Consider the following 165467-nt stretch of genomic DNA (forward strand, 5'->3'; position numbering starts at 1 on the left):
CAGCAAACGACGTAGCCGGGCCTGGCGCCCGCCCTTCCCACCGGCCGACCGTGACTGCGGCTCAACAAGCTTCCGACTGCCGCGCGCCACAGACTGGCCCGGTGATGTCTGCCAGCCACAGCCGGTTCGGGCCGTCGGCGGTGAAGTCCCGCTGGGCCAGGTCGTCGTGCACCGGTAGGCCGCCCTTGCCGCGACGCTCGCGCTTGCCGAACGCGCTCCACCAGCCGTTACCGGAGCAGATCCGCCACGCGGTGTGATCCGCCATCGACTGCCCCGCATCACGGGCCTCGTCGACCAGAGACCGGTGGCCGAACTCCGGGTCATCACGGTGGGCGTCGCACAACGCGTTGGCCCGATACGCCGCCACCTCCTCGGCGCTGGTGACGGGTCGGGCCAGCCACCGGTAGTAGGGCTGGCGAGCGATCTTCAACACCCGGCACGTCACCGCCACGGGGATCCCGTCGGCGGCCAGCTCGCTCACGAGCGGGTAGAGCCTGTTCCCGGCAGATGCGCCTGCGACGAGTAGGCGGCAGCCCGCCGAAGGACGTCGTTCTCCTGCCCACGCTTATGCGCCTCGCGCAGCTCGACCGACTCACTGCCAACAGTCCCGCGCGCGGCGCCGGCGTCAACGTCGGCCTGGCGAAGCCACTTGAACAACGTCATCGGATAGGCCCCGAAGTCCTTGGCGATCTGCTCGACCGTCACGCCTGGCTCGCGGTCACGGGCCACCCGCACGACATCGTCGCGGAACTCTCGGGGGGTATGTCTCCACCGGGACGGCCATGAACTACTGAGCGATGAACTCCGCCAGCCGTTGACCGAGCGCCACACAGCAACACCACCAGCGGATCAGCCTGGCATCCGCTCGTGCGGATGAGCGGACGCGCGATCGTGGCCGGCAGGCGTGCGAGTGCGGCGGCTGATCGCGACACTGCGGATTGTCGGTGGCCAGCCGGCGACCGTCGTAGGTCAGAGGTAGTTGACGCCGGTCAGTTCCTCGGCTGCCGCCCACAGCCGCTTGCCGACAGCCGGGTCGGCGGCCTCCCGGCTGAGCCGGGCCTCGGTGACCCTGCCCCGCGTCTCCCAGAGCCCGCCCGGGCCGAAGAACTGGCCGCCCCGCACACCGGGCTCGGTCGCGGCGCGCAATTGCGGCAGCGCGCCCTGCTCCACCGGCTGGGTTGCCAGCAGCCCGACCCACGCGATCAGCCGCCCGAACCGGCCACGGTGCTCCCAGGCCCGCGGGGTCAGGTTGGTGCGAGTGAGACCGGGGTGGGCCAGCGCGCTGACGATCGGCGCTCCGACGGCGCGCAGGCGACGGTCCAGTTCGATGCCGAAGACCGTGGTGGCGAGCTTGGACCGGCCGTAGGCGGCGGCCGCCCGGTAGTCACGTTCGAACATCAGGTCATCGAAGTCCAGATGCGCGTTCTTGTGGGTGATCGAGCTGAGAGTGACCACGCGGGCTTCCCGCGCCGCGGCCAGGTTGCCAAGCAGCAGACCGGTCAGCGCGAAGTGGCCCAGCATGTTGGTGGCGAGCTGCAACTCGAATCCGTCGGCGGAGGTGCGGCGCGGGCCAAGCAGCACCACGCCGGCGTTGTTGACCAGCAGGTCGATCACCGGGTAGTCGCCGGCCAGCCTCGCCGCGAAGGCCCGCACGGAGGCGAGGGAGGCCAGGTCCAGCTCGCGCACCTCGACGTCGCCGCCGATCTGGCGGGCGGCCTCCTCGCCGGCGGGGGTGTTGCGAACGGCGAGCACGACGTGGGCGCCGTGGCTGGCCAGCTCGGTGGCGGTGACCAGGCCGAGGCCTGAGTTCGCGCCGGTCACGACGGCGACCCGACCGCGCTGGTCGGGGATGCGGTCGGCGGTCCATCCGGTCATCTGCTGCTCCTGGAGGTGTCGGTGCGCTGGCCATCGACGTTAGGAGCGGTCCGCGCCGGTTCGGTCGTTCTCGGTTGCCTAGGTCTGCCGGACCTACCTTCGGCCGTCCGGGCCGCGGCACACTTGCGGCATGAGCAGCCCTCATCCGTACGCCCGTGAGCTCGGCGACTTCCTACGCGCTCGGCGTAGCCGGCTGCATCCACACGACGTCGGCCTGGAGCCGGGCGGCCGGCGCAAGGTCACCGGGCTGCGGCGCGAGGAGCTGGCCCTGCTGGCCGGGCTGAGCACCGACTACTACCAGCGGATCGAGCAGGGCCGGGAGGTACGCCCGTCCGACGACGTCCTGGACGCGCTTGCCGGCGCGCTCAGCCTCGACGACAAGGAACGCCGGTACCTGTTCACCCTGGCCCATGCCGCCCGCCGGTCGCTACCCGCCCCGGTGAACCGCGATCCGGAGCGGGTGCCGGTCGGCACACGGCGCCTGCTGCGGGTGATGGACACCCCAGCGGTCGTACTGGGCCGGCATCTCGACCTGCTCGACTGGAACCCGATGGCGCAGGCGCTGCTCGGTGACCCGGACGCCTACCCGACCGACCGGCTCAACATGCTCCTGCTGCTGTTCGACGACACGCTGACCGGCGAGCGTAGCTGCCCGGACTGGGAGCGGCAGGCCTTGGACTACATCGGCATGATGCGCGCCGCCGTTGCCACCGACCCCACCCACCCACGCGCCACCGCAATCGTTGGCGAGCTGAGCATCCGCAGCGCCGAGTTCCGGCGGCTGTGGGCCCAGCACGACGTACGCGAGTCGGTCAGCGGCACCAAGACCTTCCGGGTTCCTGAGGTGGGCGACATCGTCCTGGACTGGGACACGTACCCCCTGCCGGGAAATCCCGGCTCGGTCATGCTCGTCTTCACCGCCGCGCCGGGCAGCGCCGACGCGGACCGACTGCAGCTCCTGGCGTCGTTGCACGCGACCCGCGCAACGCTCGCCAACAAGCACCCCTCCAAGACGGGCAGGACCGTCGCCGGCCCACCCTAGCGGGACTTCGTGATCGGGTGCGCGCTCATGCCGCTCTGGGCGTGCTGTCGTTCACCGCCGCTGGTGACGCGCGGTGAAGTATGGCTGCCTTTCCTACACCCGTTCCCGGTGCCGAACCTACCGAGTCCGGCTCAGTGAATGGTCAGGCAGCGCGGCGGGCTCGGCGGCGGGCTCGGATGAAGGCTGCATCGCCACGCACGCCGGTCCACCAGGACCACGGAACGCTGGTCATGTACCGGCCGATCGACGCGAAGACCGGCGCGGCGTCGGCGTCGCGGCCAGTGCGCGCCAGCCCGTACGCCAGGAAGTTCACGTCGTTGAGCCAGTCGGCGTGCCGGGTGGCCGGCTGGTGGAACCACCGGGACAGGGCGTTGTCGAGATCGGACTGCATGACCGGATCCTGCCGCCACCGCTGGCCGATCTCGTCGGCGGTGCCGCCCGGGTCCCCGCGTTCTTGCTTCCACAGCGCCCACTCCGCGGCGGCCCGCACCGGCAGCACGTGCAGTGGCGAGCCCGCGGGCGCTGCGGCGGCGACCGACCGGGCGAAGCCGAACATCGCCTCGTGCGAGCCGCCCCACTTCCTACAGTGGTAGGTCAGCTTGAGTATGTGCCCTTCCCGATGCCACGGGTCCCGTCGGGTCAGCTCACGCCACGTCTCCTCGACGTCCTCTCGTGGCGCGCTCTGGTCACTCATGAGGTGCAGCCCGTTTGCCCACGGCGTGGGGTCCTCGGGTGCGAGCCGCATTGCCAGGTCGTTCACCTGTCCGGCCAGGTGCAGCAGGCGATTGAACTCAGCCCACTGCTCGGCACGGACGGTGGAGGCCCAGTCCCCGCCACGCACCTCCCACGCTCGTGCCATGAGGGACCGAGCACGCACGAGCTGAGCATCCGGATCGGTGGGCGAGCGCGCCGCCCAACGGTCGGTCCAGGCGGCCTCGGTGTCGACCCGGCCGGTCGTACGGTCGAGTCGGGATCCCAGCCCACCAGCGGTCGATTCGGCGAGCACGCGGACGTACCGCGCCCGACGGTCGTAGTCACCGCGCGTGGCAGCCACAGCCTTCCGGGCCGGCCCGGTGTCGGAGCCGTACCGCGCCTGTATACAAGCCTCACGGAGCACGGCGTCGTCCTGCGCCGGGTTGGTATCGACCTGGCGGGTAAGCAGCCGCCACACGGTGGAGATCACAATCGAAGATGGTAAGCATCGGTTGGCGTCCGCCTGGACTCGGTCGGCACGCGAGCCTGTCACGCAGGATGGCGACCGCCCGGCCTGTCGGCGCAGGTTCTGTCTCGCGGACCGCCGCGCTCCGCGACGCCGACCCCGCCGACAAGGCAGTGATCTACCGCGAACTGGGGCTCACACTGACCTACCGGCCGAGCGCCCGAGTGGTACCCGCTCAGGCGACCCCAAGTGGATCATGTACTAGATTGTGTCCGAGGGGGGACTTGAACCCCCACGCCCTATACGGGCACTAGCACCTCAAGCTAGCGCGTCTGCCATTCCGCCACCCGGACTTGCTCGTCCAGCCTACCGCTCCGGCCCAGGCGCTTTCGACACCCTTTTGGCCGGCCCGGCGGGCCGCACGGGGAGTTACTGTACACGGCCCGGATGGATCATGCACATCGCGCTCCCCCGCGCCGCCGGTCACGCCGTCCGCCCAGGTCAGGGCGGGCCACCCCGGAGGCGGGCGGGTCCGGCTAGCGCGGGGAGGCGGTCTACCGGCAGCATGACCACGTGTCCCATCCCTCCCCTCTGGCCGCCGTTCAGCACCGGGCACTCGCCCTGCGCGCCGCGGGTGACCTGGCAGCCGCCCGTCAGCTGCTGACCGAGGCCGTCGAGTCCGCCCGCCCGCCGTACGGCAAGGACCACCCGGATGTGCTCAACACCGCACACCTGCTGGCTCGCCTGCACCGGGAGGCCGACGACCCGCTGGGCGCACGGCGGGTCCTCGAGGAGGCGTACGCCGCCGGCGAGCAGCGCTGGGACCCGAGCGACCCGCTGATGCTGGCCCTCACCTACGACCTGGCCGGGGTCGCCGAGGAGCTGGGCAACCGGCACGAAGCCCGGCGCAACTACAGGCGGATCGCCACCGCCGGGCCCGCCGTGCTCGGTGCGGACCACCCGGCCGTACGCACCGCGCGCCGCTACCTCGGGCAACCGCCCGCCGAGGCCGCTCCGTCCCCGGCTGCCCCGGCGCCCGGCGGCGTGACCCGAGGCGGAGCGCTGGACGCCCTCAGCGGGCCGACCATGGCCTTCGCGGCGCTGCCACCCGTCCGACGTCCCGCCCCGCCGGTGCCCGGCGGACAGCCACCCGCCGCACAGCCGCCGGCCGCCACGGCCGCCGTCGTTGCGCCACCGCCGGTGCCGTCTCCGCCCACCGGGCCGATGGCGCGGAAACCGGCCGCCGGGCCGACCGCGCCACCACCGGCTACGGGGCCGATGCCGTCACCTCCGCCCGTGAGACCGGTCCCGCCGCCCGCGCCTCCGGTGCCGCCGCCTCCGTCCTTGGGGCCGGTCCCGCCAACCGGGCGTCCGGTGCCGCCGCCTCCGTCCGCCGGGCCGGTGCCGCCACCCCCGCCGGCCCCGGCGTCCGTCCCCGGGGGCGTCGCGGTGCCGCCACCTCCCTCGCCGTCCGTTCCCGGGGGTGCCACGGTGCCGCCACCTCCGCCTCCCTCGGCCTGGGCGCCGCAGCCCACCACCGTCGCGCCCGCGCCGCCCGCGGTACGGCCCCAGTGGGCCGGCGCCGTCGCACGCCCGCCGGGGGTGCCGCCGCAGCCCGGCACCGCCACGGTGCCGTCTCCGCCGGCCTCGGGCCATGAGGTGCCGCCTCCGCCCCCGTCGCCCTGGGCCCCCGCGCCCGGTGTACCCGTTCCCCCGCCGCCTGTGCCGCCGCAGGGCAGTCGTGGCGCGGGGCCGGGCTCACCCGTCGCGCCGCCGCAGCCCCCGCCGGCCCCGCGCTCCGGCCCGGCGGAGGCGCCCACTCCGTTGCCGCCCCCGCCGGCATCGCCCTGGGCACCGGCCCCGTCACCCGCACCGGCGGCGGACCTCGCCGTGGCTCCTTCGCCGCCGGTGCCGCCTCCTCCGGCCGTGCCACCGGCCCCCGCGTCGCCCGCACCGCCGGCCGTTCCCGTGCCACCACCGCCCGCGGTCGCCCCGGTACCGCCCTCGCCCTCCGCCGCACCGGTACCGCCCCCGCCCTCCGCCGTGCCGGTACCGCCGCCGCCAGCCGTCACACCGCCGCCGCCCGCTGCCGTGGCGGTACCGCCACCGCCGGCGCCTCCCGCCGTGCCGGCGCCGCCGACCGGGGCACCGGCGTGGACCGTGGCCGGCCCGTCCGCGCCCTCCGTCACGCCACCGGGCTCTTCGACCGCACCTCGCCCGCCCGGCGGAGCGACCGCGCAGCGGCCGGTGGCTCCTCCCCGGCCGCACACCGCACCTGAGGTCGTACCGACGGGACCGGTCTCCGCACCACCGGCTCCCGCCGCCGCTCCCACTCCGGCACGCACCCCGGCACCCGCCCCGTCCCCGAATCCGGCTACCACTGCGGCCCAAGCCCCGGCTCCGGCGGGCGCGGGCGGGCCGGCGGGCGGCGACGCGACCGAGCCGCCGGGGGGACGGGGCGGGGCGCCGGGCTGGGACAAGCCGACGATCCAGGTACGGCAGATCGAACCGCTGCTCGCCGAGGAGGCAGCACGGGCGAACACTGACCAGCGCGACCGGCAGCCCACAACGCCCGACGCCGGATCGGCCGGTGCCGCGCTTGCGGCGGCGCACCCGGTCGGCCCGCCGCCCGGGCACGCGGCCTCCGAGGCGTCCGCCGACCGGCCGACGGGTGGGCACAGCGCCCCACCACCGGTACCACCACCGCCGGTGATCCCACCTCCGGCCGGCGTCGCCGCCGGTCACGCGCCGCCGGTCAGCACCCCGCCGGTCAGCGGACCCCCCACGAGCGCCCCACCCGTCAGCGCTCACCCGGCCGGCGGGCCGCCCGTCAGCGCCCCACCGGCCAGCGCTCACCCCGTCAGCGCGCCGCCGGTCAGCGCGCCGCCGGCCAGCGCTCCTCCCGTCGACGGGCCGCCCGTCAGTGCCCCACCGGCCGGCACGCCGTCGGGACACGTCGACGCGGCCCCCGGCTACGCACCGCCGGTGACCGCCTATCCGATCAGCGCACCGCCGGTCAGCGCGTATCCGGTCAGCGCGCCACCGGTGAGCGCACCGCCCGGGTACGCCCACCCGGTCAGCGCACCGCCCGTCAGCGCCCCGCCGGGGTACGCCCACCCGGTCAGCGGCCCGCCCGGCTACCCGCCGCCGGTCAGCGCCCCGCCCGTGAGCGCCCCGCCGGTCAGCGGGCCGCCGGTCAGCGGCCCGCCGGCGCCGCCGTGGAGTCTCACCGCGCCGCCGTGGAGCACCAGCGCACCGCCGCAGCCGCTGCCCACACTGGAGGACGCGGACTCCGCCGACGGATCAGCGGACCCGCCGGACCTCGTCCCGCCGATCACCGGCCCGACCGTCGCACCGGAGCCGTGGGCCGACGTCCCCGCGCCGGCATCGCCGGCCGCGCAGGTGACAGCCGACTCGCCCACGGCGCCCGCCCCGGCGTCGGAGGTGCCCGCTCCGGCGGCCACCGGGGGCGTGCCCGCGGCGTACCCGAGCGAGCCGCACCCGCCGGCTGCCGTCACGACCTACCCGGCGCACCCGGTGCCGGTGCCGACGGCGTACCCGATGCTCGACGACCCGGAGCCGCGCGGCCGTAACCGGGCGCCGGTGGCCGTGGCGGTGACCGCCGCCGTGGTCGCCGTCGCGGCGGCGGCGGGCGTGGGTGCCCTGGTGCTGGGGCGCGACGCGGGGCAGCCGGAGGGCCGGCCCACGCCACCACCGGCGGCACCGACCGCCAGCGGGCCGCCGCCGGGCGACCTGCGGCTGACGGACAACTCCACCACGATCACGCTGACCTGGACCGACCCGTCCGGTGGGGCGGTGCCGTTCATGGTCGCCGGTGGCCGGGCCGGTCAGTCCCTCGGCGCGATGGCCACGGTGGACCCGGGCAGCACCAGCTACACGGTCAACGGGCTGAACCCACGGGTGGACTACTGCTTCACCGTGCTCGCGGTCTGGTCGACGAACACCTTCGCCACCTCCGGTCAGGTCTGCACGGAACGTGAGGGCCGCACTCCCTCGACGTGACCTGGGGATCCATTCCGCGACGCTCGGTGTCCACAGGGGGACGGTGCGGGTTCCCGCGGCCCGGAACGGGCCCATATGATGGCACCCGGCTCAGGGGGAGGGGTCGCCGACACGGCGCGCCACCTGGCATGACGACACGGGAGGCAGCCGGCTGTGGCCGACAACGACGACACCGTGAACGCCGGTCCAGGCGCCTCCCGCCGCCGGTCCCGGCTGCGGGGTGGGCTCGTCACCATCGCGACGGTGGCGGCACTGCTGGCCGCGATGGGGTTGACCGTGCTCGGGCGCGGCGCCGCCGACAACGCCGTGGCCAACTACGACGCGAGTTCCTGGCTGTGGAGCACGGTCCGCAGCGAGCTGGCGCGGGTCAACGGCGTCACGGCTCGCGTCGACACGCGCACCGAGGTGCCGGGGGCGCGGCGGCACCCGATGCAGGTCACCCAGACCGACCGGCTGCTGATCCTGCGTGACCTCAACACCGGGCAGGTCAGCTCGCTGGACCTGGCCACCCTCCAGCTGACCGCGACCACCCGCACCACGCCCGGGCTGGGCGTCAACGTCGCGCTGCACGACGACGCGGCCTTCGTGGTCGACGCCGTGCAGGGCGTCGTGCGGCAGCTCGACCCCCGGTCGCTCATCCCGGTCGGCGAGCCGGTTCGCTACCCGCCGGGCATCACCGGCGGTTCGTTCGACGGCGACGGTCGGCTGTGGATCGCGGTGCCCAGCGAGGGAACGGTCTCGGCGATCACCGCCGCGGAGCTGCCCGCCACGCCGGCGTCGGCCGCCGCCGACGGCGGGCTGAGCCCCAAGCAGGTCGCGACGTACGACGTGGCGGAGCCCGCCCACGAGCTGGTGGTCTCCACCCTGGACTCCGGTGTCGCGGTGCTGGACCGCACCGCGGGCGCCCTGGTCACGGTGAAGGACGGCGCGGTCCGGCCGACGAAACTCGCGATGACCGGGCCCGGTGCCCTGCCGACGCGGACCAGTGGGCCGACGGTGCCGGTCACCGTGCCGGGCGAGCGGCGGGTGCACGTGGTCGGCGAGAGCGGCGAGGTGGCCGCGTTCACCGTGCCGGGCAGCGGCGACCAGCTGAGCCCGGCGGTCGCGTGGGCCGACCGGTTCTACTGCGCCGACGAGGCGACCGGCACGATCTACGCGTTCGACGCCGCGGGCACGCTGGTCGACACGGTCAAGGGCAAGGCGGACGGCCCGCTGGAGCTGGAGGTGCGGGAGAACCACCTCTTCATCAACGCCCCCGACTCGGCGACCGCCCGGGTGGTCGACGACAAGCACCAGGTCCGCGAGGTCAACAAGTACGCCAACGACGTGCTCGGCGGCGACCCGCCGCCGGCTCCCCCGCCGCCGCCACCGCCGACGAAGCCGAAGGTCAGCAAGCCGGGCGCGCCGCGCAGCGTCACCGCCGCGGCCGGCAACGCGCAGGCCCGGGTGAGCTGGCGCCCGGCGCCCGCCAACGGCGCCGAGATCATGCGGTACGTGGTGGAGGGCGCCGGCCAGCGGCACGAGGTGGGCGCCAACCAGCGGTCGGTGGAGATCAAGGGCCTGACCAACGGCGAGACGTACCGGTTCTCGGTGCACGCGGTCAACGCCAAGGGGGCGGGCCCGGCGCGGACGAGCAACCCGGTGACGCCGACGGCCGCGGTGCCCGACCCGCCGCTGAGCGTCACCGCGGAGGAGCGGCCGGACGGCACCGTCGTGGTGCGCTGGCCGGCGGCGAACGGGCAGGGCAACACCATCGCCCGGTACGCGGTGACGGCGTCCTCGGCGGGCGCCAACGCGCCGGTCGGCGAGTCCACCAAGACGGAGCTGGTGGTGCCGGCGGGTGAGTTGGAGTACGGCACGCAGTACGCGTTCACGGTGGTGTCGGTCAACGACAAGGGCGCCGCCTCGGCCGCCTCCCCGGTGAGCAACACCGTGGTGCCGTACGCGGCGCCGGGACGGCCGACCGGGCTGCGGGCGAGCACGGTGGCCGACCGGCCGGGCACGGTGTCGGTGCAGTGGGCGCCGGCCGAGCCCAACGGCCGTCCGGTGACGAAGTACCTGCTCGACGTGGGTGGGCGCACCATCGAGGTGAGCGACACCCGGGCCACGGTGAGTGGCCTCGGCAACGGGCAGAACGTCACCGTGAAGGTGAAGGCGGTCAACGAGGCCGGGCCGGGCCCGGAGGCGTCGACCACCGCCCGCACGGTGGCCGAGCCGCGGGTCACGGTGACCGGCTCGTCGGCGACCGCCACGTCGGCGACTGTCACGTTCACGGTGGACGCCGGTGGTGGCAAGGCGACCTGCACGTTGAGCGCGGCGGGCGAGCCGGCGAAGGCCGGCAGCTGCTCCAGCATCACGATGAGCGGCCTCGCGCCGGGCACGGCGTACACGTTCACGGTGACCGCGAGCAACGCCGCCGGCAAGGGCACCGCCACCCGCGCGCAGACGACGCAGCCGCTGTACGGCATCGCGACGTGCAACAACGGCGCCTCCGGCGAGGAGGCCACCTACTGCGACCGGGACGTGCCCGGCCGCAACGGCAACGAGATCTTCTCGGTGGCCCGGCAGGACAACGACAAGCAGGTCGGCTGGGCGAAGCCGGGCACCCGGTTGAAGGCGTACTGCAAGAAGCAGGGCGAGTCGGTGTACGCCTACATCTACAACAACGAGAAGCGCAGCACCTGGTGGGTGCAGGTCGAGTACCGCGGGAAGAACTACATCCCGTGGGCCTGGCTGAACCTGGAGGGCGGCGACAACATCAACGTCCTGCCCACCTGCTGACCCGCCACGCAAGGAGCACCAGGCACGTGAACACCCAAGAGCCGCTCACCCAGGCGGAGGTGCAGGGCTTCGCCGCCCTGGCCGCCCGGCTGGCCGAGAACGTCAACGCGGTGGTGCTGGGCAAGCCGCAGGTGGTCCGGCTGGCGCTCACCGCGCTGTTCGCGCAGGGGCACGTGCTGCTGGAGGACGTGCCCGGGGTCGGCAAGACCACGCTCGCCCGGGCGATCGCCGCGACGGTGAAGGGCCAGTGGCGGCGCATCCAGTTCACGCCGGACCTGCTCCCGTCGGACGTCTCCGGCGTGACGATCTTCAACCAGGCCACCCGGGGCTTCGAGTTCCACCCCGGTCCGGTGTTCGCCAACATCGTCATCGCCGACGAGATCAACCGGGCGTCGCCGAAGACCCAGTCGGCGCTGCTGGAGGTGATGGAGGAGCGCACGGTCACCGTGGACGGTGTGCGGCATCCCGTGCCGCAGCCGTTCCTCGTGGTGGCCACCCAGAACCCGGTGGAGATGGACGGCACCTACCGGCTGCCGGAGGCCCAGCTCGACCGGTTCCTGGTGAAGCTCTCCGTCGGCTATCCGGACGAGGCGGTCGAGGTGGAGGTGCTGCGGGGGGCCACGGTCCGTTCGCCGGAGGCGCTCGCCGCGATCACCGACACGGCGACCGTCGGGGAGATGGTCCGCATGGCCCGCCGGGTGCACATCGCGGAGCCGCTCTACGGGTACGCGGTGCGGCTCGCCGCGGCCACCCGCACCCACCCGCAGGTCCGCGTCGGTGTCAGCCCCCGCGGGGTGATCGCGCTGACCCGCGCCGCGTGCGCGTACGCGCTCATCGACGGCCGGGGCTGGATCATGCCGGAGGACCTGAAGACCCTCGCCGAGCCGGTGTTCGCGCACCGGCTGCTGCTCACCCCCGACGCGCAGGTGCGCGGGGTGACCGCCGCCGAGGTGCTGCGTCAGGCGGTCGCGTCCGTGCCGGTGCCGCTCCCCTCGGGCCAGCCGGCCCCGGTGCAGGGGTGACCGGCCGCACCGTCATGGGGGTCACCGCCCGAGGTGTCGGGCTGCTCGTCGCCGCCGTCGTGCTGCTCGGCGCGGGAGCCCGCTTCGCGTACCCCGAGTTGACGCTGCTCGGTGTGGCCGCCGGCGCCGCGGTCGCCTACGCGGCCCTGGTGGCGGCCTGGCGGCCCCGGCTGTCCGTCACCCGCCACGCCGACCCCGACCGGGTGGCCCGCGGCGAGCCGGCCGCCATGACCCTGACGGTGCGCAACACGGGCCGGCTGCGGGCGGCGAACCTGCTCGCCGAGGACCGCTGCGGGGACCGGACGGTGCCCGTGCCGCTGCTGCGGCTGCGCCCCGGCCGCGACACCGCCGTCCGCTACGAGGTGCCGACCCGGCGTCGCGGCGTGGTGCGGGTCGGGCCGCTGCGGGTGACCCGCCGCGACCCGCTGGGTCTGGTGGCGCTGGCCCGCCCGTACGGGGGCACCGTCCCGATCTGGGTGCACCCGCGCATCCACCCGCTCGCCGCGGTGCCGACCGGCGCCGGGCGCAGCCTCGACGGCCGGGTCGACGCGGTGCCGCACGGGTCGATCACCTTCGACTCGCTGCGCGAGTACGTGGTCGGCGACGAGCTGCGCCGGGTGCACTGGCGCACCAGCGCCCGGGTGGGTGAGCTGATGGTGCGGGAGAACGTGGACACCAGCCTGCCCCGGATCGTGGTGCTGCTCGACAACCGCGTCGCCGCCCACCCCGGCCGTGACGGCGGGGTGGCGGTGTCGTTCGAGGCCGCCTGCGAGGCGGCCGCGTCGATCGTCACGGCGGCCTACCGGGCCGACCTGCCGGTGAGTCTGCTGCTGGTCGTACCGGAGCAGGGCACCGCGAGCGACGACGCCGGCGAGCGGGACGCGGAGCGCGGGTGGTGGCGGCCGCGCACCCGACGGCGCCGACCCGCGGGCGGTGCCGCGACGCCGGCGCCCGAGGTCTCCCCCGGCGGGCCGCTCGACCTGCTGGCCGCCGCGGACCTCGTCGACGGCGGCGACACGCTACCGAAGGCGGCCGCCCGGCTGCGCCGGGACAAGCTCGGCGACACCCTCGTCTTCCTGACCGGGCCGGGAGGCCGGGGCGACCTGGGGCACGTCGGCGCGCTGCGCGGCAGCTACCCGTCGGTGGTGGTCGGTGTCTTCGGCGCGGCCGAGCCGACGCCCGCCGGGGCGGCCGGTCTGGTGGTCGTCGACGCGGCCGACGGCGCGGAGTTCGCCGCCGAGTGGGACGGGGTCCGCCGATGGTGACGACGCACGACCCACGCCCGACGGTCGAGGTCGGCACGTCCACGGGGGAACCGGGTCGCGCGCCCCGGCACCGGGTCACGGCGCTGCTGCGGGCGGTGCCCGTGCCGCTGGCGCTGATCACGATGACCGCGCTGGCCGGCGTCGTGCTCGGCCGGGTGTACGCGGGGCCGCTGCTGCCCCGGTTGATGGCCGGTGCCGCGGTCGGCTCGGTGCTGGTCAGCCTGGCGGCCCGGCGGCTGCCGTCCTGGCTGGTGGCGCCCGTGTCGGTGCTGGCGATGGCGGCCTGGACGGCCTGGTCGCTGCGGCTCTCGGCGGCGCACGCCGACCTGCCGGGCGGCCTCGCCGAGGTGGCCGGGGACGCCGCCCGCAACGCGATCCCCCGGCTGTTGACCGCGATGATCCCGGTCGAACCCACCCCCGACACGGTGCTGGTGCCGCTGGTCGCCGCCTGGCTGGCCGGGTTGACCGGTGCCGAGGTGGCGCTGCGCGCCGGTCGGGTGCTCGCCGGCTACCTGCCGCCGACGCTGCTCTACGCGGGCGCCCTGTACGTGGTCGGCCCCAACGCCGCCCCGGCGCTGTGGCCCACGGTGCTCTTCGTCGCCGTCGCGGCGGTGGGGCTGGCGGTCTCCGCCCGGCCCGGCCCGGACGCCGCCGATCCCGCCGCCGACCTGGCGCCGCGGGTGCGCACGGCGGTACGGCTGCGCCTCGCCGCCGGGGCGGCGTTCGGGACGGCCGTGGTGGTCGGCGCGGTCGCGCTGCTCGGGCCGGTGATCGTCGCCCGGGTCGACGTGCGGCCGGTGGACCCGCGCCGCTACGTCGAGCCACCTCAGGTCGAGACCCTGGACGAGAACCCGCTCATCCGGATCTCCGGCTGGGCGCTGCACCCGGAGCAGAAGCTGCTGGACGTACGGACCGACGGGCCGGGCTCCGACCCGGTTCCCTCGCCGGACGGCGGCGACGAGGCGCCGACCGACCCCGACGGTGGCGCCGGCGAGCCCGACGGGACGCGGATCCGGCTGGCGGTGCTGAGCGACTACGACGGGGTGACCTGGCGGGTCGGCGCGACGTACCGCAACGCCGGGCGGATCCTGCCGGCGACCTCCCCGGCCCCGGCCAGCCCGGTGGAGACCGTCCACCAGGAGATCACCGTCGCCGAGCTGACCGGGCGGCTGCTGCCCGCCGTGGCCACGCCGCGCGAGGTCAGCGGCGCCCGGGTGGCGTACGACCCGGCGACCGGCACGCTGATCCGCCCGGAGGGGCTGACGCCGGGGCTGCGCTACACGGTCACGTCGGAGCGCGAACGGCCGGACGTGAACCTGCTCGCCACCGCGAACGTGCCGGCCGGCGACGCGGTCGCCCGGGTGCTGCGGGTGCCCGACGGGGCGCCCGAGCAGATGCGCCGCCTCGCCGACCAGCTCGCCGAGGAGAACGGCGCCCCGTACGCCCGCGCCGCCGCGATCGAGCAGTTCCTGGCCGAGCACTACCGGCTGGTGGCGGACGCGCCGAGCGGGCACGCCTATCCCAACCTCGGGTTCTTCCTCTTCGGCCCCCGCAACGGGGGCGGGCAGCGCGGCACGTCGGAGCAGTTCGCGGCCGCGTTCGCCGTGCTCGGCCGGCTCACCGGGCTGCCGACGCGCGTGGTGGTGGGCTTCCGGTCCAGCGGGGACGGCCCGGTGCGGGCGGGCGACGCGTACGCCTGGCCCGAGGTGCTCTTCGACGGGGTGGGCTGGGTGCCGTTCGATCCGCTGCCCCGCCCGGACTCGGAGCCCCGGCCGGTGGAGGAGGACGTCCGCCCGCCGCGGGAGGAGCCACCGCCCTCGGAGGCGCCGGAGCCGACCCTGGAGCCCACGGCGTCGCCGGGGCCGGTGGCCGCACCGGGCGGGCCGGCCGGCGGCGGGATACCGACGCCGGTGCTGGTCGGGGGCGGGTCCGGTCTCGTGTTGCTGCTGGTCGGGGCGGCGCTGCTCACCCTGCTGGTGATGCGCCGGTCACTGAGCCGAGCCCGCCTCGAACGGGGTGACCCCGGTGAGCGTATCGCCGGCGCCTGGCGGGAGGTGACCGACGCGCTGCGCCTGGCCGGGCGGCCGGTCGGCGCCGACCTGGCCGCCACCGAGGTGGCCGCGCGCGCCCGCCAGGCCGTCGAGCCCGGCGGCGCCGGCCCGGCCACGGCGCCGGCCCCCCGGAGCCCGGGCACGACGTCACACGACCCGCCGGGGGCGGCGGCCATGGACGAGCTGGCCGGCCTGCTCAACCAGGTCGGTTTCGCTCCCGGCAGCGCCACCTCCGGCCAGGCCGCCCGCGCGGCCGGCATCGCCCGGGGGTACGTCGAGGCCCTGCGCGCCACCCTCCCCCGCTGGCGCCGGCTGCTGTGGTCCGTCCATCCCGGCCCGCTGCGCTGGCGCGACCGCCCCCGTCGCCGAACCGGCTGATCCCGCCCTGCACCCACCCGTGGCGGCGCGGGCGGAGGCGACACCGGTGGCGGGTGCGCCGCGCCGGCGCGTGATCGTCGCGTCGCCGTGCCGACGCATGCCGGCGGTGTCGCGGTGGTCAGGTGGTGAGGCGGCGGACGAGCTTGCGCAGGCCGGCCTGCCAGCCGTCCGGGTCCTCGGCCCGGCGGCGCGCGTACGCGGCGACCTCCGGATGCGGCAGGATCAGGAAGCGCTCCTCGGCCAGGCCCGCCACGGCGGCGTCGGCCACCTGGTCGGGGGTGAGCACGGCACCGGACGCGGCCGTTACCCGGGCGCCCAGATGGCCGGCGGCCAGCCCCTCGGCGAGCATCGGGGTGTCCACGCCCTGCGGGCAGAGCGCACTGACGCGGATCCCCCGGTCCCGATAGGTGACCGACAGCCACTCGGCGAAGCTCACGGCCGCGTGCTTCGTCGCCGTGTACGGGGCGTCGCCGACCGCCATCAGCACGCCCGCCGCCGAGCACGTGTGCAGCAGGTGCCCGCCACCGCGGGCGAGCATCCCGGGCAGCACCGCCCGCGCGGAGTAGACGTGTGACAGCACGTTGACCCGCCAGGCGCGGTCCCAGCCCGCGTCGTCGACCTCGATCCCCCCGCCGGTGGTGACGCCCGCGTTGGCGCAGAACAGGTCGATGCGCCCGAACCGCCGCTCGGTGCCCGCGACCAGCTCGCGCACCTGCGCCTCGTCGGTCACGTCGACGGCCTCGGGGTGCGCGAGCGGGCCGACGGTGTCGGCGACCGCGCGAGCCGCGTCGGCGTCCAGGTCGGCCACGATCACGGCGGCGGCGCCCTCGGCGGCGAAGCGGCGGGCCAGCGCGGCGCCGATGCCGCCCGCGCCACCGGTGATCACCACCACCCGGTCGGTGAGGTTCACCTCAGGCCTCCTTCCGCGCGTCGACGACGGCGGTGTCCCCGCCGACCCCGCCGCCGGCGGCGGCGGCGGCGGTGTCCCCGCCGTCCGGGCCGAGGCGGGCGATGAGGTCGGCCAGCGCGGCCGGCCCTCCGGAGGTCACCTCGGGAGTGGGCAGCACCGCGAGCACGGGCACCTGGACGCCGGCGTCGACGTACCGGCGGACCTGCTCCCGGACCCGCTGCGGTGAGCCGTGCAGCACCAGTGCGTCGACGACCTCGTCCGGCACCGCGGCGAGGGCGGCCCGCCGGTCGCCGTCCGCCCACGCCGTCCACATGGGCCCGAGCACGTCGTCGCGGCCGAGCCAGCGGTGGAACGCGGCGTACGCCGGGACGGTGAGGTAGCTGGTGATGAGTCGCCGGCCCAGGTTGCGGGCGTACGCGGCGTCCTCGGTGGGGCAGACGAAGATCCGGGCCGTGACCTCGAACCCCGGCCGCGGCTGGCCGATCTCGGCGAGCGCCCGGGGGACGTCGGTCGCGGCCAGCCAGTTGAGGATGACCCCGTCGGCCTCCGCGCCGGCCAGCCGCAGCATGCCGGGGCGCAGCGCGGCGAGCGCGATCCGGGGCGGCACGGCGGGCGGGCGTTCGAGGGTGAACCGGCGTACGGCGAAGGTGTCGAACGGGCCGTCCACCGTCTCCCCGGCCAGCGCGGCGCGCAGGAAGCGCAGCACGTCGCGGGTGCGCCGGAACGGCTCGGTGAACGGCACGGCGTTCCAGTCCCCCACCACCACGGGCGAGGAGGAGCCGATGCCGAGGACGAACCGGTCGGCCGCGACCTCGGCCAGGGCGGCGGCGCTCATCGCGAGCAGGCCGGGACCCCGCGTGAAGGTCGGCACGACGGCGGTGCCGAGCCGCAGCCGGGGCTGCCAGACGGCGGCGAGCGTCAGCGGTGTGAACGCGTCCGTGCCGGCCACCTCGGAGGTCCAGACGTCGGTGAACCCGGCCCGGTCCAGAGCCGCGTAGACCGCGGCGTGGTCGGGGAGCGGCACTCCACCCCATGGCACGGTCATGCCCCATCGCGTCGTCATCGATCGATACTGCCCGGTAACCTCAGTCACGGGCAAGATCTCTCTCGCGCGGACGTGAACCGGGTTTCCCAGTTGCCGGCGGCGCCGGGCTCCGGGGGTGCTACGACTGCCCTGTGGGCTGGACCGAGGGTGGGCGCTGACCGTGGCCGGCGGGGGAAGGAGCCGCCTGACGCCGGTCCGCGGTGATCCGGGGCGGGCCACCCACCTGGAGCTCTTCTTCGACCTGGTCTACGTCTTCGCGCTGACCCGGATCTCCGCCCGCGCGTTCGAGGACCTCGCCGTCGAGGAGGGTGGCGCGCACGGCTGGCCCGCGGTGACCGGCGGCGGGAAGACCCTGTTGCTGCTCCTCGCGCTCTGGGCGGTGTGGCAGGGCACCGCCTGGACCACGAGCCGGTACGACCCCCGCCACACCTGGTTGCAGGCCATCGTCATCACCGCGCTGGTGTCGAGCATGGTCATGGGGGTGGCGACCCCCCGGGCCTTCACCGAGACCGCGTTGATGTTCGCCACGGCGTACGTGATCGCGCAGGTGTCCCGGCCGCTGGTGCTGCTCATCGCGCTCGGCCCGCACAAGTACCGGCGGCTGAAGCTGCGGATGACGATCACCTTCGCCGCCACGGGGGTGCTCTGGATCGTCGGCGCCCTGCTGCCCGTCACCGCGCAGGTGGTGTGCTGGACCGTCGCGCTGCTCGCCGAGTACCTCGCCGCCCGCTTCGGCTGGCCGGTGCCCGGCCTCGGCCGCTCGACGGTCTCGCGCTGGGACATCGCCGGGGAGCACCTGGCCGACCGCTACCAACAGTTCTTCCTGGTCGCGCTCGGCGAGACGATCCTGGTGGCCGGTCTCGCCTACAGCAAGGGGCCGTTCGACATGACACACGCGACCGCCTTCGGGCTGGCCCTCGCGACCACGATCCTGCTCTGGCGGATCTACATCCAGCGGGCCGGCCAGATCCTCGCCGAGGCGGTGACGAAGTCCCGGCACCCGGCGAGCACCGGCCGGTCGGCGGCGGACACCCACCTGGTGATGGTGATCGGTCTCGCCGCCGTGGCGATCGGCTATGAGCTGGTCCTGGACTACCCGGCGAAGGCTCCCCCGTACGCCTGGGTGGCGATGATCGTGGGCGGGCCGGCGCTCTTCCTGGCCGGGCGCGCCCGGTTCGAGTACGAGGTCTTCGGCCGCGTGTCACCCTCGCGGTGGATCGGCCTGCTGGTGCTTCTCGCGTCGACCCCGTTGCTGGTGCGTCTGCCGGCGCTGGCCGCCAGCGCCAGCGCGGTCGTGGTGTTGGCGGTGGTCGCGGTGGCCGACGCCCGCCGCGCGCACGGGCACCCGCCGGAACCGGCCGCCCCACCGCACTGACCATCGAGGTACGCCGATACGCCGGTGTCACCGCGCGTTAATCTCTGCGGGTGACCTTCTCCATCGTCGCCCGCTCCGACGACGGCCGCCTGCACGGTGTCGCCGTGGCCAGCAAGTTCCTCGCCGCCGGCGCGCTCGTGCCGGCCGCGGAGGCCGACGTCGGCGCGCTGGCCACCCAGGCCAACGCCAACCTCGCCTACCGGCCGCAGGGGCTGACCATGCTGCGCACCGGGGTGGCCGCCTCCGACGTGGTGGCCGGTCTGGTCGCCGCGGACGCCGACCGGGACCACCGGCAACTCGGCGTGGTCGCGGCGACCGGCGCGGGCGCGACGTTCACCGGGGAGAAGTGCCATGACTGGGCCGGCGGTCAGGCCGGCGACGGCTGGGCCGCGCAGGGCAACATCCTCGCCGGCCCGCACGTGATCGACGCGATGCGCGACGCCTGGCTCGCCGGCGCGGCGCTACCGTTCCCGGAACGACTGGTCGCCGCGCTGCGCGCCGGGGACGGGGCCGGCGGGGACCGGCGCGGCCGGCAGAGCGCCGGGCTGCTCGTGGTGCGCCGCGGCGGCGGGTACGGCGGCAACAGCGACGTCGTGGTGGACCTGCGCGTCGACGACCACCCGGACCCGGTCACCGAGCTCGACCGGCTGCTCGCCGTGCACGTGATGCTCTTCAGCAAGCCCGACCCGGCCAGCCTGCTCGACCTCAGCGGCGCGGTCGCCGCCGAGGTGGGCGCCCTGCTCGGCGCGCTCGGCCACCCCGTGGGCCCGACCGGTCCGGAGGAGGCGCTGGCCTCCTGGGCCGGGATGGAGAACCTGGAGGAGCGGCTGGTGCCGGGGCGGATCGACCCGGTGGTCCTGGAGCACCTTCGCCGCGCCGCGCCACACGTGCCCGCGCCCCGCGCCGCCTCCTGAGACCGCCCGCCCGGGAGCAGGTGGTCGGGCTCGCGGCGCGGGGAACCTCACTTGTCGTTCGTGGCCTTCGGCGCGGTCGTGCTGTCCGACGGGGTCCACGCGGGCATCGGCTCCATCCAGAAGCGGGTCAGCAGCACCGAGTCGATCAGCCACGTGCCGTCGACCCTCTTGTAGGTCTCGCGGTACTGCCCGTAGCCGTTGTGGCCCTCGGGAGCGTTCGGGCCGGCCGGGAAGTTCAGGATGTCTCCATCGACCAGATCCCGGTCGCCGTGTCCGGCCCGGTGATCGTGATCTCCGGCATGGCCCCCGAGTGCGCCGACGGCGCGGCGCCGGTGAGGTCGCGGATCGTGTCAGCGAACTCCGTCGGGGACTTCCACTCGATCCCGTCGGTCACGAGCTTCGCATCGGGCGTGAACAACCTGGCCAGCTCGTCGTGCTTCTTCTCGTCGACGAAGCGGAAGTAGCGAGCCTTGAGCTGGTGGATCTCCTCGATGTCCTCCAGGCGCTGCACCCGCTCCGCGAGGGATCGGGAGGAGACGCTCCGGGAGTGGTCGTGGGCACTCGCCGACTGGGAGGTGAGGGCCGCTGCGCCCACCCCACCGCCGACCAGCAGCGCAGCCGCCACCGCCGCTCCACCCATCCGCAGCCGCAGCGTGGATGCCTTCCGGTTTTCCTGCTTGTTCATGACCTGCTTCCCTCCGTCGCCGCAGCGGCGGCGGCGCGCGCCCCTCATCAGGTGAGAAGCCGCGGCCGGGCCGGTGCCGACGATCCGTGTGTTTCGGTGCCCGATCGGGCAGCCGCTATACGGACGGCTACCGTCCGCTTCCGAACGATAGCTCTTGCGGACGGTCATCGTCCGATTATCGCGCCGGTCGGCCAAGTGACCCTGGCCACCTCGCCAAAAACGGACGAGAGACGTCCTGTTGCGCTACGGTTCTGAACCGGACGAGTGCCGTCCGTATTGGGGATGCCCAGCGCCCTGGACCGCCGCGGCGGGCATCCGGTGAGACCACGAGAGGAATCCGTCGTGCGAGTTGTTGGTCTGTCTGAGTTCGGTGGGCCGGAGGTGCTCCGGGTCATCGACCTGCCGGAGCCGCATGCCGGCCCCGGCGAGGTCCGCGTGCGCGTCCGTGCGGCCTCGGTGAACCCCTCGGACACGCTGCTGCGTTCCGGTGCCCACGCGTCGGCGCTGGCCGGAGTGCCCGGGCCCTACGTGCCCGGAATGGACGTCGCGGGTGTGGTCGACGAGATCGGCCCGGGGACGGTCACCGACCTGTCGGTCGGTGACCGGGTGATGGCGATGCTCCTGCCGGTGACGCCGACCGCCGAGGGCACGCTGGAGAACAGCGGCGGCGGGTACGCGGAGTACGTGGTGCGCCCGGCCGGTTGGGTCGTCCGCGCGCCGGAGGGCCTCGGTCACGAAGCGGTGGCGACGCTACCGATGAACGCGATGACCGCGCTGTTGGCGCTCGACCAGCTGGCCCTCGACCCGGGGTCGACCCTGGCGGTGATCGGAGCCGCCGGGACGCTCGGTAGCTACCTGGTGCAGATGGCTGACGACGCCGGCATCACCGTCGTCGCCGATGCCGCCCCGGCCGACGAGGCCCTGGTCCGCGAGTCCGGCGCGGCCACCGTCGTGCCCCGGGGCCCCGGTGTGGTGGAGCACATCCTGAGCCACCACCCCGGTGGCGTCGACGCGGTCGCGGACGTGGCGCTGCTCGGGCCACGGCTGCTCGACGCCGTCCGTGACGGCGGCTCACTGGTCCGGTTCCGCCTACCCGACGAGCCCGGCGGCTACCGGGTCGACGGCGTCCGGGGGGTCACGGTGCGGACGCCGTTCGTGCCCGACTACGCCGGGCGGACGGACAAGCTCGACGAGGTCCGCCGGCTCGCCGAGGCGGGCGTGCTCATCCCCCGGGTCGCGGACGTCCTGCCGGCGGCGGAGGCGCCCGAGGCGCACCGCCGGTTCGAGGCCGGCGGCGTGCGCGGCCGACTCGTGCTCACCTTCTGAGGTCCTGGAGCCCCGCTGGCAGGAGACGTCCGTACGTGCCCGGGCCGGGGCGTCAGCCGCTGAAGGAGAGCCCGCGGAAGCCGGCGTCGCCCACCACCGCCCGTTCGGCGGCGGTGAGCGGCAGCCGGCCGGTGGTCTTGCGGATCAGTGTCAGCCGGTCCCAACCCAGCTCCGGCGGGACCGGCCGTCCGCCGGTGAGCAACTCGGCGACCACCTCCGCGGCGGTCGGGGTGAGCCACGGCTCCCGGGAGACCGCGGCGGCCAGGTCCAGGCCGTGCACACCGACCTCGACCACGCGGGTACGCAGGAACTCGACGAGGCTCATGGCGTCGCCGTGCCGGGTGCGGACCACCCGGTCGGCGGGCGCGGCGGCGACCGCCGCGTCGGCGACCCGCCAGGCCCGGTCGAAGTCCACCATCAGCGCCGCGCCGTCGAGTTGGCGCGCCTCCCGGCGGCCGCTGTCGATGCGCGCCGCGTCGACCTCGGGGGTGAACTTCGCGGCACCGAAATAGGCGGCGGCGTCCACCTCGGCGCGGGGCGGAGCGGGCGCGGCGAGCATGTCGGCGAGGCGACCGGCGCCGGTACGGACGTGGGCGAGCAGTTCGCGTACGGTCCACGGCCGGCAGTCGGTCGGCCGGTCGAGGTCCGCCTCGGAGAGGTCGCGCAGCACCTCCCCCAGCCGTGTGCACTCGTCACGGAACGCCGCCCGTACCGTCTCCATCGGTTCCTCCCCCCGGCTCACCTGCCGCCGTACCCTCTCACGGCTCGGGTGCCTCTCCCTCCTGTCCCCTGTCGAGCTGCCCCAGATATGGGGCGACGGCCTCGCGGTCGGTCCCGACCCGGCTGAAGTCGCTTCCGCTCGCGGGATCGATCGTGGCTGCCGCGCGTGGCCCGACGGTGTCGGGCGTGCTGGGGGGCCGACGCGAGCCGGCCCGGGCGCGATGCGAACCGGCCCGGGCGCGATGCGAACCGGCCCGGGCGCGATGCGAACCGGCCCGGGCGCGATGCGAACCGGCCCGGGGCCGACGCGAGCCGGCCCGGGGCCGACGCGAGCCGACCGGAATCCCACGGCCTTCGCTGAGCCCGAGGCGAGGCGATCACACCCTGCGGCGATGCCCCGCCCCATACCTGGGGCAGCTCGACAAGGGCTGGACAGGAGACGCCCGCCCGGACAGGTGGCTCCGCTGGCCGGCACCTCGGGACGGGTGACTCCGCTGGTCAGGTCAGCCTCGGACAGGTGGCCGGACCGGTAGCCACGGAGGCGGATTCCCCGGTCGTTTCGGCGGCGACCCGGCGGGTACGCGCGCGGCGGACTCGAGTGAGGGAGGCGCCACCGATGGCCGGGATCATGATGCGCAGCAGCGCGTTCAACGACCATGACATGCTGCCGGGTCGTTTCTCCCGCGAGGGCGGCAACATCTCGCCCCCGCTGGAGTGGTGGTCGGTGCCGGAGCAGGCCAGTGAGCTGCTGCTCATGGTGGAGGACCCGGACGCCGGCCGGACGCCGTTCCTGCACTGGCTGGTCACCGGCATCCCGCCGGTCTCCGGCGGCATGCCGGAGGGGATGGTCCCCGACGGCGCCCGGGAGTGGGCCAACGGCTTCGGCGAGGTCGGCTGGGGCGGCCCGCAGCCGGCGCGCGGCGACGACCCACACCGGTACTTCTTCCGGGTGTACGCACTGAACGGCCCGCTGGAGCTGCCGGAGGCGCCGCAGGCGGCGGACGTGCACCGGGCCGTGGGCGGTCAGGAGTTCGCCAGCGGCACCATGGTCGGAATGTTCTCGCGCTGAGCGCCGGGCGGGTGCGGCGGCCGCGGACGGTGCCCGGTTCAGCCCGGGTGGCGCGGCACGAGGCGGTGCACCACGGCGAGGACCAGCGCCATCACGACGGCCATCGTGCCGGCGATGCCGGCGGCGCTGCCGGCGTACCCGACGAAGAGCGCCCGCCTCGACAGCTCGTCCGGCTCGACGGCGCGCAGGTCCACCAACCAGCCCAGGGCGAGCCCGGAGATCACCAGCGCCACCACCCCGCCGACGCCGAGCACCGTCACGGCGACCCGGTGCGCGTCGGCGGAGGAGAACGTCGCCTGCTCCCGCTGGGTCCGCAGCAGCACCAGGCCCCCGAGCGCCGCCCACACACCCACGACCAGGAACGCGGCCACGGCGTCGCTGGGCCGGTGCCAGCCGGCGGAGAGGGTGGCCACCCCGGCGGCGGCCGCGTAGCCGGCGCCGATGAACGCGCCGAACGCCCGGACGCGGGCCGGCAGGACGAGCACCAGCGCCACCGCCACGGACGCCGCCACGGCGGCGTGCCCGCTCGGCAGGCTGTTGCCGGCGTAGACGCGCTCGAGGTCGATGCCGAGCTCGGGGCGGGACAGGCCGCGCTTGAGCAGCTGGGTCGTCACGTTGGCCCCGGCTATCAGCAGGGTCGCGGTGATCGCCAGCGCGATCCGCCCGCGCATGAGCGCGATGAACCCGATCACGGCGGTGGCGGCCAGCAGGGACACCACCGACATGGCGTTGAGGATCCGGTCGACCGGTTCGTCGATGCGGTCCTGGCCGATCCGGTTGCCGGTCAGTGCCACCGTGTCGATCCACTGGCCGAGCCCGGTGTGCACCGCCACCCGCCAGACCGCGAGGAATGCGGCCGCCTGGAGGAGAGCGAACAGGACCAGCCAGACCGTCGTCCAACCCCTCGCCGTCGCGCGCACGCGCCAACGTTAGCGAGCGGTCCGGCCCGGCCGGCGGGTGGCCCGCCGCGCCGGCACGGATAGGTTGGGACCGACGTGAGGAGGTGACGGTGACCGGGCCACCGCAGGGCGATCCCCCGCGCCCCACCCGTACGCCGGAGCGTCCGGAGGGGGCCGACGCGGGTCGGCAGGAGTCGCTCGCCGACCTGCTCGGCGGGCGGCGCGGCGCGGTCGACGCGACCCTGCCGCCGGTGGCCTTCGCCGTCGGCTGGCTGCTCGGCGGGGAGTCGCTCTGGGCCGGGGTCGGCGCGGCGGTGGTCACCGGCACCGCCGTGGCCCTGTGGCGGCTGCGCCGCGGTGACCGGCCCCGCTCGGTGCTGATCGGGTTGCTGGCGGTCTGCGTGGCCGCGCTGATCGCGCTGCGCACCGGCCGGGCCGCCGACTTCTTCCTGCTCCAACTGCTCTCCAACGCGGCCAGCGCACTGGCGTGGGCGGTCAGCATCGTGCTGCGCTGGCCGCTGCTGGGTGTGGTGGTCGGCACCGCACTCGGCCAGCGCGCCCGGTGGCGGCGGGACCCGGCGCTGCTGCGCGCGTACGGGCGCGCGAGCTGGGTCTGGACGGCCACCTACGTGCTGCGCGTGGCGGTGTTCGTGCCGCTGTACCTCAGCGGGCAGGTGGTCGCGCTCGTGGTGGCCCGGGTCGCCCTCACCTGGCCGCTCGTCGCCGCGGCACTGGCCGTGAGCTGGGTGGTGGTACGCCGGTCGCTGCCGGCCGGTCACCCGGGCCTGCGGCATCCCGTCGTGACGGGCGCGGGCCGCGCGGGCCCGGAATGAGAAGAGAGAGGCCGCCACGGGGGGAGCGGCCTCTCTAGTGACGAAGGTTACTCCGTCCTGCTCGTGCGCGTGATCCCGTGGCGGCCTGTTTTTGCGGTCTTTTTCGCGGCGGCCGCTCGCTGGCCGGTGGGGTGGTCCGGCCGATCCGCCAGCGCGGGACCGGACGGGCGGCCGACCCGACCCGGCCGAGTGGATCAAGCCGGAAGGCGTACCGGAGCGAAGGCGCGCGGGTGGGCGGCGGGACCGCCCACCCGCGGTCGGTCAGCCGTTGGGGAAGAGGTTGCCGTAGTCGGCGTACGCCATGGCGACGTCGGCCTGCGCCCAGAACCGGTGGTAGGTGAACTCCGGCTCCGGCCCGCCGTCGAGGTATGCCTGGACCTTCGGCCAGTCCGGGTCGTTCTTGTAGAAGGAGCGGATGTCGACGAAGCTCTTGCCCGCGGCGACGGCGTCGCCGTTGGGCATCGTCCCGGTCCAGCCCGGAGGCACGTAGAGCCCCTGCCCGGTCGTGGCGTCGTAGACGTCGTCGAAGCGGCGGTAGTCGCCCCGCTTCTCCGGCGTCGAGACGCCCTTGGCGTCGCTGGCCGCGTGCAGCGCGTCGAGCAGCCCCTTGGCGGTGTTCTTGGCCGCCACGTCGCCGGACTTCGCGGCGTACGCGATGAGGGTCCGGGCGTACGCGGCGGCGACGCCGACGTCGCGGCCGGTGCTGACGACCTCGACGTGCAGGTCGGTGTTCGGCTGCGGGCTGGTCGGGTTCCAGGTGGCCGGCTGGCCGGTCCAGCGCAGGTCCGACGGGATCGACCAGTTGCTGCCCAGCGTGGTGTTGGCGATCGCCCAGGGCACCCACCTGTCGAGCAGCGCCTTGGCCTTCGCGTTGCCGGTCTGCAGGTACAGCTCGGCGATCCGCTGCATCGACCAGGCCTGCATGCCGAACCACTGGTTCGATGGCGGGTCGTTGTAGACGGGGTCGACGTCGTAGTACATGCCGTAGAAGGTGGGCGTGCCGGCCGGTGGCTGGCCGTAGTGGCCGCCCCAGCTGTTGGTGGCGCCGCCGGCGATGCCGCCCTCGGCGGACTGCAACCAGGTGTAGAACTCCAGCTGCCGCTCGAGGCTCCTGTTCCAGTCGGCGACGGCGGTCGGCGACGCCGGCTTCAGCTCGGGGGTGTTGGTCAGCGCCCAGGCCGCGAACGGGTTCTGGTAGCCGAAGTGGTTGTGGCTGGAGCCGATCCGCCAGGACCAGTTCTGGCTGGTCTCGTACGCCCCGCCCCAGGCGTAGTACCAGGAGAGCAGGTAGTGGGCGGAGTCCCGCCCGGTGCCCGCCGGGCAGGTGGTCGGCCCCACGCAGTTGCCGATCCTCTTGAAGTACTTGTCGAACATCGCGTACCGCAGGTAGTCGCCCATCTTCGCGGCCTTGGCCACGGTGGCGGCCACGTCGGCCTGCCGCCCCTGCGCCTTGGCCCAGGTCAGCGCCCAGTACGCGGCCTGCACGGCGCGGGCGTCGGCGTCCGGGGCGTTGGTGTACTTCCACTGCTTCGCCGGGGCGTTGCTCTCGCTGATGAACAGGTCGAGGTAGCCGTACCGGCCGCCGTGGGCGAACGTGTCGCAGGACGGCTGCGGGACGGTCTCCCAGACCGACTCCTGCGTGCCGCGCTGGAAGGTGTTGATGTACGCGGGGCGGCTGGTGCCGTCGCCGCAGCGGCCGTAGCCGTACACGTTGTCCACGTCGAGCAGCCAGTGCATGCCGTAGATGTCGCCGGTGCCGTAGGTGGACTGCAGCTCCCCGCGCAGCGGGTCCTGCCCCACCGGCACCGACGGCTCCAGTCGGGACGGGTACTGGCTGGGCAGGTCGTGCTCGGCGGCGTACTGCGGGGTGCCGGCCGCGCCGGCGGTGGGCTGGTCGGCGTGCGACGGGATGATGTACTTCTCCATCACCGTCCAGGCGTTGGTGAACGGTGCCCAGTTCTGGGTCACCCGGCCGTAGTGGGCCTCCAGCCAGAGCCAGAAGCTGAACGCCTCGGAGGTGGTCTCGTGCCCGTGGTCGGGCGCCTCCACGATGAGCGTCTCGATCGAGTGGTACGGCACGCCCTCCGGGCTGAAGTACCCGGAGTTTTTGATCTTGCCGTACTGGTCGAGGAACCGCCGCACGTACGTGTTGTCGCCTCCGGGGCTGTCGTTGTCGACCTCGGTGGCGGTGATCGCCAACGGGGCGTAGCCGGTGGCCGAGGCGGTGACGGTGGCCGTGCCGCCGGCGGTGTCGGCGTCCTCGGCCGCGGCGAGGGTCACGGTGACGCCCGTGTTCCAGTTGGCCGGCGTCAGCGTGACCGAGGCCGGCGAGACGGTGACGTCGGCGTCGCCGGTGCGGGTCAGCGTCACCGGCACGGTGCCGCCGGGCGCCGCGCTGAGCTTCAGGTTCGCGGTGGCCGTGCCGCCCTCGGGCACGCTCAGCGCGGACGGCGTGGCGACCAGGACCGGGCCGGTCGCCGGGGTCACGGTGAACGACTTCTCCGCCGTGGCGGTGAGGTCGGCGTTGTCGTAGGCGCGGGCCTGCACGGTGTACGACCCGGCCGGGAGGTCTTCGAGCGTGTAGCCGTAGGGGGCCGTGGTGTCGGTGTTGACCAGCAGGCCGTTGCGGTAGAACTCGACCTTGGTGATCGTGCCGTCCGGGTCGCCGGCGGTGGCGCTCAGGGGCACGTCGGCCGGGGCCTCGAACGGCCCGGCCGGCACGTCCAGGGTGACGGCCGGTGGTTGCTGGGGGGTCCCGCCGCAGGTCACCCCGTTGACCGAGAACGAGGTGGGGGCGGGGTTGGCGCCGGTGTGGCTGCCGTTGAAGCCGATGGTGGTGCTGGCTCCGGTGGGCAGGCTGCCGTTCCAGGTCTCGTTGGTGGCGGTGACCTGGTTGCCGGTCTGGCTCCAGCGCGCCGACCAGCCCTGCGTGACGCGCTGGTCGCCCGGGAAGGCGAACCGCAGGGTCCAGCCGTCGACGGGATCGCCGAGGTTGCGGATGGTGACGGCGGCGGTGAAGCCGGTGTTCCAGTCGTTGGTCGCGTAGACCACGTCGCAGGCCGGGGCGGCCTGCGCGGCGCCGGCGGGCACGGTCGCCCCGGCGGCGGCCAGCACGGCGGCGACGAGCATCGCCAGCCGGCGGCGGTGGGCCAGATGTCTCATGACGGCGGTGTCTCCTCGGACCAGGCCGGGATCGCCCCGGCGGGGCGCCACGCCGCAGGACGGTGGCGGCGGATTTCTCGGCGCCCGGGAAGGTGGGCACCCCGGGCCCGGCCGGGGTCAGGAGGACGCGGCCCGAGCGGGTGCGTGTGGTGGCCGGGCCGGCATGCCGCCGGCCGCCCTTCGGCGGTCCGCACCCGCGAGCTGGCTCCCTGCCGCGTTGGATCGGCAGTCTGCCATGGAAGCGCTCCCACAGCAACCCGTGCATCGCCATGTTTCGATCTGGTTTTGGGTCTTTTCCAAGACGGTGACAGGCGTTACAGTCGCACCATCGTCGATGGGAGCGCTTCCATCGATGGTGGTGAACGGATCGCCGGACTCGTCGCACGTGACGCCCGGAGGTCGAATCGAGGACCGGCGGCGCACCAGCCCGGACGCCGCCGCCGGTCTCGCCCCCAGCACACGGAGGGAGGTGGATCCGCAGAAGCCACTCACGTGGCCCGGCTCCCGCGCGACACGCACGCCAGGAACGCCAATCCGCTCGTGCGTGTGCAGCACCGGTGGGGACGGGGGTTGCCCTCCCCCGTCCCCACACTAAACCCCCGCCGACGGCGGGAGAAGGGGCCGAGCGGTCGACGCCCGCCGGCCACCGACGACCGCTCGCCTACTCCGGAGCACCGGGGCGCGTGTCGATCCCCCGCGGGCGGTGCGCCGTCGCGCACACCGGACCGGCCTCGGCCCCGCGACGCGGTCGACCCGGGTTACCGGTCGGTCGCCGCTGGCCTATCATGGGAGCGCTCCCGTCCCCCTGGGGCGGCCCGGCAGTCCTGAGGAGAACCGATGTCGATGCCCACCCCGCTGCGCTTCCCACCCGACTTCGGCTGGGGTGCGGCCACCTCCGCCTACCAGATCGAGGGTGCGGCGAAGGAGGACGGCCGGGGCGAGTCGGTCTGGGACACGTTCAGCCGGACCCCGGGGCGCACCCGCAACGGCGACACCGGCGACGTCGCCGCCGACCACTACCACCGGTACCGCGAGGACCTCGACCTCATGCGCGACCTCGGCCTGCGCAGCTACCGGTTCTCCATCTCCTGGCCGCGCATCCAGGCCGACGGCACCGGCGCCCCCAACCAGCGCGGCCTCGACTTCTACCGCCGCCTCCTGGACGGCCTGCACGAACGGGGCATCGCCCCGATGGCCACACTGTTCCACTGGGACCTGCCGCAGGCGCTCCAGGACGCCGGCGGGTGGGAGTCACGCGACACCGCCCACCGCTTCGCCGACTACGCCGAGACGGTCTTCCGTGCCCTCGGCGACCGCGTCCCGGTGTGGCTCACCATCAACGAGCCGAAGACGGTGGTGCAGAACGGCTACCTCTCCGGCCACCACGCCCCCGGCCGGCAGGACCCCGACGCCGCCTACCTCGTCGCCCACCACCTCCAGCTCGCGCACGGGCTGGCCGTACGGGCGCTGCGGGCCACCGGGCCCGGACGGATCGGCCCGGCCCTGAACCTGCACCCCTGCTACCCGGCCGACGACTCCCCCGACGCGGCGGCGGCCACCCGGCTCCACGACGGCTACGAGAACCGCCTCTACCTCGACCCCGTCCTCACCGGCCGCTACCCCCAGGACGTGCTCGACAACCTCGGGCCGCAAAGCCGCATGGTGCGCGGCATCTCCGACGGCGACCTCGACGTCATCTCCTCGCCGGTCGACCTGCTCGCCGTGCAGTACTACACGCCGATCTACGTCACCGGCGACGGCGGCACCGCGCGACGCTGGCCGACGTCGGAGGCCGAGTGGCAGCAGATCTACCCCGACGGGCTGTACGACATCCTGACCCGGGTCACCCGCGACTACGGCCCCATCCCGATCACGGTGACCGAGAATGGCCTTCCCACGCCGGACACCCTCGGACCCGACGACACGGTGGACGACGCGCGGCGCGTCACGTTCCTGCGCGACCACCTGGCCGCCGCGCACCGGGCGCTGACCGCGGGAGTGCCGCTGGAAGGCTTCCACGTCTGGTCCCTGCTGGACAACTTCGAGTGGGCCGAGGGGTACGACCAGCGGTGGGGCCTGGTCTACGTCGACTACCCGACCCAGCGGCGGATCCCCAAGCGCAGCGCGCACTGGTACCGCGACGTGATCACGAACAACGGCCTCTGACCGCCGGGCCGCCCGGACCGGTGCGCCGACCGGCGGCCCGGCATCCCGCACGGGGTGCCGGGCCGGCCCGCTCTCAGCGCGGCAGCGCCTGCTGCAACTCGGCCCGCAGCGCCGGCGTGAGCATCTCCCCCGCCTGCTTGGCCAGCCGGGCCATCTCGTAACCCACCACGCCGATGTCGGCGTCGGACGCCGCGAGGGTGGCCAGGATGGACCCGTCGCGCACCTGCATGACGAGGAAGTAGCCGCGGCCCATCTCGACCACCGTCTGCTTCACCACGTCACCGTCGAACATCTGCGCCGCGCCCGAGGTGATGCTCATCAGCCCGGAGGTCACCGCCGCGAGCTTGTCGGCGTTGTCGCGGGGCAGGTGGTCGGAGATCGCCACCAGCAGGCCGTCGGAGGAGACCACCGCCGCGTGGGCCACCCCCGGCACCCGCTCGGCGAAGGCGCTGACCAGCCAGCTCAGGTCCCGCGCCTCCTGACTCAACGTCGTCACAGTCGTCGTCCTCCTTCGCTGCCGCCGACCGGCGGCACGGCTATCTCGGTGGTGTCCTCCGCCTCGGCCCGCCGTACTCCGCTGTAGAGGCGGGAGAGCATTCCGCCGACCGCCTCCGGGTCCGGCTCGTGCCTCGCCGGGCCGGGCTGCGGCCGGGCCGCACCGGTGACGGCGGCGAGCTGGGCCATCGGCACGCGCACCGGCAGCCCGCGCGCGTTCGTGCCCCCGGTGACCGGAGCCGTGGCCGCTGGGGTGAGCGGCCCGCGCTGGGCCGGGACGGCCGGCCCCTGCCGGTGCCACCAGCCGCCGCCCGGGGTCGCCGGAGCAGCCGGGGCGGCCGGAGCAGCCGGAGCGAGCACGTCCTCGGCACGTACCGGTACCGGCCGGGCCGGGCGCGGCACCGGGTCAGGTCGGCGGCCGGCCACCGGTTGGTCGACCGCGCCGCTCGCCACACCCCGCTCGGCCCCGGTGGTGAGCATCCGCGCCGGCACCACCGGTTCGAGCTGGCCCGTCGGCGGCGACGCCAGCAGCGCGCCCGGCAGCTGGAGCACCGCGACCAGCCCCTGCTCACCGCCGTGCAGCCGCACCCGGGCACCCAGCCGTGACGCCAGGTGGCTGACCACGAACAGACCCATCCGCTCGACGGTCGCGACGTCGGCCGCGGGCGGCGTGGCGAGCACCTCGTTCGCCTCGGCCAGCGCCGCCGGGCTCATGCCCAGGCCCCGGTCGGTGATCTCGACGACGGCACCCGCGCCGTCGGCGTGGGCGGCCACCGACACCATCGTGTCGGGGCGGGAGAACGCTGTGGCGTTCTCCAGCAGCTCGGCGAGCATGTGCACCAGCTCCCCCACAGCGTGCCCGACGATGTGCAGGTCGGCGACGGACTCGTGCCGGACCCGCCGGTACTGCTCGATCTCGGCGGCGGCCGCCAGCAGGACGGCGCCGAGCCGGACGGGCCGCTGCCACCGCCGGGTGGACTCGGTGCCGGCGAGCACCAGGAGACTCTCGTCGTTGCGGCGCATGCGGGCGGCGAGATGATCCAGCTTGAACAGGTTCTCCAGCTGGTCCGGGTCGCTCTCCTCCCGCTCCAGGTCGTCGAGGAGCTCCAGCTGCCGCTCCACCAGCACCTGGCTGCGCCGGGCCAGGTTGACGAACATGGCGTTGACGTTGCGCCGCATCAGCGCCTGCTCCACGGCGACGCTGACGGCGCTGCGGTGCACGGCGACGAACGCCTCGGCGAGTTCGCCCACCTCGTCGAGGGAACGGACCACCGCCGGCGCCACGTCGATCGACGGAACCCCGCCGCTGACCGTCCGCAGCCGGTCCAGGGTCTCGGGAAGCTCCACCTGGGCGATCCGCAGCGCCTGGCTGCGCAGCAGCCGCATGGACCGCGCCATCGACCGGCCCACGAGCAGCGAGATGAGCACGGCGACCAGCAGCACGGCGACGATGCCACCGGCCACGAGGAGCGTGGTGCGCAGCTGCCCCGAGGCGGCGTCGTCGGCCTGCCGGACCGCGTCGGCCAGCACGCCCGCCTCGGCCTCGCGCAGCAGCTCCTGCCGCTCCTGGCTGGCCGTCCACCACTGCTGGGCCGGCAGCACCGCGGGCGCCGCGCCGCCCGACGGCAGGGTCCGCTCCTCCAGGGTCGCGGCGGTGGTGAAGATCGGGTCGACCGACATCCGGTCGTAGCGGCGGACCTGGTCGTTGGTGGCGGCCACGCGGAACGCGCCGAGCGCGGTGAGCTGCTGGGCGCGCAGGTCGGAGAGCACGACCTGGGCCTCCGAGGCGTACCGGCCCGCGCGGGCGGCCGCGTAGAGCTCGGCGCGGATCCGGGAGGAGAGTTCCTTGACCCGGGCGAGCTGCACGTACCGCAGCACCGCGTCGGTGAGCGCCGGATGGTCCTGACCCGGGGTCGGCTCGGCCAGCAGATCCAGCAACGCGCTGACGGCCCGGTGGTAGTTGCTGAGGATGGTGTCGTCGTTGAGCACCGCCGGCGGCACCGCCGGCCGGATGTAGACGACCCGGTCGTACGCCTCCAGCACCTCGGCGTACGCGACCCGCCAGGACGCGTCGGCGTCGGCCAGCGGCGCGGCCGCCCGGCGCAGGTCGGCGATGGCCTGGTCGGTGGCCGCCTGCAACGGCTGCAACGCCTCGATCGCGGCGGTGCGGTCCGCCGCGCCCGCCGCGCGCCGCAGCTCGGCCAGCTCGCCCGCCGACCGGTCCCGCTCCTGCTGGATCCGGTGCACCGCGGCGGTGATCTGCCGGCCGACGCCGACCTGCTCGGCGAAGGCGCTGAGCACCGTGGTCTGCCCGACCAGGCCCTGGGTCTGCACGCCCGCCAGCACCAGGAACGCCACCGTCGGCACGATCAGCACCGTGGTGAGCTTCGTACGCATCCGCCAGTCGCGCAGCCGCAACGGCGAGCGTCGCCGGTGCGGCACCACCCGGACGTCGAAGCGGCGGCGGCGATGGCGGGGCATCGCGCCGCGCGCCGGATCCGCACCTGCGCCCACGCTGCCTCCTCCTCCCCTCGCGTCCACCGCGACCGGGGAGCGGAGTCCATCCAACCAGGAGCGGGAGCGGTGTCAACGGCCCGAACGCCGGAGGGGGTCAGGAAGGACGCTGCGGGCCGGACTCACCTGCCGTGGTCGGCGGAATCAACTCATCCGTCCGGCCGATGTCGGCCAAGTCGACGGCCTCCCCGAACCGTCGCAACGCGACGAGCGCCGCGCCGGTGGCGCCGATCTCCGGGTTGCGCTGGTGCGACACCGTGCGGGGCGCGAGCGCCGTGGCGAACGCCTGCCGCCACCACACGGAGGCGGCGACCGCGCCCCCGCCCAGCACCACCTCGACCTGCCGCTCCACCGTGGACTCCAGCACGTCGAGGTCGCGCGCGACCATCTCGCACAGGCCCTGCATGAGCCCGGCCAGGATGTCCACGGCCGTGGTGCCGAAGCTCAGCCCGCGCACCTCGCCACTGCCGGCCGGGGCCAGGCCCGGCGGGCGGTCGCCGCCGAAGCGGGAATCCGCCGGCCGGCCGCCGCCGGCCGGCACCAGCGCCAGCGCCGCGTCCAGGTCGGCGCCGACGGGCAGCCGCAGCTCCCGGTTGGCCCACGCGAACAGGTTGCCTCCGGAGGAGTACGCGGCGCCGGTCACCACGTGGTCGTGGTCGACCCGGTAGCGCCAGAGCCGCTCCGGCAGGCGCGGCATCTCCTGCCCGGCCGGCACCCGCTGCATCAGCCGCACCGCCGCGGAAGTCCCGACGGTGACCGCCGCCCGGCTCGAGTCGACGCAACCGGAGCCGACGTTCGACGCCCCGCCGTCGCCCACCGGAGCCGTCCAGCCGACGCCGGCGAGCGACGGCCACCGCTTCGCGTGCTCCGGCCGCAGCCGCCCGCGCCACGCCATGGGCGCGAGGCGGGGCAGCTCCGCCGCGCTCGCCCCGGCCAGCGCGAGCGCCTCGTCGTCCCAGGTGAGCGTGCGCAGGTCGAGCAGGCCGGTCCCCGAAGCCTGGGAGATGGACATCGGCGCCTCGTCGAGCAGCGACCCCAGCACGTACTCGACCAGGCCGGTGAAGCGGGCCACCCGGGTGCTGACCCGCCCGCGCAACCACGGCAGGCGCACCGACCAGTAGCCGCGGTGCCACCAGGTGCCGGTGCGCTGGTGGTAGTCGTCCGGGTCGGCCGGGCCGCCGGCCGCCGGGTCGGGCGTGGGGCGCGTGTCGAGCCAGGTGAGCGCCGGACCGAGCGGCTCCCCGCCGGCGTCGAGTGGCAGCACCGAGTGCCACTGCCCGGAGACCGCGACCAGGTCGACGTCCCGCAGGTGCCCGGCCTCGGCCAGCTCGTCCAGACATTCGACGAAGCAGGCGAGGTACGCCGGGGCGTCGAGGGTGCCCGTGCCGTCGTCGCCGATGGCCAGGTTGACCTTCCGCCGCGCCAGGGCGCCGGGCAGCGGCTGGGTCTCCTCGTCCAGCACCAGCCCGCGTACCGAGCTGGTGCCCAGGTCGAGCGCGAGAATGTTCATCGCCGGTCAAGTTACCCGCTGGACGTCCTGATCGAGCACGGGTCGGCCCGCCGTACGCGGTTCGGCTTCCGCCCGACCCCGCCGACGCGTAGGGTGGGCCCATGCTCGCGCACCTGACCTGCTGGTGGCCCGCCGACCCGGCGGCCCCTTCCCGCGCGTAGCTTCCCCACGCGGCCGCCTGTCGAGGCGGTCGCCGGATCTCCGGACGTCCCGGTCGCCCCGACAGCGGCACCCGGCCCCAGGAGAATCCGATGACTCACCTGCACGACCTGCTCGCCGCCGTCGCCGCCGGCACCGACCCGGGCCCGTTCGCGCTGGTCCGGCGCGGCGACGCCGAGGACCTGGAGCTGTTCACCGGTGTGGTGCGCACCGTCGACCGGCTCGCCGACATTCCGCTGCCGGACGGGGCGCCCGGGCCGCGGACGCTCGCCCTGGTGCCCTTCCGGCAGATCACCGAGCGCGGCTTCGCCTGCGTCGACGACGGCATGCCGCTGGAGTGCCTCGTGGTGGCCCACCACGAGCGGATCGGGCTGGCCGAGACGCTGGCCGCCCTGCCCGACCTCCCGGTGCACACCACCGGGGCGGCGTTCGACGTCAGCGACGAGGAGTACGCCGCCTCGGTGGGCCGGGTGCTCACGGAGGAGATCGGCCGGGGCGAGGGGGCCAACTTCGTCGTCCATCGCACGCTGACCGCGACGGTGCAGGGATCACCGCTGGAGGCCGCGCTGGCGGCGCTGCGCCGGCTGCTGCTCGGCGAACGGGGCGCGTACTGGACGTTCGTGGTGCACACCGGCACCCGGGTGCTGGTCGGCGCGAGCCCGGAGCGGCACGTGAGCGTGGACGACGGCCTGGTGATGATGAACCCGATCAGCGGCACCTTCCGGCACACCGGCGCCGCCGCCGACCGGGAGGCGCTGCTGCGGTTCCTCGCCGACCCGAAGGAGGTCGAGGAGCTGTACATGGTGCTCGACGAGGAGCTGAAGATGATGGCCACCGTCGCCGAGCACGGCGGCCAGGTGGTCGGCCCGTACCTGAAGGAGATGTCCCACCTGGCGCACACCGAGTACCTGCTCGCCGGGCGGGGCACCCGGGACGTCCGGGAGGTGCTGCGCGAGACGATGTTCGCGCCCACCGTCACCGGCAGCCCGATGGAGAACGCCTGCCGGGTGATCGCCCGCCACGAGCGCACCGGGCGGCGCTACTACGCCGGCGTACTGGCCCTGCTCGGCCACGACGACGCGGGTCGGCAGACGCTGGACGCGCCGATCCTGATCCGCACCGCGGAGATCTCCCCGGACGGGGCGCTGCGGGTGCCGGTCGGGGCCACGCTGGTGCGGCACTCGACGGCGGCCGGGGAGGTGGCGGAGACGCACGCCAAGGCCGCCGCGGTGCTCGCCGCGCTCGGGCTCGGTCCGCAGGCGGCCGCCGCCGGCCGGGAGCCGGCGCCGCGGCTGGCCGACGACCCGCGGGTACGCGCCGCGCTCGCCGCCCGCAACGCCCCGCTGGCACGATTCTGGCTGGACCAGCGGCACCCGGACGCGGCCGGGCTGCCCGCGCTGGCCGGGCGCTCGGCGCTGATCGTGGACGGTGAGGACACCTTCACCGGCATGCTGGCACACCAGTTGGGGGCGCTCGGCCTGACGGTGACCGTACGACCGTGGCACGCGCCGGGTCCGGTGCGCGCGTACGACCTGGTGGTGGTCGGTCCGGGCCCGGGCGATCCGGGCAGCGCCACCGAGCCGAAGATGCGGGCGCTGCGCGAGCTGCTCAGCAACCTGCTCGCCGCCGGCCGGCCGACCCTCGCCGTCTGCCTGGGTCACCAACTGCTGGCCGGGCTGCTCGGGTTGACGCTGCACCGGCGTGACGCCCCCTACCAGGGGTTGCAGCGCGAGATCACGGTCTTCGGCACGCCCCGCCGGTTGGGGTTCTACTCGACCTTCACGGCCCTCGCCGAGGCCGACGAGCTGACCACCCCGTACGGCCGGGTCGAGCTGGCCCGGGACGCGGCCGACGGCGCCGTGCACGCCCTGCGCGGTCCGACCTTCGCCGGGGTGCAGTTCCACGCGGAGTCGGTGCTCAGCCCGGACGGGATGGCGGTGCTGGCCGACCTGCTGCCCCGGCTGTTGGCGCCGGCTCCCCGACCGACCGTCGCGGTGTCCGGGTCTCCGGCGGTGGGCCCGACGTAGGCGCGACCCGGGCACGACGGACCGGTGGTCGGGCGATTCTGGAGCCCCGCCCGGCCACCGGGTCACCCGCTCAGCCGGCGAGGCCCTTCTTCAGGGCGGTGCCGATCTGGACCGCCCGCCGGGCGGTCAGCGCGGTGGCGGTCAGGGCGATGTCGTCCGGCGCGATCTCGCCGTTGTTGCTCGTGTGCGAGGCGCCGTAGGGGTTACCGGCGATGAACTGGCTGGTGTCGGTGTAACCGGGGGTCACCACGATCCCGCCCCAGTGGTAGATGACCGAGAAGAGCGAGGTCAGGGTGGTCTCCTGGCCGCCGTGGCTCGTCCCGGTCGTGCAGAACGCGGAGTAGACCTTGTTGACCAGGGCGCCCTGCGCCCAGAGCGGCCCGCTGGTGTCGATGAACTGCTTGAGCTGGGCGGCCATCACGCCGTACCGGGTCGGGGTTCCGAAGATCACCACGTCGGCCCAGGTGAGGTCGTCCAGCTGCGCCTCGGGGACCTCCTGCGTCTCGAGGTGGTGCGCCTGCCATCCCGAGTTGGAGCGGATCGCCTCGTCCGGCGCCAGCTCGCGCACCTTGCGCAGGCGTACGTCGGCGCCCGCGTCCCCGGCGGCCTCGCAGGCGGCCTGGGCCATCTGGTAGGTGGTGCCGGTGGCGCTGTAGTAGATCACCGCGACCTTGATGCGGTCAGCCATCGAACCGTCCCCTTCCGCGTTCGTGTCAGCTCCCGCGACTACCCGGTGCCTGCCAGCGGAAACACCCCGGCCGGGGGACCGGATGATCAATGACGCGGCGCTGCGCGATGCTGGTGGCATGCTCATCCGACCCGCCACCGGCGCCGACTGGCCGCGGATCTGGCCCTTCCTCCGGGAGATCGTGGCTGCCGGGGAGACGTACACCTGGCCGCGCGACGTCGACGAGCCCACCGCCCGACGGCTCTGGCTGGTGCCTCCGCCCGGCCGGACGGTCGTTGCCGTCGCGGCGGACGGCACGGTGCTCGGCTCGGCGAAGCTGGCACCCAACCAGCTCGGCCCGGGAGGGCACGTCGCCAACGCGAGCTTCATGGTCGCGCCGGAGGCCGGCGGTCGCGGTGTCGGGCGGGCGCTCGGCGCGCACGTGCTGGAGCTGGCCCGTGCCGACGGCTACCGGGCGATGCAGTTCAACGCGGTCGTGACGACGAACACCCGCGCGGTCGCGCTGTGGCGCTCGCTCGGCTTCGCGGTGGTGGGCCGGATCCCGGAGGGCTTCCGCCACCCCACGCACGGCTACGTCGACCTGTTGGTGATGCACCGTCCGCTCTGACCGGTGCCCGCCCCCGGGCTCTTCCCGGGCACGGGTGTGGGGCCGCCGTCCGGCGACCCCACGCGTTCGTCCCGTTCCTCGGTCAGCTGGCCTTGTTTCGCAGGTCGTCGACCTGTTCCTGGAGTCGGTCCGCCGCGCCCTCGTTGTTGAGGAACGTGGCGACCCCCGCGATGAAGACCAGCCCGAGTATCAGCGCGATGATGCTGAGTGTGAGGCCTCCGATGGTGACGCCCCGCCCGGTCACGTTGGGGCGGGCGGCCATCCGGAGCCCGAAGATCCCGACAATGATGCCGATGATGCCCAGGATGATCCCGGCCCACGCGAGAATGGCCGTAAGGGTGCATACCAGGGCGGCGACCCCGAACACCAGGGAAAAGGTCGCCGCGGCACTGGTCTTCACCGGCGCGCCCCGGTCCTGCCTGGACCGGGCCGGCGCGCCGCCCCGCATCGGCTCGCTGGCTGCAGTCATGACTCTCCCTTCCGCACGCGCGACGCGCGCACCTGCCGCCGGATCCCCGCTCCCGTTGCCGTTATGCCTCCACCGGCGTCGTGTCGGTGGGTGGACCTAGGCTCACCCACCGATCGACGAGGAGGCCGGATGCCGGTGCGGTTGACCGCGAGCGAGGCGCTCGCCCTGCGCATGACCAGCCTGCTGCTGCGGCCCCACCCCACCGCCCGTTCGGGCACGGTGGCCGGGGTGGTGGAGTGGTTCGGGGCGATGCAGGCGCAGGATCTGGCCAGCGGGCTCTGGTCGCTCGGCGCCCGGCTGCCCGCCCTCACGCAGGCCGACGTGCAGGCCGCGCTGGAGCGGCGGGAGGCGCTGCGCAGCTGGCCGATGCGCGGCACCATCCACCTCGTCCCGGCTCGCGACGCCCGCTGGATGCTGGAGCTCACGGGCGCACGCGCGCTGCCGGCCGCCGCGACGCGGCGGGCGGCGCTCGGCCTCTCCGAGCCGGACGCGGACCGGGCGGTGGAGGTGCTCGGCGACGCGCTGAGCGGCGGTGGCCGGCTCACCCGCTCGCAGTGCCTCGCCGCGTTGAACGCGGCCGGTCTCGGCACAGACGGGCAGCGCGGCTACCACCTCCTCTGGTACGCGAGCGTGCGCGGCGTGACCTGCCTCGCGCCGAACGTGGGTGCGGAGCAGACCTTCGCCCTGCTCGACGAGTGGGCGCCCGACCCGCACCTCCCCGGGCGCGACGAGGCGCTCGCGACGCTCGCCCTGCGCTACGTGCGCTCGCACGGCCCGGTGACCGACCGCGAGTTCGCGGGCTGGACAGGCCTGACCCTCACCGACGCGCGGCGCGGTCTCGCCGCCGCCGGTGACGCCCTGGCCGTCGTCGTCGTGGACGAGCAGGAGATGCGGGTGGACGCGGCGCTGCTGGACGCGCCGCGGCCTCCGGTCGACGAGATGCTGGTGCTGCCCGGCTTCGACGAATACCTGCTGGGCTACCGGGACCGGTCGCTCATGCTCGACCCCGCCCACCGCGACGCCGTGGTCCCCGGCAACAACGGCGTCTTCCAGCCCACGGTCGTGCGCGACGGGCGGGTGGTGGGCACCTGGAGACGCGCCGTCGGGCGCAGCCGGGTGACCGTCACCGTGCGCCCGCTGACCGCGCTGGGGCAACCCCGCGTCGAGCGCGCCCTCGCCCGCTACGCCGACTTCCTCGGCCTGCCGTTGCGGGTCAACTGGCCGGCCTGAGCGGCGAGGTCGGCGGTGGCCCGCGTCCGCCGGCCGGCCCGGGCCCCGGTCAGAGGCCCTGCCCGACCTCCACGAGGTACCCGTCAGGGTCGCGCAGGTAGCAGCGGATCTCCGTGCCGTGGTCCTTCGGCTCGGTGAGGAAGTCCGCACCCCTGGCCTTCCACTCCGAATAGAGCTTCCGGATGTCCCGGACCCGGATGTTCATGGCACAGCTCAGGACGTTGGGATCGGGGGGCACCCTGGCCTCCACCATCGGCTTGTCGTCCGTCGGACCGCCCTCGACGTTGATGATGATGTAGCTGTTGAAGAATCGCATGATCAACGGGTTGCGCTCGTGGACGCACGTCGCGCCGAAGACCCGCTCGTAGTACTCGCGGGAGCGGTCCACGTCCCGGACGATGAGCAGAGTCGCGAGGAACATGCCGTCCTCCGGCTCGAAATAGTCGGGAGCCGGATTGACCAAGGCCATGACTACCCCCGTTCACATCAACCGCGGCGTTCTCCCCGCTGGGAATCGGTGCAAACCCCGCAGCCGTCCGGCGTGGTCACCGCGATCGGGGCGCGCTCGGCGCGGCTCGTCGCCCCCGTCGTCAGTCCGCCGGTGCGGGGCAGGAAGCTCCCGGGGGTCACGCCCGCGCCGAGGGCCGGCGGGTCTCCTCCCGCCGGCCCTCGTCACCTCCGTCGTCAGTCCGCCAGTGCGCCCGCGGCCCGTCCCTCGTGCAGGGTCAGGTTGCGCCCGTTGGCCGGGTCGAACAGGTGGATCTTCTCCAGGTTGAACCAGACCCGCCGGTTCTCCCCCTCGGTCGCCGGCGACTCCGCGGACAGCCGGGTGACCAGGCTGGCGCCACCGCCGGTGAAGTCGGCCGCGCCCGCGTCGGCGGCGAGCTCCTCCAGCTCGGCGGCGCTGGCCCGCTCCCCCTCCACGCTGAAGTAGACGTACTTGTCCGAGCCCATCGACTCGACGATCTCCACCGGCGCCTCGAACTCCATGCCCCGCCGCCGGGTGTCCGCGTCGACCAGCTCGGCGTCCTCGAAGTGCTCGGGGCGCACACCGAGGATCAGTTCCCGGGGCGCGTCGGCGGCCTCCAGTTCCCGCCGGAGCCGGTCACCGACCGGCACGTCGCCGAGCGCGGTCCGCAGCCTCCCGTCCTCCACGGCGGCGTGCAGGAAGTTCATCGACGGGGAACCGATGAAACCGGCCACGAAGAGGTTCCGGGGGTGGTCGTACAGCTCCTGCGGCGGGCCGACCTGCTGCACCTCACCGCCCCGCATGATCACCACGCGGTCGCCGAGGGTCATGGCCTCGGTCTGGTCGTGCGTGACGTACACGGTCGTCGTGCCGAGCTGCTTCTGCAACCGGGACACCACCGTCCGCATCTGCACGCGCAGCTTCGCGTCCAGATTGGACAGCGGCTCGTCCATCAGGAAGGCCTTCGGCTGGCGCACGATCGCCCGGCCCATCGCCACCCGCTGCCGCTGGCCGCCGGAGAGGTTGGCGGGCTTGCGGTCCAGCAGCGCGGTCAGCTCCAGGACCTTCGCGGCCTCCTCGACCTTCTGGTTGATCGTCTCCTTGTCGAGCTTCTGCAGGCGCAGCGGGAACGCCATGTTCTCCCGCACGGTCATGTTCGGGTAGAGCGCGTACGACTGGAACACCATGGCGATGTCCCGGTCGCGGGGCGCCTTGTCGTTGACCCGCTGACCCCCGATGCGCAGCTCGCCCGAGCTGATGTCCTCCAGGCCCGCGATCATGTTCAGCGTGGTGGACTTACCGCAGCCGGAGGGGCCGACCAGGATCACGAACTCGCCGTCGGCGATCTCCAGGTCGACGTCCCGCACCGCGACGGTCCCGTCCGGGAACCGCTTGCTCACCTTGTCGAGCACGATGTCAGCCACGACTACCACCTATCCCTTGACTGCGCCGGAGGTCAGCCCGGACACGATGCGGCGCTGGAAGAAGAGCACGAAGAGGATGATCGGAATGGTGATCACCACGGCGGCGGCGCAGATCGCCCCGGTGGGGTCCTCGAACTGCGACTCGCCGGTGAAGAACGACAACGCCACCGGGACCGTACGGGCCCGCTCGGTCGAGGTGAGCGTGATGGCGAAGAGGAAGTCGTTCCAGCAGAAGATGAAGACGAGGATGGCCGTGGTGAACAGTCCGGGTGCGGCCAGCGGCGCGATCACCCGGCGGAACGCCTGGCCCTGGGTGGCGCCGTCCATCTTCGCCGCCTTCTCCAGGTCCCACGGGATCTGCTTGAAGAACGCCGACAGCGTGTAGATCGCCAGCGGCAGCGCGAAGGTGATGTACGGCAGGATCAGTCCCGGCCAGGTGTCGAAGAGCCCGAGCTGCCGCTCGATCTCGAACAGCGGGGAGACGAGCGACACCTGCGGGAACATCGCGATCAGCAGGGAGACCCCGACGAGCAGCCGCTTGCCGGGGAAGTCCAGCCGGGCGATCGCGTACGCGGCCATGGCGCCGAGCACCACCGCCACGAGGGTGGCGATCAACGCGATGCCTATCGAGTTCACCAGGGCCCGGACGAACTGGTCGGTGTCGAAGATCGTCCGGTAGTTGTCCAGCGTCCACTCCCGGGGGAGGAACTTCCCGTCCGTCAGGGTGGCCGGCGTCTTGAACGACAGCGACGCGATCCAGAGCACCGGGATCAGCGCGAAGACGACCACGACGACGTCCAGCAGGCCCCACCGCAGTTTGGCGCGGGTGGTGGTTTCGGTAGCCATCTCAACGCCTCTCGTCGTCGGAGCTGCCGGGGGCAGCGGTGCCGAAGAGCTTCACGAAGATGAAGGCGATGATCGCCACGGTGATGAAGATCAGCACCGACATCGTCGACCCGATGCCGAGGTTCAGGCCCCGGATCAGGTTGTTGTAGGCGAGCATCGACACCGACGAGGTCTCGTTGCCGCCGGCCGTGAGCACGAAGATGTTGTCGAAGACCCGGAACGCGTCGAGCGTGCGGAACAGCAGCGCGACCAGGATCGCCGGCTTCATCACCGGCAGCATCACCTTCGTGAACCGCTGCCAGGAGGTCGCCCCGTCGGTGGAGGCCGCCTTGAGCAGGTCGTCCGGCACGAGCGCCAGCCCGGCCATCAGCAGCAGCGCCATGAACGGGGTGGTCTTCCAGATCTCGGCCAGCATGATGATGGCCAGCGAGCTGGCCCGCTCGGTGAGCGGCGCGCCGTCGCTGAACAGGTTCGCCAGGTACCCGGTGCCGGGCGTCCACGCGTACCGCCAGGAGAACGCCGCGACCACCGTGACGATGCCGTACGGGATCAGCGCCGCGGTCCGCACGATGCCCCGGCCGACCAGCGTCCGGTGCATGACCAGCGCGAGGCCCATGCCGAGGACCAGCTCGATCCCGACCGTGACCACGGTGATCAGGACGGTCACCCCGAACGCCGTCCACCAGAAGTCGTTGGTCAGGACGGTGACGTAGTTCTCCAGCCCGACGAACTCACGCTCGTCGGGGAAGCGCAGGTCGAAGCGCTGCAGGGAGAGCCAGACCGAGTAGATGATCGGGTACGCGGTCACCGCGAGCATGACCAGCGCGGCGGGCGCGCAGAGCAGCCACCCGAGCCGGCGTTCGGCCTTCTTGTTCTCGCTCAGCGGGGCGCGGCCCCGCCGGGACCGCTGCGCCGGCACCGCCGCGTGCCGTCCGCCGCCGCGGGTGGCGGTCTCCTCGGCGGTCGCGTCGGCGCCCGCGGGCGTCGCGTTCACGCTCATGCCCCCGCCTCCCTTCGGTCGACGACGCCGGGCTCCCCGGCGCCGAGCTGCTCGGTGTGCCCGGTCACGGCAGCACCCCCTTCGACTCCAGCGCGTCGGCGATGGCGTCGCGCAGTTCGTCCGCGGTCTGCTGGGGCCGGATCTGCGCGGGCGGGGAGAGCACGGCCGACATCACGGTCGAGATGCTCTGGTAGGCCGGCGTCAGCGGACGCACCGCCGGTTCCTTCAGCTCCTCGACGATGGTGTCCTTCATGGGGTACGCCTCGGCCATCTCCGGGTCGTCGTAGACCTTCTCGATCGTCGGGGGGACGCCGTCGTTGATCGCGGAGAACTTCTGGTTCTGCTCGTTGCGCAGGCACCTGGCGGCCTCGAAGGACTCCCGGGGGTGCGCGGAGTAGGCGCTCACCGCGAGGTTGACCCCGCCGATGGTGACCTTGCTCGGGGTGTTCTCGTCGACCCCCGGCACCCGCGCCCAGGCGACCTGCTTCGCGAGGTCCGGGTTGGCCTCCTGCATCGCCGGGTAGACGAACGGCCAGTTGACCTGGAACGCGCCGCCGCCCGCCTGGAACTCCAGCCGGACCGGGTCCTCGGTGGCGTTGCTGAACGACGGCGACGTCACGCCGGAGGTGGCGAGGTTGCGCAGCTGCTCCAGCGCCCGGACGGTGCCCTCGTCCATCACCGCCCTGTTGCCGTCCTCGTTGAGGATCCGGCCGCCGGCGCTCTCGGCGAGGGTGTTGTAGAGGACCACCAGTCCCTCGTACTGGGCGCCCATGGTGAGCACCTGGTACGGCTTGCCCTGTCGCTTCAGGTCCTGCGCCGCCGAGATCATCTGGTCCCACGTCTTCGGCGGCTCCGGCACCAGGTCCTTGCGGTACCAGAGCAGCTGCACGTTGGTGTTCTTCGGCGCACCGTAGAGCCTGTCCTCATAGCGGGCGGTCTCCAGCGGCCCCTCGAGCGTGCCCTGCTCCACCTCGGCCCGGTCCTGCCCGGTCCACTCCAGGATCCAGTCGGCGCTGGCGAACTCCTGGGTCCAGGTCACGTCCAGGCCGAGCACGTCCATGCCGCTGTCCTCGGCCGCGAGCCGGCGGACCATCTGCACCCGCTGGTCGTCGGCCTGCCGCGGCAGCACCCGGTAGACGATCTTGTAACGACCGCCGGCCTGCGCGTTGCAGTTGTCGACGACCTTCTGGAGGTTCTGCTCGGGCGGGTAGTACAGGTTGATCGTGGGCGTGCCGCCGTCCCCACCGGAACCGCAGCCCGCCAAGGGTGCCGCCAGCGCCACCGCGGCGGCCGCCGCCACCACGCGCACCCGTGGTCGGCGTCGACGTACGGCCTCGTCAGGGTCGCTCATCACCCCTCCCCTCTGCTCGGCCACCTGCCGGGGAAGGTCACCGTGCCCCGGCGCACGGCGAGACGACCGGAGCCCTGACCACTGCGTGACCGACTCCGGACGTTTCGTGGTCCCAACACTGCCCGACCTGCGAACTCGCGAAACATCGCGAGGAGGAGACGCGATCAACAACAGTCCGTGTGAGCCGCCTCACCATCGGTGACCCTCAGGGCCCCGGCTGGTCGAGGTGGCGACGTCCGGAAGGGGGCTGCCGCGTACCTCGACACCACCACGTCCCAGAGGATCTCCGACGGCGGTCGCGGTCCGAGCGGGTCGGAGGGCGCCTCAGCGAAGGGGGGCGACCAGGTCGGCGACGTCGGCGAAGAGCCGCTCGCCGGCCTGCGCCGCGGCCGGTGAGACGGTGTCGAGGGTGAGGAACCCGTGCACCATCCCGGCCTCGCGGCGGTGCCGTACCGCGACGCCCGCGGCCGCCAGCCGAGCCGCGTAGGCGTCCCCCTCGTCGCGAAGCGGATCGTGCTCCGAGGTGACCACGACGGCGGGCGGCAGCCCGTGCAGGTCGGCGGCGAACACCGGGCTGACCGCGCCGTCGGCCCGCCGGGAGGGATCCGGGACCCACTGCTCGGCACCCCACGCGACATCGTCGATGTTCAGGCCCCAGCCGGTGGCGTAGGTCCGCGTGCTGGGGTAGGAGAGCGTCAGATCGGTGTTGGGGTACGCCAGGATCTGGGCGGCCGGCAGTGGGCCGCCGTCGTCACGCAGGCGCAGGCAGGTGAGGGCCGCCAGATTCCCGCCGGAGCTGTCGCCCATGACGATCGCCGGGCCCTCGATGCCGGCGCGCGCGCCCTCGCCGGTCGCCACCCACCGCACGACGTCCACGCAGTCGTCGACGGCCGCCGGCCACGGGTGCTCCGGCGCGCGGCGGAAGTCGACGCTCAGCACGGTGGTGTCGGTCGCGGCCGCGAGGCGGCGACACGCCCGGTCGTGCGACTCGAGGTCGCCGATCGCCCACATCCCGCCGTGCAGGAACACGACCAGCGGTCGAGCCGCCGCCGACGGCCGGTAGAGACGCGCCGGCACCGCGGACGAGCCGACCGCCAGATCCTCGACCGTGGCGATCTCGGGGCCCGGCGGGCGGGACTCGACCCGACGCCGTTGCGCGCGCCGCAGTTCCGCCGCTCCCACCGCCCGCGCCGCAGGTGCGGGATCGCGCCGCGAGCCCTCGATGAAGGCGGCCAGTTCGGCGTCGGCGAGGGCGGGTCGGCTCATGCCCGACAGGATGCCATCCGAGCAGCGCCGATGTCGCAGACGATCGCGCCGCGGAGGCGAGCAGCCGCCACGCGGGACGGACCCGCGGACGCGGAAGTTCGTCGTCGACCGACTTGCGCGGCTGTCCCACCCGTTCCGCATGATGGTCGGATGATCGCGCGATTCAAGGACCTCTGCCTCGACGCGGCCGACGCCCACCGGCTCGGCGCCTTCTGGGCCGGCCTCCTCGACGGGACGCTAGTCGACACCGGCGACGGTGACACCCGCGTCGACCCCCGGGCCGCCCGGTCGGACGCCGAGTCGATCTGGGTCAACACGGTGCCCGAGCCTCGCACCGTCAAGACCCGCGTCCACCTCGACCTGCGGCTGGCCGAGCCCGGGCCGGCCGCCCTGGAGGCGGCGGGCGCCCGGCTGGTCCGCGAGCCGGACGCGGAGATCGGGTGGTGGGTGCTCGCCGACCCGGAGGGCAACCTGTTCTGCGCGTTCCCGCCCCGGGAGGGGGCCGGGCCGGGCCCGATCGCGCTCGTCGTCGACTCGGCCGACCCCCTCGCCCAGGCGGCCTGGTGGGCTCGGGTGGTCGGTGGCAGGGTCGAGGCCAGCGAGCGGGGGCACGCCAGCCTGCGGGGCGCCGAGGGGTTCCCCTGGGACTACTGGATCTTCGACCCGGTGCCCGAACGCAAGACGGTCAAGAACCGGATGCACTGGGACGTCGACCTGACCGATCCGGAGCCGACCGCGCTGATCAGGGCGGGCGCGACGCTGCTGCGCGAGCCGGACGACGACGTCAGGTGGTGGGTCATGGCCGATCCGGAGGGCAACGAGTTCTGCGCGTTCGCGCCGCGTCCCACCCAGTGAGCGGGCCCGCTACCCAGGGCGGACCGGGTGCACTAGCGTTTCCCTAGCTCCGCTGCCAGCGCGTACGCCGTCGACGTCGATACGCCTCCGGCCGACCCCACCTTGCCCGATCGGTTGGTTCTTGCGGGAACTCCCACCGCCGATCCCTCGGTTGGGCAGGATCGTCCGCAACGAGGAGGTGCCGTCGTGCAGGACACCCGCGCTCTCGCCCTGACGTTCGAGGTGAGCGGCCTGCCACCGGTCAAGACCGAGGCGCTGTCCATCTTCGCCGCCGGCCACCGGCAGGCGACGAGGGTCCGCGCCCTGCTCGAGGCGGCCCTGGCGGCGGCCCAACGCAGCGGCTGGACCGCGCTCGCCGGGCCGATCGAGGTGGACCTCGTGCTGCGCTGCCCGCCGGGGCACCGCACCTCCGACGCGAGCACCCTGCTCGGCGGGGTGTGCGCGGTGCTCCAGGACAAGAAGCGGGTCGCCAACATCGGCCTGGCTCACCTCGGTGTCCTCGTGGATGTCGCACTGTATGAGGACGACCGGCAGATCCGCCGCCTGTCGTACGTCGAGGAGCCGGCCGAGGAGTACTCGTATCAGGTGCGGGTGTCCTCCGTACCGAACGTGGTTTGACCGACGGCCGCGGTGGGGTACCGCGGACGCCGAGGAAGGGAGCGCCGATGTCGGAGCCACATGTCACGCTCGACCCGCGCGGGCTGGACGCGGTGCAGCAGAAGCTGCGCGGCCCGCTGGAGGATCAGCTGACCTCGGCGCTCCAGGCGGCCACCGAACGGGTCCGGGCCGGCTACGCGGGCGAGCCCGTCGAACAGGTCTGCCAGCGGCTGCTCGACGAGACGCGGGCGGGCCTGCACCCCGACATCGCGGCCGGCTTCAACCCCGACATGGACGAGTTCTGCCGGGTGGCCGTGGCGATCGTACGCGGCACCGTCGTCTGACCGCCGGCGCGGGCCGGGCGCGTGGCCGGCCGACTGTCGATGCCCGCGTCCCCCGGCGGGCGCCTCGGCCCGCGGTCAGCGGCGCACGTCGATGAGGAGCGGCACGTCGACCTCGCCGTCGAGCACCTCGGCGAGAACCGCCTTGTGCTCGGCGTCGATCGGGAACGGCGAGTCCTGGAAGGCCCGCACCGCCGCCTCGTAGTCGGCGCACTCCACGACGTAGACGAAGAGCGGCCCGTCCGCCGCCTCGAGGACGAAACCCTGCTCGTGGGTGACACCCTCGGCCACGAACGTCTCGCGGATCTCGTCGGCGCGGCGCATGCCCTCGGCGAGCCACGCCTTGAGCCGGTCGACCTTGTCCGGCCGCACCCGCGACACCTTGATCTTGATCATCGACAACTCCGCCTCCGCTGCCCGTGGGCAGCCATCAGACCCGTCACAGAGTGAGACCTTCGCCGCGCGAGCGGCCGGTCCCGCCGCGCCAGGTTAGATCGCCACCGGCCCTCGGATGACGAGTTGTGACGCAGGGCATCCGCCCCGGGCAGTCCAAATCATGGGACGCGTCGAGCTGCGCCGATCAGGGCCGCAAACCCGGGGAACAGCTAAGACTCAGAAAGGCGCGCTGGCGAACGGGACACGTCCCACTCCACAGGACGCTGGGGGCGGGCGGCGCCGTCCGGCCGGCGGCAGGGGACCGCGCGGGCGCTCGACCGGGTGGCCGCATGGTGGGCGCCCGGCGTGGCGGCGGGCCGGCCGGCACGGGCGGTGCCCGCTCGCCTGGACGGGTCAGGACCGGGTCCGCAACTCCCCGGCCCTGACCCACACCGTCCGATGTGGGAGCGGACATCGTCGCGGTGACGGCGTGAGCGTGGCACGTCGCGCACGCCGGACCCACCGTGACGAGCCGGCCCGCATGCACTCAGCTCCACGTGCCCCACGACCGGACTTCGTGCGCCCCCGTCTCACCCCGAAGAGCCGTGAGCGCCGGCTCAGGTTAGGCGCGTTCCGCCGGGCCGGACAAGGCGCGCGGCAGCGGTGGGAGGCGTGATTGATGTCAACGTGGAAAACCGGCATGTCGGCGTAACGCCACCCCCTGTTCCAGCGCTGTTTCGGTTCGAGGCGGGCCTTCCGCCGACGCTCCGCCCGCGCGCCGGAAGGCCCGCGGAGCACGAGCGCGAGCGCCGCGAGATGCGGCAGGCGTACGCCCGTCCGGGCCGGGTCGTCGCTCGCCGGGAGCAACGGCAGCAGCGCCGCTCCGCACAGGAAGGTCACCGCCGCCACCCACCGGAACACGGCCGCTCCCTGTCGCACCGCCCGTCCGGCCGCGGTCAGAAGTGCCGGAGCAGGTCCGGGAAGGCGGCCAGACGCAGGACACCGTGGTCGGTGGGGTCCAGCACCTCGTCCTCCAGCACCCACGTGTTCTCGTTCGGGATGAAGACCGCGTTCATGCCGGCGGCCCGGGCCGGGAGGATGTCCGAGCGCGGTGAGTTGCCGATCATCCACGCGCCGGCCGGGTCGAAGCCGTGCTCGCCCGCCAGCCACCGGTACGTGTCGACGTCCTTCTCCCGCACGATGTGCGCGGCCCGGAAGTGGTGCAGCAGCCCGGACGCGTCGAGCTTGCGCTGCTGCTCCTCCTGGTCGCCCTTGGTGAGCAGCAGCAGGTCGTGCCGGCTGGCCAGTTCGAGGAGCGCCTCGGCCACCCCCGGCATCAGCTCGACGCGGTGCTCCACGAGCGCCACGGCGAGGCGGTCGATGTCCCGCCGCTCGGCCTCGGTGGCCGGCCGCTCACGCAGCCGCTCCAGGCACTCCCCCAGGCTCCGCAGGAAGACCTTGCTGCCGTAGCCGTGCGCCACCGCGTTGGCCCGCTCGATGTCGTCGAGGATGGCGCGGATCTCGGCCCGGTCGAGGGTGGGGTGGTCGAGCCAGGCCAGGAAGTCGTCGATCACCCGCTCGAAGACGACGTTGTTCTCCCAGAGCGTGTCGTCCGCGTCGAAGACCAGCACCTGCCCCCGGCGGCGGTCGTCCCCGTCGTACATCATCCGTCCCCTCGCTCCCCGTGGCCGGCACCGGCGGCGCCGGCGGCCGGCGGGCGCCGGTCCGGCCCGCCCGCACCCCGGCCGGGGACTCTAGTGCACACGCCCCCGCCGGCCCACCGGAAATCCGCCCGGCTCCGCACCCGCGGCTCACGGCGCCTCGAAGAGCCGCCGCGCGATGAGCACCTCCCGCTCCTCCTGCGCGTCCGGCCGCAGCCGGCCGCCCCGGGTCAGCATCACGAGGCCGTGCAGCACGCTCCAGCCGACCTCGGCGAGGGTGTCCGGGTCCCGCCCGGCGGCCAGCGGCGCGAGGGCGGCCCGCAGCTCGGCGAACGCCTCGCGCGGCGGCGCGGGGACCGCCGCGCCGAGCGTCAGGTCGGGGGTGTGGGCGAGCATGGCGTCGTACACCTCGGGATTGGCGTACGCGAAGTCCAGGATTGTCGACTGGCCGAGGGTCAGCGGCGCAGCGTGAGGATCAGGTCCGCGACCAGCGCCGTCCAGCCCGTCTGATGCCACGCGCCGAGGCCCGCCCCGTTGTCGCCGTGGAAGTACTCGGGAAACGCAATCAGATCCCGCCAGTCGGGGTGGGTCTGGAAGATCCGGCACGCGCCGTAGATCGGTCGGCGGCCCCAGCCGTCCCGGGTGAAGAGCGCGATCAACCGGGCAGAGAGGTCGTCGGCGATCTCGTCGAGCGTGCGCTTCACCCCCGACCGGGTCGGGTACTCGATCTGGAGATCGTCGCCGAAGAAGGCCGCGTAGTCCCGCAGCGCGCTGATCAGCAGGAAGTTCGTCGGCATCCAGATCGGCCCGCGCCAGTTCGAGTTGCCGCCGAACAGGCCGCTCGTGGACTCGGCCGGCTCGTAGCCGACGCGGAACTCCTGGCCGCCCAGGGTCACCGAGAACGGCTCGTCCAGGTGCGCGCGGGAGAGCGTACGCAGGCCGTACTCGGAGAGGAACTCGTCGGTGTCCAGCATCCGGGCCAGCAGCCGGACGATCTGCTCGGGCCCCACCATGGACAGCAGCCGCTGCTGCCGCCCGTCCGGGCCCAGCCGCCGCGCGCCGATCACCCCGGCGTACTCCGGCCGGTTGGTGAGGAACCAGCGCAGCCGCGCGCCCAGCTCGGGCAGCCGGTGCAGCGTACGCGCGGTCAGCCGGGTGACCGCTGCCAGCGGCAGCAGGCCCACCACCGACCGCACCTTCAGCGGCACCTTCGTGCCGTCGGCGAGCCGCAGCACGTCGTAGAAGAACGCGTCCTCCGGGTCCCAGAGCCCCTGCTCGTAGGAGGCGGCGGCGATGTAGACGAAGTGCTCGAAGAACTTCGTGGCGGTGTCCACCCAGGTGTGGTCGTGCTCGGCCAGCACGATCGCGATGTCGAGCAGGTTCAGCGCGTACATCGCCATCCAGCCGGTGCCGTCGGACTGTTCGAGCGCCCCGGCCACCGGCAGGGCGGCGGAGCGGTCGAACGGCCCCACGTTGTCCAGCCCGAGGAAGCCCCCCTCGAAGACGTTGTTGCCGCCGATGTCCTTCCGGTTGACCCACCAGGTGAAGTTGAGCAGCAGCTTGTGCATCACCCGGGCCAGGAACTCGTGGTCCCGGCTGCCGTCGATCTCGAACACCTTCAGCGCCGCCCACGCGTGCACCGGCGGGTTGACGTCACCGAACGCCCACTCGTAGGCCGGGATCTGCCCGTTGGGGTGCAGGTACCACTCGCGGAGCAGGAGCAGCAGCTGCGCCTTGGCGAAGCCCGGGTCGACCCGGGCGATGCTGACGCAGTGGAAGGCCAGATCCCAGGCGGCGTACCACGGGTACTCCCACGGGTCCGGCATGGAGATCACGTCGAAGCTGGTCATGTGCCACCACTGGCTGTTGCGCCCGTGCCGGCGCCCCGCCGGAGGCGGCGACGACGCCGGGTCGCCCTCCAGCCACCGCTTCACGTCGAAGTGGTAGAACTGCTTGCCCCACATGAGCCCGGCGATGGCCTGCCGCGCCACCAGCGCCTCGTCCGGCGTCGCCGCCGCCGGGATCACCCCGGCGAAGAACCGGTTCGCCTCGGCCCGCCGCGCCCAGACCACCGCGTCGAAACCGGCGCCGAGGTCCGCCGCCGGCGGAGGGCCGGCGGCCGGCGGAGGCGCGGTACGCGTGAGCCGCAGCCGGATCTGCCGCTGCCCGCGCGCCGGCACGTCGAGCACGTAGTGCAGGGCGCCCTTGGTGCCCTCACGCGCCGGGTTGACCGTGTCCGCGCCGTTGACGACGTGGTCGTTGATGCCGTCCTTCGGGTAGCGGGAACGCCCCGGCAGCGCCCAGAGCCGCTCGGCGTTGGTCTCGTTGTCGCAGAGCAGCGGGGTCGGCGCGCCGTCGCCCTCCAGCAGCAGCTGGCCGAGCACCCAGTGCTCGCCGACCAGCCGCGATCCCTCCCCCACCAGCCTCGGCTCCCGGTCGGCACCGGGCAGACCCCAGGCCCAGGTGTTACGGAACCAGAGGGTGGGCAGCACGTGCAGGGTGGCCGCCCGGTCGCCCCGGTTGGCCACGGTGACCACGATGCACATGTCCGTCGGTGACGCCTTCGCGTAGTCGACGGTCACCGCCCAGTAGCGGTCGTCGTCGAAGATGCCGGTGTCGACCAGCTCGTACTCGGTGTCGTCCCGGCCGCGCAGGCCGTTCACCGCGACCAGCTCATCGTAGGGGAAGGGCGCCTGCGGGTAGTGGTAGCGCCAGCGCATCCAGGAGTGCGTCGGCGTGGAGTCCTCGTACCACCAGTACTCCTTGACGTCCTCGCCGTGGTTGCCGCCGTCGCCGCCGAGGCCGAACATCCGCTCCTTGAGGATCGGGTCCCGGCCGTTCCAGAGCGCGAGCGCGAAGCAGAAGGTCTGCCGGTCGTCGCAGACGCCGGCCATGCCGTCCTCGTTCCACCGGTACGCCCGGGACCGCGCGTGGTCGTGCGGGAAGTAGTCCCAGGCCGTACCGTGCTCGCTGTAGTCCTCCCGCACCGTGCCCCACGCCCGTTCGGACAGATAGGGACCCCATGCGCGCCAGTCCTGCTCCCCGGCGTCGGCCTGGGCCAGTCGGATCCGCTCGGCGTCGGGGGCCGGCTCGTCGGAGGACGGTCGGTCAGTGATCACCTGCACATCTTCGACGCCGATCGGGTAGTTGACCACAGGAGCCATTCTCGTCGTGGCGTGTGGCACGCCGCCGTCGATGGAGGAAAGTTGATCGACATTCGCTTCGGCCCGCAGGTCTGCACCGATCTGACCAGCGGGGCGACCCGGGAGTGGTTGGTCTGTGACGGGCTCGGCGGGTACGCCATGGGCACGGTCAGCGGGCTGCGTACCCGCCGATACCACGGCCTGCTCGTGGTGGCCGGCGAGCGGCCCGCGACCCGGCGGCTGGGGCTGGTGAGCCTCGACCCGGCGGTGCTGCTCCCGTCCGGCGCGCGGGTGCGCCTGGGTGCGCACGAGTGGGCCTCCGGCGCGGTGGACCCGCGCGGGTTCGAGCTGCTCGAACACTTCTCGCTCGTGGACGGGGTGCCCCGGTGGCGGTGGCGGGTCGGCGACGTGGTGATCGAGCGGGAGCTGGCGATGCTGCCCGGTCGTTCGTGCGTGGCAGTGGTGCACCGGCTGGTCTCCGGCGGGCCGGTCCGGCTGGAGCTGGCGGCGGCCTGCACCTGGCGGGACGCGCACGGTGAGCGCCGCGCCGACGGGCCCGCGCCGCGCGTCGAGCCGGTGGCCGGCGGCGCGGTGGTGGAGGGCGCGTTCCGGCTCGCCGGGCCGAACTGGGCGCCCGAGGGGCAGTGGTGGCTCGGCGTGCACCACCGGGAGGAGGCGGCACGCGGGCTGGAGCCGCGGGAGGATCTCTGGTACGCGGGCCGGTTCTCCGGGACGCTGGACCGCCCCGACGACACCGTGTCGGTGCTGGCCTGGAAGCACGAGCCGGCCCCGGAGCCGCCGCCGGCGGCCGAGGTGATCGAGGTGGCCCGCCGGCGCAACCGGCAGGTGGTGGCGCAGGCGAAGCCGGCCGACGACATCGAGGCCACGCTGGCGCTGGCCGCCGACGCCTTCGTGGTGCGCACCGACGACGCGCCGGTCGACGTGGTCGCCGGTTACCCGTGGTTCGGCACCTGGTCGCGCGACACGATGATCTCTTACGAGGGGCTGTTCCTGCGCACGGGCCGGGCGGACCTCGGCCGGGAGCTGCTGCGGGCGTACGCCGCGACGCTCTCGGAGGGGATGCTCGCGAACACGGCCGACACGGGTCGGGTGGAGTACAACACCGTGGACGCGACGTTGTGGTTCCTGCACGCGGTGAGCCGGCACGTGGCCGTCAGCGGCGACACCGACCTCGCCGTGGAGCTGCTGCCCGCGCTGCACGGGGTGGTCGACGCGCACCGGGCGGGCACCCGCTACGGCATCGCCGTCGACCCGGCCGACGGGTTGCTCACCCAGGGCGCCCCGGACGCCGCGCTGACCTGGATGGACGCCCGGGTCTACGGGGTGCCGGTCACGCCGCGCACCGGCAAGCCGGTGGAGATCAACGCGCTGTGGATCAACGGGTTGGCCGGGCTCGCCGAGCTGACCGAGGCGACCGGCGGCGACGCCGACGCGCTGCGGAGGTCGCACGCGCGGGCCACGGTCGCGTTCCGCGAGCGCTACCCGGCGCCCGTCGGCTGGCTGCACGACGTGGTGGACGGGCCCGCGCCGGCGTACCCGCTGGGCGGGGCGGCGCAGCACGACGACGACTCGCTGCGGCCGAACCAACTGCTCGCCTGGTCCCTGCCGTACGCCCCGCTGGAGCCGGACGGGCCGACCCTGCGCCGGATCGCGGCCGCGCTGCTCACCCCGCTGGGCCCGCGCAGCCTCGCGCCCGACGCGCCCGAGTTCGTGGGCCGGCACCGCGGCGGGCCGGCCGAGCGGGACGGTGCCTACCACCAGGGCACGGTCTGGCCGTGGCTGCTCGGCCCGTACGTCGACGCCGCCCGGCGCGCGGGCCTGCCGGTCGACGACGTCTTCACGGGCGTCGAGGCGCACCTGGGCGAGTACGGGTTGGGCTCGGTCAGCGAGACGGCCGACGGTCTGCCGCCGCACGGGGCGACCGGCTGCCCGTTCCAGGCGTGGTCGGTGGCCGAGTTGCTGAGGGTGCGACGGTCGGGTCGTTAGCGCTTTACACGAGCGCAACGAGTGTGTCTCCGCTGGTTAGTCCGCCACGGGCAGGATGGATGTCGATCCCAGTCGCGACGACGGGCACCGGCGGCGGTGTCGGTCGTCGCGTGCCCGGAGACAACTCAGAGGGGGCCGCATGTCAGCTGACGCCGAAGTGATCGACCTCCCGCCCGCCCGGCACCAGAGGGTGCTCATGCTGTCCTGGGAATATCCGCCGGTGCTCGTCGGTGGCCTCGGCCGGCACGTCCACGCCCTCTCCGTCGCCCTCGCCGCCGCCGGCCACGAGGTCACCGTGGTCACCCGCCACGCCGACGGCGCCCCCCTGGAGGAGTACGCCGACGGCGTCCGCATCATCCGCGCCGCCGAAGACCCCGTCACCTTCCCCCTGGCCACCAACACCCTCCTGGCCTGGACCATGGCCTTCAACCACACCCTCACCCGCGCCGCCCTGCGCGCAGGCGAAACCGCCGACTACGACGTCATCCACGCCCACGACTGGCTCGTCGCCCACACCGCGGTCACCCTCGCCGAGCACCTCGACATCCCGCTGGTCACGACCATCCACGCCACCGAGGCCGGCCGGCACCAGGGCTGGCTGCCCGAGGAGATGAACCGCACCATCCACGGCGTCGAGCACTGGCTGAGCAACTCCTCGACCCGGGTGATCGCCTGCTCCGGGTACATGCGCGATCAGGTCACCACGCTGTTCGAGGTGCCGGCCGGGCACGTCGACGTGGTGCCCAACGGAGTCGACGACCGGGCGTGGCGGGCCCGGCCGCGGGCGGTCGCGTCGGCCCGGGCCCGGTTCGCCGCGGACGGCCCCCTGGTGGGTTACGCGGGCCGCCTGGTCTACGAGAAGGGCGTGCAGCACCTCGTGCACGCGGTGCCCCACCTGCGGGAACGCCATCCGGGGCTGCGCGTGGTCATCGCCGGTGACGGTCCGTTCCGCGGTGAGCTGGAGGAGGAGGCCCGCCGCCTCGCGCTCGGGTCGACCGTCCGGTTCACCGGCTTCCTGGACACCACGCAGCTGCCCGCGATGTTGGGCGCCACCGACGCGACCGTGGTGCCCAGCCTCTACGAGCCGTTCGGCATGGTCGCCCTGGAGGCGGCGGCCGCGGGTGCGCCGCTGGCGGTGGCCGCCACGGGCGGGCTCGCCGAGATCGTGGAGCCGGGCGTGACGGGGGTGACCTTCCCGCACAGTGACCCGGACGCCCTCGCCGGCGCGGTCGACCAACTCCTCGGCGACGAGGTCTTCGCCCGGAGGATCGCCCGGCAGGCCCGCACCATGGTGGGCCGGCGCTACAGCTGGGCGGCGATCGCGGCCCGCACCGCGTCGAGCTACGCGGTCGCGCGCCGCGAGCACGGGCCGTTGCAGGCCCGACGCGCCGCCGCGCGGGTGGCGGGCGCCCGGCCGCGCATCACCATCCCCGAGGGGAACCTGCTGGCGGCCCGCGGCGCGGCCTGCTGACCGCCTGACGACACGTCGACGGCGTGGCGGGCTGCGGCCCGCCACGCCGTCCGCTGCTTTCCGCCCGGCGCCGAATCCGAGCCGCACTCGCGCCACGCCGCAGGTCAGGTAGCCACGAGGGGCGGTGCAGGTAGTCGCGGCCCGCGGTGGGGGTAGGCACAAGGGACTGTTAGGTAGTCGGGTCCCAGAAATACGAAGGTCAGTAGCTAAGGTGTAACCGGGGGTGACCGAGGGGGAACGCGACCGTGCACCAGCTACTGATCGCGGGCCGGTACCGGCTGGTCGGCCTGGTCGGCACCGGCGGGATGGGCCGGGTCTGGCGCGCCCGCGACGAGATGCTGCACCGCGACGTCGCGGTCAAGGAGATCGTGCCACCGGCCTGGCTGCCCGAGCCCGAGCGCGACGACCTGCGGCAACGTACGCTGCGCGAGGCCCGCACGGCGGCCCGCCTCAACCATCCGAACGTCGTGCGGATCTACGACGTGGTGCACGACCGGGACAGCCCCTGGATCGTGATGGAGTACGTCGAGTCCCGGTCCGTGGCGCAGATCCTCGCCGATGACGGCCCGCTGAGCCCGGCGGGTACGGCCCGGATCGGGCTGGCCGTGCTGGGCGCGCTGCGCGCCGCGCACAGCGCCGGGGTGGTGCACCGCGACGTGAAGCCGCACAACGTGCTCGTCGGCGCGGACGGGCGGGTGGTCTTGACCGACTTCGGTCTGGCCACCTTCACCGGTGGGGACGCGGCGACGACCGGCCCCGGGATGATCCTCGGCTCGCCGTACTTCGTCGCGCCGGAGCGGGCCCGCGACGGGGTCTCCGATCCGCGCACCGACCTCTGGTCGCTCGGCGCCACACTCTACGCGGCGGTCGAGGGCCAACCACCGTACGCCCGGGCCAGTCCGATGGCGACGCTCACCGCGCTGGCCACCGAGCCACCGGACCCGATGCGCCGGGCGGGGCCACTGCGCCCGGTGCTCACCGGCCTGTTGCAGCGCGATCCGTGGCGGCGGCTGACCGCGGCCGAGGCCGAGCCACTGCTGCGCGCCGCCGCCGAGGCGGCGGGCCTGGAGGCGGCGGGCCTGGAGGCGACGGGCCTGGAGGCGGCGGGCCTGGAGGCGACGGGCACGCCCGCGGCGACCCGCCCCGCCACACCCGATGGCCCAGGACCTGCGGGCGCGCGGTCGCACGCCCGACCGTCCCCGGCGGACGCCACCTGGTCGGAAGCTCCACCGTCCGGCCCGGGCGACCGACGACCGACGCGACCCGGGCCGCCGCCGTCGGCCGTCCGGCCGGCCGTGCCGCGGCGACGGCGCCCGCGGTGGGCCGCCACGCTCCGGCGCTGGCGACGGCGGCGGGTCACCCTCGGTCTCGCCGCCGCCGCGAGCGCGCTCCTGGCGGTGTCCACCCTCGCCACGGTGCTGCCCGGCCGCAGCGTGCCGGACGCCGAGCCGTCCGGCTCCGGCGGTGGCGCCGACCCGACCCGGCCGCCGGCCGCGTTCGCCTGCACCGGACCGCCACCGGCCGCGGCGACCCCGGTGCCGTCGGTGCCACCACCGCCCGGAGCCCGGTTCCGCCTGGTTCCCGGCTGGACCTGGTACAGCGACCCGACGGGGTTCCGCATCGCCGCACCGGTCGCCTGGCTGAACTGGATCGAGGACGCGGTCACCTGCTTCCGCGAGCCCGGCGGCGAGCGGGTGCTCAGCGTCGAGGCGAGTGACGTACGCACCGACCCGACGGCCTGGTGGCGGGCCGAGGAGCGGCGGCTGACCGGCGACGGCGCGCTGGCCGGCTACCGGCGGGTGGACATCTCCCCCATGGACATCTTCCGCGGCGGCGCGGTCTGGGAGTGCGTCTGGCGCGACGCGACCGGCGAGCAGATGCACATCGCACGGCTGCTCGCGAACACCTCCGCCGCGCGGGCGTACACCGTCTCATGGTTGACAAAAGAGTTCGACTGGCAGGTCAACGCGACATACTTCGCGATGATCCGGCAGAGCTTCGTGCCGGCTCTGTGAGGCCCTCCTCTGTGGACGCACGGGGGACTCCCGCGCCGTCCGGGGCGTTGACTACAGTGATCTCGCTCTGGCGCTCAAGATCCCTGGGAGGGTGAGCCGACATGATGGGTCCCTCACACGCGCTCTCCGGCGCGACCGTGTGGCTGGCCGGCTCCTGGGCGCTGGACCAGTTCGCCGACTACCACCAGTCGCCCCTCGCGCTCGCGGTCGGCACGGCGGTCTGCGCGGGCGGTGCGCTCTTCCCGGATCTCGACCTCTCGGGCAAGGTGACCAGGAACCAGGGCGGCGCCACCGTGGCTCGCACCTTCGGCGTGGTGAGCCTCTTCTTCGCCGAGGTGATGGAGAAGATCTCACTCGGTGTCTACTACGCCACCAAGCTCAGCCGCGACCCGAAGCGCAACAACGGTCACCGGACGCTGACCCACACCATCCCGTTCACCGTGCTCGTGGGCTGGGGCACCACCGCCCTGTGCGCCGCGTACGGCAAGTGGGCGGTCATCGGCATCCTCTTCTTCATGATCGGGCTGGCCCTGCGCGGCCTGTTCGACAGGTGGGCCGAGCGGGCCGGTTGGGTGATCGTCACCCTGGTGTCCCTCGCCGCGGCCTGGTTCACCTATGCGAACCTGCCCGGCGGCCGGGGCTATCCCATGATCGGCCTGGCGATGGGCGTGGGCTGCTTCGTGCACATCCTCGGTGACATGATCACGCGTGCCGGCGTGCCGATCCTCTGGCCCATCCCCATCAGGCGTCGGATGTGGACGATGGTCGGCCTGCCCAACAAGATCGCGCTGCGCACCGGCAGCAAGGCCGAGACCGTCGTGCTCCGGATGGTGATGACGGTCGTCGCGCTGCTCGCCGCGACCGGGCTGGTGGCCCGCCCCGTGCTGCAACGCTTCGACATCGAGATCTGACGGTCGCCGCGTGGGCCCCGCACCGCCCGGCGCCACCGACGGTGGGGCCGCCGGAGACCGACCGGCCGCCGGGGGACGCGCGGAGACCACCACCGCGGAGCCCACGGCGCGGACGGTCGCGGCGGACGAGGGCGTCCCGGCGTTCTGGCGCGGGCTCGGGCTGCCGGGCCTGGCCGACGTGCACGTGCACTTCCTGCCGCCACGGCTGCTGCGCCGGGTCTGGGCGTACTTCGACGCGGCCGGCCCGCTGGTCGGCACGGAGTGGCCGATCCGCTACCGCTGGAGCGACGCCGACCGGGTCGCGCACCTGCGGCGGCTCGGTGTACGGGCGTTCAGCGCGCTGGCGTACGCGCACCGGCCGGGCATGGCCGCCGACCTGAACAGGTGGACCCTCGACTTCGCCCGCGCCACGCCCGGGTGCCTGCCCTCGGCCACCTTCTACCCCGAGCCGGAGGCCGGCCGGTACGTCGGCGAGGCGTTGGCGGCCGGCGCCCGGGTGTTCAAGGTGCACGTGCAGGTGGGCGGGTTCGCGCCGACCGCCGCCGAGTTGGACCCGGTCTGGGGGTTGCTCGCCGACGCGGGCGTGCCGGTGGTGGTGCACGCCGGGCACGCCCCGGTCGGCACGGCGCACACCGGGCCGGGGCCGTTCGCGGCCGTGCTCGCCCGGCACCCGAGGCTGACCGCGGTGGTGGCCCACCTCGGCGCGCCCGACTACCGCGCCTTCCTCGACCTCGCCGCCGCGCACGAGCGGGTCCGGCTGGACACCACGATGGCGTTCACCCCGTTCTTCGACCGGTTCGTGCCCTTCCCGGCCGGCGAGCTGCCCCGCCTGCGCGATCTCGGACTGGCCGGCAAGGTGCTGCTGGGCAGCGACTTCCCCAACATCCCGTACCCGTACGCCGAGCAGCTGGCCGGGTTGGCCCGGCTCGACCTGGGCGACGACTGGTTGCGCGCCGTCTGCTGGGGCAACGCCGCCGCCCTGTTCGACCTGGACTGAGCCGCACCCGCACAATGCCGAGAACCACCATCGCATCGACGGTCGTGGTTATACTCGGCCATGCGCCGACTCCTCGCCTGCCTGACCGCCGTGCTCGTGACCGGCCCCGTCGTCCTCGCCGCGGAGGCGGCGTCGGCGGCGACGACACCCGCGGCGCTGGTCATCGCCGGCGACTTCCCCGACCCGGACGTCATCAAGGTCGGCGCGACCTACTACGCCTACTCGACCAACAACGGCAACGGCAACGTGCCGGTCGCCACGGCGACCTCGTTGACCGGCCCGTGGACGCGGCGGCCGGACGCCCTGCCAACCCTGGGCGCGTGGGCCGACGGCGGCCTCACCTGGGCGCCCGACGTGTCGCAGCGCGCCGACGGCACCTTCCTGCTCTACTACACCGCGCGCAGCCGGGCCGTCGGCCGGCAGTGCATCGGAGCGGCGGTGGCCGGCTCGCCGTCGGGCCCGTTCACCCCGGTCGGCACCGGTCCGCTGATCTGCAACGGCGGCGAGGGCGGCGACATCGACGCGTCCAGCTTCGTCGACTCGACGGGCCTGCGCTACCTGCTCTACAAGGACGACGGCAACGCCGTCGGCCAGCCGACGAGCCTGTGGCTCCAGCGCGTGGCCGCCGACGGGGTGACGCTCCAGGGTGGTCGCGTGGAGCTGCTGCGCAACGACCGCGCGGAGGAGGCCGGCATCGTCGAGGCACCCGTGCTGACCAAGGTCGGATCGCGCTACGTGCTCTTCTACTCCCTCGGCGGGTACGGCGGCGACGGCTACCAGACGAGCTACGCGACGGCGACCTCGCTGACCGGCCCGTACGTGAAGGCGTACCGGTCGTTGCTGACGACGGCCAGCGTGGACGGGGCCGTGCGGGGGCCGGGCGGCGCTGACGTCGTCCGGGAGGCCGGCGGGGACCACCTCGTCTTCCACGGCTGGATCAACAACTACTCCGCCCGGGGGATGTACGTGGCGGCGCTGGGCTGGGCCGGCGAGTTCCCCGTGGTGCGGGGCAGCCGCGTGCGGTACGAGGCCGAGCGGGGCGGCCTCAACCACTGCGCCGTGCGCAACACCGCGACCGCCTCCCAGGGCCAGGTGGTGGCCTACATCGACCACGCCGACAGCTGGGTCGACATCACCGTCTTCGCCCCGCGTGCGGGCGGCTACACGGCGCACATCGCCTACGCCGCCGGGTACGGCGACGCCACGCACACGCTGACCGTCAACGGCGGCGCGGCCCAGGTCGTCAGCTACCCGAACACGGGCTGGGAGACCTGGCGGCAGGTCCGCGCCGACGTCACCCTGAACGCCGGCTTCAACACGCTGCGGCTGACCCACCGGGACCGCTGGGCCGAGCTGGACCACGTGGAGATCGCCTAGTCCGGCTCGGCCCAGGCGGCGCCGGTGACGGACCCGGTGACCGCCGTCAGTCCTGTCGGGTGCGCTGGATCGCCTCCGCGATCCGCTTGATCCGCCGCAGGCGGTCGTCCCAGGCGGCCCCGACCGAGGACAGCTGGACCACCGCGCGGGCGAGCTGGTCCTCGTCCACCCGGTACCGCCTCTCGCGGCCCGCGGGGGTCGGCCGGACCAGGCCGACCCGGTCGAGGACGCCGAGGTGCTTGGCCACGGCCTGCCGGGTGACGGGCAGCAGCCGACTCAGGCTGGTCGCGGTGCCTTCGCCCTCGACGAGCAGCAGGTCGAGCATCCGGCGCCGGGTCGGGTCGCCGATCGCGGACCACAGGTCGTCGTCGATCTTCTCGGCCACCGCCGTGCTCACGGCCGCACTCCGAGCGTGGTGGCGTACGGCGCCAGGCGCGGGAGGTAGAAGTCCCAGCCGGTGACGTGCTCCCGGTACTGCTGCTCCAGGACCGCGATCTCCCAGCCCATCTCGCGGAATCCGGTCTCGGTCATCCTGAGCAGCGTCCCGCCGCCGGACGGGGTCAGCTCGAAGGTGACCAGCAGGGAGTTGCCCTCGGCCGCGACCTCGCCGGCCGGGTGCGTCCATCGGAACGAGAAGCTCCGGGGCGGTCGCGCGTCGACGACGGTGAAGGAGACGACGGCTCCCCCGGCCCCGGGATCGCCAAAGACGATCTGCCCGGCCGAACCGGGTGTCGGGTCGTACCGGGCGTCGTCCGGCCACCACTGCTTGAGGTGGTCGGGGCTGCTCACCACCTCGAAGACGACCTCGGGGGGCGCCTCCACCCAGATCTCGCGCTCGATGGTCCCGAACTCCATGACATCCTCCTGCAACCTTTGGTTGCGAGTGACGCTACCCGGCGGCCTCTCTATGCGCAACCGAAAGTTGCGTCCGCGGTGTCCGCGGCGACGACCCGGGGGTGGCCGAGGCCCGCCCGCCACCCGCGCGAACCGCCCCGGATTTCTTCTCGACATCAGCTATTGACGACGTCGTAACAGGTGGCCTACGGTTCGTCGAAACGGTTAGTCGAAACGCTTCGACAGCCGCTTGGGAGCGCGGCCAAAGGAGGTGCGCGATGGCAACGATGCACGACGTCGCGCGCCTGGCCCGGGTGTCGGTCAGCACGGTGTCCTACGTGCTCACCGGCACGCGCCCCATATCCCAGGCCACCCGCGAGAAGGTGCTCGCGGCCATGGCCGAGCTCGACTACCAGCCGAACGCGATGGCCCGGGGCCTGGCCAGCCGGCGCAGCCGGATCATCGGCCTGCTGATGCCGATGGACGAGCGCGGGCTGGGCGCCACCGAGACGGCGTTCGTCACCGGCGCGGCCGCGGCGGCCAGCGCCGGCGGCTACCACCTGGTCCTCTCCCCCGTCGGCGCCGACGACCTCGACGACCTGCGCCGGCTGGCGAGCCAGCGGATGCTCGACGGCGCGGTGCTGATGGAGGTGCAGGTCGAGGACGGCCGGGTCGCCGCCCTCCAGGAGGCCGGTGTGCCGCTGGTGCTCATCGGCCGCACCGACGACACCACCGGCCTGTCGTACGTCGACATCGACTTCGACCAGACCGTCCGGGAGGCCGTCGACTATCTCGTCGGCCTCGGCCACCGCCGCATCGTCTACGTCAACCACTCGGCCGCCGCCATCGCGGCCGGCTACGGCCCGGCCGTACGCACCCGCGACACCTTCGTCGCGGCGATGACCGGCCACGGCCTGGAGCCCGTGATGATCGCGGCCGAGGACAGCGCGGCCGGCGGGCGCGCCGCCCTGACCACCGCCCTCGCGCAGGCGCCCCACCTGACCGCCGTGCTGGCCATGAACGAGAACGCCATCTTCGGCATCCTCGGCGAGCTGACCAACCGGGGCTACACGGTCCCCGACGACGTCTCGGTCGTCTCGATGGTCACCTCGCCGCAGGTCGCCGAGCTGGCGACCCCGGCGCTGACCGCGATGACCTCACCCGGCTCCGCGCTCGGGCGGATCGCGGTGGAGGCGTTGCTGCGCCACCTGGAGGGCGCCGGCGACGAGAACCATCAACAGCTGCTGCCGTGCGTGCTGGAGGTCCGGGGATCCACCGGCCCCGCCGCGGGGGTGGCTGATCCGGCCGCCGCGGTGGTCACCGCGACCGCCGGGTCCGGCGGCCTCCCGGCCGGGACCGGCCCGCCGGGCGGCTGACGAGACGACGGCCCGCCGCCGCGCTGCCACGCGACGACGGGCCAGGTAAGTACCGGCTCGATACTCACCAGGAGGATAGCAATGGGGCGAATCCGCAAGCTGGTCGCCGCGATCGCGCTGGCCGCGACCGCGACGACCACGGTGGCCGCGTGCGGCGGCGACGAGGGTGGCGACGGTAGCGACGCCAAGACCCTCAAGCTCTGGCACTACGAGAGCGCGAACAGCGCCATGGGCATCGCCTGGGACAAGGCGATCCAGATCTTCAAGGACGAGCACCCCGGCGTCGAGGTGCAGTTCGAGCGCAAGGCGTTCGAGCAGATCCAGCAGAACGCCGGCATGATCATCAACTCGTCCGAGGGCCCGGACATCATGGAGTACAACAAGGGCAACGCGACCGCGGGCCTGCTCTCCTCCCAGGGCCTGCTCACCGACCTGACCGAAGAGGCCACCAAGCGCGGCTGGGACAAGGCGCTCAGCCCCAGCCTGCAGACCACCGCCCGCTACGACGACAAGGGCGTGATGGGCTCGGGCAACTGGTACGGCGTGCCGAACTACGGCGAGTTCGTGATGGTCTACTACAACAAGGACCTGTTCGACAAGTACGGCGTCGCCGTGCCGACCACGTTCGACGAGATGACCAAGGCGATGGACACCTTCGTCGCCAAGGGCGTCACCCCGCTGGCCGAGGCCGGCGCCGAGTACCCCGCCGGCCAGCTGTTCTACCAGCTCGCCCTCGCCAAGGCCGACCGGAAGTTCGTCGACGACTACCAGCTCTACAAGAACCCGGTCGACTTCAAGGCCGACCCGCTGAAGTACGGCGCGGAGACCTTCGCCGACTGGGTGCGGAAGGGCTACGTCGCCAAGGACTCCGCGAGCCTGAAGGCCGAGGACATGGGCACCGCCTTCATCTCCGGCAAGGCGCCCATGATCGTCTCGGGCAGCTGGTGGTACGGCCGGTTCAAGGACGAGATCAAGTTCAACTGGGACAGCTTCCTGTTCCCCGGCAACAAGCTGCACGCCGGCTCGTCGGGCAACCTCTGGGTGGTCCCCGCCAACAGCAAGGCCAAGAGCCTGGCGTACGACTTCATCGACATCACCCTGCGTCCCGAGGTCCAGGCGCTGATCGGCAACAACGGTGGCGTGCCGGTGGCCGCCGACCCGTCGAAGATCAGCGACCCGAAGGACAAGACGCTGATCGAGAACTTCAACACCGTCAGCCAGCAGGACGGCCTGGCCTTCTACCCGGACTGGCCGGTGCCGGGCTACTACGACGTGCTGGTCTCCGGGTTCCAGGGCCTGATCAACGGGTCCAAGTCACCCGACCAGGTCCTCGACACGATCGCCAAGCCGTACGCCGACGGGGTCAAGGAGATCACCGGCAAGTGACACGGCGGGGGGTGGACGCGCCCGGCCACGGCCCGCGCGTCCACCCCGCCGGGAAGGATCTCCCATGGCACTCCCCGAGACCGTGGCCGGCCCGCAACGGTCCGCCACGACACCCGCACCGACCCCGACTCCGAGGCGCGCGAAGCGCCGCGGCAGGGGCGCCGGCTACTGGCTCTACCTGCTGCCCGGCGCGGCGCTCTTCGTCCTCGTCATCGGCGCCCCGCTGGTCGGCACTGTCTACTTCTCGCTGACCAAGTGGTCCGGCATCGGCGACCCGACGTTCGTGGGGCTGGACAACTACCGCAACCTCATGCAGGACGAGGTCTTCTGGACCTCGTTCAAGAACACCCTGGCCATGATCGTCGCCATGGTGGTGGTGCCGACCGTCGTCGGCCTGGTGCTCGCCGCCCTGCTCTTCGACGTCATCGGCCGCAGGTTCCGTCCGCGCACGGCCGCCGCGCTGCGCGCCGCCTTCTACCTGCCGCAGGTGCTGCCGGTCGTGGTAGCGGGCATCGTGTGGGGCTGGATCCTGCGCCCCGACGGCGCGTTCAACGGCCTGCTCGACGCCATCGGCCTGGGCGCGCTGCGCCACGACTGGCTCGGCGACCCGAGCACCGCGATGCCCAGCGTCATGGCGGTCATGATCTGGGTGCAGATCGGCTACCCGGTCGTCGTCTTCATGGCGGCGCTGCAGCGGGTCGACCCCGAGCTGTACGAGGCGGCCGAGGTCGACGGGGCCAACTGGTTCCACCGGTTCCGGGCGATCACCCTGGCGCAGATCCGGCCGGAGACCTTCGTGGTGGCCCTGACCTGCACGATCGCGGCGCTGAAGGTGTTCGGCCCGGTCTTCGCGCTGACCCGCGGCGGGCCGGAGAACGCCACCAACGTGCCGTCGTACTTCGCCTACTACACGTTCTTCAAGAAGCTCCAGGTCGGCTACGGATCCGCCATCTCCACCGTGCTCACCCTGATCATCGTCGCGGTGGCCGTGGTGTTCATCTGGATGCAGTACCGCAGCGAGCGCCAGGACCGGGGGGTCTGACATGACCGTCACGCTCACTCCGGCCGAGCGCGCGGTGACCCCGCGCCCACCCCGGCCGGCCCGCGACCGCCACCACCGCGGCGCGAGCCGCTGGATCGTCCTCGCCCTGGTCACCCTCGGCGCGCTCGTCATGCTGGTGCCGTTCGTGTTCATGCTGCTCAACGCGTTCAAGTCACCCGGCGACTACTCCTCGGGCGGTCCGCTGAGCTGGCCGTCGGAGTTCTACACCAAGGGCCTGCGGACCTACTGGACCGAGGTCGACTTCCCGCTGAAGCTCTGGAACTCGGCGCTCATCGCCGGCTCCGTCGCCGTGCTCGGCGTGGTCGTGTCGCTGCTCAACGCGTACGCCCTGGGCATCGGCCGGGTCCGCGGCCGGCTCTGGATCGTGGGTCTCTTCCTGCTGGCCAACATGCTGCCGCAGGAGGCGCTGATCTACCCGCTCTACTACGCGGCGAAGCAGGTCGGCCTCTACAACACCCAGCTCTCGGTGATCATCATCTTCACCGTCATCCAGAGCGCGTTCGGCACCTACCTGCTCGCCTCGGTGCTCGGCACCTTCCCGCGCTCGCTGCTGGAGGCGGCGGCGCTGGACGGCGCGGGCCGGTGGACGGTCCTGTGGCGGGTGGTCTTCCCCAACCTGCGGCCGACCCTCGCGGTGCTGCTCATCTTCTTCTTCATCTGGACCTGGAACGAGTTCCTGATCCCGCTGGTCATGCTCATCGACAACTCCACGCAGACCATCCCGGTCGCGCTGGCGTCGTTGCAGGGCGACCGGCTGATGGACGCGCCGACCACCAACGCGGGCGCCCTGATCAGCCTGGTCCCGGCCATCCTCTTCTTCCTCATCTTCCAGCGCACCCTCGCGCGCGGCATCACGGCAGGAGCCGAGAAGTGAAGTTCACCGACGGGTACTGGCAACTGCGACCCGGGGTGTCCGTCCTGCGGCCCGGCACGGTCGAGTCGGTCGAGCCGGACGAGCGCGGTTTCACCGTCTTCGCCCCCACCGGCCGGCTCACCGGTCGGGGCGACACCCTCAACCGGCCGGTCGTGACCGTCCGGTTCTTCTCCCCCGCCGACGGCGTCATCGGCGTCACCATCGCCCACCACCTCGGCGAGGTGCGGAAGTCGCCCCGCTTCGCCCTGGCCACCGGCGACGACCACCCGGTCACCGTCGACGTCTCCGGGCTCAGCGCCACGCTGACCAGCGGCGAGCTGACCGCCCGGGTCGCCCTGGTCGACGGCTGGCGGGTCGACTTCCGGCACGGCGACCGGCTGCTGACCTCGTCCACCGAGCGCAGCATCGGCGTCGTCACCGACGCCGACGGCCGGCGGTACGTGCACGAACGGCTCGGTCTCGACGTCGCCGAGACGGTCTACGGGCTGGGCGAACGGTTCGGCGCGTTCGTGAAGAACGGTCAGGCCGTCGACATCTGGAACGCCGACGGTGGCACCGCCAGCGAGCAGGCGTACAAGAACGTGCCGTTCTACCTCAGCAACCGCGGCTACGGCGTCTTCGTCGACCACCCGGAGCACGTCTCCTTCGAGATCGGCTCCGAGGTCGTGTCGCAGACGCAGTTCAGCGTCGAGGGGCAGACGCTCACCTACTACCTGATCGACGGCCCGACCCCGAAGGACGTGCTGCGCCGCTACACGGCCCTCACCGGCCGCCCGGCGCGCGTGCCCGCCTGGTCGTACGGGCTCTGGCTGTCCACGTCGTTCACCACCTCGTACGACGAGAAGACCGTCACCGAGTTCATCGACGGGATGGCCGAGCGGGACCTGCCGCTGTCGGTGTTCCACTTCGACTGCTTCTGGATGCGGCAGTTCCACTGGGTCGACTTCGTCTGGGACCCGGCCACGTTCCCCGACCCCGAGGGCATGCTGCGGCGTCTGCACGAGCGGGGCCTCAAGGTGTGCGTCTGGATCAACCCGTACATCGCTCAGCGCTCCTACCTGTTCGAGGAGGGGCGCCGCGCCGGCTACCTGGTCCGCCGCCCCGACGGGTCGGTCTGGCAGTGGGACAAGTGGCAGGCCGGCATGGCGCTGGTCGACTTCACGAACCCGGACGCGGTCGCCTGGTTCACGGGGAAGCTCAAGACCCTGCTCGACATGGGGGTCGACAGCTTCAAGACCGACTTCGGCGAGCGGATCCCCACCGACGTGGTCTGGCACGACGGGTCGGACCCGCAGCGGATGCACAACTACTACACCCACCTCTACAACCGGGCCGTGTTCGAGCTGCTGGAGGCCGAACGCGGCAAGGGCGAGGCGGTGGTGTTCGCCCGCTCGGCGACCGCCGGCGGGCAGCAGTTCCCGGTGCACTGGGGCGGCGACTGTGAGTCCACGTTCACGGCGATGGCCGAGTCGCTGCGCGGCGGGCTGTCCCTGGCCGCGTCCGGCTTCGGCTACTGGAGCCACGACATCGGCGGCTTCGAGGGCACCCCGGACCCGGCGGTGTTCAAGCGGTGGATCGCCTTCGGGCTGCTCTCGTCGCACTCCCGGCTGCACGGCTCCGGCTCCTACCGGGTGCCGTGGGCCTTCGACGACGAGGCCGTCGACGTGCTGCGGCACTTCACCCGCCTCAAGCTGAGCCTCATGCCCTACCTGGCCGCGGTCGCCGAGGAGGCCCACCGCGACGGGGTGCCGATGATGCGCCCCATGGTGGTGGAGTTCCCGGACGACCCGGCCACGGCCTACCTGGACCGGCAGTACATGCTCGGCCCGGACGTCCTCGTCGCGCCCGTGATGAGCGCGGACGGGGAGGTCACCTTCTACGTGCCGGCCGGCACGTGGACCCACCTGGTGACCGGTGCGCAGCTCACCGGGCCGGCCTGGGTCACCGAGAAGCACGGGTTCGACAGCGTGCCGGTGCTGGCCCGGCCCGGCGCGGTGATCCCGTTCGGTGACCGCGCCGACCGGCCGGACTACGAGTGGGCCGACGGCGTACGGTTGCGGCTCTTCGCGCCCGCCGAGGAGCAGCGGACCCGGGTGCGGGTGCCGTCTCCCGGTGACGGGCCGGGCGCCGAGTTCGAGGTCCGCTACACCGACGGCACGGCCACCGCCGAGCTGGTGGCCGGCGCGTCGACGGGACACCACTGCGAGATCCAGGGAGTGCAGCGATGACGGCGTACGTCTTCCCGGAGGGCTTCGTCTGGGGATCGGCCACGGCCGCCTACCAGATCGAGGGGGCGGCCACCGAGGACGGCCGCGGCCGCTCCATCTGGGACACCTACAGCCACACCCCGGGTCGCACGCTCAACGGCGACACCGGCGACGTGGCCGCCGACCACTACCACCGCTGGCAGGAGGACCTGGGACACATCGCCGACCTGGGCCTGAACGCCTACCGGTTCTCGATCGCCTGGCCGCGGGTGCGGCCGGGCGGCTCGGGCGCCTTCAACCGCGCCGGCATCGACTTCTACTCGCGGCTGGTGGACGGGCTGCTGGAGCGCGGGGTCCGGCCGGTGGCCACCCTGTACCACTGGGACCTTCCGCAGGAGCTGGAGGACGCGGGCGGCTGGGCGTCGCGGGACACCGCGCTGCGCTTCGAGGAGTACGCGGCCGGCATCGTCGAGGCGCTGGGCGACCGGGTGCACACCTGGACGACGTTGAACGAGCCGTGGTGCTCGGCGTACCTGGGCTACGCCTCCGGCGTGCACGCGCCGGGGCGTACCGAACCGGCGGCGGCGCTCGCCGCCGTCCACCACCTCAACCTCGCGCACGGCCTGGCCGGCCGCGTGGTGCGGGAACTCGCCCCGGCGGCCGAGCTGTCGGTGACGCTGAACCTGCACGTCGTCCGGGCGGCGTCCGACTCGGCGGCCGACCGGGAGGCGGTGCGGCGGATCGACGCGTTGGCGAACCGCGCGTTCCTCGGGCCGATGCTGGACGGGGCGTACCCGCCCGACCTGCTCGACGACACCGCCGCCGTCAGCGACTGGTCGTTCGTCCGCGACGGCGACGAGAAGCTGGTCGCGGTGCCGCTGGACGTGCTCGGCGTCAACTACTACTCCAGCACGCTCGTGCGGGCGTGGGACGGGGTGTCGCCCCGCTCGGACGCGGACGGCCACGGCGCGTCGACGGCCACGCCGTGGGTGGCCGCCGAGGACGTCGACTTCCTGCCGCAGCCCGGCCCGCACACGGCGATGGGCTGGAACATCGACCCGGAGGCGTTCACCGAGCTGCTGCTGCGCCTGCACCGCGAGTACCCCGGCCAGCCGTTGATGATCACCGAGAACGGCGCCGCCTTCGACGACGTGGTGTCGGCCGACGGCACGATCCAGGACGACCGCCGCATCGACTACCTGCACCGGCACATCGCCGCGGTGGCCGAGGCGCGGGCGCGCGGCGCGGACGTCCGCGGGTACTTCGTCTGGTCGCTGCTGGACAACTTCGAGTGGGGCTACGGCTACGACCGCCGCTTCGGGATCATCCGCGTCGACTACGACACCCAGGTCCGCACCTGGAAGCAGAGCGCCCACTGGTACCAGCGGCTCGCGGCCACCGGCCGTCTGGAGTAGACACCGCCTCCGCCCCCTGCCCGGTCAGCCGGATTGTTAGGCTGCGCGCCATGTTCTCCGGCGACGCGGATGCCGACCTGCGGCAGATGGCAGAGGATCCCGGGTTCCCGCACCGCGACGCCGCCCGGCACGCGGTGCGGTTTCGGGCCTCCGGCGACGTGGCGGCGCTGGTCGCCGTACAGGACGATCCGCACCCGTGCGGGATGACCGACGTGGTGTTCGCGCTGGCCTCGGCGAAGCGCCCCTGGCTCAACTGGGTGCCGATGCCGAGCGAGGCGATCAGCAACATCGCCAACGACGTCGGGTCTCGGCTGGCGCGCGGCGAACAACTCGAACTCACCGGCCTGGGGCTGTCGGCGCCGGAGCCGGCCAGCGCGATCACCGCGTGTCGGCGCGTCGTGGGCCCGGTCGACATCGGCATCGCCGAGTTCCCGGCCCCCGACATCCGGCAGCCCGTCCGGCCCGGCCGGTACGCGGTGTGGCGCTACGACGGCACCGAGCCGCTGCCCGCGGCGCCGCCGCCGTCGGCCGCCGCGGTCCGGCTGCTGCACGAGGTGGCGGGAGAGCCCTGGCCGTCCCCGCTCTCCGGGTACGTGAAGGCCGCGCCACTCGGCGACCTGCCGCTGGACGACCTGCTCGGGCTCCTCGCTCACCTGCCCGTCCCGCCGGACACCCCTCGCTGGCGGCACCTGGCCGCGTCGACGCCGACCTACTGGTACCGCCTCCTGCAACCGTGGGTGTGCCTCGGCATCCTGCACCACGAGAAGGACCAGCCGTGGGCGACGTCGACCCGCCGGGAGGTGCTGGTGGACCTCGCCTTCGGGGTGGAGGACTGGGTCGCGGACGCGTCACTGTTCGCGCTCGTCACCGCCGCCTACCGCGAACCGGAGCTGCGCGACGAGGTACGGCACCTCGTCCGGGCCCGGCTGGACGCGGCGGTGGCGGCGGACCGGCCGGTCACCATCGAGGCCTCCCTGGCCCAGCTGATGATCGTGACGCCGGGCTGCCGTCCGGAGGACCGGGCCCTGGCGAGCGCCGTGCTGGCGCGTGACGCCGAGCACGACGGGGATGGCGAGGAGGAACCGGCGCCGGCACCGGTCGGGAAACGCCGCTGGTGGCGCCGGGGCGGCTAGTCGGCCCTCGGCTGGGCGCTCACGCTCACCTACCGGATCATGCCTGCCAACAAGCGGTCCGGGCTGGTGGTCGACGACATCCCGTACCGGTCGCTCGGCGTGGAGCTGATCAACCCGGACGTCACCACCGCCGAGTTCACCGAGCACGTCGAGCGCGCGTGCGGTGGCGAGCGGGACGAGCGGGTGCTCGCCGCCCTGGCCGAGCTGATCCGCACCCGCTCCGCGGAGCCGATCGACGTGGCGGTCGTCTACGGCGCCGGTCACGTACCGGCGGATCGTTCGCGGGCTCGCGGACCGGCATGGATACCGTCCGAGAACCGCCGGGTGGCTCACCGTGCGGGAAGCGTAGGCCCGTGGGCGGGCCGGGTCTCAGTCGAACACCTCGGCGGCCCAGGCGACGAGCAGGTCCAGCACGGGGCGGCGGCCGGCCATGATGGCGGCCTCGTCGCGCCGGTCGTACGTCTGCCCGGTCGGCCCGCCGAGCCGGCTGAGCATGAGCGGCGCCAGCCAGACGTACTTGGCGACGCCGGTGAGCCGCACGGCGCGGGTGACGGTGGCCCGGTCGACGCGGCCGTCCAGGCCGGCCCGGTAGCGCGCGACCACGACGGCCGCGACCTCGTCGAGCAGCGCCACGTCGACCAGTCCGTCGAAGAACGTGTCCAGCACCAGGTTCGACGCGTCCTCGCCCACCGGGCCGGGGCCGACGCCGGACCAGTCGAGCAGCACCGGCCCGGTCTCGGTGAAGACGAGGTTCATGGGCCAGCAGTCGTGGTGGCACAGGGTCCGGGGCAGCTCGTCGGTGACGGCCACGATCTCGTGCCGGCGCTCCCAGATCCGCCGCAGGGCCGCCCGCAGCCGCTCCGGCCAGGCGGACTCGGCGACCGGGTGGTCCCAGGGCACCGGCCCGGGCACCGGTCGGCTCAGCGTGTAGTCGCGCAGCCAGTCGCGGGCCAGCCAGTCGGGTGCCGGACCACCACCGGGCCAGATCCCGCTGGCCGGTGCGCCGAGCCAGCGGGCGTGGCCGGCGCCCAGCCGTTCCGCCACGGTGCCGAGGTCCGCCGGTGAGCAGGCGGTGCCCGGCCGACCCGAGGCCTGCGCCAGCCAGAGCGCGACAGTCCCGTCGGGACGCTCGTCGACCGCCAGCATCTCGGGAGCGGGCAGCCCGGGGTACGCCGTGGCGGCGAGGCCACCGCGGTACGCCTCGACCTCACGCCGCCAGTAGTTCCAGTGGCCCGGGTCGTCGCTGCCCGCCCAGTGTCCCGGGCCGGGTCGCCCGGGCGGCGCGAGCAGCTTCAGCACCACCGGGCGACCGTCGCGGTGGGTGCGCCAGATCCCGCCGGTCACCCCGTTCAGCGTGTTGTGGGTCAGCGCCTCGGCCGGCACGTCGGCGGGCAGAAGGTCGGTGGGGGGCCGGGTCACGGCCTGGCCCAGGGCCGCCGGCCGGTCGCGTCGGCCGGAACGGGATCGAGGCGGCGGGCCAGCCGGCGGGAGAGCGTCCGGGTGGCCTCCGCCGTCGCCCCGTACGCCGCCACCGGCGCCACCGTCGCCAGCGCGGCGATCACGCCGGCCAGGCCGGCACCGCTCGGCGTGACGTCGGTCGTGAGGGCGGCCACCCCGGCGGCGAGCGCGGCGAGGAGCATCGCGGTGCCACCACCGACCAGGGCCCCCAGGAACCGCCCCCGGCGGCGCCGGGTCGACTCGCCGAGCAGAACCGCGGGGAGCACCAGCAGCGGCACCACCACGACGCCGAGCACGGCGGCGAGCAGGACCAGCAGCGGCCCGGTGAGCGGGCCACCGGCGTCGGCACCGGTGATCAGTGCGTACGCCAGCAGGGCGAGATAGCCGAGCAGCCCTTCGAACGTGAACACCAGCCAGGCGACCAGCGCCCCGGCCAGGTGTCGAGCGATCGCTGCCACGTGCACCCCCGTGCCCCGACGCGTCCGGTCGCGTCGGCCGGTCGACGCTATCGCACCGGCAGCGGGCGGTGGGGGGCGGTGACGCGTCGACCAGCCGTGTCCCACCGGATCCTAGGCGGAGGCCGACGTCGCGGCCGGAGGGACGGCGTTGCCGGCGCCGAAGACGCTCTCCGGGTCGTACGTCGCCTTGATCCGACGCAGCGCCGCCCAGTTCTCCGCGGTGAACGCCGACGCGGTCCGGGACGGGTCGTACAGGAAGTTGAGGAAGCTGCTGCCGAGGCCGCCGCGGCGCAGCGCCGCCGCGGTCCGCGCCGACGGCACCGAGTCGAGGATGACCGACAGCGGGGCGTCCCGGTGCGCGGCCGCTCCGCTGTCGCGGGCGATGCGGCCGCCCCAGTGGCGGATCTCGACGGTCGCGTCCGCCTCGGCGACCAGCGCCGCGACCAGGTCGTCGTCGATCGTGCGGACCTGGTCGAACGTACGGGCGTAGGTGCCGCCCATCGCCGCGTCCGCGTAGTCGACGACCCGCATGCCGTCGGTGACGACCGGCCCCGCCACCTTCCACAACGGCTCCAGCAGCGCCCGGCCGCGGTCGGCGTCACCGGCGTACATGGCCTTCACGACGAGCGAGCCGTCGCGGGTGAGCAGCAGCGCGGTGCTGAGCGCGTCCGGCGCCCGGTCGATCCACTGCCGGTAGAACGCGATCGTCTCAGCGGCCCGGTCGCGACCGAATGTGACCGCGCCGGCGTACACCCGGGAGACCGGGTAGAGGCGGAACTCCAGTGCCGTGACCACCCCGTACGAGCCCCCGCCGCCGCGCAGCGCCCAGAACAGGTCGGCGTTCCGGTCGGCGCTGGCCGTCCTGACCGTGCCGTCGGCCGTGACGACCTGCGCGCGCAGCACACTGTCGGCGGCGAGACCGTGGCGGCGGGCCAGCCAGCCCAGGCCGCCGCCGAGCGTGTAACCGGTCACGCCGACGTCCGGCGAGGAACCTGAGAGTGCGGCCAGCCCGAACGGTGCGGCGGCCCGCAGCACGTCACCCCAGCGGGCGCCGGGCCCGACGCGGGCGACCCGACGGTCCGGGTCGACGAGGACGGACGTCATCGCGCCGGTGTGCAGCAGCAGCGCGCCGTCGTGCGCCACGTGGGTGCCGTGGCCGGTGGCCTGCACGGCGAACGGCAGCGCGTGGTGACGGGCGGCCAGCACCGCCTCGCGTACGTCCGCCGTGCCGGCGGCCCGGACCACGACGGCGGGCCGCGGGTCGAGTGCCGGGTTGAGGGGCTTGCGGTGCTCGTCGTAGCCCTGGTCGCCGGGCAGGAGGACCGGGCCGGTGGTGCGCAGTGTCTGTCGAATCGTCATGCCCGTTCAGACCGGCGGGCGGTGCGGAACTCATCGGTCGGCGGGGCGATGAGTTCCGCGGCTCCGGCTGGTCCTACCCAGGTGGCGGACACCGCGATCTCGTTTCCGGTCGGCCCGACGGTGACCCGGGCGGACATCCCCGCGCTGTGCGCGGACCTCGCCGGGCTGGTGCGCGGCCGCCGGCCCGGCGTCGTCACCTGCGAGGTCGCGGGTGTCGCCCGGCCGGACATGGTGACCGTCGAGGCCCTGGCGCGGCTGCGGGTGACCGCACGGCGCCACGGCTGGCGGCTGGTCGTCCACGGCGCCGGCCCGGCGCTGCGGCAGCTCGTGGGCCTGCTCGGCCTCGCCGACGTGTTACCCGAGCCGGGCCGGCAACCCGAAGAGGGGGAACAGGCGCTCGGTGTCGAGGAAGTTGCTGACCGCGGTGATCCGGCCGCCTGAGAGCCGCAGCACGATCAACGCCCACGGTTCGTGGCCCGAGCCGGTGAGGCTCGGCCGGTACTGCGCGAACGCCGGCATGCCGTTGGCGACCACCGGCAGCAGCCGGGAGCCACGGCAACCGCTGCCCGTGCCGGACATCCACGCCACGATGTCGTCGTGGCCGCGCAGCCACAGCGGCAGCGGAGGCATCGACAGCGTGACGTCCTCGTGCAGCAGCGTCGTGAGCGCGTCGAGGTCGTACGCCTCGAAGGCCGTCACGTAGCGCGCGAGCAGCGCCTTCTGCTCCTCGTCCATCGGCTTGTACGCGTCGGCGCGGGTGTCGGCGGCCGCGAGCGTGACCCTGGCCCGCTGGAGGGCGCTGTTGACGCTCGCCACCGAGGTGTCGAGCAGATCGGCGACCTCCTGCGCCGACCAGGCCAGCACCTCGCGCAGGATGAGCACGGCACGCTGCCGCGGCGGCAGGTGCTGCAACGCCGCGACGAACGCCAGCCGGACGGACTCGCGCTCGGCGACGACCTCGGCGGGGTCGCTGCGCTCGGGCAGCACCCGGCTGTCGGGCGCGGGGCCGACCCAGATCTCCTCGGGGCGCGGCTCGCCCGGGTCGGTGGCGTGGCCGGATCCGGCCGGGCCGAGATCCATGGGCAGGACCCGCCGCTGGGCGCTGGAGAGCATGGTGAGGCACACGTTGGTGGCGATCCGGTAGAGCCAGGACCGCAGCGCCGAACGCCCTTCGAACCGGTCGAAGCCGCGCCAGGCCCGCACGAAGGTGTCCTGCACGGCGTCCTCGGCCTCGAAGACGGAGCCGAGCATCCGGTAGCAGTAGCCGGTCAGCTCCGAGCGGTACGCCTCGAGCTGGTCCTCGATGGGGGCACTGGTCGCCACGTCGCTCACCCCGACCACGGTAGTCGAGCGTCCCTGCCCACGGGGACCCTCACCGCGCCCGGCCGAGCGTGTCGCGGCTGTCCGGGGACGAAATTCGTGCCGCCGGCGGCGATGAGTTCGCGGGGCCGGCCCGGTCAGTACCGGTGTCAGCTCAACGAGAGACCACGAGGAGCACGCCATGACCACCACGGAGCGGACCACCGGCCCGGGCAAGTACGCCGACGTCAACGGCATCAACCTCTACTACGAGACGCACGGCAGCGGGCGCCCGCTGGTGCTGCTGCACGGCGGCCTCGGCTCGGGTGAGATGTTCGCGCCGATCCTTCCCGCCCTTGCCGACCACCACCAGGTGATCCTGGTCGACCTGCAGGGGCACGGCCGCACGGCGGACATCGACCGGCCGATCGCCGTGACGTCGATGGCCGACGACATCGCCGCGCTCATCGAGCACCTCGGCCTGCAGCAGCCGGACCTCGTCGGCTTCTCCCTCGGCGGTGGGGTCGCCCTGCAGGTGGCGATCCGGCACCCGCACCTCGTGGGCCGCCTCGTCACCGCGTCGGCGCACATCCGTCGCGACGCCATCTACCCCGAGATCCTCGCGCAGCAGGGCCAGGTGGGCGCCGCGGCCGCGGAGTTCATGAAGGACACCCCGATGTACGAGCTGTACCAGCGGGTCGCGCCGCGCCCCGAGGACTTCCCCCGGCTGCTGGACAAGATCGGTGCGGCGATGGCGGAGGACTACGACTACACCGAGGAGGTCCGTGGGCTCCAGGTGCCGACGCTGATCGTCGCCGCCGACGCCGACATGGCGCCCCCGAGCCACTACGTGGAGGTCTTCAAGCTGCTCGACGGCGGTCTGCGCGATGGCGGCTGGGCCGGCGAGAGCCGGCCGAAGGGCGGGCACGCCCTGGCCATCCTGCCGGGGCTGACGCACTACGACATCGCCGACTCCCCGCTGCTCGCCGCGGTCACGCTCGCCTTCCTCGACAAGCGGAGCTGAGCCACCCGTGACGCACCTGCTCCGCCCGTCGGGCGGGGCGGGTGCGTCGCCGTTCAGACGCCGACGCGTTGGGGTGGGACGGTCAGGCCGTAGAGCGCCATCAGCTCCGGGGTGTCGACCCGACTGCCGTCGGCCACCGAGTCGCAGGCGATGTCGACGATCTGGTCCTTGTGCGCCAGCAGGTACGGTCGCGCGCCCACGTCGGCGCTGGCGAGGGTCGCGATGCCGGCCCAGTGCCGGCGGCCGAAGAGCATCGGGTAACCGCGCAGCCCGTCGTAGGTGGCGCAGACCAGCACGTCCGGGTACGGCAGCGCGGCCACCCGGCGGACGGCGGCGGGCGTGAGGCCCGGCATGTCGACCGGGACGACCACGACCGCCTCGATCCGGTCGTCGTCGAGCGCGGCCAGGCCGGCGCGGATGGAGGAGCCGACGCCGGTCCCCCACGCCCGGTTGACCACGACCGTGGCCCCGGTGAGGTCGGCCGTCTCCCGCACCTGGTCGGCCGCCGCGCCCAGCACCACCACGATCCGCTCGCAGCCCGCCTCGGTCATCGTGTCGATCATCCGGTTCACCAGGGGTCGCTCCCCCTGGTGCAGCAGCGCCTCGGGACCCCCGATCCGGCGTCCCCCGCCCGCGGCGATGATCATTCCTGCGATCCGGTTCAGCTGCGGCCCCCTCCACCGTGGAGCGGGCCGCGGCCCGAGGGCCCGACCCGCTCCGTCGTACGGACATCGGGAGCAACGAGGGCGAGCCGAGCGGGGTAGCGGGGCGAAAAGGAAAAAGAGTGCAACCGTTATGCACCGCACCGGTCACCTCCGCGTGGGCGGTCAGGACAGCACGCGCGCGTCCCCGGCTCGTCTCCCGTGGTGTCGTCCCCGCCCGGCGGCGGGGTGGCGGGGTGGCGGGGTGGCGGGGTGGCGGGGTGGCGGGGTGGCGGGGTGGCGGCGGCGAAGCCTAGGTCAGGTCGACGGACGCCGCGCCGACGACGGCTCCGTGCCCGTCGTGCTGGACGTAGCCGACGACCGAGGCCTCTCGGGGATCCAGGTCGGACGGCGCCGCCAGCTCCACCCGCCCGTGCTCGGCGTCCACACCCGTGGACGTGAAGGCACGCACCACGTTGTCCTGCCGCAGCGTCCGCCCGGCGTTCTCGCCCCCGGTGACCTCGCTCTCCAGCCCTCGTTCCACGAGCGCGAGGTTCAGCACCGCCCGCTCCGGCGCCCGGCCGACCCGGTAGTCCACCACCACTCTCCCGTCGCCGGAACCCTCGGCGGACAGTGCGACCGGCGTGGTGGTCACCTGCGTGAGGGCGGACGCGATCGCGGCCCCCGCCCGCCGTCGGTCGGACCCGACGAACTCGACCGCGCCGTTCACGACCATCTGCGGGGTGTACAACCCCTTGGCGCCGAGGGCGCGCGCGTACGCCTGCTGCCGCGCCGAGTACGCCGCGTCGCCGAACGGGTCCGGCCAGCCCAGGTAGTCCCAGTAGTCGACATGGAATCCGAGGACGAAGACCGGCAGCCCCCGCGCCCGGGCGTCCCGCTCGATCTCGCTGAGCAACTCCTCCGCCGGAGGGCAGCTCTCGCACCCCTGGGAGGTGAACAGCTCGACGACGGCGAAGCCGTCCGACCCGGCACGGCTGGGGTCGGTCACGTGCGCCCCTCCTCCGTCGGTCCCCGCTGGCGGCCCCTCCGATTCCCGTTCCGGCCGCGACCATGCCCCGTCGATCGTGAGGTTCGCGGCGGGTGCCATCGTCGAGGCCGCCACAAAGCTCATGATCCACCGGGTAGCGGGGAGCGACGTGGGAATACCCGCCCGACCCCGCCCGACCTCTGCGGCGACGGGGTGGCCGTACGGGGCGGAAGGGAGTGGGGGGCGGATGAGCACCATGCAGGCGGTGAGGGCTCACCGCAGGGGCGGCCCGGAGCAACTCGTCCTGGAAGAGGCACCCCGCCCCGAGCCGGGGCCCGGCGAGGTGCTGGTCGCCGTGAAGGGCGCCTCCATGACACCCCACGAACTGACCTGGTCGGCGACCTGGACGCACACCCAGGACGGGTCGGGCCCGGAACGCACCCCGATCATCCCGTCGCACGAGTTCTCGGGCGTCGTGGCGGCGTGCGGCGCCGGCGTGGAGAGCCCCGGCGTCGGAGAGGCCGTCTACGGCCTGATCCCCTTCACCCGCGACGGCGCGGCCGCCGAGTACGTCACCGTGCCCGCCGCCGTCGTGGCGGCCAAACCCGTCACCCTCGACCACGACCAGGCCGCGACGCTGCCCCTGGCCGCGCTGACCGCCTGGCAGGCGCTCGTGGACCACGCGGGTCTCCAGGCCGGGCAGCACGTGCTGGTGCAGGGCGGCGCCGGCGGCGTGGGGTCGTACGTCGTGCAACTCGCCGCCGGCCTCGGCGCCCGGGTGAGCGCCACGGCCGCCGCCGCCGACCTCGACTTCGTCCGGGACCTGGGCGCCGAGCAGGTGATCGACTACGCGCGCGACCGGTTCGAGGAGCACGTCCACGACGTGGACGTCGTCGTCGACCTCGTCGGCGGGTCCACGCAGTCGCGGTCCTGGTCGGTCCTGAAGCCCGGGGGCATCCTGGTCGGCATCGCCGCCCCTCCCGACCAGGAGGAGGCGGCCCGGCACGGGGTCCGCGGCGTCTTCTTCGTCGTCGAGCCCGACGCGAACGCGTTGCGGTCCATCGCCGAACTGGTCGACGAGGGCCGGCTGCGCCCGGCGGTGGACCGCGTGCTGCCGCTGGCCGAGACGCGCGCCGGTTACGAGGCGCTGGAGACGAGCAAGCGTCGCGGCAAGATCGTCATCCACGTGGCCGACTAGCCACACCACCCGCTCCCCGCCGCGCTCCCCGCGGGCCCCCGCGGCGCTCCGCGCGAGGCGCGAACCCCGTTCACGGTCGATCATGCAGTTGTGGTCATTGACAAGAGGTGCAGAAGCTCGGATTCCAGGCGCCGCAACTGCATGATCGACGAGGCTCTGCGGGCCGGCGGCTGGGCTCGGGGCGGGCTGGGCTCGGGGCGGGCTGGCGCCGGCGGTGCTGGTGGCGGTGGGTGCCGTCAGGCGGCGTCGGCGTAACAGTCGACGACGGAGAGGTCGAGCGGGAAGCGGACCGGGGTGTCGCCGAACAGCAGCGCGGACGCCCGCTCGCCGGAGCGCGTGACGGCCGCCGCCACCGCCTCGGCCTCCTCGGCCGGGGCGTGCACGATCACCTCGTCGTGCTGGAAGAAGACCAGCTCGGCGGCGGTGCCGGCCAGCTCGCCGCGCAGGGTGGCCAGCAGCGTCGACGCCCACTCCGCCGCGGTCGCCTGGATGACGAAGTTGCGGGTGAACCGGCCCCGGGATCGGGCCGCCCTCGCCCGCGAGCTCTGCGGATCGGCCGCGCCGTCGGGGTCGGGGGCGCCGTCGCCCGGGTCGACGAACCCGAGCGAGCCGGGCGGGCACGTCCGCCCCAGCCAGGAGCGGACCAGGCCGCCCGCCTCGCCGGTGCGCGCCGCCGCCTCGACGTAGCCGAAGGCGGTCGGGTAGCTGCGCTTGAGCACCGCCAGCGCGGGAACGGCCGCACCGCCGGTCTGGCCGTACATCGCGCCGAGCAGCGCGACCTTGGCCCGCGCCCGGTCACCGCCGAACGCGTCCTGCGCCAGGGCCGCGTAGAGGTCGCCGGCACCGCCGGCCGCCGCCAACCGGGCGTCGCCGGAGACGGCCGCGAGCACCCGGGGCTCCAACTGGCCCGCGTCGGCGACCACGAGACGCCAGCCGGGATCGGCCACCACGGCCCGCCGGATCACCTTGGGGATCTGCAACGCGCCACCGCCGCGCGTCGCCCACCGGCCGGAGACCACCCCGCCGGGCACGTACTCCGGCTGGAACCGGCCGTCGCGCACCCACTGGTCGCGCCACGCCCAGCCGTGCGCCGTCCAGATCCGGTAGAGCTCCTTGTATTCCAGGACCAGCGGCACGGCCGGATGATCCACCCCGCGCAGCACCCAGGCCCGCGTGTTGGGCAGGTCGACCCCGGCCCGGGCGAACGCGCGCAGCAGCTCCGCCGGGGAGTCGGCGTGCAACTGGCGTACGCCGAACGCGTCGGCGATCCGGGCCGCCAACTCCGCCAGCCGGCGGGGCGGGCCACCGACCGGGGACGGCTCGCCGAGCAGCTCGGCGAGGATCTCGTCGTGCACGTCGGCGCGCCAGGGCAGACCGGCGGCCCCCATCTCGGCGGCGATCAACGCGCCGGCGGACTCCGCGGCGACCAGCAGCCGGAACCGGCCGGGGTGGGCGGTGGCGGAGACGCGGGCGAGCTGGTCGGCGTACACCCGGACGAGCGCGTCGATGCCCGGGCCCGGCGCTCCGGACGGGGTGTCGAAGAGCGCGTCCTGGCCGAGGCCGGGCGGCGCGGGCTGGCGCGGCGGCGGATCGGGCGGCACCGGCGCGCCGGTCAGCCGGGCCCACGCGGCGGCGAGCGAGCGGGGCTCGCCCCAGCGCCCGGCGTGACCGAGCAGCAGCGCTTCGGTCAGCTCGACGTCGTGGCACCGGTCGACCCGGACCTTGGCGCGCAGGAGACCCGGGTAGACGGCCGCGCCGGAGGCCCAGACCCAGCGCGGGTGGTCGGCGCGCTCGCGGGCGGCCACCGCGGCGGCGAGGTCGGCCACCGGCTCCGGCGGGCCGGTGGGGCGGCCGGCGGCGTCGAGCGGTTGCAGCACGCCGCCGCTGCCGCCCTCGCTCGCCACCACCGCCACCAGCACGGACGCGATTCTGCCTCGCCCCTGCGACACTCCTCGCACCGCCGGCAGCGACGGCCCGACCGCACGGCCGCAGGAGGGCGGAGAAGGTGGCCATCCCCCGTGGAAGGCCACCCTCTCCTGTCGGTGCGCCGGAGCCGGCGCGTGCGCCCGGGGGCGGCTACTTCACCGCGCCGGAGGTGAGGCCGGACTGGATCTGCCGCTGGAAGATCGCGTACACGATGATCATCGGCAGGATGGAGAGCGTCAGCGCGGCGAAGAGCGCCGCCCAGTCCGCCTCGTAGCCGGCCGAGGTGGAGATGCTCGCGATGCCCTGGGTGAGCACCCACTTGTTCTCCGCCCCCTGCCCCTGCATGAGGGCCACCGGCAGCAGGTACTGGTTCCACTGGCCGATGATGTTGAAGATCGCGATGCTCACCAGGCCGGGGCGGGCCATCGGCACCATGATCTGGAAGAACAGCCGGGTGTGCGAGGCGCCGTCGATCATCGCGGCCTCGGCCACCGAGTGCGGCAGCGTCTTGAAGAAGGCGGCGAGGAAGAACACGGTGAACGGCAGCGAGTACGCGATGTAGACCAGGATCAACCCGGTGTACGTGTTGAGCAGCCCCAGGTTGTTGACGATAAGGAAGAGCGGCACCAGGGCGAGGAAGACCGGGAACGCCAGCCCCGAGACGAACAGGTAGTAGACCACCCGGTTGCCGGGGAAGGGGTACCGCGCCAGCACGTACGCCGCCATCGCGCCGAAGAGCATGGTGCCGGCGGTGCTCAGCGACACCACGAAGACGCTGTTGAGGAAGTAGCGCCCGACGTTTGCCTCGCTCCACGCCCGCGCGTAGCTGCCGAAGCTGAACTCGTCCGGCAGGGCGAACGGGCTGCCGAGGAAGATCTCGGTGTTGCTCTTGAACGAGGCGAGGATGGTCCAGAGCAGCGGCGCGATCACCAGGAGCGCCCAGACCGCCAGGGCGATGTGCCCGAGACCGCTGAGCAGACCGACCTCCCGCCGCCGCCCGAGGGGCGACCCGGCCCTGCCGGTGCCGGCCTTTCCGGTGCCGGCCGGGGCGACCGGTGCGCTCGGTGCGATTTCTGTGGTCATCTTCGGACCCCGCCTTACAGTTCGATCGTGTCACGCCGGCTGACGCGCAGGGTGAGCGCCGCGAACGTGATCGTCAGGAAGAACAGCGCCACGCCCATCGCCGAGGCGTAGCCGAACTGGGAGTAGCTGAACGCGTTGCGGTAGATCTCCATACCGAGGACGGTGGTGGCGCCGTCCGGGCCACCCTGGTCGATGGAGAGCACCTGCACGATCGCGAACGCGTCGAAGGCCGCGATACCGAGGTAGACCCAGGCCACCTGGAGGGTGTCCCAGAGCAGCGGCAGGGTCACCTTGAAGAACATGGCCGCCCGCCCGGCGCCGTCGATGGTCGCCGCCTCGTAGATGTCCTTCGGGACCGACGCCATGCCGGCGGAGAAGAGCACCACGTAGAAGCCGACCGCCTGCCAGACGAGCACGCCGATGATCGACCACAGCGCGATCTTCGGGTTGGCCATGAACAGCACCGGGTCCACTCCGAACAGACCCAGCGCCCCGTTGAGCAGACCGCTGTCGTCCGGGGCGTACACCCGGCTGAAGATCACGCCGACGATGACCACGGCCAGGACCTGGGGGAAGAAGAACACCACCCGGTAGAACTTCGACCCCCAGACCCCGGTCATGACGCCACCGCGGCTCCCTCCGCCCACATTGAGCATGAAGGCGAAGAAGAGCGCGATGGCGATGGTGAGCAGCGGCATGGCCAGCAGCAGGAGACCGTGGTGTCGGACGGCCTTCCAGAAGATGTCGTCGGACAGCAGCCGCTCGAAGTTCTCCAGACCGATGAACTTCGGGTTGGCACTCACCCCCCGCCAGTTGGTGGTGGCGAGATAGAACGCCTGGGCGTACGGCCCGATGACGAAGGTCACGTAGATCGCGACCGGGATCGCCAGGAAGCCGACGATGAACGGGTACCTGCCGTGCCGCATGGTTGTCGTCTCCGCTCGTTTCCTACCGGCGACTCAGCGCTTGAACTTCTCGATCGAGGAGTCCTTCTTCACCGCGTCGGCGGCCTTCTGCATCCGCTCGCAGAACTTGTCGGCGGTGCCACCGTTGAACATCAGCTCGTTGGTGGCGGCGCGGGCCTCGTCGTCGAGCTTCTTGTACCAGGTGTCGAAGCGGTAGGCGAAGTAGTCGCTGCCCGCCGCCGAGAGCATCTTGTTGCCGCTGGTGAGACCGGGCGAGATCTCCAGGCCGTCGACCGCGCCCTTGACCACGGTAAGCACCTTGGTCAGCTCGGTGAAGCCCTTGGCGCCCTCCTTCGAGAGCATGTGCCGCAGGTACTCCATGCCGCCGCGCGGGTTCTTGCCCTTCGAGGCGACGAAGTACATCTCGCCGGCCGCCGCGTAGATGGCGGTCTGCGGCAGCTTGTCGGACGCGGTCACGCTCGGCGTCGGCATGACGGCGTACTTGAAGCCGGGCGGGGTGTCCTTCGCCTGCTCGTTCTCCAGCCAGGAGCCGCTCGGGTAGAACGCCACCTTGCCCTGGTTCTGCTGGAGCTGGACCTCGGTGTGCTTGAGGCCCAGGTGCGCCTTGTTGCCGTACTTGGCGCCGATCTCGGCCCAGGCCGCCGCCGCCTGCTTGACCGGCTCCGCCTGCCAGGCGCCGTCCTCCAGGTTGTCGATGTTCTTCAGCACGTCCGGGCCACCGATCTTGGCGGCGCTGGTCAGGATGACCAGGTACTGGTAGTACGCGGCGTTCGCCCCGGCGTACGAGTAGGGGGTGATGCCGGCCGCCTTGATCTTGTCGCAGACCGCGGTGAACTCGGCCCACGTCTTCGGCACGGCCCAACCGTTCTTCTCGAACAGCGCCGAGTCGTACCAGAGACCGAAGACGGTGAAGGCGTAGTTCAACACGTACGGCTTGCCGTTGAACGTGCCCTGCTCCACCGTGCCGGGGATGAGGGTGTCCTTGACCTTCGTGTTCGCGTCGTCCAGCGACGGGGCGTCGAACAGCTCGGTGAGGTCCTGCACCTGGCCGGCCTGCACCAGCGCGCCCTGGTCCATCAGCTTCGAGCCGGCGTTGTTGACCATGTCCGGCGGGGTGTTGCTGGTGAACCGCGGCTGCAGGACGGTGGCGACCTCCTCCGTCTGGGAGAACTTCACCTCCGCCTTCGGGAACTTCTTCTTGTACGACGGGATGTGCACGTCGGTGGCGTACTTGGTGCCGAGGCCACCGTTGAAGATGACCACCTCCAGCGCCGCGTCGTCCTTGACGCCCAGCGGGTTGTCGGCGGACTTCTCGCCGGCCGCCTGCTCGGTCGGCTCGTCGTCTCCGCCGGCCACGCAGGCGCTCAGCAGTCCGGCGGCGGGGGTCGCCAGCAGGCCCGCCGCGGCGGCCCGGCGCAGCACGGTCCGGCGGCTCAGCTCGGCCGGGTTCTCGGGGGTAACGGACATCGTCGTCTCTCCTTGTCGGATTCGAGTCACGCGGTGCGCCGGAGGCGCCCGGCGTACCGCGTCTCGAGGGCGAGGTTGTGCGCGTCCCCGCCGGGGACGTTGGCGGAGAGGTAGATAGGGGGTACCTCCCCGGCCTGGTGGAACCGTCGTACGACCTCCGCGGTCAGCAGCTGCGCCAGCAGCGCGGTGGTGACCGAGGAGACCGCACAGACCGCGCCGCCGCCCTCGAGCGGCAGCAGTGCGTCGCCGTACGGCGCGCCGTTGTCCAGCACGACGTCGGCGAGGTCGGCGAGCCGCTGGCCGGACGGGTGCCGAGGGGCGACCCGCGCCGTGTGCTCGACCGAGGTGACCGCGATCAACGGGTGACCGCGCCCGGTGACCAGCGCCGCCAGCTCGACGACCGAGCCGTTGATGCCGGACTGGGACGCCACCACGAACACGTCCCGCGGCTGGGGTGCCGCGAGCGCGTAGATCTGGTGGGCGATGGAGGGGTCGCGTTCCAGCTTCGGGTCGGCGAGCACGTCGCGCGGCGCGTCGCCGTGCAGCACCAGGTCGCGGACCGAGAGCCGGTTGGTCGGGACCAGCCCGCCGGCCCGGGCGACCAGCTCGGCGGCGAACGCCTCGGAGTGCCCGGCGCCGAACGTCTGGAGCACCCCGCCGGCGCGCAGGCTCGCGGCGACCAGGTCGGCCGCCCGGTCGAGCGCGTCCGCCTGGGTGTCGACCAGCTGGTCGAGCACCGGCCGGACGGCCTCCGCGTACCGCTGGGCACTGATCATGAGACGGCTCCCCTCGCGGCCTTGTGCCCGTCGACGGCCTGGGCGGTACGGCGGAACGCCGCGTGGGCGCGGTCGTGGGTCCGCTGCGCCACGGCGATGTAGAGCAGGTCGAGCACGACCAGCTGCGGGTGGCGGGCGCTGAGCGCGTCCGGCCGGAACGTGGTCGCCTGGCTGGCGGTGACCAGCACGATGTCGGCCAGCTCGGCCAGCGGTGACCGGGGGAAGCCGGTCAGGGCCACGGTGGTGGCGCCCCGGCTGCCCGCCTCGGCGAGCGTCTCGATGGTCTCCCGGGTCTGGCCGGTGTGGGAGATGCCGAGCGCCACGTCGCCGGGGCGCAGCAGCGCGGCGCTGGCCAGGCCCTCGTGCACGTCGTTCCACGCCCAGGCGGCGACGCCGATGCGGTGCAGGCTGAACTGCATCTCCTCACCGACCAGCGCGCTGCCGCTGGCGCCGAAGATGTTCACCCGGGACGCCCCGGCGATCGCCACCGCGGCCCGCTCCACCTCGGCGAGGTCGAGCAGCGCGGCGGTGTCGTGCATGGCCCGGGTGTCGGCGGCGATGATCTGGTCGAGCACCCGGGTGAGCGGGTCGCTCGGCTGGATCTCGCGTCCGATGTCGACGGTCCAGCCAGCCGACCGGGCCCGCCCGGTCTCCGCGGCGATGCCGAGCCGGAGATCGGCGTAGCCCTCGAACCCCATGGCGCGGCAGAATCGGGTCACGGTGGCGGGTGAGGTGCCGCTCCGCTCGGCCAGCTCGACGATCGTGGACCGGGCGGCGGCCTCGGGGTCGCTCAGCACGTGTTCGGCGACCCGGCGCAGCGCCCCGGTGAGCTCGTCGAGGCCGCTGCGGACCCGGGCGAGCACGCCGGTGGAGGCGGCGCCGAGGGCGCCCCTACGGTCGAACCCGTCGGCGTCGACCACCGCGGTCCCCGCGGAGGTGTCCACCTCGTGATCAACCATGGGACGCCTTTCCGAAAAGACTGTTAACTGTTAGTGGTAAAAGTTCTTACTGAAGGGGCCCCTGTGTCAACGGGGATGGGCGAAGTTTTCAAACTGTTACCTGGGGCACACCCGCCGACCGGCCGCTACCCTTGCCCGGCATCGCCGGGACGACCAGCATGAATGCGACGTCGATCAAGGAGGGCTCGCGCATGTCCGGCACCGTCGTGGTGGGCCTCGACGTCGGTGGCACGTCCACCCGGGCGACCGCCCTGACCCTGGACGGTGAACGACTCGGCACGGGCCGGGCCGGCGGCGGCAACCCGACGAGCCACGGCGCCGAACGGGCCGCCCACGAGCTGCTGACCGCCCTGCGCGGTGCGCTCGCCGGCGTCGACCCGGCCCGGGTGCGCGCCGGCACGATCGGGCTGGCCGGGGCCGGCCGGCTGCTCGCCGACCCGGCCGGGCGGGCGGCGTTCGACCGGGCCTGGCGCGACGCCGGCCTGCGCTGCCCGTACACCGTGCACGGGGACGCCCTCGTCGCGTACGCCTCCGGCACCGCCCAGCCGGACGGCACCGTGCTCATCGCCGGCACGGGCGCCATCGCCGCCGAGGTACGCGACCTGCGGCTCGGCCGCGTCGCCGACGGGCACGGCTGGCTGCTCGGCGACGCCGGCTCCGGCTTCTGGCTGGGCCGGGAGGCCGTCCGCCGGCTGCTCGCCGACCTCGACTCCGGCCGGGCGCCGGACGCCCTGGGCCGCCGGTTGCTCACCGACCTGCTCGGCAGCGCCGAGGTGGCGGCCCACCCCCGGGACACCGTCGACACGCTGGTCCAGGCGGTCACCCGGCGCCCCCCGGTCGAGCTGGCCGCGCTCGCCCCACACGTGGTGGCCGCCGCCGTGGCCGGGGAGCCCGTGGGCGTCGCGCTGGTCGCCGAGGCCGCGGGTCACCTGGTGGCGAGCGCGAGCCGGATCCGGCCGCCGGGGACGGTCACCCCGCTCGTGCTCGGCGGCGGGCTGCTGACCGGGGACACCCCGCTCGCCGCCGCGGTGCGCGCGGAGGCGTCCCGGCGCTGGCCGGACGCGATCCTGTGCTCCGCCGGAGACGGTGCGGCCGCCGCCGCCTGGCTCGCCGCCCTGGAGCTGCCCGAGGTGGACGACCCGGTGGCCCTGCACACCCGACTGCTCAACCCCCCGACCTGACCAACCGTCCACCCCCGCTCCCTCCCCTCACCCGCTCGCGCCGACCGAAGCGGCGACCGCGAGCCCGACCCCGCCGCGACCAAGGGCTTCGCGTCGATCTGGTGCCCGCACGTGACGCGAACCTGTTGATCACCGGCGGGGCTGGGTTGGGTTACGGCGGGGGTGGGGAGGTGAGGGTTTCAGCCAGGCGGGAGAGCACGTGGGAGCGCCAGCCCCCGCCGAGCAGGTCGCGGGTGCGTGCCTGCACCGGGTCGTCCGGGTCGAAGCCGGCGTGCTCCAGGAACAGGCGGGTGCCCCTCCCCTCGGCGACCAGCCGCCAGGTCACCACCGTGTCCAGCCGCCCGCCCCGCCAGCTCCACCGCAGCAGGCGCGGCGGGTCGAGGTCGAGCACCTCGCAGTGCACCGTCCCGTCGAAGTCCTGCCCGGGGCGCGGGTCGGTGCGGAAGGTGAACCGGTGGCCGACCACCGGGACGAAGTCGTTCGGCATGAGCCAGCGGGCCAGCAGATCAGAATCGGTCAGCGCCCGCCAGACCTTGGCCGGCGGCTGGGGGAGGTACTGGTCCACGGCCACGGTGGTCGGGTCACTCATCGGGCAGGTCCTCCAGCACGTCGCGCAGCTCGGCGAGGCGGCCACGCCAGAACCGCTCGTACGGGCTGAGCCAGTCGGCGACCTGCCGCAGCGGCTCGGGACGGATCGAGTAGAGCCGCTGCCGGCCGGCCGGGCGCTCGACCACCAGACCGGCGTCCTTGAGCACCCGCAGGTGCTCGGAGAGGCTCGGCCGGCGCATGTCGAAGTGGTCGGCGAGCCGCTGCACGGGCTGCTCCCCCTGCTCCAGCAGCAGGCGCAGCACCTCCCGGCGGGTGGGGTTGGCCAGCGCCCCGAAGACGTCCGGCTCAGACACGGGTGGACTGGAGGACGATGCCGTTGCCGTCCGGGTCGTCGAAGGTGGCGTAGCGCCCCCAGGGGGCGTCCTGGATACCGCCGTCGGCGAATCCGACGCCCCGCTCGCGCAGCCGCGCCACGTCCGCGTCGAGGTCGTCGGTCTCCAGCACGAGGCCCTTCAGCGAGCCGGGCGGCATGGTGGGGAACCAGGTGACCAGGGTCAGCGCGGTGGCGGCGCCCTTCGGCGCCACCTGCACCCACCGGCCGCCGGGGCCCATCGGGTTGTCGAAGACGAGGTCGAAGCCGAGGACGTCGACGTAGAAGTCGCGCGCCCGGGTCTGGTCGCGCACGGGCACGGACACGAGCTGCACATGGGTCACCGTCATGCCGACCACAATAGGTAGGAGATTTCCTACCGGTCAACCCGGCGAGCCGGGACGCACCTCACTTGAGCTGGCCCGCCGTCAGGCCGGACTGCACCTGACGCTGGAAGATCACGTACACCACGAGCACCGGCAGCGTGGCGATGGTGAGGCCGGCGAACAGTCCGCTGTAGTCGCCCTCGTAGCCCTGGCTCACGGCCAGCGCGGCAAGGCCCTGCGCCAGCACCCACCTCGACTCGTCGCCCTGCATCAGCACCTGCGGCAGGATGAACTGGTTCCACTGGCTCAGGAAGTTGAAGATCGCGACACTGATCAGTCCCGGTCGCGCCATCGGCAGCATCACCTGGAAGAAGAGCCGGAAGTGGCCGCATCCGTCCATCAGCGCCGCCTCGGCGACCGTCTGCGGCAGGGTCCGGAAGAACGCCGTCAGGAAGAACACCGTGAACGGCAGCGAGTAGGCGGCGTAGACCAGGATCAGGCCCGGCCAGGTGCCGAGGAGACCGGCGTTGCGCACCACGAAGAACAGCGGCACGAGGGCCAGGAAGAAGGGGAACATCATCCCGCCGACGAACAGGTAGTAGAGGAACTGCCGGCCACGGAACTCGTAGCGGGCGAAGACGTACGCCGCCGCGGCGCCGAAGAGCATCGTCAGCGTGAGCGAGCCGGCCACCACGATGGCGCTGTTCAGGAAGTACCGGCCGATGTGCGCCTCGGTCCAGGCCCGGGCCCAGTTCTCGAGGCGCAGCGCGCCGGGCAGCCCCCACGGATCCGACAGCACCTCGGCGTCGCTCTTGAAGGAGCTGAGGAACATCCACAGCAGCGGCAGCACGGTCAGCGCGCCCCAGACCAGCAGGAACCCGTGCGAGAAGACGTTGGCGACGCCGACCTCGCGGCGTAGCTTCCGCTCCCGCGGCGCCGGCCGGTCGCCCGTGGCGGCGCCCTCCGACGCCGGCTTGTCGAGAATGGTCACGAGTACTCGATCCGATCACGCCGCGCGGCGCGCAGTGCCAGCACCGCCACCGACAGGGTCAGGAAGAACAGCACCACGCCGATGGCCGAGGCGTAGCCGAACTTGCTCTCGCTGCCGAACGCGGTCTCGTACATCCGCAGACCGATCACGTCGGAGGAGAAGTTGGGCCCGCCGTTGGTCATCTGCTGGATGAGAATGAAGCCGTCCAGCGCCGCGATGGCCAGGTAGATCCAGGCCACCTGCACGGTGTCCCACAGCAGCGGGATGGTGACCCGCCGCAGCGTCGTCCACCGCGACGCGCCGTCGAGCATCACGGCCTCGTAGATGTCGCGGGGGATCGCCGACATGGCCGCGCCGAAGAGCACCACGTAGAAGCCGACGTTGCTCCAGACCATCACCGCCAGCACGCACCAGAAGGCCGTACGAGGATCACCCAGCCAGGTCGGCGCCGGCAGGCCGACGGCGCGCAGGGCGCCGTTGAGCAGCCCGCTGTTGGGGTGGTAGACCTCCCGCCACAGCAGGGCGATGATGATCACCGAGAGCACCTGCGGGAAGAAGTAGACCATCCGGTAGACGGCGGTGCCCCGTACGCCGGTGACCCCGGCCCGGCCCTTGCGGCCGCCCATACTGAGCATGGTGGCGAAGAAGAGCCCGAGGCCGATGGTGACCACGGGCACCACGGCGAGCAGCAGGGCGTTGTTCTTGAGCGCGTTCCACACCCGCCCGTCGTGCAGCAGCGTCTCGAAGTTCGCCAGCCCCACGGGATCGGCCTCGGCCGAGTAGCCGAGCCAGTCCGTCGTCGAGATCTGGAACGCCTGAAGGTACGGCGACACGACGAAGACGACGTAGAGCAGCACCGGCGGCACGAGGAACGTGATGATCAGCGGGTACTTGCCATGTCTCACGAGAACGACCTACTCCCGGATGCGGTGACCGGCGGGGACGGACAAAACCGTCCCCACCGGCCGGGCGTCACGCGGCCCGCTTGTACTTCTTGATCGAGCTGTCCTGGGCGATCGAGTCGGCACCCTTCTGGCACTGCTCGAGGAACTCGGCCGGCCCGATGCGCCCGCTGAAGAACTCGCCGCACGCCGCGTCGACGAGTTCCCGCTCCAGCTTCCGGTAGTAGTTGTTGTAAACCCAGTTGAAGCCGTTGCTGCCGGAGGAGTCGAGCGCCTTGACCACGGTGTTGAGCCCGTACGGCAGCTCGACGCCCTCGGTGGAGCCGGCCACGACGGTGAGGCTGGAGACCTTCCGCGTGAAGTCCTGCGCGCCCTTCTTGGAGAGCATGACCCGGAAGTACTCCAGGCCACCGGCGAGGTTCTTCGCCTTGGCCGGCACCATGAACGGCTCGCCGGCGGTGCCGCGGATCGCCTCGAACGGGAGCTTGTCACCGCTACCGAGACTCGGCGTCGGCTGGATCGTCATGTTGAAGCCCTCGGGCGTCACCTTCTTCTGCTCGCTCTCCAACCAGGAGCCGCAGGAGATGAAGGCCGCCTTGCCCTGGCACCACGCCGTCTGCGACTGCACGTGGTCGAGGCCGGGCGAACCGTCCAGGATGTACTTGTCCTTGACGATCTGGTGCCAGGCGTCGGCCGCCGCCTTCATGGCGTCGGACTTCCAGGCGTTCGGCTCGAGGTTGTCGATGGCGGTGGCGACCGAGGGGCCCCCGAACTTGATGGCGGTGGCGATCACCGGCCAGCTCATGTAGCGGGGGTGCTTGCCGGCGTACGTCCAGGGGGCGATGCCCGCGGCCTTGATCTGCTTGCAGAGCGCGATGTGCTCGTCCCAGGTCTTGGCGTACTGCCAGCCCCGGTCGGCGAAGAGCTTGGTGGAGTGCCAGATGCCGTAGGCGGTGTAGGTGTAGTTCAGCACGAGGAACTTGCCGTCGTACGAGCCGACCTCGACCGCGCCGGGCAGCAGCGTGTCCCGGACGGTCTTGCCGGGGATGTCGAGGCTCGGCGCGTCGAGCAGGTCGCCGAGGTCGGCGATGGCGTTCTGGGAGACCAGGCCGTTGAAGTCGATCTGCCCGGCGCCGGAGTTGTTGACCACGTCCGGCGGGGTGCCGTCGACGAAGCGCGGCTGGAGCGTCTTGTTGATCTCCTGGGTCGCCGAGTGCTTGATCTCCGCCTTCGGGTACTTCTCCTTGTACATGGTCTCGTGGGCCTTGGCGTACTCCTCGCCGAAGCCGCCATTGAAGATCACGACCTCGAGCGGCGCGTCCTCCTTGACCCCGAGCGGGTTCTGCTCACTCTTCGTGCCCTTGTACGCTCCCGCGTCGCTGTCGTCGCCACCGCCACCGGTGGCACAGCCGGCGAGCAGACCGGCGGCCGGGGTGGCCAGCAGGCCGGCGGCGGCGGTCCGCCGCAGGATGTCACGCCTGTTCATGCTCTCTCCTCGGTTCGGGCCGGGCGACCGTCGATGAGTGGGGGTGGCGGCCGCCGTACGAGGCGCAGGGGGACTGTTGATTGTCTTCAGTTCACAGATTGTTGCTGAAGAATTTCTACGGCAGGCGCGCGTCGACTGCAAGACCTGGGAACCGAACCGTTATCCGCCGTCGTCCGGTGCGGTCGCATACCCTCGGTCCATGCGCCGTCTGGCCCACCTCGCCGCGGCCACACCGGCTGGTCGGGAGCGCTACGTCGACCTGCTCCGCGCACTCGCGATCGTCGTGGTCGTCCTGGGCCACTGGAGCATCGCCGCCGTGGGCGAGGACAGCCTGGGTCGACCCGTCGCCCGCTCGGCCCTACCCGATCTGCCCTGGGCGCACCCGCTCACCTGGCCGGCGCAGGTGATGCCGGTCTTCTTCCTGGTCGGAGGCTACGCCAACGCCGCCTCCCTGACCGCCCACCACGCCCGCGACGGCCGGGCAACGGAGTGGCTGCTCGGCCGCGCCGCCCGGCTGCTGCGTCCCACAACGGCCCTGCTGCTGGTGCTCGTCGGCGCCGCGCTGGTGGCCCGGCTGGCCGGCGTGGCGGACCCTCGGATCCGCACCGTGGTCTGGTTCGCCACCGTCCCCCTGTGGTTCCTCGCCGCCTACCTGCTGGTCCTGCCGCTGACCCCGCTCATGCTGGCCCTGCACCGGCGGATCGGGCTCGTCGTGCCGCTGCTGCTGGCAGCGCTGGTCGCCGCCGGTGACGCCGGCCGGGCGCTGGGCCCGGCCGAGCTGGCGCTGCCCAACTACCTCTTCGGCTGGCTGGCTGTGCACCAGCTCGGCATCGCCTGGCAACAGACGCGCGCGCCGGCCGCACACGACGCCGGGGGCGGTCCCGAAGGTGGCCAGGGGGCCCGACGGGCGAGCGGCTGGCACCGGCTGCCGCTGTCCCGCCGGGCCGGCTGGGCGACGCTGCTCGGCGGCCTGGCCGCCACGGCCCTGCTCACCGCCGGCCCGTACCCGCTCGCCATGCTCAACGTGCCCGGCGAGCGGCTGGACAACGCCGCACCGCCGAGCCTCGCGCTGCTCACCCTCACCGCGGCCCAACTCGGGCTGATCCTGCTGCTCCGCGACCGAGCCGACCGCTGGCTGCACCGGGACCGCCCGTGGCGGATGGTGATCGGTCTCAACGCGGTCGTGCTCACCGTCTTCCTGTGGCATCTCACCGCGGCGATCCTGCTGGTCGGCGCGCTGGATGCGGCGGGCCTGCTGCCGACCGCGCCGCCGGGCTCGGCCGCGTGGCTGATCGGTCGGTTGCCGTGGCTGCTGGCGCTCACCGTCGTACTGGCCGGTCTGGTGGCCATGTTCGGGCCGATCGAGGCCGGCACCCGCCGCCCCGGCCGCCATCGGCCGGGCCACGGACGCGGCCGTCCGGAGTGGAGCCTCCGCCCGGTCGTCACCGTGGCCGGTTTCCTCGCGGTGATCGCCGGCCTGGTGCTCAACAGCCAGGCGCCACGGGAGGCGGCGGAGCCGCTGGGCGTGCCGGTCCCGACCCTGCTGGCGTACGGGGCCGGGGCCGGCGCGCTGCGGCTGCTCAGGTCTGGGTGGGGAAGCCGAGGTTGACCCCGCCGTGCCGGGGGTCCAGCCAGCGGCTCGTCACCACCTTGCCCCGGGTGAAGAACCGCACCCCGTCCTCGCCGTGCGCGTGCAGGTCCCCGAAGAGGGAGGACTTCCAGCCGCCGAACGAGTGGTACGCCATCGGCACCGGGATCGGCACGTTGATCCCCACCATGCCGACCTCGACCTCGTGCTGGTAGCGGCGGGCCGCGCCGCCGTCGTTGGTGAAGATCGCCGTGCCGTTGCCGTACGGGTTGGCGTTCACCAGCTCCAGCGCCTCGTCGTACGAGCCGACGCGGAGCACGCTCAGCACCGGCCCGAAGATCTCGTCGGTGTAGATCGACATGTCGGGGTCGACCCGGTCGAACAGCGTCGGACCGAGCCAGAACCCGCCCGGGTCGCCGTCCGGCTCGACGTCACGACCGTCCACCACCGGCACCGCGCCGGCGGCGACCCCCGCCTCCACGTAGGAGCGCACCCGGGCCGCGTGCGCGGCGGTGACCAGCGGACCCATGTCGCAGCCGCGCCGCCCGTCGCCGGTACGCAGCCCGGCCATCCGCTCGACGATCTTCGCCACCAGCGCGTCGCCGACCGGCTCGACCGCGACCAGCGCGGAGATCGCCATGCACCGCTCCCCCGCCGAGCCGAAGCCCGCGTTCACCGCGGCGTCCGCGGCGAGGTCGAGGTCGGCGTCCGGGAGCACGACCATGTGGTTCTTCGCCCCGCCCAGCGCCTGCACCCGCTTCCCCGCGGTGGTGCCGCGCTGGTAGACGTACCGGGCGATCGGGGTCGAGCCGACGAACGACACGGCCCGCACCTCGGGGTGGTCCAGCAGCGCGTCGACCGCCTCCTTGTCGCCGTTGACGACGTTGAGGACGCCGTCGGGCAGGCCGGCCTCGGCGAACCACTCGGCGAGCAGCAGCGCCGCGCTCGGGTCCTTCTCGCTCGGCTTCAGCACCACCGCGTTGCCGCACGCCACCGCCACCGGCACGAACCACAGCGGCACCATCACCGGGAAGTTGAACGGTGAGATCACCGCGACCACCCCGAGCGGCTGGCGCAGGGTGTACGAGTCCACCTCCGTCGAGACGTTCTCGCTGAACGCCCCGCGCAGCGCCGACGGGATGCCGCAGGCGTACTCGATCACCTCGAGCCCGCGCTGCACCTCCCCCGCCGCGTCGCCGAGCACCTTGCCGTGCTCGGCGGTGATCACCTCGGCGAGCCGGTCCCGCCGCGCGTGCACCAGCTCGCGGAACGCGAAGAGCACGGCGCTGCGTCGCGCCAGCGACGCGTCCCGCCAGGCCCGGGCCGCGCGGACGGCGGCCTCCACCGCCACCGCCACGTCCGCGGCCGAGGCCAGCGCCACCGCGCCGGTACGCCGTCCGGTGGCCGGGTCGAACACGTCGCCGCGTCGCTCGGACGCGCCGAGGAACCGCTTGCCCTCCACGAAGTGCGGGATGGTCGTCGGCTCGTTCACGCCGCCACCTCCGCCGCGTCGCGGATCGCGTCCACCAGGATGGCCAGGCCCTCCCGGGCCTCCTCCTCGGTGAGGGTCAGCGGCGGGCCCATCCGCAGCACGTTGCCGTGCAACCCTCCCTTGCCGACGAGCAGCCCGCCGGCCCTGCACGCCTCGAAGGCCCGCACCGCGCGGGCCGGATCCGGCTCGGTGCTGCCCGGATGGACGAACTCGACGGCGAGCATCAGCCCCTTGCCGCGTACCTCGGCGACGCAGTCGACACCGGCTACGGCGGCGCGCAGGCCGTCGGCGAGGATCGCGCCGGTGCGGGCCGCGTTGGCCTGGAGGTCGTGGTCCAGCAGGTAGTCGAGCACGGCGTTGCCGGCGGCGGTCGAGACCGGGTTGCCGCCGAAGGTGGAGAAGCTGATGGCCGGCACCGACTCCAGCACCTCCGCCCGGCCGACCACACCGGCCAGGGCGAAGCCGTTGCCGATGCCCTTGGCGAACGTGAGCAGGTCGGGCGTGACGCCGTGCGCCTGGTAGCCCCAGAAGTGCTCGCCGGTGCGCCCCCACCCGGTCTGCACCTCGTCGGCGATGAAGAGGATCCCGGTCTCGTCGAGGACCTTCTTCCACGCGCCGAAGAGCCCGTCCGGCGGGTGCACGAAGCCGCCGACGCCCTGGATGGGTTCGGCGATCAGCGCGGCCACGTCCCCGGAGGTCTGGGTGGCGAGCACCTCCCGCAGGTCTTCCACGGCCGCGTCGACCTGCTCGTCGGCGTCGAGCCGGGCGAGCAGACCGCGCAACCGCTCACCCGAGTGGAGCCAGGCCACCCGCAGCGGGTTGAGCGGGCTGGCCGACCAGCCCCGGTTGCCGGTGACGCCCATCGCCGCGTACGACCGGCCGTGGTAGCTGTTGCGCACCGCGAGGATCTGGTGCGAGCGGCGGTAATTGGTGGCGACGAGCAGCGCCGCCTCGTTCGCCTCGGTGCCCGAGTTGGTGAAGAAGACCCGCGCGTCCGGGATGCCGGAGAGCCGGGCGATCTTCTCGGCCAACTCGACCTGCTGCCGGATCAGGTAGAGCGTGGAGCTGTGCACCACCCCGGTACGCAGCTGCCGCTCGACCGCCTCCCGGACCTCCGGGATGTCGTAACCGAGCATCGTCGTCAGCACCCCGCCGAAGAAGTCCAGATAGGTGCGCCCCTGGGCGTCGGTCACCCGGCGGCCCGAGCCGGACACCAGCTCGATCGGTTCGTCGTAGTACAGCGGCATCCAGGAGGGGAGCACGGCCCGGTGCCGGGCCAACAGATCGGTCATCGTCGCACCCTTCGGTTCGCGGTTACCGCACGCTTTCACCGCCGTGGCACGGGGACAAGTGTCAGCGTGTAGCGCGAGCATCCGCCGGGCCTGACACACCGTCAACAGCTAGCGCCACGCTTTCCGTCGCCCTTGCACCACCCCTGGCACGTTTCCCGTGGTAGGTGCCAGCTTGGACCGCTGTTTTCCGCGCCCGTACGCCGGTAGGTGCACGGCGCCCGCCACCAGCGCGAAGCCGGCCCAGCCCACGGCCGACCCCACCGCCGTCCCGTGGTCCTGTCCGAGGTGGACGCCCGCGAGGAAGCCGACCAGCGCGAGGCTGTTACGCGCGAAGTGCCGGCAGAAGGCGGGCAGGTCCCGCCGCACCTCGACGGCGACCAGCACCCCGGCGTACGGGAACGTCACCACGAGCCCGCGCAGGAGCTGGCCGAGCAGCCCGGTCAGCGCCGCGCCGCCGAGCACCAGCAGCAACTTCCGCAACGCGGGCAGCCGCCCCCGCTCGCCGGCGGCGGCCGGCGGCGCGCCGGGCGGGGACGACCGGCCGGGCTCGGCGGCCGGCGTGCCGGCGGGGCGTCGCCGGCGATGCGGGACCAGCATGGCCACCACCCAGAGCGTCACGGTGGCGGCGAGCGCCGGCCCGAACGGCACCGCGAACGGGCGCAACGCCGCCGCGAGCAGCACGTACCCGCCGATGCCGGCCAGGTCGGCGAGGAGGATGGGCCAACGGAGCCGGTGATGGGTCAGCGCGACGATGCCGAAGAACAGGTTGAGCCCGATCACGCCGACGACCTGGGCGCCGTCCACCCGGTGCCCGGTGGCCAGCAGCGCGGCCGTCATCGGCAGCGGCAGGCTGGAGACGAACGCGCGCAGTCGCAGTGAGCGGATCAGGCTGACGGCCCAGACCACCGCCGCCACCAGCAGCACGCCCTGCACCGTCACGGCCGGCCCCCCGCCGCCGTCAGGCGGTGAAACTGGCGAGGGCGGCGCAGGCCCGGAACGTCTCCGCGGTCCTCGCCAGGTCGGCCGGGTCGACCGAGAAGCGGTTCTCCGTGATCTCGCCGTGCGCGCTCATCCCCGCCGTCCAGCAGGCCGAATCGTCCCAGCGCACCATGTTGACGTGCAGGTCGGCGGGGACCGCGCCGGCCCGGAGCAGCCCGACCCGCACGCCGGCCCGCCGCTGCTCCGCCAGCAGCTCGGTCAGCTCGTCCGACAGGTCGGCGTAGAGGAAGACCCGCGTGACACGCACGCCCCGGCCCAGCGCCGCCACGTTCTCCGCCCAGTACTGCCGGCCGACGTCGCCCCGCCACCAGCTCAGCTCGCCGCTGATCCGCGGCACCACGTTCGTCAGCGCCTCCACCTGCCGTACGCAGTCCCGGGTCGCGCCCAGCAGGTCCTGGCAGTCGTGCCCCGGCCGGACGATGCGGCCGCGCCGCAGCTGCTCGACGTCGGCGTGGAACCGCTCGAACCGGCGACGCGCCTCGTCGGCCACCCGGGTGCCCGGATGCCGCTCGACGGCCTCCCGTGCGGCGGTCGCCACCTCGGGGACGGCCCGCACCAGCCACGAGGGACCCTCCAACAGCGTCCGCAGGTGGAACCGGCGCTCGGCCCGGGCCAACGAGTCCACCAGCAGCGAGATCGTGATGCCCATCAGCCCGGCCAGGAGGGACTCCACCCCGCTGGCGGCGCCCGTCAGGTCGAGCGCCACCGACAGCGAGACGGACAGGGCGATACCGATCAGCGCCACCGGATCCGTGTGGGCCAGCAGGCGGGCGAACCCGAGGCGGGATTCGAGCCGCCCGCCGCGCGGTCGGCGGAGCAGTTCGGCCATCGATGACCTCCTGGGTGCCGGCTGCCGCCAGCGTACGACCCACCGACCACGGCCCACCGCGTACGGACCTGGGGCCGGCGCCCCGGCCGGTACGATCCGACCGTGCCCGAGCCACCCGCCCCGTCGTCGCCCGGGCCCACGGCAGCGCCCCGGGCCACCCTGGTCGCCGGAGCCTTCGAGACGGTGCCGCTGCCGCTGGCGGGCGGCGCGCCGACGACCGACCCGGCCGCGGTCACCGCCGGCATCGCCGCCTGGGTGGGCGCGGCGCCGCTGCGCGAGCTGATGGACCGGTTCGGCGGGCGGTGGCCGGCCGGCGACCTCGGCACCGTGCTCGCCGGGCTCGACGACTTCTCCGCCGGGCACTGGGACTTCCGCGGTGGTCGGGAGCGCCCCGAGGCCCGGGAACCGGTGCTCGACCCGGGCACCGCCGCGCTGGTGCGGGCCGCCGCCACCGCGCTGGGACTGGTCCGGCCCGCCCCGCCGGCCCTGCCCCGGTACGCGCACCTGCTGGTCCTCGGCGGGCTGGCGCACGCCTGCCTGCGCCGGGTCGCGTACGCCGCGTACCTGCTGCGCCGGGGCGTACGGGTCGCCGGCGAGGTGGCCGTACTCGGCAGCTTCCGGCCGCTCGCCGACGCGGAGCGGCACACCCTCGCGCTGGCCGGGGTGGCCGACGCCGCCACCGAGGTGGACGCGCTCGACGCCGCGGTCCGGCTCGCGTTCGGGGTGACCCGGCCGTCGGCGGAGGACGGCGTGGACGCGGGGCACCCGCACCACTCCTGGTCGTCGCGGACCTACCGGCCGGCCGGTGGCCCGCCGGTGCGGGTGCTCGCCGCGCCGTCGAGCGAACCCGAGCGCCGCCGGGCGCACACCGCCGACACCCAGCGCTTCTGGGCCGGGCACGCCCGACTCGCCCCCGGCGCCGAGGTCCTCCTGGTCACCGCCCCGATCTACGTGCCGTTCCAGCACTGCGACGCGCTGCGCACCCTCGCGGTGCCGTACGGCTGCGGCATCGACACCGTCGGCGTCGACCCGGCCCTGCCCGACCTCGCGCGGCTGCCCGAGCCGACGCTCACCCCGGGCCGCTACCTCCAGGAGATCCGCTCCGCGATCCGCTCGATGCGGGCCCTGCACGCCGCGCTGTCCCCCGGGTCCTGACCGGGCGGCGCCCGTCCCGCCCGGCGTCAGCCCGCGGTGTCGCGTACGGCCTGGGCGAAGACCTCGGAGCGGTGCTCGTAGTTGCGGAACCGCCCGTAGCTCGGCGCGGCGGGCGAGAGGAGGACCACCCCGCCGGTCGGGGTCAGCTCGCGGGCCAGCCGGACGGCGTCCACGAGGTCGTCGACCACCTCCGCCCGCACCTTCGGCAGCCCGGCGAGGGTCTCCACGATCCGGCTACCGCTGTCGGGGATGCCGATCACGGTGATCTCGCGCTCGGCCAGGTGCTCCCGCAACGGGCGGTAGTCAAGCCCCCGGTCGTTGCCGCCGACGATCACGGTGAGCGGGCGCCCGTCGTAGGCGTCGATGGCGTGCATGGCCGCGTACGGGCTGGTGGCGAGGGTGTCGTCGACGAAGGTCAGCCCGGACGGGTCGACGATCTCGGTGAGCCGGTGGGCCAGCCCCTGGAACCCGGCGACCGCCACGGCGAGGGTGTCCTTGTGGGCGACGACGTCCACCCCCAGCGCGTCGAGCACGGCGAGCGCCACACAGAGGTTGCCCTCGTTGTGCCGGCCGACCAGCGGAAGCACCGCGCGCGGGAAGAGCGGCTCGTCACCGAGGTGGAACCAGGGCGTCCCGTCCGGGCCGGAGGCCACGTGCGCGGTGTCCGGCAGCCCGGCGCGCACCGCCGCCCGGTCGCCCAGTTCGAGGGCGAGGCGCGGGTCGTTGCCGTTGACGACCACGGTGTGCGGCCCGTACGCGATGAGGTTGAGCTTGTCGCGGTAGTACTCCGCCTCCCCGCCGTGCGCGTCGAGGTGCTCGGGGAAGAGCGCGGTGACCACGGCCACGCGGGGCGAGTCGGTCAGGTCGCTGCACTGGTAGCTGGACAGCTCCAGCACGTACAGCTCGGCCTCGGGCAGGTCCAGCGTCGGCACGCCGATGTTGCCGCCGAAGACGTTCGGCCGGTCCACGGCGGTGAGCAGGTGGCTGATCAGGCTGGACGTGGTGCTCTTGCCCTTGCTGCCGGTGACCCCGACGGTCCGGTCGGCGTGGTCGGCCATCCAGAGCGCGGTGCCCTGGGTGACGACGGCGTTCCGGCGGCGCAGCTCGATCATCCACGGGTGGGTCTGCGGCACCCCGGGCGAGCGGACGACCACGTCGGCGGCGGCGAGCCGGGCGAAGCCCTCCTCACCGGTGACCAGTGGGGCCGCCTCGGCCAGCGGCCCGTCCCAGGGCAGGGAGAGGAAGTTGGCGCTGTCGTCGACGGCGACCAGCTCGGCCGGGCCGTGCGCGGCGATGGCGGTCACCGCCGCCCGGCCCTCCCGGCCGGTCCCCCAGACGGCCACGCTACGTCCGCGCAGGTCAGACAGGCGCACAGGTGATCTCCTCCGTCGGGGCCGGATGTCGGGGCACGGGTCCGGCACAGCCGGGCACGGCCGGACGAACCAGGGCCTAGTATGGCGTGTGCGCTACGAGCAACTGCGGCGGATGGACGCCTTCGGATTCCCGTCCTACTCGATCGACCTCTCCACCGGTGAGGCGTTGTTCGACTACGCCCTGACCGGCCCCGCCGGGGAGCAGCGGTTCACCGAGGTGATCACGTTCCCGCTCCCCGAGACGCCGCCGTCCGACGAGGCGGTCGCCGCCCTCGGCCGGGTCCTCGAGCTGCTGCACGTCGTCGCCGGGGTCAGCTACTACAAGGCCGCCGCGCCGGGCCGGCTGGTGCTGCCCGCGCCGCTCGGGCCGGCCGCCGCCGAGCTGGTCACGGCCGTCTACCGCCAGGGCCTCGGGGAGTACGCGTACCGCAACCAGCTGCCGTACGTGCTGGAGCTGACGCCGGAGATCCCGACCGGGTCGGTCAGGCCGCTGGCGCCGCTGGACAACTCCGACCGGCGGCCGCTGTCGGCCGTCGGCGGCGGCAAGGACTCGATCGTCACGCTGGAGGCGCTGCGCCGGGCCGGCCTCGACCCGGTGCCCTTCTCGGTCAACCCCAACCACGTCATCGTCTCGGTGAACGAGGCGTCCGGGCTGGCCCCGCTCGCCGCCCGCCGCCGGATCGACCCGGTGCTGTTCGAGCTGAACGCGGCCGGGGCCCGCAACGGGCACATCCCGGTCACCGCGATCAACTCGCTGATCGCCGTGGCGACCTCGGTGCTGCACGGGCTCGGACCGGTGGTGATGTCCAACGAGCGCTCGGCGTCCGACCCGAACCTGGTCTGGAACGGCCACGAGATCAACCACCAGTGGTCCAAGGGCGTCGAGGCCGAGGGGTTGCTGCGCGCGGCGTTGACGGAGCACGCCGGACTCACCGAGCCGTACTTCTCGCTGCTGCGCTCGCTGTCGGAGCTGCACATCGCCCGGCTCTTCGCCGAGATCGACCGCTACGACGACGTGGTGACCAGCTGCAACGCCGCCTTCAAGCTGCACGACGCGAGCGACCGCTGGTGCCGCGACTGCCCGAAGTGCCGGTTCGTCTTCCTGGCCATGGCGCCGTTCATGTCCCGGGAGCGGATCACCCACATCTTCGGCGGTGACCTGCTCGCCGACGAGGCGCAGATCCCGGGTTACCGGGAGCTGCTCGGGGTGGACGGGCACAAGCCGTTCGAGTGTGTGGGTGAGGTGGAGGAGTCGGTCGTGGCGTTGAGCCTGCTCGCCGAGCAGCCGCAGTGGCGGGACGCCCCGGTCGTCCGCGCCCTGGTCGACGCCGTGCCCGACACCGCCTGGTCGACGGTCGCCGGCTCGGACGTCTTCACCCCGGGCGGCCCCCACCACGTCCCCGCCGCGTACGCGAAGACCCTCCAGACCCTGACCTGACCACCCGGCACCCCCGGTCAGGGGGTGCGGACGGCGTCCAGGGCGAGCAGGGCCACGTGCAGGCTGAGGCAGACCTCGACCGAGTCCAGGTCGACGTCGAGGATGCGGCCCAGGCGGGCCAGCCGTTCGTAGAACGCCGGCCGGGACAGGTGGGCCGCGGCGGCCGCCGCCGACTTGTTCCGGCCCTGTTCGAGGTACGCGCGCAGCGTGTCGAGCAACTGCTCCCGCGGGTGCTGCGCGTCGTACGCGAGCAGCGGGCCCAGCTCCCGCTCGACGAAGGTCTGCACCCGGGGCTCGTCGCGGAGCAGGTGCAGCAGCCCAGCCAGTCCGACGTGCGGCAGGCGGAAGATGGGCAGGTCGCGCCGGTCCCGTCGCGCGGCGTCGGCGATCTGCCGCGCCTCGACGAGCGAGCGGCGCGCCTCCCGCAGGCTGCCCACCCCCGAGCCGGCCGCGATGATCAACGGGCACGGGCGCCCCGGGGCCGCCGGCCGCCCAACCGGCCGGGGCAGGTCGCCTCGGGCGGGCGCGTCGATCCGGGTCCCGTCGCCACGACCGGCGGGCGGCCGCCCGCCCTGCCGGGGCACGTCGACGCGGGACGGCGCGTCGACACGGGAGGGGCCGTCGCCACGACCGGCGGCGGTCTCCGGCCGCGCCGCCGCCGGAGAGTCGGGTCGCCCCTCGCCGCGCCACGCGCCGACCTCGGGACGGGGTGCCGCCGGAGAGTCCACGCGGGCGGACGTGACACCGTCGAGACGGCCGCGGCGCAGCGCGGCGGCGAACGAGGCCAGCGCGCGATCCTCGGCGGCGGCGTCCGGCAGGGCGATCAGCGCGCCGACCGCGTGGTCGTCGACCGCGCTGGTCAACGCGGGCAGCTTCGTCTCGCGCAGCGCCTGCTCGACCGCCTCGGCGAGGTCCCGCAGCCGGGCCGGGCCGGCCGCCGTGGCGGCGTCGGCGAGGTCAGCCGTCGCCGTGCCGTCGTCGACCCGGAACCGCACCATGACGCCGACCAGGTGCCGCCGTTCCAGCGCCACGCCGAGGGCCTTGGCGCGCAGCGCCACCTCGTCCACCGGGCGGGAGTGGTCGAGCAGCGCGGTGAGCAGCGTGCGGTGCATCTGCCGCTCCAGCCCCTCGGCGTCGCGGCGGATGAGCCGCCCCAGCGCCAGCGTGGAGGCGGCCCGCTCGACCAGGATCGTGAGCCGGGTCGGCGGCACCATCGGCGGCGTACGCGCACCCGCCGGTTCCGGCCGGCGCGGGTGGTCGTCCGGCGCGCCGGGGCGCCCGGTCGGGTGGGCGTCGGGCGCGGGGACCTGCCGGATCGGGCGGACGGTGGCGAGGTCACCGCCGGCCGGCCAACGCAGGAGCAGCCGCCCCCAGTCCTGCCCGCGGGCGCCGACCGCCGTCACCAGCCACCCGTTGTCCGCGTCGTACGCCGTGCGCCCGACCGGCCGGATCCGCCGCGAGTGCTGCTCCCAGGCGTCCAGCAGCAGCTCCGCGCTCTCCCCCGCCGGGTCGTACGCCAGCACCTGCCGGGAGAGGTTCTCCAGCACCACGGGGCAGCCGGAGAGCTCGGCCGCCTGCCGGACGACCTCGCCCGGCCCGGCGCCCTCCACCGACAGCTCGGTGAACCGCTGGTGGATCTCCTCGGTGGCCCGCAGCTCGGTGAGCTGCGCATCGACGATCAGGGCGTGCACCGCCTCGGTGATCCGGACGAACGGGGTGGCCCGTCGCAGCTCGACCAGCGGCAGCCCGCGCCGCTCGGCGGCGGCGGCCATCACCCGGGGCACCCCGTCGAGGTACCGGCGGCCCAGCTCGACCACGAGCCCGGAGACGCCCACGTCGGCCAGGTCACCGATGAACGCCCGCAGGCCGGCGTCGTCGGCCGGCAGCCCGATGCCGGTGGTGAGCACCAGCTCACCACCGCCGAGCAGGCTGGCGATGTCCGGCACCTCGGCCACGTGGACCCAGCGGACCAGCCGGTCCAGTCCGGTATCCCCCGCCACGAGGCGCGGCGCGCCGTGGCGAACCGGGTCCAGGGCGAGGACCTCACGGACGGTGGGGAACACGGGCGCAACGCTACCGTCCGTGACACCGGTCGAGGAAACCGCCGCGTCGAGCGGGGCGGCGAGGGGTCCGACCTGGGGCCGTCGGCCCAGCTCAGAGCGGGTCGTCGCGGCCCAGCTCCCAGAACGCCACGGCCGCCGCGGCGGCCACGTTGAGCGAGTCGACGCCGCGGCGCATCGGGATCACCACCCGGACGTCGGAGGCGTCCATCGCGGCCCGGGTCAGCCCCGCGCCCTCGGCGCCGAGCAGCAGCGCCGCCCGGGCCCGCTGCCCCGCGTCCAGGCGCTGGATCGGCACCGCGTCCGGGGCCGGCGTCATCGCCAGCACGGTGAAACCGGCCGCCCGGACCTCGGCCAGCCCGCTCGGCCAGGGCTCCAGCCGGGCGTACGGCACGGCGAAGACCTCCCCCATGCTGACCCGGACGCTGCGCCGGTAGAGCGGGTCGGCGCAGGACGGGGAGAGCAGCACCGCGTCCACCCCGAGCGCGGCGGCGCCCCGGAAGACGGCGCCGAGGTTCGTGTGGTTGTTGACGTCCTCGAGGATCACCACCCGGCGCGCGGTGGCCAGCACCTCGGCGGCGGCGGGCAGCGGCCGGCGCCGGAAGGACGCGAGCACGCCCCGGTGCACGTGGAAGCCGGTCGCCCGGTGCAGCACCTCCTGGCTCGCCGCGTAGACCGGCGCGTCGCCGGTGTCCAGGTCGGCGAGCTGGTCGACGCGCTTGGCGTCGATCAGGTACGACCGCGCCGGGTAGCCGGCCCGCAGCGCCCGCCGCAGCACCAGCTCCCCCTCGGCGATGAACAGACCGTGCGGGGGCTCCCAGCGCGTACGCAGCTCGACGTCGGTCAGCGCGCGGTAGTCGGCGATCCGCTCGTCGTCCGGGTCGGTGATCTCGTGGACGGGCACCCGCCGATTCTGCCGGACGCGCCGCGGGGGCGGACGGGCCACCGGTGGCCACCGGTCGGGACACGGCTTGAGCCAACCGGGAGGCGACGGCTAGCATCGACGGGCGCGGATGAATGGGTGACGGGCCGGATCACGCGAGCGGCAGGGCAACCGGGGCTGCCCGCAGGCCGGGTGCGACGCGGATGGGCAGCGTCGGGCCGGGGCCACAGCCAGTCGTTCCCATCCCGGAAGGCACTCAGATGAGCAACCCCCCGGTCCGTCCGGACCGACCGACCCCCCGCCGGCGCGCGGCACGCCGCCTGGCGCTCGTCCTCACCACGACCGGCGCCCTCGTGGCCGGCGGCACGATCGCCCTCGCGCCCCAGGCCAGCGCCGGCACCACCCTCGCGGCGTCGGCCGCCGAGCGCGGCCGCTACTTCGGCGCGGCGGTGGCGGCCAACAAGCTCTCCGACGCCACCTACGTCGGCATCCTCAACCGCGAGTTCGACTCGGTCACCCCCGAGAACGAGATGAAGTGGGACGCGACCGAGCCGTCGCAGAACACCTTCACGTTCGCCAACGCCGACCGCATCGTCAACCACGCCCAGAGCAACGGGCAGCGGGTCCGGGGCCACGCGCTGGCCTGGCACTCGCAGCAGCCCGGCTGGGTGCAGAGCCTCAGCGGCAGCGCGCTGCGCGCGGCGATGGTCAACCACATCACCCGGGTGGCGAGCTACTACCGGGGCAAGATCCATTCGTGGGACGTGGTGAACGAGGCGTTCGCGGACGGCGGCAGCGGCGCCCGGCGCGACTCGAACCTCCAGCGCACCGGCAACGACTGGATCGAGGTGGCGTTCCGCACCGCGCGGGCCGCCGACCCGGGCGCGAAGCTCTGCTACAACGACTACAACACCGACGGACAGAACGCGAAGAGCAACGCGGTCTACGCGATGGTCAGCGACTTCAAGGCGCGTGGCGTACCGATCGACTGCGTCGGCTTCCAGTCGCACTTCAACGCGCAGAGCCCGGTCCCCGCCGACTACCAGGCCAACCTCCAGCGCTTCGCCGACCTGGGGGTCGAGGTGCAGATCACCGAGCTGGACATCGAGGGCTCGGGCACGGCCCAGGCGGAGAACTACGCGCGGGTGGTCAACGCCTGCCTCGCGGTCGCCCGCTGCACGGGCATCACCGTCTGGGGCATCCGGGACAGCGACTCGTGGCGGGCGGGTGGCACGCCACTGCTCTTCGATGCCGCCGGCAACAAGAAGCCCGCATACACCGCGACGCTGAACGCCCTCAACGGCGGCGGCACGCCGCCACCGACCACCACCCCGCCGCCGACGGGCGCCGGCTGCTCCGCGTCGGTCACGCTCAACGCCTGGAACGGCGGTTTCGTGGCGACCGTGCGGGTCACGGCGGGCGCGGCCGGCACGAACGGCTGGACCGTGGGGCTGACGCTGCCCGCCGGGGCGAACCTGGTCAACACCTGGAACGCCACGCCGAGCGCGTCGAGCGGCGCCGTGCAGTTCGCCAACGTCGGCTACAACGGCCGGCTCGCCGCCGGGCAGAGCACCGAGTTCGGTTTCCAGGCTACCGGCAGCCCGGGCACCCTCACCCCCGCCTGCGCCGCACGCTGACCACGCTGGCGCCGGTGCGGCGGTCTCCCCCGCCGCACCGGCGCCTCGGCGCGTTCACTCCGCCCGCCGGTAACGCAGCAGCACCGAGCGGGAGTCGAAGGTGCGGGTCTGCACGAGGCGCAGCCCGAGCCGGTCCGGGTGCAGGAACACCGGCTGGCCGCCGCCGAGCACCACCGGGTGTACGACGATCAGATACTCCTCGATCAGGCCGAGCGCGGTCAGCGCCGAGGCGAGGTTCGACCCGCCGGTGAGCAGCAGGTCCCCGCCGGGCTCCGCCCTGAGGGCGGTGATCTCGGCGGCGAGGTCGCCCCAGCCGACCACGCGGGCGCCCTCGGCGACCTCGGAGAGCGTCCGGGACACGACGACCTTCGGCGTCTTCGCCCAGATCGGGGCGAAGGCGAGGTCGTGCGGATCCGTCGACATCGACTCGGCGCGCGGCCAGTAGAAGGACATCAGCTCCCAGACGCGCCGGCCGTAGAGGAACGCGCCGGCCCGCTCGCTGAGCTCCAGGGAGTACGCCGAGAGCTCCGGCCCCATCTCCGGCCAGTCGAACTCGCCGTTCGGCCCGTGGATGTAGCCGTCGACGGACTGGTGCACCCAGTAGACGATCTCGCGCATGGCGGTTGCTCCTCCGGTGCGGTACGCCCCCGCTGGGCGTCTCTCGCCCGGTGGTCGGAGCCACGCGACCGGATCCGACACCGCGACCGACTTTTTTCGGGAACCGCCCGAGGGCGGGTCGGGAGCCAGCCCCCCGACCCGCCCTCGGCGGTCAGCCGCGCCGGTCGAGCCAACGCTCCAGCAGCGACCCGGGGTCGTCGCCGCGCGGACGGTCGTCGCCGCGGTCCGGCTGGGCCGGCGGCCGCTGCACCGGCCGGCGCGGGTCGCCCACCAACTCGCGGCTGGGGGCCGCGAAGCCCTTCTCCGGCTTGCCCTGGACCGCGGTCCCGATCACGTGCGCCACGGCGTCGATCACCCTGCTCTGCACCGCCGACCCCACCGAGTCGGTCGGGTCGTCGGGGTTCGCGGCGATGCCGGCGACCGCGACCTGCGGGGTGAAGCCGACGAACGTCTCGGTGGCGTTCTCCTCCGAGCTGCCCGTCTTGCCGGCCACCGGGCGGCCGTCGAGGATGTCGTTCACCGAGGTGGCCGTGCCGCCGTTGCACTGCCCGAACGCCGACTGCTGGCCGACCGGGCAGCGCGCCGCGTCCGTGGCGGCCCGGGCCACGTCCGCGTCGAGCACCCGCTTGCAGGACGGGTCGGCGACCGCCACCTTCTCGCCGTTCGGGGCGGTCACCGAGTTCACCGGCAGCGGTGCGCAGTACACGCCCTCGGCGGCCACGGCGGCGTACGCGTTCGCCAGGTCGAGCGGGGTGGTGGCGGCGACACCGAGGGTGAACGACCCCCAGTTGGACGCGTTCTCCTTCGCGAACCGGGCGTCGGCATCGGCCCGGAACGTGATGCCGAGCCGCTGCGCCATCTCGACCACCTTGTCCTGGCCGACCTGTTCCGCCAGCCAGACGAAGTACGTGTTGACGGAGCGGCCGAAGCCGTCCCACATCATGCGGTAGCCGTCCATCCACTCCGGGTTGGCGTTGGCCGGGCACCAGTGACCGTCGCAGCTGCCCGCCCCCTGGGCGGGATACCGGGTGGGCAGCTTGGCCGGCGCGTCGAACCCCGTGGAGAGCGGGCGGCCCGACTCGAGCGCGGCGAGCATGGTGAAGAGCTTGAAGGTCGAGCCGGCCTGGTAGCCGTCGACGCCGCCCCCGCCGGAGATCAGCGGATTCACCGTGTTCGGGTGGTTCTCCTGCCCGTTCGGGTTCGCGGCGAGGCTGTAGTGCCGGTTCACGGCCATCGCCAGCACCCGGCCGGTGCCCGGCTCCACGGCGGCGATCGGCAGGGCCCGCTTGTTGCCGTAGCCGTACACCTCGGTCGCCTGCTCCTGGGCGGTGGCCTGGATCTTCGGGTCCAGGGAGGTGACGACCGTGTAACCGCCCCGGCGCAGCGCCTGCTCCCGCTCCTCGACGGTGCTGCCGAACGCCGGCTGGTTCAGCCACCAGCGGCGCAGGTAGTCACAGAAGAAGCCCCAGTCGTCGTGCCCCTGGGCGACGGCGGCGCACCCGTTGGGCTGCTGGGTCGGGTGCAGCCGCAGCTTCTCCGCCTTCGCCTGGGCCGCCTGCTGCGCGGTGATCGCGCCGGTCTCGACCATCGAGTCGAGCACGTACGCCCGGCGGCTCAGCGCCGCGCCCGGGTCGTTGTCGATCGGGCTGTACGCCTCCGGCGACTGCACGAGGCCGGCGAGCAGGGCCGCCTCGGCGAGGGTCAGCTGCGCGGGCTCCTTGCCGAAGTACCGCTGGCTGGCCGCCGCCACGCCATACGCGCCCGAGCCGAAGTAGGCGATGTTCAGGTACCGGTTGAGGATCTCGTCCTTGCTCAGCGACTGCTCCAGCGCCGAGGCGTACCGGATCTCCTGGACCTTGCGGCCCACGGTCTGGTCGGTGGCCGCCTGCCGCTCCTCGGCGGTGCGGCTCGGGTCGGTCTTCAGCACGTTACGGACGTACTGCATGGTCAGCGTCGAACCGCCCTGCTCGGTGCCGCCGCCCTTGACGTTCGCGACCAGCGCACGGAGCAGCCCGCGCAGGTCGGCGCCGCCGTGCGAGTAGAACCGCCGGTCCTCGGCCGCCACGATCGCCTGGCGCATCACCGGGGCGATCTCCGACAGGGGCACGTCCGTCCGGTTCACGTCGTAGAACGTGGTGATCAGGGTCTTGCCGTCGTTCGCGTAGATGTAGGAACGCTGCGGCGTCGCCGGGGTGCGGAGCACGTCCGGCAACGCCGCGTACGCCCCGAGCGCCGACCGGGTGACCACGCCGAGCAGCAGGTTGCCGGGGAGTGCGGCCACCGCGAGGACGAGGCCGGCCAGCACTCCGGCGAGCAGCACGGTGAACAGCCGCGAGAGCGGCGAGCGGACAGGGGCCATGGTCCCCAGGATTGCCACGAATGCCACCAACCGACCAGGTCCGGAGCCGGTTTGTCAGCAACTTCACCGCGCCTCCCCAGCAATCCCCCAGCCCTCTGCCCCTTCCCCGGGCCCTCTCGCCCGGTGATCAAGAGGTCTGCGTCAGGCGGTGGGCGAATTCTGACGGAAGCCTCTTGATCACCGGCGGCGAAGGAGGACCGGGGGTCAGGCTGGGGAGGGGCCGCCGGGGGTGGCGGGGGGTGGGGTCGCGGTGGCGACGCTGGCCGAGGCGGCGTCGCGGACGATCTCCCGGGGCACGAGCCGGCCCGAGCGGTAGCCGATACCGATCCCGGCGATCAGCACGAAGATCGCGCCGAAGGTCTGCAACGACCCGACCAGGGCACCGCCGAGGCCGAGCAGCGGCGCGGCGATCATCAGCATGACCCCGTCGCCCATGCTGAAGGTCCCGGAGCGGGCCACCGCCCAACCGGTGAGAAACCACCCGATGCTGTAGAAGGTCGCGCCCACCAGCACCAGCGTCCGGGCGGTCGTGCCGAAGACCGGCGTCTGCTCCTCCAGTCCCGCGAAGGGAAGCATCAGCACCGTGCCGGCGATGCTCACCAGCAGCCCGGCGGCGGCTCCCCGACGACTGCGCGTGGCGGCGAGCAGACCGGTGAGCGCCAGCAGGGCGAGCAGGCCGAGCCAGACCGCGGCCACCCAGCCGACCAGGTACAGCGGCCGGCCGTCGGCCGGGTACGGGTCGTTGCCCACCCCGCCGTCGCTGGCCATCGCCACCACGCCGTAGCAGACGGCGTACGCGGGCAGCAGCCATACCGCGGCGCGGGCGAACCGGCGCACCGACCACGCCCAACTGGCGTTGGTCGCCGGCGCCGACGTCGTCGGCTCGACGAAGGGCAGCACGCCGAAGCCACCACCGGTACGCCGGGTGCCCAGCGGCGCGGCGGGATCGTGCGCCCCGGTCACCGGGGCCGAGGACCAAATCCGGTTCGCCGGATCCTTCATGCGCCACCTCGCTCCTGCACGAGCGGTGCGAGACGCGCCGGGGCGCCCCGATGCCTGGTCACCACCCGTCCTCGGACCGATCGTGGCAGGCACCGGAGCGCCCCATGAGTTTTTCTCGTATTTGGCTCCGGAGGGCCGGCCGGCCCGCCCGGCAGCCCCGACCGGATCAGCCGCGCTCGCGCTGGTCGGCCGGATCCTCGACCAGGCTCGTCGGCGAGACCGGCTCCGGTGCGGGCAGGCCCTTCGGCGCACCCCCGGTGGCCTGCGCCTCGGCGACGCGTACCTCGTCGTGGATCTCCTGAGCGGCGCTGGCGGCGGCCTGCGCCGCCTCGGCGGCCTCGCGCTCGACCTCGCCGGCGCCCTTGCTGGCCTCCGGCGACGGCGCGTCACCGACCATGCCGGCCAGCCCGCCCAGCGCCCCGCCCATGCCCTCCAGAGCCTTGGTCAGCTCGGCCGGGACGATCCACACCTTGTTGGCGGAGCCGTTGGCGATCTGCGGCAGCGCCTGGAGGTACTGGTACGCGAGCACCTTCTGGCTCGGGTTGGCCTGGTGGATCGCGTCGAAGACCGTCCGGATCGCCTTGGCCTGGCCCTCCGCCTGGAGGATCCGGGCCTGCCGGTCACCGTCGGCCCGGAGCACCGCCGCCTGCTTCTCACCCTCGGCGGTGAGGATCTGCGACTGCTTGAGACCCTCGGCGTTGAGGATCGCCGCCCGCCGGTCCCGCTCGGCGCGCATCTGCTTCTCCATCGAGTCGCGGATGCTCGGCGGCGGCTCGATCGCCTTGATCTCCACGCGGGTGACCTTGATGCCCCACCGGCCGGTCGTCTCGTCCAGTACCCCGGAGAGGTGCCGGTTGATCTCCTCGCGGCTGGTCAGCGCCCGCTCCAGGTCGAGCGAGCCGATGACGTTGCGCAGCGTGGTGACGGTCAACTGCTCGATGGCCTGAAGGAAGTTGGAGATCTCGTACGTGGCGCGGACCGAGTCGACCACCTTGAAGTAGAGCACCGTGTCGATCGACACGACCAGGTTGTCGGAGGTGATCACCGGCTGCGGCGGGAAGCTGACGACCTGCTCGCGCATGTCGACCTTCGTCCGCACCGCGTCGATGAACGGCACCAGCAGGTTGAGCCCCGGGTTGAGGGTCCGCTTGTACTTGCCCAGACGCTCCACCACGTCCTGGCGTTGCTGCGGCACGATCCGCACCGCCTTGGCCAGCGTCACCACCGCGATCAACGCCACGGCGATCACCAGCACGGTTATCGCTGTCATCCCGTTCACCCTCTCGCTTCCGGCAGCTCGCCGCCGGACGAAACGTCGTCCTGCCACACCAGGGCGGTCGCGCCCCGGACCTTGATCACCCGCACCCGTTGACCGGGCGCGAACGTCTGCGTCGCGTCGTACGCCCGGGCGGTCCACAGCTCACCGTCGATCTTGACGAGGCCGTGCTCGCTGTCCACCCGTTCCAGCACCAGCGCGCTGGAACCCTCGATCGCCTCCACCCCGAAGGGCTGCTCACCGCTCTCCAGCGCCGACCGCCGGTGCCGCCGGATCACCGGCCGGACCAGCGCCACGGTGAGCGCGGAGACCCCCGCGAAGACCAACCCCTGCACGAGGGTCGGCGCGCCGAGCGCCGCCGCGGCCGCGGCGGCGAACGCGCCGGCCGCGAACATGATCAGGAACAGCGTCGTCGTGAAGATCTCGGCGATCGCCAGCAGCACACCCAACACGATCCACAGCACGGCGTCCACCCCACGATCGTGACACGCAAATGCACGCGCGGCCGCCCCGCGATGATCAGTAAGCTCGGGCGACGCCGCTTCGGCCCGGCACCCGCCCCCGCACCGAGGAGATCCGCCCGTGTCCCTGCTGCCCGGCACCGCCCGTCAGGTCGACCTCCTGGTCGCGCAGGCACAGTCCGCGGGGCGTACGCCCTCGCTCGTGATGGGCGTGGTCCGCGACGGCGCGCTGGCGCACCTGGCCACCGCCGGCGAGCATCCCCGGCCGGACGCCGACCTGCAGTACCGGATCGGCTCGATCAGCAAGACCATGACCGCCACGCTGGTCATGCGGGAGCGCGACGCCGGCCGGCTGGCCCTGGACGACCCGCTGGAGAAGCACCTGCCGGGCACCGGCGTCGGCACGCTCTCCCTGCGGCAGCTCCTCGGGCACGCCAGCGGCCTGCAACGCGAGCCGGAGGGCGAGTGGTGGGAACGCGCCGAGGGGGCCGATCTCGCGCACCTGCTGGCCGGCGTGAGCGCCGCCAAGATCGCTTACCCGGCCCACCGGTCGTACCACTACTCGAACCTCGCGTACGGGCTGCTCGGCGGCGTGCTGGAACGGATCACCGGGACGTCCTGGGCGGACCTGCTGCGGGAGCGGATCCTCGCCCCGCTGGGCATGCCCCGCACCACGTACGCCCCCACCGAGCCGTTCGCCCCCGGGTACGTGGTGCACCCGTGGCACGGCACGCTGCGCGAGGAGCCGCGCACCGACACCGGCGCCATGGCCCCGGCCGGGCAGCTCTGGTCGACGGTCGAGGACCTGGCGCGCTGGGCGGCGTTCCTCGCCGACCCGACGCCCGAGGTGCTCGCTCCCGACACCCTCACCGAGATGTGCGCGCCCGTGGTGATCAGCGACCTCGACTCGTGGACCGGCGGGCACGGCCTCGGGCTGGAGCTCTACCGCGACGGCGACCGGGTGTACGTCGGGCATGGCGGCTCGATGCCCGGCTACGTGGCCGCGCTCGCCGTGCACCGCCCCAGCCGCACCGCCGTGGTCGGCTTCGCCAACGCGTACGGTTTCGGCATCGGCGGCCTCGGGCGGCGGATCCTCACCGCGGTGCTCGACAGCGAGCCCCCGCTCCCCCGCGCCTGGCGGGGGGGGGGCCCCGCCGCCGCCCCCGCGGGGGGCGGGGGGGGGGGGCCGGGCCGCTGGTGGTGGATGGGCGTACCCCTCGATGTCAGCTGGGACGCCGCCGCCGGGGAACTCGTCGTGCTCATGCGCGGCGAGCGGGTGAACCGGTTCGTCGCCGACGGGCCGGACCGCTGGCGGGGCGTCTCCGGCCCGGAGCACGGCGAGATCCTGTCGGTGCTGCGCGACGGTACGGGCCGCGCGACGCGGCTCGACCTCGCCACGTTCCTCTTCTCCCGCGACCCCGACGAAGCCCCCTGACGAGCCGGCCCGGCCGGGCGACGCCGCGGGCCCGCCCCGCGGGCATCCGGGGTCAGGCCGGTTCGGTCACGAAGTCGATCAGGCGCTCCATCGCGTTGATCAGCGGGGTCTCCACGTCGGCGAAGCTGTTCACCCGGGACAGGATGTGCCGCCACATGTCGCCCGGGTCCGCCACACCGAGCGCCGCGCAGACCCCCTCCTTCCAGGGTCGGCCGGGCGGCACCACGGGCCAGGCCTCGATGCCGAGCGCGGCCGGCTTGACCGCCTGCCACACGTCGACGTACGGGTGGCCGGTCACCAGCACGTGCGGCGAGGTCACCTTCGCCACGATGCGGCTCTCCTTGGAGCCCGGGACCAGGTGGTCGACGAGCACGCCGAGTCGCCGCCCCGGCCCCGGGGAGAACGCGCGCACCTCGGCGTCGAGGGCGTCGATGCCGTCCAGCGGCTCCACCACCACGCCCTCGATCCGCAGGTCGTCGCCCCAGATCCGCTCGACCAGCGCGGCGTCGTGCACCCCCTCCACCCAGATCCGGCTCGCCTTGGCCACCTGCGCCTTCACCCCGTCCAGGGCGACCGAGCCGGAGGCGGTGCGGCGACGGGGCGCCGGGGCCGGGACGCGGACCGGGCGGCGCAGCGTCACCGGCTGCCCGTCGAGCAGGAACGCGGCGGGCAGCAGCGGGAAGTTGCGGCGCCGGCCGTGCCGGTCCTCCAGCACCACCGCGCCGGCCTCGAAACCCACCACGGCGCCGCAGAACCCGGAGTCGGCGTCCTCGACCACCAGGTCCGGCTCGGCGTCCACCTCGGGGGTCACCCTGCGCCGCCGCCAGTCGCCCGCCAACACGTCACCCTCGTACCGCCCGGCCATGTGGATCACGCTAACCGCCGGTCGGCCCACCGACACGCCGACACACCGCCGCCGCGCCCCGGCCGGTCGACCACCCCCGTCGGACGAAGAGCGCGAAACGGTGCCGACCGCCCGGGACCACTGCGTGGTCGGCGGGAACCGACGGGTGGGGACGGAGACGGCGAAGCGGGCAGTTCGGCGCAGGCCACGCCGCCGGGCCGGCAGTCGAGACACAGCCCGTGGTGACCACGTACCCTTTCGGCATGTCCACCCCCGCAACGGGCGCGGCGACGCTGGCGCCCCGCCGGTCGAGCCGGTTCGTTGCCTGGGTACGCGCGTGGCGCGCCGGGCTGGTGCCCTTCGACGAGGTCGCCGACGCGATCGCCGGCGACGAGGAGCACCTGGTCGCCGACGCCCCCGGCACCTGGACCGACGTCCCGCTGGGCGAGGCGCTGCCCACCCTGGCGAAGCTCTCGCCCGACGAGATCCGCCTCGTGCTGCCCGCGCCCGGCGACCCGCGCGGGCTGCCCGGCCCCGGCGACTTCGCCGGCGCCGCGCTCGACGTCGGCGAGGCGGTGGTGGCCGGCGGCCTCGGCCTGATCCCGCAGGTCCGCACGCACACCTCGGGCTCCGGCGACATGTTCGAGACGGTGCTCTGGCGGGTCTACCCGCTGCCCGCCAACGCGCCGGCGGCCTCGCTCGTGCTGCCCGGCGCCGCCGAGGCGGAGGCCGAGCTGGCCGCCGCGCTGGCCGAGACGACCGCCGCGCTGACCCGCCTCGACGTAGCCCAGTGGCGGCCCGAGCTGGCCGGCGCGCTGGAGGCGCTGCGCCGCCCCGACGGCGCCACCGACCTGCCGCCCGGGTTCGATCCGCGGGCCCGCCGGCTCTTCGCCCGCGCCGCCGTACTGGACCGGGTGCTCGCCCTGGCCGGGCACGCCGCGCCCGGTGGCGCGATCAACAACTACGAGGCGCAGCAGCGCGACGCCGCGCTGCGCCCGCTGACCACCGCGTGCCGGCAGGCCCTGGTCGCGGCCTGCAACGCCCCGCTGCGGCCCTGAGCAGGGCCGCGACGGAGAGGCGTCGCCCTGGCCCCGGCCGCGGGCGAGGTGCTCGTGCCCGGGTGGGCGCTCGCGGTGGTCCGCCGGTCGCGCCGGCGCGGCGCTGGCCCGCCCCGGTCAGAGCTCGTCGATCAGGTCCGCCACCGACTCGACGATGCGCGACGGCCGGTACGGGTAGCGCTCGGCCTCGGCCCGGGTGCTGATGCCGGTCAGCACCAGGATCGTCTCCAGCCCGGCCTCCAGGCCGCACAGGATGTCGGTGTCCATCCGGTCGCCGATCATGGCGGTGCTCTCCGAGTGCGCGTTGATGGTGTTCAACGCCGAGCGCATCATCATCGGGTTCGGCTTGCCGACGAAGTACGGCTCCACGCCGGTCGCCTTCGAGATCATCGCCGCCACCGAACCGGCGGCGGGCAGCGCGCCCTCGACGGACGGCCCCGTCACGTCCGGGTTCGTGCAGATGAAGCGCGCCCCGTCGTTGATCAACCGGATGGCCTTGGTGATCGCCTCGAAGCTGTAGGTGCGGGTCTCGCCGAGCACCACGTAGTCGGGCGCGTAGTCGGTGAGCACGTAGCCGACCGCGTGCAGCGCCGTGGTGAGGCCGGCCTCACCGATGACGTACGCGGTGCCGCCCGGCCGCTGGTCGGCGAGGAACTGGGCGGTGGCCAGCGCCGACGACCAGATCGCCTCCTCCGGCACGTCCAGCCCCATCCGGCTGAGCCGGGCCTGCAGGTCCCGGGGGGTGTAGATCGAGTTGTTGGTGAGCACCAGGAACGGCTTGCCGGAGGCGCGCAGCCGCTTGACGAACTCCGGCGCACCGGGCACGGGTTGGCCCTCGTGCACCAGCACACCGTCCATGTCGGTGAGCCAGCTCTGCACGGGCTTGCGGTCAAGCATCGGTGCTCCCAGGGGTGATGGTCGGAGTCGGGGTCAGGGTCAGGGTCAGGGTCGTCGGGGCGGCACGCAGCAGACCGCCGGGCAGGTGTCCCAGAGGGGCAGCTCGCCGAGGCGCCGGCGCAGCCGTGCCCCGTCCGGGTCGGTCCGCTCGGTGACCAGCTCGCGGACCATCGCCACGAACCGGGGATCGGTGCCGGGGGTGCCCGCCCGGACGAAGTCGAGGCCGAGCTGCTTGGCCGTCTGCCGCGCCTCGGTGTCCAGGTCCCAGACCACCTCCAGGTGGTCGGAGACGAACCCGATGGGGCTGACCACCACGCCGGTGACGCCGCTCTCGGCGAGCACGGCCAGGTGGTCGTTGACGTCCGGCTCCAGCCACGGCACCTGGGGCGGGCCGGAGCGGCTCTGCCAGACCAGGTCGTACTCCAGGTCGGGCGCGGCGGCCGCGGCCACGAGGCGGGCGGTCTCGCGCAGCTGCGCCTCGTAGCGGCCGCCGTGCGGGCCGGCGCTCGCGGCCATCGAGACGGGGATCGAGTGGGCGGTGAACACCAGCCGGGTCGTGGCGCGCCGGGCGGCGTCGAGCTGACCGAGCGCGGCGCGCACCGCGTCGGCGTGCGGTTCGACGAACCCGGGGTGGTCCCAGAACTGGCGCAGCTTCTCGATCACGGGGGCGTCCGGGCCCACCGCCGCCCGAGCGGCGGCGATGTCCTCCTGGTACTGCCGGCAGGACGAGTAGCCGCCGTACGCGCTGGTGACGAACGCCAGCGCCTCGGTCACCCCGTCGTCGCGCATCTGCGTGACGGTGTCGGCGAGCATCGGGTGCCAGTTGCGGTTGCCCCAGTAGACCGGCAGGTCGATGCCGTTGGCGGCGAAGTCCGCCCGGATCGCCGCGAGCAGGTCACGGTGCTGCTGGTTGATCGGGGAGACCCCGCCGAAGTGCTGGTAGTGCTCGGCGACCTCGGCCAGCCGCTCCGGCGGCACGCCGCGGCCCCGGGTGACGTTCTGCAGGAACGGCACCACGTCCTCGGGCCGCTCCGGCCCGCCGAAGCCCACCAGCACCACCGCGTCGTACGCCATGGCCTCATTCTCCCCCGGCGACCTTGACGGCTCGGCGACGGCCCCGGATCCCGAGGCGTCGGCCACCCGGGCGGGCCCCCGCCGAGGGCAGGGGCCCCTCCGCGCCGGTCGGTCAGGCGCCGACGGCGTGGTAGCCGCCGTCGACGTGCACGATCTCGCCGGTGGTGGCCGGGAACCAGTCGGAGAGCAGCGCGAGGCAGGCACGCGCGGCCGGCTCCTGGTCGGTGAGGTTCCACCCGAGCGGGGCGCGCTCGGTCCAGGCGTCCTCGAACTGCTCGAACCCGGGGATCGACTTCGCGGCCATCGTGCGCAGCGGGCCGGCGGCCACCAGGTTGCTGCGGATGCCCTGCTTGCCGAGGTGCATCGCGAGGTACCGGGAGACGGACTCCAGCCCGGCCTTCGCCACGCCCATCCAGTCGTAGACCGGCCACGCCTGCTTGGCGTCGAAGGTGAGCCCCACCACGGCGCCGCCCGGGGACATCAGCGGCAGCGCGGCGATGGCCAGCGACTTGTACGAGTACGTCGACACGTGCAGGGCGGTGGAGACGTCCTCCCACGAGGCGTCCAGGAAGCCACCGCCGAGGCAGCTCTGCGGGGCGAAGCCGATCGAGTGGACCACGCCGTCGAGGCCGTCGACGTGCTCGCGCACCTTGTCGGCGAGCCCCGCGAGGTGCTCCGGGTTGGTCACGTCCAGTTCGATCACCGGGGCGGCCTCGGGCAGCCGCTTGGCGATCCGCTCCACCAGGGAGAGGCGCCCGTAGCCGGTCAGTACGACCTGCGCCCCGTTCTCCTGGGCGAGCTTCGCCACCGAGAAGGCGATCGAGGCGTCGGTGATGACGCCGGTGACCAGCAGCCGCTTACCGGCCAGCAGTCCGGACATGCCGGGGTTCCTCCGTCCTGTGTGGTGATCCGCGTCAGTGGCCCATGCCCAGGCCGCCGTCGACCGGGATGACGGCGCCGGAGATGTAGCCGGCGCTCTCCCCGGCCAACCAGGCGACGACCGCGGCGACCTCGTCCGGGCTGGCCATCCGGCCCGCCGGGATCGACTTGAGGATCTCCGCCTTGCGGTCGTCGGACAGCACGGCCGTCATGTCGGTCTCGATGAAGCCGGGCGCGACGACGTTGGCGGTGATGTTGCGGCTGCCCAGCTCACGGGCGATCGAGCGGGCCACCCCCACCAGCCCGGCCTTGCTGGCCGCGTAGTTGACCTGGCCGGCGCCGCCGGAGAGGCCGACCACCGACGAGATGAAGATCATGCGGCCCCACCGGGCCCGCAGCATCTTGGTCGAGGCGCGCTTGGCGCAGCGGAAGGCACCGGTGAGGTTGGTGTCCAGCACGCGGGTGAACTGCTCCTCCGACATCCGCAGCAGCAGGGTGTCGTCGGTGATGCCGGCGTTGGCGACCAGCACCTCGACCGGCCCCAGCTCGGCCTCGATGGCGGAGAAGCCGGCGTCGACCGACTCGGCGTCGGTGACGTCGCAGCGCACGCCGAAGAGACCCTCCGGAGCCTCGCCGCTGCGGTAGGTGACCGCCACCCGGTCGCCCTGCTTGGCGAAGGCCTGCGCGATGGCCAGGCCGATCCCGCGGTTACCTCCGGTAACCAGCACAGTTCGAGACACCGTGGTTCCTTCCCAAAGATCGCTGCGGTTTGGAGACTAGGCGTTACCGCACGGTAATCACTAACCAGGCCCACGTCATACCGTGGTACGCACCACTGGATCACGCTCCGGTGGCACGACCCGCGCGCCGCACCGAACTACTGTGCGGGTGATGGACCGCACTCCCGTCCGTGCCGCCCGGGCGGCGCTGCGCCGCGTCGCGGCCGGGCCGGACTATCCCCCGGTCCGGTCGCCCCTGCGCCGGTGGCCGCGGGTGGCCGCCGTCGCCTCGACCGTCGGGCTGCTCGCGCTGATCGGGCTGACCCTGATCACCGCGCAGTTCCTGATCGACGCGCGGAAGCTGCCGGTCGCCACCGCCTGGCTGATCGCGGTGCTCACCGTCGCACCGCTGCCGCTCCTGCTCGCCCGACCGCTCTGGGCCTGGCGGATCATGTTCGTCGGGCAGCTCTTCGGCACGTTCAACCGCCGGCCCACGGACGACTGGCCGTGGAGCCCCACGCAGGTCCTGGTGATCCTCGTCGTCCTGGCCACCGTCGCCGCGCGGGTCGACCGTGCCGTCCTGGTCTGGATCGGACTGTTCAGCCTCCTCCCGGTCTGGATCTTCGTCCCACCGGCCAACCAGGTCGGCATCACCCTGCTGTTCACGGTGCTGCTCGTCCTCGCCGACCTGGTGCACCGCAACGTGCTCACCCGCCGGGCGCTGGTGGCACAGGCCGAACGGACCGAGTTGGAGCAGGCCCGACGGGCGGTGCTGGAGGAGCGGACGAGGATCGCGCGGGAACTGCACGACGTGGTCGCCCACCACATGTCGATGATCGCCGTGCAGGCCGAGACCGCGCCGTACCGGCTCGGTGACGTGCCGGCACCGGCGCGGGAGGAGTTCGCCGCCATCGCCGGCTCCGCGCGCGCCGCCCTGACCGACATGCGGCGGCTGCTCGGGGTGCTGCGCAGCGAGTCCGAACAGACCGCCACCGCCCCGCAGCCCGGCCTGGCGGAGCTGCCCGCGCTGGTCGACTCGGCCCGCCGGGCCGGCATGGCGGTGACCCTGCGCACCGACGCGCCCGCCGACCTGCCGGCCCCGGTCGGGCTGGCGGCGTACCGGATCGTGCAGGAGAGCCTGGCCAACGCCGCCCGGCACGCCGCCGGCGCCCGCGTCGGAGTCACGCTGGACGCCGGCGCCGGCACGCTGGCCGTCCGGGTGGTCAACGACGGTACGGGCACGCCGGGGCCGCTCGGCCGCGGCGGCGGGCACGGGCTGACCGGCATGCGGGAACGCGCGGTGGCCCTCGGCGGTACCTTCACCGCCGGGCCGACCGACGACGGCGGCTACGCGGTCGAGGCGCGGCTGCCCTGCGACGGAGAGGACGTGAGGTCGTGATCCGGGTGTTGATCGCCGACGACCAGGCGATGGTGCGCGCCGGGTTCGGCGCGCTGCTGGCCGCCCAGCCGGACCTGGTCGTCGTCGGCGACGCCGCGGACGGCGCCCAGGCGGTCACCGCGGCCCGCGAGCTGGACCCCGACGTGGTGCTCATGGACGTCCGCATGCCGGTGATGGACGGGCTGGCCGCCACCCGCAAGCTGCTGGGCGACCGGCCCGCGCAGCGGCCCCGGGTGCTGATCCTCACCACCTTCGACCTCGACGACTACGTCTACGAGGCGCTGCGCGCCGGGGCGAGCGGCTTCCTGCTCAAGGACGCGCCGGCCGCCGACCTGGTGCACGCCGTGCGCGTGGTGGCCGCCGGCGACGCGCTGCTCGCCCCCGCGGTCACCCGCCGGCTGATCGCCGAGTTCGCGGCCCGGCCGGAGCGGCACCGCCCCCGGCCCACCGAACTCGCCGCGCTGACCCCACGGGAGACCGAGGTGCTGCGGCTCATCGCCCGCGGCCGGTCCAACCAGGAGATCGCCGCCGACCTGGTGGTCGCGGAGCAGACCGTGAAGACGCACGTCGGCCGCATCCTCACGAAGCTGCACCTGCGCGACCGGGCGCAGGCCGTGGTGCTGGCGTACGAGACGGGTCTGGTCGCGGCCGGCGAGTAGCCCCGGGGCGGCAGCGCCCAGATCACTCCCCGGTGTGACGCCCGCACCCGGGTGCGCGTCGCACGCTCTCCCACCGGAGATCCGGAAGGGAGGACGCGATGCGCTGGAGAGGTGCCACCCGGGCGAGCCTGGCCGTGCTGCTGGGCGCCGGACTGGTCCTGCCCGGCCGCCCCGAACCCCCGGCGGCCGGGTTCGTCGAGGCGTACCCGGTCACGGCGGCGGCGATGCGCGCGGCCGGCCCGCCGTACGCGGACTGGGCCGCCCGGGGCCGTCGGTTCCTGCTGTTCGACCCGCGCGGCGACGGCCGCGCGGTGGAGGTGCTGGGCGACCTCGCCACGGCCGACCGGATCGTGGTGCTGGTGCCCGGCGTGGCGAGCACGTTGCGCGACTTCGACCGCGGGCTGGGTGGGGTGGCCCGGCGCGCCCCGGCGGTGCAGGCCCGCGCGCTGTACGCGGCGCTGCGGGCCGCGGACCCGCGGGCGCGGGTGGCCGTGCTGGTCTGGCTCGGCTACGACGCGCCGGACGGTCTCCTCACCGCCGCCGGGACGGCCGACGCCCGCCGGGGCGCCGCCGCGCTGCGCGGGACGCTGTGGGTCCTCGCGGCGCACCGCCCGTCGGCGACGGTGACCCTCGTCGGGCACAGCTACGGCTCGCTGGTCACCGGCCTCGCCGCGACCGGGGCGCCGGCGCAGGTGACCGACGTGGTGGCGCTCGGCGGGATCGGGACGGGGGTCGACCGGGCATCGGCGCTCGGCCCGGCACGCCGGGCGTGGGCGGCGGAGGCGCCGGACGACTGGATCCGCCGGGTGCCGCAGGTGCGGCTGCCGGGCCTCGGCCACGGCCGGCGCCCCGCCGATCCCGCCTTCGGGGCACGCGCCCTGCCGGTGGCCGGCGTGCACGGGCACGACGGCTACCTCGTTGCGGGCAGCGTGACGCTGGCCGCCGTCGCGTCGCTCGTGCTCACCGGGACCGCCGACCCGGCCGTCGCGCCGGCCGGCACCGGGGTGGCCCGGTGACCCGGGACTGGCCGGTCGACGCGCTGCGGGCGTACGCGGTGGCCGGTGTGGTGCTCGGGCACTGGTTGGTGACCGGGCTGGTGCTCGCGCCCGACGGGTCGCTCGACCAGGCCAGCCCACTCGCCGCGATGCCCGCCCTGGCGCCGGTCACCTGGCTGTTGCAGACGCTCGGGCTGTTCTTCTTCACCGCCGGGTACGCCTCGGCCCGCTCGGCCGCCCGGTACGGCGGTGGTCCCGGCGGCTGGCTGGCCCGCCGCCTGGGTCGGCTGGTCCTGCCGGCTGTCGCGCTGCTCGGTAGCGGCGCCGCCGTGCTGCTGGTGGCGACGGTGGCGGGCACCCCGGACGGCACGCTCGCCGTCGCGCTGACCCTGGCCGTGAGCCCGCTGTGGTTCCTGCTGCCGCTCTGCGCCCTGGTGGCGTTGACGGGTCCGCTGCGCGCGGCCGTACGCCGCTTCGGCCCGTGGTGGTGCGTGGCGCCGGCGGCGGCGGTGGTCGCCGGGGCGGACCTGGTCGCCCGGTTGCTGCCGGAGGCGGACGGGCTGCTGCCGATCCGCCTGCTGGCCGCCTGGGCGGTGCCCTACCTGCTCGGGGCGGCCCACGCCGACGGCCGGCTCGTCGGGCGGCGCCCCGCGGCCGTGCTGGCGGTCGGTGGCGCGGCGGCCCTCGCCGTCCTGGTCGCGACCGGCTATCCGGCCAGCGCCGTCGGGGTGCCCGGAGCGGCGATGTCCAACCTGAACCCGCCGTCGCTGCTCGCGGTCGCCCTGGCGGCGACCCAGGTCGGGCTGGGCCTGCTCGCGCGCCCGGCGCTGGCACGGCTCGCGCGGCGGCCGGGCCCCGCCCGGGCGGTCGGCGTCGTCAACCGGGACGCGCTGCGCATCTACCTCTGCCACCAGCCGGTGCTCGTCGGGGTGACGGCGCTCGCCGTGCACGCGGGCGGCCCGCTGCCCGGCCTGCACACCGCGCCGCACGACCCCGGCTGGCTGCTGGCCCGCGCCGGCTGGCTGCCGCTGTTCGCACTGGTCCTGGCGGCGCTGGTGCACCGGCGTCCAAGCGGGCCCGCCGCGTGCGAGCGATCCGGGGCCCCGGTGTACGATGTTGGTCGTTCCGAGCCCCGCCGACTGCAGGAGGTGATCGCTGTGCGAGATAGCGATCCTCCCAGTCGTGGCCGGGCCGATCGTCAGCCCCGCTGAGCCACGGCTCCAGCAGGTGAGCTGACCCAGCTCCGCTCCCGCGCGATCCCGCCCCCGGCTTCCGGCCGGGGGTCGTGGTGTGTGCCGCGCTCGTCCCGAGCGCTCCGGGAGCCGCCCGGTCACGACTTTCGTGTGTGCGTCCTGATCCACCCCGCGGTCCGTCCTGCCCACGGGCCGTCCAGTCGCCACTCGGAGCCGTCCATGAGCCGCTACGTCGCCCCGCTGGGGTTCACCCTCGCCGCCGTCTGGGTGGCCGTTCTCTTCGTCCTCGCCGGTCACTGACCGTCGCCGGCCGCCGGATCACGATCCCGCCGGCCGCCGTCGGTCCCGCCGGCCACCGACCTGCCGCCCTCGCGGCCGGCCGAGACGCACCGTCCCGGCCGACCGCGAGGGCGGCCGGCCCGTCACAGCATCCGGGACGACCAGAGCAGGCTCAGCGCCCCGGCGCAGAGCGCGAGCAGCAGAGCCACCCCGGCGTACCACTGGGTGATCTCCCGCGCTTCCGTCCGGAACCCGATCGAGCTGCCCATGTCCTGGTAGACCTGCTTCAGCTCGCTCACCGTGGCCGCCTCGTAGAAGAAGCCCTCGGTCGTCTCGGCGAGCTCGGCCAGGGCCATCCGGTCCACCGGTACGCGTTGCAGCTGCCCGCCGATGTCCACCTGCCCGGCATCCGTGCCGAACGCGATGGTGGAGACCGGGACGTTCGCCGCCTGCGCCGCGGCGGCCGCCTCCTCCACGGAGCGGCCGGCGGTGCGGTAGCCGTCGGAGAGCAGCACGATCCGCGCCGGCGGGATCCCGGCGGCGCCGTCGGCGGGCACCGACCGGATCGCCTCCAGGCAGGTGAACACCGCCTCCCCGGTGGCGGTCGCCTCGGCCAGCACCAGCCCGTCGATCCCGCTGGTCACCGCCGCCCGGTCCTTCGACGGCGGCACCAGCACGTTCGCCGACTTGGCGAACGAGACCAGCCCCAGGTTGTAGCTCTCGGGCAGCTCCGCGACGAACTGCTTCGCCGCCTCCTGCGCCGCCTCCAGCCGGTTCGGCGCCACGTCGTCGGCCTGCATCGAGAGCGACACGTCGATCGCGAGCATGATCGTGGCCCGCTCCAGCGGCTCCTTGGTGTCCACGGCCGGGCGGGCCAGGCCCGTGGCGAGCACCAGCAGGCAGAGCAGGAACGCGGTCGCCGGCGCGTGCCGCCGCCAGCCGAGCCCCTTGGGGGCCAGCGTGCGCAGCAGCTCCACGTTGGTGAAGCGCATCGCGTACGCCCGGCGGTGGAGCTGCCGCCAGACGTAGAACGCGGCCAGGGCGAGCACCGGCAGCACGGCCAGCAGCCACCACGGTTGCAGAAAACGGATCATCGTGTCGTCCCCCGGGTGCGCGTGTGCCGCTGCGCGGCCACGAAGCGCACCATGTCCAGCAGCCAGTCTCGGTCGGTACGCAGACGCAGGTGCGCGGCGCCCGCGCCGCGCAGCGCCGCGGAGATCTCCGCACGCTGGGCGGCGGCCGCCTCGGCGTACCGGTGGCGCAGCCGCGGGTCGGCGGTCTGCACCTCGTGCAGCTCGCCGGTCTCCGGGTCGACCACCGGCAGCACGCCCACGTCGGGCAGCTCCAGCTCGCGCGGGTCGACCACCTCCACGGCCAGCACGTCGTGGCGTACCCGCAGCTTGCGAAGCGGCCGCGCCCACTGCTCGGGCGGGGCGAGGAAGTCGGAGATGACCACCGCCACCCCGCGCCGGCGGGGTGGCCGGTTGAGCATCTCGACGAGGGCGCCGAGGTCACCGCGGCCGGGACGCAGCTCGGTGCCGGCGATCGCGCGGAGCAACCCCTGGGCCTCCCGCCGCCCGGAGCGGGCGGGCAGCCGGGTCAGCACACCAGGCCCCGCCACCGGCGGGACGCCCCGGCGCCGGCCGGCGGGCGGCAGCGCGCCGCCCGTGCCGATGACCGCGCCGACCCGGTTGCCCCCGCGCACGGTGAGGTGGGTGAGGGCCGCGGCGGCGGCCACCACCACGTCACGCTTGAGCCACCGCCCCGTGCCGAAGTCGAGGCTCGCCGACAGGTCCACCGCGAGCCACGTCTCCAGCTCCCGGTCGGCGATCGTGCGCCGCACGTGCGGGGTGGTGGTCCGCGCGGTCACCGGCCAGTCCATGCGGCGCACGTCGTCGCCGGGGCGGTACTCGCGGGACTCCCCCGCCTCGCTGCCCGGCCCGGGCAGCAACCCGGCGTAGTCGCCCTGGAGCAACCCGTCCAGCTTCCGGGTGACCATCAGCTGGAGGCGGGACAGGACGGCCTCGGACCGGTCGGCGGGGGCGGGTCGAGGGGTGGCTGAGGTCACGGGCGCGGCCCGGGCCATCCGGCGACCGGCGTGGGCGTCGCCTGTTGCCGGGGCGCGACCGAGGGCAGCGGGATCGTGGACATCACCCGGTGCACGATGTGGTCGGCCGGCACGTCGTCGGCGAGCGCGTCGTAGCTGAGCACCAGCCGGTGCCGCAGGATGTCCGGGGCGATGTCCTGCACGTCCTGCGGCAGCGCGTAGTCCCGGCCGCGCAGCAGCGCCAGCGCCCGGGTGGCGCGGACCAGGCCCAGCGAGGCGCGGGGGCTCGCGCCGTACTGGATCAGCTGGGCGACGTCCGGCATGCCGTGCTCGGCCGGCGCGCGGGTGGCGAGCACCAGCCGCACCGCGTAGTCGACCAGGGCGTTGTGCACGAAGACCTCGTCCGCCTTGCGCTGCAGTGCGACGAGGTCGGCCGTGCTGAACACGGGCGACGGTTCGGGCGCGGCCACGCCCATCCGGTAGACGATCTCCCGCTCCTCGGCGTCCGTGGGATAGCCCACGACGATCTTCATGAGGAACCGGTCGCGCTGCGCCTCCGGCAGCGGGTAGACGCCCTCCTGCTCGATCGGGTTCTGGGTGGCCATCACGAGGAACGGGTCGGGCACCCGGTGGGTCTCCCCGCCGATCGAGACCTGCCGCTCGCTCATCACCTCCAGCAGCGCCGACTGCACCTTGGCCGGTGCCCGGTTGATCTCGTCGGCGAGCAGGAAGTTCACGAACACCGGGCCGAGCTCGACGTCGAACTTCTCGCTCGACTGCCGGTAGATGCGGGTGCCCATGATGTCGGCGGGCACCAGGTCCGGCGTGAACTGCACGCGCGCGAACGAGCCGCCCACGACCTTCGCGAGGGTCTCCACGGCGAGGGTCTTCGCCACGCCGGGCACCCCTTCGAGCAGGCAGTGGCCGCGGGCGAGGAGCGCGACGACCATCCGCTCCACCATCCGGTCCTGCCCGACGATCACCCGCTTGATCTCGAACAGCGCCCGTTCCAGCAGGGTCGCGTCCTCGGCCGGGGTGGTCACCGGCGCGGGCGTCTGCGGTGCCGCCCCGTTGGGCGTCGGGGCGTCGGGCGTGGTCGGCTGGGCCACCGGTCCTCCACAGCATGATCGGTTGTCGCGGCGTGGTGCGTATCAAGACTCGCATGCCCGGCTGAGTACCGAGGTGGGGAGAAGCCGATTTTCGCCACGCCGTCCCCGCCGACCGGATCGCCCGAGCGGGGTGGACAGGAACGGGCCTGCCGCGTGTACGATTCACCCGTCGCCGGGCGGCTCCCCCCGTGGCCGCCCGGCGCTCATCTCCCCCTCGTCCCCGCGCCCTAGACTGGCCCGGATGAGCCTCCCCTCCCCCGCGGACGCGCCGCTGATCTGCTCGGCGAAGGGGTGCCGCGCACCCGCGGCCTGGTCGCTGCGGTGGAACAACCCGCGGCTGCACGACCCGGACCGACGCAAGACGTGGCTGGCGTGCGACGCGCACCGCCCGACCCTCGGCGACTTTCTCGACGCTCGCGGCTTCCTGCGTGAGGTCGCTCCACTGTCCGGATCGCCTACGCTCGAAGCGTGAGCGCGCAGAACGGAACGAGCCGGTGAGCGCAGCGGAACCCGACCGGCCCTCGGCCACCGCCGGACCGCCCCCGTCACCGGCGCCGGGCACCACCCCGCCGCCGCCCGTGCCGGGCACTCCCCCGCCACCTGTGCCGACTCCCCCGCCGGCCGGGCCCCTGGAGCCCTGGCCGGCGACCGTCCGCTGGCAGCCGATCTCCCGGGACCTGATCTGGGTCGAGCTGCTCCGGCTGGCCGCCGTGGTGGCAGTCGTCGTGCTCGGCGTGGCGATCGGCTGGGCGGTCAGCGGGCACTGGCTGTTCGGGCTCGCGCTCGCGGTCGTCCTGCTGCTGGCCGCCGCGCGCAGCGCCGCGATCGTGCGCGCCGTCCGCGCCTGGGGGTACGCCGAGCGGGAGGACGACCTGCTCGTCCGGCACGGGCTGCTGGTCCGGCGGCTCTCCATCGTCCCGTACGCCCGGATGCAGTTCGTCGACGTGAGCGCCGGGCCGCTGGAACGCGCCTTCGACCTGGCCACCGTGCAGCTGCACACCGCCGCGGCGGCGAGTGACGCCCGGGTGCCGGGGCTCCGGCCGGCCGAGGCGTCCCGGCTGCGCGACCGGCTCACCGCGCTCGGCGAGGATCGGGCGGAGGGGCTGTGACCGCCGATCCGTCCGGGGAGCCGGCCCGATGAGCGACGGCCCGGCGGAGCCGGGGACCAGCCCGTCCGCACCGCCCCCCGAGCTGCCGCCCGCCACCCCCCCGCATCCGGGCGCGCCGCCGTATCCGCCGCCGGCCGCCACACCGCCACATCCGGGCGCGCCGCCGCACCCGCCGCCGCAGACTCCGCCCTACCCGGGCCCGCCGCCGTACCCCGGGGGCGCGCCGCACCCCGGCGCGCCGTATCCCGGCCCGCCGCCGTATCCGCCGCCGGCGGGCCCGCCGCCGCAGGCCGGCCCGCCCTGGTATCCGGGGCCCTACCCGCCCGGCCCGGGCCCGTACGTGCGGCCCGGCCCGCCCGGCTGGGAGCCGGTCGAGCCCCGGCAACGGCTGCACCCGCTGAGCCCCGCGCTGCACGGCGCCAAGTCGCTGGTCGTGGTGATCGCCGGGCTGTCCTGGTCGACCCTGTCCCGGGTGGGCTTCGGCTGGTTCGCCGCGATGGTGGTCGTGCTGGCCCTCGGCGCCACCGTGCTGTCGATCATCAGCTGGTACAACACCGGCTACCACGTGGTGGGCCGCGAGCTGCGGGTGCACGAGGGACTGCTCTGGCGGCGCACCCGCGCCATCCCGTTGGAGCGGTTGCAGGCCGTCGAGGTGGTCCGGCCGCTGCTCGCCCAGCTCACCGGCCTGGCCGAGCTGCGTCTGGAGGTCGTCGGCGGGGGCAAGACCGAGGCGCCGCTGGCGTACCTCAGCGTCGCCGACGCGACCGCGCTGCGGCAGCGGCTGCTGGCCCTGGCCGGCCGGGCCGGCCAACCGGCCGCCGCGCCGCCACCCGCCGGGCCCGGCACCGCGCCGGGCGCGGAGGCCGGGCCGGCGCTCGCGCCGGCCGCGGTGCCGCCCGGCCGGGCGCTGCACGCCGTACGCAACGAGGATCTGCTGGTCAGCCAACTGCTCACCCCGCAGGCGTTCCTGCTGCCGTTCGGGGTGGCCTTCGTGGTGGCGCAGTTCCTCTCCGAGGGCACCTGGTCGTTCATCGCCGTGGCGAGCACCCTCACCGCGATGGCCGGCGTGGTGCTGCAACCGGTGCGGCGCGTCCTCGACGACTGGAACTTCCGGCTCGCCCTCGACGACGGCATGCTGCGGGTGCGCAACGGCCTGCTGGAGACGCGGGCGCAGACGGTCCCGCTGCACCGGGTGCAGACCGTACGGGCCACCTGGCCGCTGCTCTGGCGGATGAAGGGGTGGCTCCGGCTGCGCCTGGAGGTGGCCGGCTACTCGGTCGGCGAGGCCGACGAGCGCAACCGCCCGGACCGGCTGCTGCCGGTCGGTGACCTGCCCACCGCCGAGCGGATCATGGCCGAGGTCCTGCCCGGCGTGCGGCTCACCGGCCTCCCGCTCACCCCGCCACCGCCCCGGGCGCGCTGGCTGCACCCGCTGCGACGCCGCGCCCTCGGCGCCGGGCTGCACGAGCAGGTGGTGGCCGTCCGGTCCGGGCTGCTCACCCGGCAGCTCACGATCGTGCCCTACGCGCGGATCCAGAGCGTGCGGGTCGTGCAGGGGCCGGTGCAGCGACGGCTCGGGCTCGCCACCGTGCACGTCGACACCGCGGGCGGTTCGGGTGCGGTCGCGGAGGCCCGCGACGTCGGCGAGGCGTGGGCCATGGCCGCCGAGCTGATCACGCGGACGCATGCGGCGCGGCACGCCGCCTGACCCGGTCGCGGACGGTCAGCGGCGGGCGGGTACCGCCGGGTCGGTGGCGGGCGTCGTGGCGTCGGCCGGGTCCCCCGCCGATACCGCGCCGCCGGTCGCGCCCGAGTCGGCCGTCGGGTCCGGGTCGTCGTCGTGGGCGGGTTCGCCGGCGGGGCCGCGACGGGCCCGGCGGGCCGCCCACCAGCGCTCGGCCAGGCCGACCACCAGGAAGGTCACCCCGACGTACGCCCAGCCGACCAGTACGTCGATCACGTAGTGCTCGCCGGAGTAGACCAGGGTGAACGTCATCGCCAGCGGGTAGGCCAGCAGCAGCGGCCACCAGCGTCTGCGGGTGGCGCGCAGGAAGAACAGGACCACGAAGAGCGCCCAGGCGGTGTGCAGCGAGGGCATCGCGGCCACCGGGTTCGAGGCGATCTGCCCGGCGTTGAGCAGGTTGCCCGCGCCGTGCATGCCGAACTCCTTCCACCCTCGGGTGGAGATCCGGGCCACCTCCTCGATGAGCCCGTACTGGGCGGCCCACCAGGGCGGGGCGGCCGGGTAGAGGAAGTAGGTGGCCAGGCCGGCGGCGCAGAGGAAGCCCCAGCGCCGCATGTACGCGCCCCAGCGGGCCCGGTTGCGCAACCAGAGCACCGCGGCGGCGGCGAGCGCCACCACGAAGTGCGAGAAGTAGACCCAGCTGACCAGCACGTCCCACCACTGCACCTCGGGCCGGTAGAGGTGCTGCTGGAGCCAGACAGTGGGGACCTGCCCACCGGTCGCCCACCCGAACATGAACCGGTCGGCGACGACCAGCTCGTACGCGTGCGGGACGGCGCCGTTGTCGGCGAACCCTCGGGAGAGGTTGTAGACCGCGAACAGCAGCACCACCGGCACCCAGTCGCGGGCGAAGCGCAGGTGGCTGCGCCAGGGTCGCGACGAGTTCCAGGCGATCGTCGCCGCCCAGATCCAGAGGAACGCGTACGCCGGGTCGGTGGGCAGCCCGATCAGGAGCCAGCCGGCGACGAAGGCCACCCCCCAGATCGACATGGCGACCAGACGGCGACGCCCGCCGTCGGGCGACGCGGGCGGGTCGGTCCGGGCGGGGGGCTGGGGGTCAGTCACGACGGCCATCGCGGTCAAGGTTAGCGGCGGTCCGGTCAGCGACCGACGCCAGCCACCAGCGCGTCGGCGCCACCGATCATCCCGGGGCGGCGTGGCCGGCGGGTCGGCGGACGCCGCGCGGGCGCGCCGGGTGGTGCGCCGCCGAGGTCACACCGCGCACGGCCGCGGGGCGTGGCGGGCGGGGCGGCCGGCGTCGGACCGGCATGACCGGCGGGCGGCCCGGCACCTAGGCTGTGGGCCATGCAGGAGCAGCCGGAGCCCGCCCTCACGCCCGGGCTGACCGCCGAGGTGGAGCTGACCGTCACCGACGCCGACACCGCGCAGGCGATCGGATCGGGGGACGTGCCGGTCCTGGGCACGCCCCGCGTACTGGCGCTGGCCGAGGCGGCGACGGTGGCCGCCACCACGCCGGCCCTGCCGGCCGGCATGACCACGGTGGGGATCCGGGTGGAGCTGGACCACCGGGCCGCCACGCCGGTGGGGCGCACGGTCCGGGCCCGGGCCCGGCTGGCCGAGGTCGACGGGCGGCGGCTGTTGTTCGAGGTCCGCGTCATCGACGGCGAGCAGACCGCGGCCGACGGGCGGGTGGAGCGGATGCTCGTCGACCGGCAGCGCTTCGTGGATCGGGCCCTCGGCACCGCATGAGCCTTCGGTTCGTCGAGGTCGCCGACCGGGTGCACGTGCTCACCGAGCCGCTGCTCGACGTCAACGTCACCCTCGTCGTCGGCGACGGCGCCGCGCTGCTGGTGGACACGCTCTCCACGGCGGGGCAGGCCGTCGAGCTGGCCGCCGCCGTGCGGGTGGTCACCCGCGCCCCGTGGACGATCGTCAACACCCATCGCCACTTCGACCACTGCTTCGGCAACGCGGTCCTCGCCGCGGACCCGCCCCGTCCGGTCTACGCGCACGAGCGGGTCGTCGCGGCGATGCGGGAGCAGCCCGACCGGCTGCGGCGGGAGGCGTACGCCGAGGTGACCGCCCACTGGCCGGCGCTCGCCCCCGGGCTGGCCGACACCGCGCTGCTGGCGCCGACCCACGCCGTACGCACCCAGACGGTGCTCGACGTGGGCGGCCGCCGGGTGCTGCTGCGCCACCCCGGGCCCGGGCACACCGACGCCGATCTCGTGGTGCACGTGCCCGACGCCGACGTGCTGGTCGCCGGCGACCTGGTGGAGGAGAGCGGGCCGCCCGCGTTCGAGGACGCGTACCCGCTGCGTTGGCCGGACGCGGTCGCCGACCTGCTCGGGCTGGCCACCCCCGCGACGGTGGTGGTGCCGGGGCACGGGCGGCCGGTGGGCGTGGGGTTCGTCCGGGCCCAGCACGGGCAGCTGGCGGAGCTGGCAGCGCTCATCCGCGCCGGGCACGAGGCCGGCGTCGCGCCGGACCGGCTCGCCGCCGACGCCGCGCTCGACCCCGGGGCCGCGCGGACGGCGATCCGCCGCGGCTACGCCGAGCTGGACCCGGCGGCCTGAGACGCCCCGCCGCGGCCGGGCTTCACCTCGGCTGCAGGGAGAGGCCGGGCGCCGGCCGCTCCGTCGCGGGCCGCCGGCCGGCCTCGGTGAGCAGCCGGTCGCCGAGCTCGGTCCGCGAGTAGAGCACCTGCCGGCCCGCCCGACGCGAGGTGAGCAGCGCGGCGGCGCGCAGCGCCTGGAGGTGCACGCTGACCGTCGGCGCGGAGAGCGCCATCTGGGTGGCGACCTGACTGGTCGACATCGGCAGGTCGAGCTGGGCCAGCAGGGCGGCGCGGGTCTGCCCGAGGACGCCGACGAGCGCCGAGCCGCGCTGCTCGGCGTGCGTCTCCCAGAGCCGGCCGAGGCCGCGGGGCGAGTAGGAGACGCTGGGCGTCTCGGGCCGCGTGGTCCGCACCAGGACGTCCGGCCAGGCGAAGGCGCACGGCACGAGGAGCAGGCCGCGACCGCCGCAGTCGGCGTCGCCGTCGTAGTACTTGGCGATCGTCAGCGTCTGGCCGGTGAACGTGACAGAGGGGTGCAGGTCGCTCATCATCCGGTCGACACCGCCGTCGGCCAGCGCCTCCAGCCGGTAGGCGATGTCGTCGTTGAGTAACGCGTCGATGCGCGGCCAGTCCGGGGCGATCACCAGCCGGTGGTACGCCTCGAGTGCGTCCGTGACGGGCCCGACTCCCGCGTCGGGCCGGTCCACCAGCGCCTGGAGCAGGGCGAGCCGTCCTTCGCGACCCGGTTGCCGCTGGGCGACCCGGTGGGCCGCCAGGTGCGCCAGCTCCCGCGCCACGGTGTCCGGCTCGGCGGCGGCGACCTGGGCGAGCGCGTCCGCGAACGTCGAGGAGCGCCGGTCCGGCGGCGGCACCAGGAAGTCGGGGATGTAGCCCTCCGGCCGCACGAGCGCCCGAAGCAGGTCCAGATCGGTCTCGCGCAGCCGACCCGCCCGCTCGGCGAACCTGTCGATCCAGGGCCGGTGCAGGTGCCCCCGCTGGCCGCCGGCGGCGAGCGTGCGCAGGCTCGCGACGGTCTCCATGAGGGGCGACGCGGCGAAGCGTACGCGGGTGAGGTCGGCCGCCGTGAAGTGCAGGTGGATCACCGGGCGCCCCCTCCGATTAGGTCAGATCCTAATCCTGGCTTCGGCCGCCGTGTTGCCGAAAACTGAGGACACCCACCGGACACGGATAGGACTTCGAAGATGCGTACCTTGATCTACACGGCCTTCGTCTCGCTGGACGGCGTGGTCGACTCGCCCGGCGGCGGCACCGCCTCCGAGAACCACCGCAGCGGCGGTTGGACCTACAAGGACATCCAGATCCTGCCCGAGGCGTACGAGCTGAAGGGCCGGGAGACGGAGGAGGCCAGCGCCCTCATGTTCGGCCGCAGGAGCTACGAGGTGTTCTCACCCGTGTGGCCGGACATGGCGGAGTTCGCCGCCCTCAAGGACCTGCCGAAGTACGTCGTCTCGACCAGCCTCGGCGCGGACGCCCTCGTCGACAACTGGGGCGACATCACCATCCTGCGCTCCCTCGACGACGTCGCGAAGGTGAAGGAGACCGAGGGTGGCCCGATCTTCATCCACGGCAGCGCGACCCTCGCCCGCAACCTCTCCGACGCCGGCCTGATCGACCGCTACCACCTGCTGGTCTTCCCGGTGCTGCTCGGTGCCGGCAAGCGGATGTTCAGCGACACCGACAAGCCCAAGCAGATGCTGAAGCTGGTGGAGTCGGAGACGTACGCCAACGGCATCACCAAGCTGATCTACGACGTCGTCCACTGACGGCCGCCGTGCGTCGCGGGTCGGGACGATCGTGTCCCGGCCCGCGACGCCGCGTCGGGCCTGGGGTCCGGCGGCGCCGAGCCGGCCCGCCGCCCCGAGGGCGGCCGCGAGGCGTCGACGGTCAGTCTGGCTCGCGGAGCAGGGCGGTGAGCCGCTCCAGGTGGGGGACGGCGGCGGTCAGCGCGTCGCGCCCGGCCGGGTCGAGCCGGGCCAGCGCGTCGGTGAGCAGGGCGACCCGGTGCCGTTCGTGATCGGCCATCCGCTCCCGCGCGGCGTCCGTGAGCCGCAGCCTGACCACCCGGCCGTCCCCCGGATCGCGCTCGCGCTCCACCAGCCCGGCCTCGGACAGGGCCCGCACCAGGGTGCTCACCGTGTTGGGCGCGGTCCGCAGCCGCCCGGCCGCCTCGTTGACGCTGAGCCCGGGGTGCGCCCGGACGAGCAGCATCAGCTCCACCTGGGCGTCGGGCAGCTCGGTGCGGTTGGCCCGCCGGGTCGCCGACCGGCGCAGCAACCGGTGCAGGTCGCCCACCAGCGCGCCGAGCCGCACCACACCGTCGCTCGACATGATCTCCCCCACGCCACGGCGCAACATCTCTGACTACAGAGATAAAGTACCGGAGTTCGTCCGACCGGGGAGATCTCTCGTGGCGCAGTCCGCGCAACCATCCGTACGACCGGCGGCAACCGGGCCGCCGCGCCCCGACGGTGCGGCCGGCGGCGGGCGGAGCCTGCTCGTGCTGCTCGGCCTGCTGACCGCCTTCGGGCCGCTGTCGCTGGACATGTACCTGCCGGCGTTCCCCGCGATGACGCGCGATCTCGGAGCCGACCAGGCGCAGATCCAGCTCTCGCTCACCACCTGCCTCATCGGGATGGCGCTCGGCCAACTGGTCACCGGCCCGCTCAGCGACCGGTGGGGTCGCCGCCGTCCGGTGCTCGCGGGCGTCGTGGCGTACGCCCTGCTCTCGCTGGTCTGCGCGGTCGCGCCCAACGCCCCCGCCCTGGCCGCGGCGCGCTTCGCCCAGGGCTTCGCCGGTGGCATGGGCGTGGTGGTGGCCCGTGCCGTCGTCCGCGACCTGCACTCCGGCCGCGCCGCGGCCAGGTACTTCTCCCGGCTCACGCTGGTCTTCGGCGTGGCGCCCGTCGCCGCCCCCGGGGTCGGCAGCCTGGTGCTGCGGTTCGGCTCGTGGCGGGCGGTCTTCGTCACCCTCGCCGTGATCGGCCTGCTGCTCGCCGCCGCGGTGGCCTGGCGGCTACCCGAGACGCTCCCCGCCGACCGCCGCAACGGTGGCGGCCTGGTCGCCACCGGCCGGACGATGGGCGCGCTCGCGAGCGACCGCGTCTACCTCGGCTACGCGCTGACCCAGGGCCTCGCCTTCGCCGGCCTCTTCGCCTACATCTCCGGGTCGTCGTTCGTGTTCCAGGACGTGTTCGGCATGTCCGACGCGGCGTTCAGCCTGCTCTTCGGGCTCAACGCGCTGGCCCTGGTCGCCCTCGGGCAGGCCAACGCACGGCTGCTCGACCGCTTCGGCACCCGCACCCTGCTCACGCGCGCCCTCGGGGTCAGCGCGATCGCCGCGGCCGGGCTGCTCGCCGGCGCGGTGGCCGGCAGCGCGTGGGTGGTGGCCGGCAGCCTCTTCGTCTTCGTCGGCTCGCTCGGCATGGTGACGCCGAACAGCACCGCCCTGGGGCTGGACCGGCATCCGCACCGCGCGGGCACGGCGGCCGCGCTCATGGGCACCATCCAGTCGGTGGTCGGCGCGCTCGCCGCGCCGCTGGTCGGCCTCGGCGGCGACGGCAGCGCCGTGCCGATGGCCGCGGTGGTGGCCGGCGCGGTGGCGCTCTCCCTCGCCGCCGTACTGACCCTGGCCCGGCCGCGCCCGTAGTCGGCGACGCGCGCCCCGGTCGGCGCGGCGACCCCGCCCAGCCCTAGTCGCTGAACCGGGCCAGGACCTCGGCGCGGGTGGGCATGGAGGTGGCGCCGCCGGGAGACTCGCAGACCAGGCCGGCGACGCGCAACGCGAACGCCACCCGCTCCACCCAGCCCGCCGGCTCGCCCGGCTCCCCGGCGACGAGCAGGTCGGCGATGAGGGCCGCCATCACCGAGTCCCCGGCGCCGGTGGTGTCCACCGGGTTGATCCGGGGCGCCGGCACCCGGACCGGGTCGGCGTCGGCCGCGGCGAGCACCGCGCCGTCGGCCCCGAGGGTCACCACCACCGTCGCGGCGCCGAGTTCTCGCAGGTAGGCGGCGACCCCCTCGACCGGCTCGTCGGGATAGAGCAGCGCGGCGTCGGCGACGCTCAGCTTCACCACGTGGGCCCCGGCGGCGAACTCGGCCACCACCTCGCGCAGCCCGTCCAGGGCGGCCGGGCCGGAGAGCAGCCGTGGCCGGACGTTCGGGTCGAAGACCCGCAGGCCGGTGGCGAGCGACCAGGCCCGGCGGGCCGCGGCGAGCACCGTGGGGCGCAGCAGCACGATGGACCCGCAGTAGAGCACGTCGGCACCCTCGACCAGTGCCACGTCGAGGTCGTCCGCGCTGAGCAGGCTGTAGGAGGGCGGCTCACCGTAGAAGCGGAAGTCGGGTTCGGCGCCGGTGAAGGTGGTCACCGCGAGGGTGGTCGGGGCCGGCGCGGCCACCACCCCGTCGACGCCGACGCCGGCGGCCTCGAGGAACTCGCGGATCCGGCCGGCGAGCGCGTCGTCGCCGAGCGAGCCGACGAACTGGGACCCGCCGCCGAGCCGGGCCACGCCGACGGCGACGTTGAGCGGGCCCCCGCCGATCGCCTGCCGGTAGACCGGCGCGCCGTCCCACTCGGTCTCCAGCAGGTCGACCAGCGCCTCGCCGAGCACCACCGCGTATCCCATCCCGATCCCTTCCTCGTCGCCCGGCCGCCGCCCGCCCGCCGGGGACGCCGCCGCGTCGGGAGATCTTGTCGCACCAGGCTGGCACAGTACGCGGCATGAGTACCGCCGAAGACACGGTATTGGCGTACCGGGACGCGTGCGAGGCGCGGGACTCGGCCCGGTTCGGCGCCCTGCTCGCCGACGGGATGGTCTACCACCTGCCGCAGACCCGGCGGTGAGCTTCGTCGACCTGGACGACGCCGGCCTGGTCACCGAGCTCTGGCCGGAGGCCTACGAGCCGCCACCCGGCCGGGAGCACCTCGCCGAGCGCTACGAGGCGGGCACCGCGGCACCGGTCTGACCGCGCCGTCCCTCGTCCCCGCCGGCCGGCGGGGGGTCGTCCTCGCCGCCGCGGTGGATCGGGCCCGCCAGGTCGGCCAGGGGTCGCCCGGTGCCACCCCAGCGGGCCGCGACGATCTGCGCGGCCACGCTCACCGCGGTCTCCTCCGGCGTACGCCCACCGAGGTCCAGGCCGATCGGCGAGGCCAGCCGGGCCAGCCGCTCCGCGTCCAGCCCCGCCTCGCGCAGCCGCTTGCGCCGCTCGTCGTGGGTGCGCCGTGACCCCATCGCCCCCACGTACGCCAGGTCGTGGCGCAGCGCCAGCGCGAGCACCGGCACGTCGAAGCGCGGGTCGTGGGTCAGCACGCAGACCACCGTCCGCCCGTCGACCCGGCCCGCCCCCAGCTCCGCCCCCAGATACCGGTGCGGCCAGTCGACCACCACCTCGTCCGCGTCGGGGAAGCGCCGGGTGGTGGCGAAGACCGGCCGCGCGTCGCAGACGGTCACCCGGTAGCCGAGGAACGCGCCGACGCGGGCCACGGCGGCGGCGAAGTCGATGGCGCCAAAGACGATCATCCGGGGCGGGGTGGCGTACGCCGCCACGAAGAGGCCCACGGCGTTGCCGCGGCGCTGCCCGTCGTAGCCGTACCGCAGCATCCCGCTGCGTCCGGCGGCGAGCAGCCCGAGCGCGTCCGCGGCGGCCGCCGCGTCCAGCCGATCGCTGCCGAGCGATCCGGCCACCCGGCCGTCGGCGAGCACCAGGCGGCGGCCCAGCCGCCCGGCCGGGTCGGCGGGTGCCGCGCCCGGCGGGTCCCCGGCGTCGGCGGCGACGCAGGTGACCACCGCCGCCGGCACGCCGGCCCGGCGGGCCCGGGCGACCGCGTCGAGTTGGGGGAAGCCGGTGGGGTCGATCCGCTCGACGAAGACCTCCAGGACGCCGCCGCAGGTCAGCCCCACGGCGTACGCGTCATCGTCACTGACGCCGTAGCGGACCAGTTCGGGGCGCCCGCCGTCGCGCACCTCGCACGCCCGCTCGTAGAGGTCGGCCTCGACGCAGCCGCCGGAGACGCTGCCGGTCACCGTGCCGTCGGCGGCCACGAGCATCGCCGCGCCGGGCGGCTGCGGCGCCGATCGCCAGGTCGCCACCACGGTGGCCAGGGCCACCGTCTCGCCGGCCCGCCAGCGCCGGTGCAGTTCGTCGAAGACGTCGCGCACGCGTCCTCTTCCCGTCTCCCGGCGTGGCCGGGCCCGTCGTCGCCAAACCGGGTCAAGTCCGGCTATCGCTCACAAAACCATACGACCAGGAATATATGGTCGGCTCGGATGCGAGGGGGTGCGAGTTGGTGAAGTCGTACCAGGCGACCAGGACGGCGCCGGCTCCGGACAGCGCCGTGGTGCGGGGTCCGGGCGAGGTCGAGGTCCGCCTGCGGGTGAACGGCGAGAACCGGACGCTGATGATCGAGCCGCGGGTCAGCCTGCTCGACGCGCTGCGGGACCGCCTGGACCTGACGGGGACGAAGAAGGGCTGCAACCAGGGCGCCTGCGGCACGTGCACGGTCTGGGTCGACAAGCGCCGGGTGCTGGCCTGCCTGACGCTCGCGATCACGTGCGAGAACCGCGAGGTGACCACCATCGAGGGCATGTCCGACGGCAACACCCTGCACCCGATGCAGCAGGCGTTCCTCGACGCGGACGCCCTCCAGTGTGGCTACTGCACGCCCGGGCAGATCATGTCCGCGGTCGCGCTGCTCGAGGAGGGACACGCCCGCGACGACGCGGAGATCCGGGAGTGGATGAGCGGCAACATCTGCCGTTGCGCCGCGTACCCGCACATCCGCGCCGCGATCCGCCGCGTCCGTGACGAGCAGGGAGGCACCCGTGCTGCCGGTTAGCTACTCCCGGGTCAGCGACGTGGGCACCGCCATCGGCACCGTCGCCGCCGACCCCGACAGCGCCTTCCTGGCCGGCGGGACCACCCAGGTCGACCTGCTGCGCATCTACGTCGAGCAGCCCCGCCGCCTCGTCGACATCAACGACCTGCCGCTGAACCACATCGAGGAGCTGCCGGACGGCGGGCTGCGCATCGGCGGGCTGGCCCGGATGAGCGACGTGGCCGAACACGCGGCGGTGGTGCGGCGCTACCCGATGGTCGCCGAGGCGCTACTGCTGGGCGCCTCCCCCCAGCTGCGCCACATGGCGACCGTCGCCGGCAACCTCATGCAGCGGGTCCGCTGCACCTACTTCCGCGACACGGCGGCGGCCTGCAACAAGCGCGCCCCGGGCACCGGATGCGACGCGATGGACGGGGTCAACCGGGGGCACGCCGTGCTCGGCACCAGCGACTGCTGCATCGCCACCCACCCGTCCGACCTCGGGGTGGCGCTGGTGGCGCTGGACGCCGTCGTGCGGACCGAGGGCCCGGCGGGGTCGCGGAGCATCCCCGTCGACGACTTCTACCTGCTGCCCGGACGGACCCCGGAGCGGGAGCACCCGCTGGCCCACGGCGAGCTGGTGACCGGCATCGACCTGCCGCCGCTCCCCGTGGCTGCCACCTCCCGGTACATCAAGATCCGGGACCGCGAGTCGTACGAGTTCGCGCTCGCCTCGGTGGCCGTGGCGATGTCGGTGGTGGCGGGCAAGATCGCGGAGATCCGGCTGGCTCTCGGTGGAGTGGCCACCAAGCCGTGGCGGGCCCGGGCGGCCGAGCGGGTGCTCGACGGCGCCCCCGCGACCACGGACTCGTTCACCCGCGCCGCCGAGGCCGAGCTGGCCGAGGCGCAGCCGCGCGGCATGAACACGTTCAAGGTCGAGCTGGCCAAGCGCACGATCGTGCGCGCCCTGTCGGAGATGACGCAGCGGGAGGGGACGACATGAGCCCGGCGATCGGCGCCACCCTCAACCGGGTGGACGGCCGCTTCAAGGTACGCGGCGAGTCGCGCTACTCCGCCGAGGTGCCGGTGACCAACCTAACCCACGCGGTGCTCGTGAACGCGAAGGCCGCCAGCGGCCGGATCACCGCGATCGACACCACCGAGGCGGAGCGGGCCGAGGGCGTCCTGGCCGTGCTGACCCACCGCAACCTGGGCCGGGTCGCCACCGTGCCGCGGCTGCTGCCGTCGCTGGCCGGGCTGGCCGCGCCCGGGCAGACCTTCTTCCCGATGCAGGACGAGACCGTCCACTACGCCGGCCAACCGATCGCCATCGTGGTCGCCGACACCATCGAACGCGCCGACCACGCCGGCACCCTGATCCGGGTGGAGTACGAGACGACGCCCGCGATCACCCTCCTCGACCAGGGCCGCGACCGGGCGTACGTGCCCGAACGGATCTTCGGTGGCCTCCTGCCCGGACAGGCGTCGCGGGGCGACGTGACGAAGGCGCTCGCCGAGGCCGACGTCTGCGTGGAGGCCAGCTACCGGTTCGCGCCCAACCACCACAACCCCCTGGAGCCCTCGGCCAGCACCGCCGTCTGGGAGGACGTCGACCGGCTCACCATCTACGACTCGACGCAGGGCCCGAACTCGGTCCAGTTCACCGTCTCCGAGCTGCTCGGCCTGCCGCCGATCTCGGTCCGGGTGGTCAGCCACGCCGTGGGCGGCAGCTTCGGCTCCAAGGCCATGGTCTGGCACCACCCGGCGCTGGCCGCGCTCGCCGCGCGGCACGTGGGCCGGCCCGTCCGGTTGGTGCTGACCCGGGAGCAGATGTTCACCTCGTGCGGGCACCGGGAGGAGCAGGAGCAGCGGATCACCATCGGCGCCCGCGCCGACGGCCGGATCACGGCGCTGCGGCACCACAAGATCGCGCTCACCTCGCCCTTCGACGACTGGGCGGAGCCGTCGCTGCAGAGCCCGTCGATCGCGTACACGAGCCCGAACTACGAGGGCGTCTACCACCTGGTCCGGGGCAACACCATCACCCCGACGTTCATGCGCGCCCCCGGCGAGGCGACCGGCATGTTCGCACTGGAGTGCGCGATGGACGAGCTGGCCGAGCGGGTCGGCGTCGACCCGCTGGAGCTGCGGATGCGCAACTACTCCGACACCGACCCGGAGAGCGGCCACCCGTGGTCGAGCAGCGGCCTCAGGGAGTGCTACCAGCGTGCGGCCGAGTTGTTCGGCTGGCACGACCGTGACCCGCGGATCGGCTCCCGGCGGGAGGGGCAGTGGCTCATCGGCAGCGGCATGGCCAGCGCCCTCTACCCGGTGACCCAGCCCGTGAACCCGCAGCGGGCCCGGGCCCGGATCTACAACGACGGCACCGCCGTCGTCGAGGCCGGCGTCTCGGAGTTCGGCACCGGGGTGTTCACCGCGATGACGCAGGTCGCCGCGGATGCGCTGGGCCTCCCCGTGGAGCGGGTCCGGTTCGTCGGCGGCAGCAGCGACCTGCCGAACATCACCGCCGCGGTGGGCTCGGCCGGCACCAGCGCGGTCGGCTCCGCCGTACACGTGGCGGCGTGCCAGTTGCGCGACGAGCTGATCCAGCGGGCGGTGGGCGACAGCCACTCGCCGCTGCGCGACGCCGACCCGGCCCGGGTGGAGGTCCGCGACGGCAAGATGGTGCTCTGCGACCGCCCCGACGTCGGTGAGACGTACGCCGACCTGCTGCACCGCACCATGACCCCGGACGTGGAGGTGCTCGGCACCTGGTATCCGCCGCCGCAGGACGCCGGGTACGGCGTGCACACCTTCGGCGCGCAGATGGCCGAGGTGGCGGTGGACGCCGACCTCGGGGTGGTCCGGGTGCGCCGGATGGTCGGGGTGTTCGCGCCGGGCCGGGTGCTCAACCGGAAGACCGCGCACAGCCAGCTCATGGGAGGAATGCTCTGGGGGCTGGGACAGGCGCTGCTGGAGGCGACCCGGATGGACCCGCGGCTGGGACGCTGGGCCAACTCCAGCCTCGGTGACTACCTGGTGCCGGTCAACGCGGACGCACCGGACGTGGTGGTGGACACCGTGGAGATGCGCGACGACGTGGTGAACCCCATCGGGATCAAGGGCGTCGGGGAGATCGGGGTGGTGGGTGCGGCCGCCGCCATCGCGAACGCCGTCCACCACGCCACCGGCCGGCGGCAGTACGAGCTGCCGATCACGCTGGAGAAGCTGCTCTGAGGTTCGATCAGCACATCGAGGAACGGCTATTGCGTCCGGCGTGGACGCGTGATGGGATGACGGTTGCCGGGGCGGCGCGGGGGCTGCCGCGCCACCGGCGGCCGGGTTTCACCTGAGGGGCGCCGGCCCGCGAGGCGGGCCGCCGCGGCGCTCGCCGACTTCGGGCGGGCCGCCGCGACCGTCGCATCCGCTCGTCGTCGGCGGGGCGGTCGGGTCGGCCACGTGGTGGAACGGCCCGCAGGGCGCGTCCCGCGAGTCAGGAGACCCCTGTGAACCGTTCCCGTACGGCCGCGTTGCTCATCGCGGCCGCGACCCTCATGGCGGGGGCCGTCGCCCTCGTCACCCGTCCGGCTCCGGCCGAGGCGCACGGCGCCGCGATGACCCCGGGCAGCCGGACCTTCCTCTGCTGGAGGGACGGCCTCAGCCCGACCGGTGAGATCCGGCCGAACAACCCCGCCTGCGCCGCGGCGGTGGCGCAGAGCGGCGCGAACTCGCTCTACAACTGGTTCAGCGTGCTCCGGTCGGACGCCGGGGGCCGGACCGTCGGCTTCATTCCGGACGGGCAGCTGTGCAGCGGCGGCAACCCCGGTTTCCGCGGCTACGACCTGGCCCGCACCGACTGGCCGCTCACCCACCTGACCGCCGGCGCGCAGATGGAGTTCCGCTACAGCAACTGGGCCCACCACCCGGGGACGTTCTACTTCTACGTCACGAAGGACAGCTGGAGCCCGACCCGGCCGCTGGCCTGGAGCGACCTGGAGGAACAGCCGTTCCTGACGGTGACCAACCCGCCGCAGCGGGGTGCGGTCGGCACCAACGAGGGGCACTACTACTTCAGCGGCACCCTGCCGTCGGGCAAGAGCGGCCGGCACGTCATCTACTCGCGCTGGGTGCGCTCGGACAGCCAGGAGAACTTCTTCGGCTGCTCCGACGTCACCTTCGACGGCGGCAACGGGGAGGTCACCGGCGTGGGTACGGGCGGCACGCTGCCGCCGGACCCGACGACTCCCCCGCCGGACCCGACCACGCCGCCGCCGCACACCGGTGACTGCATGGCCGTGCACCGTGTCGTCAACTCCTGGCAGGGCGGCTACCAGGGCGAGGTGACGATCATGAACCACGGCAGCACCCCGTTCGCCGGCTGGACGGCGACGTGGACCTGGTCGGGCGGGCAGTCGATCAGTCAGATCTGGAACGCCACCCAGACCACGTCCGGCTCCTCGGTGACGGCGACGAACGTGTCGTGGAACGGCACCGTCGCACCGGAGGGCACCACGACGTTCGGCTACCTGGCCAACGGCGGCAACACCCAACCCACCGTCACCTGCGCCCGCCGCTGACCCGTTCCCGGCCGCCCCGGCGCGGCTTCGAGTGATCAGGAGGTTTGCGTCACCGGATCGGCTCCGGATGACGCAAACCTCCTGATCAACGCGCGAGTCGGGGGTGGGTCAGCGGACCATGGAGCCGACGACGGGCTTGGTCAGGAGTGCGGACTGGTTGCGCTGGATGCCCGGGTCGAGCGTCTTGGCCACGAAGATCGCGTGCCAGATGCAGAAGATCAGGACGGTCCACACCTTGCGGGAGTGGTCCGCCTCCTCCCGCTTGTGCTCGTCGAGCAGTCGCAGGGCGTACGACAGGTCGAGCAGGTCACCGGCGCCGGAGGTGGCCAGCACGTGCCGCGCCCACTCGTACATCTCGCCGCGCAGCCACACCCGGGTCGGCGTGGGGAAACCCAGCTTCCTGCGGTTGACGATGGCCGGCGGCACCACGCCCTGCAGCGCCTGGCGCATCGCGTACTTGGTGGCGTCGGAGCGCGGCGGCAGCTTCAGGTCCACCGGGATCTTCGCGGCCACGTCGAAGACCTCACGGTCGAGGAAGGGCACCCGCACCTCGAGCGAGTGGGCCATCGAGATGCGGTCGGCCTTGACCAGGATGTCGCCGCGCAGCCACGTGTAGAGGTCGACGTACTGCATCTTGGTGACGTCGTCCAGCTCGGTGCACTCGGCGTAGATCGGGGCGGTCACGTCGGTGTAGCGCACCGACGGGTCGTACCGCCGCAGCAGGTGCTGCTTCTCCTCCTCGGTGAACATCCGGGCGTTGCCGTAGTAGCGCTGCTCGATCGGCGTGGTGCCGCGCTCGAGGAAGCTCTTGCCCTTCACGCCCTGCGGGATGGCCTTGGAGACCGCCCGCAGGCCCTTCTGCACCCCACCCGGCAGGCCGTTGACCGTGCTGAGCGACAGCGGCTCGCGGTAGATCGTGTAACCGCCGAAGAACTCGTCCGCGCCCTCGCCGGAGAGCACCACGGTGACGTGCTCGGCGGCCTTCTTCGCCACGAAGTAGAGCGGCACCAGGGCCGGGTCGGCGACCGGGTCGTCCAGATGCCAGACGATCTTGGGAAGCGCCTCCATCATGTCCTGCGGCCCGATCTTGGTCGGGATGGTGGTGACGTCCAGGTGCCGCGCCGACTCCTGCGCCACGTCGATCTCGGAGTAGCCGGGCACGTCGTAGCCGACCGTGAAGGTCAGGATGTTCGGGTTGAACTCGCGGGCCAGCGCCACCACCGCGGTCGAGTCGATGCCGCTGGAGAGGAACGAGCCGACCGGCACGTCCGAGCGCATGTGCATCCGGACGCTCTCCCGCAGCGTCTCCCGGATCTCGTGGTAGAGCCGCTGCTCGTCGGCGACCGGGGCGGGGCGGAACACCGGCCGGTACCAGCGCCGCACCTCGATCCGCCCGCCCGGGGTCCAGGTCAGGTACTCCCCCGAGCCGATCCGGTTGATCCCCTTGTGCAGGGTGCCGGGCTCGGGCACGTACTGCAGGGTGAGGTAGTGGCTGAGGTTGGCGGTGTCGATGCCGGCGTCACCGGCGTAGCTGGAGTGCGCGAAGGGCAGCAGGGCCTTCTTCTCCGAGGCGAGGTAGAGGCCGTCCGCCGTCTCCAGGTAGTGCAGCGGCTTGATGCCGAAGTAGTCGCGGGCGCCGAACGCGCGGCGCTCCTGCCGGTCCCAGATGACGAAGGCGAACATGCCGCGCAGCCGGGTGAGCACCTGCTCGCCCCAGTAGTGGTAGCCGGCCACGATCACCTCGCCGTCGCCGGCGGTGGCGAACTGCGCACCGTAGTCGCGGACCAGCTCGTCCCGGAGCTCGATGTAGTTGTAGATCTCACCGTTGAAGGTGAGCAGGTAGCGGCCGCCCGCGTACGGCAGCGGCTCGTGGCTGGAGGCCACGTCGATGATGGCCAGGCGCTTGTGCGCGAACACCCCGTCCGCGTACCGGCCGGACGCGTCACCCACCAGCTCGACCCCGGTCTCGTCGGGGCCCCGGTGGTGCAGGCACTCCAACGCGCCGGCGATGTGGTCGCGGTGCGCGCCGGCGTCACCGCGCGAGCTGAAGAAGGCCAGGAGTCCACACATGGTCGTCATCTTTCCACGGGCGGCGAACGGTCGTCGCGGCCGTCCGGCGATCCGCAGGCGGGCTCCCGCGGGCGCCGCCCGCGGCGGGCCACGGGTACCGTCGGCACCAGCGACGACGCGAAAGGGAGCGGAGCATGACCGAGGAGCGCGCCAACGGCAAGCCGACGGACGGCACCGAATCACACGATCCGGACTTCCCGGAGGCGTTCCTGTCCTTCATGCGGCAGGGCTGGCGGGACACGGAGCTGCCCGTGGGTCCTCGCCCGGAGGTGCCCAACTACGCCAAGCGCCGGGCCGCCCTCTCGGCGGCGTTCCCCGGCGAGACGCTGGTGATCCCCACCGGCAACGAGAAGGTCCGGGCGAACGACACGGGCTACCCGTTCCGGCCCGGCAGCGACTTCGCCTACCTCACCGGCGACCTCGACCCGGACAGCGTGCTCGTCCTGCGGCCGAACGGCTCGGGCCACGACGCGACGCTGTACATGCGCCCCCGCTCGTCCCGGCAGACCGACGAGTTCTTCCGCAGCCGCCACGGTGAGCTCTGGGTCGGCCGCCGGCACACGCTCGGCGAGAAGTCGACCGAGCTGGGCCTGCCGACCGCGGACCTCACCGAGCTGGACGGTGTCCTGGCCGACCTGGCGCCGGGGCGTACCCGGGTGCTGCGCGGCTTCGACCCCCGCGTCGACACGGCCGTGCGCCCCTACGACGGCCCGCGCGCCGAGGGCCAGCCCGCCCGCGACCGTGAGCTGGCGATGGCGATCTCCGAGCTGAAGCTCGTCAAGGACGAGTGGGAGATCGCCCAGCTGCAGGACGCCATCGACGCCACGGTACGCGGGTTCGAGGACGTGGCCCGGGTCCTCCCGGCCGACCGGGGCGTCTCCGAGCGGCTGCTGGAGGGCGTCTTCGCCCTGCGCGCCCGGCACGACGGCAACGACGTCGGTTACGGCTCGATCGTGGGCGCCGGCGAGCACGCCACGATCCTGCACTGGGTGCACAACCACGGCGCCACCCGCCCGGGTGAGCTGCTGCTGATGGACATGGGCGTGGAGAACCGCAACCTCTACACCGCCGACGTCACCCGGGTGCTGCCGGTCAACGGCCGGTTCACCGCGCTGCAGCGCCAGGTCTACGACATCGTGTACGCCTCGCAGCAGGCCGGCATGGAGTTCATCAAGCCCGGCGTGAAGTTCCGTGACGTGCACCTGACCTGCATGCGGGTGCTCGCCGAGGGCCTGGCCGACCTGGGCCTGCTGCCGGTGAGCGTGGACGAGGCGATGGACGAGAAGTCGACCGTCTACCGCCGCTGGACGCTGCACGGCTTCGGGCACATGCTCGGCATCGACGTGCACGACTGCTCGAACGCGCGCAAGGAGAAGTACCGCGACGGCACCCTGGGCGAGGGCTACGTGCTCACCGTCGAGCCCGGCCTCTACTTCCAGCCGGAGGACGAGCTGGTCCCCGAGGAGCTGCGCGGCATCGGCATCCGGATCGAGGACGACGTGCTGGTCACCGAGACGGGCGCCGTGAACCTCTCGGCGGGGCTTCCGCGCACCGCCGACGAGGTGGAGACGTGGCTGGCCGCGCAGCGGGAGGCGGGTCCGCGCCTGCCCGGCTGATCCCGGCGTACCACTTCGACAGAGGCGGGCCCCGCCGCTGGCGTGACGTTTCCGACGTCCCGCGCCGGCTGCGGGGCCCGTCCGCGTTCGTGCTGGTCAGAGCGGGCCCGTCCCGCCGGACCGGCTTGCCCCGGCCCTGACCGATGTGAGACTAATGCGGGGTTTTCTCGGATAAGTCCTCCTCGCGAGATTCCTTCTCATACGGTGGCGATCAGAGGCTGCAACCGATTTGTAGCTGGTCGCGCCGTCTTCGGCCGGTGCGGCCCCGTCTGGTAGCAGGAAAGGGCGGAAGGCTCTGATGTCCAATGACGTGACAACTCCTGACGGTGGGGCCGCTCCGGCCCCGCCGCCGAGATCAGGACGACGCAAACTCTGGATGGCGGCCGGCGTCGCCGGCCTGACCGGTGTGGTCGGGCTCGCGGCACTGGGCGGCGTGGCGGCCCGCGACGACAAGTCCGGCGGCGCCGACCGGGTGTCCGACGCGCAGGCGTCGGCCCCGAAGCAGAATGTCAGCGATGCCGGCAAGGCCGACGAGGGCACCGAGCACGACGGCAGGAAGGGCGAGGACGACTGGTCCGGCGGCGACTGGAGCGGTCAGGACGACCGCGCCGGCAAGGGCCGGGAGGAGGAGCACAAGGAGCGGGGCAAGAAGGTGCCCTGCGACACCGACAAGCTCATCCAGGCCATCGTCTTCGCCAACGAGAACCACGGCGGCACGCTCGAACTGGCCAAGGACTGCACCTACAACCTGACGCGGTACGACGAGGACGGCAACGGCCTCCCGGTGATCACCGAGAAGATCACGCTCAAGGGCGACAAGAGCAAGATCGTCCGTGACGCCACCGCGACCTACTTCCGGATCCTGAACGTCGGGCCGGGCGGACACCTGACGCTGAAGGACCTGACCATCAAGGGTGGCCAGACCCTGAACCGGGCCATCGGCGTCGAGCCGGCGGCGGTGTGGTCGCGCTACTCGAACTCGGTCCAGGCGACGGCCGCCGCCAAGGCGGGCACCTTCGCCACGGTCGAGGCCGACACGGTCAAGGCGAAGGCCGCCAAGCCGGCGACCCCGGCGGCGAAGCCGGCGACCCCGGCGGCGAAGCCGGCGAACGCCGCCCCCGCGGCCCCGGCCGCGCCGGCCGCCGAGGGCGTGGGCACCCTGGTCGAGGAGCCCGGCTTCAACGACGGCGCCGGCATCCTGGTGCAGCCGGGCGGCAAGGCCGACATCGAGCACAGCGAAATCCTGCAGAACCAGGCCGGCGGCAACGGCGGTGGCCTGGCCAACTACGGGCACACCCGGATCAGCAAGAGCACCGTCGCCGAGAACACCGCCTTCCTCTTCGGCGGTGGCCTCTTCAACGCGGGAGTGCTCCAGGTCGACGAGTCGCGGATCAAGAACAACGAGGCCGGGATCGGCGGTGGCGGTGCCGCCAACGGCGCCCCGGGCATCCTCCGTGACGACATCGACGGGGGCTCGCTCTGGATGTACAAGACCGAGGTCACGGGCAACAAGACGATCGGCTTCGGTGGCGGCATCCTCGACGTCGAGGGCGAGACGAAGCTGGACTACGCGAAGGTCACCGACAACACGGCGGTGCTCGCGGGCGGTGGCATCGCGACCGCGGACAGCCAGCTCACGCTCAAGCACGTCACGGTCGCGAAGAACAGCACGGTGGGCGTCGGTGGCGGCCTGGCCATCGCGTTCGACAGCGTGGCGACCATCGAGGAGAGCAGCGTCAAGGACAACGTCGCCGGATTCTTCGGCGCCGGCCTCTTCGTCGAGGACAGCACCGTGACGCTGCGCAAGAGCGAGGTCGTCGGCAACCGGGCCGTCGGACCGCTGGGGATCGGCGGCGGAATCTTCACGATCTTCGGAGCCGAGGTCCGGCTGACCGAGAGCAAGGTGGCGCACAACTTCGCCACCCTGCCGCCCGGTGGCATCTTCAACTCGCCCAGTAGCGAGGTGGAGCTGGACGACAAGTCGGCCGTGACGGGCAACCGTCCGACCAACTGCTTCAACGTCCCCCGCTGCTTCGCCTGAGCGCGAAACGGCTGGTTCACATAGAGGAAGGCCCCTCCGCGCCGTTTCGACGGCGGGGAGGGGCTCTTCCGTTCTGTGGCGGCCCTCCCCGTCCGGGCGCTACCGCCCGCGCCCTCCCCTGTCGGGCCGCGTGCCCCGTCAGCGCCCGCCCGACCCCGGCTAGGCGGTGTGCTCCCCGCGGGCCCGACCGGTCCCGCCCATCCCGCAGGTGTACCGAATGCGGGCTTCTTTCGGATATGGGCACCAGGCGAAGAAGATTCTCATAAGTTGGGTTTCGGGAGCTACAACCGATTTGTAGCAGGGGACGCTCGCCTGAGGCGGCGCGAACCTGTCTGGTACGAGGAGAGGGCAGAGAGCTCCGATGTCCAATCACCGAATCAACAACGAGGCCGCGGAGCCGGCGACGGGGGCCAAGCGCCGCCGCAAGATCTGGCTCGCCAGCGGTGTCGCCGGACTGACCGGCGTGGTCAGCCTTGCCGGCGTGGGCGTCGCCACCGGTGCCGGTGCCGCCGGTGTCGACGGCCTGCGCTGGGCCACGGCCCAGGTCAGCCAGGACGGCGACCGGGGCGCCGACCGCGACCGGCACGGCAAGGACGACTACGACCGGCGGGACGACAAGGACCGCAAGGACGACAAGGGTAAGGAGGTGCCCTGCGACACCGACAAGCTGATCCAGGCGATCGTCTTCGCCAACGAGAACCACGGCGCGACGCTGGAGCTTGCCAAGGACTGCACCTACAACCTCACCCGGTACGACGAGTACGGCAACGGCCTGCCGGTGATCACCGAGAAGGTGACCCTCAAGGGCCACGACACCAAGATCGTCCGGGACGCCACCGCTCCGTACTTCCGGATCCTCAACGTCGGTCCGGGCGGGCACCTGACGGTCAAGGGCCTGACCATCAAGGGCGGCCAGACCCTCAACCGGCTGATGCAGCCGGAGCCGGCGGCGGTCTGGTCGGCGTACTCGGCCTCGGGTGAGGCGCAGGCGGCCGCGACCAAGGCCGGCAAGGCCGTCGCCATGGAGCCGCGGACCACGCTGAAGGCCGTTCCCAAGGCGACCCCGAAGGACGGCGTCAGCACGCTCGTCGAGGAGCCGGGCTTCAACGACGGCGCCGGCATCCTGGTGCAGCCGGGCGGCACGGCCGACATCGAGCACAGCGAGATCGTGCAGAACCAGTCCGGCGGCAACGGTGGTGGCGTGGCCAACTTCGGCACCACCAGCATCCGGCAGAGCACGGTGGCCGAGAACACCGCCTTCTTCTTCGGCGGCGGTGTCTTCAACGCCGGGCTGTTGAAGGTCTACGAGGCCAAGATCAAGAACAACGAGGCGGGCATCGGTGGCGCCGGCATCTCCAACGGCGCCGCGGAGATCTTCACCGACGACATCGACGGTGGCACCGTCTGGGTCGAGAAGACCGAGATCAGCGGCAACAAGACCATCGGTTTCGGCGGCGGCATCCTCGACATCGAGGGCAACACCACCGTGAAGCAGTCGAAGATCAGCGACAACACGGCGCTCGTCGCGGGCGGCGGTATCGCCGCGGCGGACAGCTCGCTGACCCTGCACGGCGTGAAGGTCGAGAAGAACAGCTCCATCGGCGTCGGCGGCGGTCTCGCCATCGCCTTCGGCAGCCGGGCCACCATCGAGGAGACCTCGATCAAGGACAACGTCACCGCGTTCTTCGGCGGGGGCCTGTTCAACGAGCGCAGCATCACGGTCCTGCGCAAGAGCGAGGTCGTCGGCAACCGGGCGGTCGGCCCGATCGGCATCGCCGGCGGCATCTTCAACCTCGGCGGCGAGGTGCGCCTCGACAAGACCAAGGTGGCGCACAACTTCTCCACCCTGCCGCCGGGTGGCGTGTTCACCACCAACTCCGGCGTGATCATCGACGACAAGTCGGCGGTCACCGCCAACCGGCCGACCAACTGCCTCGGCAGCCTGGCCACACCGCCCAACTGCTTCGGCTGACACCTGACGGTGACGTGACGGCGCCGGCCACGGCGACGCCACGGGGCGAGACAGGGACCGGCCCCCTCCCGCGCTGCGGGAGGGGGCCGGTCCGCGTCGTGCCTCAGCGCTGCCGCACGAAGACCGCCACGCTGCGGGGAGGCACGCTGAACGTGCCGGTGGCCCGGTCGAACGACGCGGTCCGCAGCACCGGGTCGGCCGAGTCCCGCAGCACCGGGTGCAGCGACACGTCCGCACCGCGCAGCCCCGGTAGCCGCTGCGTCGCGTTCTCCGGCGTGCCGTTGAAGACCACCGTGACCGACGACCAGCGCGGGTCCAGACCTCGGCCGTCGAGCGTCATGGTGAGCACACCGGGCGTCTCCTGCGGGCCGGAGAGCGGGAACGCCACCCGCCGCTGCACCTCGTCGGCCGCGGCCAGCCCGAAGACCGGCGACGAGGCCCGGACCCTCAACAGCTCCGCGTAGCGGGCGCCGGTCATGTCGATCGCCGCGCAGTCCGGCACCAGCCCCGGGTCGGCGAGCAACGGCCGGGCGTACGGCCACTTGTCCTGGTTGTCCGCCGCCGGTGGCAGGCCGGCACCGAACCCGTTGCCCCGGCCGCAGTCCCAGCGGATCTGGTTGAACCAGTCCCCCGAGTTGTACGAGTTGCGGTCCAGCGACTTCGAGCGCAGCCGCTCGGTGCCGGCGGTGACGAACCCGGTGCCCTGGCTGAACACGACAGTGCTCAACGCGAGCACCTGCATCCGGGACCGGTCCGCCGCCGAGGTGCCCTGCGGCAGCTTGTACGCCAGCGCGTCGTACAGGATCTCGTTGTCGTGCGCGTCGACGTAGGTGACCGCCTCGCCGGGGGCGGCGGTGTAGCCGGCCGGCGCACCGTTGTAGTCGACCTGGGCCCCGGTGACCTCCCTTCCGGCCGAGTCGGTGAACCGGTAGCCGCGCAGGTTGCCGGTGAGACCGACCTTGACGAGGTCGTGCTGGTGCAGCAGCCGGGCCCGCTGCTCCGCCGCGGTGCCGTTGACCGGGTCCCCGTTCGGGTCGGTGAAGAGCCCCGAGGCGAAGCCCTGCGACCGCGGGTTCGGGTCGAACGGCCCGCCGCCGCGCACGGCGTCCCGGAGCCGGTCGTTGAAGGTGCCCACGCCGGTCCCGGCCATGTTGGCCTGGGTGGCCTGGACGAACCGGGCGTCGTTCGCGACCTCGCCGAAGTTCCAACCCTCGCCGTAGAGCAGGATCGAACGGCCGTCGACACCGTCGCGGGCCGGGGTGAGCCGGTCCAGCGCCGCACGCACGGCCAGGATGTTCGCCTTCGGGTGGTGGCCCATCAGGTCGAACCGGAAACCGTCCACCTTGTACGCCCGGGCCCAGGTGACCACGGAGTCGACCACCAGCTTGCCCATCATGGCGTGCTCCGGGGCGGTGTTGGCGCAGCAGGTCGAGTTGGCCACCGTGCCGTCGTCCAGGAGGCGGTGGTAGTAGCCGGGCACGATCTGGTCGAGCACGGACTTCGGGTCGGCACCGGCGGCCGACGTGTGGTTGTAGACCACGTCCATGACCACCCGCAGGCCGACGCCGTTGATGCCGGCGACCATCCGCCGGAACTCGGCGGTCCGCGCCGCGCCGACCGGGTCGACGGCGTAGCCACCCTCCGGCACGGTGTAGTGCAGCGGGTCGTACCCCCAGTTGTAGCCGTCGGTGTCGGCCACCGCCGCCACGCACGCCTGCTGCCGGTCGGAGTCCGGCGGCAGCGCGGCCAGGTCGCAGTCGGGCTGACGCTGGTCGGCGCGGCGTTCGGGGATGGTCGCGAAGTCGAACGCCGGGAGCAGGTGCAGGTGGGTCACGCCGGCCCCGCCGAGCGCCCTGAGGTGCCGCATCCCGGCGGTGCCAGGGTCGGTGAAGGCGAGGAAGGTCCCCCGCCGCTCGGCGGGCACGCTGGTGTCGGCCACCGAGAAGTCCCGCACCGACAGTTCGGAGATCTGCGCCCGGCTCGGCGGCACGGCCGCCGGTTTGCGCAGCGCGGACCAGCCGGGCGGTGCGAGCGCCGGGTCGGTGAGGTCGACGAGCTGATTGTGGGTCGAGTCCGCGGCGAGCGCCACCGAGTAGGGATCGGTCACCGAGGCGGTGACCATCCGCTGCGTTGCCGGCTGCCAGGCCCGCACCTGGTAGCGGTAGTACTTCCCGGCCCAGGAGGGCTCACCCCGCACCGACCACACGCCGGTGCGGTCGTCCCGGCGCATCGGCACCGTCCGCGGCTGCGCCGTGGGCGAGTCGAACAGCTGCAGCGACACCGTCCGCGCGGTGGGCGCCCAGACGGCGAGCGTCGGCGTCCGGCCCGTGAAGGTCGGCCCGAGCCGCGCCTCGGTGGCCGGGGCGTACACGTCGTCGAGCACGCCGGGGATCTGCACGCCGGTGGCGCCGAGCAGCCGGCCCTCGGCGTCCCGCTCGGTGACGAGCAGCTGCCCGCGCAGCGCGGCGGGCACCTTCGCCAGGTCGCCGCGGTCGAGGGTGAACGCCCCGTACGCCCACAGGTGCGGGAAGGCCGTCCGCTGGGCCTCCGTCAGCCCGTTGCGCCGCGCCGTCAGCGGCAGGGTGGTGTACGCCCCGGACAGCTCGCCGTCGATCACGCTCACCCCGCCGTTCGGGGCGGCCACCAGGTCGTACCGGCGGCCGTCCGGGGGGCCCGCCCGCCAGGCCACCGTGGAGCGGTCGATCCAGTGGGCCCGCTGCTTCGTGATGTCCAGGTCGGCCGCGGCGTCGGGGGCGGTCGGCGGCAGCAGCCGGCCCGGCGTGGCCGCGAGCAGCCACACCTCCCGTCCGGCGCTGGCGAAGTCGAGCCGCTGGTCCTCCGGCAGGTCCTTCTCGTCGCCCCGGTGGACGATGTAGTTCAGCCCCGTCGCGCCGGCCACCAGTGGCACCCGGAAGACCGCGCCGAACGCGTCGAAGCCGCTCGGCTCCATCGGGTCGGCCCACTCGGTCGGATCGGCGGCCCCGTCCCACAGGTGCAGCCCCCAACCGTCGTAGTTGCCGTCCGCCCGGCGGTAGTGGATCACGGCGGTGCCCTCGTCGGCCGGCGGGTCGGGCTCGCCCGTGGCGGCCTGCCGCGTCGGGTAGAGGGCCGGGTCGCCCTGCTTGACCCAGACCTCGCCGGTCTGCGTCACGTCGATCGTCCGGTCCACGGCGACATCCTTGGTGCCCTCCTCGTCGACCACGAGGAAGCCGACGGATCTCGCGCCCGGCTTGAGCTTCACCCAGGCGAAGCGCCCGTAGGAGTCCTCACCGGCGAACGGCTGGCCCTCGGGCCACTGCGTCACGTACGCCGGGTCGATGTCACCCCAGGCGTGGAGGCGCCAGTCGTCGTACCCGCCCGCCGGTCGCTGGTAGTGCACCACGGCCCAGTCCCGCGAGCCGCCCCGCGCGGGGGTGCCCACGGTGGCCGTGGACCGCGCCGTGGCCGTGCGCCCCCTGCCGTCGCGCACGACCGCCTTGTACTCGACCTTCGTCCCGCCGGCCAGCCCCGTGAGGTCGTGGTGGACCGTGTACGGCGCGCGGTGGGCGCTGCCCAGCAGGGTCCAGTGTCCGCCGGCGATCCGGGCCGCGACCGTGACGGTGGCCAACGGGTCCCCGGTGACCTGGGCGGTGACGGCGGCGCGGGTGGCGACCGGCTCGTCCGGCGCCGGGGTGGTGATCGCGATCGACGGCGCCCGGCCGGGCAGCGGGACCGGCGAGCCGGCCCGGTGCACCACCGCGGCCAGCGGCGGCACGGTCAGGGTGAGCTTCCCGTCCGCCCCGGCCGTCACGGCCCCGGAGGCGCCGTAGACGCCGGTGAAGGTGGCGCCGGCCGACCAGGTGTCCACGGTGACAGTCTGCGGGGTGTCGGCGTTGTTCACGGCCACCACGTACTCGGTGCGCTCTCCCGGGGCGATCCGGGAGAAGGCGAAGACCCCGGGGCCGTCGGCGGCGTACCGGGTGACCTGGACGCCGTCGCGCAGCGCCGGGTGGGACCGGCGCAGCGCGCCCAGCTCGGCGATGGTGCGGTAGAGCGGGTGGGCGCGGTCGTACTGGTCGGCGGCGTGCGTACGGTCGGTGCCGAGCAGGTCGTCGTCGAGATAGTCGGGCGTCACCGAGGCGAACATGTCCTGCCGGGCGTCCTTGTCGCCGCCCGGGCCGGTGAAGCCCTGCTCGTCGCCCGAGTAGACCACCGGCTGGCCGCGGGTGAGGAACATCAGCTGGTGGGCGAGCTGGTCCCGACGCAGGTGGGTGGCCGGGTCGGTGCCGCCGCCGGCGATGAACGAGCCGATCCGGCCCATGTCGTGGTTGCCGAGGAAGGTGGTCAGCCGGCCCGCGTCGGTGTCCCGGGCGGCGTACAGGTCGTCGCGGGCGTAGACGTCCGCGAGGGACTTCGCGGAGCCGGCCCCGGCCGTGTAGCCGCGTGCCGCCTCCTGGAAGGCGAAGTCGAGCGTCGCCGGCAGGCCGCCGCGCCGCACGTACGTCGAGGTGACCTCCGGGTCGGCGCTGTAGACCTCGCCGAACATGGAGAAGTCGGGCTTGCCGGCGCGCCGGGCGGCCTGCGCGATGCCCTGGCTGAACTGGGGCCAGAAGTCGAGGTTGGCGTGCTTCACGGTGTCCAGCCGGAACCCGTCGACGCCGGTTGCGGCCACCCAGTCGGCGTAGATCTTCGTGAGGCCGCGGACCACCTCGGGCCGCTCGGTCCACAGGTCGTCGAGGCCGTGGAAGTCGCCGTACTCGCTGTTCTCCCCGGTGAAGGTGGAGTCGCCGCGGTTGTGGTACATCGTCGGGTCGTTCAGCCACGCCGGGACCTTGACCCTCGCGTCGGCCGGGGTCTCGAACGTCGGGGTGTACGGGAAGGAGGTCGCGTCGACCGCCGGGAAGGCGCGGGTGCCGTCGGCGTAGTTGCGGTCCTCGAAGGCCCGCCCCTGCGCGTCGCGGTACGGCTCGGTCGCCTTGTCCACGTAGGAGTTCCGGTCCTCGGCGTACCTGATCACGTCGGCCGTGTGGTTGACGATCACGTCGAGGTAAATCTTGATGCCCCGCTGGTGCGCGAGCCGGACCAGCCTCTTCAGGTCCTCGTTCGTGCCGAAGTGCGGGTCGACCTGTGTGAAGTCGGTGATCCAGTAGCCGTGGTAGCCGGCGGAGACGTCGTCGCCGCTGCCCTGCACGGGGCGGTTCTTGAACACCGGCGCGAGCCAGATGGCCGTGGTGCCCAGCCCCTCGATGTAGTCGAGCTGCTCGATGACGCCCCGCAGGTCGCCCCCGTGGTAGAAGCCCTCGTCCTTCGGGTCGTACCCGGTGCGCAGCCGGTCACCGGCCAACCCGCCACGGTCGTTGCGCCGGTCGCCGTTGGCGAACCGGTCGGGCAGGACGAAGTAGAACTGCTCGGCCCGGGCATCGTCGCGGCCGGCGGTGAGCAGGGCGTCGGCGGAGGGCTCGGTGCGCCACCGCGCGGCGCCGGCGGGGGTGGCGGCGTCCGGTGAGGTGACAGCGGCCGTGGCCCTGCCGTCGAGCGGGGGTACGGCGACCGGCGCGCCGACGAGCGTGAGGGCGGTCAGTGCGACGAGGGCGAGCGGGGCCTTGCGCGGCGGGGGCGGGGGTTTCATCGACGGCCTTCCTCTGGTCGTGACTGGCCCGCACGCTAGCCCTTGCGGAAACGTTCTGCAATACCTTGCAAACGGCGTCGTAACAAAGCAGAAGCCTTGCGCATCCTTACGCAAGGCTTCTGGGAGGCGGAGGATTCAGAGGCCGGCGCACCCACCACCGTTGACCGTGCACCGCACCGGGGTGCTGCTCGCCCGCTCCACATGGAACATCAGCCGCGCGGACGCGCCCGGGGCGAGTTCCTCGCCGCCGCTGTAGGCGTAGCCGTCACCGGACCTGCGCAACGTCCCCTGTGGCGCGTTCACCACCCACGCCGTGGACAGCCGGCCACCGGAGAACGTCAGGCCGACCTCCCAGCGCTGGCGTGTCCCCGACGTGTTGCTGACCCGCACCTCCCCGATGAACCCGCCGTCGAACGACTGGGCGACCTGGTAGCGGCCGGTCACGGCGGGCGCGGCCGGTGGCGCGGTGGACGGTCGCGGGCTCCCGCTGACCGCCGGCGCCCCGGCCGACGGCGGCGCCGAACGGCTGGTGGTCGGCGCCGGCGCACTGGAGAGCACCGAGGCCCCCGGCGTGGGCGACGACGACGGCGACGCCGAAGGCCGGTCACCGGTCGAGGTGACCGACGGAGTCGTGGACACGGACGGCGACGCGGACGCGAAGGGCGGTGTGGGCAGCGGGCCGCCGGCGCTGGCGCCACGCGGCACCTCCACGTCGGGACCGCGGCCCCGGTACGCGCCCAGCGCGATGACCAGCAGCACCACCATCACGACGACCCCGGCGAAGACGACGATCCAGGGCGAGGACGCCATCGCCCTGCCACGCCGGTGCCGTGGGCCCGCACTCGTGCCGGACATGTCCCTCCCTCTCGCGTCCGAGGGAGCGTAACGGGTCAGGACATCACGCAGTCGTCGCCGTTCACCGTGCACCCGCTGAGCCGGTCGTCCCGGCCCCCGCGGTCGAAGCGCAGGCCCAGCTCGACGCTGCGGCCCGCCGGGAGCGGGGTGCGGCCACGCAGCTCGTACCGGTCGTCGCCCCGATAGGCCAGCCGGACGTCCGTGCCGCCGTACACGCGCAGGTCCCACACCCGGTCGGTGAACGTCAGGGCGACGGTCCACTCCTCGGCGCCGGCCGTGTCGTTGGCGATGAGCAGCTCCGCCTCGACGTCGTGCCGGTCGGCGTCGCGGACCCGGTAGGTGGCGGTCAACGCCCCGCCGTCCAGCACGGCCGGCTGCTCCGACGGCGACGGGGACGTGACCCGGGGCGGCGGCGGGACGCTGGGCGACGGGCGGGTAGGCGTCCGGGACGGACGCGCCGGTGCGCGGGAGCGGGTCGGTTGCGGGGTTGGCGACGGCACGGCGGAGGTCTCGACCGGCGGGACCGGCAGCACCACCGGGGGCACCGACGCCGCCACGGGCTCCGGCTCGCGGACCCGGAAGGAGAGCGACGCGACGAGCAGCAGGATCGCCAGGGTGAGGACGCCGAGCAGGACGACGATCCACGGCACCGATGCCACCATCCTGGACGCGGTCCCCGGTTCCGATGTGCCGGTAGGCCGCACGGGCATGTCTCCCCTCTCCGCAGAGCCGGTCCGCCAGCGTAGTCAGCCCCCGACCGGAGGGGAACGGCGGCTCGACACAACGGTCCGACCGGCCGGCACGGCACCCGGAGAACGGTGGACCGCGCGGGCGCTCTGGCCGGCCGCCGCGCCCGCCCGGTCAGCCGGCCCGCACGACCGTACAGATCATCGGGCCGCTGTCGGTGCCCCGCAGCAGGTAGCGGTATCGCTCACCGGGGACCCGGGCACCCGAGGAGTCCAGGAACTCCCACTCCACGGCGACCATGGTGAGCAGGGCGGAGATCGGTTGCACGTCCTCGATGAGCGCGTGCGCGGCGATCAGCTCACGCTCCTGGTAGTCGGGCGCCGCGCCGACGAAGGAGAGCGCGACGGCGGCCAGGGAGTTGAACGAGAAGCTGTAGGTGTCGGCGACCACCAGCCCCGGGAGGGCGTAGCAGCCGGCGAGGGCGGGCACGTCGCCAGCGGTCAGCGCCACGCCGTACCGGTGGAAGAAGTCGGTCAGCGTACCGAGGTCGGTGGAGGCTCTCACGGCCCGAGCAATTACCGGTCGCGCGACCTGCCAAACCTCAGCGCGGCGGCACCCGCACCTCGATCTCCGTGCCGAGCCGGGCGCCGCCCGCCAGGCCGAGGTCGTCGCCGCTCCAGAACCGGCCGGGGTCGTACCAGTTCGGACGCCGGCCGGCGGGCAGCAGACCCATCTCCTCGTACGTCACCGCCACCACCTCGGCGCAGTACGCCGTCTCCAGTGTCCGGTCGGACGCCGTCTCCGGCCGTGGCGGCGCGTCGACGCCGGACCCCGGCAGCAGGTGCCGGCCGGGCCGGCGAAGCCGCGGCACGCGCCCCCGCGCCCAGCGCCAGGCCAGCTGCGCGGTCGACGGGAAGGGCGTGCCGTCCAGCCGGGCGACGGTCCGCAGCACGGCGTTCTCCATCTCACCGTCGGCCGGCGGGTCGAGCTGTCGCAGCCAGGCCCGCTGCCCGTAGCGGTTGGCCCACACCCGCACCGCGTCGGCCAGGTCGTGCAGCTGCACGCCACGCTGGTGCGTCCCCGACCACATGTCCGGCAGGGACCTGCCCAGCTCGGCGTGCCACATCAGCGGCGGCATGTCGTCCAGCACGACGGCCATGCCGACGTGGTTCACCGGACTGTTGGTGGTGAGCTGGATCGCGCGGTCCGGAACGCTGCGCCCCCGGAAGACCCACACGTCTCCGGTACGGGTCAGCTCCACCGCCTCGTCGAGGCTGATGCTCATAACGGTCTACCCTAGGCCGATGCGGCGACGGACGCGGTGGTGGAAGGTGCTCGGGTTGGCCGGTCTCGCCGGCGTGGCGGCCACCGGTGTGGTGATCGCCCGCGCGGAACGGCGGCGCCGGTCGTACACGCCGGACGAGATCCGGGCCCGGTTGCGCGCCCGGCACGCGGAGGCTACGACGGGCGGCGACGGCGCCCGCTGAGCTGGTCGCCGTCAGTCCTCGTCGTGCTGGTTGCCGTCCCAGCGGCCGCCGATCGGCGGGGTGTCGAAGCGGACGGGCCCCTCGGCGTTGCCGGCGAGGTCGTTGTCCCGCACCCGGCACGCCACGCAGCTGCCCCGCGGCGTGATCCAGATGCCGTACGTCTGGCTCTGCTCGTCGCGGTGGTCCCAGATCCGGTTGCCCCGCACGGTGGCCGAGTCGAAGGCGGCGTTGACCGTGATGCCGGCCCGGATCGGGGGTGGGTCTCCCAGCTCGTAGCCGGTGCCGGGGCCCGGAACGTCCTCGTTCCAGGCGGTGGTCGCGTCGGGTCGCACCTCGGCGAGGATCAGCTCCGTGTCGGTGTTGCCCGCCACCACCGCTGTCCGGTTACCCACCCGCAGCACCTTGCCCCGGTGACCGTCCACCGGCCAGTGGGCGGTGCGGTCGGTGACGGCCCGGGGACCGTAACGCACCGCGTCGCCACCCCCCGCGGTGGCCGGCGCGCGCCGCCGGCCGTTGTTGCGGATCCGGTTGTTCACCACGATGGCGTCGGTCATGGGCCGGTCGACACGGATCCCGTCGAGGGCGTTGTCCCAGATGTCGTTGCCGTCGATGACCACGTCGGAGGCGGGGCCGCGGAAGCCGCGGCCGAGGTCGTGCTCGTGGTGGCCGTAGGCGCCGTTGCCGCTGATCCGGTTGCCCCGGATGGTGTACGGGCCCGGGGTGTTGCCGATGCTGATGCCGTCGCCGACGTTGCGGTCGATGACGCAGTCGGTCAGCAGCCCGCCACGACCACCCACCCCCGACGTGCCGTTGCCGGAGACGTCGAAACCGGCCTCCAGGTTGCCGGTCAGGGTGCAGGCCGACACGATCAGCCCGTCGGCGCCCCAGTCGGAGATGCCGAAGCGGTTGGCCTGGCTGTGGCAGCCGATGATGCGGATGCCGCGCGGCGGCACCCAGTAGTCCTTCTGCAACTCCAGGAAGATGCCGTTGGTGCCGTTGCCGATCGTGATGCAGTTGGCGATGGTGAGCCGCTCGACGTCGCCCCAGCCGCCGATGCCGACGCCGATGCCCGCGCCGCCCATCTCCTCGCCGTTGTCCAGCCGGCCGCAGCCGACCACCACGCACCCCTCGATGATGCTGTCCTGGAGGAAGTCGCAGCCCAGCCCGGTCGCTCCGGTGTGGTGGATGTACAGGTTGCGGAACACGCCCCGTACGACGTACTGGAGGCCGAGCCCCTTGGCGAGGTAGCTGTACTCGGCCATCGCCACACCGGACCCGTCGATCTCGAAGTCGGCGAACGTGCAGTCGGCGATGTGCCGGTCCCGGTCCGCGCCGTGCTGCACCGTGGTCCAGTACGCCAGCGGCGTCGGGTCGGCCCGGTTGCCCTCGTTGCTGAGCACGAACCGGGTGGCCGCCGGGCCCGCCCCGATCAGGGACACGCCGCTGCGCCAGATCGTGCCGGCGTCACGGATCGAGTAGATGCCCGGCGGGCAGTGGATGACCCGGGGACGGCCGTCCGCCGCGTACCCGTCGCCGAGCCGGTCGACGAGGGCCGACAGCGCCGGCTGGTCGTTGGTGACCCCGTCGCCCTGCAGTCCGAACTCGCGCGCGTCGCAGTAGAGCGGCGCGCCGGCGACCGGCGTGGGCCGCTGCGCGACGGTGGGCAGGCCGTGCTGCGACACCCGGCGCTCCTTCCGCGGTGGGTACCTGAGCCGGACGCATTCCCGCTCCCCCCGCCCGGAAACGACCAGGGCCGCTGTTCCCCCACGCGGTCGGCGCCCTGGCCCGCCCCGAGCAGGCGGCGCGGCGGCAGCGCGGCGCGCGGCGGGGCGGGGCGGGGCGGGGCGGGGCGGCGCGCGGCGGGGTGGGGCGACGGGGCGGCGGTGCCGGATCCCGACCGGCGGTCCGGTCAGCCGGCCTGCGACCGCTCGACGGCGTCCCGCAGCGCCTCCGGGGTCCGGCCGATGAGCGCACCGCCGTCGTCCAGGAGCAGGATCGGCCGCTGGATCAGCTCGGGGTGGTCGACCATGGCCTGGATCCAGCGTGGCTCGCTCTCGTCGTCCCGAGGCCAGGTGTCCAGCCCGAGTTCGCGGGCCGCCGGCTCCTGCGTGCGGCAGACCTCCCACGCTCGGGCCCCGAGCCGGCGCAGCACCTCGGTGAACTCCTCAGCGGTGGGCGCCTGCTCCTGGTAGGCCCGCAGCCGGTAGGGCACCCGGGCCTCGTCGAGGGTCGCCCGGGCGGTCGCGCACTTCGAGCACGACGGGTTGTTCCAGATCTCCATGCCGGCCATCGTGCCAACCGCCGCAGGCCCAGTCACCCGGGTGACCGGGCGACCGGGCGACGGCGCCCAGCGGCCATGTTCCCCACCGTGCTGTCGAGCTGCCCCAGATCTGACACCCCCTGCGCCCAACCAAGCAGCCCGTCGTGGGACGGCCCGGCGAGGAGGACCGGTTTGCGTGGCGACTGTCGAACCGCGCGACCGGCAATCTCGGACAGTTTCGGTTCGGAGGGCGCAACAACTCGCAAGAGCCTCGTCAGCCCCGTGCCTGGGGCCTGCCGCAGACCGCTCCGCGCCGATCGCGGCGCACCCCGCCGACCCCGCACAGCGCGCACGCCTCTGTCCGCCGCTCGAGCTGCCCCAAGACTGGGGCAGCTCGACAGCCGCCCAAAACCGCACCCTGGGGCCCCGCGCTGCCTAGGGGCCTGGGGTCGCGCTGGCCCGCTCCGCGTCGCCGGGGGCCTGGGGTCGCCCACCGGGGGTTGCCTGGGCGCCTGGGGGTTGCCGGCCGCCCCGGGGTCGCGTGGGGGTCGCGTGGATCGCCTGGGTCGTGCCGGGGTCACCTGGGGGTCGCGCGGGGCGAGTGGGGTCGTGCGGGGCACTGGGGTCGGGTGGGATCGGGGTCGGATCGTGCGGGGTTGTCAGGTTTGGCGGGTGTCCGTCTGGGCGTGGTGTCCGGTTCGCGTCCGCGCGTCCCGTGGCCGGCGCCACCGCCGGGGCGGAATCATGGCCCCGCCCGGGTCGTTGAACATGGTCGAGCCGCGCGGCCTCCGGTCGCCGGCAGGGAGACGACCCGCGGCGGGAACTCACCGCCACCCCGGTGCGTTGACACCCCCGGGCACCGGACCGCTCGTCGGAATG

The 165467-nt window shown here is 73.7% G+C and carries 140 protein-coding genes, 1 tRNA gene and 2 pseudogenes; 64 read left to right on the plus strand and 79 right to left on the minus strand.

Going from position 1 to position 165467, the window contains the following annotated elements; genetic code table 11:
• Positions 1 to 61: 61 nt before the first annotated feature.
• The 3 genes from SM573_RS27760 to SM573_RS27770 all read right to left on the minus strand — a co-directional run bounded on the left by SM573_RS27760 (position 62) and on the right by SM573_RS27770 (position 1875).
• A complete protein-coding gene (locus SM573_RS27760; protein WP_474614372.1) occupies positions 62 to 481 on the minus strand; it encodes a hypothetical protein in 420 nt (139 codons plus the stop codon).
• Positions 478 to 831 (minus strand): transposase, encoded by a 354-nt coding sequence (locus SM573_RS27765; protein WP_474614373.1) that lies wholly within the window; start codon positions 829 to 831, stop codon positions 478 to 480. Before SM573_RS27765 ends, SM573_RS27760 begins: the two co-directional genes overlap by 4 nt.
• A 138-nt stretch (positions 832 to 969) precedes the next feature.
• Positions 970 to 1875 (minus strand): oxidoreductase, encoded by a 906-nt coding sequence (locus tag SM573_RS27770; RefSeq protein ID WP_474614374.1) that lies wholly within the window; start codon positions 1873 to 1875, stop codon positions 970 to 972.
• 130 nt (positions 1876 to 2005) lie between these two features.
• On the opposite strand from SM573_RS27770, the gene SM573_RS27775 reads away from it, so the two are divergent.
• Positions 2006 to 2917: a helix-turn-helix transcriptional regulator gene (locus SM573_RS27775; RefSeq protein ID WP_474617397.1), complete on the plus strand. Its 912-nt coding sequence runs from the start codon at positions 2006 to 2008 to the stop codon at positions 2915 to 2917.
• Between the two features lie 142 nt (positions 2918 to 3059).
• Here the strand turns inward: SM573_RS27775 and SM573_RS27780 are convergent, their stop codons facing one another.
• Positions 3060 to 4100 carry a DUF4034 domain-containing protein gene (locus SM573_RS27780; protein ID WP_474617398.1) on the minus strand — a complete coding sequence of 347 codons (1041 nt, stop codon included), beginning with the start codon at positions 4098 to 4100 and terminating at the stop codon, positions 3060 to 3062.
• Between the two features lie 245 nt (positions 4101 to 4345).
• A tRNA-Leu gene (locus SM573_RS27785) sits at positions 4346 to 4429 on the minus strand.
• A 220-nt stretch (positions 4430 to 4649) separates the two neighbouring features.
• Between SM573_RS27785 and SM573_RS27790 the strand changes: the two are divergent.
• From SM573_RS27790 to SM573_RS27815, 6 genes and pseudogenes are all read left to right on the plus strand, one after another.
• Positions 4650 to 5225: pseudogene (locus tag SM573_RS27790) on the plus strand (tetratricopeptide repeat protein); the annotation flags it as partial.
• A gap of 1836 nt (positions 5226 to 7061) precedes the next feature.
• On the plus strand, positions 7062 to 8099 hold the full coding sequence (locus SM573_RS27795; protein ID WP_474617454.1) for a fibronectin type III domain-containing protein: 1038 nt from the start codon (positions 7062 to 7064) through the stop codon (positions 8097 to 8099).
• Positions 8100 to 8252: 153 nt separating this feature from the next.
• Positions 8253 to 10880, plus strand: coding sequence for a fibronectin type III domain-containing protein (locus SM573_RS27800; protein ID WP_474617399.1), 2628 nt, complete (start codon positions 8253 to 8255; stop codon positions 10878 to 10880).
• 26 nt (positions 10881 to 10906) lie between these two features.
• Entirely contained in the window at positions 10907 to 11902 is a 996-nt protein-coding gene (locus SM573_RS27805; protein WP_474617400.1) for an AAA family ATPase, read from the plus strand.
• Between the two features lie 14 nt (positions 11903 to 11916).
• The gene (locus SM573_RS27810; RefSeq protein WP_474614502.1) at positions 11917 to 13167 is read left to right on the plus strand and encodes a DUF58 domain-containing protein; all 1251 of its coding nucleotides are present in this window, start codon (positions 11917 to 11919) and stop codon (positions 13165 to 13167) included.
• Positions 13143 to 15596 carry a transglutaminase TgpA family protein gene (locus tag SM573_RS27815; RefSeq protein WP_474617401.1) on the plus strand — a complete coding sequence of 818 codons (2454 nt, stop codon included), beginning with the start codon at positions 13143 to 13145 and terminating at the stop codon, positions 15594 to 15596. The genes SM573_RS27810 and SM573_RS27815 overlap by 25 nt, the downstream gene beginning before the upstream one ends.
• A gap of 118 nt (positions 15597 to 15714) precedes the next feature.
• On the opposite strand, the gene SM573_RS27820 is transcribed toward SM573_RS27815, so the two are convergent.
• Entirely contained in the window at positions 15715 to 16506 is a 792-nt protein-coding gene (locus SM573_RS27820; RefSeq protein ID WP_474614380.1) for an SDR family oxidoreductase, read from the minus strand.
• Between the two features lie 73 nt (positions 16507 to 16579).
• A pseudogene (locus SM573_RS27825) lies at positions 16580 to 17551 on the minus strand (LLM class F420-dependent oxidoreductase); the annotation flags it as partial.
• 115 nt (positions 17552 to 17666) lie between these two features.
• Here SM573_RS27825 and SM573_RS27830 point away from each other — a divergent pair.
• From SM573_RS27830 to SM573_RS27840, 3 genes are read left to right on the plus strand one after another with little or no spacing between them, the layout of a single operon-like run.
• On the plus strand, positions 17667 to 18926 hold the full coding sequence (locus tag SM573_RS27830; RefSeq protein WP_474614381.1) for a low temperature requirement protein A: 1260 nt from the start codon (positions 17667 to 17669) through the stop codon (positions 18924 to 18926).
• A gap of 50 nt (positions 18927 to 18976) precedes the next feature.
• Positions 18977 to 19840 (plus strand): DUF1028 domain-containing protein, encoded by an 864-nt coding sequence (locus tag SM573_RS27835; protein WP_474614382.1) that lies wholly within the window; start codon positions 18977 to 18979, stop codon positions 19838 to 19840.
• Positions 19841 to 19891: 51 nt separating this feature from the next.
• The gene (locus SM573_RS27840) at positions 19892 to 20014 is read left to right on the plus strand and encodes a hypothetical protein (protein WP_474617402.1); all 123 of its coding nucleotides are present in this window, start codon (positions 19892 to 19894) and stop codon (positions 20012 to 20014) included.
• A gap of 61 nt (positions 20015 to 20075) precedes the next feature.
• Here SM573_RS27840 and SM573_RS27845 read toward each other — a convergent pair whose 3' ends face one another.
• Positions 20076 to 20525: a nuclear transport factor 2 family protein gene (locus SM573_RS27845; RefSeq protein WP_474617403.1), complete on the minus strand. Its 450-nt coding sequence runs from the start codon at positions 20523 to 20525 to the stop codon at positions 20076 to 20078.
• 342 nt (positions 20526 to 20867) lie between these two features.
• On the opposite strand from SM573_RS27845, the gene SM573_RS27850 reads away from it, so the two are divergent.
• A complete protein-coding gene (locus SM573_RS27850; protein ID WP_474614384.1) occupies positions 20868 to 21851 on the plus strand; it encodes an NADP-dependent oxidoreductase in 984 nt (327 codons plus the stop codon).
• 52 nt (positions 21852 to 21903) lie between these two features.
• Here the strand turns inward: SM573_RS27850 and SM573_RS27855 are convergent, their stop codons facing one another.
• Positions 21904 to 22572, minus strand: coding sequence for a maleylpyruvate isomerase N-terminal domain-containing protein (locus SM573_RS27855; protein WP_474617404.1), 669 nt, complete (start codon positions 22570 to 22572; stop codon positions 21904 to 21906).
• A gap of 615 nt (positions 22573 to 23187) precedes the next feature.
• On the opposite strand from SM573_RS27855, the gene SM573_RS27860 reads away from it, so the two are divergent.
• Complete coding sequence (locus SM573_RS27860; RefSeq protein WP_474614386.1) at positions 23188 to 23640, plus strand: YbhB/YbcL family Raf kinase inhibitor-like protein; 453 nt, start codon at positions 23188 to 23190, stop codon at positions 23638 to 23640.
• Positions 23641 to 23678: 38 nt separating this feature from the next.
• Here the strand turns inward: SM573_RS27860 and SM573_RS27865 are convergent, their stop codons facing one another.
• Entirely contained in the window at positions 23679 to 24560 is an 882-nt protein-coding gene (locus SM573_RS27865; protein WP_474614387.1) for a phosphatase PAP2 family protein, read from the minus strand.
• Positions 24561 to 24745: 185 nt separating this feature from the next.
• On the opposite strand from SM573_RS27865, the gene SM573_RS27870 reads away from it, so the two are divergent.
• Positions 24746 to 25372, plus strand: coding sequence for a DUF3159 domain-containing protein (locus tag SM573_RS27870; RefSeq protein ID WP_474614504.1), 627 nt, complete (start codon positions 24746 to 24748; stop codon positions 25370 to 25372).
• Positions 25373 to 25633: 261 nt separating this feature from the next.
• Here the strand turns inward: SM573_RS27870 and SM573_RS27875 are convergent, their stop codons facing one another.
• Positions 25634 to 28525 (minus strand): glycoside hydrolase family 48 protein, encoded by a 2892-nt coding sequence (locus SM573_RS27875; protein WP_474617455.1) that lies wholly within the window; start codon positions 28523 to 28525, stop codon positions 25634 to 25636.
• An 846-nt stretch (positions 28526 to 29371) separates the two neighbouring features.
• Here SM573_RS27875 and SM573_RS27880 point away from each other — a divergent pair.
• Positions 29372 to 30700: a GH1 family beta-glucosidase gene (locus SM573_RS27880; protein ID WP_474617405.1), complete on the plus strand. Its 1329-nt coding sequence runs from the start codon at positions 29372 to 29374 to the stop codon at positions 30698 to 30700.
• A gap of 73 nt (positions 30701 to 30773) precedes the next feature.
• On the opposite strand, the gene SM573_RS27885 is transcribed toward SM573_RS27880, so the two are convergent.
• From SM573_RS27885 to SM573_RS27895, 3 genes are all read right to left on the minus strand, one after another.
• A complete protein-coding gene (locus tag SM573_RS27885) occupies positions 30774 to 31196 on the minus strand; it encodes a roadblock/LC7 domain-containing protein (protein ID WP_474614389.1) in 423 nt (140 codons plus the stop codon).
• A complete protein-coding gene (locus SM573_RS27890; RefSeq protein WP_474617406.1) occupies positions 31193 to 33709 on the minus strand; it encodes a sensor histidine kinase in 2517 nt (838 codons plus the stop codon). The genes SM573_RS27885 and SM573_RS27890 overlap by 4 nt, the downstream gene beginning before the upstream one ends.
• A gap of 97 nt (positions 33710 to 33806) precedes the next feature.
• Positions 33807 to 35219 (minus strand): FGGY family carbohydrate kinase, encoded by a 1413-nt coding sequence (locus SM573_RS27895; RefSeq protein ID WP_474614391.1) that lies wholly within the window; start codon positions 35217 to 35219, stop codon positions 33807 to 33809.
• Positions 35220 to 35470: 251 nt separating this feature from the next.
• Between SM573_RS27895 and SM573_RS27900 the strand changes: the two genes are divergently transcribed.
• Positions 35471 to 37405 carry a chorismate-binding protein gene (locus SM573_RS27900; protein WP_474617407.1) on the plus strand — a complete coding sequence of 645 codons (1935 nt, stop codon included), beginning with the start codon at positions 35471 to 35473 and terminating at the stop codon, positions 37403 to 37405.
• Between the two features lie 70 nt (positions 37406 to 37475).
• Here the strand turns inward: SM573_RS27900 and wrbA are convergent, their stop codons facing one another.
• Positions 37476 to 38093, minus strand: a complete 618-nt coding sequence (wrbA, locus tag SM573_RS27905) for an NAD(P)H:quinone oxidoreductase (protein WP_474614393.1) — start codon at positions 38091 to 38093, stop codon at positions 37476 to 37478.
• Positions 38094 to 38211: 118 nt separating this feature from the next.
• Here wrbA and SM573_RS27910 point away from each other — a divergent pair, with 118 nt between their 5' ends.
• Positions 38212 to 38700 (plus strand): N-acetyltransferase family protein, encoded by a 489-nt coding sequence (locus SM573_RS27910; protein WP_474614394.1) that lies wholly within the window; start codon positions 38212 to 38214, stop codon positions 38698 to 38700.
• 82 nt (positions 38701 to 38782) lie between these two features.
• On the opposite strand, the gene SM573_RS27915 is transcribed toward SM573_RS27910, so the two are convergent.
• Positions 38783 to 39169 (minus strand): hypothetical protein, encoded by a 387-nt coding sequence (locus tag SM573_RS27915; RefSeq protein WP_474614395.1) that lies wholly within the window; start codon positions 39167 to 39169, stop codon positions 38783 to 38785.
• A gap of 129 nt (positions 39170 to 39298) precedes the next feature.
• Between SM573_RS27915 and SM573_RS27920 the strand changes: the two genes are divergently transcribed.
• A complete protein-coding gene (locus SM573_RS27920) occupies positions 39299 to 40399 on the plus strand; it encodes a winged helix DNA-binding domain-containing protein (protein ID WP_474617408.1) in 1101 nt (366 codons plus the stop codon).
• Between the two features lie 49 nt (positions 40400 to 40448).
• On the opposite strand, the gene SM573_RS27925 is transcribed toward SM573_RS27920, so the two are convergent.
• The 6 genes from SM573_RS27925 to SM573_RS27950 form a co-directional block, all read right to left on the minus strand.
• Positions 40449 to 40868, minus strand: a complete 420-nt coding sequence (locus SM573_RS27925) for a VOC family protein (protein ID WP_474614397.1) — start codon at positions 40866 to 40868, stop codon at positions 40449 to 40451.
• A gap of 215 nt (positions 40869 to 41083) precedes the next feature.
• A complete protein-coding gene (locus SM573_RS27930) occupies positions 41084 to 42292 on the minus strand; it encodes an ABC transporter ATP-binding protein (protein ID WP_474614398.1) in 1209 nt (402 codons plus the stop codon).
• A 9-nt stretch (positions 42293 to 42301) separates the two neighbouring features.
• Positions 42302 to 43138, minus strand: a complete 837-nt coding sequence (locus tag SM573_RS27935; RefSeq protein ID WP_474614399.1) for a carbohydrate ABC transporter permease — start codon at positions 43136 to 43138, stop codon at positions 42302 to 42304.
• A gap of 1 nt (position 43139) precedes the next feature.
• Positions 43140 to 44138 carry a carbohydrate ABC transporter permease gene (locus SM573_RS27940; protein ID WP_474614400.1) on the minus strand — a complete coding sequence of 333 codons (999 nt, stop codon included), beginning with the start codon at positions 44136 to 44138 and terminating at the stop codon, positions 43140 to 43142.
• Positions 44139 to 44202: 64 nt separating this feature from the next.
• A complete protein-coding gene (locus SM573_RS27945; protein WP_474614401.1) occupies positions 44203 to 45489 on the minus strand; it encodes an ABC transporter substrate-binding protein in 1287 nt (428 codons plus the stop codon).
• A 324-nt stretch (positions 45490 to 45813) separates the two neighbouring features.
• Entirely contained in the window at positions 45814 to 46755 is a 942-nt protein-coding gene (locus SM573_RS27950; protein WP_474617409.1) for an alpha/beta hydrolase, read from the minus strand.
• A 150-nt stretch (positions 46756 to 46905) separates the two neighbouring features.
• On the opposite strand from SM573_RS27950, the gene SM573_RS27955 reads away from it, so the two are divergent.
• From SM573_RS27955 to SM573_RS27965, 3 genes are all read left to right on the plus strand, one after another.
• The gene (locus SM573_RS27955) at positions 46906 to 47610 is read left to right on the plus strand and encodes a VOC family protein (RefSeq protein WP_474617410.1); all 705 of its coding nucleotides are present in this window, start codon (positions 46906 to 46908) and stop codon (positions 47608 to 47610) included.
• 186 nt (positions 47611 to 47796) lie between these two features.
• The gene (locus tag SM573_RS27960; protein WP_474614404.1) at positions 47797 to 48228 is read left to right on the plus strand and encodes a RusA family crossover junction endodeoxyribonuclease; all 432 of its coding nucleotides are present in this window, start codon (positions 47797 to 47799) and stop codon (positions 48226 to 48228) included.
• 47 nt (positions 48229 to 48275) lie between these two features.
• The gene (locus tag SM573_RS27965) at positions 48276 to 48551 is read left to right on the plus strand and encodes a hypothetical protein (RefSeq protein ID WP_474614405.1); all 276 of its coding nucleotides are present in this window, start codon (positions 48276 to 48278) and stop codon (positions 48549 to 48551) included.
• Between the two features lie 75 nt (positions 48552 to 48626).
• Here SM573_RS27965 and SM573_RS27970 read toward each other — a convergent pair whose 3' ends face one another.
• From SM573_RS27970 to SM573_RS27985, 4 genes are all read right to left on the minus strand, one after another.
• On the minus strand, positions 48627 to 48944 hold the full coding sequence (locus tag SM573_RS27970) for a DUF6176 family protein (RefSeq protein WP_474614406.1): 318 nt from the start codon (positions 48942 to 48944) through the stop codon (positions 48627 to 48629).
• A gap of 935 nt (positions 48945 to 49879) precedes the next feature.
• A complete protein-coding gene (locus SM573_RS27975; protein WP_474617456.1) occupies positions 49880 to 50587 on the minus strand; it encodes an HAD family hydrolase in 708 nt (235 codons plus the stop codon).
• Positions 50588 to 50734: 147 nt separating this feature from the next.
• Positions 50735 to 51100 carry a TetR-like C-terminal domain-containing protein gene (locus SM573_RS27980; protein ID WP_474617411.1) on the minus strand — a complete coding sequence of 122 codons (366 nt, stop codon included), beginning with the start codon at positions 51098 to 51100 and terminating at the stop codon, positions 50735 to 50737.
• A complete protein-coding gene (locus SM573_RS27985) occupies positions 51040 to 53748 on the minus strand; it encodes an MGH1-like glycoside hydrolase domain-containing protein (protein ID WP_474614408.1) in 2709 nt (902 codons plus the stop codon). Before SM573_RS27985 ends, SM573_RS27980 begins: the two co-directional genes overlap by 61 nt.
• A 42-nt stretch (positions 53749 to 53790) precedes the next feature.
• Here SM573_RS27985 and SM573_RS27990 point away from each other — a divergent pair, with 42 nt between their 5' ends.
• The 6 genes from SM573_RS27990 to SM573_RS28015 all read left to right on the plus strand — a co-directional run bounded on the left by SM573_RS27990 (position 53791) and on the right by SM573_RS28015 (position 62505).
• Complete coding sequence (locus SM573_RS27990) at positions 53791 to 55734, plus strand: amylo-alpha-1,6-glucosidase (protein ID WP_474617412.1); 1944 nt, start codon at positions 53791 to 53793, stop codon at positions 55732 to 55734.
• A gap of 139 nt (positions 55735 to 55873) precedes the next feature.
• Positions 55874 to 57205, plus strand: a complete 1332-nt coding sequence (locus tag SM573_RS27995) for a glycosyltransferase family 4 protein (protein WP_474617413.1) — start codon at positions 55874 to 55876, stop codon at positions 57203 to 57205.
• 245 nt (positions 57206 to 57450) lie between these two features.
• Entirely contained in the window at positions 57451 to 59220 is a 1770-nt protein-coding gene (locus tag SM573_RS28000; RefSeq protein ID WP_474617414.1) for a serine/threonine-protein kinase, read from the plus strand.
• Between the two features lie 101 nt (positions 59221 to 59321).
• Positions 59322 to 60131, plus strand: coding sequence for a metal-dependent hydrolase (locus SM573_RS28005; protein ID WP_474614412.1), 810 nt, complete (start codon positions 59322 to 59324; stop codon positions 60129 to 60131).
• A gap of 160 nt (positions 60132 to 60291) precedes the next feature.
• Positions 60292 to 61128: an amidohydrolase family protein gene (locus tag SM573_RS28010; RefSeq protein WP_474614507.1), complete on the plus strand. Its 837-nt coding sequence runs from the start codon at positions 60292 to 60294 to the stop codon at positions 61126 to 61128.
• A gap of 60 nt (positions 61129 to 61188) precedes the next feature.
• On the plus strand, positions 61189 to 62505 hold the full coding sequence (locus tag SM573_RS28015; RefSeq protein WP_474614413.1) for a family 43 glycosylhydrolase: 1317 nt from the start codon (positions 61189 to 61191) through the stop codon (positions 62503 to 62505).
• 46 nt (positions 62506 to 62551) lie between these two features.
• Here the strand turns inward: SM573_RS28015 and SM573_RS28020 are convergent, their stop codons facing one another.
• Both SM573_RS28020 and SM573_RS28025 read right to left on the minus strand, forming a co-directional pair.
• A complete protein-coding gene (locus SM573_RS28020) occupies positions 62552 to 62902 on the minus strand; it encodes an ArsR/SmtB family transcription factor (protein ID WP_474614414.1) in 351 nt (116 codons plus the stop codon).
• Positions 62899 to 63360, minus strand: a complete 462-nt coding sequence (locus tag SM573_RS28025) for an SRPBCC family protein (protein ID WP_474614415.1) — start codon at positions 63358 to 63360, stop codon at positions 62899 to 62901. The genes SM573_RS28020 and SM573_RS28025 overlap by 4 nt, the downstream gene beginning before the upstream one ends.
• Positions 63361 to 63617: 257 nt before the next feature.
• Here SM573_RS28025 and SM573_RS28030 point away from each other — a divergent pair, with 257 nt between their 5' ends.
• The 7 genes from SM573_RS28030 (at position 63618) to SM573_RS28060 (ending at position 72793) form a co-directional block, all read left to right on the plus strand.
• Positions 63618 to 64715, plus strand: a complete 1098-nt coding sequence (locus SM573_RS28030; RefSeq protein WP_474614416.1) for a LacI family DNA-binding transcriptional regulator — start codon at positions 63618 to 63620, stop codon at positions 64713 to 64715.
• An 81-nt stretch (positions 64716 to 64796) separates the two neighbouring features.
• Complete coding sequence (locus tag SM573_RS28035) at positions 64797 to 66101, plus strand: ABC transporter substrate-binding protein (protein WP_474614417.1); 1305 nt, start codon at positions 64797 to 64799, stop codon at positions 66099 to 66101.
• Positions 66102 to 66165: 64 nt separating this feature from the next.
• A complete protein-coding gene (locus SM573_RS28040; RefSeq protein WP_474617415.1) occupies positions 66166 to 67143 on the plus strand; it encodes a carbohydrate ABC transporter permease in 978 nt (325 codons plus the stop codon).
• A 1-nt stretch (position 67144) separates the two neighbouring features.
• Positions 67145 to 68038, plus strand: a complete 894-nt coding sequence (locus tag SM573_RS28045; RefSeq protein WP_474614419.1) for a carbohydrate ABC transporter permease — start codon at positions 67145 to 67147, stop codon at positions 68036 to 68038.
• Positions 68035 to 70266, plus strand: coding sequence for an alpha-xylosidase (gene yicI / locus SM573_RS28050; RefSeq protein ID WP_474617416.1), 2232 nt, complete (start codon positions 68035 to 68037; stop codon positions 70264 to 70266). The genes SM573_RS28045 and yicI overlap by 4 nt, the downstream gene beginning before the upstream one ends.
• Positions 70263 to 71660, plus strand: a complete 1398-nt coding sequence (locus tag SM573_RS28055) for a GH1 family beta-glucosidase (RefSeq protein WP_474614421.1) — start codon at positions 70263 to 70265, stop codon at positions 71658 to 71660. Before yicI ends, SM573_RS28055 begins: the two co-directional genes overlap by 4 nt.
• A 50-nt stretch (positions 71661 to 71710) precedes the next feature.
• Positions 71711 to 72793, plus strand: a complete 1083-nt coding sequence (locus SM573_RS28060; RefSeq protein ID WP_474617417.1) for a hypothetical protein — start codon at positions 71711 to 71713, stop codon at positions 72791 to 72793.
• A 369-nt stretch (positions 72794 to 73162) separates the two neighbouring features.
• On the opposite strand, the gene SM573_RS28065 is transcribed toward SM573_RS28060, so the two are convergent.
• The 3 genes from SM573_RS28065 to SM573_RS28075 all read right to left on the minus strand — a co-directional run bounded on the left by SM573_RS28065 (position 73163) and on the right by SM573_RS28075 (position 76068).
• A complete protein-coding gene (locus tag SM573_RS28065) occupies positions 73163 to 74212 on the minus strand; it encodes a phosphotransferase (protein WP_474617418.1) in 1050 nt (349 codons plus the stop codon).
• On the minus strand, positions 74209 to 74709 hold the full coding sequence (locus SM573_RS28070; RefSeq protein ID WP_474614424.1) for a hypothetical protein: 501 nt from the start codon (positions 74707 to 74709) through the stop codon (positions 74209 to 74211). The genes SM573_RS28065 and SM573_RS28070 overlap by 4 nt, the downstream gene beginning before the upstream one ends.
• 111 nt (positions 74710 to 74820) lie before the next feature.
• Positions 74821 to 76068, minus strand: a complete 1248-nt coding sequence (locus SM573_RS28075) for an FAD-binding oxidoreductase (protein ID WP_474614425.1) — start codon at positions 76066 to 76068, stop codon at positions 74821 to 74823.
• 81 nt (positions 76069 to 76149) lie between these two features.
• Here SM573_RS28075 and SM573_RS28080 point away from each other — a divergent pair, with 81 nt between their 5' ends.
• Positions 76150 to 76509, plus strand: coding sequence for an STAS domain-containing protein (locus SM573_RS28080; RefSeq protein WP_474614426.1), 360 nt, complete (start codon positions 76150 to 76152; stop codon positions 76507 to 76509).
• Here SM573_RS28080 and SM573_RS28085 read toward each other — a convergent pair.
• A complete protein-coding gene (locus SM573_RS28085; protein ID WP_474614427.1) occupies positions 76423 to 77400 on the minus strand; it encodes a sigma-70 family RNA polymerase sigma factor in 978 nt (325 codons plus the stop codon). The genes SM573_RS28080 and SM573_RS28085 overlap by 87 nt on opposite strands.
• Positions 77401 to 77569: 169 nt before the next feature.
• Here SM573_RS28085 and SM573_RS28090 point away from each other — a divergent pair, with 169 nt between their 5' ends.
• Complete coding sequence (locus tag SM573_RS28090; protein WP_474614428.1) at positions 77570 to 78391, plus strand: alpha/beta fold hydrolase; 822 nt, start codon at positions 77570 to 77572, stop codon at positions 78389 to 78391.
• Between the two features lie 53 nt (positions 78392 to 78444).
• On the opposite strand, the gene SM573_RS28095 is transcribed toward SM573_RS28090, so the two are convergent.
• Both SM573_RS28095 and SM573_RS28100 read right to left on the minus strand, forming a co-directional pair.
• Entirely contained in the window at positions 78445 to 79038 is a 594-nt protein-coding gene (locus tag SM573_RS28095) for a nucleotidyltransferase family protein (protein WP_474614429.1), read from the minus strand.
• A 307-nt stretch (positions 79039 to 79345) separates the two neighbouring features.
• Positions 79346 to 80041 (minus strand): DUF1223 domain-containing protein, encoded by a 696-nt coding sequence (locus tag SM573_RS28100; RefSeq protein ID WP_474617419.1) that lies wholly within the window; start codon positions 80039 to 80041, stop codon positions 79346 to 79348.
• A 226-nt stretch (positions 80042 to 80267) separates the two neighbouring features.
• On the opposite strand from SM573_RS28100, the gene SM573_RS28105 reads away from it, so the two are divergent.
• Positions 80268 to 81218: an NADP-dependent oxidoreductase gene (locus tag SM573_RS28105; RefSeq protein WP_474617420.1), complete on the plus strand. Its 951-nt coding sequence runs from the start codon at positions 80268 to 80270 to the stop codon at positions 81216 to 81218.
• Between the two features lie 236 nt (positions 81219 to 81454).
• On the opposite strand, the gene SM573_RS28110 is transcribed toward SM573_RS28105, so the two are convergent.
• The 6 genes from SM573_RS28110 to SM573_RS28135 all read right to left on the minus strand — a co-directional run bounded on the left by SM573_RS28110 (position 81455) and on the right by SM573_RS28135 (position 88355).
• On the minus strand, positions 81455 to 83137 hold the full coding sequence (locus SM573_RS28110; RefSeq protein WP_474614432.1) for a bifunctional 3'-5' exonuclease/DNA polymerase: 1683 nt from the start codon (positions 83135 to 83137) through the stop codon (positions 81455 to 81457).
• Between the two features lie 157 nt (positions 83138 to 83294).
• Positions 83295 to 84227: a carbohydrate ABC transporter permease gene (locus tag SM573_RS28115; protein WP_474614433.1), complete on the minus strand. Its 933-nt coding sequence runs from the start codon at positions 84225 to 84227 to the stop codon at positions 83295 to 83297.
• 14 nt (positions 84228 to 84241) lie between these two features.
• The gene (locus SM573_RS28120) at positions 84242 to 85153 is read right to left on the minus strand and encodes a carbohydrate ABC transporter permease (RefSeq protein WP_474614434.1); all 912 of its coding nucleotides are present in this window, start codon (positions 85151 to 85153) and stop codon (positions 84242 to 84244) included.
• A 33-nt stretch (positions 85154 to 85186) separates the two neighbouring features.
• Positions 85187 to 86620 carry an N-acetylglucosamine/diacetylchitobiose ABC transporter substrate-binding protein gene (gene ngcE, locus SM573_RS28125; RefSeq protein ID WP_474614435.1) on the minus strand — a complete coding sequence of 478 codons (1434 nt, stop codon included), beginning with the start codon at positions 86618 to 86620 and terminating at the stop codon, positions 85187 to 85189.
• A 26-nt stretch (positions 86621 to 86646) separates the two neighbouring features.
• The gene (locus tag SM573_RS28130; RefSeq protein WP_474614436.1) at positions 86647 to 87396 is read right to left on the minus strand and encodes a sugar isomerase domain-containing protein; all 750 of its coding nucleotides are present in this window, start codon (positions 87394 to 87396) and stop codon (positions 86647 to 86649) included.
• Positions 87393 to 88355 (minus strand): MurR/RpiR family transcriptional regulator, encoded by a 963-nt coding sequence (locus SM573_RS28135; RefSeq protein WP_474614437.1) that lies wholly within the window; start codon positions 88353 to 88355, stop codon positions 87393 to 87395. The genes SM573_RS28130 and SM573_RS28135 overlap by 4 nt, the downstream gene beginning before the upstream one ends.
• 191 nt (positions 88356 to 88546) lie before the next feature.
• Here SM573_RS28135 and SM573_RS28140 point away from each other — a divergent pair, with 191 nt between their 5' ends.
• The gene (locus SM573_RS28140) at positions 88547 to 89536 is read left to right on the plus strand and encodes an N-acetylglucosamine kinase (protein ID WP_474617421.1); all 990 of its coding nucleotides are present in this window, start codon (positions 88547 to 88549) and stop codon (positions 89534 to 89536) included.
• A gap of 151 nt (positions 89537 to 89687) precedes the next feature.
• Here the strand turns inward: SM573_RS28140 and SM573_RS28145 are convergent, their stop codons facing one another.
• From SM573_RS28145 to ngcE (SM573_RS28170), 6 genes are all read right to left on the minus strand, one after another.
• Positions 89688 to 90125: an SRPBCC family protein gene (locus tag SM573_RS28145; protein ID WP_474614439.1), complete on the minus strand. Its 438-nt coding sequence runs from the start codon at positions 90123 to 90125 to the stop codon at positions 89688 to 89690.
• Positions 90118 to 90438: an ArsR/SmtB family transcription factor gene (locus tag SM573_RS28150; protein WP_474614440.1), complete on the minus strand. Its 321-nt coding sequence runs from the start codon at positions 90436 to 90438 to the stop codon at positions 90118 to 90120. Before SM573_RS28150 ends, SM573_RS28145 begins: the two co-directional genes overlap by 8 nt.
• Positions 90431 to 90805: a VOC family protein gene (locus SM573_RS28155; RefSeq protein ID WP_474614441.1), complete on the minus strand. Its 375-nt coding sequence runs from the start codon at positions 90803 to 90805 to the stop codon at positions 90431 to 90433. The genes SM573_RS28150 and SM573_RS28155 overlap by 8 nt, the downstream gene beginning before the upstream one ends.
• 58 nt (positions 90806 to 90863) lie before the next feature.
• Positions 90864 to 91772, minus strand: coding sequence for a carbohydrate ABC transporter permease (locus SM573_RS28160; protein ID WP_474617422.1), 909 nt, complete (start codon positions 91770 to 91772; stop codon positions 90864 to 90866).
• Positions 91769 to 92677, minus strand: a complete 909-nt coding sequence (locus tag SM573_RS28165) for a carbohydrate ABC transporter permease (protein WP_474614443.1) — start codon at positions 92675 to 92677, stop codon at positions 91769 to 91771. The genes SM573_RS28160 and SM573_RS28165 overlap by 4 nt, the downstream gene beginning before the upstream one ends.
• Positions 92678 to 92744: 67 nt before the next feature.
• Positions 92745 to 94160, minus strand: coding sequence for an N-acetylglucosamine/diacetylchitobiose ABC transporter substrate-binding protein (ngcE, locus tag SM573_RS28170; RefSeq protein WP_474617423.1), 1416 nt, complete (start codon positions 94158 to 94160; stop codon positions 92745 to 92747).
• Between the two features lie 199 nt (positions 94161 to 94359).
• Between ngcE (SM573_RS28170) and SM573_RS28175 the strand changes: the two genes are divergently transcribed.
• On the plus strand, positions 94360 to 95769 hold the full coding sequence (locus tag SM573_RS28175) for an acyltransferase family protein (protein WP_474617424.1): 1410 nt from the start codon (positions 94360 to 94362) through the stop codon (positions 95767 to 95769).
• On the opposite strand, the gene SM573_RS28180 is transcribed toward SM573_RS28175, so the two are convergent.
• From SM573_RS28180 to SM573_RS28195, 4 genes are all read right to left on the minus strand, one after another.
• A complete protein-coding gene (locus SM573_RS28180; protein ID WP_474617425.1) occupies positions 95741 to 97240 on the minus strand; it encodes a CoA-acylating methylmalonate-semialdehyde dehydrogenase in 1500 nt (499 codons plus the stop codon). The two genes, SM573_RS28175 and SM573_RS28180, sit on opposite strands and share 29 nt — an antisense overlap.
• The gene (locus SM573_RS28185; protein ID WP_474617426.1) at positions 97237 to 98532 is read right to left on the minus strand and encodes an aspartate aminotransferase family protein; all 1296 of its coding nucleotides are present in this window, start codon (positions 98530 to 98532) and stop codon (positions 97237 to 97239) included. Before SM573_RS28185 ends, SM573_RS28180 begins: the two co-directional genes overlap by 4 nt.
• Before the next feature lie 108 nt (positions 98533 to 98640).
• Entirely contained in the window at positions 98641 to 99471 is an 831-nt protein-coding gene (locus tag SM573_RS28190; RefSeq protein ID WP_474617427.1) for a hypothetical protein, read from the minus strand.
• Between the two features lie 19 nt (positions 99472 to 99490).
• On the minus strand, positions 99491 to 100360 hold the full coding sequence (locus tag SM573_RS28195) for a hypothetical protein (protein WP_474617428.1): 870 nt from the start codon (positions 100358 to 100360) through the stop codon (positions 99491 to 99493).
• A gap of 102 nt (positions 100361 to 100462) precedes the next feature.
• Here SM573_RS28195 and SM573_RS28200 point away from each other — a divergent pair, with 102 nt between their 5' ends.
• Positions 100463 to 101515, plus strand: a complete 1053-nt coding sequence (locus tag SM573_RS28200) for a hypothetical protein (RefSeq protein ID WP_474617429.1) — start codon at positions 100463 to 100465, stop codon at positions 101513 to 101515.
• A gap of 26 nt (positions 101516 to 101541) precedes the next feature.
• Here SM573_RS28200 and murD read toward each other — a convergent pair whose 3' ends face one another.
• Positions 101542 to 102888, minus strand: coding sequence for a UDP-N-acetylmuramoyl-L-alanine--D-glutamate ligase (gene murD, locus SM573_RS28205; RefSeq protein WP_474614451.1), 1347 nt, complete (start codon positions 102886 to 102888; stop codon positions 101542 to 101544).
• Positions 102889 to 102976: 88 nt separating this feature from the next.
• On the opposite strand from murD, the gene SM573_RS28210 reads away from it, so the two are divergent.
• Positions 102977 to 104326: a MurL-like N-terminal domain-containing gene (locus SM573_RS28210; RefSeq protein ID WP_474614452.1), complete on the plus strand. Its 1350-nt coding sequence runs from the start codon at positions 102977 to 102979 to the stop codon at positions 104324 to 104326.
• A gap of 17 nt (positions 104327 to 104343) precedes the next feature.
• Here SM573_RS28210 and SM573_RS28215 read toward each other — a convergent pair whose 3' ends face one another.
• Both SM573_RS28215 and SM573_RS28220 read right to left on the minus strand, forming a co-directional pair.
• The gene (locus SM573_RS28215; protein WP_474617430.1) at positions 104344 to 106389 is read right to left on the minus strand and encodes a PucR family transcriptional regulator; all 2046 of its coding nucleotides are present in this window, start codon (positions 106387 to 106389) and stop codon (positions 104344 to 104346) included.
• Between the two features lie 91 nt (positions 106390 to 106480).
• The gene (locus SM573_RS28220) at positions 106481 to 107332 is read right to left on the minus strand and encodes a TrmH family RNA methyltransferase (RefSeq protein ID WP_474614454.1); all 852 of its coding nucleotides are present in this window, start codon (positions 107330 to 107332) and stop codon (positions 106481 to 106483) included.
• A 197-nt stretch (positions 107333 to 107529) separates the two neighbouring features.
• On the opposite strand from SM573_RS28220, the gene SM573_RS28225 reads away from it, so the two are divergent.
• Entirely contained in the window at positions 107530 to 108906 is a 1377-nt protein-coding gene (locus tag SM573_RS28225) for a glycoside hydrolase family 10 protein (protein WP_474614455.1), read from the plus strand.
• A gap of 54 nt (positions 108907 to 108960) precedes the next feature.
• Here SM573_RS28225 and SM573_RS28230 read toward each other — a convergent pair whose 3' ends face one another.
• The 5 genes from SM573_RS28230 to SM573_RS28250 form a co-directional block, all read right to left on the minus strand.
• Positions 108961 to 109524: a dihydrofolate reductase family protein gene (locus tag SM573_RS28230; protein ID WP_474617431.1), complete on the minus strand. Its 564-nt coding sequence runs from the start codon at positions 109522 to 109524 to the stop codon at positions 108961 to 108963.
• 151 nt (positions 109525 to 109675) lie between these two features.
• Entirely contained in the window at positions 109676 to 111883 is a 2208-nt protein-coding gene (locus SM573_RS28235; protein WP_474617432.1) for a transglycosylase domain-containing protein, read from the minus strand.
• 204 nt (positions 111884 to 112087) lie between these two features.
• Positions 112088 to 112885, minus strand: a complete 798-nt coding sequence (locus SM573_RS28240) for a hypothetical protein (RefSeq protein WP_474614458.1) — start codon at positions 112883 to 112885, stop codon at positions 112088 to 112090.
• 166 nt (positions 112886 to 113051) lie between these two features.
• Positions 113052 to 114155, minus strand: a complete 1104-nt coding sequence (locus tag SM573_RS28245) for an SPFH domain-containing protein (RefSeq protein ID WP_474614459.1) — start codon at positions 114153 to 114155, stop codon at positions 113052 to 113054.
• 5 nt (positions 114156 to 114160) lie between these two features.
• Entirely contained in the window at positions 114161 to 114634 is a 474-nt protein-coding gene (locus tag SM573_RS28250) for an NfeD family protein (protein ID WP_474614460.1), read from the minus strand.
• 109 nt (positions 114635 to 114743) lie between these two features.
• Between SM573_RS28250 and SM573_RS28255 the strand changes: the two genes are divergently transcribed.
• On the plus strand, positions 114744 to 116057 hold the full coding sequence (locus SM573_RS28255) for a serine hydrolase domain-containing protein (protein WP_474617433.1): 1314 nt from the start codon (positions 114744 to 114746) through the stop codon (positions 116055 to 116057).
• A 52-nt stretch (positions 116058 to 116109) separates the two neighbouring features.
• On the opposite strand, the gene SM573_RS28260 is transcribed toward SM573_RS28255, so the two are convergent.
• Positions 116110 to 116922, minus strand: a complete 813-nt coding sequence (locus SM573_RS28260) for a DUF3097 domain-containing protein (RefSeq protein ID WP_474617434.1) — start codon at positions 116920 to 116922, stop codon at positions 116110 to 116112.
• Between the two features lie 242 nt (positions 116923 to 117164).
• On the opposite strand from SM573_RS28260, the gene SM573_RS28265 reads away from it, so the two are divergent.
• The gene (locus tag SM573_RS28265) at positions 117165 to 117959 is read left to right on the plus strand and encodes a hypothetical protein (RefSeq protein ID WP_474617435.1); all 795 of its coding nucleotides are present in this window, start codon (positions 117165 to 117167) and stop codon (positions 117957 to 117959) included.
• A 117-nt stretch (positions 117960 to 118076) separates the two neighbouring features.
• On the opposite strand, the gene SM573_RS28270 is transcribed toward SM573_RS28265, so the two are convergent.
• From SM573_RS28270 to SM573_RS28285, 4 genes are all read right to left on the minus strand, one after another.
• Entirely contained in the window at positions 118077 to 118856 is a 780-nt protein-coding gene (locus SM573_RS28270; RefSeq protein ID WP_474614464.1) for an HAD-IIA family hydrolase, read from the minus strand.
• Between the two features lie 45 nt (positions 118857 to 118901).
• The gene (locus SM573_RS28275; RefSeq protein ID WP_474617436.1) at positions 118902 to 119930 is read right to left on the minus strand and encodes a ferrochelatase; all 1029 of its coding nucleotides are present in this window, start codon (positions 119928 to 119930) and stop codon (positions 118902 to 118904) included.
• Positions 119931 to 120042: 112 nt separating this feature from the next.
• Positions 120043 to 120810 (minus strand): enoyl-ACP reductase FabI, encoded by a 768-nt coding sequence (gene fabI / locus SM573_RS28280; RefSeq protein WP_474617437.1) that lies wholly within the window; start codon positions 120808 to 120810, stop codon positions 120043 to 120045.
• A gap of 34 nt (positions 120811 to 120844) precedes the next feature.
• A complete protein-coding gene (locus tag SM573_RS28285) occupies positions 120845 to 121549 on the minus strand; it encodes a beta-ketoacyl-ACP reductase (protein ID WP_474614467.1) in 705 nt (234 codons plus the stop codon).
• Between the two features lie 151 nt (positions 121550 to 121700).
• Between SM573_RS28285 and SM573_RS28290 the strand changes: the two genes are divergently transcribed.
• The 4 genes from SM573_RS28290 to SM573_RS28305 all read left to right on the plus strand — a co-directional run bounded on the left by SM573_RS28290 (position 121701) and on the right by SM573_RS28305 (position 125792).
• Positions 121701 to 122927: a sensor histidine kinase gene (locus SM573_RS28290; RefSeq protein WP_474614468.1), complete on the plus strand. Its 1227-nt coding sequence runs from the start codon at positions 121701 to 121703 to the stop codon at positions 122925 to 122927.
• On the plus strand, positions 122924 to 123586 hold the full coding sequence (locus tag SM573_RS28295) for a response regulator (RefSeq protein ID WP_474614469.1): 663 nt from the start codon (positions 122924 to 122926) through the stop codon (positions 123584 to 123586). Before SM573_RS28290 ends, SM573_RS28295 begins: the two co-directional genes overlap by 4 nt.
• Positions 123587 to 123684: 98 nt before the next feature.
• On the plus strand, positions 123685 to 124602 hold the full coding sequence (locus tag SM573_RS28300) for an alpha/beta hydrolase (RefSeq protein WP_474617438.1): 918 nt from the start codon (positions 123685 to 123687) through the stop codon (positions 124600 to 124602).
• On the plus strand, positions 124599 to 125792 hold the full coding sequence (locus SM573_RS28305) for an acyltransferase family protein (protein ID WP_474617439.1): 1194 nt from the start codon (positions 124599 to 124601) through the stop codon (positions 125790 to 125792). Before SM573_RS28300 ends, SM573_RS28305 begins: the two co-directional genes overlap by 4 nt.
• Positions 125793 to 126196: 404 nt before the next feature.
• Here SM573_RS28305 and SM573_RS28310 read toward each other — a convergent pair whose 3' ends face one another.
• From SM573_RS28310 to SM573_RS28320, 3 genes are read right to left on the minus strand one after another with little or no spacing between them, the layout of a single operon-like run.
• Entirely contained in the window at positions 126197 to 127147 is a 951-nt protein-coding gene (locus SM573_RS28310) for a VWA domain-containing protein (RefSeq protein WP_474614472.1), read from the minus strand.
• A complete protein-coding gene (locus SM573_RS28315) occupies positions 127144 to 128139 on the minus strand; it encodes a DUF58 domain-containing protein (protein WP_474617440.1) in 996 nt (331 codons plus the stop codon). Before SM573_RS28315 ends, SM573_RS28310 begins: the two co-directional genes overlap by 4 nt.
• On the minus strand, positions 128118 to 129209 hold the full coding sequence (locus SM573_RS28320) for an AAA family ATPase (protein WP_474614474.1): 1092 nt from the start codon (positions 129207 to 129209) through the stop codon (positions 128118 to 128120). The genes SM573_RS28315 and SM573_RS28320 overlap by 22 nt, the downstream gene beginning before the upstream one ends.
• A 241-nt stretch (positions 129210 to 129450) precedes the next feature.
• Between SM573_RS28320 and SM573_RS28325 the strand changes: the two genes are divergently transcribed.
• From SM573_RS28325 to SM573_RS28335, 3 genes are all read left to right on the plus strand, one after another.
• Positions 129451 to 129681, plus strand: coding sequence for a hypothetical protein (locus tag SM573_RS28325; RefSeq protein WP_474614475.1), 231 nt, complete (start codon positions 129451 to 129453; stop codon positions 129679 to 129681).
• A 106-nt stretch (positions 129682 to 129787) separates the two neighbouring features.
• On the plus strand, positions 129788 to 130318 hold the full coding sequence (locus SM573_RS28330; protein ID WP_474614508.1) for a PH domain-containing protein: 531 nt from the start codon (positions 129788 to 129790) through the stop codon (positions 130316 to 130318).
• 28 nt (positions 130319 to 130346) lie between these two features.
• On the plus strand, positions 130347 to 132026 hold the full coding sequence (locus SM573_RS28335) for a PH domain-containing protein (RefSeq protein ID WP_474617441.1): 1680 nt from the start codon (positions 130347 to 130349) through the stop codon (positions 132024 to 132026).
• Positions 132027 to 132041: 15 nt separating this feature from the next.
• Here the strand turns inward: SM573_RS28335 and SM573_RS28340 are convergent, their stop codons facing one another.
• Complete coding sequence (locus tag SM573_RS28340) at positions 132042 to 133136, minus strand: phosphatase PAP2 family protein (protein WP_474617442.1); 1095 nt, start codon at positions 133134 to 133136, stop codon at positions 132042 to 132044.
• 231 nt (positions 133137 to 133367) lie between these two features.
• Here SM573_RS28340 and SM573_RS28345 point away from each other — a divergent pair, with 231 nt between their 5' ends.
• Both SM573_RS28345 and SM573_RS28350 read left to right on the plus strand, forming a co-directional pair.
• A complete protein-coding gene (locus SM573_RS28345; protein ID WP_474617443.1) occupies positions 133368 to 133772 on the plus strand; it encodes a thioesterase family protein in 405 nt (134 codons plus the stop codon).
• Complete coding sequence (locus SM573_RS28350; RefSeq protein ID WP_474617444.1) at positions 133769 to 134599, plus strand: MBL fold metallo-hydrolase; 831 nt, start codon at positions 133769 to 133771, stop codon at positions 134597 to 134599. The genes SM573_RS28345 and SM573_RS28350 overlap by 4 nt, the downstream gene beginning before the upstream one ends.
• 22 nt (positions 134600 to 134621) lie before the next feature.
• Here the strand turns inward: SM573_RS28350 and SM573_RS28355 are convergent, their stop codons facing one another.
• Complete coding sequence (locus SM573_RS28355) at positions 134622 to 135683, minus strand: DUF5937 family protein (RefSeq protein ID WP_474614480.1); 1062 nt, start codon at positions 135681 to 135683, stop codon at positions 134622 to 134624.
• A gap of 99 nt (positions 135684 to 135782) precedes the next feature.
• On the opposite strand from SM573_RS28355, the gene SM573_RS28360 reads away from it, so the two are divergent.
• Positions 135783 to 136364: a dihydrofolate reductase family protein gene (locus SM573_RS28360; RefSeq protein ID WP_474614481.1), complete on the plus strand. Its 582-nt coding sequence runs from the start codon at positions 135783 to 135785 to the stop codon at positions 136362 to 136364.
• Between the two features lie 121 nt (positions 136365 to 136485).
• On the opposite strand, the gene SM573_RS28365 is transcribed toward SM573_RS28360, so the two are convergent.
• Positions 136486 to 136929: a MarR family winged helix-turn-helix transcriptional regulator gene (locus SM573_RS28365; protein WP_474614482.1), complete on the minus strand. Its 444-nt coding sequence runs from the start codon at positions 136927 to 136929 to the stop codon at positions 136486 to 136488.
• Between the two features lie 79 nt (positions 136930 to 137008).
• Between SM573_RS28365 and SM573_RS28370 the strand changes: the two genes are divergently transcribed.
• Entirely contained in the window at positions 137009 to 138247 is a 1239-nt protein-coding gene (locus SM573_RS28370) for a multidrug effflux MFS transporter (protein WP_474617445.1), read from the plus strand.
• 43 nt (positions 138248 to 138290) lie between these two features.
• On the opposite strand, the gene SM573_RS28375 is transcribed toward SM573_RS28370, so the two are convergent.
• Positions 138291 to 139226, minus strand: a complete 936-nt coding sequence (locus SM573_RS28375; protein ID WP_474614484.1) for a carbohydrate kinase family protein — start codon at positions 139224 to 139226, stop codon at positions 138291 to 138293.
• A gap of 95 nt (positions 139227 to 139321) precedes the next feature.
• Between SM573_RS28375 and SM573_RS28380 the strand changes: the two genes are divergently transcribed.
• On the plus strand, positions 139322 to 139444 hold the full coding sequence (locus tag SM573_RS28380) for a hypothetical protein (RefSeq protein WP_474617446.1): 123 nt from the start codon (positions 139322 to 139324) through the stop codon (positions 139442 to 139444).
• Positions 139441 to 139566, plus strand: a complete 126-nt coding sequence (locus SM573_RS28385; protein ID WP_474614486.1) for a hypothetical protein — start codon at positions 139441 to 139443, stop codon at positions 139564 to 139566. Before SM573_RS28380 ends, SM573_RS28385 begins: the two co-directional genes overlap by 4 nt.
• Here SM573_RS28385 and SM573_RS28390 read toward each other — a convergent pair.
• A complete protein-coding gene (locus tag SM573_RS28390) occupies positions 139536 to 140759 on the minus strand; it encodes an XdhC family protein (protein ID WP_474617447.1) in 1224 nt (407 codons plus the stop codon). The genes SM573_RS28385 and SM573_RS28390 overlap by 31 nt on opposite strands.
• 179 nt (positions 140760 to 140938) lie before the next feature.
• On the opposite strand from SM573_RS28390, the gene SM573_RS28395 reads away from it, so the two are divergent.
• The 4 genes from SM573_RS28395 to SM573_RS28410 all read left to right on the plus strand — a co-directional run bounded on the left by SM573_RS28395 (position 140939) and on the right by SM573_RS28410 (position 145992).
• Positions 140939 to 141436 carry a (2Fe-2S)-binding protein gene (locus tag SM573_RS28395; RefSeq protein WP_474617457.1) on the plus strand — a complete coding sequence of 166 codons (498 nt, stop codon included), beginning with the start codon at positions 140939 to 140941 and terminating at the stop codon, positions 141434 to 141436.
• Complete coding sequence (locus SM573_RS28400; protein ID WP_474614488.1) at positions 141423 to 142418, plus strand: FAD binding domain-containing protein; 996 nt, start codon at positions 141423 to 141425, stop codon at positions 142416 to 142418. Before SM573_RS28395 ends, SM573_RS28400 begins: the two co-directional genes overlap by 14 nt.
• The gene (locus SM573_RS28405) at positions 142415 to 144652 is read left to right on the plus strand and encodes a xanthine dehydrogenase family protein molybdopterin-binding subunit (protein WP_474614489.1); all 2238 of its coding nucleotides are present in this window, start codon (positions 142415 to 142417) and stop codon (positions 144650 to 144652) included. The genes SM573_RS28400 and SM573_RS28405 overlap by 4 nt, the downstream gene beginning before the upstream one ends.
• 317 nt (positions 144653 to 144969) lie before the next feature.
• Positions 144970 to 145992, plus strand: a complete 1023-nt coding sequence (locus SM573_RS28410; RefSeq protein ID WP_474617458.1) for a lytic polysaccharide monooxygenase — start codon at positions 144970 to 144972, stop codon at positions 145990 to 145992.
• A gap of 108 nt (positions 145993 to 146100) precedes the next feature.
• Here the strand turns inward: SM573_RS28410 and asnB are convergent, their stop codons facing one another.
• Positions 146101 to 148062: an asparagine synthase (glutamine-hydrolyzing) gene (gene asnB, locus SM573_RS28415; RefSeq protein WP_474614490.1), complete on the minus strand. Its 1962-nt coding sequence runs from the start codon at positions 148060 to 148062 to the stop codon at positions 146101 to 146103.
• A 134-nt stretch (positions 148063 to 148196) separates the two neighbouring features.
• Between asnB and SM573_RS28420 the strand changes: the two genes are divergently transcribed.
• The 3 genes from SM573_RS28420 (at position 148197) to SM573_RS28430 (ending at position 153691) form a co-directional block, all read left to right on the plus strand.
• A complete protein-coding gene (locus SM573_RS28420) occupies positions 148197 to 149678 on the plus strand; it encodes an aminopeptidase P family protein (protein ID WP_474617448.1) in 1482 nt (493 codons plus the stop codon).
• Positions 149679 to 149976: 298 nt separating this feature from the next.
• Positions 149977 to 151719 carry a right-handed parallel beta-helix repeat-containing protein gene (locus SM573_RS28425; protein ID WP_474617449.1) on the plus strand — a complete coding sequence of 581 codons (1743 nt, stop codon included), beginning with the start codon at positions 149977 to 149979 and terminating at the stop codon, positions 151717 to 151719.
• Positions 151720 to 152080: 361 nt separating this feature from the next.
• Entirely contained in the window at positions 152081 to 153691 is a 1611-nt protein-coding gene (locus tag SM573_RS28430; RefSeq protein WP_474614493.1) for a right-handed parallel beta-helix repeat-containing protein, read from the plus strand.
• A 103-nt stretch (positions 153692 to 153794) separates the two neighbouring features.
• Here SM573_RS28430 and pulA read toward each other — a convergent pair whose 3' ends face one another.
• The 5 genes from pulA to SM573_RS28455 all read right to left on the minus strand — a co-directional run bounded on the left by pulA (position 153795) and on the right by SM573_RS28455 (position 162126).
• Entirely contained in the window at positions 153795 to 159299 is a 5505-nt protein-coding gene (pulA, locus tag SM573_RS28435; RefSeq protein WP_474617450.1) for a pullulanase-type alpha-1,6-glucosidase, read from the minus strand.
• Positions 159300 to 159434: 135 nt separating this feature from the next.
• Entirely contained in the window at positions 159435 to 160154 is a 720-nt protein-coding gene (locus SM573_RS28440) for a cellulose binding domain-containing protein (protein ID WP_474617451.1), read from the minus strand.
• A 35-nt stretch (positions 160155 to 160189) separates the two neighbouring features.
• Positions 160190 to 160804 carry a hypothetical protein gene (locus SM573_RS28445; RefSeq protein ID WP_474614496.1) on the minus strand — a complete coding sequence of 205 codons (615 nt, stop codon included), beginning with the start codon at positions 160802 to 160804 and terminating at the stop codon, positions 160190 to 160192.
• Positions 160805 to 161015: 211 nt separating this feature from the next.
• Positions 161016 to 161405: a hypothetical protein gene (locus tag SM573_RS28450; RefSeq protein ID WP_474614497.1), complete on the minus strand. Its 390-nt coding sequence runs from the start codon at positions 161403 to 161405 to the stop codon at positions 161016 to 161018.
• Positions 161406 to 161442: 37 nt separating this feature from the next.
• The gene (locus SM573_RS28455) at positions 161443 to 162126 is read right to left on the minus strand and encodes a hypothetical protein (RefSeq protein ID WP_474614498.1); all 684 of its coding nucleotides are present in this window, start codon (positions 162124 to 162126) and stop codon (positions 161443 to 161445) included.
• Positions 162127 to 162145: 19 nt separating this feature from the next.
• Here SM573_RS28455 and SM573_RS28460 point away from each other — a divergent pair, with 19 nt between their 5' ends.
• Complete coding sequence (locus SM573_RS28460; protein ID WP_474617452.1) at positions 162146 to 162328, plus strand: hypothetical protein; 183 nt, start codon at positions 162146 to 162148, stop codon at positions 162326 to 162328.
• Between the two features lie 11 nt (positions 162329 to 162339).
• On the opposite strand, the gene SM573_RS28465 is transcribed toward SM573_RS28460, so the two are convergent.
• Together SM573_RS28465 and SM573_RS28470 are read right to left on the minus strand one after the other, a co-directional pair.
• Entirely contained in the window at positions 162340 to 164010 is a 1671-nt protein-coding gene (locus SM573_RS28465) for a right-handed parallel beta-helix repeat-containing protein (protein ID WP_474614500.1), read from the minus strand.
• A 227-nt stretch (positions 164011 to 164237) separates the two neighbouring features.
• The gene (locus SM573_RS28470) at positions 164238 to 164609 is read right to left on the minus strand and encodes an arsenate reductase family protein (RefSeq protein WP_474617453.1); all 372 of its coding nucleotides are present in this window, start codon (positions 164607 to 164609) and stop codon (positions 164238 to 164240) included.
• Positions 164610 to 165467: the final 858 nt, after the last annotated feature.

The organism is Micromonospora xinjiangensis (assembly GCF_056150165.1).

Bases quoted from the DNA above. Each gene is read 5' to 3' on its own strand.
- SM573_RS28345 (WP_474617443.1), top strand. From the start codon at position 133,368: ATGCAGGAGCAGCCGGAGCCCGCCCTCACGCCCGGGCTGACCGCCGAG.
- SM573_RS28315 (WP_474617440.1), bottom strand. From the start codon at position 128,139: ATGGCCCGGGCCGCGCCCGTGACCTCAGCCACCCCTCGACCCGCCCCC.
- SM573_RS28240 (WP_474614458.1), bottom strand. From the start codon at position 112,885: ATGAAGGATCCGGCGAACCGGATTTGGTCCTCGGCCCCGGTGACCGGG.
- SM573_RS28155 (WP_474614441.1), bottom strand. From the start codon at position 90,805: ATGACGGTGACCCATGTGCAGCTCGTGTCCGTGCCCGTGCGCGACCAG.
- SM573_RS27860 (WP_474614386.1), top strand. From the start codon at position 23,188: ATGGCCGGGATCATGATGCGCAGCAGCGCGTTCAACGACCATGACATG.
- SM573_RS28030 (WP_474614416.1), top strand. From the start codon at position 63,618: ATGGCAACGATGCACGACGTCGCGCGCCTGGCCCGGGTGTCGGTCAGC.
- SM573_RS28350 (WP_474617444.1), top strand. From the start codon at position 133,769: ATGAGCCTTCGGTTCGTCGAGGTCGCCGACCGGGTGCACGTGCTCACC.
- SM573_RS27945 (WP_474614401.1), bottom strand. From the start codon at position 45,489: ATGAGCGACCCTGACGAGGCCGTACGTCGACGCCGACCACGGGTGCGC.
- SM573_RS27955 (WP_474617410.1), top strand. From the start codon at position 46,906: ATGATCGCGCGATTCAAGGACCTCTGCCTCGACGCGGCCGACGCCCAC.
- SM573_RS28040 (WP_474617415.1), top strand. From the start codon at position 66,166: ATGGCACTCCCCGAGACCGTGGCCGGCCCGCAACGGTCCGCCACGACA.
- SM573_RS28260 (WP_474617434.1), bottom strand. From the start codon at position 116,922: ATGGCCGGGCGGTACGAGGGTGACGTGTTGGCGGGCGACTGGCGGCGG.
- SM573_RS28275 (WP_474617436.1), bottom strand. From the start codon at position 119,930: ATGGCGTACGACGCGGTGGTGCTGGTGGGCTTCGGCGGGCCGGAGCGG.
- pulA (WP_474617450.1), bottom strand. From the start codon at position 159,299: ATGAAACCCCCGCCCCCGCCGCGCAAGGCCCCGCTCGCCCTCGTCGCA.
- SM573_RS28265 (WP_474617435.1), top strand. From the start codon at position 117,165: ATGTCCACCCCCGCAACGGGCGCGGCGACGCTGGCGCCCCGCCGGTCG.
- SM573_RS28460 (WP_474617452.1), top strand. From the start codon at position 162,146: ATGCGGCGACGGACGCGGTGGTGGAAGGTGCTCGGGTTGGCCGGTCTC.
- SM573_RS28455 (WP_474614498.1), bottom strand. From the start codon at position 162,126: ATGAGCATCAGCCTCGACGAGGCGGTGGAGCTGACCCGTACCGGAGAC.
- SM573_RS27915 (WP_474614395.1), bottom strand. From the start codon at position 39,169: ATGACTGCAGCCAGCGAGCCGATGCGGGGCGGCGCGCCGGCCCGGTCC.
- SM573_RS28015 (WP_474614413.1), top strand. From the start codon at position 61,189: ATGCGCCGACTCCTCGCCTGCCTGACCGCCGTGCTCGTGACCGGCCCC.
- SM573_RS28095 (WP_474614429.1), bottom strand. From the start codon at position 79,038: ATGATCATCGCCGCGGGCGGGGGACGCCGGATCGGGGGTCCCGAGGCG.
- SM573_RS28360 (WP_474614481.1), top strand. From the start codon at position 135,783: ATGCGTACCTTGATCTACACGGCCTTCGTCTCGCTGGACGGCGTGGTC.
- SM573_RS28175 (WP_474617424.1), top strand. From the start codon at position 94,360: ATGCGCCGTCTGGCCCACCTCGCCGCGGCCACACCGGCTGGTCGGGAG.
- SM573_RS28270 (WP_474614464.1), bottom strand. From the start codon at position 118,856: ATGCTTGACCGCAAGCCCGTGCAGAGCTGGCTCACCGACATGGACGGT.
- SM573_RS28440 (WP_474617451.1), bottom strand. From the start codon at position 160,154: ATGTCCGGCACGAGTGCGGGCCCACGGCACCGGCGTGGCAGGGCGATG.
- SM573_RS28195 (WP_474617428.1), bottom strand. From the start codon at position 100,360: ATGGCCGAACTGCTCCGCCGACCGCGCGGCGGGCGGCTCGAATCCCGC.
- SM573_RS28470 (WP_474617453.1), bottom strand. From the start codon at position 164,609: ATGGAGATCTGGAACAACCCGTCGTGCTCGAAGTGCGCGACCGCCCGG.
- ngcE (WP_474614435.1), bottom strand. From the start codon at position 86,620: ATGTCCGTTACCCCCGAGAACCCGGCCGAGCTGAGCCGCCGGACCGTG.
- SM573_RS28365 (WP_474614482.1), bottom strand. From the start codon at position 136,929: ATGTCGAGCGACGGTGTGGTGCGGCTCGGCGCGCTGGTGGGCGACCTG.
- SM573_RS28075 (WP_474614425.1), bottom strand. From the start codon at position 76,068: ATGACGATTCGACAGACACTGCGCACCACCGGCCCGGTCCTCCTGCCC.
- SM573_RS28185 (WP_474617426.1), bottom strand. From the start codon at position 98,532: ATGACCGATCTGTTGGCCCGGCACCGGGCCGTGCTCCCCTCCTGGATG.
- SM573_RS27775 (WP_474617397.1), top strand. From the start codon at position 2,006: ATGAGCAGCCCTCATCCGTACGCCCGTGAGCTCGGCGACTTCCTACGC.
- SM573_RS28025 (WP_474614415.1), bottom strand. From the start codon at position 63,360: ATGGAGTTCGGGACCATCGAGCGCGAGATCTGGGTGGAGGCGCCCCCC.
- SM573_RS28055 (WP_474614421.1), top strand. From the start codon at position 70,263: ATGACGGCGTACGTCTTCCCGGAGGGCTTCGTCTGGGGATCGGCCACG.
- SM573_RS27940 (WP_474614400.1), bottom strand. From the start codon at position 44,138: ATGAGCGTGAACGCGACGCCCGCGGGCGCCGACGCGACCGCCGAGGAG.
- SM573_RS27900 (WP_474617407.1), top strand. From the start codon at position 35,471: ATGACTCACCTGCACGACCTGCTCGCCGCCGTCGCCGCCGGCACCGAC.
- SM573_RS28045 (WP_474614419.1), top strand. From the start codon at position 67,145: ATGACCGTCACGCTCACTCCGGCCGAGCGCGCGGTGACCCCGCGCCCA.
- SM573_RS28225 (WP_474614455.1), top strand. From the start codon at position 107,530: ATGAGCAACCCCCCGGTCCGTCCGGACCGACCGACCCCCCGCCGGCGC.
- fabI (WP_474617437.1), bottom strand. From the start codon at position 120,810: ATGTCCGGACTGCTGGCCGGTAAGCGGCTGCTGGTCACCGGCGTCATC.
- SM573_RS27950 (WP_474617409.1), bottom strand. From the start codon at position 46,755: ATGAGCCGACCCGCCCTCGCCGACGCCGAACTGGCCGCCTTCATCGAG.
- SM573_RS28310 (WP_474614472.1), bottom strand. From the start codon at position 127,147: ATGATCCGTTTTCTGCAACCGTGGTGGCTGCTGGCCGTGCTGCCGGTG.
- SM573_RS27925 (WP_474614397.1), bottom strand. From the start codon at position 40,868: ATGGCCTTGGTCAATCCGGCTCCCGACTATTTCGAGCCGGAGGACGGC.
- SM573_RS28230 (WP_474617431.1), bottom strand. From the start codon at position 109,524: ATGCGCGAGATCGTCTACTGGGTGCACCAGTCCGTCGACGGCTACATC.
- SM573_RS28425 (WP_474617449.1), top strand. From the start codon at position 149,977: ATGTCCAATGACGTGACAACTCCTGACGGTGGGGCCGCTCCGGCCCCG.
- SM573_RS28120 (WP_474614434.1), bottom strand. From the start codon at position 85,153: ATGCGGCACGGCAGGTACCCGTTCATCGTCGGCTTCCTGGCGATCCCG.
- SM573_RS28115 (WP_474614433.1), bottom strand. From the start codon at position 84,227: ATGACCACAGAAATCGCACCGAGCGCACCGGTCGCCCCGGCCGGCACC.
- SM573_RS27985 (WP_474614408.1), bottom strand. From the start codon at position 53,748: ATGGCTCCTGTGGTCAACTACCCGATCGGCGTCGAAGATGTGCAGGTG.
- SM573_RS28335 (WP_474617441.1), top strand. From the start codon at position 130,347: ATGAGCGACGGCCCGGCGGAGCCGGGGACCAGCCCGTCCGCACCGCCC.
- SM573_RS27845 (WP_474617403.1), bottom strand. From the start codon at position 20,525: ATGAACAAGCAGGAAAACCGGAAGGCATCCACGCTGCGGCTGCGGATG.
- SM573_RS28405 (WP_474614489.1), top strand. From the start codon at position 142,415: ATGAGCCCGGCGATCGGCGCCACCCTCAACCGGGTGGACGGCCGCTTC.
- SM573_RS28410 (WP_474617458.1), top strand. From the start codon at position 144,970: ATGGCGGGGGCCGTCGCCCTCGTCACCCGTCCGGCTCCGGCCGAGGCG.
- SM573_RS27920 (WP_474617408.1), top strand. From the start codon at position 39,299: ATGCCGGTGCGGTTGACCGCGAGCGAGGCGCTCGCCCTGCGCATGACC.
- SM573_RS28060 (WP_474617417.1), top strand. From the start codon at position 71,711: ATGTTCTCCGGCGACGCGGATGCCGACCTGCGGCAGATGGCAGAGGAT.
- SM573_RS27935 (WP_474614399.1), bottom strand. From the start codon at position 43,138: ATGGCTACCGAAACCACCACCCGCGCCAAACTGCGGTGGGGCCTGCTG.
- SM573_RS28005 (WP_474614412.1), top strand. From the start codon at position 59,322: ATGATGGGTCCCTCACACGCGCTCTCCGGCGCGACCGTGTGGCTGGCC.
- SM573_RS27855 (WP_474617404.1), bottom strand. From the start codon at position 22,572: ATGGAGACGGTACGGGCGGCGTTCCGTGACGAGTGCACACGGCTGGGG.
- SM573_RS27995 (WP_474617413.1), top strand. From the start codon at position 55,874: ATGTCAGCTGACGCCGAAGTGATCGACCTCCCGCCCGCCCGGCACCAG.
- SM573_RS28090 (WP_474614428.1), top strand. From the start codon at position 77,570: ATGACCACCACGGAGCGGACCACCGGCCCGGGCAAGTACGCCGACGTC.
- SM573_RS27810 (WP_474614502.1), top strand. From the start codon at position 11,917: ATGGGGGTCACCGCCCGAGGTGTCGGGCTGCTCGTCGCCGCCGTCGTG.
- SM573_RS28035 (WP_474614417.1), top strand. From the start codon at position 64,797: ATGGGGCGAATCCGCAAGCTGGTCGCCGCGATCGCGCTGGCCGCGACC.
- SM573_RS28245 (WP_474614459.1), bottom strand. From the start codon at position 114,155: ATGACAGCGATAACCGTGCTGGTGATCGCCGTGGCGTTGATCGCGGTG.
- ngcE (WP_474617423.1), bottom strand. From the start codon at position 94,160: ATGAACAGGCGTGACATCCTGCGGCGGACCGCCGCCGCCGGCCTGCTG.
- SM573_RS28235 (WP_474617432.1), bottom strand. From the start codon at position 111,883: ATGGCCCCTGTCCGCTCGCCGCTCTCGCGGCTGTTCACCGTGCTGCTC.
- SM573_RS27970 (WP_474614406.1), bottom strand. From the start codon at position 48,944: ATGATCAAGATCAAGGTGTCGCGGGTGCGGCCGGACAAGGTCGACCGG.
- SM573_RS28130 (WP_474614436.1), bottom strand. From the start codon at position 87,396: ATGATCAGTGCCCAGCGGTACGCGGAGGCCGTCCGGCCGGTGCTCGAC.
- SM573_RS28290 (WP_474614468.1), top strand. From the start codon at position 121,701: ATGGACCGCACTCCCGTCCGTGCCGCCCGGGCGGCGCTGCGCCGCGTC.
- SM573_RS28375 (WP_474614484.1), bottom strand. From the start codon at position 139,226: ATGGGATACGCGGTGGTGCTCGGCGAGGCGCTGGTCGACCTGCTGGAG.
- SM573_RS28380 (WP_474617446.1), top strand. From the start codon at position 139,322: ATGAGTACCGCCGAAGACACGGTATTGGCGTACCGGGACGCGTGCGAG.
- SM573_RS27965 (WP_474614405.1), top strand. From the start codon at position 48,276: ATGTCGGAGCCACATGTCACGCTCGACCCGCGCGGGCTGGACGCGGTG.
- wrbA (WP_474614393.1), bottom strand. From the start codon at position 38,093: ATGGCTGACCGCATCAAGGTCGCGGTGATCTACTACAGCGCCACCGGC.
- SM573_RS28140 (WP_474617421.1), top strand. From the start codon at position 88,547: ATGTCCGGCACCGTCGTGGTGGGCCTCGACGTCGGTGGCACGTCCACC.
- SM573_RS28420 (WP_474617448.1), top strand. From the start codon at position 148,197: ATGACCGAGGAGCGCGCCAACGGCAAGCCGACGGACGGCACCGAATCA.
- SM573_RS28135 (WP_474614437.1), bottom strand. From the start codon at position 88,355: ATGGTTGATCACGAGGTGGACACCTCCGCGGGGACCGCGGTGGTCGAC.
- asnB (WP_474614490.1), bottom strand. From the start codon at position 148,062: ATGTGTGGACTCCTGGCCTTCTTCAGCTCGCGCGGTGACGCCGGCGCG.
- SM573_RS28300 (WP_474617438.1), top strand. From the start codon at position 123,685: ATGCGCTGGAGAGGTGCCACCCGGGCGAGCCTGGCCGTGCTGCTGGGC.
- SM573_RS27880 (WP_474617405.1), top strand. From the start codon at position 29,372: ATGTCGATGCCCACCCCGCTGCGCTTCCCACCCGACTTCGGCTGGGGT.
- SM573_RS27975 (WP_474617456.1), bottom strand. From the start codon at position 50,587: ATGTACGACGGGGACGACCGCCGCCGGGGGCAGGTGCTGGTCTTCGAC.
- SM573_RS27770 (WP_474614374.1), bottom strand. From the start codon at position 1,875: ATGACCGGATGGACCGCCGACCGCATCCCCGACCAGCGCGGTCGGGTC.
- SM573_RS28145 (WP_474614439.1), bottom strand. From the start codon at position 90,125: ATGAGTGACCCGACCACCGTGGCCGTGGACCAGTACCTCCCCCAGCCG.
- SM573_RS28340 (WP_474617442.1), bottom strand. From the start codon at position 133,136: ATGGCCGTCGTGACTGACCCCCAGCCCCCCGCCCGGACCGACCCGCCC.
- SM573_RS28325 (WP_474614475.1), top strand. From the start codon at position 129,451: ATGAGCCTCCCCTCCCCCGCGGACGCGCCGCTGATCTGCTCGGCGAAG.
- SM573_RS27910 (WP_474614394.1), top strand. From the start codon at position 38,212: ATGCTCATCCGACCCGCCACCGGCGCCGACTGGCCGCGGATCTGGCCC.
- SM573_RS28430 (WP_474614493.1), top strand. From the start codon at position 152,081: ATGTCCAATCACCGAATCAACAACGAGGCCGCGGAGCCGGCGACGGGG.
- SM573_RS27895 (WP_474614391.1), bottom strand. From the start codon at position 35,219: ATGAACATTCTCGCGCTCGACCTGGGCACCAGCTCGGTACGCGGGCTG.
- SM573_RS28105 (WP_474617420.1), top strand. From the start codon at position 80,268: ATGAGCACCATGCAGGCGGTGAGGGCTCACCGCAGGGGCGGCCCGGAG.